General features: G+C 52.1%; 214 protein-coding genes and 2 tRNA genes (1 of these 216 cut by a window edge). 83 read left to right on the forward strand and 133 right to left on the reverse strand.

The window, feature by feature from the left end:
• The 17 genes from KFE80_06055 to KFE80_06135 form a co-directional block, all read right to left on the reverse strand.
• The gene (locus tag KFE80_06055; GenBank protein UTW46440.1) at positions 1 to 348 is read right to left on the reverse strand and encodes a hypothetical protein; all 348 of its coding nucleotides are present in this window, start codon (positions 346 to 348) and stop codon (positions 1 to 3) included.
• A gap of 444 nt (positions 349 to 792) precedes the next feature.
• Positions 793 to 1,128: a hypothetical protein gene (locus KFE80_06060; GenBank protein ID UTW46441.1), complete on the reverse strand. Its 336-nt coding sequence runs from the start codon at positions 1,126 to 1,128 to the stop codon at positions 793 to 795.
• 169 nt (positions 1,129 to 1,297) lie between these two features.
• On the reverse strand, positions 1,298 to 1,639 hold the full coding sequence (locus KFE80_06065) for a hypothetical protein (GenBank protein UTW46442.1): 342 nt from the start codon (positions 1,637 to 1,639) through the stop codon (positions 1,298 to 1,300).
• Positions 1,640 to 1,688: 49 nt separating this feature from the next.
• A complete protein-coding gene (locus tag KFE80_06070) occupies positions 1,689 to 2,036 on the reverse strand; it encodes a hypothetical protein (protein UTW46443.1) in 348 nt (115 codons plus the stop codon).
• 56 nt (positions 2,037 to 2,092) lie between these two features.
• On the reverse strand, positions 2,093 to 2,413 hold the full coding sequence (locus KFE80_06075) for a hypothetical protein (protein UTW46444.1): 321 nt from the start codon (positions 2,411 to 2,413) through the stop codon (positions 2,093 to 2,095).
• A 95-nt stretch (positions 2,414 to 2,508) separates the two neighbouring features.
• The gene (locus KFE80_06080; GenBank protein ID UTW46445.1) at positions 2,509 to 2,829 is read right to left on the reverse strand and encodes a hypothetical protein; all 321 of its coding nucleotides are present in this window, start codon (positions 2,827 to 2,829) and stop codon (positions 2,509 to 2,511) included.
• A gap of 66 nt (positions 2,830 to 2,895) precedes the next feature.
• A complete protein-coding gene (locus tag KFE80_06085) occupies positions 2,896 to 3,225 on the reverse strand; it encodes a hypothetical protein (protein ID UTW46446.1) in 330 nt (109 codons plus the stop codon).
• Positions 3,226 to 3,749: 524 nt separating this feature from the next.
• A complete protein-coding gene (locus tag KFE80_06090) occupies positions 3,750 to 4,091 on the reverse strand; it encodes a hypothetical protein (protein ID UTW46447.1) in 342 nt (113 codons plus the stop codon).
• A 534-nt stretch (positions 4,092 to 4,625) separates the two neighbouring features.
• The gene (locus KFE80_06095; GenBank protein UTW46650.1) at positions 4,626 to 4,985 is read right to left on the reverse strand and encodes a hypothetical protein; all 360 of its coding nucleotides are present in this window, start codon (positions 4,983 to 4,985) and stop codon (positions 4,626 to 4,628) included.
• Positions 4,986 to 5,122: 137 nt separating this feature from the next.
• Complete coding sequence (locus KFE80_06100) at positions 5,123 to 5,872, reverse strand: hypothetical protein (GenBank protein UTW46448.1); 750 nt, start codon at positions 5,870 to 5,872, stop codon at positions 5,123 to 5,125.
• On the reverse strand, positions 5,869 to 13,920 hold the full coding sequence (locus tag KFE80_06105) for a hypothetical protein (GenBank protein ID UTW46449.1): 8,052 nt from the start codon (positions 13,918 to 13,920) through the stop codon (positions 5,869 to 5,871). The genes KFE80_06100 and KFE80_06105 overlap by 4 nt, the downstream gene beginning before the upstream one ends.
• A 524-nt stretch (positions 13,921 to 14,444) precedes the next feature.
• Positions 14,445 to 14,846: a hypothetical protein gene (locus KFE80_06110; GenBank protein ID UTW46450.1), complete on the reverse strand. Its 402-nt coding sequence runs from the start codon at positions 14,844 to 14,846 to the stop codon at positions 14,445 to 14,447.
• Between the two features lie 29 nt (positions 14,847 to 14,875).
• Positions 14,876 to 15,187 carry a response regulator receiver protein gene (locus KFE80_06115; GenBank protein UTW46651.1) on the reverse strand — a complete coding sequence of 104 codons (312 nt, stop codon included), beginning with the start codon at positions 15,185 to 15,187 and terminating at the stop codon, positions 14,876 to 14,878.
• Positions 15,188 to 15,216: 29 nt separating this feature from the next.
• Complete coding sequence (locus KFE80_06120) at positions 15,217 to 15,564, reverse strand: hypothetical protein (protein UTW46451.1); 348 nt, start codon at positions 15,562 to 15,564, stop codon at positions 15,217 to 15,219.
• Complete coding sequence (locus KFE80_06125) at positions 15,561 to 15,875, reverse strand: hypothetical protein (GenBank protein UTW46452.1); 315 nt, start codon at positions 15,873 to 15,875, stop codon at positions 15,561 to 15,563. Before KFE80_06125 ends, KFE80_06120 begins: the two co-directional genes overlap by 4 nt.
• Before the next feature lie 709 nt (positions 15,876 to 16,584).
• On the reverse strand, positions 16,585 to 18,258 hold the full coding sequence (locus KFE80_06130; GenBank protein ID UTW46453.1) for a hypothetical protein: 1,674 nt from the start codon (positions 18,256 to 18,258) through the stop codon (positions 16,585 to 16,587).
• 139 nt (positions 18,259 to 18,397) lie between these two features.
• Complete coding sequence (locus KFE80_06135) at positions 18,398 to 19,984, reverse strand: DUF839 domain-containing protein (GenBank protein UTW46454.1); 1,587 nt, start codon at positions 19,982 to 19,984, stop codon at positions 18,398 to 18,400.
• 28 nt (positions 19,985 to 20,012) lie between these two features.
• Here KFE80_06135 and KFE80_06140 point away from each other — a divergent pair, with 28 nt between their 5' ends.
• Positions 20,013 to 20,219 (forward strand): hypothetical protein, encoded by a 207-nt coding sequence (locus KFE80_06140; protein UTW46455.1) that lies wholly within the window; start codon positions 20,013 to 20,015, stop codon positions 20,217 to 20,219.
• A gap of 78 nt (positions 20,220 to 20,297) precedes the next feature.
• Here KFE80_06140 and queC read toward each other — a convergent pair whose 3' ends face one another.
• The 13 genes from queC to rluD all read right to left on the reverse strand — a co-directional run bounded on the left by queC (position 20,298) and on the right by rluD (position 30,403).
• On the reverse strand, positions 20,298 to 20,969 hold the full coding sequence (gene queC / locus KFE80_06145; GenBank protein UTW46456.1) for a 7-cyano-7-deazaguanine synthase QueC: 672 nt from the start codon (positions 20,967 to 20,969) through the stop codon (positions 20,298 to 20,300).
• A gap of 70 nt (positions 20,970 to 21,039) precedes the next feature.
• Positions 21,040 to 21,705: a 7-carboxy-7-deazaguanine synthase QueE gene (queE, locus tag KFE80_06150; protein UTW46457.1), complete on the reverse strand. Its 666-nt coding sequence runs from the start codon at positions 21,703 to 21,705 to the stop codon at positions 21,040 to 21,042.
• Positions 21,705 to 22,445 carry a tol-pal system protein YbgF gene (gene ybgF, locus KFE80_06155; protein UTW46458.1) on the reverse strand — a complete coding sequence of 247 codons (741 nt, stop codon included), beginning with the start codon at positions 22,443 to 22,445 and terminating at the stop codon, positions 21,705 to 21,707. The genes queE and ybgF overlap by 1 nt, the downstream gene beginning before the upstream one ends.
• Positions 22,446 to 22,573: 128 nt before the next feature.
• On the reverse strand, positions 22,574 to 23,092 hold the full coding sequence (locus KFE80_06160) for an OmpA family protein (GenBank protein UTW46459.1): 519 nt from the start codon (positions 23,090 to 23,092) through the stop codon (positions 22,574 to 22,576).
• A gap of 87 nt (positions 23,093 to 23,179) precedes the next feature.
• Positions 23,180 to 24,475: a Tol-Pal system protein TolB gene (gene tolB, locus KFE80_06165; protein UTW46652.1), complete on the reverse strand. Its 1,296-nt coding sequence runs from the start codon at positions 24,473 to 24,475 to the stop codon at positions 23,180 to 23,182.
• A 12-nt stretch (positions 24,476 to 24,487) separates the two neighbouring features.
• Positions 24,488 to 25,213 (reverse strand): cell envelope integrity protein TolA, encoded by a 726-nt coding sequence (gene tolA, locus KFE80_06170; GenBank protein UTW46460.1) that lies wholly within the window; start codon positions 25,211 to 25,213, stop codon positions 24,488 to 24,490.
• Positions 25,214 to 25,273: 60 nt separating this feature from the next.
• Positions 25,274 to 25,711, reverse strand: a complete 438-nt coding sequence (tolR, locus tag KFE80_06175) for a protein TolR (protein UTW46461.1) — start codon at positions 25,709 to 25,711, stop codon at positions 25,274 to 25,276.
• A 2-nt stretch (positions 25,712 to 25,713) separates the two neighbouring features.
• Entirely contained in the window at positions 25,714 to 26,400 is a 687-nt protein-coding gene (gene tolQ / locus KFE80_06180) for a protein TolQ (GenBank protein UTW46462.1), read from the reverse strand.
• Positions 26,401 to 26,402: 2 nt separating this feature from the next.
• Positions 26,403 to 26,825, reverse strand: coding sequence for a tol-pal system-associated acyl-CoA thioesterase (gene ybgC / locus KFE80_06185; protein UTW46463.1), 423 nt, complete (start codon positions 26,823 to 26,825; stop codon positions 26,403 to 26,405).
• Positions 26,826 to 26,834: 9 nt separating this feature from the next.
• Positions 26,835 to 27,878 carry a Holliday junction branch migration DNA helicase RuvB gene (gene ruvB / locus KFE80_06190; protein UTW46464.1) on the reverse strand — a complete coding sequence of 348 codons (1,044 nt, stop codon included), beginning with the start codon at positions 27,876 to 27,878 and terminating at the stop codon, positions 26,835 to 26,837.
• A gap of 140 nt (positions 27,879 to 28,018) precedes the next feature.
• The gene (ruvA, locus tag KFE80_06195; GenBank protein ID UTW46465.1) at positions 28,019 to 28,621 is read right to left on the reverse strand and encodes a Holliday junction branch migration protein RuvA; all 603 of its coding nucleotides are present in this window, start codon (positions 28,619 to 28,621) and stop codon (positions 28,019 to 28,021) included.
• A 101-nt stretch (positions 28,622 to 28,722) separates the two neighbouring features.
• Positions 28,723 to 29,469 carry a peptidoglycan editing factor PgeF gene (gene pgeF / locus KFE80_06200; GenBank protein UTW46466.1) on the reverse strand — a complete coding sequence of 249 codons (747 nt, stop codon included), beginning with the start codon at positions 29,467 to 29,469 and terminating at the stop codon, positions 28,723 to 28,725.
• Positions 29,450 to 30,403, reverse strand: coding sequence for a 23S rRNA pseudouridine(1911/1915/1917) synthase RluD (gene rluD / locus KFE80_06205; GenBank protein ID UTW46653.1), 954 nt, complete (start codon positions 30,401 to 30,403; stop codon positions 29,450 to 29,452). Before rluD ends, pgeF begins: the two co-directional genes overlap by 20 nt.
• Before the next feature lie 122 nt (positions 30,404 to 30,525).
• On the opposite strand from rluD, the gene KFE80_06210 reads away from it, so the two are divergent.
• The 5 genes from KFE80_06210 to KFE80_06230 all read left to right on the forward strand — a co-directional run bounded on the left by KFE80_06210 (position 30,526) and on the right by KFE80_06230 (position 36,105).
• Complete coding sequence (locus KFE80_06210) at positions 30,526 to 31,557, forward strand: outer membrane protein assembly factor BamD (GenBank protein UTW46467.1); 1,032 nt, start codon at positions 30,526 to 30,528, stop codon at positions 31,555 to 31,557.
• 16 nt (positions 31,558 to 31,573) lie between these two features.
• On the forward strand, positions 31,574 to 32,404 hold the full coding sequence (nadE, locus tag KFE80_06215) for an ammonia-dependent NAD(+) synthetase (protein UTW46468.1): 831 nt from the start codon (positions 31,574 to 31,576) through the stop codon (positions 32,402 to 32,404).
• A gap of 4 nt (positions 32,405 to 32,408) precedes the next feature.
• Positions 32,409 to 34,046, forward strand: coding sequence for a HAMP domain-containing histidine kinase (locus tag KFE80_06220; protein UTW46469.1), 1,638 nt, complete (start codon positions 32,409 to 32,411; stop codon positions 34,044 to 34,046).
• The gene (locus KFE80_06225; protein ID UTW46470.1) at positions 34,047 to 35,417 is read left to right on the forward strand and encodes a sigma-54-dependent Fis family transcriptional regulator; all 1,371 of its coding nucleotides are present in this window, start codon (positions 34,047 to 34,049) and stop codon (positions 35,415 to 35,417) included.
• 94 nt (positions 35,418 to 35,511) lie between these two features.
• Positions 35,512 to 36,105: a GspH/FimT family pseudopilin gene (locus KFE80_06230; protein ID UTW46471.1), complete on the forward strand. Its 594-nt coding sequence runs from the start codon at positions 35,512 to 35,514 to the stop codon at positions 36,103 to 36,105.
• 18 nt (positions 36,106 to 36,123) lie between these two features.
• Here the strand turns inward: KFE80_06230 and KFE80_06235 are convergent, their stop codons facing one another.
• From KFE80_06235 to murJ, 13 genes are all read right to left on the reverse strand, one after another.
• Positions 36,124 to 36,534, reverse strand: a complete 411-nt coding sequence (locus tag KFE80_06235) for a type IV pilin protein (GenBank protein UTW46472.1) — start codon at positions 36,532 to 36,534, stop codon at positions 36,124 to 36,126.
• A 5-nt stretch (positions 36,535 to 36,539) separates the two neighbouring features.
• Positions 36,540 to 36,854 carry a hypothetical protein gene (locus KFE80_06240; protein ID UTW46473.1) on the reverse strand — a complete coding sequence of 105 codons (315 nt, stop codon included), beginning with the start codon at positions 36,852 to 36,854 and terminating at the stop codon, positions 36,540 to 36,542.
• Positions 36,855 to 36,872: 18 nt separating this feature from the next.
• Positions 36,873 to 40,292 carry a hypothetical protein gene (locus tag KFE80_06245; GenBank protein ID UTW46474.1) on the reverse strand — a complete coding sequence of 1,140 codons (3,420 nt, stop codon included), beginning with the start codon at positions 40,290 to 40,292 and terminating at the stop codon, positions 36,873 to 36,875.
• Positions 40,293 to 40,313: 21 nt separating this feature from the next.
• Complete coding sequence (locus KFE80_06250; GenBank protein ID UTW46475.1) at positions 40,314 to 40,928, reverse strand: hypothetical protein; 615 nt, start codon at positions 40,926 to 40,928, stop codon at positions 40,314 to 40,316.
• Between the two features lie 14 nt (positions 40,929 to 40,942).
• Positions 40,943 to 41,971, reverse strand: coding sequence for a prepilin-type N-terminal cleavage/methylation domain-containing protein (locus KFE80_06255; protein UTW46476.1), 1,029 nt, complete (start codon positions 41,969 to 41,971; stop codon positions 40,943 to 40,945).
• Entirely contained in the window at positions 41,968 to 42,495 is a 528-nt protein-coding gene (gene pilV, locus KFE80_06260; protein ID UTW46477.1) for a type IV pilus modification protein PilV, read from the reverse strand. The genes KFE80_06255 and pilV overlap by 4 nt, the downstream gene beginning before the upstream one ends.
• A 49-nt stretch (positions 42,496 to 42,544) precedes the next feature.
• Positions 42,545 to 43,099: a GspH/FimT family pseudopilin gene (locus KFE80_06265; protein UTW46654.1), complete on the reverse strand. Its 555-nt coding sequence runs from the start codon at positions 43,097 to 43,099 to the stop codon at positions 42,545 to 42,547.
• A 224-nt stretch (positions 43,100 to 43,323) separates the two neighbouring features.
• The gene (ispH, locus tag KFE80_06270) at positions 43,324 to 44,271 is read right to left on the reverse strand and encodes a 4-hydroxy-3-methylbut-2-enyl diphosphate reductase (protein ID UTW46478.1); all 948 of its coding nucleotides are present in this window, start codon (positions 44,269 to 44,271) and stop codon (positions 43,324 to 43,326) included.
• Positions 44,268 to 44,720, reverse strand: a complete 453-nt coding sequence (gene fkpB / locus KFE80_06275) for an FKBP-type peptidyl-prolyl cis-trans isomerase (protein ID UTW46479.1) — start codon at positions 44,718 to 44,720, stop codon at positions 44,268 to 44,270. Before fkpB ends, ispH begins: the two co-directional genes overlap by 4 nt.
• Positions 44,698 to 45,198: a lipoprotein signal peptidase gene (locus tag KFE80_06280; GenBank protein ID UTW46480.1), complete on the reverse strand. Its 501-nt coding sequence runs from the start codon at positions 45,196 to 45,198 to the stop codon at positions 44,698 to 44,700. The genes fkpB and KFE80_06280 overlap by 23 nt, the downstream gene beginning before the upstream one ends.
• 51 nt (positions 45,199 to 45,249) lie before the next feature.
• On the reverse strand, positions 45,250 to 48,057 hold the full coding sequence (gene ileS / locus KFE80_06285) for an isoleucine--tRNA ligase (GenBank protein ID UTW46481.1): 2,808 nt from the start codon (positions 48,055 to 48,057) through the stop codon (positions 45,250 to 45,252).
• A gap of 21 nt (positions 48,058 to 48,078) precedes the next feature.
• Positions 48,079 to 49,032, reverse strand: a complete 954-nt coding sequence (gene ribF / locus KFE80_06290; GenBank protein ID UTW46482.1) for a bifunctional riboflavin kinase/FAD synthetase — start codon at positions 49,030 to 49,032, stop codon at positions 48,079 to 48,081.
• A 78-nt stretch (positions 49,033 to 49,110) separates the two neighbouring features.
• Positions 49,111 to 50,709, reverse strand: a complete 1,599-nt coding sequence (murJ, locus tag KFE80_06295) for a murein biosynthesis integral membrane protein MurJ (protein ID UTW46483.1) — start codon at positions 50,707 to 50,709, stop codon at positions 49,111 to 49,113.
• Positions 50,710 to 51,129: 420 nt separating this feature from the next.
• Here murJ and rpsT point away from each other — a divergent pair, with 420 nt between their 5' ends.
• Entirely contained in the window at positions 51,130 to 51,399 is a 270-nt protein-coding gene (rpsT, locus tag KFE80_06300; GenBank protein ID UTW46484.1) for a 30S ribosomal protein S20, read from the forward strand.
• Positions 51,400 to 51,472: 73 nt separating this feature from the next.
• Here the strand turns inward: rpsT and murA are convergent, their stop codons facing one another.
• From murA to KFE80_06315, 3 genes are all read right to left on the reverse strand, one after another.
• Positions 51,473 to 52,732, reverse strand: a complete 1,260-nt coding sequence (gene murA, locus KFE80_06305) for a UDP-N-acetylglucosamine 1-carboxyvinyltransferase (protein ID UTW46485.1) — start codon at positions 52,730 to 52,732, stop codon at positions 51,473 to 51,475.
• Between the two features lie 81 nt (positions 52,733 to 52,813).
• Positions 52,814 to 53,047, reverse strand: a complete 234-nt coding sequence (locus KFE80_06310) for a BolA/IbaG family iron-sulfur metabolism protein (protein UTW46486.1) — start codon at positions 53,045 to 53,047, stop codon at positions 52,814 to 52,816.
• A gap of 10 nt (positions 53,048 to 53,057) precedes the next feature.
• Positions 53,058 to 53,657, reverse strand: a complete 600-nt coding sequence (locus tag KFE80_06315; protein ID UTW46487.1) for an ABC transporter substrate-binding protein — start codon at positions 53,655 to 53,657, stop codon at positions 53,058 to 53,060.
• Positions 53,658 to 53,848: 191 nt separating this feature from the next.
• Here KFE80_06315 and KFE80_06320 point away from each other — a divergent pair, with 191 nt between their 5' ends.
• The 13 genes from KFE80_06320 to KFE80_06380 all read left to right on the forward strand — a co-directional run bounded on the left by KFE80_06320 (position 53,849) and on the right by KFE80_06380 (position 63,777).
• Positions 53,849 to 54,832, forward strand: coding sequence for a calcium/sodium antiporter (locus tag KFE80_06320; GenBank protein UTW46655.1), 984 nt, complete (start codon positions 53,849 to 53,851; stop codon positions 54,830 to 54,832).
• Positions 54,833 to 54,889: 57 nt separating this feature from the next.
• On the forward strand, positions 54,890 to 55,858 hold the full coding sequence (locus KFE80_06325) for a KpsF/GutQ family sugar-phosphate isomerase (protein ID UTW46488.1): 969 nt from the start codon (positions 54,890 to 54,892) through the stop codon (positions 55,856 to 55,858).
• 12 nt (positions 55,859 to 55,870) lie between these two features.
• Positions 55,871 to 56,401, forward strand: coding sequence for an HAD hydrolase family protein (locus tag KFE80_06330; GenBank protein UTW46489.1), 531 nt, complete (start codon positions 55,871 to 55,873; stop codon positions 56,399 to 56,401).
• A 29-nt stretch (positions 56,402 to 56,430) separates the two neighbouring features.
• Positions 56,431 to 57,018 carry an LPS export ABC transporter periplasmic protein LptC gene (lptC, locus tag KFE80_06335; GenBank protein UTW46490.1) on the forward strand — a complete coding sequence of 196 codons (588 nt, stop codon included), beginning with the start codon at positions 56,431 to 56,433 and terminating at the stop codon, positions 57,016 to 57,018.
• A 40-nt stretch (positions 57,019 to 57,058) separates the two neighbouring features.
• Positions 57,059 to 57,529 (forward strand): lipopolysaccharide transport periplasmic protein LptA, encoded by a 471-nt coding sequence (lptA, locus tag KFE80_06340; protein UTW46491.1) that lies wholly within the window; start codon positions 57,059 to 57,061, stop codon positions 57,527 to 57,529.
• Positions 57,516 to 58,241 (forward strand): LPS export ABC transporter ATP-binding protein, encoded by a 726-nt coding sequence (gene lptB, locus KFE80_06345; protein UTW46492.1) that lies wholly within the window; start codon positions 57,516 to 57,518, stop codon positions 58,239 to 58,241. The genes lptA and lptB overlap by 14 nt, the downstream gene beginning before the upstream one ends.
• Before the next feature lie 53 nt (positions 58,242 to 58,294).
• A complete protein-coding gene (locus KFE80_06350; GenBank protein ID UTW46493.1) occupies positions 58,295 to 59,827 on the forward strand; it encodes an RNA polymerase factor sigma-54 in 1,533 nt (510 codons plus the stop codon).
• A 22-nt stretch (positions 59,828 to 59,849) separates the two neighbouring features.
• Positions 59,850 to 60,137, forward strand: coding sequence for a ribosome-associated translation inhibitor RaiA (gene raiA, locus KFE80_06355; protein ID UTW46494.1), 288 nt, complete (start codon positions 59,850 to 59,852; stop codon positions 60,135 to 60,137).
• Between the two features lie 38 nt (positions 60,138 to 60,175).
• Complete coding sequence (locus KFE80_06360; protein ID UTW46656.1) at positions 60,176 to 60,640, forward strand: PTS sugar transporter subunit IIA; 465 nt, start codon at positions 60,176 to 60,178, stop codon at positions 60,638 to 60,640.
• A 10-nt stretch (positions 60,641 to 60,650) separates the two neighbouring features.
• Positions 60,651 to 61,511: an RNase adapter RapZ gene (gene rapZ, locus KFE80_06365; protein ID UTW46495.1), complete on the forward strand. Its 861-nt coding sequence runs from the start codon at positions 60,651 to 60,653 to the stop codon at positions 61,509 to 61,511.
• Positions 61,508 to 61,777, forward strand: a complete 270-nt coding sequence (locus KFE80_06370) for an HPr family phosphocarrier protein (protein ID UTW46496.1) — start codon at positions 61,508 to 61,510, stop codon at positions 61,775 to 61,777. Before rapZ ends, KFE80_06370 begins: the two co-directional genes overlap by 4 nt.
• A gap of 98 nt (positions 61,778 to 61,875) precedes the next feature.
• Positions 61,876 to 63,237: a magnesium transporter gene (mgtE, locus tag KFE80_06375; GenBank protein UTW46497.1), complete on the forward strand. Its 1,362-nt coding sequence runs from the start codon at positions 61,876 to 61,878 to the stop codon at positions 63,235 to 63,237.
• Between the two features lie 12 nt (positions 63,238 to 63,249).
• Positions 63,250 to 63,777, forward strand: a complete 528-nt coding sequence (locus KFE80_06380; GenBank protein ID UTW46498.1) for a ribosome-associated protein — start codon at positions 63,250 to 63,252, stop codon at positions 63,775 to 63,777.
• 30 nt (positions 63,778 to 63,807) lie between these two features.
• On the opposite strand, the gene KFE80_06385 is transcribed toward KFE80_06380, so the two are convergent.
• The 16 genes from KFE80_06385 to rlmE form a co-directional block, all read right to left on the reverse strand.
• Entirely contained in the window at positions 63,808 to 64,965 is a 1,158-nt protein-coding gene (locus KFE80_06385; protein ID UTW46499.1) for an aminotransferase class I/II-fold pyridoxal phosphate-dependent enzyme, read from the reverse strand.
• Positions 64,966 to 65,097: 132 nt separating this feature from the next.
• Positions 65,098 to 67,248 carry a polyribonucleotide nucleotidyltransferase gene (gene pnp, locus KFE80_06390; GenBank protein UTW46500.1) on the reverse strand — a complete coding sequence of 717 codons (2,151 nt, stop codon included), beginning with the start codon at positions 67,246 to 67,248 and terminating at the stop codon, positions 65,098 to 65,100.
• Positions 67,249 to 67,485: 237 nt separating this feature from the next.
• A complete protein-coding gene (gene rpsO, locus KFE80_06395) occupies positions 67,486 to 67,755 on the reverse strand; it encodes a 30S ribosomal protein S15 (GenBank protein ID UTW46501.1) in 270 nt (89 codons plus the stop codon).
• 104 nt (positions 67,756 to 67,859) lie between these two features.
• Positions 67,860 to 68,807 carry a tRNA pseudouridine(55) synthase TruB gene (gene truB / locus KFE80_06400; protein UTW46502.1) on the reverse strand — a complete coding sequence of 316 codons (948 nt, stop codon included), beginning with the start codon at positions 68,805 to 68,807 and terminating at the stop codon, positions 67,860 to 67,862.
• 2 nt (positions 68,808 to 68,809) lie between these two features.
• A complete protein-coding gene (gene rbfA / locus KFE80_06405) occupies positions 68,810 to 69,220 on the reverse strand; it encodes a 30S ribosome-binding factor RbfA (GenBank protein ID UTW46503.1) in 411 nt (136 codons plus the stop codon).
• 50 nt (positions 69,221 to 69,270) lie between these two features.
• Positions 69,271 to 71,820: a translation initiation factor IF-2 gene (infB, locus tag KFE80_06410; protein UTW46504.1), complete on the reverse strand. Its 2,550-nt coding sequence runs from the start codon at positions 71,818 to 71,820 to the stop codon at positions 69,271 to 69,273.
• A gap of 107 nt (positions 71,821 to 71,927) precedes the next feature.
• Positions 71,928 to 73,415 carry a transcription termination/antitermination protein NusA gene (nusA, locus tag KFE80_06415; protein ID UTW46505.1) on the reverse strand — a complete coding sequence of 496 codons (1,488 nt, stop codon included), beginning with the start codon at positions 73,413 to 73,415 and terminating at the stop codon, positions 71,928 to 71,930.
• Between the two features lie 53 nt (positions 73,416 to 73,468).
• Positions 73,469 to 73,924: a ribosome maturation factor RimP gene (rimP, locus tag KFE80_06420; GenBank protein UTW46506.1), complete on the reverse strand. Its 456-nt coding sequence runs from the start codon at positions 73,922 to 73,924 to the stop codon at positions 73,469 to 73,471.
• Between the two features lie 163 nt (positions 73,925 to 74,087).
• Positions 74,088 to 74,164 (reverse strand) — tRNA-Met (locus KFE80_06425).
• Between the two features lie 190 nt (positions 74,165 to 74,354).
• Positions 74,355 to 74,439 (reverse strand) — tRNA-Leu (locus tag KFE80_06430).
• A gap of 11 nt (positions 74,440 to 74,450) precedes the next feature.
• A complete protein-coding gene (secG, locus tag KFE80_06435) occupies positions 74,451 to 74,858 on the reverse strand; it encodes a preprotein translocase subunit SecG (GenBank protein UTW46507.1) in 408 nt (135 codons plus the stop codon).
• Positions 74,851 to 75,600: a triose-phosphate isomerase gene (tpiA, locus tag KFE80_06440; GenBank protein UTW46508.1), complete on the reverse strand. Its 750-nt coding sequence runs from the start codon at positions 75,598 to 75,600 to the stop codon at positions 74,851 to 74,853. The genes secG and tpiA overlap by 8 nt, the downstream gene beginning before the upstream one ends.
• A gap of 156 nt (positions 75,601 to 75,756) precedes the next feature.
• Positions 75,757 to 77,124: a phosphoglucosamine mutase gene (glmM, locus tag KFE80_06445; protein ID UTW46509.1), complete on the reverse strand. Its 1,368-nt coding sequence runs from the start codon at positions 77,122 to 77,124 to the stop codon at positions 75,757 to 75,759.
• An 11-nt stretch (positions 77,125 to 77,135) separates the two neighbouring features.
• Positions 77,136 to 77,948 carry a dihydropteroate synthase gene (folP, locus tag KFE80_06450; protein ID UTW46657.1) on the reverse strand — a complete coding sequence of 271 codons (813 nt, stop codon included), beginning with the start codon at positions 77,946 to 77,948 and terminating at the stop codon, positions 77,136 to 77,138.
• Between the two features lie 184 nt (positions 77,949 to 78,132).
• A complete protein-coding gene (ftsH, locus tag KFE80_06455) occupies positions 78,133 to 80,049 on the reverse strand; it encodes an ATP-dependent zinc metalloprotease FtsH (protein ID UTW46510.1) in 1,917 nt (638 codons plus the stop codon).
• 116 nt (positions 80,050 to 80,165) lie between these two features.
• Positions 80,166 to 80,834 (reverse strand): 23S rRNA (uridine(2552)-2'-O)-methyltransferase RlmE, encoded by a 669-nt coding sequence (gene rlmE, locus KFE80_06460; GenBank protein ID UTW46511.1) that lies wholly within the window; start codon positions 80,832 to 80,834, stop codon positions 80,166 to 80,168.
• A 94-nt stretch (positions 80,835 to 80,928) separates the two neighbouring features.
• Between rlmE and KFE80_06465 the strand changes: the two genes are divergently transcribed.
• A complete protein-coding gene (locus KFE80_06465) occupies positions 80,929 to 81,231 on the forward strand; it encodes a YhbY family RNA-binding protein (GenBank protein ID UTW46512.1) in 303 nt (100 codons plus the stop codon).
• Between the two features lie 68 nt (positions 81,232 to 81,299).
• Here KFE80_06465 and KFE80_06470 read toward each other — a convergent pair whose 3' ends face one another.
• Both KFE80_06470 and KFE80_06475 read right to left on the reverse strand, forming a co-directional pair.
• Complete coding sequence (locus KFE80_06470; protein ID UTW46658.1) at positions 81,300 to 82,094, reverse strand: DUF547 domain-containing protein; 795 nt, start codon at positions 82,092 to 82,094, stop codon at positions 81,300 to 81,302.
• A gap of 45 nt (positions 82,095 to 82,139) precedes the next feature.
• Positions 82,140 to 82,883, reverse strand: a complete 744-nt coding sequence (locus KFE80_06475; protein ID UTW46513.1) for a glycosyltransferase — start codon at positions 82,881 to 82,883, stop codon at positions 82,140 to 82,142.
• A 307-nt stretch (positions 82,884 to 83,190) separates the two neighbouring features.
• Here KFE80_06475 and KFE80_06480 point away from each other — a divergent pair, with 307 nt between their 5' ends.
• Positions 83,191 to 84,288, forward strand: coding sequence for a hypothetical protein (locus tag KFE80_06480; GenBank protein UTW46514.1), 1,098 nt, complete (start codon positions 83,191 to 83,193; stop codon positions 84,286 to 84,288).
• Positions 84,289 to 84,320: 32 nt separating this feature from the next.
• On the opposite strand, the gene KFE80_06485 is transcribed toward KFE80_06480, so the two are convergent.
• The 6 genes from KFE80_06485 to KFE80_06510 form a co-directional block, all read right to left on the reverse strand.
• Complete coding sequence (locus tag KFE80_06485; protein UTW46515.1) at positions 84,321 to 84,749, reverse strand: hypothetical protein; 429 nt, start codon at positions 84,747 to 84,749, stop codon at positions 84,321 to 84,323.
• 95 nt (positions 84,750 to 84,844) lie between these two features.
• Positions 84,845 to 85,321, reverse strand: a complete 477-nt coding sequence (gene greA, locus KFE80_06490; protein UTW46516.1) for a transcription elongation factor GreA — start codon at positions 85,319 to 85,321, stop codon at positions 84,845 to 84,847.
• A gap of 15 nt (positions 85,322 to 85,336) precedes the next feature.
• Positions 85,337 to 88,564: a carbamoyl-phosphate synthase large subunit gene (carB, locus tag KFE80_06495; GenBank protein ID UTW46517.1), complete on the reverse strand. Its 3,228-nt coding sequence runs from the start codon at positions 88,562 to 88,564 to the stop codon at positions 85,337 to 85,339.
• 34 nt (positions 88,565 to 88,598) lie between these two features.
• Positions 88,599 to 89,792, reverse strand: coding sequence for a glutamine-hydrolyzing carbamoyl-phosphate synthase small subunit (gene carA, locus KFE80_06500; protein UTW46518.1), 1,194 nt, complete (start codon positions 89,790 to 89,792; stop codon positions 88,599 to 88,601).
• A 212-nt stretch (positions 89,793 to 90,004) separates the two neighbouring features.
• Complete coding sequence (locus tag KFE80_06505; GenBank protein UTW46519.1) at positions 90,005 to 90,460, reverse strand: hypothetical protein; 456 nt, start codon at positions 90,458 to 90,460, stop codon at positions 90,005 to 90,007.
• Complete coding sequence (locus KFE80_06510; protein ID UTW46520.1) at positions 90,457 to 92,991, reverse strand: hypothetical protein; 2,535 nt, start codon at positions 92,989 to 92,991, stop codon at positions 90,457 to 90,459. Before KFE80_06510 ends, KFE80_06505 begins: the two co-directional genes overlap by 4 nt.
• Before the next feature lie 196 nt (positions 92,992 to 93,187).
• Here KFE80_06510 and rrtA point away from each other — a divergent pair, with 196 nt between their 5' ends.
• Positions 93,188 to 93,754 (forward strand): rhombosortase, encoded by a 567-nt coding sequence (rrtA, locus tag KFE80_06515; protein UTW46521.1) that lies wholly within the window; start codon positions 93,188 to 93,190, stop codon positions 93,752 to 93,754.
• Positions 93,755 to 93,920: 166 nt separating this feature from the next.
• Here rrtA and KFE80_06520 read toward each other — a convergent pair whose 3' ends face one another.
• Positions 93,921 to 94,700, reverse strand: a complete 780-nt coding sequence (locus tag KFE80_06520; GenBank protein ID UTW46522.1) for an SDR family NAD(P)-dependent oxidoreductase — start codon at positions 94,698 to 94,700, stop codon at positions 93,921 to 93,923.
• Between the two features lie 12 nt (positions 94,701 to 94,712).
• Positions 94,713 to 95,879, reverse strand: coding sequence for an acyl-CoA dehydrogenase family protein (locus KFE80_06525; protein ID UTW46523.1), 1,167 nt, complete (start codon positions 95,877 to 95,879; stop codon positions 94,713 to 94,715).
• A gap of 191 nt (positions 95,880 to 96,070) precedes the next feature.
• Here KFE80_06525 and KFE80_06530 point away from each other — a divergent pair, with 191 nt between their 5' ends.
• Positions 96,071 to 97,072 (forward strand): AraC family transcriptional regulator, encoded by a 1,002-nt coding sequence (locus KFE80_06530; protein ID UTW46524.1) that lies wholly within the window; start codon positions 96,071 to 96,073, stop codon positions 97,070 to 97,072.
• Between the two features lie 183 nt (positions 97,073 to 97,255).
• On the forward strand, positions 97,256 to 97,771 hold the full coding sequence (locus KFE80_06535; protein ID UTW46525.1) for a shikimate kinase: 516 nt from the start codon (positions 97,256 to 97,258) through the stop codon (positions 97,769 to 97,771).
• A 23-nt stretch (positions 97,772 to 97,794) separates the two neighbouring features.
• On the opposite strand, the gene dapB is transcribed toward KFE80_06535, so the two are convergent.
• The 3 genes from dapB to KFE80_06550 all read right to left on the reverse strand — a co-directional run bounded on the left by dapB (position 97,795) and on the right by KFE80_06550 (position 100,215).
• A complete protein-coding gene (dapB, locus tag KFE80_06540) occupies positions 97,795 to 98,598 on the reverse strand; it encodes a 4-hydroxy-tetrahydrodipicolinate reductase (protein ID UTW46526.1) in 804 nt (267 codons plus the stop codon).
• A gap of 73 nt (positions 98,599 to 98,671) precedes the next feature.
• A complete protein-coding gene (locus tag KFE80_06545; GenBank protein ID UTW46527.1) occupies positions 98,672 to 99,277 on the reverse strand; it encodes a polyisoprenoid-binding protein in 606 nt (201 codons plus the stop codon).
• A complete protein-coding gene (locus tag KFE80_06550; protein UTW46528.1) occupies positions 99,274 to 100,215 on the reverse strand; it encodes an AraC family transcriptional regulator in 942 nt (313 codons plus the stop codon). Before KFE80_06550 ends, KFE80_06545 begins: the two co-directional genes overlap by 4 nt.
• Before the next feature lie 126 nt (positions 100,216 to 100,341).
• Here KFE80_06550 and KFE80_06555 point away from each other — a divergent pair, with 126 nt between their 5' ends.
• Positions 100,342 to 100,803: a YHS domain protein gene (locus tag KFE80_06555; protein UTW46529.1), complete on the forward strand. Its 462-nt coding sequence runs from the start codon at positions 100,342 to 100,344 to the stop codon at positions 100,801 to 100,803.
• A 77-nt stretch (positions 100,804 to 100,880) separates the two neighbouring features.
• Here KFE80_06555 and dnaJ read toward each other — a convergent pair whose 3' ends face one another.
• The 3 genes from dnaJ to grpE all read right to left on the reverse strand — a co-directional run bounded on the left by dnaJ (position 100,881) and on the right by grpE (position 104,743).
• A complete protein-coding gene (gene dnaJ / locus KFE80_06560) occupies positions 100,881 to 101,999 on the reverse strand; it encodes a molecular chaperone DnaJ (GenBank protein ID UTW46530.1) in 1,119 nt (372 codons plus the stop codon).
• 161 nt (positions 102,000 to 102,160) lie between these two features.
• Positions 102,161 to 104,098, reverse strand: a complete 1,938-nt coding sequence (gene dnaK / locus KFE80_06565; GenBank protein ID UTW46531.1) for a molecular chaperone DnaK — start codon at positions 104,096 to 104,098, stop codon at positions 102,161 to 102,163.
• A gap of 108 nt (positions 104,099 to 104,206) precedes the next feature.
• Positions 104,207 to 104,743 carry a nucleotide exchange factor GrpE gene (gene grpE / locus KFE80_06570; protein UTW46532.1) on the reverse strand — a complete coding sequence of 179 codons (537 nt, stop codon included), beginning with the start codon at positions 104,741 to 104,743 and terminating at the stop codon, positions 104,207 to 104,209.
• Between the two features lie 201 nt (positions 104,744 to 104,944).
• Between grpE and recN the strand changes: the two genes are divergently transcribed.
• Together recN and KFE80_06580 are read left to right on the forward strand one after the other, a co-directional pair.
• On the forward strand, positions 104,945 to 106,621 hold the full coding sequence (gene recN, locus KFE80_06575; protein ID UTW46533.1) for a DNA repair protein RecN: 1,677 nt from the start codon (positions 104,945 to 104,947) through the stop codon (positions 106,619 to 106,621).
• 38 nt (positions 106,622 to 106,659) lie between these two features.
• A complete protein-coding gene (locus KFE80_06580) occupies positions 106,660 to 107,502 on the forward strand; it encodes an FkbM family methyltransferase (protein UTW46534.1) in 843 nt (280 codons plus the stop codon).
• 11 nt (positions 107,503 to 107,513) lie between these two features.
• Here the strand turns inward: KFE80_06580 and fur are convergent, their stop codons facing one another.
• A complete protein-coding gene (gene fur / locus KFE80_06585) occupies positions 107,514 to 107,921 on the reverse strand; it encodes a ferric iron uptake transcriptional regulator (GenBank protein UTW46535.1) in 408 nt (135 codons plus the stop codon).
• Between the two features lie 72 nt (positions 107,922 to 107,993).
• Between fur and KFE80_06590 the strand changes: the two genes are divergently transcribed.
• Positions 107,994 to 108,380 carry an outer membrane protein assembly factor BamE gene (locus KFE80_06590; protein UTW46536.1) on the forward strand — a complete coding sequence of 129 codons (387 nt, stop codon included), beginning with the start codon at positions 107,994 to 107,996 and terminating at the stop codon, positions 108,378 to 108,380.
• 7 nt (positions 108,381 to 108,387) lie between these two features.
• Here the strand turns inward: KFE80_06590 and KFE80_06595 are convergent, their stop codons facing one another.
• Genes KFE80_06595 through KFE80_06605 form a run of 3 tightly spaced genes read right to left on the reverse strand, consistent with a single transcriptional unit; the run spans position 108,388 to position 110,521 of the window.
• Entirely contained in the window at positions 108,388 to 108,699 is a 312-nt protein-coding gene (locus tag KFE80_06595; protein ID UTW46537.1) for an RnfH family protein, read from the reverse strand.
• On the reverse strand, positions 108,696 to 109,142 hold the full coding sequence (locus KFE80_06600; GenBank protein UTW46538.1) for a type II toxin-antitoxin system RatA family toxin: 447 nt from the start codon (positions 109,140 to 109,142) through the stop codon (positions 108,696 to 108,698). The genes KFE80_06595 and KFE80_06600 overlap by 4 nt, the downstream gene beginning before the upstream one ends.
• An 11-nt stretch (positions 109,143 to 109,153) precedes the next feature.
• The gene (locus tag KFE80_06605; protein ID UTW46539.1) at positions 109,154 to 110,521 is read right to left on the reverse strand and encodes a hypothetical protein; all 1,368 of its coding nucleotides are present in this window, start codon (positions 110,519 to 110,521) and stop codon (positions 109,154 to 109,156) included.
• Positions 110,522 to 110,615: 94 nt separating this feature from the next.
• Between KFE80_06605 and smpB the strand changes: the two genes are divergently transcribed.
• The 6 genes from smpB to KFE80_06635 all read left to right on the forward strand — a co-directional run bounded on the left by smpB (position 110,616) and on the right by KFE80_06635 (position 125,941).
• Positions 110,616 to 111,098, forward strand: coding sequence for an SsrA-binding protein SmpB (gene smpB, locus KFE80_06610; protein UTW46540.1), 483 nt, complete (start codon positions 110,616 to 110,618; stop codon positions 111,096 to 111,098).
• Between the two features lie 93 nt (positions 111,099 to 111,191).
• Positions 111,192 to 111,641 carry a hypothetical protein gene (locus tag KFE80_06615; GenBank protein UTW46541.1) on the forward strand — a complete coding sequence of 150 codons (450 nt, stop codon included), beginning with the start codon at positions 111,192 to 111,194 and terminating at the stop codon, positions 111,639 to 111,641.
• A 329-nt stretch (positions 111,642 to 111,970) separates the two neighbouring features.
• Positions 111,971 to 120,898 carry a CHRD domain-containing protein gene (locus tag KFE80_06620; GenBank protein UTW46542.1) on the forward strand — a complete coding sequence of 2,976 codons (8,928 nt, stop codon included), beginning with the start codon at positions 111,971 to 111,973 and terminating at the stop codon, positions 120,896 to 120,898.
• Positions 120,899 to 121,626: 728 nt separating this feature from the next.
• Positions 121,627 to 123,372, forward strand: a complete 1,746-nt coding sequence (locus tag KFE80_06625) for a type I secretion system permease/ATPase (GenBank protein ID UTW46543.1) — start codon at positions 121,627 to 121,629, stop codon at positions 123,370 to 123,372.
• Complete coding sequence (locus KFE80_06630) at positions 123,369 to 124,667, forward strand: HlyD family type I secretion periplasmic adaptor subunit (protein UTW46544.1); 1,299 nt, start codon at positions 123,369 to 123,371, stop codon at positions 124,665 to 124,667. Before KFE80_06625 ends, KFE80_06630 begins: the two co-directional genes overlap by 4 nt.
• Entirely contained in the window at positions 124,664 to 125,941 is a 1,278-nt protein-coding gene (locus KFE80_06635) for a TolC family protein (protein ID UTW46545.1), read from the forward strand. The genes KFE80_06630 and KFE80_06635 overlap by 4 nt, the downstream gene beginning before the upstream one ends.
• A 16-nt stretch (positions 125,942 to 125,957) precedes the next feature.
• Here the strand turns inward: KFE80_06635 and KFE80_06640 are convergent, their stop codons facing one another.
• Together KFE80_06640 and serB are read right to left on the reverse strand one after the other, a co-directional pair.
• Entirely contained in the window at positions 125,958 to 126,455 is a 498-nt protein-coding gene (locus tag KFE80_06640; GenBank protein ID UTW46546.1) for a DUF3592 domain-containing protein, read from the reverse strand.
• A 34-nt stretch (positions 126,456 to 126,489) separates the two neighbouring features.
• Complete coding sequence (serB, locus tag KFE80_06645; GenBank protein UTW46547.1) at positions 126,490 to 127,398, reverse strand: phosphoserine phosphatase SerB; 909 nt, start codon at positions 127,396 to 127,398, stop codon at positions 126,490 to 126,492.
• A gap of 164 nt (positions 127,399 to 127,562) precedes the next feature.
• Here serB and KFE80_06650 point away from each other — a divergent pair, with 164 nt between their 5' ends.
• The 9 genes from KFE80_06650 (at position 127,563) to KFE80_06690 (ending at position 137,548) form a co-directional block, all read left to right on the forward strand.
• Positions 127,563 to 128,771 (forward strand): hypothetical protein, encoded by a 1,209-nt coding sequence (locus KFE80_06650; protein UTW46548.1) that lies wholly within the window; start codon positions 127,563 to 127,565, stop codon positions 128,769 to 128,771.
• Positions 128,772 to 128,995: 224 nt separating this feature from the next.
• A complete protein-coding gene (locus KFE80_06655; GenBank protein UTW46549.1) occupies positions 128,996 to 129,382 on the forward strand; it encodes a MerR family DNA-binding transcriptional regulator in 387 nt (128 codons plus the stop codon).
• A 2-nt stretch (positions 129,383 to 129,384) separates the two neighbouring features.
• A complete protein-coding gene (locus tag KFE80_06660; GenBank protein ID UTW46659.1) occupies positions 129,385 to 130,548 on the forward strand; it encodes an isovaleryl-CoA dehydrogenase in 1,164 nt (387 codons plus the stop codon).
• A gap of 31 nt (positions 130,549 to 130,579) precedes the next feature.
• The gene (locus KFE80_06665) at positions 130,580 to 132,187 is read left to right on the forward strand and encodes a methylcrotonoyl-CoA carboxylase (protein UTW46550.1); all 1,608 of its coding nucleotides are present in this window, start codon (positions 130,580 to 130,582) and stop codon (positions 132,185 to 132,187) included.
• 14 nt (positions 132,188 to 132,201) lie between these two features.
• On the forward strand, positions 132,202 to 132,993 hold the full coding sequence (locus KFE80_06670; GenBank protein UTW46551.1) for an enoyl-CoA hydratase/isomerase family protein: 792 nt from the start codon (positions 132,202 to 132,204) through the stop codon (positions 132,991 to 132,993).
• A 2-nt stretch (positions 132,994 to 132,995) separates the two neighbouring features.
• Positions 132,996 to 134,996, forward strand: a complete 2,001-nt coding sequence (locus KFE80_06675; GenBank protein ID UTW46552.1) for an acetyl/propionyl/methylcrotonyl-CoA carboxylase subunit alpha — start codon at positions 132,996 to 132,998, stop codon at positions 134,994 to 134,996.
• Between the two features lie 191 nt (positions 134,997 to 135,187).
• Positions 135,188 to 136,120: a hydroxymethylglutaryl-CoA lyase gene (locus KFE80_06680; protein ID UTW46553.1), complete on the forward strand. Its 933-nt coding sequence runs from the start codon at positions 135,188 to 135,190 to the stop codon at positions 136,118 to 136,120.
• A gap of 58 nt (positions 136,121 to 136,178) precedes the next feature.
• Positions 136,179 to 136,880 carry a CoA transferase subunit A gene (locus KFE80_06685; GenBank protein UTW46554.1) on the forward strand — a complete coding sequence of 234 codons (702 nt, stop codon included), beginning with the start codon at positions 136,179 to 136,181 and terminating at the stop codon, positions 136,878 to 136,880.
• Between the two features lie 11 nt (positions 136,881 to 136,891).
• Entirely contained in the window at positions 136,892 to 137,548 is a 657-nt protein-coding gene (locus KFE80_06690; protein ID UTW46555.1) for a CoA transferase subunit B, read from the forward strand.
• A 54-nt stretch (positions 137,549 to 137,602) separates the two neighbouring features.
• Here KFE80_06690 and KFE80_06695 read toward each other — a convergent pair whose 3' ends face one another.
• Both KFE80_06695 and KFE80_06700 read right to left on the reverse strand, forming a co-directional pair.
• Complete coding sequence (locus KFE80_06695; GenBank protein UTW46556.1) at positions 137,603 to 140,344, reverse strand: insulinase family protein; 2,742 nt, start codon at positions 140,342 to 140,344, stop codon at positions 137,603 to 137,605.
• A gap of 197 nt (positions 140,345 to 140,541) precedes the next feature.
• On the reverse strand, positions 140,542 to 141,300 hold the full coding sequence (locus tag KFE80_06700) for a glycosyltransferase (GenBank protein ID UTW44101.1): 759 nt from the start codon (positions 141,298 to 141,300) through the stop codon (positions 140,542 to 140,544).
• A gap of 132 nt (positions 141,301 to 141,432) precedes the next feature.
• Between KFE80_06700 and KFE80_06705 the strand changes: the two genes are divergently transcribed.
• Entirely contained in the window at positions 141,433 to 142,842 is a 1,410-nt protein-coding gene (locus tag KFE80_06705) for an alanine dehydrogenase (GenBank protein ID UTW44102.1), read from the forward strand.
• A gap of 60 nt (positions 142,843 to 142,902) precedes the next feature.
• Here the strand turns inward: KFE80_06705 and KFE80_06710 are convergent, their stop codons facing one another.
• The 10 genes from KFE80_06710 to KFE80_06755 all read right to left on the reverse strand — a co-directional run bounded on the left by KFE80_06710 (position 142,903) and on the right by KFE80_06755 (position 150,253).
• Entirely contained in the window at positions 142,903 to 144,660 is a 1,758-nt protein-coding gene (locus KFE80_06710; protein ID UTW44103.1) for a DEAD/DEAH box helicase, read from the reverse strand.
• Between the two features lie 139 nt (positions 144,661 to 144,799).
• Positions 144,800 to 145,282: a YaiI/YqxD family protein gene (locus tag KFE80_06715; protein ID UTW44104.1), complete on the reverse strand. Its 483-nt coding sequence runs from the start codon at positions 145,280 to 145,282 to the stop codon at positions 144,800 to 144,802.
• Positions 145,275 to 145,784, reverse strand: coding sequence for a DUF3859 domain-containing protein (locus tag KFE80_06720; protein ID UTW44105.1), 510 nt, complete (start codon positions 145,782 to 145,784; stop codon positions 145,275 to 145,277). Before KFE80_06720 ends, KFE80_06715 begins: the two co-directional genes overlap by 8 nt.
• An 83-nt stretch (positions 145,785 to 145,867) precedes the next feature.
• Positions 145,868 to 146,464 (reverse strand): redoxin domain-containing protein, encoded by a 597-nt coding sequence (locus KFE80_06725; protein UTW44106.1) that lies wholly within the window; start codon positions 146,462 to 146,464, stop codon positions 145,868 to 145,870.
• Between the two features lie 11 nt (positions 146,465 to 146,475).
• Positions 146,476 to 147,306 (reverse strand): hypothetical protein, encoded by an 831-nt coding sequence (locus KFE80_06730; protein ID UTW44107.1) that lies wholly within the window; start codon positions 147,304 to 147,306, stop codon positions 146,476 to 146,478.
• Positions 147,307 to 147,430: 124 nt separating this feature from the next.
• Positions 147,431 to 148,042: a DNA endonuclease SmrA gene (gene smrA, locus KFE80_06735; GenBank protein UTW44108.1), complete on the reverse strand. Its 612-nt coding sequence runs from the start codon at positions 148,040 to 148,042 to the stop codon at positions 147,431 to 147,433.
• 4 nt (positions 148,043 to 148,046) lie between these two features.
• Positions 148,047 to 148,553: a hypothetical protein gene (locus tag KFE80_06740; protein UTW44109.1), complete on the reverse strand. Its 507-nt coding sequence runs from the start codon at positions 148,551 to 148,553 to the stop codon at positions 148,047 to 148,049.
• A 37-nt stretch (positions 148,554 to 148,590) separates the two neighbouring features.
• Complete coding sequence (locus tag KFE80_06745; protein ID UTW44110.1) at positions 148,591 to 148,977, reverse strand: arsenate reductase ArsC; 387 nt, start codon at positions 148,975 to 148,977, stop codon at positions 148,591 to 148,593.
• Positions 148,978 to 149,050: 73 nt separating this feature from the next.
• A complete protein-coding gene (locus KFE80_06750) occupies positions 149,051 to 149,443 on the reverse strand; it encodes a diacylglycerol kinase (protein UTW46660.1) in 393 nt (130 codons plus the stop codon).
• A gap of 141 nt (positions 149,444 to 149,584) precedes the next feature.
• Positions 149,585 to 150,253 carry a M15 family metallopeptidase gene (locus tag KFE80_06755; protein ID UTW44111.1) on the reverse strand — a complete coding sequence of 223 codons (669 nt, stop codon included), beginning with the start codon at positions 150,251 to 150,253 and terminating at the stop codon, positions 149,585 to 149,587.
• Positions 150,254 to 150,320: 67 nt separating this feature from the next.
• Here KFE80_06755 and KFE80_06760 point away from each other — a divergent pair, with 67 nt between their 5' ends.
• On the forward strand, positions 150,321 to 151,157 hold the full coding sequence (locus KFE80_06760; GenBank protein UTW44112.1) for a mechanosensitive ion channel: 837 nt from the start codon (positions 150,321 to 150,323) through the stop codon (positions 151,155 to 151,157).
• A 118-nt stretch (positions 151,158 to 151,275) separates the two neighbouring features.
• Here KFE80_06760 and KFE80_06765 read toward each other — a convergent pair whose 3' ends face one another.
• Positions 151,276 to 151,758 carry an LEA type 2 family protein gene (locus KFE80_06765; GenBank protein UTW44113.1) on the reverse strand — a complete coding sequence of 161 codons (483 nt, stop codon included), beginning with the start codon at positions 151,756 to 151,758 and terminating at the stop codon, positions 151,276 to 151,278.
• Between the two features lie 112 nt (positions 151,759 to 151,870).
• Here KFE80_06765 and htpX point away from each other — a divergent pair, with 112 nt between their 5' ends.
• The 8 genes from htpX (at position 151,871) to KFE80_06805 (ending at position 166,049) form a co-directional block, all read left to right on the forward strand.
• Positions 151,871 to 152,761 (forward strand): protease HtpX, encoded by an 891-nt coding sequence (htpX, locus tag KFE80_06770; protein UTW44114.1) that lies wholly within the window; start codon positions 151,871 to 151,873, stop codon positions 152,759 to 152,761.
• Positions 152,762 to 152,881: 120 nt separating this feature from the next.
• On the forward strand, positions 152,882 to 154,708 hold the full coding sequence (locus KFE80_06775; GenBank protein ID UTW44115.1) for a PLP-dependent aminotransferase family protein: 1,827 nt from the start codon (positions 152,882 to 152,884) through the stop codon (positions 154,706 to 154,708).
• Between the two features lie 135 nt (positions 154,709 to 154,843).
• On the forward strand, positions 154,844 to 155,707 hold the full coding sequence (locus KFE80_06780; protein ID UTW44116.1) for a carbon-nitrogen hydrolase family protein: 864 nt from the start codon (positions 154,844 to 154,846) through the stop codon (positions 155,705 to 155,707).
• Between the two features lie 128 nt (positions 155,708 to 155,835).
• A complete protein-coding gene (locus KFE80_06785) occupies positions 155,836 to 158,232 on the forward strand; it encodes a TonB-dependent receptor (protein ID UTW44117.1) in 2,397 nt (798 codons plus the stop codon).
• Between the two features lie 126 nt (positions 158,233 to 158,358).
• Positions 158,359 to 159,942 carry a sulfotransferase gene (locus KFE80_06790; GenBank protein UTW44118.1) on the forward strand — a complete coding sequence of 528 codons (1,584 nt, stop codon included), beginning with the start codon at positions 158,359 to 158,361 and terminating at the stop codon, positions 159,940 to 159,942.
• A 190-nt stretch (positions 159,943 to 160,132) separates the two neighbouring features.
• Positions 160,133 to 162,667, forward strand: a complete 2,535-nt coding sequence (locus tag KFE80_06795) for a choice-of-anchor D domain-containing protein (GenBank protein UTW44119.1) — start codon at positions 160,133 to 160,135, stop codon at positions 162,665 to 162,667.
• Positions 162,664 to 164,823: a serine hydrolase gene (locus KFE80_06800; protein UTW44120.1), complete on the forward strand. Its 2,160-nt coding sequence runs from the start codon at positions 162,664 to 162,666 to the stop codon at positions 164,821 to 164,823. The genes KFE80_06795 and KFE80_06800 overlap by 4 nt, the downstream gene beginning before the upstream one ends.
• Positions 164,824 to 164,849: 26 nt before the next feature.
• On the forward strand, positions 164,850 to 166,049 hold the full coding sequence (locus KFE80_06805) for an MFS transporter (protein ID UTW44121.1): 1,200 nt from the start codon (positions 164,850 to 164,852) through the stop codon (positions 166,047 to 166,049).
• 12 nt (positions 166,050 to 166,061) lie between these two features.
• On the opposite strand, the gene KFE80_06810 is transcribed toward KFE80_06805, so the two are convergent.
• On the reverse strand, positions 166,062 to 167,816 hold the full coding sequence (locus KFE80_06810) for a bifunctional sulfate adenylyltransferase/adenylylsulfate kinase (protein ID UTW44122.1): 1,755 nt from the start codon (positions 167,814 to 167,816) through the stop codon (positions 166,062 to 166,064).
• 94 nt (positions 167,817 to 167,910) lie between these two features.
• On the opposite strand from KFE80_06810, the gene KFE80_06815 reads away from it, so the two are divergent.
• Together KFE80_06815 and KFE80_06820 are read left to right on the forward strand one after the other, a co-directional pair.
• On the forward strand, positions 167,911 to 168,261 hold the full coding sequence (locus KFE80_06815; GenBank protein UTW44123.1) for a Rieske (2Fe-2S) protein: 351 nt from the start codon (positions 167,911 to 167,913) through the stop codon (positions 168,259 to 168,261).
• Positions 168,258 to 168,647 carry a hypothetical protein gene (locus KFE80_06820; GenBank protein UTW44124.1) on the forward strand — a complete coding sequence of 130 codons (390 nt, stop codon included), beginning with the start codon at positions 168,258 to 168,260 and terminating at the stop codon, positions 168,645 to 168,647. Before KFE80_06815 ends, KFE80_06820 begins: the two co-directional genes overlap by 4 nt.
• Before the next feature lie 3 nt (positions 168,648 to 168,650).
• Here KFE80_06820 and alr read toward each other — a convergent pair whose 3' ends face one another.
• Entirely contained in the window at positions 168,651 to 169,742 is a 1,092-nt protein-coding gene (gene alr / locus KFE80_06825) for an alanine racemase (GenBank protein ID UTW44125.1), read from the reverse strand.
• A gap of 127 nt (positions 169,743 to 169,869) precedes the next feature.
• Here alr and KFE80_06830 point away from each other — a divergent pair, with 127 nt between their 5' ends.
• Entirely contained in the window at positions 169,870 to 171,051 is a 1,182-nt protein-coding gene (locus tag KFE80_06830; protein ID UTW44126.1) for an acyl-CoA dehydrogenase, read from the forward strand.
• A 118-nt stretch (positions 171,052 to 171,169) separates the two neighbouring features.
• On the opposite strand, the gene KFE80_06835 is transcribed toward KFE80_06830, so the two are convergent.
• The 3 genes from KFE80_06835 to KFE80_06845 form a co-directional block, all read right to left on the reverse strand.
• Positions 171,170 to 174,028, reverse strand: coding sequence for a TonB-dependent receptor (locus KFE80_06835; protein UTW44127.1), 2,859 nt, complete (start codon positions 174,026 to 174,028; stop codon positions 171,170 to 171,172).
• 141 nt (positions 174,029 to 174,169) lie between these two features.
• The gene (locus KFE80_06840; protein ID UTW44128.1) at positions 174,170 to 175,231 is read right to left on the reverse strand and encodes a FecR domain-containing protein; all 1,062 of its coding nucleotides are present in this window, start codon (positions 175,229 to 175,231) and stop codon (positions 174,170 to 174,172) included.
• 2 nt (positions 175,232 to 175,233) lie between these two features.
• Positions 175,234 to 175,845, reverse strand: a complete 612-nt coding sequence (locus KFE80_06845) for an RNA polymerase sigma factor (GenBank protein ID UTW44129.1) — start codon at positions 175,843 to 175,845, stop codon at positions 175,234 to 175,236.
• A 208-nt stretch (positions 175,846 to 176,053) separates the two neighbouring features.
• Between KFE80_06845 and KFE80_06850 the strand changes: the two genes are divergently transcribed.
• Together KFE80_06850 and KFE80_06855 are read left to right on the forward strand one after the other, a co-directional pair.
• The gene (locus KFE80_06850; protein UTW44130.1) at positions 176,054 to 177,247 is read left to right on the forward strand and encodes a tetratricopeptide repeat protein; all 1,194 of its coding nucleotides are present in this window, start codon (positions 176,054 to 176,056) and stop codon (positions 177,245 to 177,247) included.
• Between the two features lie 163 nt (positions 177,248 to 177,410).
• Positions 177,411 to 178,610 (forward strand): hypothetical protein, encoded by a 1,200-nt coding sequence (locus KFE80_06855; protein ID UTW44131.1) that lies wholly within the window; start codon positions 177,411 to 177,413, stop codon positions 178,608 to 178,610.
• Here KFE80_06855 and nhaC read toward each other — a convergent pair.
• A complete protein-coding gene (gene nhaC / locus KFE80_06860) occupies positions 178,564 to 180,045 on the reverse strand; it encodes a Na+/H+ antiporter NhaC (protein ID UTW44132.1) in 1,482 nt (493 codons plus the stop codon). The genes KFE80_06855 and nhaC overlap by 47 nt on opposite strands.
• Before the next feature lie 255 nt (positions 180,046 to 180,300).
• On the opposite strand from nhaC, the gene KFE80_06865 reads away from it, so the two are divergent.
• Genes KFE80_06865 through KFE80_06925 form a run of 13 tightly spaced genes read left to right on the forward strand, consistent with a single transcriptional unit; the run spans position 180,301 to position 194,820 of the window.
• Positions 180,301 to 181,554, forward strand: coding sequence for a hypothetical protein (locus KFE80_06865; protein UTW44133.1), 1,254 nt, complete (start codon positions 180,301 to 180,303; stop codon positions 181,552 to 181,554).
• A gap of 13 nt (positions 181,555 to 181,567) precedes the next feature.
• Positions 181,568 to 182,815 carry a hypothetical protein gene (locus tag KFE80_06870; GenBank protein UTW44134.1) on the forward strand — a complete coding sequence of 416 codons (1,248 nt, stop codon included), beginning with the start codon at positions 181,568 to 181,570 and terminating at the stop codon, positions 182,813 to 182,815.
• 24 nt (positions 182,816 to 182,839) lie between these two features.
• On the forward strand, positions 182,840 to 184,009 hold the full coding sequence (locus KFE80_06875) for a hypothetical protein (protein ID UTW44135.1): 1,170 nt from the start codon (positions 182,840 to 182,842) through the stop codon (positions 184,007 to 184,009).
• Positions 184,006 to 185,511 carry a hypothetical protein gene (locus tag KFE80_06880; protein ID UTW44136.1) on the forward strand — a complete coding sequence of 502 codons (1,506 nt, stop codon included), beginning with the start codon at positions 184,006 to 184,008 and terminating at the stop codon, positions 185,509 to 185,511. Before KFE80_06875 ends, KFE80_06880 begins: the two co-directional genes overlap by 4 nt.
• A 1-nt stretch (position 185,512) precedes the next feature.
• Complete coding sequence (locus KFE80_06885; GenBank protein ID UTW44137.1) at positions 185,513 to 187,576, forward strand: PEGA domain-containing protein; 2,064 nt, start codon at positions 185,513 to 185,515, stop codon at positions 187,574 to 187,576.
• 27 nt (positions 187,577 to 187,603) lie between these two features.
• Positions 187,604 to 187,813, forward strand: a complete 210-nt coding sequence (locus KFE80_06890; GenBank protein UTW44138.1) for a hypothetical protein — start codon at positions 187,604 to 187,606, stop codon at positions 187,811 to 187,813.
• 21 nt (positions 187,814 to 187,834) lie between these two features.
• Positions 187,835 to 188,632, forward strand: coding sequence for a MotA/TolQ/ExbB proton channel family protein (locus KFE80_06895; protein ID UTW44139.1), 798 nt, complete (start codon positions 187,835 to 187,837; stop codon positions 188,630 to 188,632).
• Between the two features lie 32 nt (positions 188,633 to 188,664).
• Positions 188,665 to 189,942, forward strand: a complete 1,278-nt coding sequence (locus tag KFE80_06900) for a hypothetical protein (protein UTW44140.1) — start codon at positions 188,665 to 188,667, stop codon at positions 189,940 to 189,942.
• 5 nt (positions 189,943 to 189,947) lie between these two features.
• The gene (locus KFE80_06905; GenBank protein UTW44141.1) at positions 189,948 to 191,015 is read left to right on the forward strand and encodes a VWA domain-containing protein; all 1,068 of its coding nucleotides are present in this window, start codon (positions 189,948 to 189,950) and stop codon (positions 191,013 to 191,015) included.
• A gap of 14 nt (positions 191,016 to 191,029) precedes the next feature.
• Positions 191,030 to 192,010, forward strand: coding sequence for a VWA domain-containing protein (locus tag KFE80_06910; protein UTW44142.1), 981 nt, complete (start codon positions 191,030 to 191,032; stop codon positions 192,008 to 192,010).
• Positions 192,011 to 192,069: 59 nt separating this feature from the next.
• Positions 192,070 to 192,738 (forward strand): hypothetical protein, encoded by a 669-nt coding sequence (locus KFE80_06915; protein ID UTW44143.1) that lies wholly within the window; start codon positions 192,070 to 192,072, stop codon positions 192,736 to 192,738.
• Between the two features lie 29 nt (positions 192,739 to 192,767).
• A complete protein-coding gene (locus KFE80_06920) occupies positions 192,768 to 193,418 on the forward strand; it encodes a hypothetical protein (GenBank protein UTW46661.1) in 651 nt (216 codons plus the stop codon).
• The gene (locus tag KFE80_06925) at positions 193,411 to 194,820 is read left to right on the forward strand and encodes a M48 family metalloprotease (protein ID UTW44144.1); all 1,410 of its coding nucleotides are present in this window, start codon (positions 193,411 to 193,413) and stop codon (positions 194,818 to 194,820) included. The genes KFE80_06920 and KFE80_06925 overlap by 8 nt, the downstream gene beginning before the upstream one ends.
• On the opposite strand, the gene KFE80_06930 is transcribed toward KFE80_06925, so the two are convergent.
• From KFE80_06930 to bioB, 11 genes are all read right to left on the reverse strand, one after another.
• Positions 194,810 to 195,223 (reverse strand): rhodanese-like domain-containing protein, encoded by a 414-nt coding sequence (locus tag KFE80_06930; protein UTW44145.1) that lies wholly within the window; start codon positions 195,221 to 195,223, stop codon positions 194,810 to 194,812. The two genes, KFE80_06925 and KFE80_06930, sit on opposite strands and share 11 nt — an antisense overlap.
• 220 nt (positions 195,224 to 195,443) lie before the next feature.
• Positions 195,444 to 195,983, reverse strand: coding sequence for a rhodanese-like domain-containing protein (locus KFE80_06935; GenBank protein ID UTW44146.1), 540 nt, complete (start codon positions 195,981 to 195,983; stop codon positions 195,444 to 195,446).
• Positions 195,976 to 196,818, reverse strand: a complete 843-nt coding sequence (locus KFE80_06940; GenBank protein UTW44147.1) for a sterol desaturase family protein — start codon at positions 196,816 to 196,818, stop codon at positions 195,976 to 195,978. Before KFE80_06940 ends, KFE80_06935 begins: the two co-directional genes overlap by 8 nt.
• A 94-nt stretch (positions 196,819 to 196,912) precedes the next feature.
• The gene (locus KFE80_06945) at positions 196,913 to 197,395 is read right to left on the reverse strand and encodes a hypothetical protein (protein UTW44148.1); all 483 of its coding nucleotides are present in this window, start codon (positions 197,393 to 197,395) and stop codon (positions 196,913 to 196,915) included.
• On the reverse strand, positions 197,388 to 197,831 hold the full coding sequence (locus KFE80_06950) for a hypothetical protein (GenBank protein UTW44149.1): 444 nt from the start codon (positions 197,829 to 197,831) through the stop codon (positions 197,388 to 197,390). The genes KFE80_06945 and KFE80_06950 overlap by 8 nt, the downstream gene beginning before the upstream one ends.
• Positions 197,832 to 197,884: 53 nt before the next feature.
• Positions 197,885 to 198,553 (reverse strand): glutathione S-transferase family protein, encoded by a 669-nt coding sequence (locus KFE80_06955; GenBank protein ID UTW44150.1) that lies wholly within the window; start codon positions 198,551 to 198,553, stop codon positions 197,885 to 197,887.
• A 72-nt stretch (positions 198,554 to 198,625) separates the two neighbouring features.
• Positions 198,626 to 198,814, reverse strand: coding sequence for a DUF3094 family protein (locus KFE80_06960; protein UTW46662.1), 189 nt, complete (start codon positions 198,812 to 198,814; stop codon positions 198,626 to 198,628).
• Between the two features lie 56 nt (positions 198,815 to 198,870).
• Positions 198,871 to 199,551, reverse strand: a complete 681-nt coding sequence (gene bioD, locus KFE80_06965; protein ID UTW44151.1) for a dethiobiotin synthase — start codon at positions 199,549 to 199,551, stop codon at positions 198,871 to 198,873.
• Positions 199,552 to 199,572: 21 nt separating this feature from the next.
• A complete protein-coding gene (gene bioC, locus KFE80_06970) occupies positions 199,573 to 201,153 on the reverse strand; it encodes a malonyl-ACP O-methyltransferase BioC (GenBank protein ID UTW44152.1) in 1,581 nt (526 codons plus the stop codon).
• 11 nt (positions 201,154 to 201,164) lie between these two features.
• Entirely contained in the window at positions 201,165 to 202,346 is a 1,182-nt protein-coding gene (gene bioF, locus KFE80_06975) for an 8-amino-7-oxononanoate synthase (GenBank protein UTW44153.1), read from the reverse strand.
• Between the two features lie 40 nt (positions 202,347 to 202,386).
• Positions 202,387 to 203,439 carry a biotin synthase BioB gene (gene bioB, locus KFE80_06980; GenBank protein ID UTW46663.1) on the reverse strand — a complete coding sequence of 351 codons (1,053 nt, stop codon included), beginning with the start codon at positions 203,437 to 203,439 and terminating at the stop codon, positions 202,387 to 202,389.
• A gap of 129 nt (positions 203,440 to 203,568) precedes the next feature.
• Here bioB and KFE80_06985 point away from each other — a divergent pair, with 129 nt between their 5' ends.
• Together KFE80_06985 and KFE80_06990 are read left to right on the forward strand one after the other, a co-directional pair.
• Positions 203,569 to 204,291 carry a ComF family protein gene (locus KFE80_06985; protein UTW44154.1) on the forward strand — a complete coding sequence of 241 codons (723 nt, stop codon included), beginning with the start codon at positions 203,569 to 203,571 and terminating at the stop codon, positions 204,289 to 204,291.
• Positions 204,292 to 204,343: 52 nt separating this feature from the next.
• Positions 204,344 to 205,090 carry an alpha/beta hydrolase gene (locus tag KFE80_06990; protein ID UTW44155.1) on the forward strand — a complete coding sequence of 249 codons (747 nt, stop codon included), beginning with the start codon at positions 204,344 to 204,346 and terminating at the stop codon, positions 205,088 to 205,090.
• A 72-nt stretch (positions 205,091 to 205,162) separates the two neighbouring features.
• Here KFE80_06990 and KFE80_06995 read toward each other — a convergent pair whose 3' ends face one another.
• From KFE80_06995 to KFE80_07015, 5 genes are all read right to left on the reverse strand, one after another.
• A complete protein-coding gene (locus KFE80_06995) occupies positions 205,163 to 205,534 on the reverse strand; it encodes a hypothetical protein (protein UTW44156.1) in 372 nt (123 codons plus the stop codon).
• A 73-nt stretch (positions 205,535 to 205,607) separates the two neighbouring features.
• Complete coding sequence (locus KFE80_07000; protein ID UTW44157.1) at positions 205,608 to 206,114, reverse strand: DUF2199 domain-containing protein; 507 nt, start codon at positions 206,112 to 206,114, stop codon at positions 205,608 to 205,610.
• Between the two features lie 76 nt (positions 206,115 to 206,190).
• Positions 206,191 to 206,829: a hypothetical protein gene (locus tag KFE80_07005; GenBank protein UTW44158.1), complete on the reverse strand. Its 639-nt coding sequence runs from the start codon at positions 206,827 to 206,829 to the stop codon at positions 206,191 to 206,193.
• Positions 206,830 to 206,932: 103 nt separating this feature from the next.
• Entirely contained in the window at positions 206,933 to 207,391 is a 459-nt protein-coding gene (locus KFE80_07010) for a toll/interleukin-1 receptor domain-containing protein (protein UTW44159.1), read from the reverse strand.
• 111 nt (positions 207,392 to 207,502) lie between these two features.
• Complete coding sequence (locus tag KFE80_07015; GenBank protein UTW44160.1) at positions 207,503 to 207,808, reverse strand: hypothetical protein; 306 nt, start codon at positions 207,806 to 207,808, stop codon at positions 207,503 to 207,505.
• 333 nt (positions 207,809 to 208,141) lie between these two features.
• Here KFE80_07015 and KFE80_07020 point away from each other — a divergent pair, with 333 nt between their 5' ends.
• The 4 genes from KFE80_07020 (at position 208,142) to KFE80_07035 (ending at position 212,272) form a co-directional block, all read left to right on the forward strand.
• Positions 208,142 to 210,043: an ATP-binding cassette domain-containing protein gene (locus tag KFE80_07020; protein ID UTW44161.1), complete on the forward strand. Its 1,902-nt coding sequence runs from the start codon at positions 208,142 to 208,144 to the stop codon at positions 210,041 to 210,043.
• Between the two features lie 82 nt (positions 210,044 to 210,125).
• Positions 210,126 to 210,827 carry a DUF4377 domain-containing protein gene (locus KFE80_07025; protein ID UTW44162.1) on the forward strand — a complete coding sequence of 234 codons (702 nt, stop codon included), beginning with the start codon at positions 210,126 to 210,128 and terminating at the stop codon, positions 210,825 to 210,827.
• 56 nt (positions 210,828 to 210,883) lie between these two features.
• Entirely contained in the window at positions 210,884 to 211,453 is a 570-nt protein-coding gene (locus KFE80_07030) for a hypothetical protein (protein ID UTW44163.1), read from the forward strand.
• A gap of 105 nt (positions 211,454 to 211,558) precedes the next feature.
• On the forward strand, positions 211,559 to 212,272 hold the full coding sequence (locus KFE80_07035) for a hypothetical protein (protein ID UTW44164.1): 714 nt from the start codon (positions 211,559 to 211,561) through the stop codon (positions 212,270 to 212,272).
• Here KFE80_07035 and KFE80_07040 read toward each other — a convergent pair.
• The 6 genes from KFE80_07040 to KFE80_07065 all read right to left on the reverse strand — a co-directional run bounded on the left by KFE80_07040 (position 212,269) and on the right by KFE80_07065 (position 216,567).
• On the reverse strand, positions 212,269 to 212,829 hold the full coding sequence (locus KFE80_07040) for a cytochrome b (GenBank protein ID UTW46664.1): 561 nt from the start codon (positions 212,827 to 212,829) through the stop codon (positions 212,269 to 212,271). The two genes, KFE80_07035 and KFE80_07040, sit on opposite strands and share 4 nt — an antisense overlap.
• A 128-nt stretch (positions 212,830 to 212,957) precedes the next feature.
• Complete coding sequence (locus tag KFE80_07045) at positions 212,958 to 213,365, reverse strand: MAPEG family protein (protein ID UTW44165.1); 408 nt, start codon at positions 213,363 to 213,365, stop codon at positions 212,958 to 212,960.
• Between the two features lie 124 nt (positions 213,366 to 213,489).
• Entirely contained in the window at positions 213,490 to 213,879 is a 390-nt protein-coding gene (locus KFE80_07050; GenBank protein UTW44166.1) for a VOC family protein, read from the reverse strand.
• A 78-nt stretch (positions 213,880 to 213,957) separates the two neighbouring features.
• Positions 213,958 to 214,452 (reverse strand): YHS domain-containing protein, encoded by a 495-nt coding sequence (locus tag KFE80_07055; protein UTW44167.1) that lies wholly within the window; start codon positions 214,450 to 214,452, stop codon positions 213,958 to 213,960.
• A 218-nt stretch (positions 214,453 to 214,670) separates the two neighbouring features.
• Positions 214,671 to 215,597: an AraC family transcriptional regulator gene (locus KFE80_07060; GenBank protein ID UTW44168.1), complete on the reverse strand. Its 927-nt coding sequence runs from the start codon at positions 215,595 to 215,597 to the stop codon at positions 214,671 to 214,673.
• A 73-nt stretch (positions 215,598 to 215,670) separates the two neighbouring features.
• Complete coding sequence (locus tag KFE80_07065; GenBank protein UTW44169.1) at positions 215,671 to 216,567, reverse strand: DMT family transporter; 897 nt, start codon at positions 216,565 to 216,567, stop codon at positions 215,671 to 215,673.
• A 209-nt stretch (positions 216,568 to 216,776) separates the two neighbouring features.
• Between KFE80_07065 and KFE80_07070 the strand changes: the two genes are divergently transcribed.
• Positions 216,777 to 217,520: a gamma-glutamyl-gamma-aminobutyrate hydrolase family protein gene (locus KFE80_07070; GenBank protein UTW44170.1), complete on the forward strand. Its 744-nt coding sequence runs from the start codon at positions 216,777 to 216,779 to the stop codon at positions 217,518 to 217,520.
• Positions 217,521 to 217,719: 199 nt separating this feature from the next.
• Here KFE80_07070 and KFE80_07075 read toward each other — a convergent pair whose 3' ends face one another.
• Together KFE80_07075 and KFE80_07080 are read right to left on the reverse strand one after the other, a co-directional pair.
• The gene (locus KFE80_07075) at positions 217,720 to 218,514 is read right to left on the reverse strand and encodes a TIGR00266 family protein (GenBank protein ID UTW44171.1); all 795 of its coding nucleotides are present in this window, start codon (positions 218,512 to 218,514) and stop codon (positions 217,720 to 217,722) included.
• 100 nt (positions 218,515 to 218,614) lie between these two features.
• Complete coding sequence (locus tag KFE80_07080) at positions 218,615 to 220,270, reverse strand: aminotransferase class V-fold PLP-dependent enzyme (GenBank protein UTW44172.1); 1,656 nt, start codon at positions 220,268 to 220,270, stop codon at positions 218,615 to 218,617.
• Between the two features lie 324 nt (positions 220,271 to 220,594).
• On the opposite strand from KFE80_07080, the gene KFE80_07085 reads away from it, so the two are divergent.
• Both KFE80_07085 and KFE80_07090 read left to right on the forward strand, forming a co-directional pair.
• A complete protein-coding gene (locus KFE80_07085) occupies positions 220,595 to 221,050 on the forward strand; it encodes an Lrp/AsnC family transcriptional regulator (protein UTW44173.1) in 456 nt (151 codons plus the stop codon).
• Positions 221,051 to 221,125: 75 nt separating this feature from the next.
• Positions 221,126 to 221,740 carry an AhpC/TSA family protein gene (locus KFE80_07090; protein ID UTW44174.1) on the forward strand — a complete coding sequence of 205 codons (615 nt, stop codon included), beginning with the start codon at positions 221,126 to 221,128 and terminating at the stop codon, positions 221,738 to 221,740.
• 171 nt (positions 221,741 to 221,911) lie between these two features.
• On the opposite strand, the gene lpdA is transcribed toward KFE80_07090, so the two are convergent.
• From lpdA to KFE80_07115, 5 genes are all read right to left on the reverse strand, one after another.
• A complete protein-coding gene (gene lpdA / locus KFE80_07095) occupies positions 221,912 to 223,318 on the reverse strand; it encodes a dihydrolipoyl dehydrogenase (GenBank protein ID UTW44175.1) in 1,407 nt (468 codons plus the stop codon).
• 46 nt (positions 223,319 to 223,364) lie between these two features.
• Entirely contained in the window at positions 223,365 to 224,972 is a 1,608-nt protein-coding gene (locus KFE80_07100; GenBank protein UTW44176.1) for a 2-oxo acid dehydrogenase subunit E2, read from the reverse strand.
• A gap of 9 nt (positions 224,973 to 224,981) precedes the next feature.
• On the reverse strand, positions 224,982 to 225,998 hold the full coding sequence (locus KFE80_07105) for an alpha-ketoacid dehydrogenase subunit beta (GenBank protein UTW46665.1): 1,017 nt from the start codon (positions 225,996 to 225,998) through the stop codon (positions 224,982 to 224,984).
• Between the two features lie 26 nt (positions 225,999 to 226,024).
• Positions 226,025 to 227,266 carry a 3-methyl-2-oxobutanoate dehydrogenase (2-methylpropanoyl-transferring) subunit alpha gene (locus KFE80_07110; GenBank protein UTW44177.1) on the reverse strand — a complete coding sequence of 414 codons (1,242 nt, stop codon included), beginning with the start codon at positions 227,264 to 227,266 and terminating at the stop codon, positions 226,025 to 226,027.
• Between the two features lie 294 nt (positions 227,267 to 227,560).
• The gene (locus KFE80_07115; protein UTW44178.1) at positions 227,561 to 228,307 is read right to left on the reverse strand and encodes a hypothetical protein; all 747 of its coding nucleotides are present in this window, start codon (positions 228,305 to 228,307) and stop codon (positions 227,561 to 227,563) included.
• 76 nt (positions 228,308 to 228,383) lie between these two features.
• On the opposite strand from KFE80_07115, the gene cysZ reads away from it, so the two are divergent.
• Positions 228,384 to 229,169, forward strand: coding sequence for a sulfate transporter CysZ (gene cysZ, locus KFE80_07120; protein UTW44179.1), 786 nt, complete (start codon positions 228,384 to 228,386; stop codon positions 229,167 to 229,169).
• Positions 229,170 to 229,242: 73 nt separating this feature from the next.
• On the forward strand, positions 229,243 to 229,575 hold the full coding sequence (locus KFE80_07125) for a hypothetical protein (GenBank protein ID UTW44180.1): 333 nt from the start codon (positions 229,243 to 229,245) through the stop codon (positions 229,573 to 229,575).
• A gap of 107 nt (positions 229,576 to 229,682) precedes the next feature.
• Here KFE80_07125 and rhlB read toward each other — a convergent pair whose 3' ends face one another.
• On the reverse strand, positions 229,683 to 230,686 hold the 3' portion of the coding sequence (rhlB, locus tag KFE80_07130; GenBank protein ID UTW44181.1) for an ATP-dependent RNA helicase RhlB. The gene runs 310 nt beyond the window's last position; 1,004 of the gene's 1,314 nt are visible here — the last part of the coding sequence; the start codon falls outside the window, past its right edge — the gene reads right to left on this strand; the stop codon is at positions 229,683 to 229,685.

Below are 230,686 nucleotides of genomic sequence, written 5' to 3' on the forward strand. Positions count from 1 at the left end.
TTACTCCAAACCACTGGTGACTTGAATATTATGAATCTTGCATATTTGATTATCATTGTTCGTATAGACCGTTACAGTCTTACCTGCCAAAGAAAACGCTAATGCACTTGAATAAAGTCTATTACGTTCTTCGACAGTTCCAGCAAAGTACAACCACCCATAATCGCCACCATCACAATCATCTGGAGTAATATTCCCTGAAATGCGAATGGCCGGGTTAGTAGCATGTGCTAATAGAGAGCTGATTTTTCCAGACGCATAATGGCTCGCTGCATAAGCCAATTGGCTTCCCAGTAGAGCGGTGAATATCACTGGCACAATATATTTTCCTGATCTGGGAAAAATCATTTCTACTACTCCTTAACTAGATCTAATCGAGTCAACAAAGGCCTATCGAATGAAGAGTCACACCCATGAACCCAACCTCGAATTTTTCCACCTGCATGAAATGATGACAAGACTGCGGCGTATATTTCGTCAAACAGCGGACGAGCCTTGTCCAACACTAGAAAATCCTTGTGTTGACAGGATTCATTATCCGTAGAGGGCGTATCTAAATAGACCAAGATTTTGGTATTACTGTCATGTATAACAACCCTGGATATTTCATGCTCTTAAAAGGAACTGCTTGCCATAGCTGATGTAGCAACCAGAAAGACTAATCCAAAGATAATTTTTTTCACGAATCTTCCTTACTATAACTTTTTAAAAAGGCAGCTGCACATAAAGAAGCGTAATACTACGAATAGCCTCTAGCTCACTTGTCAGACGCCGATAAATGACGATGCACCATCAGTCACTATGAACATTAAAGTAATTCAGTTTGACTGCGAAAGACTGTTCTGGGCAGTCATCCGATATCCTAAATGTGACGTCTTTTTTCGCCATCATCGCTGCCAAAAGAGCGCTAAGGTATTCTTTTGCCATGGAGCGATTCATTAAGACAGTCATGTAATCACCATTACTGCCATGACAGGAAGGAGGGTTAGGGATACCGCCTTTTGGATATACGTAAATAATATTTCCATCATCATATAACAATATAGTCTCAACTTTTCCTGTAAAAGTAGCGGCAAAAATATTTGAAGATATACAGAAAGCAATAGCCATTAAAATGATTTTTTTCATAAGATACATTTACTCCTTAGTGATCTTTAAGTTCTCGGTTAACATTCAACTTAAAACCAATAAAACAGCTGAAATTTTTTTAAATTATCCTTTCTTTAACTCAAAATCAGTCAGTTTTAGTGTATTTCCTGGGCCTCAACAAACATCAGGGTTAGCATCTATTCTAGAGTCATTCCATAACAATCAATTTCAATTCGCACTCTTTTGAAGATAGCCCACTCCAATCTGAATTTTCATCTGCATATACTCTAACAGGTGTTTTAGCGTGGTAAGCGGATAACGCTATGCTTAAAATATTTTTAGATGCAGCACCTGAAGAGTCCTTAAACCAGTAACCATTCGGGCATAGAGAATTTTGATTTTCTAACTGTACTAGAACGACGCCATCTGTGTAGTCTGCCCAAGCCCATATTTTAGAAATTGGGTAGTACCCTCCTGTATCCATAGCTTTCACTATTAACGGCATAGAAGCAGCAATTAAGAATAGCAGTATAGATATGGTTTTCTTCATTCATTCACCTCAGAATATTAGTATGATTCATACAAAGCCATTCAACAGATCAATTACCAGTAACAACGATCGAGCCTGGTTTCGGCAAGGCCTTTCCCCAAGGACCCAACTTACAGCCATCCATCCACATAGTTATCTTCTTATTGCCCATATGCGCAGCGAGAGCAACACTTAGTAGTGAGTCGTAACCGTTTGGATAATCGGCACGCCAAAAAACCATTTTATCTGCTTGTTCACAACCGTCGTTCGCTACTGCCCCTGAAGCGGAATAAACAGTAAAAAATGTGTCCGTAACTTCAACTTTTAATATATTGAACTCTCCAGTTCCTACAGAGGAAAAACTCACTGATGTGAAAGCAAGCATACTTATTGCTAAGATGTTTCTTAATAAGTTCATAAATACTCCGATTCCAATACAGCAACCTGACCACTGAGCTAATAACTCTGCACCCATCAGTCAACAATAAAAACATAATCTATGGATTCCCTATCACCCCAAACATCACAATTGTTTTTACCTTGCACATGAACTCGTTTTTTCTGTGCGTGAGCAGCAATCACTATAGACATAACCGCTTTACCATGTTCTGTTTTGAGATCGACAGCCCAAGAGCCTAATGTTTGAACAGCACACGATGGTTTATTAACGTGCGCCCCTGCAGAAAAGAAAAATGCATCTCCAGAGCTAACAAGTGGACTGGAAACAACACCCTCGCTACTTCCAGCCTGAACGATAGAACTCAAAAACATACTCAAAAATAATAATTTTTTCATAAACTTATACCTTGACAGTTCCCATAAAAATTAACACAGGCAGTAATAGGCATAGCACTGTGAACAATTTTTACGCAACATGCATTCATGGTCTATTACTCCAAAATCGAGATAGCAATACCTCGAAAATCTATACCAGTGCAACCGGAAACTCTGATCTGAACCTTTGATTTTGAATGAAAAGCGGATAACGCTATAGACAAAATTTCTTTAAGAAGGGGATGATCTTTATGAAACTTTACTCGAGAAGCTTGACAGTTATCGGCCGATAGAGCGTTGTCAAACTCTACATATATCGCTTCGTTACTCCAGCCAGTATCAATCTTTTTTATTGTTTGAGGCGGCAGAGAATCATCCGCCAACACACGACATAACGATCCGGCAACTATTAATACAATGAATACGATATATTTCACACTAACTCCTTGTTAGAAAATGATGTTTAGTACGGCTATTTTACTTTTAATATTTTTTATAGAGTCTTATTTATCAGACACAACATAAACAACGCGACACTCGCTTGGATCGCTGTTGGCACGAATCCAAACTGGGTGCTCAGTAGTGTGTGCTGTAAGCAAAAGAGAATAGAGTTGATTAAAACCTTCTGAGGCCTTTTCTAGCTTGATATAGCCATATCCACCATCATCACAGTCCAAATTGCTCTCATCACCGGAAGTACCTATATTAACGTCACCGTTTACCTTAACTACTATTCTTGTGATCTTAACTGCTGTACACGATCCTCCCGAACATCCAGCCCAGGATATCGAGGGGAAAATAGCCAAAATACACATCAACACTACTGTTCTCATAATTTTCTCCTAAAGCCTAAAAACTAAGAGTGAAAGCATCGGCTTTTTAAAAAGTGAGTAGGAAGCTACTCAACGACCAGATACTTGAAACCGCCTGTTTGAAAAGCGACCTTTGTGATCTTATTTTTTATTAAGCCACAACCAGCGAGAACATAAGCAGCATGCCCAATAGAAAATGCAACGAGGACAAATGCCATTAATCGCCTTGTATCGTTACTCCTCGAGCTTCTAATTGTTGTGTCTAACTCTAACTAAGTTGATATCTTCACCATCGGCCCATCGATTACAAGCGCCGTAGCCGACAATGGTTACTTCCTTACCTGCTAACTGAGCAGCGAGCAGCACTGATGTTGGCAGAATCTGAACAGCTGTTGACCAGTCAACTTCACACCCCCAAGTTACTCTAAGCTGATATATCTCTGACTGCATTACGGGGCCCCTTTCGAAAACAGATAATACGAGCCATACTAATGATTGAGCTGATGCGGACTCTTCGGTTCAGAGGCAAGCTAAAGCATCTAAATTTACGGATTGGCCGCCAAATAGAGTTTTTTGACCTGCCGCTGACCTGTTTGGATACTGCATCCGTCTGCTTCCTCAGTGACAACCTCTACCCTGTGTTTGGCAATTTTTGCCGTTGTCAAAAGTGATAGAGCTGTCTTTTTTTCTTCCTCGCTCCACCCACTAAAATACACCCAATAAGAACCTGAAGTGTTATTTGGATGATTATGAAATATCACACCCATTAACCCTTCTCCTTTTTCAATCCAAATCTTCCCAACATAGAGTCCCTTACAATCGTTTGTATCTGAAAGAACAGGAAATGAAAGTATTGAAAATAAAACAAAAAATATTACTTTTTTCACACTAAATGTCTCAATTTAATTTATCCAAAAAAATTTCTAATGCCATATTAAACAATGCAGAAGTGGAACCCATCGGTTGGACAGCTACTTTGGGCGTAGTCTAATTACGGTGGCTTTGCAGTAGGTATTGCCAGACCCTGAAAATAATTGAGCTTCGTCACCATAAACCATAACTGGACTTGAGGAGTGATATGCCGACAGTGCCATACTCAAAACAGTTTTAAACCCAGGATCCGAAGAGTCCAGCCAAAATCCATAACAATCACTAGCTGGGATGTCGAGTGTAAGCAATATATCACCCCTGCCTGTTACCGTGTATGAATAAATCTCTTTTATGGTGGTAGTAGAGGAAATAACAGCTGCATAGGCAGAACAGCAGTTTATTACCAAAAATAAAATAATAACCTGCATTGAAAATTTCAGACTTCGCATGGACTATCCTTAGTTCAAAAACCTAGCTTCTATAAATCATTGATGAAAAATTATTTTACGATTAGTTAGAAATTTTTTAAATTTGAGAGCTAAATCTTTGATTCAATTTTTCTTGACTTTCGCATACCGAATATTCGCTGATGTCCAGGATACCCATGTATCACAACTTGCTGGAACAGCATTACCTTCAAACAATACATAGTCAATTTCTTTATCAGCAGACAGCGCAGACAAAAACATTGAGTAAAGCATTTTGCAAGTTTCAGGCCCTGTACTGTAACTAACTCCTGAAACAGTCCATCTTTCTTCAGGATTACAAAAAAATACTGGGAGATTCATACTGCTTAACCTCACCATAAATTTATCATTTCCGTGCATTGCAATTTCTTCAACTGTGCCTTTGCAGTTCAAAGATCCAGCGAAAGCGACTCCACTAAAGAGAACAGAAGAAAAAATCAACAATAATTTATTTTTCATAAACATTTTCCTTAATTTAAGATTTACAACGTTTACTTATGACACACGGAAAATTAAAACTGTATTACACTCACAATTTATCTAAAAAAACTCCGCTTTACATTGATACTGAGAATTTACTTTCAAGATATATCTGGCTCATCTTTAATTAGAAAAAGATCATTTCTAAACAAAGATTTTAGTTCAGCACGACGCCGAGAAAAGAATGTAAAATTATTCGCTACATCATTGATATCTTCTGTTACTTGTATCCAAAACCCTTCAGCAGCTTGCTTGACAATAAAACCAGCAGAAGAAATAAGATCAAACTTAACTTCTTTAGAAAATTCACCTCCTAAAAACATCCCCCAACCAAAGTTAGGGATCTTTCCGTCTTTAATTGATAAAGTCCGAAAAGCACTTTCCGGGGTTCCATGTACATATTTTTGATCATCAAATGATGCAAAACAATGCGCCATAGCCACGCTGGCGTTCATAGCCTCACCTAATTTCACCCCCAAACCACCCCAATCGATCTTTTTATGTGGTTCAGCATAGATATCTAAACGGCCTTCAATAATATCGCCTTTAATATTACGATCTGTATGTCGCACCTCAGCTTCATACTTCACAGCTCGTGTTCGTTTCCAACGAAGACCAATAGGAAATTCCGACAGTGATCCGTCAACTCGCATTTTGGATATATACGCCCAATATGGCTCCGTGCTCTCTACAGACTCAAATGGACCTATTTTTTGCTCCCATTGATAGAGTGTTTCCGGCAGAAGCTTTGGGCTAATATCTCCGAATGCATTTAATACTCGACGACCTACTGACCAATCAGTAGTCTGCCCCATAGTTATCGCAGAAAATTTTACATGTTCTTTCTTCATAAAAAATTACTCAAATCTCCCGTTGACGGATCATATCGATAAATACCACCCCCAACTTTTTCTATAACATCATCAATACTTTCTTTCAAAGGGCGTGATATCTTTTGGGTTCTAGGGCTGACTACAAGATTAAATGGCGTATTTGTTCTTAAAGCCAGTGCCAACTGAGCACGCAACTGATCAGAATTTGATAGTTCTAATACATTTTTTATCTCAAGGATACCTCCGGTGCTTCGCCCCCATAAATCAGGAATTGTCGTCACTTGTTTGCCACTAAGTAATGGAACGGTTACAGCCTTGTTATTTTTGACTGCACCAACATGACCCAGCGCTTCAATAACCTCTCTTTCAAAAGCAGCACCATTGGCCCTATTCAAAGCAAGCTGCCTCGAATCTGCCGCCTTAAGCCGCTCCGTAAGACGCTTGATAAGGTACTTGCGATAATTTTCTCGCAATAACCTTTCGAGAGCCATCCTAGACACACCAGACGCCAGCCTTATAGTTTCCCTTGCTCCTGGCGCACTTGATATCATTTGTATACTAGCTTGGCCTATCGCTGCAAGATCTTCAGCCAACATAACATCGTTTGTGGACAAACCTTGAGCCACTCGCTCTTCTTGCAAAATTTCAAAGAAAGCAGAGATTTCTCCAACCGTAGAGAGCTCTAATCCTCTACCCTCAGCAGCATGAAGTGCATTTAGAGCTTGAAACCCATGCAGAGTTGGGAGATTTGTTGCCCTTGTCGCAGTACTTTCTCCAACTAATCCTGATGATACGTTCCCAAAACTTGCATCGTTAATACCCGGCGTAGGGCGCACACGAGCAAAGCCACGCGCACTGCCACTCCCAAAGCTAAAGTTAATATTGAAGCTAAAGTTAAACCATGAATCACCACCAGGAGATGATTCGCTTTCACTATTCTTTTCACCCATAAAGCCACTAGGATCTATCCCGTTAAGAGGATTGTTCCAAATATAAGAATAGCGGTTCAGGCTCTGGGTATTAAATGGAGCCTGAACAATCGGATCCGCCTGAACAAACCTGGCCAGATGCGGATCATAAATGCGACCATTCATGTGAATGATCCCCACCTCATCCAGCATCTCATGCCCAGTAAAACCACGAGTGAAGCGCTGGCGCAGGTCAAATAGCCCAGAGTTGGAGGTCACAGGTGTCGTACGCTTGGTAAAGGCTATAAGATCTGCCTCACTCATTTGAGTCCAATCGACCGCTGCACGCCGCTTACCCCAAGGGTCAAATGAAAACTGATCAACGATAGCGCCATTACTATCAGTAATTAGATCCAGGCTCCCAAGATGATCGTAGTGACGATAATGGATATCCCGGCCATAAAGGCCGCTTGTATTGTTGACCTTCAAGGTAACAATGGCCACGTCGCCGATATAACGCTTAACTTCGGTGGTGCTGTCAGAGCTATCTTCAGTGAATTCGACACTGCCCACATAGTAGGTAGTACGCACCACTCCTGCACTGTCAGTATCTACACGGCGATAACGATTACGATCTGGCCCATAAGCAAACGCTGTGGTATGGCCACCTTTTATAATAGTTAACGGCTTATCAAATACGCTGTAAGTAGTTTGGCGATTGCCACCACTGGTATTATTGCCGTTGGCATCGTACCGATAATCGCTACCCGCCACATTGGTTACTGCGTGAGGCCCCGAAACCTGAGAAACAGCGTCGCTTCGGACATTACCATCCAAGGACCTTGCGGTGTACACATAGTCTGCACTACCAACATCTGATTTATTTTCAATGTTACCCAGCGCGTCATATTCAACGACAATGGGGCTACCGTTATTAACTCTATAGTCCTTAAGACGATTGAGGCCATCGTAATTAAAGCTTTCACGAACCGTCACACTATTTGGGCGAATCTGTTCTCGATAATCCAGGTTACCAACATTATCCCAGTGATAGGTTAGATCCTGACGATCGCCCAAAGACGAAGAGCTAGTGTGCGTGTTGATTTCTGTCAAGCGCCCAGTGTTCGGCTCAAAGGTACGAGTTGTCCAGAGGTCATTACCAAACTGCGTTTTGACAATATTGCCGCGAGCGTCCATCTCATCAATGGTTTGATAAACCTCATAAGGGCTACCGTCTGCATTACGCTGGGTTGAGCTTATCTGCTCCAAATAACCATGTAAGTTATAGTGGTTTTCAACACCTTGTTGTCCCAAGCGGCTGGCAAAACCAAGACTGTTTGTGTCCGTATCAGGGTCATTTGCTGCATCGGTTATATAAAGTGGGCGACTGTACTCATCGTAATACACATTCTCCATGTAAGTACGGCCATTGCCATCCATTGACGTTCCCGTTACGGATAAGCGGCCGTGATTATCGTATGTGTATGTTTGTTGATAATCACCGCTACCGCTTTGGCTACGGCCACTTAAACGACCAATCGATTTATTACCTTGGTCATAATCCCAATTTGCGGTTCCAACTACTGCGTTGAGGTGATCTCGATCAACACGAGTTTTTATGCGACCCAAATCGTCATATTGAGTTTCTGTAATCTGGCCTTTGCCATCCGTTTGACTGGTTATCTCATTAAAACCATTGTAGATATAGCTCCACGTGCCTTTATCTGGATCCTCCAAACGTGTTTTTCGACCTAACGAATCATAAAACACACGAGTAGTCTGCCCCTCGCTCTCCATATAATTCATATTTCCTAGGGCATCGTAATCGTAGTTAATCACGCCTCCAATGTGATCTTGAACCTCTACTACCTCACCAATAGCGTTGCGCCATTCGGTTTTGGTTAAACCTGAGCTGAAGTTTTTAGTAGGCGCTGAAGTAACCGTAGTTTTCAGTCCGTTATAGATGGTACTGGTAGACCCTCGTCCCGGCTCACTGACACTGGTTACACGATTCAATACATCATACTGAATCACTGAATAAACCGGATTGTTACTAATGTACGGTTCACTAACTTGGTGTACACGACCTAACGAATCGTAAATAGTATCTACTTTAGACCAATCCTGGCCATTGAAGTGCTTGCTTGCTGTTCGTGTTTCGCGGCCAAGAATGTCATAACAGACGATACTCTCACCGCCACCCGCTGTTTGCACTTTGTTGTAGTAGGAGCTATTTGCGGGGCATAAGGTGGCAATATTGTCTTGGCTTATTGTAGTGATGGTATAACTGCCATCTTGTCGATAATCCAGATACTCTCGTCCAAAGGCACTGTAACGAGTAAAGGTCTTTATTCCATTTGCATCTGTAATCTCCACTGGACGGCCATGAACATCACGATCACGTACAGTAACTGTGTGATTCAATGCATTTTTGCTTTCTTTTAAATAGCGACCAGAACCCTCATAAACTTCTGATGTTGAACGACTATCACCGTCGTATCCGGTTCCAGTCTCTGTAATATTGGTATTATCCAGCTGGCCATAACTATCATATGTAAAAGTACTCGTTACGGACATGGCCTGCAGGTTATCTGCAACAACCTGAGTTGCCAGCAACCCGTTACTGTTATAACCCATAGCGGTAACTAAGGTTTCAGTTGGCTGGGTATTTGTAGCACCAGCACGCGCACTAAAGTTGCGACTGGTCGTTACAGTTTGATGATCAGGGAGTCCGCGCCATCTGGCCACAGATTCATCAGTAAAAGTATCTCCGGCCAAACGATTATTAAAGGTCAAAGTTGTCGTGCTACTAAAGCTATTACTGTATCCGGAGTTATGCTCCGTTGTTGTAACTACTGTTTCAGTAGTATTTCCATATCCATCTAGAATATTTTCAGTAACCTGACGAGTAACGAGTCCACCATTATTTGTGCTAGGTTCATTGGATAAGTTAAACGTCTCTACAGTACTTTGATGCAAATAGGGGTAGTACAACCCTTCGCCTGCATCGGGCAAGCCACTTACATCCTGAATCCAATCCGTCAGTTCACCACTGGCATTTCCATTCCAGAATTTCAATTGCCATACATTATCTGTGCTGCTTAACAACAAATTATCACTCGTACGCCGGATCTCTATACGCCCTGGCTGCCCAGTAAATGGGAAGTCTTGCCGCTGCCAACTTGTTGTGCTGATATCTGCCTCAACATCCCTGACTGTACGACGACCAAACCCTAAAAAGCCTCTACCCATAGCCTGCAACCTGGCATCTTGATAGTGGTATTCGTGAGTACGTTTTGCATCTGGATCGTTTGTTGGCGAGGATGTTCTAACTTCTGTTACCACATACATAGCACCATGAAGCTCTAGCACCGGGTCTTTCATACCGTCATTATTGGCATCATCTCCCAAAGTATGCACAGAACCTAGTAAATCCAGTCCAGCATTCAGCGTAGAATAAAACTCACTATTGCTGATTTGTGAGTCACTTGGATCAACACGGGTGTAATTATCAGTATTTGCCAAAGATTCGTAAGTCAAATCAATGGCAGCCCCCAGACCATTAGTAATCTTATGAATTTTATTGGTCGGCACATTTTTGATTTTTGACAAATAGAAGCCTGATTTATTAACCAAGGCATCTGAAAAGACAAAGTCCTTAATTCCATCACCATTCAAGTCACCAAAAGCCCGTTTAGCTAGGTAGGTCGCTGTTTGACTAGCCTCTTGGCTGTCTAGACCGCCTAAGAGTTGCCTAGTATGCTTGAAATCGTTTGTTACAGGATCATACTCTCGAACCATTAGTGAACCTGCAGGGATAGAATTACCATTTCTATCTGAAAAAGACACACTATATGGTCGGTTATCTTCACTATCTATGAATTGCCCATAATTAAAGAATACAAAATCTAAGTACCCGTCATCGTTGACATCAACCATCCTAGGGCGCAGCCGGGTGAGAACAACAGGATTTCTAATAGTAGAAAAGGCATAAGGTCTCAGCTGCGGAGTTAGATCTATTTTATCGTTACTCCCGGAAAGAGTTAACGTAATCAGATAAGATTCAAGATATGTTAATGATCCAAGTCCTGCGCCATCTCTGCAAGTTTCAAAAATGTTTATAATTCCATCATTGAAACATTCATAATATTGAGAGGAAATTTCAAGAATATCTTGTTCCCCATCTCCGTTCACGTCTGCATATTGGCGCAAATATGGTTCATAGCGCATATCCGCATAGAGATTAACACTACCTATATTCGCGTCTGTAGAGATTGAAGAAGGGTTAAGATATAACAAAAAGTGTGGACTAGAAAAACCATTGAAATACTTACCTATACTGTTTTTATAACCATCAGGGGTCACTGAAAAGTACTCTCTGCTACGCACTCGAATTGGTCTTCCATCACCGTATAAGGAATTAATCGGAGATTCTCCTGCCCTAAGATCTATATGCTGGTGCTGGTATTCGCTTGTCTCGGTGGCAACTATTACATCTGCTCGACCATCCATATCTATATCAGAAAATGACTCAACCCAAACGGTATCTACACCGCTGTCATTAACAAACGAACTGAGTAAATTAGGTGACCCAAAGTCATAAAATAACTTAGAGCTTTCTGATTCACCTGAACGCTTCGCCAAATAGCGAACATAAATATTTTTATTGGTCTCATATACAGCATCCACTAATCCATCGGAGTTGATATCTGCAAAAACGAGATCTTCTTCTCCTGGAAGATTGAAGGGTGCGTTTGTCAAGCTTCTATTCAATGCCCAAGTTCCATTAGGCTGAGGTTCTGAAAGGAAACAAACCCACTGATTGTGGCGGTACCACATCACATCTGAACGACCGTCGCCATTGACATCAACTACTGCAAGTTTAGATCTCTGATTACCTGCACCATTTAGAAGAACGTCACTAGAAGAGCCTTTCATTACCTGGTTAACACCGCCAAGTAGATATCTCACTTCATGCCGATCATAGCCACCATCATGTTGATCTTGACTACTAAATACCCAAATGAAGTCAAGAACGCCATCACCATTAATGTCGCCAAACTCTTGGGCGGTGATGTCATCGTCACCATCACTATTTTCAAAATTGATAACAGTATCTGGAGTGGATTCAAACTCAGTATTAACCGGCTGATGCCAATCGAAGCTAGTTGCAGGTAGGCATTGATTACCAACACAAACTGAAACCTTTTCAAGTCGGCTAGTTTGATTCGCCGAAAGGTTTTCATCTAAATATTTCAGCTCATAACGCCTATATTCAGAATAAGGCTGTCCACTGTGCTTACTATAGGAGCGTATTTCTTGCAAACGGCGGAGGTAATTGGAAGTAGAGCCGTTAATCGTCATACGGTAAGGATCGGCACGATTTGAAGATCCATAATCAAATATGACGTAGGCGTTGTGGGAGGCACGGTTATTCGAGCTATCAAAAGCGTAATCAATACGCTCTAATCGATGCCCCGTATTGTCAGATTGCCCCACGTAACCGTAGGCAATCAAGTTGTCGGAACTGTCTTTATAGGATTCGATCTTCCAGGAATAAACATCATTTGTTCCAGGAACAAGGTGTTCTGAGTTGTGAGAACCAGCACCACCATAGAAAGTAATACTGCCATCCGGGCGTTGCACTTCGAAGTAGTCAGGTGCACCTGCCCCTGCTGTACCGCCATGGGCGAAAACTTTGACGAAGCTATCAATTTCTGTGCGGTATTCTGAGCCTGGATCCCCATAAGAGGAATGCCCAGAGATCATAATAAGTCGCTGCCCATCCAGGCTAAAGCGATCATCTGCATTCAAAGATAGCTTTTTGGCTTCACCATCTTGCTGAAGCGTTTGCCGCACACGAGTGATCTGTGATGTTCCACCAAGGCTCCAACCAATACCTAATAAGCCGTTGCCACTTTGGCTGGCGTAGTTTAGGGAAAGGTTTGGTGTGGTATTACCGCTGCCTGCCGGAACCTCTATGGGAATGCTGTAGGTAGCAGAACCAGACGCATCCACATTGAACTCACCTGGGAGTGTACCAATGGTATCAGTAGAGTTGATATCCGATTGCGGAACCGTCGGTATAGCCGCCGGAGTTTTGCTAGACAAGTCGGGTTCGATTAAGGCTGCAACAAAGCCAGATTCATCTATACGAAACGATTCTTGGTCATAGCTAGAACAGTCTTGCGAGCCTAACCCTGCCACACAAGTTCTTACACGTACTGTATAAGAACCTATAGCCAAATTATTTAGCACAGCCGTCCTACTTTGTGCATCAAAGCTTATCGGACTAAAATCACCACTGTTATACCGCAAATCAACTTCATAGTTTCCAGCACCCCCTCCTGTTATTAGCCAATATACAGTTGCCGACGTTGTATTACCTTCAACGTGAACAGATGGTCTGCTTGGTGTACGAATTACAGCCAGTTCTTCTGTAGGGGCGCTGTAGCTACTACAGAAGCTCGCATTACATGCTCGAATTCGATACTGATATTGCCCTGTTGGTAAACCTTCAAAAGATAAATGTATTCCTGAGGTTGTTGTGATATTTTCACCCACATATCCCTGCGAATCCTTCAGTGTTGTAGGAACCCATGCTGCACCATTCACGCGGTGTTGAATGTTATACCAGTCCGCATATTCAACGCCGTTCCACGCCATATTTGGAGGCACAACGCTGTTAAAGGTCGGGACAGGCGGAACAATGGTATCTAGGAAAGATGGGGAGTTTCCACCTGCAATTATCAAGGAAGCATTTTCAGATACAGCCGGTAAAAGGCGAGCGTCTGAGATACCGTCGTTGTTGAAATCACGACTGACGTATTGATAGCCACCTACAGTCAAGCTAGCTACATCAATTGATTCATCCACCAAAATATTGGCATCTGGGTAGGTACACTGGCTATCAACTACGGAACTTAGAATCTTGTAGCTGCTGCCAGCAGGGGGGATCAGGATGGGCGTCGTAATATCGACAGTGATCAATATCACGCGCTCTTTGGCTTTGAGGTAAATATCTTCACAGCCATCGTTATTCAGATTGCCGCTATAGACTTCGTAGTCGTTACTACCAAATTCTACTGCACTGGCACTGCCAGCCAAAAAGGTGGTTGCCAGAAAAAACAAACCAACTGCGCGTTTGACATCCATCATAGCTATTTCCCGATTGTGTTCTTTAGTTCCAACTCAAGGTCACTCAGGCAATTGTTGTTTAGTGCCTAAGCTGAAAATTTTTTACTGAAAGCTCTATTCCGTTGTGTGATCAGTTTTTTGTTAGCATCACATAACTCGGAGAAGGCGCATCGCCGTATATTGGTAAGGCAGAGCATTGAGAATGAACCCCGATAGTAAATAGTCGCTAGTGAATAACTAACCACAGCAGTCTTAAGCAATAAATACCAACTTTTTTGACATTATTCGATGCCAACCTCGCCCCACTCACTATCTAAATCGCAAATCATCTTGTACTGATTCTGCCAAGTAGAAAAAACAGTCACTTGGTTGTATTTACTGATATACACGTTTTCCAGATTCCCACTGCGCGAATGTGCTGCCTGTAGCATCCAGGGTGAAAGTAACATTGACAAAAATAGGGCTATTCCATTAAATTTTAATACTCTTAACACTGCCTGCACTTTGATTACTTTCAATAAAATTTGAAATATTTTTCATATCTTTTATTCTTCAGCAAGCCAAATACGATCAGCCTTTAAATACCCACTCGTGGTATTTCTCATCTGGATAGATATCTTTCTTTTAGTTGCCTGAGCCGACAAAGCCGTTGAATAAAAAAGTTTTGCAAATTCTGGATTTTCCGAAATCACAACAGCTGCTGCATGACGGCCGCTGCTACTTATTGAAAACCCTGCGACATCAGCACTCTGTTCACTATCAAAAAGCGTATCGTAATAAAGCAGAATCAAACCACTTGCATTTACATATATTCTGCTGACGTATCCGTCGTAATAGCAGTATCCACCGTAGGACGAGCTACAGGCTGGTTTACCTGCGTACGCAGGCTGCCAGGCACAACAAACCAATATAAAGAGCGCAGATAGATATCTAGAGATTTTTTTCATTATCGTTCCTTGAATTGAGCAATTCATTTTTATTCAAAGTTAATTAATAACCTATTGATCTGACAACCATTTGTATCGGCATCGAAATTGATAGCAACCTCTCGACCAGTTGCAGCTGCAGTCAAAGCAACACTTAACATATTGTTTAGACCTTCTTGAGTGACACCGTTGTCTCCAACACTTAAGTAGTGATATTTTGGCGAATTGGCGTTCGGACATGATGGTGCGTCATCAACGAACGTAAACACAACTCGTCCATTTGCTTGAGGGTATACGCTTTTTATTTTAGAAGTATGCCAAGCGGGGGTTGCAGCCATACCAAAAACTGAAAATGCATTCATAAGTAAAAATGTAATTATGGCTATAAGCTTCATTCGTCAATAACCTCTAGATATCTCACCATACAAAATGCATCATCACCATTACCACGAGGGATGTATCGAATATTCACTTTTTTACCGGATGCTTTTGCGGCGAGCGCTATAGAAAATACTTCTTTGGTGTAAGTCCATAATTCGCAATTGACCGAGGGCGCATCTGGGTTAGGGCCAACACGATTTTTCCCATTAATTTGTAGATATACCCTTGTAGATCCATCAGAGGCTTCATAAGCCCTGACTTTAGTAACAACTCCTGCATTTATTGCTCCGTCTGCTGCGTTAACAGGCAGAGCTGCCAGATAAAAAGCGGTAGCGACTAACAGTTTGAGCGTTTTCATCGGACACTAATGATTCCTACTGTTGAAAAATCATCGCCCTGAGTCCAATACCGAATCCAGATTTTTTGCTTTGCCAATTTGGCAGCTAATGCAGTGCTATAGAGAGCATCTGCAGGTGGATTGCCTGCATGACCTATTTCTAGCCATTCCGGCAAACCTTCAATTTTCATCAACATTCGACCAGTGCTATTGATGTAAACTTCAACAATCTCAACATCAGACACATCGACACTCTCAGCCAGGCAAGTGCTGGATAGTATGAGGCTTAGTGCAACAATAAAGGCTTTGACAGATAATATTTTCGTTGGCATCAAAGCCTCTCTACTCCGCTGAATTGGAAAATTTTTTCGCACGCTTATGTCTATACCAGGCCTTTGCCTATTAATAGCTAAGTTGACTTTTGGAATACATCAAATGCCGATATACCATGCCGTCCAGCTCGCACTTCACTGGCAATCTACCACTGGTGTTTAGTAGGCTTTTCAAGATTTTGTCCCTCAAAAGATAGATTGAGAGCATTCCGAGAAGGATATGACCACCACATATATACCCTCAGCTATAAGCGTGAGAGAACTTCGATTATGGTGGTTTATTAGTTGGAATTAGTGAGAGCTTGCCCGCGCCAATACTATTAAAGTACAGCGCTTTTCAGCTTGAAGCTGGCTCCGTTTAACCCTTTCCCCTACCTGAAATGCCTAGCATTGTTTCCATACGCCCCGTCAATGGGACATTCGCCGCGCAGTAAACCAAAAGAATATGACAAACTCAAGTCATTTGAATAATCAATTCAACAATGATGCTAACAACCGTTTAGTTCTTCTGGCAGGCAACTAAAATTGTGCATGCTTTTGAAACCCGCAAAACCTATGAGCCCCCTATCACTTATAGAGTTTCCGTATACCAATCCCTGGAACCCATTACTCACAAAAAATGGCTACCCAATTGGGTAGCCATCTTGCGAGTCAGCTTTCCTGCTCTTTACTTTATAAAGGCTTGATGAGGGGTATACTCACCCCTCCACTAACCATCCCCCCAATCCAGCCGAATGTCCCACTCAAAAAACTTCTCCGAGGGCAAAGTCGGCGAGGTTTTATTGTCTACTTCGCTGTAAACATTTTCAGGAGGAGCCACGGTCGCGTCTTTGCCGTAGATATAGTCTTGATCTTCCACAATCACTCTATAGGCTTTATTGAGGGTTAGTGCTCTTTCCCGTGACGGCACAATAATGTCATAAATACTGCTCGCCCCAAGCAGGCTATCTGTTTTAACAGTGCCATCTTTATGGAACCAGCGATTTTGCATTTCCGGGTTGCTGCGGAATTCACCACCACCCCCTACCCGTTCAAAGTAGGTCAGGAATTCGCCTTTGGTTTCTCCACGATTGGGCACATCTTTGATTTTGGTTAAATCTATGTAGCCGTAGCCAGCAGCTCCATCCAGCTTGCGAGGGAAAGAAAAGGTTTTGTCGATGGTTGACCCAATGGAGTTATGGCAGCCCATACACGATAGATTCTCTTCATAGGTATAGGCGCGCAAACTGCCGTGGCGATCTTCGATAAAACCGCTGACTGACCAGCCCATGCCATTATCCAGGCCATGGTCGCGGAGATTGGTGTAGCCCGGCAGGTAACCCGCGTCTTTTTCGTAGCCTTCCTCTCGGTAGTACTCCTGCAGCGCGATCAACGGGTGGGATACATGTTTTTTCATGTAACGGACTTCTTTCATTCGCCGCGATGTTTTTACCTGACCATCATCGCCAAAGCCCAGGTAGCGCACCGTGTGCAAAAATTCAGTACCTTGAGGGTAGGTGCCCGCTTGCAGAAAATGCGCTTCGGCAGCGCCCACGTACTGGTTTAACACCGTGATCTTTTCAATAGTCGCCAAACGCCCATCGCCATCCAGATCCTTGCCAATAACAGTTTCATTGATAGGGAAAGTGGTTATCTCGTTGAGCTGTTTGAGGTTGGCTTCGGTAATTGCCAGGTTGGCCAGGTAAACATCGCGGGAGTATTCACCTTTACTGTTGGTGCGATAATCTTCAGCAAGCCGGATCATGGTATCGTCCGTGCTGCCGTTGGTGGGCCAGAACGTACTGGGAAAAGGCTTGTAGTTAAATGCCACCCAGCGGCTTTCATCTTTGGCAAAACCTTCTTTATCGAATGCCTCTGCACCTTCTTGCAGGCCTTCCAGGTCGGGCACCCAGCCATTAAATACCACTTGCTGCAGGCGGTCGGCCAGCTCTGAATAGTTATCCTGATTGACCCAGTCGATAATTTCTCCATCGGATATCTTTTCGACTCGATGACTGCGATCTTCAAACAGATTCTTCCAGTGGTTTTTCAGTCCCATATCGCTAAAGCTATAGGCAATTTGCAAATCGCCATCAGACATGGTGTTTTCGCGTCCTTTCACCGGGTTTTGGTGGCAAACATAGCAAGGGTTATGGGTGCCTTCGGTTTTTGTGTAGCACATTGGCGGAATAATCGCCTCGCGATTATAAGCCGCTGTGACAGGGTGCACTGGCAACGTCGGTGGCTTTACCGAATCACTGGAGCGCAGCATATCAATAGTCTGCTCATGGTACGCAGGCTTGGCTGACTGAGCTGTGGCTTCTGCCAGGTCGCTGTTGGTCTGAGTGCACGCCGTTAGGGCAAGTGCGGCGAAAATCAATACCAGAAGAGTAAGTGTCTGCATAACGTCGAATCAGCTGTAAGGTCACAAAAGAACGGTGCCTGCTTGATAAAAGACAGGCACCGTGAAAGTAGCCGCTGAGCAATGTGGTTATTGACGCTGTATCAGCACATCGCTGCAGGCAGCTTGCAGTACCAGAGGGTTACTTGTGGTTGTAGTAACCGTTGTAGTACGTGTGATACTTCTTGTAATAGTCGTGATGCTTTTTGCCTTTTTTGCCCTTGCGATCTTCGCTGGGGTTGGCAATCTCGGAGATATCAAATTTCCACAGGGCATCACCAAAGCCTTCCGGGTAAACACTCAAGTCGGTGCTGTCTGGGTGCTGAACACAAACAACAAACTCATCGGGTTTGTTCGGATTGAAGATCATGCCAGTTGCTTCGGCGCCATCAGCAACAACACTCATAAAGTGGTCCAGAGACTCGGCCTTACCATTGCGGTTGGTATCACGAACAAACCAGATGTCACCGCCGCGGTCGCCACCGTTGGGCTGGTCTTCAATAATGAAGATGTTGCCGTAAGCGTCTTGAGCCAGGTTATCCGGTGAATTCAAAACCGCAGTCGTACCCGGAAAGCCCTTGTTTTTAGGGGTATCCGCTTCACTGGCCAGAACCTTGACGCGTGCCCTCTTGCCTCGGCGGCCTTCAACAACACTGTAGACGGTGTTCTCTGAAGTAGCAGCGAAGTAGATAACGGTTCTACCGTTGGCCAAAGTACTGATTTCCATATCTTCCGGGCGACCGTAAGGCGTACCACCGACTTCATCCGTAGCACAGCGTCCACCGAACGTGGCTTCATTGCTGCAAGAGCTGGAAACACCGTTTTTCAGCGGGTCAATGGTGGTGCCAGTCAGCTCAATCCAGGTAGCACGACCAGTGCGGATGTCTTCGTTATTGCCTTCGTTCCAGTTCAGCGACGCATCGCCACCGTTTTTCTCGAAGTTATTCACAGACAGTACGTAGGTAGTGCCACCCTGGGAGTAATCGTACTTATTGTTGAACACAATTTTGTACAGAGAGCCAGAATTCCACTCGTCAACAAAGTACAAGGTGCTGCCGTCGTGGCTGAAACGCAGACCTTCGTGAGCAACGTTGGGAATACCCGTCAACTCGCGAATAATGGCGGTGTTTTCACCAGCAGTCAGTGGATCCAGCACTTCAATCACACGGCCCTGACCTGACCATTCTTCCGCTAACAGCAAAGTGCGGTTGGGCGTAAAGGTAGACGGGTCGAAAGCACCAAAGTCTGTAGGGCTGCCTTCTTCACCCCAACCATCCAAGGTGCCACGAGCGCCCTGCCCATCACCGGAGAACAGCACTACCGCTTCATCTTCAACACTGTCATAACGTGTTACGCCAGCTCCCATAGCGGTTTCGTGAGGAATAAATACATAACGACCAGAAGGGTCGTAAGACACCATATCCCACATGGAGGCGCCACGGCCCAAACCCGGTACACGAACCACAGATTGATTGATGTTGGCCTCAATCTCGCTCATGCTGGTCAGGTTTACCTGAGACATTCCGGGAGGGGTTTGCCAAGGGTGATTAATTTCATTGAAGTGTGATTCTTTTTCGCCATTTTCATCGGCGACCACAGTAGCAACAGCGGCTGACTGTGTGAGCGGGTAGAAGAAGATATCCCCATCTTTACGGTCGCCGGCTACTGCCACTTGAGTAGCTGCCAGGAGTATGCCCCCTGCCAAAAGCGATTGTTTGCTTGAAACCATGATTATTTGCCTCTGAGTCTTTCAATAAATGAGTGAAATGCCTGAAGGTTTTGTCTATTTTTTTGCCGAAACGGCTGGTTTTCTGGTGCAACAGCATCACAAGCTGCGTGATGCTGGGGGGAATATAACGGCTGGGCATTGCCGTTTGATTATCTTGGCCTTTCAGAAAAATGACGTTTTTTGTTCGTTTAGATTTCAGTTGTATAGAACATTTATGACTCCCCAAATTGCTTGAGAAGTCGACGTCGATAGAAGGAATTGTAGATGTTAGAGGTAGGCCCAGAGAGGGCCGTAACGGCTTATACTGGCACCATTACTGGTATCGGGTTGGATCATCAACACCCGCTTTTTGAAAACCCTCCCGACGCAACCGACAGCTGTCGCACTCACCACAGGCTGCGCCAGATTCAGTGGCTTGGTAGCAGGAAACCGTATCGGCGTAATCCACGCCAAGCTCAATGCCCTGGGCAATGATTTGCTCTTTGGTCAACTGCATCAGTGGTGTTTGAACGCGCAACGGATTGCCTTCCACACCGGCTTTGGTAGCCAGGTTGGCCAAGGTTTCAAAAGCACCGATAAATTCTGGGCGACAATCCGGGTAGCCGGAATAGTCCACAGCGTTCACCCCCAGAAAGATATCCTGGGCACCGATCACTTCCGCCCAACCCAAGGCGATAGAAAGGAATACGGTATTGCGTGCAGGCACGTAAGTCACCGGGATTCCTTCCGTTGCTTCTACGGGCACATCGATGTCGTTGTCGGTCAGTGCAGAGCCGCCAATAGTGCGTAAGTCCAACGCAACCACTTTATGCTCCACAGCGCCCAATTGCTGGGAGCAACGCTTGGCTGCCGCCAATTCCGAATGGGTGCGCTGACCGTAGTCAAAGCTCAAAGTGTAACAGTCGTAGCCCTGGCTACGGGCAATGGCGAGAACTGTGGTGGAATCGAGGCCACCAGAAACGAGAACAACGGCTTTTTTGGTCATGGCTATAAAAGAGAGTCAACAGTTGGCATTACGAGCTTGCTTGGTTGTGCTCGCAATGAAGATGATTTTGTCAGTGGCCTGGCTCATCGTCCCAGAGAATTTTATGCAGCTGCATCTGGAAGCGCACCGCCAGCTTGTCATCCAGAATCCACTGAGCCAGCTCGGTGGGATTCAGCTGCCCCTGGCTGGGGGAGAATAAAACCTCCCGCGCCCGCTGTTGCAAATTCAGCTCGTCCATTTTGAGACGCGCCCACTCGTAATCCCGGCGGTCGCAAATCACAAATTTGACTTCGTCGTGAGGCTGCAAGTGAGCAATATTGTCGTAGAGGTTGCGCTCTACCTCACCAGAAGCCGGGGTTTTCAAGTCGAGAATTTTTACCACTCTGGGGTCGACTTTATCCACCGCCATCGCGCCACTGGTTTCCAGTGACACGGTATAGCCGTTGTCGCACAATTGCTGCAACAGCGGAATGCAGTTCGGCTGAGCCAGTGGCTCTCCCCCTGTGACGGTGACATGCCGAGCCCCAAAACCATCCACCGTTTCCAGAATTTGTTCCAGAGTTTGGCGCTCACCACCGTAAAATGCGTACTCGGTATCACAGTAGTGGCAACGCAGCGGGCAACCAGTAAGGCGCACAAAAACAGTAGGGAGACCGGTGGTACTGGTCTCCCCTTGCAGCGAATGAAAAATCTCGGTGATGCGTAAGCTGGGTGCTGTACTCAACTGGGCGGTCATCAATTCAGGTTGGTGTTGATATAGTCGCGGGCTTGCTTGGACACTTCGGTGTTGCCAGCTGCAACCTTTTCCAACAAATCACGGGCCTTCGCGTTATCCCCTTGCAGGTGATACACCTTGCCCAATTTAAATGCCGAGTCCAGGGCTTTGTTGCTGCCCGGGTATTTGTTCACCACCTGGGCAAAGGCCTGACCAGCCTTGTCCAGATTGCCTTTGACGGTATAGATCTGCCCCAGCCAATAGTGACTATTGGCTACTAGCTTGCCATTGGGGTAAGTGGCAATGTGATTTTCAAATGCACTGATGGCAGCATCAAACTCTTTGTTCTTCAACAAACTCTGAGCGCGGCCATACAACTGCTTTTCATCATCACCGGCCACTGGCAGCAACGGCTGGCTGGCGGGAGTACTTCCGGCGGGAGCAGTAACACCACCCGGCTGACCAGCAGGCGCTGTGCCCGCTGCACTGATGCGGCGATCCAGATCCAGGTAGTCGTCCTGCTGGCGCTGTTTGAGCTCATCCACTTGATAATTCAGCTCTTCAATCAAACCGCGCAGCTGGCGTACTTCTTCCTGTAACGCCTGTATTTGGTAAAACATTTCGGTTTGCAGCTGGTTGGGGCCAGACTGGGCAGGGCCGCTGTTTTGGCCGTTAACGGGAATTTCTTCCACGGGCGCACGGGCGGCCAACGCACTGAAGGAGCAAAGTGAGGCGAGCAATAACAACTGTGTTGCTTTCATAGCAGGTGAACTTCCAAATAGCTGATAACAGAAATAGCGCGCAGGCCCATTGACCGGCGCGCTATTTTATAGCACTCATTAACAAAAATGCAGAGCCCGCGATTTATATCGCGAGCCCCAGGTTTGTCTTACTTGAGCTCTACGCGACGGTTGAGAGCGTAGGATTCGGCGTCGCTGCCAGATACCGCAGGCTCTTCTTCGCCGTAGCTGATCACTTCAATATAAGAACCGTTGACACCTTGCAGCAGCAGGTAATCGCGAACGGTATTGGCACGGCGCTCAGCCAGGGCCAGGTTGTACTCACGAGTACCACGCTCATCGGCGTGACCTTCCAGGCGAACATTGCGTGGGCTGTTGCGCAGCACTTCTGCGTGAGCAGACAGAGCTTCGCGAGCTTCAGGCTTGAGTACCGCTTTGTCGAAGTCGAAGTAGAAAATGGTGTCTACACCAGCCAGCGGGTCGTTGTCTTGCTCAGAAACACCAACACCGGAATCCAGATCACCGGGATTGCGAGTAGCAGAGGTGTCATCTTGCACTGTTTCCTGGCTAGTAGCGCCGCCCGCTTTGTCATCTGGCGTGGTACAACCGACCAACACCAGAGAAAGCAGTGCGCCCATCAGGCCAAGCTTCAGGTTTTCATGTTTCATTTCAGTCTCCTGTGACTTCATAATAGTCGGGGCATGACCCCCTGGTTAACAAATACATTGCATGTTGCTGGCCAAGCCAGCGGCCCATCACCTCAAGAAAGGCGACCAGGCCGGTTCGCGCACATCACCGCGCCGGGCGGGCAGGTAAAACTTGCCCCCTCGATCCAGAGATACCGCTGCCAGTACCCCTTTACCACCGCGCTTGGTGGCATACATCACCATGGCACCGTTGGGAGAAACGGTGGGCGATTCGTCCAGGCTGGTGGACGTCAATACCTGGAACAACTTGCTCACCAAATCGTAAGCGGCAATATGGAATCGGCCACTGTCATCCTGGTGAACCATCACCAGAGTGCGGCCATCCGGGGCCAGTCTGCCGCGCGCATTATAACGGCCGCGGAAGGTTAAACGCTGCACTTTACCACTGACAACGTTCATTTTGTAGATTTGTGGAGTACCTCCCCTATCGGATGTGAACAGCAAGTGTTTACTGTCGGGCATCCAGGTGGGTTCGGTATCAATAGCGGGTTGCCGTGTCAGCCGGGTGAAGCGCCGGGTGCGCAAATCAAACAGGTACAGTTCCGGATTGCCGTCCTTGGATAACGTCATCGCCAGTTTGTTGCCATCTGGGGACCAGGCGGGAGCACTGTTGATGCCGCGGAAGTTGGTTAGCTGCTCGCTTTGGCCAGTGGCAATATTCTGACGGTAAATGGCAGAGCGGCCGCTCTCAAAGGATACATACAGCACTTCTTTGCCGTCGGGAGACCAGCTTGGCGACATGATCGGCTCCGAAGAGCGCAACAGTTCCACCTCGCGAGCACCGTCGGCATCGGCCCGCATCAAGCGGAAAACGTTTTTGCGGTTAACACCACGCTCTGAGGTCACATACAAGAGCTGGGTGGTAAAGGCGCCGCGAATACCGGTAATTTCTTCATACACCTTATCGCTGATGATGTGCGCCATTTTACGAACTGAGCTGGGATTGCCGTTCAAAGTGGTGGTAAATACCGCCTTCTGAGCAGTGATATTCATCAAGCTGAAGGTCACTGCCATTTGGCCGCCTTCTCTGGGCGCCACCTGGCTCACCACCAAATACTCCGCCCCCAACAGATTCCAGTCCCGGTAGCGCACCTGGCGCGCTGCCGATGGAAACGACAGCATATCCCGCTGAGGTATGGTGCGAAACAAACCGCTGCGGGTCAGATCGGCGGCGACTATGGAGCTGATACTGTCACTGAGGGAGAGTCCGCGCACAGAAGTAGGCGCAATGGCAATTTTGGTGGGGTTATCATCACCACTGGTAATTTCAATGGTCAATTCAGCCATCGTCACAGCAGGCATCAACAAAATCGCCGCCAAAAACGTTAGTACCGGTTTTTTCAATTGCTTCACTGCTTATATCCTCAAATCTTCTGGACGGAATACCATACGCAGGTTACGGAAATATTTTTCGAACACGCGGGCTTCCACATTTTTTAATTCAGGAAAACTGTCTGCCTTTCGAATCGCCTGCTCCACTGAACGGTCAAAGGCGGCATCGCCGCTGGACTTCACTACCCGTATGCTCACCACACGGCCTGTGGGCACCAGCTGAATCAATACTTCTGCCTCCATACCCAGACGAGCACTGGGGGGGCGGCTCCAGTTGCCAGAGACGCGACGGCGAATAAAGCCGCTGTAGCTGCTGGCCACCTGTTCATCATTTTCTGCAATCTGCCCTTCCAGGTCCTCGTCCAACTCGCTGAAAAGGTCGTCTTCCAGGGCTTTGCGCTGGGCTTCTTCCGCACGCTTTTTACGGGCTGCTTCTTCCTGGCGTTTTTTCTCCGCTTCGGCTTGTTTGCGCTTCTTTTCCGCTTCGGCTTTACGGCGCTTTTCCGCTTCTTGCTGTTTGCGCTTTTTCTCGGCGGCTTCTTTGCGGCGCTTGTCTTCAGCCAACTTTCTTTGCCGTTCCTGTTCCCGGCGCTTGGCGGCGCTGTTGTCTTTTTTCGGCTTTGGCTTTTCTTTCTCTGTCAGTTGCAACAGCTTGGCGTCAATGTATTTGGGGGTAACGATTTTGCGCTCCGGCTCGTCGGGCACCCATTTAGTCACCACCAACACAATCAGCCCCGCATGCAATGCCACGCTGCACAAAGTTGCAGTTGAGTAGGTAAACCATTTGCCCATCATCGTCACAGCAACCGATCAGTTATTGGCCGGTTCAGTAACCAGACCGACACTTTCGGCCCCGGCATTTTGCAGCTCGGTCATCAATTGCACCACTGAGCCGTAGTCCACACGGGTATCCCCCCAAACCAACACCGGTGTTTTCGGCTCCTGGCGGAGGATTTTGCCCACCCGATCAATAATCACTGGCAGCTTTTCCTGCTTCTGCTCACCATCATCACTGCCCACCTGGATCCAGTAGCTGCCGTCCGCTTTGATCGATACGATCAGCGGGTCCTGGTCCTGATCTTCCAGCGGTGCTGGATTGGCATCCGGCAAATCCACTTTTACCCCCTGCATCAACAGGGGGGCAGTCACCATAAACACAATCAACAGCACCAGCATCACGTCAATCAGCGGCACTACGTTGATTTCGGAGGTGAGCTTTTTCTTGGGCTTTTTAACGTGGATGGCCATAGTTATTTACTGTGCACCCGGCGGTGAAGAATGCTGGAAAACTCTTCTGCAAACGTCTGGTAGCCGCCAAACAGGTTTTCCGCCTGAGCAGAGTAGCGATTGAACGCCAATACTGCGGGAATGGCCGCGAACAGACCCATAGCCGTGGCGATCAATGCCTCTGAAATACCGGGAGCGACCACCGCCAGTGTCGCCTGTTGCACATTGGCGAGGCCACGGAAGGACTGCATAATGCCCCACACGGTACCAAACAGGCCGATGTACGGGCTGGTGGACGCCACACTGGCCAAAAACGGCAGATTGGTGTTGAGCTTTTCCTCTTCCCGGGACAGTGCCACGCGCATGGCCCGCTCGGTACCTTCGATGATGGCATCCGGGTCAGTACCGCCCTTTTTGGTCAGGCGATTAAACTCGCGAAAGCCGGCCCGAAACACCGCCTCGGCACCGCCGACGATGCGATTGTTCTGCAAGCGTTCGCTGCCTTCACGAAACAGTTCGTTGAGGTCGACACCTGACCAGAACATCTGCTCAAAATCACGAAACAGGCCGTGGGCCTGACGCAGGTACATACCCCGTTGGATAATCATCACCCACGACACCACCGATGCCAAAACCAGCAAGAACATAACCGCCTGCACCAGAAAAGATGCCTCGGCGATCAGCTCCCAAAGTGAAAGTTGTTCGGTCACTGTTACTCCCAATTATTGTTTGAGTTGTTACTCATCAACCGATCCCGCATTTCCTGGGGAATCGCCTTTGGTTTCATACCATCGCGGGTGACATTGGCCACCCGCACCGTACCTTCGCAGAGCACCGTGTCACCACGGCGCACTTGCTGAGCCACATCAAAATAGGTGCGCCCCAGATTGTGTATGGTGGCACTTACCTCGAGCTGGTCGTCCAGCTGCGCCGGACGCCGGTAATTCACATCCACCGAATGCACCACAAACATCAGGTTATCTGCCCAAAACGCCGGCTTGTCGTAGCCGTAACTGCGCAGCAGCTCGGTACGCGCGCGCTCCATAAATTTGAGGTAATTGACGTAGTAGACAATGCCACCGGCGTCGGTATCCTCGATATACACCCGCAGGGGCAAGGTAAATTCACTGGCCATGGAAAACCTTTAGCTAAGACTCTGTTGGGCGTCGTCGGGGCGCTGCAAACCAAAGTGCTGATAAGCGGTGGTGGTGGCTACCCGGCCCCGGGGAGTGCGCATCATGAAGCCCTGTTGAATCAGGTAGGGTTCCAGCACATCTTCAATGGTATCGCGCTCTTCACCAATGGCCGCAGCCAGGCTGTCCACACCCACCGGGCCACCATCAAATTTTTCAATCATCGCCAGCAGCAAGCGGCGATCCATATGGTCAAAACCGGATTGATCCACATGGAGCATGTTCAGAGCCTGGTCGGCAATGTCTGCGGTCACGGTGCCATCGCCTTTGACCTCGGCGTAATCCCGCACCCGGCGCAACAGGCGATTGGCGATGCGGGGAGTGCCGCGAGCACGGCGGGCCACTTCAAAAGCGCCGTCTCGCTCCATGGCAATATTGAGGATATGAGCGGAGCGGGCAACGATGCTGGTCAGGTCTTCCACTGAGTAAAACTCCAGCCGCTGCACAATGCCAAAGCGGTCGCGCAGCGGAGAGGTTAGCAACCCGGCGCGGGTAGTGGCGCCCACCAAAGTAAAGGGCGGCAAATCCAGCTTGATGGAGCGGGCCGCTGGGCCCTCACCAATAATAATATCCAGTTGGTAATCTTCCATGGCCGGGTAGAGGATCTCTTCCACCACCGGACTGAGGCGATGTATCTCATCGATAAACAACACATCCCCCGCTTCCAGGTTGGTCATCAGTGCCGCCAGATCGCCCGCCTTTTCCAGCACCGGGCCTGAAGTGGTCTTCAAATCCACCGACATCTCGTTGGCGATGATATTGGCAAGGGTGGTTTTACCCAGCCCCGGGGGGCCGAACACCAAAGTGTGATCCAACGGTTCGTTGCGATTGCGCGCTGCGCCAATAAAAATTTCCATCTGCTCGCGAACCGCACTCTGGCCCACATAATCTTCGAGGCTGAGCGGGCGAATAGCGCGGTCAACCCGTTCCTCGCTGGGTGCCAGTTGGGGGGAAACAAGGCGGCTGTCTGTGGCCAGTTGGTCTTTTTCGATCATCGGTGATGTCAGGCTATGCGGTTTCGAGCGTAGCGAAGTATCTTTATTGTGTCATATTGCTTAGGGCCTGCGCTGAGCGAAAGGCGCCGCTAAAGGAAATACAAAACAGTGAAAAAACAGCCATTGCGTTAGATAACGGCCTACTTTACCAGATTCTGAAGCGCCAAACGGATAAGCGCCTCACAACTCGGGTTATCTGCTTCTTTCGCCACGGCACTGATCATCCGTGCCGCTTCCTGAGGTTTGTAGCCCAAGGCCACCAACGCACTCTCTGCCTCTTCGCTGACAGAAGGCCCAGGCGCCATCTGTTCCATTGCAGGCGTTTCACCGCTCACGCCCCAGTCCTTGAGGCGGTCGCGCATTTCCACCACCAGGCGTTCCGCGGTCTTCTTACCCACTCCCGGCAAACGCACCAGAGCAGTGACATCATTATTGGCAACGCAGCGCACAAATTCTTCGGGGTTCATACCCGAGAGAATGGACAGCGCCATTTTGGGGCCCACACCGTTAACTTTAATCAAAGTACGAAACAGCTCTCGCTCGCGCAGCTCCGAAAAACCGTACAACAGTTGGGCGTCTTCACGGGTGACAAAGTGGGTGTGCAGGGTTACCGCTTGCCCGACCTCAGGGAGGGTAAAGAAGGTGGTGAGAGACACCTGAACTTCGTAACCGACCCCCTGCACATCCAGCAACAAATCCGGAGCCTGCTTTTCCAGCAGCACCCCTGAAAGACGTCCAATCACCTGATCTACCTGCGTTTTAACTGGCGCGTAGTGTGCGCCATTCACCCGGGAAATAAAATGGATATTTGATGGATATATCTCACACCCGGATTGCGCAACTGCTATTCAAGCCAAATTAACGACGCCAGGCGCCCGGTGACCCCATCGCGGCGATAGGAATAAAACAACTCTTGCTGACTGTAGGTGCAAAAATCACCACCGTGAATATCGGTGACTCCCAACAGGTTAAGTTCTGCTCGGGCCAACTGGTAAATATCCGCCAACAGGCGATCTCCCTCACCGGCCATGAAACTGGCTTCAATACGACCCCTGTGTTCGTCGTTTAACGCATGCTTTAGAAATTGCTCGCGCACTTCCGGCCCCACTTCAAAGCACGGTTGTGAGATGGCGGGTCCCAAATAAGCAGACAACTCGTTGTTGGCAACATCCATCGCCTCTACACAGTTGCGCAGTATGCCGTTGGCAAGGCCACGCCAGCCAGCGTGAACTGCCGCCACCACAGTGCCAGCTCGATTGCAAAAGAGTACTGGCAGGCAATCTGCAGTGAGCACCACCGCCGCTTTACCCGGTTCCCGGCTGATGGCACCATCAGCTTCATCTTCGGGAGCAGAGTTTTCAACGCCAAGGACCTCAGTGCCGTGTACTTGACCTAACCAGTGCGGTGTGGACTCAAGACCCAGCTGCTGTTGCAGCGCACAACGATTGCGCTCCACTACTGCACAGTCATCACCGCTGTTGAGGCCAAAATTGGCACTTTGCCAAGGGGCAGAGCTATAGCCGCCCTGCCGAGTGGTAATCGCCACATGCACATTATTGGGTAAAGGCCAATCAGGCCGAATCAGTTTCATTGTTTTCCAATACCGTTAACAACTGTTGAAAATCTTTTGGCAAGGGTGCATCCCACTCCATAATGTCGCCGCTGTCGGGGTGGATCAGAGCCAGGGACGCCGCGTGAAGCGCCTGACGCCTAAAGCCGTTGCGCAGTAGCTCTACTAATTCACCACTGGCCCCTTTGGGTAACTTCATACGCCCGGCGTAGGTGGCGTCACCCACCAATGGGTGACCAATATGAGCCATGTGCACACGAATTTGGTGGGTGCGGCCGGTTTCCAACCCCAAACGTATGTGGGTATGGCTGCGAAATTTGTGAATCAGGCGGTAGTGAGTAATAGCCTCTTTGCCGCCGAAAGAGACCACTGCCATTTTGGTACGCGATCGCGGGTGACGACCCATCGCCGCTTCTACCGTACCGCCTCCGGTCATGGTGCCCTGCACCACCGCCTCGTATTCCCGTTTGACACTGCGAGCCTGTAGTTGCTGCACCAAATCGTTGTGGGCCGCCAGAGTTTTGGCCACCACCATCAGACCGGTGGTGTCTTTGTCGAGACGGTGAACAATGCCTGCTCTGGGGACGGTTTCCAGCGCCGGACAATAGTGGAGCAGGCCGTTAAGCAGTGTTCCTGACGGGTTGCCCGCCGCCGGGTGCACCACCAAATTGGCAGGCTTGTTGACCACCAAAAGGTGGTCGTCTTCGTAGACGATGTTTAACGGCATCGCTTCAGGCAGCCACTCACCGGCAGGCTCTACAGTAGCCTGCAATATCAGCTGCTCACCCCCAACCAACCGGTCTTTGGGTTTACGCACTTCGCCGTTAACAGTTAACGCGCCTTCGTCGATCCACTGCTTGATGCGCGAGCGGGAGTAATCCGAAAACAACTCCGCTGCTACCTGGTCCAGGCGTTTGCCACTGTGAGTCAACTCTGTAGTAGCCTCCAAATCCACAGATTCGCTGTAATCCTGTGAGCTCAATCGTTACTCCAACTTCTTGAATGGTGGGCATGGGGTGTCTTTTGTCGCCCTTCTGCCTATGGTTAAATAGCGGTTTTTGTGAGGGACGCGCCAAGATGCGTATATTATCAATACAACTGCACAAAAACCTGCCTTCGTTATTCTTGCAATCAAGGTTGCGTTCAAGATTCTGTGTTTGCCTCGGCCTGATTATCTGTTTGAGTGGGTGCTCTTCCGTCGACGAAGACGACAGCAGCAGAACCGCCGGCTTCACCGAACGCCAGTTTTACGAAGTCATCGAGCGCGATGTTCGTTCCCATAACTGGGAACAGGCGATTCAAAACCTGCAAGCGCTTGAGGCTCAGTTCCCGTTTGGCGTGTACGCAGAGCAGGCACAGCTCGAGTTGATACACGCGTACTATCGCAGCCGCGATTATCAGGCGGCCATCGCCGCGGCCGATCGTTTTATTGACCTGCAACCGCAGCACCCTCAAATCGACTATGCCCTGTACATCAAAGGCCTGGCCTCTTACAGCGAGAGCCGCAGTGTACTCGGCGGCTCACTGCCTGTGGACGGTACCAAGCGCGATCCGGGCGCAGCCCGTGAATCCTTTGATGCCTTTAACCAACTACTGAAACGCTACCCCAACAGCCAGTACGCCGCCGATGCCCGCAAGCGCATGATTCACCTGCGCAACCACCTGGCTCGCTATGAGATTCACGTGGCCAACTACTATTTCCGCCGTGGTGCCTACCTGGCGGCAGTGAATCGCGGTCGCTTTGTGGTGGAAAACTACCCTAAAACCCCTGCGGTAGCAGATGCACTGGCGGTGCTTGCACAAGGTTATTACCTGTTGGGCCAACAAGATCTCGCCGATAGTACCGTCGCTGTGCTGGCCAGCAATTACCCACAACACCCGGCTTTTAACAACGATGGTCAGTTTGATTTCAGCCAGGATGTGAGTGGCGAACAACGTTCCTGGCTCAACAAGCTGTCTTTTGGGTTGGTGGACAACCCTCGGCCGCCAGGTTACGACAGTCGCGACCAGTACAACTCCATCTACAAGGCAGAGAATCGCAAAGAGCGCAACGAAAAACAGGAAAAGCGCTCTTGGTTGAGCCGACTCACTTTTGGTTTATTTGACTGACACTCGGATTAACTCTATGAACAAAGCCGCCATTATTGCCGAGATGCAAGTATTGCCGGAAATTGACCCAACCTTCGAAATTGAGCGTCGGGTCAATTTCATTAAGCAGCAACTGCAACAGTCCGGACTCAAACATCTGATACTGGGTATCAGTGGCGGTGTGGATTCATCCACCTGTGGTCGCCTGGCGCAACTGGCCGTTGACGGCCTCAACAAGGAGCACGGCGGGGGCTATCAGTTTATTGCCCTGCGCCTGCCCTACGGCGTGCAGGCCGATGAGCACGATGCCCAAGCTGCGCTGGAGTTTATCCAACCCAGTGAGTCCTTGCCGGTCAATATTCGTCTGGGAGCCGACGGCATTCACGAAGAAACTCTGGGCATGATGAGGGAGCACGGGCTGTTAAACGCCAGTGATTCCCACATCGATTTCGTCAAGGGCAATGTTAAGGCCCGGGCGCGCATGGTGGTGCAGTACGAAGTAGCAGGCTTACTGGGCGGCTTGGTATTGGGTACTGACCATTCAGCAGAGAACGTGACCGGTTTTTACACCAAGCACGGGGATGGCGCCTGTGATCTGGCGCCACTGTTTGGATTAAGTAAACGCCAGGTGCGCCAGCTGGCCAACACTCTCGGCGCTCCAGAACAGTTGATTCACAAAGAGCCAACTGCGGATCTGGAGTGCCTCGAGCCCTCTAAAGCAGATGAGGCGGTGCTGGGCCTGAGCTATGACGAAATCGATGACTTCCTTGAAGGCAAGCCAGTTTCCGATGAGGTGAATGACAAGCTGATCGCTATTTACCAGCGCACCCAGCATAAGCGCCAACCCATTCCCACGGTATACGACTGATTCTATGCCCGTAAGCTCTAGCCACAGCGAGCGCTACAACAACAGTAACCTGCTGCGGGTCTACAGCTACTACCGCTTTTTGCTGGCCCTGTTGTTACTGTTTATGTATCTCAGTGGTCTGGGCGATCAAATTCTCGGCACCAGCCAACCCAACGTATTTTTGTATGGCGTTGCGACTTACGCCGGTCTCAATCTGGTGACCCTGCTGCTGTTCGCACGGCAAGGTTTCGCCCCCAGAACGGTACAGATTTTTGCCGCCCTGGTTCTGGATATTGTCGCCATTACCGTGCTTATGAACGCCAGTGGTGGTATTCAGAGCGGCCTGGCATTTTTGCTGGTGGTATGTGTAGCGGCGGGCAGCCTGTTTGTGTCCGGGCAGTTAGCCTTGCTATTGGCCGCGTCTGCCAGCGTGTGTGTGATTGTGTCCAGCGCCAGCGGGCTACTCAATCAGGCATCGTCCAGTAATACCGTATTCCAGGCTGGCCTGTTGGGCATCTTGCTGTTTGTCACCGCACTGATATTTCAACTGTTGACCCGCCGATTGCACAGTGCCCAGCAAGAGGCCCTGCAAAAAACTCGCAGTGCTTCGCAACTGCAAAAGCTGAATGAATACATTGTCCGGCGTATGCGCACTGGCATTGTCGTTATCGATAAAAGCGATACCATCCAGTTAATTAATGACGCTGCTCTGCAACTGCTGGGTGGCCACCCGGTATCCGGCGCCCTGGCGCCGGATCACTCCATCCAACTCGCACCCACCTTGCACAATCAACTGAAGCAGTGGCGGCAAGCACCTTGGCTACGCACCAAACCGTTTAAAGAACGCAGCGCCAGCCGCGAGATACAGGCCAATTTCACCACACTGGAAGAAGGCGAAGATGGCTCAGAACAAACTCTGATTTTTCTGGAAGACACCCGCACCCTGGCGCAACACGCCCAGCAAATCAAACAGTCGTCCCTAAGCCGCCTCACAGGCAGTATTGCCCACGAAATTCGCAACCCGCTGGGGGCCATCAGCCATGCTTCACAGCTACTGGAAGAAGACCCTGCATTGGGTGCACAGAGCCGGATGATTCAAATCATCAAGAAGCAGTCTGATCGGGTAAATCAGTTGATCGAAAACGTAATGCAGTTGTCTCGGCAGCAAACCCCCAACTTGAAAAAACTCGAACTGAACAGCTGGCTCAAGGGGTTTATTCGCGACTATTGTGAAGGGAGAAACCAGGATATCACCATTCAACTGGACGATGCCCCACGCTGCAGAGTACTGTTTGATCCATCCCACCTGACGCAGATTTTGAGTAATTTGCTGGATAACGGTATTCGCTACAGCCACGAAAAAACTGGTGAATACTGGGCCGAGCTGCGCCCCAGTATTGACGCCGTCAGTGGTCACCCTTACCTGGACGTGTTTGACCGCGGTCCTGGCGTGCCCAGCGCTGAGCAGAACAGTATTTTTGAACCGTTTTTTACCACCTCACACCAGGGTTCTGGTTTGGGTTTGTATGTATGCCGGGAGTTGTGCGAACTCAACTTTGCTACACTCAATTATTTACCAACCAGCAACTCCGATAACCAACACCAGGGGTGTTTTCGCATCGGCTTTGCCCACCCCAACAGCCTGTTGCCGGGAGAAAACTAGATGAGTGATAGCACCACCAAAGGCCGCGCGCTGATAGTAGATGACGAACCGGATATCCGCGAGCTGCTTTGCTACACCCTACAAAAACTGGAACTGGATGTCGCCGAAGCTGGCGATATCGCCAGTGCTATCAGTCTGTTGAATACGGATAATTTTACCTTTTGCCTCACCGATATGCGCCTGCCAGATGGCGACGGACTCTCATTGGTAGAGCACATTCAAAAACATTGTCCACAAATGCCAGTGGCGGTGATTACTGCTCACGGCAACATGGAAATTGCTGTAGACGCGTTAAAGAAAGGTGCTTTTGATTTTGTCTCCAAGCCCGTAGATCTGGCTCGGCTGCGAGCTATCGTCCGCTCCGCTCTGGAATTGAGTGAAAGCTCGCCGGGCAGCCAGACCAGTATCCCCGGGCTGCTGGGACACTCCGCAGCTATGGAAAAGCTGCGCAGCCAAATTGGTCGCGTCAGCCGCACCCAGGCGCCGGTATTTATCAGCGGCGAATCGGGCAGTGGTAAAGAATTGGTAGCTCGCTCTATTCATTATCTAAGCCCGCGCACCAATGGTCCATTTATCCCAGTGAACTGTGGCGCTATTCCTTCAGAGTTGATGGAAAGCGAATTTTTTGGCCACAAAAAAGGCAGCTTTACAGGTGCCCACAAAGACAAACAAGGCCTGTTTCAAGCCGCCGAAGGCGGCACACTATTTCTGGATGAAGTGGCAGACTTGCCACTGTCCATGCAGGTAAAGCTGCTGCGGGCCATTCAGGAAAAAGCCGTGCGACCTGTGGGTGAAGAGAGAGAAATCGATACCGATATTCGCATCCTCAGCGCTACCCACAAAGACTTGGAAGCGGAAGTGGAAGATGGCCGCTTCCGACAAGATTTGTACTATCGCATTAACGTCATTGAGCTGCCGGTTCCCAGCCTACGTTTGCGCCGAGATGACATTCCGGAGCTGGCCGAAGCGATTTTGCAGCGACTGGCCAAAGAGTCTGGCCTGCAAGCTGAAATATCAGAAAACGCGCTCAACGCACTCAAGCAATATCATTTCCCTGGCAATGTTCGCGAAATGGAGAATATTCTCGAGCGCGCTATGACTCTGTGTGATAACGATCAGATTCATGCCAACGATCTGCAACTCAAATCCGGCAACGGCGAGCGCGAAGCCACCGCAGGAGAGCCCATCGATCAGCACTTCGTCGACAACCTGGATTCTGTGGACGAGTATCTGGAAAGCATTGAGCGGCAAATTCTGGAAGTGGCGATTCAAAAGCACAAAGGCAACCGCACCGCCGCTGCCCGGGATCTGGGCCTGACCCTGCGGCAAATTCGCTACAAGATACAGAAGTTGGGCATGGAAATGGAGTAATCGAGAATGATCAAGCAACGGGCCTAAGGATGGACTATGCTTGATACAGATTAAGGAAGATTTACATATATTTCGCACGATTCAGGGAGGAATCATGGGCACGTCACGGCTGTTTCCCGCTTTACCATTTCATTCAAAAATAACCGGTTTCACACTTATTGAGCTAATGGCCAGTGTCGCTATTCTTGGCGTATTGATTGCCATCGCGGTTCAGCCCATGCTCGACTTTCTAGAACGCAACCAGTCCCGAGCGGTTATCCGCGAAGTCCGCAATCTGGTAGCACTGGCGCGAGAAAACGCGGTGCATCATGGTTGCCATACCGTCATGTGCCCCAGTGACAATCGCACTCAATGCTCCCGCAATATGAATGCACCAGTAATCGTATTCTCCGATTGCAACAAAAATCGGGAAATTGACGGCGACGATCAACTATACCGGGAAATGCAACCACTGCCAGAGAACAGCCAATTGCACTGGTCGTTTTCAGCTGGTCGCCGCTATGTGCAGATGACGCCGCAGGGCCACACCAACAGTACTTTTGGTAGTTTGATTTATTGCCCCGCCAGTGGCAAAGCGGAAAATGCCCGGTTATTGATTATTTCCAGAACCGGGCGAGGAAGATACGGCAAGGATACCAATGGAGATGGCGTTGAGAATCGCTCCGGTGGAGAGAATATCGCTTGTTGAGAACGACGGTTGGTACAATCAATCCCAACACTCATCTGGCGCTGCACCTGTGGCCTGACGCATATTCGTGTGATCCAAAGTTAATGTCGTGCAGTCCGGATCGTCTATTCGTGGTGTCGCGGTCAATCGAAAGCCCTGCCCCGCATTTAGCGCAGTATAAGCAATAGTGTAGTACCCTTCCGGGCTTTCGTTACCAGCATAACCCAGCTCTGCTAACGTGCCATAAGATACGTTTTGTGTGAAATAACGCTCTTGAGCAGCAGCAACTTCCAACAAAAAACCCTTGCCATCTGAGCGCCTAGTCTCTCGCACTTGCTCTTGATAAGCAGGCAACGCGATGGCCGCCAGGATGGCCACAATAGCCACAACAATAATAATTTCTACCAAGGTGAAACCGCTATAGGATCGTTTATTTAAATCGCACTTCATAATCATCACCTGCGCGACTCTTCTTGGCCGTTATCATTTTCTACCACGGGGCCATCTAGAATTCTTAATACCACGGACTTTTTGTTATTTCTTAGCTCTGTTGCATACCGGACATACATACCGGCTTTTATGGCGAAAAGGCTTTCAGATTCACCATTCTTACCACGCACTTCGACACTGACTGGCAGCTTGTAAAAAGAATCATCAACAACAATTTCCAAAGCTGTATAGTCAATTCGATCCACACGACCACTGATATCGGCCAAAGCAACAAGCGGCATAGCCACCAGAGTTAGAAAAATACACGTAACTAATTTCATTATTGGCACCTTCAAAATTTATCGCGTCAGGTTAGTCCAGGATGTACGGCTGGATTCGTTACTGCCAAAGCTGATATTGCCACTATCAATACCCCGACTGGTGTTCACATAACGAGTGGCATCACGACCTGAATCAGCATCCCGGTTTGACACAAAGGTTGGCGCGGTCGGCACACCCGTAGACTCGATACCGGAATACACTCCGTTGTTATTGGGGATATCAATAACCGGGAATAGCGGCTGACCTCCTGTCAACAAATCCACATTCATCAAGAACCCTGTACCACCAAAGGCGCACTGTGCTCCTTCAGGGATCAAGGTATTAAAAAATACAATGGGCCCTAGAATCGCTGGGTCAACCACATTGCGTTCGGCAATGCTGCCTGGAGTCAGTAAATTGATAAACCAGCCCAGCTCGTCGCGAGTGGTCAAATTATAACTAACGGAGTTGGTGCTATTGGTTCGCACCACTGAACCATCATCCAACGTGGATTCCGTAATAGTTTGCTGAACCAGATTGTTTCTACTTAAACCACCGACGCCAGCATCCCAAACCCCATAGAAAGATTGCACATCGGAGCTGGAGATATCGGAATCTGTCAGGTACTGACCAGTACCAAAAGTTACCAGTAAGTTGGGCGACGTTGCCCGCAAGCTGCGAGTTGGGTGTGCGCCTACTGATGGTTTGGATGTAATTGGTTGGGAATCACCTGCCACAAAGAACGGCGTGTAAGTGGGCCCACTGCCGTAAGCACTGCCCCAGGCGCTTGAATTATTTGATGACACATCAAAGGCCCACATATTGCCCAATACATCACCTGCGTAAATTCGATCAGCGGTGCCATCATTATCCAAATCAACCACTTCTGGTGTGGACATACCATTGTTATCCATGGCGGTATTCGGATCATTGTCGCCAACGCCTGTATCCAGCTTGATATGAGTACCATCATCCAGATATAGAATAAAAATTTGTGCGGTACCGCTGCCGGTATTGTTATAGCCATTGCCAAAAATTGCCGCCCAGCGGCCATTATTCATCAAGGCGATAGTGACTTGGCTATACGTAAAGCCCAGGTCTGGGTCATCATTGCTGTCCAGTTCGGTAACTACAATATCATCCGCATTGCTCTCTGCATTGCTCAGAGCACTAGGGCTAGTCACATCTAGCACATAGACACCGCGGCCACCAGCACGAACCCCTCCCGCCAAGTAGGTGCGCCAGGAACCATTGACAAATACATCTTGGGCGGTGGGGGTTAAGTCCACATAGCTGCGATGAGAGTAATCATCATCTGCCAGATAGTGTAGGCCTTCCTGGGTACTGCTGCTAGAAGACAGAAATTCAGGAATATAAGCAAATACCTCGGCACCATTGTTGGCATCAAAGCCATGCAGCATACCGTCGTTGGCACCCACATAAATCATTTGGCGGCGATTGTTGTTATTGCGAATAAAGTTGGAGTAGAGATTACCGCTACCGGCAATATCATCAGGGTATGGAGCGTTCGGCGTACCTACAAAAACTGGTGCCGAGTGAACAATATCTCCCAAACGGCTGCCCAGGCGATTGCGGAATTGACGAATATCATCCGTTTGTTGAACTTCCTGAGAAAAATCGCCGCGAAGATAGTTCAGCAAATCCAAACCAAAAGCAGACTCTTCGGCAGGGTCCGTAACACCAAAGGTCAAATCCGCTATCTGCGTGGAAGAAAGCTCAGTATTGTTAGGTGAGTTATGGTTGCTCGGCCAGCGGAATGCCACACCCTGAGTGCCGTTATAAGTGATAATTTCCCGACCATCAGCCGTAGTAGAAGCACTGTTTAAGCCAGAGGCAGCGCTCCATTGCACGCCGCCGATACCAGTACTGGTTACCGACAGAGCACGGATATCACCAGACCAACCTGCCGGGTTAAATTCAGCTCGGAACAACAAAGCACCGTTATCCAAGCTCGTAGAGTTAAAAGATACCGAGGCCGCTGACGAAACTCGGCTTTGAATATCATCCAGAGCGTCGTTAAAGGAATCGATCAACTCTTGAGGGTCTGCGGCACTTAAGAATTCACCACGACCGTTCCAAGCGGCATGGCGCATGTCATCGGTTGTTGTGTTGGCGTTGGCAACAGGCTCTGGCCAAGTAAAAGCTGCATCCCTATCAGTAGGGTTGGCTAAAACCGTGCCATCCACACCAAAGGCCACTGTATAAGTCACCATATGTTGGGCGGAGTTAGGGTCTACAACTGATGTGGTTAAGTTGTCGGCAAGGCTGGGAGCGAGGTCTCGCTCATAAAAATCCATAGCCACATCGGCCAGTGTATTACTGAACTCATCAGAGTAGGAACCACCATCAAAAGCGGTATTGCCAGCTCCAGGACCATCAGTATTTCCTACTGACGGCGCCCCACCGTTCCAGAAGCCATCTGATAATAAAACAGTAAAGTTTTTCTGGCAGGAACCACCGTTGGCATCAGTAAATATAGGCGTATCTGAAAGAGTATCGCTATCTACAGGTGGCGCTGAACCAAATAAAGTACTGACTCCTGTACTTACACTTTCTTCAAAGTAATTACCCGCTCTTTCCAATGCCAGGCGTAATGGGGTACCACCAGAAGAATTGATATTGAAAAGGCTATCCGCAAGATTGTCCTTGTTGGTATTTGCTGTTGAATTTACCGGCAGGGTAATATTATCCACATCGCTAACGGGTGTACCTACGGTGTTATTATTGTGCAGGGTTGCCAGCCCCATTCGGGCAGTGGATTGATCGATAACTTCCGACAGTGCTCGCTTCGCTACATACTCTCTCTTGCGGTAATAACTGTACCAGTTCGCATAGTTTTGCTGGGCATCTGCATTCAAATCAGTAGACACCACAAAACAGCCGTCTGTGGCCCCACAAGCAGCGGTAATATCCGTACTACCAGCACCAAATGCAGCATCTAAACTAGGGCACTCCCCATTGGCATAAACATCATCATTATTGGCATCATCCCAGACAAAATAGATGTGAGCAGTGACATCGTCCAGATCATCGTTGTCATATGGGTTATTCAGTGCCGTTGCCAAAGTTCTGTCAGAGTAAGCAACATCATCTTCGTCCAAGCCAATCCAGGGTGAGTAAGTACGCGATGGGTCGTAAGCCATCACGTTATAGCCAGCACAAAGCTCAAAATCCTCAATATTATTATCTGGCGTGAAATCTAGATTATCCCGATTGCGCGTGGTGGGGTGAGCCACATTAGCACCGGAGGATTTCAATATTTCCCAGTCCATACTTCCGGAGTCATCGACAATAAACAGGATATTGGGCTGTACATTAGTGCCAATAAACAAAGGATCTTGCGACAATGTGCCAGGCGCAGACATAACAGCCACAGGCTGTAAAACCATGGCAACACTGGCCGCTATCGCTGTTAACTGTTTTACTTTTTTCATCATGTCTACCTCACAGCAAATCTGTCAATTACTGTCTGTGATACGAATTGTCTGATATGTGGATTGAAGGATTGAGTAGGCGTTTGGGTCTACCCCCCAACCAACCGCAGTGATGCGAAATTTATAGCGAAAATTAACCGCCCTGTTCTGTTGTGACAGGACACCTATTTGGCGGGTATTACCACTGCCATTAAGTGTAGGTATCGGCTCTTCAGACCAGCCTACATATTCGATAACGTAACGAGGATCCTGAGAAGTTACGTCATCTGCTAAACCTGGAGCAGCGATACCGTTGCCTGAACGCCAAAGCGAAACGTCTGAAAAATCCCAAATGAGCCCAGGGTCATCCAATTGGGTATCTTCAAGCACTAAGGTAAAGAAGTTGCTGCCACGATTTCCATCTTGCAAAAATGTTTGCAAGTCCACCTGGGAATTTATGTTATTGGAAACATAAATTTCAGCTGTTCGTAATGCATGTTCAGCGGCATTTTCCGCCAACTGCTGTTGTTGCAGGTTAAACGCCATACGCTGTTGAATGGTCGAATTGGACACTGAGGTAACGCCAATAATTGACATGACCAGCAGTACAATCAGACAGACAATCAGTGCTGCACCACGCTGCTTAACTGATAAATTCATAGTCAGCTCCTTACTCACAGAACACCATTGCGCAAAGCAACTACGTGAGTAACATTTTTGCGCACCAGGCCATCGCCACCACCATCTACACCATCCTGACGACTAAAAGCTCGATCTACTGAATTCATAGTTAACGTCAGCTCAACACTTACTACTTCCTGCCAGTCAATCCCTACATCTGGATCTCTGTACCGAACCGAATTGCCTGTGCGCTCACCAAAACGCACCTGAAGATTTTCTACCCCCTGCAACAGTTCTTCACCATTAGAAAATAGAGCGCAGGATTCTGGATTCGCATTACTACAGGCAGTAGTAGCCTCTACGCTAGTTTCAATACTGTAAGCAACACTGGCTCCAGTGGCAGGAAACAACATTCCCAAGCTGCTACGGCCAAACGGATTTTCGTCTTCTTCGCTTGTTCTATCAGCACTAGCGATAGTCACATTGGACACGTCATTGATTTCAATAGCACTATGCTGAAGCACATTAGTACTTTCCGGGTCACTAGTGACCATAAAAATATTGATATTGGCGCAATCGCTGACGATAACTACATCGCCTCTCTCGATACCAGAGGCAGCCAATTCACCCGCATCAACAGTGACTGAATCATCGTCTGAGCTAGTGACCCTAACCCCAGAACCTGTGATAGCCGACCTGAGAACAAGCGTATCACTGCCATTTAAGCCATTATCATTGGTACCAAATACAGGGCCATCTTCAAAATCGTACAATCTGCCTGTATCAGTTGAGGTATCAATAAAATTCAACACATTTGAACTATCACCAGAACCCTGAGGGTTGAACTGGGCACAGCCCATATACCCGGCTCGAGCGGCGCTTCTGCTAATATGATCCAACACATAACGAATCCCTTCCTGGGTACGCGCAACTCCCTCATTGGCCAGAGAACTCCGGTGTGAATCAGAGTAAAGTTTTACCACTCCCGCCAAAATAATGGACACAAGCGTAATAGAGATCATTAACTCCACCAATGACAGCCCCTTTACTGTATGTGGTGTAAAACCCTGGAAACGGTTCATGGGCGCACCTCCATGCGATAACACGCAAATCCTTGAGGTGGATCAATAGCACCACAGTCCGCCTGACTAATGTTGATACTATCTGCGCGGTTATCATCGCCACCATCATCACCTGTGCGCACTTGCCAGATCACGGATACCGTATAAGTTTGTGTAGCGTTGTCCCAATCAATCGCACCCTGCCCCGAAGGAATTTGTGTTTCCAGTTCTTGCTCCCATTGAGATTGGTCAAAGGCGAGCAAGGCAGCAGAACCACAAGCGGAACTCCCACAATCCGTACCGCCACTGTAGGCGGGCGTGCCTGGGTCACCACCAGTATCTGTACCATCATATCTACCACTACTGGTGCTGGCCGCAGTGGGAGCATCATTAACTCGAATCCGATCCGCCATACTCTGAGCCAAAAACGCCGCTTGAGTAGAAAACATGCCCCGCTGGTTGGCTTTGGTTCCTTCTGCCTGCATTCCTAATACACCGAGCAAACCGATGGCGAGAACAAACAGGGAGATCAACACCTCAATCATAGTCGCGCCTTTGCAGCTGCGCGCTTGCTGAATACTGAAATGAAACACTTTAGTTACCACCCTCTGTCGGACTACCACCTGAAGTTGAGCCACCGCTGGTTCCTCCGGAACTAGAGCTACTGCCGTCGTAGCTTCTAGACACTGTCACCCAGCCCACATTGTTCACATTCAAGTTACTGACATGAGAGCCAGACGGATCTGTAATAGTGAAGGTAACAGCGCCACTAGACTCGCCCCTAGATGTAAAGCTGACAGTTTGTCCGGCTAGGGTGGAGTTGTCTGACAAGCCGTTCCATACTCGCAATACGGTGCCATCGGACACTAATCTTACAATCCACCCTTGATTCCAGTTACCTGTGCAGCTGGCGCCATCAGAACTGGCACAGATACTGACATCTTCATTTTTTGCCACTGCTTCACTGCGAGCGTACTGGATCGCCTGCTTCAAGGCACTTGTATGAGCGGTATGGCGGTTACTGTTGAGAAAGTTATTCATGGCCGGTACACCAATACCCACCAAGATGGCGAAAATGGCGACGGTAACCATCAATTCGATCAGGGTAAAACCCCGTTGTTTGACGTATTTTGGGCGTAGAGTTTTCATGCCGCTACTGTAGTGGATTGCTCAACGGCACACCCGCGGCAATCGACTATTGGTGGCACTTAGCAGACCGGTAACTCTTGACGATTTCGCAAACAGGATGAGCGGCATAAAAGAAGCGATAAGCTGCTCAGCTGAAAGTATGAATTTTGCTAAAAATAGGGCGTTTTTAAGCAAGAGGGCGCCGAGCTTTGCTGGCAATTACAAATTGAGGTTTGCGAAAACGTTCAGGCACGTAGTTCTTTGGGAACCGAAAAGCGAATATTTTCGGGTTCACCATCGAGTTCTTGCGGAGCACTGGCACCCAGCTTGCGTAAACGCTCAATAACGGCTTCTACCAATAGCTCCGGGGCACTGGCCCCGGCGGTAATGCCGATAGAGGAAACACCTTGCAGCCAATTGCTTTGAATATCCTGTTCTGAATCAATCAGGTAGGCGGTTGAGCCACAGCGTTCTGCCAATTCGCGCAGGCGATTGGAATTAGAGCTATTGGGCGAGCCCACCACCAGCACCAGATCACTTTCCAGTGCCAACTGTTTTACCGCATCCTGACGGTTTTGGGTGGCGTAGCAGATATCGTCTTTTCGCGGGCCGTGGATTTTTGGGAATTTAGCCCGCAGAGCGTCGATCACTCGCGCGGTATCGTCCATGGAAAGTGTGGTTTGAGTTACGTAGGCGAGCATATCCGGGTTGCGCACTTCCAGCTTAGCCACGTCTTCTTCATCTTCCACCAGATAGATATCACCACCGGCAGATTTGTCGTATTGGCCAATGGTGCCCTCCACTTCCGGGTGGCCGGCGTGGCCGATAAGCACACACTCGCAGCCATCTCGACTGTACCTCATCACTTCCATATGCACTTTAGTCACCAACGGGCAGGTGGCATCGAATACTTTCAGATTGCGCTGCTCTGCTTCATTGCGCACCGCCTGAGAAACCCCGTGGGCACTGAAAATCACAATGACATCATCGGGTACTTCGTGGAGCTCATCCACAAACACCACACCACGCTCCCGCAGGTTGTCGACTACGTACTTGTTGTGGACCACCTCATGGCGCACGTAGATGGGCGCACCAAATTTATCTAGGGCGCGCTCAACTATATCAATGGCACGGTCCACACCGGCACAGAAGCCGCGAGGGTTGGCAAGACGAATATTGGCGGAGGTTGTCATGGCACAGTTACCGAAACAATGTGAACATCAAACAGGATAGTACGCCCAGCCAGTGGGTGGTTAAAATCAACAGTCACAGTGTTATCGTCAAATTCCGCCACCACACCAGGCACTTCCACTTTATTAGCATCAAGAAACGTCATTACTAGACCGGTTTCAAGCTCAGCGTCTTTATCAAAGCTAGATCGAGATACCTGCTGGATATTATTGGGATTAGGCTGGCCGAAACCCTGCTCCGGCGGCACCGCAAAGCGCTCACGAGCACCGACATTAAGGCCTATCAATGACTGCTCAAAACCAGGTAACAGGTTTCCATCTCCAACCTTAAAGGTGGCAGGATCACCCTCAAAATTGGAATCCACCAGCTGACCGTCCTCCAAGCTCAATGAGAAGTGCAAAGTAACCTCAGCACCCTCGCAAATAGACTCACTCACTGGTTTTTTCCTCATCGTTGTTGCGGTGACCAAATAACGTTTCCCAGACCAGCAATACTGCGCCTATGGAGATGGCCGAATCGGCGATATTAAATGCCGGGAAATGGCGGCCCTGCCAGTGGAAATCGAGGAAATCTACTACCTGTCCAAGCACCACCCGATCATAGAGGTTGCCAACTGCACCACCCAAGACCAAACCCAAAGCAATGGCCAGCAGTCGCTCAGTACGGGACAGCTTGGCAATCCAGATAACCAACGCCACAGATACTGCACCCGATAAACTTGCAAGGAACCAACGCTGCCAGCCACCGGCATCGGCGAACAAGCTAAATGCGGCGCCGGGATTGTAAGCCAGTGTTAGATTAAAAAAGCTGGTGACTTCCACAGGATGGTATCGCTGCAAATCCGCCACTGCCCAGCACTTTGTAAACTGGTCAAGGACAATCACAACTAGTGCCAGCAGGTACCAGGGTAGAGCTTGTTTAAAATTCATAATATTCCGCTTGATAGTGCCATTACCGTAAAGCAGGGATGACGATGGGCATTATGCAAACTGACGAAGCTCGCCATCGCCAAAAGCATTGTCCACACAGCGCCCACAAATCGTCGGGTGTTCGCTGTTGCTACCCACATCTTCGCGGAAGTGCCAGCAGCGTTCGCATTTGGCGTGACTGGATTTGGTCAACACCACACCCAAACCAGGCAGCTCACTGGCCGCTATCTCGCCCGCTTTTTCCAGGGGCTCAACCGTCGCGCCGGAGGTAATCAGCACAAAGCGCAGCTCGTCACCCAGTTTTTCCAAAACGGCTTGCAGCTGTGGCTCTGCATAGAGGGTCACTTCAGCCTCAAGGCCGGCTTTGATCACACCTTCATTGCGGCTGGCTTCAATGGCCTTGTTGGCCGCTTCTTTTACTGCGATTAACTGCTGCCATTCCTGGCCACTCAAGCAAGCATCTTCCAGTTGTGGCAATTCGTACCATTCCGCCAACAATACCGATTCAGTGCGCTCGCCGGGTAAAAAGCCCCAGATTTCGTCAGCGGTAAAACTCAGGATCGGCGCTACCCAGCGGGTAAAGGCTTCGGCAATATGAAACAACGCGGTTTGCGCCGAGCGGCGCGCCAAGCTGTCGGTTTTTCCGGTGTAGATGCGATCCTTGATGATATCCAGATAAACACCACCCATTTCATTGACGCAGAAATTATGTACTTTCTGGTAAATCAGGTGGAAGTTGTAACTGTCGTAAGCGGCTTTTACTTCTTCCTGAAGCTGCGAAGTAACACTAACCGCCCACTGATCCAGAGCCAGCATATCCTGAGCAGCTACCAGGTGCTCTGCCGGATCAAAACCATCCAAATTGGAAAGAAAGTAACGAGCGGTATTACGAATACGACGGTAGGAATCGGAAGTGCGCTTCAGGATTTCGTCCGACACATTCATTTCGGTACTAAAATCCGTGGCTGCCACCCACAAGCGCAGCACATCGGCGCCCAGCTCATTCATCACCTTTTGCGGCGCCACGGTATTGCCCAAGGATTTGGACATTTTGCGGCCGTCCGCATCCACGGTAAAGCCGTGGGTCAGCACGGTTTTATAGGGCGCCACACCATTCATGGCGATGGAGGTTTTTAGGGAAGACTGGAACCAGCCACGATGCTGGTCAGAGCCTTCCAGATACAAATCCGCTGGAAATCTCAGATTGTCACGGCGATTCACCACCGCGTTGTGAGTGACACCTGAATCGAACCACACATCCAGGGTATCGGTGACTTTCTGGTAGTCATCCGCTTCAGCACCCAGTAGTTTGTTGGCATCCAGATCGTACCAAGCGTCCATACCGTCTTTTTCAACCCGCAGGGCCACTTCTTCGATCAAACGCGACGTTTCCGGGTGCAGGTCGCCGGTTTCTTTATGGGCAAACACAGCGATGGGCACACCCCAGGTGCGCTGACGGGAGATACACCAGTCCGGACTGCCGTCCAGCATGGAGTCGATACGGGCTTTACCCCAGCCTGGCAGCCATTGCACCTCATCCGCCGCTTGCTGACATTGCTCCAACAGGCCTTTTTTGTCCATGCTCACAAACCACTGAGGAGTGGCACGGAAGATCAGCGGGGTTTTGGTGCGCCAACAGTGCGGGTAGCTGTGCTCAAATTTGCTTTGCGCCAGCAGGCGATTGTTTTCTTCCACCACGGCAATGATTTTTTCATCGACCTTGTACACGTGCTCACCAGCAAACAGCTCTACCTTGTCCCGGAACAGGCCACTGTCGTCGATATTATTAACGGTTTCGATGCCGTATTTTTTCGCTACCACAAAGTCTTCAGCACCATGGTCGGGGGCAGTGTGTACTGCACCGGTACCAGCATCGGTGGTCACGTGATCACCAAGGATTACCGGCACCTGACGCTCATAGAACGGGTGTTGCAACAACTGGTTTTCCAGTGCTGCGCCCTTGCAACGGCCAACAACTGTGTGTGCTTCCACACCCCAGCGAGCCACCACAGATTCCACCAGCGCTTCCGCCAGCAATAATCGTTGCGAGACACCGTTACGCTGGATTTGCACCAGTACGTAATCCAATTCCCCATGCAGGCTAACCGCCAGACTGGAAGGTAAAGTCCAGGGAGTGGTGGTCCAGATAACTGCAGAGATCTCACCTTCGCCCTCAGCATTCAGCGCCTCGGCAAAAGCCTCTTGATCCACTGCCGGATAAGCCACATCGATGGAGAACGAGGTTTTATCCTGATACTCCACCTCCGCTTCCGCCAATGCAGAACCGCCCACCACACTCCAGTACACCGGCTTGTAGCCTTTGGTGAGGTGGCCGTTATCGATGATCTTTCCCAGTGAGCGGATAATGTCCGCCTCAAACTGGTAGTCCATGGTCAGGTACGGATTGTCCCACTCACCCAGTACACCAAGGCGGATAAAGTCTTTTTTCTGGCCTTCCACCTGGCGCTTGGCGTACTTGCGGCACTCGTCGCGGAACGCCTTGTGAGGCAGCTTGACGCCGGCCTTGCCTTTTTTGGTTTCCACCTTGTGTTCGATGGGCAGGCCATGGCAGTCCCAACCGGGGATATAAGGTGCATCGAAGCCGCTCATGGTGCGCGATTTGACCACGATATCTTTGAGAATTTTATTCACCGCGTGGCCGATATGAATATCGCCATTGGCGTAGGGCGGGCCATCGTGAAGAATAAACTGGTCGCGGCCGGCGCGGGCTTCGCGGATTTTTTCGTAGATGCCGCTATCCTGCCACGCCTTCAACATGCCCGGCTCACGCTGGGCAAGATTGGCTTTCATGGGGAAAGCGGTTTTTGGCAGATTAAGTGTCTTTTTATAGTCAGTCATATCTCTGGCTTCACACTGGCGTCACAGCCCAAAAAACTGTTTGGCTTGTTCAATATCGTTTGCTATGGCCCCCTGCAACTCTTGCAGCGAGGCAAATTTCATTTCTTCACGAATTTTATGGCGGAAAGTGACCGTCATACGCTGACCGTAGATATCACCGCTCCAGTTAAACAGGTGCACTTCCAGAATCGGTTTAACACTTTCTTCCACCGTGGGGCGCACCCCCACATTGGCCACACCTTGCAGCTGCTGCCCAGCCACCTCTGCCTGAACCGCAAACACGCCACTCAAAGGCGCCCGGTAGCGATGCAAATGCATATTGGCGGTGGGCACCCCCAACTGACGCCCCAACTGCTGGCCGCGCACCACTCGGCCACTGATGCTATAAGGCTTGCCCAGCAACGCTGCCACTTCATCAAAGTTGGCCGCATCCAGTTCCCGGCGTACCCGGGTGCTGCTGATGCGCTCGCCATTGCGGCTAACAGTGCGGGTATCCTGCACCGCAAAGTCCTGCTCGCTGCCGACCCGCTGCAATAGAGCAAAATCTCCATCCCGGTCGCAGCCAAAGCGAAAATCGTCGCCGATAATGAGGCTGCGCACTCTCAGTCCTTCAACCAGAACCTGCTGAATAAACTCCCTGGCCGTAAAACTGCGAAAGCGGGCGTTAAATTGCAGGCAACAAACCCGGTCGATTCCCTGGGCAAACAATCCGGTGACTTTCTCCCGTAAGCGCATCAAACGCGCCGGCACCTGCTCACCGCCAAACTCTCCACCAAAGAACTCCCGCGGCTGAGGTTCAAAAATTACCGCCACCGACGGCAAGTCCAGCCGATGTGATTCCTCTCGCAACTGCTGAAGAATCGCCTGATGACCAAGGTGAATGCCATCAAACGAGCCAATAGTCACCACACTGCCATCATCAGCTATTGGCAGGTTGTGAATACCCCGGATAAACAGCGGCGAGGAGTTAGGCACAGACGGTCGACCAGATTGTCAAAACCGGCGAGTATAGCAATGTTTTTGTAGCATATGTGAGACGAAAGATGGGTGAAGCTAAACCTCTCTGGCCCTGAGGTCACGCAAGCGCACACCGGTGGCAAATAGCGCCCCCGCGTACACAGCAAAACCAGCGCCACAGACAATCAGAATACGATAGCCTCGCTGCCACCAAAGCCATTCCTGCCACTGTGTAAACCACTGGTTAAAGCCGTATAAGGCCGCCGCCATCACCGCAGTTGCCAGTATCAGGGTAAACGCAAAACGTGCCTGTCCTGGCTGGGGTTGATACACGCCTTCCTTGCGCAAACCGCGATACAACAATCCCGCATTAAGAATGGCTGACAATGTGGTTGCCAAAGCCAGGCCCACATGGCCAATTTGATAGTAATACTCAAGAGGAATCGCCAATGCCAAGTTGAACACCATATTGGTGACCATGGCGATAATACCTATGCGTACCGGGGTTTTCATATCCTGTCGGGAGAAGTACCCGGTGGCGAGCACTTTGGTGAGCATAAACGCCACCAAACCAAGGGCATAAGCGCGAAGGCTGAGCACCGCCATATCGATATCAGCCACATCAAACTTGTCTGATTTGAACAAAGTGGTAATCAGCGGCTCCGCCAGCATAAATAGCGCCACCATTGCCGGTACAGCGATATACAACACACTGCGCATGGCCCAGCCGAGGGTGGCCTCGAACTGCGCGCCACTGCCAGCGGTATGTTGCCGCGACAGGCTGGGCAGAATCACCGTGGCGATGGCCACGCCAAACACCCCCAGCGGCAGCTCGTACAGGCGATCCGAGTAGTACAACCAACCCACCGCGCCATCTTGCATAAACGCAGCCAGCACCTGATCCAGCAACAGATTTATCTGACTGATCGAAACACCGAAAATTGCTGGCGCCATCAGCAGCAGTATCTTCTGGACACCCGGGTGGTGCCAATCCCACTTGGGCGTCGGCAGCAAATGCAGCTTGGCCAAAAACGGCATTTGAAACAGCATTTGCAGAGCCCCGGCCAAAAACACCCCCCAGGCCAGCGCCATAACCGGCTCGTCAAAATAACCGACACCGATAAAAGCCGCTGCGATCATGCAGACATTCAGTAAAACCGGTGCGAATGCAGGCACCGCAAAACGGTCAAAGCTGTTGAGAATCCCTCCCAGCATTCCCGCCATGGAGATAAAGAACAGGTAGGGGAAAGTGATACGCAACAGCTCACCGACAAGCTCCGCCTTGCCGCCATCACCGCGATACTCAAAACCATAGGCCAGCAATGAGCCCAGCTGTGGAGCGAACACCACCACCAACAAAGTCAGCACTAATACAACCGAGCCCAACGACGCCGCCACCCGATTAATCAGTTCTTTTACCGCTGCGACACCGCCTTTCTCATGGTATTCGTTGAGCACCGGCACAAACGCCTGGGCAAACGCCCCTTCAGCAAACAGGCGACGCAGGAAGTTGGGTATCTTGAACGCCAGAAAGAACGAATCCGCAGAACCACCCGCCCCAATGGTTTGGGCGAATACAATATCCCTTACCAATCCCAACACCCGCGACATCATGGTCATGGAGCCAGTAATCAGGCTGGAACCCAGCAGGCCACGCCGCTTTGTTGGTTTTTCTTGTTGTTCTACAGAATTCATGGGGCGATTGTACGGGGCATGCCTGCATCTACCAAGAATGTTTTATTTGTGTGGCGAAGCGATACGGAACGCCTTCTGAAACACGCCGTGACTTTCTTATCACAGTAAGTATCCATGTAGGCTTCCGTGCGACATCCCTGTCGCACAGAGTTTCAGAAGGCGCTCCATACCACTTCTTAGCATCAAAGCTTTGTACTCCGAACTTGACAGGATATTGGGGGCTTACCTTCCAAGACTCTGTGCCGCATGGACGCGGCACAGAAGCCTACAGGGATGCCTCCCTTATTAACGAAAGTACGGCGTGTCTTGAAAGGTAAGCCCCCAATACACCCCCACAAAACAAACTTGCACACCACCCCAAAAATCTGTATATTGCCGCGTCCTTGAAACCTGACCAGAATTTTTAGAGGAGCACACTCAGTGGCTAACTCTCCACAAGCACGCAAGCGCGCGCGCCAAAACGACAAGCGTCGCGTTCACAATGCAGGCCTGCGTTCCATGGTGCGCACCTACATCAAGAAAGTTTACGCAGCTATCGAAGCTGGTGACGCCGCAGCCGCTCAAGAAGCGTACACCGCTGCCGTTCCGGTAATCGACCGCATTGCCGACAAAGGCATTATCCACAAGAACAAAGCCGCTCGTCATAAGAGCCGTTTGAACGCTCAGGTAAAAGCACTGGCTACTGCCTAAGTTTGTTACCGACGTGGATACTAAAAAGCCCTGATCTTGCGATCAGGGCTTTTTGTTTTGCCTCAAAGAAAGCCTATCCAATACGGCGGATATTGGCTCCTAGCTGCTGCATCTTCTCCTCAATACACTCGTAACCACGATCAATATGGTAAATACGATCCACCAGCGTAGCGCCATCTGCCACCAGACCGGCAATCACCAAGCTGGCTGACGCACGCAGGTCAGAGGCCATTACCGGAGCGCCTTTCAAACGCTCGACGCCAGTGACCATCGCGGTGTGCCCTTCCAGGGAAATCTTGGCACCCATACGATTCAATTCATGGGTTTGAATCAGGCGGTTTTCAAAGATCGTCTCGGTGACCATACCCACCCCTTCGGCTACCGCATTCATGGCGGTAAACTGGGCCTGCATATCCGTGGGGAAGCCGGGATAGGGGGCAGTTTTGAGGCTGACCGCCTTGGGACGTTTGCCGTGCATATCCAACTCAATCCAGTCTTCACCGCAGGTAATATCAGCGCCCGCCTCCTCCAGCTTGAGCAGCACTGCCTCAAGGGTGGATGGGTCGGTGTCTTTCACTTTAATGGAACCACCAGTGGCCGCAGCCGCCACCAGGTATGTACCGGTTTCAATGCGGTCGGGCATGACCTTGAAGTAACCGCCAGGCATTTTTTCAACACCATTGATGGTAATGGTATCGGTACCAGCGCCCTGTACATCACCACCCCAGGCGTTAATGCAATTGGCCAGATCAGTCACCTCTGGCTCACGGGCGGCATTCTCAATAATCGTGGTGCCGTCCGCCAGAGCCGCTGCCATCATCAGGTTTTCCGTGCCGCCGACGGTGACAGTATCCATGAGAATATGCGCACCTTTAAGGCGACCATCACTGGTGGCTTTGATGTAACCGTCCTCAATTTCCACCTTCGCGCCCATTTGCTCCAGGCCGCGCAAGTGCAAATCCACCGGGCGGCTACCAATGGCACAACCACCAGGGAACGAAACGTGGGCCACGGAATGACGGGCCAGCATGGGGCCCAACACCAAAATAGAGGCGCGCATGGTCTTCACCAGCTCGTAAGGCGCGGTTTGGCTGTGAAGTGAGCCGCAATCGATCTCCAGCTCCAGCTTTTCATCCACCACCACATTGCCGCCCATGCACCCCAACAACTCCACCATGGTGGTGATATCGTGCAGATGGGGAATATTGCCAATGGTGACCGGATTTTCGGTCAACAACGAGGCGGCCAGGATGGGCAACGCGGAGTTTTTTGCACCGGAGATGCGAATGCTGCCTTTCAGGGCTTCGCCACCGGTAATTTGTAATTTATCCATGAGTCTAGTTACCCGTTATGGCGTCAGTAAAAAATTCAGTATCAAGAACCAAAGGCCAGCTTGCAACTGTTTATTGACTGGTTATTGGCCAGCCTCTTCCGGTGTCAGCGTGGTCATATGCACAGCGTGTATGGTGCCGTCGGCAATCAATTCAGACAGTGCACCGTAGATCAGCTGTTGGCGCTTGAGAGTTCTTAGTCCTGCAAATAATTCGCCCACGGCGGAAACCGTCAGGTGATTACCTTCGGCCTCCACCTCAATTTGGCAACCGTCCAGCTGAGCGGCAAGGAGCTGTTTTATCTCGTCGAGATTCATAAAAATGCCCTTATACCTTGGAGGCCCAGTTGTCGATGACCTTGTCAACATCGCCACTGTGCTTTTTGGCAGCCTGGGTAAACTGGTTACGGAAGGTTTTGCCGATGTTGACACCACCGATCACCACATTGATGATTTTCCACTCACCCTGTTTATTACGGCCCATGGTGTACGCCACTGGGTAGACTTTGTCCTTGCCGTGTATCTCCTGATTGACCGTTACCTTGCGCTTACCTTTCAGCTCTCCCTTGGGCGGCAACACAACAATTTTTTCGTCGCTGTAGGCCAATAGGCCACGGCCGTAGGTTTCTACCAGGCCGCGACGAAACACATCGGCAAAGCGCTTTTTCTGCTCGTCGCTGGCGGTTTTGCGGTAGGAGCCCATCACATTGGCGGATATCCACTTAAAGTCGATCAGCCCATCCAGGCGCCCTTCCAGGTATTCAAAAAATGGCTCCGGGTCTTCATCGGCGGTATCCCGGTACTGTTCCATACCCGACAGCAAGTCACCGGTCATGGACTCAATCAACTGGTGGGGCTCACTGGCAGCGGCCGAACCGGCCAGCAGCATCAAACCCATCAAAAAAGCAGCAATACGTGAAGCAAACATAACTCTCATTTCTCTTTCGGTTATCCAAGTCAGCACTTTGACCACAAACAGTGGCAATTTACCCCCGTAAACGCATCACAGAAACGCAAGCTGACAATGAGGCGGGTGATGGGAGAAAAGTGCTGACTTCAAAGTGCGCGCACTATACCATTGCCACCCGTTTTCGCGAATACTCCTTACTGATATCCCCTATGGCTGAATACATCTCTGCAATACCGGCCTGGCTGGCCATGCTGATTGGGCTTATCGCACTGGTATGGGGGGCAGACCGCTTTGTGGCGGGCAGTGCCGCCACTGCTCGAAACTTTGGCATGTCACCGCTGATTATCGGCCTGACCATTGTCTCCATCGGCACCTCTGCACCGGAAATCATTGTAGCTATCAATGCCAGCCTGTCCGGTAGCGGCGAAATGGCTGTGGGCAACGCATTGGGCTCAAATCTCGCCAATATCGGCCTGGTATTGGGGGTGACCGCACTGGTAGCGCCATTGCCAACACAGCCGCACCTGATTAAGCAGGAAGGTCCGGTTTTGCTGGCGGTCACATTGCTGGCCGGGGTGCTGTTGCTCAACGACCACCTTTCTCGCCTCGATGGCATTATTTTAGCTGGGCTTTTGGTACCCCTGCTGTGGTTCACTCTTCACCAAAAGCGCGGTGAACTCTCACCAAGAGAAGTAGAAGAAGAGCTGGAAGATATTCCTACACTGAATATGACGCCGGCACTTATCTGGCTATTGGTGGGTTTGGGCACACTGTTGCTAGGCTCAGACTTACTGGTAAACGGCGCCACCCGCACCGCTCAAGCACTCGGTGTTAGCGAATTGGTGATTGGCCTTACCGTGGTAGCTGTCGGCACCAGCCTGCCGGAGCTGGCCACCTCCATCGTCAGCGCGCTGCGTGGCCATCACGATATTGCCCTGGGTAATATTTTTGGCTCCAACCTGTTTAACTTACTGGCGGTAATGTCGATGCCCGGACTGATTGCCCCGCTGGCGCTGGATCCGCAGGTATTTAACCGGGACTTCTCCGCCATGGCGCTACTCACCGGATTACTGCTGATTGGTGTGATTTGGTCCCTGCGCAAACGCGGCGGTCAGGCCCGCAGCGGCCGGCTGGGAAGGCGTTTTGGTGCCCTGTTGGTGGTACTGTACTGCGCATACTACAGCTTTCTATAAGCGGTTATACTACCCTGCGCATACACAATCACAGTCACACAAAACCATGGAGCTGCCATGAGTTCACCCCTGTTAGAAAGCGGTCGACGCACTATCCATATAGAAGGCGATGCGGTTCGGCAACTGGAAAACCGCATTGGTGCCGACTTCCAAACAGCCTGTGAGCTTATGCTGGATGTCAAAGGCCGTGTAGTGGTTACCGGCATGGGCAAGTCCGGCCACATCGGCCGCAAGATTGCCGCCACTTTGGCCAGCACCGGCACACCGTCATTTTTTGTCCACCCCGGCGAAGCCAGTCACGGCGACCTGGGTATGATTACCGAAAACGACGCGGTACTGGCCATTTCCAACTCCGGCTCCACTGCAGAAGTCATCACTTTGCTGCCACTGATCAAACGCCTGGGCGTGCCCATGGTCAGTATGACTGGCAACCCCGGCTCGCCACTGGCAGAAGCCGCTCACGCCCATCTGGACATCAGCGTAGAAACCGAAGCCTGCCCACTGGGCCTGGCACCCACCTCCAGCACCACGGTCACTCTGGTAATGGGCGACGCCCTGGCGGTGTCATTACTGGAAGCTCGTGGTTTTACCGCCGAAGATTTTGCGTTTTCCCACCCCGGTGGTGCTCTGGGCCGCAAACTGCTGCTCAAGGTGGAAGACATTATGCACAAGGGCGATGAAGTACCCCGGGTGAATGACACCAGCTCCGTGCGTGACGCCCTTGTAGAAATGACCGGCAAAGGCTTTGGTATGACCACAGTGGTGGATGCTCAACAGCATTTGCTGGGGGTATTCACCGATGGTGACCTGCGCCGTGCCGTGGATCAGCGCATCGACATCAATACTGCCGAAGTAAAAGATGTGATGACCCTGAACTGCAAAACCATTTCGCGCAACATCCTCGCCGCCGAAGCACTGGGCATTATGGAGGATTACAAAATCACCGCGCTGGTGGTGGAAAACGACGATCAACAACCCTGCGGCGTACTGCACATGCACGATGTGTTGCGCGCCGGGGTTATGTGACCCGGAGGACAGATGACAGTCGACAATCAAGCCACCGAAGCGGCAAAAAAAATCCGCCTGTTACTGCTGGATGTGGATGGTGTACTCACCGATGGTAAGCTCTACTACAGCGAGAGCGGCAGCGAAGCCAAGGCGTTTAATATTCAAGACGGCCAGGGCATCAAGCTGCTGCAACGCAATGGCGTCGAGGTGGGCATTATTACCGGGCGCAGCTCGCAACTACTGGCCAGGCGGGCTAAAGAGCTGGGTATTGAACGGGTAGTTCAGGGCCGCGAAGACAAACTCACCGCCCTCAATGAACTGCTGGAAACCTGTGACTACCAACTTCACGAGATTGCCCATGTGGGCGATGACTTACCCGATGTGGCGGTGATTCGCCGTGTCGGCCTGGGCATTGCGGTGGCAAACGCCAACTGGTTTGTGGCCGAACAGGCGGACTGGCAAATCCAAAACAAAGGCGGCGATGGCGCTATCCGCGAAGTGGCTGAATTTATTCTCAGCGCTCAGGGGAAATTGCAGAGCACACTGGAGCCGTATTTATGAAACCACAGTTGCTGTTGGAGTACTGCTAAGTGCTGCGGCCATTCCTGATCTTTGCATTGATCGTCGCCTTGGGTTGGAACTTTCGCCAGTTCTGGATCTCACCTCCCGAGACGTTTTTTCAGCCCACCGCCACCACTACTGACGTGCCCAAAGCCAACGTTTACATGCACAAAACCGACACTCGGCAGTTCAACGACCAGGGCGAACTGGCATATCGGCTGACGTCCGAGCGCACCGAACACTTTACCGAGTCGCAAAGCTTTGTGCTCAGCGCCCCCAAAATCACCTCCTTCCAAAAAGATGCGCCCCCCTGGACTCTGTCTGCCAATAATGGCGTGGTGGAAAAAAACGGCGAGAGTATTCGCCTGAACGACCAGGTGGTTGGCCGCCGCTTTATGCAGGAACGCACCATCACTTTGAAAACACCGGCACTGTTGTTTATCCCTGAGAAACAATACGCCGAAAGCGACAAAAACGTTACAATCACCATGCCCGGAGCAAATACGTCAGGCACTGGCTTTAAAGCCAACCTCAATACCGGTGAATACCAATTACTTTCTCGCGTAAAAGGACAGCTGGATGCCACGAAATCGTCCACCTCTGACCAGACCAACTAAGATTAGCTCAGCGCTGGCTGCCGCGGTATTGACTGTGGCAATGAGCCCGTCCGCTCTGGCACTGCCAGAAGATCGCCTGCAACCCCTGGAAATCAAAGCCGAGCACAATGCCGGGGATGTCAACGGCAACCTGATATACAGCGGTGACGTGCGTATTGTGCAAGGCTCCCTGCGACTCAACGCCGACAAAGTGGAAGCGCAAATCAACCAGCAAACCATTCTCTGTACCGGCAAGCCCGCCTCTTTCCAACTCACCACGGTGGATTACGGCCTGGTGACCGGCAAGGCCGAAGAGCTGTACTTTGATCGCAGCAGCGGCAAATTACGCCTGTCCAAGGATGCCATCATTACCAAGGAAGATGGCTCGTTCACACAGGGCGACACCATCACCTACAACATTGACAGTGAAACCTGGACAGTTGAAGGCGGCACCACCGTGCTGCCACCTGCGGTTACCAAGCCGGATGAAGGTTCGGCAAGCGACAAGGAAGTTGACAATGGCGACTCTTGAAGCTCGCCACCTGGCCAAAGCCTATAAAAAACGTCCGGTTGTTAAAGACGTCTCCATGAAAGTCAGCAGCGGCGAAATCGTCGGTTTGCTGGGCCCCAATGGCGCCGGTAAAACCACCTGTTTTTACATGATTGTGGGCCTGGTGCCACTGGGTGGAGGAGAAATCCTGATTGACGGCGAAGACGTCACTCACCTGCCCATGCATGGAAGAGCTCGTAAAGGTTTGGGCTATTTGCCCCAAGAAGCCTCTATCTTTCGGCGCCTCAGCGTCCAAAATAACATTATGGGGATTTTGGAAACCCGCAAACAGCTGAGCCGCAAACAGCGCCAGGAAAAACTGGAAGAGCTACTGCAAGAGTTCCACATCACCCATATTCGCGACAGCTTGGGAATGAGTCTGTCCGGCGGTGAACGACGCCGGGTGGAGATCGCCCGAGCTCTGGCCACTGAGCCTCAATTTATTTTGCTGGATGAGCCCTTTGCTGGCGTTGACCCTATCTCTGTGAACGACATCAAACAGATTATTCGCCATCTGCGTGACAAAGGTATCGGCGTGCTGATTACCGATCACAACGTTCGTGAAACTCTGGATATTTGCCATCACGCTTACATTGTCGGTGAGGGCCACGTGATTGCCGAAGGCGACGCCACCACTATCCTCGGCAACCAGCAGGTCCGCGATATTTATCTGGGCGAGCACTTTGAGCTGTAGCAACGCGATTCAATGATCAGCACTATAACCACAACAAACACTCGCTGTATTTTATGAAGCCAAGCCTGCAACTAAAAATTGGTCAGCACCTGACCATGACCCCACAACTGCAACAAGCCATAAAACTGTTGCAGTTGTCCTCTCTGGATTTACAGCAAGAAATCCAGCAGGCACTTTACGACAACCCACTATTGGAGCTGGCGGAAGAAGAAGAGCGCCGGGAGCAACGAGCTGAAAGTGAGCAGGAAAACCACGAAAAAGCCGACTCACCGAAGGAAAGCGATCAGCAAGCAAGCACCGAAACAGAGCCTGACATCAAAGAACTGAGTCAGGACGAGTGGGAAAACAAGATACCTGACGAGCTACCGGTAGACGCCAGCTGGGACGATGTGTTTGAAACCGCAGCCACTTCTGTTGCCAACAAGCAAAACAGCAGCAGTGGCGAAAGCCGGGACTTCGATACCTTTCAAGCCTCTGCGGACACCCTGCAAGATCACCTGCTCTGGCAACTCAATCTCACCCCCATGTCCGACAACGACCGGGTAATTGCCGGAGCTTTGATTGATGCCATTGGCGATGACGGCTTTCTGGCACTGCCTGTGGAGGATATCTGGCAGGGCTTGGTAGACACCAGTCAACCGGAAGAAGAACAACTGGAACTGGATGAGGTAATCGCAGTACTCCGACGCATACAGCACTTCGACCCTATTGGTGTGGGCGCTACCTCGCTCAGCGACTGCCTGTTAATTCAGCTGCGCCAGCTTCCGGCAGAAACACCCTATTTGCAAGAGGCCATCACTCTGGCGGAATCCCATCTGGAATTGGTGGCCCGGCGGGATGTTAAGCAACTGCAAAAACACACAGGCTTGTGCCCAGATAGCTTAGGGACCGCTATTATCCTGATTCAGGCACTGTCGCCACGCCCTGGCGACCTGGTACGCAGCAGCCAGGTGGAATACTGCGTACCAGACGTAAAAGTGGATAAAAAGAACAACCGCTGGCAAGTGACGCTGAACAATGACATTACTCCCGCCCTGCGCATCAACCAAAGCTACGCCCAACTGATCCGCCGCGCGGACAGCAGTGAGCAAAATCGCTTTTTACGAGACAACCTGCAAGAAGCCCGCAGCTTTTTGCGCAGTTTGCAAAGCCGCAACGACACCTTGCTGCGAGTTGCCGCCTGTATTGTGGAGATGCAGCAGGGCTTTCTCGACCAGGGCCCGGAAGCCATGAAACCCATGGTACTGGCAGACGTTGCCGAGCAGTTGGAGCTGCACGAATCCACCATTTCCCGTGTCACTACCCAGAAGTTTATCGACACGCCAAGAGGCATGTACGAACTCAAGTACTTCTTTTCCAGCCATGTGAGTACCGCTGAAGGTGGTCAGTGTTCATCAACGGCGATTCGCGCTATGTTGAAAAAACTCATCGATGAAGAAGACTCGGCGAAACCGTTAAGCGATAACAAACTGGCGGCCATTCTGGACGAACAAGGTATTAAGGTGGCGCGCCGCACTGTTGCCAAATACCGCGAAAGTCTAAACATTCCCTCATCCAGTGAGCGGAAAAAATACCGCATCAAATAATCACCCTGTAGAGGAGCGCACTATGCAACTGAACATCAGCGGACACCATGTGGAAGTTACCGAGCCCCTGCGCAACTACGTCATCAGCAAATTGGACCGCCTACAACGGCACAACGATAAAATCACCAGCACCAACGTTATCCTTTCCGTCGAAAAATTGATCCAAAAAGCCGAGGCAACGGTGCACGTCAGTGGCGGCGAGTTTTTTGCCGATAGCGAACACGAGGACCTGTACGCCGCCATCGACACCCTCATGGATAAGCTCGACCGGCAGCTGATCAAGCACAAGGAAAAACAGCGGGGTCGTTAAGCCTCGTTTAACATTTGTCTCTGTTTATTGTCATACCAATTATGCAAATCTCTGACATACTCACTCTGGAACGCACCAACTGTTGCGCTCCCGGGAGCAGTAAAAAGCGAGTCCTGGAGTATCTAGCCACCTTTTTGGCGCAACAGAACACAGACGTAGAGCCGTTGGCACTGTTTGAGCAATTGCTCGCCAGGGAACGACTGGGCAGTACCGGCATTGGCGATGGTGTCGCCATCCCCCACTGTCGCCTGGAAGGTTTTACCGCTCCGGTGGGGGTTCTGTTGAGACTGCAAAAAGGAGTCGACTTCGACGCTATTGATGGTCAACCTGTAGACCTTGTGTTCGCGCTGATCGTGCCAGAAGACAGCGGCGACAATCAGGAAAACGACGAACATTTAAACACCTTGGCCAGCATCGCAGAATTGATGCAAAGCCCACAACGGCGCAAAAGCTTGCGCCAAGCAGTGGATAACAGAGCGCTGTATAGCTGCGCCATTACATAAGGATATCAACATGCGCCTGGTGGTGATTAGTGGCCGATCTGGCTCTGGCAAAAGTACCGCCCTCCACGTTTTGGAGGACGTAGGCTTTACTTGTATCGATAATCTACCGGCGGCGCTGCTGCCGCCATTGCTGCTGCAATACCAGCAAACCGATAGTAACCAAGACCAGAAAATTGCCGTTGGCATTGATGCCCGTAACCTGTTGGGCGACCTCCAGCAGTTGCCGAAAATCCTTGAAGAGATCAACAACAGTGGCGTCGATCACGAAGTAATTTTTCTCGATGCCCGAGCTCCGGTACTGCTGCGTCGATTCAGCGAAACCCGGCGCAAACACCCATTGAGCTCTGACAACCTGGCTCTGAAAGACGCCATCAAGCTGGAGCGCAAGCTCCTCGACCCCATCGCCTCCATCGCCACACGAGCCATCGATACCAGTAATATGAACCTGCACCAGTTGCGGGACCTGGTGAAAAAACAGGTGGTGCCAGACAACCAGGGCGAAATGGCTATTTTGTTTCAGTCGTTTGGTTTTAAACGTGGTGTTCCCGCTGATGTGGACTTTGTATTTGACGTTCGCTGCCTGCCCAACCCCTACTGGGTACCGGAATTGCGCGCCTTGACCGGCAACGATGCCGGCGTGGTGGACTTTTTGGAACTGCAAGTGGATGTCGCTCACATGCTGGCAGATATTATCGGCTTCCTGGAACGCTGGCTGCCCAAATTCCAGGCGGATAACCGCAGCTATCTGACCGTCGCCATAGGCTGTACTGGCGGCCAGCACCGCTCAGTTTACCTGTGCAACAAACTCTGTGAATACTTTTCCGGGCACCTGACCAACGTGGTGCAAACCCGCCACCGGGAATTGACGTGATCCAACGCGAATTGACCATTATCAACAAACTTGGCCTGCACGCCCGAGCCGCCACCAAGCTGGCGCAAACTTCCGGGCGCTTCGCCAGCACCATTCGCTGCGGCCACAGCGGAAAAATGGTCGACGCCAAAAGTGTGATGGCGGTCATGCTGCTGGCCGCCTCAAAAGGCACCACCCTGAACTTTGAGATCGAGGGCGGCGACGAGCAAGAGGCCGCAGATAGCATATCTGAGCTGATCGGCGATTATTTTGGCGAAGGGCAGTAAATCTGCTGGTAACGCGAAACCCGTAACTGTAATTTCCCCAACAAAATCATTACACTACCCGCCATCTACACGGGCTACATAACAAGGGGGAAAGCGCCATGGCATCGGTTACCAACACCGCTAACCACCTTGAACAGTTGGAGCTAATCAGCGAAGCGCTGGACTCCGGCACCCTGCATCATACCCGTCATATGCTGAACTCCCTGTCAGCGCCTGAAATCGCCGACCTGATTGAGTCATCCCCCCCGAAGGAACGCCATGTACTCTGGGGTCTGGTGGACAAAGAGTCCGAAGGTGATGTACTTCAAGAACTGGACGAGGATGTTCAAAAGCTCTTCTTGAAGGACATGGACAGTGAAGAGCTGGCCAGCCTCACCGAAGGCATGGACGTGGATGATATAGCCGACATCCTGCAACAGCTGCCGGACCGTATTACTGCGGAAGTGTTGCAAGCCATGAGCGTGCAAGATCGACAGCGGGTAGAGAGCGTTCTCACCTACGAGGAAGACACCGCTGGCGGCATGATGGATACCGACACCATCACTGTACGCCCCGATCTCACCATTGACGTGGTACTGCGTTTTCTGCGCCGCCACGAAGAGCTACCGGAAGGTACCGACAATCTGTTTGTGGTCAACCGCAAAGATGTCTTTGTTGGCATTCTGTCCCTGCGCAAAGTGCTCACCTCCCCCACCAACATTACTGTGCGGGAGCTGATGGATACCGAGGTAGAGGCAATTCCCGCCAACCTGGAAGATACCGAAGTCGCTCACCTGTTCGAGCGCCATGACTGGCTGTCTGCACCTGTGGTGGATGAGCACGACAAACTGCTGGGACGAATCACCATTGACGATGTGGTGGACGTGATTATCGAGGAAGCCGATCACTCCCTGTTGGGTCTGGCGGGCCTCAGTGACGAAGAAGATACCTTTGGCTCAGTACGGCACACAGCGCCAAGGCGAGCTATCTGGTTGGGCATCAATCTGGTTACCGCAATTATCGCGTCTCTGGTGATCAAACAGTTCTCCGATGCCATCGACACCATTGTTGCGCTGGCTATTTTGATGCCGATTGTGGCCAGTATGGGCGGCGTCGCCGGTAGCCAAACCCTGACCGTGGTGATTCGAGGCATGGCCCAAGGCCAAATTGGCCGCAGCAATCTTGGCTGGCTGCTCAACAAAGAATTTGGCGTGGGCTTGCTCAACGGTATTTTGTGGGCAGCGATTATGGGCCTCGCCGCTGGGTATTACTTCGACACCCCTAATATCGGCTGGGTAATTGCCGCCGCCATGGTGGTTAATTTAATTACCGCTGCCATTTTTGGAGCCTTAATACCGATTCTGTTGAAAGCCATTAACATCGACCCAGCCCTGGCAGGCAGTGTGGTACTCACCACCGTCACCGATGTAGTTGGCTTTTTGGCCTTTTTGGGGCTCGGCACCTTGTACTTATTACCTTAAACAGCAACCGCTATGATTGATTTTCCTGACGACTACGGCAAAGACCCGGAAGACCCTGAAGAAATTATCCTGGTCAGTAAATCCGAATTAAAACGGGATATGCTGGAATTGCAGCAACTGGGAGAAACCCTGGTGGAGCTGCCAGAGAAACAGCTGGAAAAAGTCACTCTGCCAGATAACCTCAGCGAAGCCGTTGAACTGGCGCGCCGGTTAAAGCATCGAGAAGGTCGCCGCCGGCAATTGCAATACATCGGCAAGCTGATGCGCGACATCGAAGTCGACGAAATCCGTCAACAGTTGGAACAATTTGACCAACAAAGTCGAGCCTTTCGCCAGCAATTTCATCAGTTGGAACACTGGCGCGACCGCTTGATTGCCGAAGGGGACGGAGCTTTAAACGAGTGGGTGTCTGAGTACCCTCAAACCGATCGGCAACAAATCCGTCAGCTGATTCGCCAAGCGCAAAAGGAACAATCGCAACAAAAACCACCGGCGGCGAGCCGTAAGTTGTTTAAGGTGTTGCGAGAAGTTAGTGAATAATCTGCCATAGCAACTCGCAACAAAAGTATTTTATAAGCACCCTTTTGCCAATCTTTCTAGGGCTTCTTCCAGGCGATCCATACTCGAAGTGTAAGTAAAGCGCACATATTTATTGGCATTGTGAACCCCAAAGTCAGTGCCTGGCGTAAAAGCCACACCCTGCTCACGCAGCATGCGCCAACAAAATGCTTCGCCATCATCGGTCAGCTTTTCCACATTGGCGTACACATAAAACGCACCTGCCGGCGAATGCTCAATACCAAAGCCGATGTGTCTTAATCCATTCACCAAAAAATCTCTGCGCCGATGAAACTCCGCTCTGCGCTCTTCCAATATTTCCCCGACTTCTGGACTTAACGCCGCCATGGCTGCGTACTGGGAAATCGCAGGGCTGGAAATATAAAAATTTTGCGCCATGGCGTTAATACGCTCCATTGCCGCTTCAGGCACCACCGTCCAACCCAGGCGCCAGCCGGTCATGCCGAAATATTTGGAAAAACTGTTAATCACAAAGGCATCGTCTGTAACTTCCAGTATGGAAGCGACGTCGGCAGCATCATAGGTGAGACCATGATAAATTTCGTCCACCACTAATGCTGCCTGTTTTTCTGCAGTCAGCTTATGCAGAGCAACCAGATTCTCGCGAGTGATAATTTCCCCGGTGGGATTGTTGGGTGAGGCGACCATAACGCCACGGGTATTTGCCTGCCAGTGGTGCTCCGCCAGATCCGCGGTCAGCTGAAAATTATTTGCTGCCTCCACCGGCACCAACTGCGGTTCCGCGTCCAAACGGCGGACAAAATTGGGATTACAGGGGTAACCGGGGTCCGACAGCAATAGACCATCGCCGGGGTTGAGCAACATCTCGCATACCATCCCTAACGCAGCACTGCTGCCGGTGGTGATAACCACTCGCTCTGGATTTAACACAACACCGTAACGGCGCTGATAGAGCGCAGCCACCGCCTGACGCAATTCGGGAATACCACAAGCGGCTGTGTACTTGGTGTGGCCGGCAGCCATGGCTTTCTGTGCCGCTTCAATCACCGGCTGGGGCGCGGAAAATGCGGGCTCCCCCACTTCCATGCGCACAATATCCCGCCCTTGACCTTGCAGCTCCATAGCAGCGGCGAGAATGTCCATGGCTTTAAAAGAAGTGATGCCGTTACAGCGACGGGCAAATTCCATAGTGAAACCTGAATAGGGAGAACAAGCCACGAGATTGCCACGTCGCACCGCGACTCGCAATGAGGTTGAATGACATCCAGCCAACAAAAAACGGGGCCGAAGCCCCGTTTTTATCGTACACCTTATGGAAGATTACTCTCCCTGAGGCGCCTCTTCAGCCGGAGCCTCAGCAGTGGCTTCCGCATCGCCACTCTGTTCTGTCTGAATGTCTTTCATGGTCAGTTTGATACGACCGCGAGCATCCACGTCCAGCACTTTAACAGGCACCGTCTGACCTTCTTGCAGGTAGTCGGTGACTTTCTCAACCCGCTCTTGAGCAATTTGAGAAATATGAACCAACCCGTCAGTACCCGGCATAATGGTTACGAAAGCACCAAAGTCGACGATGCGAGCAACCGTGCCCTGGTAAATTTTGCCGATTTCCGCTTCCGCGGTGATTTCTTCGATCTTGTATACCGCCAGATCCAGTGATTCTTTATCAGCGGCGTAGATGCGAATACTGCCGTCATCTTCGATATCGATAGAAGCACCGGTTTCTTCGGTCAGCGCACGGATGGTGGCACCGCCCTTACCGATCACATCGCGAATCTTGTCCGGATCGATCTTGAGGGTAGAGAAGCGCGGTGCACTTTCTGCCACCGCTTCGCGGCCGGTTTCGATCACCTTGTTCATCTCGCCAAGGATATGCAGGCGTGCATGCAGGGCCTGTTCCAGGGCAATTTCCATGATCTCTTCGTTGATGCCTTCGATTTTGATGTCCATTTGCAGGGCAGTAATACCTTTGGCAGTACCGGCCACTTTAAAGTCCATGTCGCCCAGGTGGTCTTCGTCACCGAGGATATCCGTGAGTACAGCGAAACCGCTGGTTTCTTTTACCAAACCCATGGCAATACCGGCAACCGGGGCTTTCAAAGGCACACCGGCGTCCATCAATGCCAAGGAAGCACCACACACAGAAGCCATCGAGCTGGAGCCGTTGGATTCGGTAATTTCCGATACCACGCGGATGGTGTAAGGGAATTCTTCAACGTTCGGCAACACCGCGGCAATACCGCGGCGAGCCAGACGGCCGTGACCGATTTCGCGGCGGCCGGTAAAGCCAATACGACCACACTCACCCACAGAATAGGGAGGGAAGTTGTAGTGCAGCATAAACGGGTCTTTGCGCTCCCCTTCCAGGGCGTCGATGATCTGGGCATCGCGCACCGCACCCAAGGTGGCAGTGGCAATGGCCTGAGTTTCACCACGGGTAAACAGAGCGGTACCGTGTACGTTGGGCAGCAGGCCCACTTCTACGTTGATACCACGTACGGTTTTGCTGTCGCGGCCGTCGATGCGAGGCTCACCGGCAATGATGCGGCCACGAACGATTTCTTTTTCCAGCTTCTTGAAGTAGTCGCCAACGGTCTCAGGCGCAATACCACCTTCTTCGTCAGAGGCAAGGGCTTCAACAGCAGCGTCGCGGAGTTCGTTAACGCGAGTTACACGCTCTTGCTTGTCGATAATGGTGTAAGCGGCAGCCAGGTCGGCACCCACTTGCTGGTTAAGGGCGGTTTTCAGCTCGGTGTTTACTTCCGCAGCCTGCCATTCCCAGCGGGGCTTACCGACTTCGGCAACCAATTGGTCGATCACCTGGATAACCGCCTGCATTTCCTGGTGGGCGTACAGTACCGCACCCAGCATCAGGTCTTCTGGTAGTTCCTTGGCTTCGGACTCCACCATCAGTACCGCTTCCTGAGTACCGGCAACCACCATATCCAGAACAGAGTCTTCCAGCTCGCTGTAAGTGGGGTTCAGCAGGTAGCCGTCTTGCTGGGTAAAGCCCACACGAGCGGCACCGATGGGGCCGCTGAAAGGCACACCAGAAATAGCTAGGGCGGCTGAGGCACCGATCATCGCCGGGATATCCGGGTCGATGTTTTTGTTGGCAGAGATCACTGTACACACCACTTGCACTTCATTTTTGAAGCCGTCGGGGAACAGCGGGCGGATAGGACGGTCGATCAGGCGAGACGTCAGGGTTTCCTTTTCGGAAGGACGGGCTTCGCGCTTAAAAAAACCACCGGGGATTTTACCTGCGGCGTAAGCCTTTTCCTGATAGTTAACCGTCAGCGGGAAGAAGTCCTGGCCAGGCTTGGCTTGTTTGGCGCCAACAACAGTACAAAGTACCGCGGTATCATCCATAGAGCAGATGACGGCTCCGCTGGCCTGGCGGGCAACACGCCCGGTTTCCAACGTAATCGTATGCTTTCCATACTGAAATTGTTTAATCGTAGGAGTCATTGAATTTTCCTGTATTTGTGTCCCTTGCGCTTTATGGTTTTGCTGCTCGGGTTACCAATTGAGTACTTTGTGTCATCCCCGCGAAAGGAGGACAAGGTAAATACCCATTGGTAACTCGATCAGCGCATAGTTGCGACTCGAGACCTTGGTTGAATAAAAAATTATTGGAGAGACTCTTTATTAGAGCAAACTCCAAAAATGAATGCGGCTCCAATATTGGAGCCGCATTCATGTGTCTTAGCGACGCAGGCCGAGCTTTTTAATCAAGGCAGCGTAGCGTTCAACATCTTTGCCCTTCAAGTAATCCAGCAGCTTGCGACGCTGGTTTACCATGCGAATCAGACCGCGACGGGAGTGGTGGTCTTTTTTGTGATCGCCGAAGTGGCCTTGCAGCTTGTTGATGTTGGCGGTCAGCAGGGCAACCTGAACCTCAGGGGAACCGGTATCGCCTTCGCCTTTGCCGTGTTCAGCAACAATGGCTGCTTTTTCTTGTGCACTCAGTGCCATGGTGTTTTCCTCTTTAACATGCGGATTATTTCCTAAGGGAATAGCCCCTGAAGGAATGGATTCAGGCCACCCGCGCATATTTACAGATGGCCTAACTCGAAGAGCTATTGCTCTCCAACTATCAGACGGCGCGGGGCAACCCGGCCATCATCAAGAATCTCTGCGACCCCCAAAAAAGGGCCCTGTTCCTGGAAGATGCGCACTATATCGCCTTCTTCCCCGTCGCGGTAGGCCTGTGGGCAAATTACTGGCTGGCCTTTGCGAAAATAAAAGGTGACCTCTTCAGGCAAATCGAACTCAGGCAGATCAGCCACCGCCGCTTCCGTGGGCAACAGCAGGTAGTCCATATCTTCACCACGCTTGCCTTCCCGCAACCGTTCCAACTCATCCAGCTCAATGGCGTCGTCTTCAAAGAAAGGGCCCGCCTGAGTGCGGTGCAACATGGATACGTGGGCACCCACGCCCAACGCTTCACCCAAATCTTCCGCCAGGGTGCGGATATAGGTGCCTTTGGTGCAGTGCACAAACACATCCGCTTCTGCCACATCACCAGAGCGAAAAGCTAACAAATCGTACTGGAAGATGGTGCAGGGACGCGCTTCACGCTCTACGGTAATCCCCTGCCTGGCCAACTTGTACAACGGCTCGCCATTGTGCTTGAGCGCCGAATACATAGAAGGTACTTGCTGAATATCGCCACGAAACGGTTCAATGGCTTTTTCTACCGCTTTTTTGTTGAGCTTGGCAGCGCTCTGCTGGGCCACAATGTCACCATCGCTGTCGCCAGTTTCGGTTTGAATACCAAAGCGGAAAGTGGCGCGATAACCCTTGTCGGAATCCAGCAGAAAGTGAGAAAACTTGGTGGCTTCACCCAGGCAGATCGGCAATACCCCGGTAGCCAACGGGTCCAGACTGCCGGTATGACCTGCCTTATCGGCAAACATCAGGTATTTGACCCGTTGCAAAGCATCGTTAGAACTGATTCCGGTGGGCTTGTTCAACAGGAACACGCCGCTCACCGGGCGACCGCGCTGGCGTCGACATCTACCCAAGATTAGTTCTCGCTGTCTTGTTCAGGGTCAGCGCCGTCAGTCGCCTGACGCTTCTTGGCGTCATCAAACACGGTTTTTTCAATCAACGCTTCCAGATTTTGGCCATAGCGAACGCTTTTATCGTAAACAAAACGCAGTTTGGGGGTAGCGCGCAATTCCATCACCCGAGCCACTTGATTGCGCAAAAAGCCCGCTGCGCCGTTTAACACCTCGGCCGCGTTTCGGGATTCGGTTTCGCTGTCGTGGCCCACAAAGGTGACAAATACTTTGGCGTGAGACAGGTCGCGGCTCACTTCCGCACCGGTAATATTGACCATGCCCACACGGGGGTCGCGAATTTCATCGCGAATCAATACTGCGAGCTCGCGCTGCAAGGCGTCGGAGATACGTTGGGTGCGACTGTAGTCAGACATTCAAACTCTCGAACTGGCCATTCCGAACCAAGCGAAATGGGCAAAGCCGCTTACAGCGACCTTGCCACCTGGACAATATCAAATACTTCAATCTGATCGCCCACTTTCACATCGTTGTAGTCTTTAACGCCGATGCCACATTCCATGCCATTGCGCACGTCTTGAACATCGTCTTTAAAGCGGCGCAGGGATTCCAGCTCACCTTCGTAGATCACCACGTTGTCGCGGAGTACGCGAATCGGCTTGTTACGGTACACCGTGCCCTCAAGAACCATACAACCCGCGATGGCACCCAGTTTCGGCGAGCGGAACACATCGCGCACTTCGGCGATACCCACAATTTCTTCTTTCTCTTCCGGTGCCAGCATGCCGCTTAGGGCTTGCTTCACTTCGTCCAGCAGTTGGTAAATGATGCTGTAGTAACGCAGGTCAATGTTCTCAGCTTCCGCCAAACGGCGGGCAGAGGCATCGGCACGAACGTTAAAGCCCATCACCACGGCACCGGAGGTGAGCGCCAAGTTCATGTCGGATTCGGTGATACCGCCAACACCGGAGGACACCACTTCTACCGCCACTTCGTCGTTGGCAAAATCCGCCAGTGACGAAATAATTGCCTCCAGAGAGCCGCGCACATCGGTTTTTAGCACCACCGGCAGTACTTTCTTCTCACTGCCTTCAAAGGTAGCGAACATACTTTCCAGTTTGGCCGCCTGCTGGCGGGCCTGGCGTTCTTCGCGGGCTTTCTGTTGACGGTGCTCAGCCACATCGCGGGCTTTGCGCTCGTCGGCCACCACCACAAATTCTTCACCGGCATCCGGGGCCACATCCAGGCCCAGGATTTCCACAGGAATAGATGGCCCAGCACTCTGAATAGGCTTGCCGTTCTCATCCACCATGGCACGAACTTTACCGGCACTCTCACCGGCCAGTACGTAGTCACCTTTACTGAGGGTACCGCCCTGAATCAAGGCGGTGGCAACTACACCGCGGCCTTTGTCGAGGCGCGCTTCAACAATGACGCCTTTGGCAGGACCGTCTACCGGTGCTGTCAACTCCATCAATTCGGATTGCAGCAGTACCGCTTCCAGCAGCTCATCGATGCCTTGGCCAGTATGGGCCGATACGTGAATAAATTGAGTATCACCGCCCCAGTCTTCAGGAATCACTTCCTTGGCAGACAGTTCGTTAGTCACACGATCGGGGTCAGCGCCCTCTTTGTCCATCTTGTTGATGGCAACCACCAATGGCACACCGGCAGCGCGAGCGTGCTGAATGGCTTCTTCCGTTTGTGGCATTACACCATCGTCGGCAGCCACCACCAGAATCACCACATCGGTAGATTGAGCACCACGAGCACGCATAGCCGTGAAAGCGGCGTGGCCCGGAGTATCCAAAAAGGTCACCATGCCCTTAGGCGTATTTACGTGGTAAGCGCCGATGTGCTGGGTAATACCACCGGCCTCGCCGGAGGCAACGCGGCTTTCGCGAATGTAATCCAACAGTGAAGTCTTACCGTGGTCAACGTGACCCATTACGGTAACTACCGGCGCACGAGGCTCTTCCGCGGCGCTGTCGCTCATATCCGCCAGTACCGCAGCCAGTTCGTCTTCCACCGCGTTGGCGGAAACAGCAACCGGGTTGTGCCCCAGTTCTTCGACTATCAAAGTAGCGGTATCGCGGTCGATGCTCTGATTGATGGTGACCATAGTCCCCATTTTCATCAGTTCTTTGATCACCACACCGGCTTTAACAGCCATTTTCTGGGCCAGTTCACCCACTTGAATTTCGTCAGGCAGCTCGACATCGTGAACAATCTTTTCCGTAGGCCGCTTGAACTTGTGCTTGTTGTCGCCCTTGAGCTTGATCGGCTTGTTGACCGCCGCCTTGCGATCGGTTTTCAAGCGCGGGGTTTTAACAATACCTTTTACTTCGTCCAGGTCATCGGCCAACGCCACCGGGTTCTTGTTCTTGTCTACTTTGGGCGCCAGGCGAGGCTTTTTCTTGACTGGCTTTTTCTCTTCTTCCGCAGGGGCAGGCGCAGCCTGTTCAACGTGCTGAACATGCTTCTTGGTTTTCGCTGCCGCCTCGGCTTTTTCCAATTCTGCCGCTTTTAGCTGTGCCTCTTCAGCGGCTTTGCGCTGCTCCTCTTCCTCTTTCAGACGCGCTTGCTCTTCGGCTTCTTCCTGAGCTTTGCGGCGGGCTTCCAATGCCGCCACGCGCTTGGCTTCGGCGTCATCGAGTACCGAGGTTTCCGGCTCTACTTCGCGGGCTTTTTCTTCCGCCTCTGCCTGAGCCGCAATTTCTTCGTCGCTGCGCTTCACATAGGTGCGCTTTTTGCGCACTTCAACCGCAACCGCCTTTTTACCAGCACCCACTTTGAGCGTGCTCACGGTTTTGCGCTTGAGTGTGATTTTCTTCGGCTCGCGGGTGCTCTCCCCATGCAGGCTCTTCAAATAGGCCAGCAAGGTCTGCTTTTCTTCATCCGCGACTACGTCGCTTTCAGACGTTTGCTTCAGGCCCGCTTCCTGCATTTGCTTGAGCAGACGATCTGCGCTAACGCCAACCACTTTAGCGAGTTCGCTTACAGTCACCTCTGCCATTCGTATTCCTCAATATTTTGTCGTTGCCCGATCAGCGGGCTTTCATTCTGCGTCTTGTTGCCAGTCTTCCAACGAAGTTTTTCTTCGGCAAACTATTCTTCAGCAAATTACTCTTCCGCAAACCATGGCGCCCGGGCAGCCATAATCAAGTCGGATGCCTGTACCGGATCAATGCCTTCGATTTCCAACAGTTCATCGATGGACTGCTCGGCCAGATCTTCCATAGTCACAATGCCATTGGCGGCCAACTTGCGCGCCAGCTCATCGTTCATGCCTTCCATAGTCAGCAGGTCTTCCGCTGGCTCGACACCGGCGATTTGCTCTTCGCTGGCCAATGCCATGGTCAACAGGGCATTCTTGGCGCGGGCACGCAACTCTTCGGCAATGTCTTCGTCGAAACCTTCGATCTGTGCCATTTCTTCCAAGGGCACATAAGCCACTTCTTCGAGGCTGGTAAAGCCTTCGTCCACCAACACGGCAGCAACGTCTTCATCCACATCCAACTGTTCCATAAAGGTTTCCATAAAGTTGGACGCTTCCTGCTCCTGCTTCTGCTCGGCTTCTTCCAGAGACATTACGTTGATTTTCCAACCGGTCAGCTCCGACGCCAAGCGTACATTCTGGCCACCTTTACCAATGGACTGGGCCAGATTTTCCTCTTCCACGGCAACGTCCATGGAGCGAGCATCTTCATCGACAATAATGGATTCCACTTCCGCAGGTGCCATGGCGTTGATCACCAGCTGCGCTGGGTTGTCGTCCCAAAGCACGATGTCTACACGCTCACCGTCCAACTCATTGGAAACTGCCTGGACACGGGCACCGCGCATACCGACACAGGCACCAACAGGGTCGATGCGACCGTCGTTGGTTTTAACCGCGATTTTGGCCCGGGAACCTGGGTCACGAGCCGCACCGCGAATTTCAATAACCTCTTCAGAGATTTCAGGCACCTCAATGCGAAACAGCTCGATCAGCATTTCGTTGCAAGCACGGCTGAGTAACAATTGTGGGCCGCGATTTTCTTCGCGAATGGCCATCAGCAAAGTGCGCACCCGGTCATTGACCCGAAAAATTTCCCGGCCAACCAACTCTTCTCGAGGCAACAAGCCTTCGGCGTTATTGCCCAGGTCCACAATAATGTGGTCGCGGGTCACTTTCTTTACGGTGCCCGCCAGCAATTCACCAACGCGGCTGCGGAATTCGTCAACAATCAGTGCACGCTCGGCGTCGCGAACCTTCTGAACAATCACCTGCTTGGCAATTTGCGCGGCAATGCGGCCAAAACCGATATTTTCAACTTGCTCTTCGAAGGTATCGCCCACTTTCAATGAAGTGTCTTTTTCGGCCGCTTCTTCGGTGGTGAACTGGGTGCCCAATTCTGCCAAGACATCATCGGCAACCACTTCCCACCAGCGAAAGGTTTCGTAGTCGCCACTGTCGCGATCAATTACAACGCGAATATTGGCATCTTCGTCGTAGCGTTTTTTGGTGGCCGTAGCCAACGCCTGCTCAATGGCTTCAAAAATAATATCCCTGGAAACGCCTTTTTCATTGGAAACCGCTTCCGCAACCATCAAAATTTCTTTACTCATTTCCGAGCCTCACAAACAGTCCGCTAACTCTACTTTCGTTATATTGAAGAGGGTTAAAAGCGGGGAATAATATTTGCTTTTTCAACACCGTCGAATGGAAACAGATACTCGTGGTTATCCACTTCCACCACCAAATCGCCTTCTTCAATGCCTTTTAACAAGCCTTTGAAGTTACGGCGTCCTTCATAGGGAAAACGCAACTTGATGCTAACGTTTTCACCAACAAATTGTTCACATTGCGCCAAGGTATAAAGTGGGCGGTCTGCTCCTGGAGAAGAAACTTCCAGTGTGTATTCTCCACTGATGGGGTCTTCCACATCCAACAGGCTGCTAACCTGGCGGCTCACCCGCTCACAGTCATCGACGCCAATGCCTTCGGCTTTATCGATATAAATGCGCAACAGCATGTGTTTGCCTTGGAGCAATAATTCAAGGCCCCACAGCTGACAGCCCAGGGCATCCACCACTGGTTCAAAAAGCTGTTGCAGCTGGTCTGTTTTCGCACTCATCAATAACGCTCTGCACCTGGCCTTTACAAACTGCAAAGCCAAAAAAAGGGCCAATGGCCCTTACTGCAACATCCTGTAAACCCATCCCTTTAGCTACGAAAAAGCCCCATAAATGGGGCTTTAACGACTGCTTTGATAGCCCAAACCATCAAAACGAAATAGTTGGTAGCGGGGGCCAGATTTGAACTGACGACCTTCGGGTTATGAGCCCGACGAGCTACCAGGCTGCTCCACCCCGCACCGGACTTGAGAAACGTCTGCCTTGAAACACTGTTCCGAAACAGATGACGTCCTGCTCAAGAGGCTGCGAATTATAGGGAGCACCCAGTACTCGGTCAAGCATTTTAGCCGGGATTTTTTACTGAAAAATGAAAACATTATTTCAGACTGTAAAAATAAAAAAACCGCCCTGTCGGACGGTTTTTACAGATGGTGCCCAAGGCCGGACTTGAACCGGCACGGCTTGCGCCACTACCCCCTCAAGATAGCGTGTCTACCAATTCCACCACTTGGGCAATAACTTGCATTACTTGCCAGATTCCTCTTCCAGCTTATCAACTCCATCCTGGGCAGACTCGCCAACCTGTGGAATATCATCCTCAACAGCGCTACCTGAAGTTTCATCAACCAGAGGAATATCACTTTCAACCGGCTGATCTTCTACCACCAAGCCGGCAGCAGGGTCCTCAGAAACACTGACATTATTTTTAGCGACAACCGCCAGACTCAAGCTGGTGACAAAGAAAACCGTCGCCAGTATCGCAGTCATCTTGCTGAAAAAATTCCAGCTCCCGGAGCTGCCAAAAATAGTCTGTGAAGCCCCCGCACCAAAAGAGGCACCCGCCTCAGCGCCTTTACCTTGCTGAAGCAAGATCAAGCCGATGATCGCCAGGGCCACCAGTACGTGTACAACAAGGAGTAAATTTTCAGTCATTTGTTTGTGCCTGTTGGCAAATCTTCAAAAATTCTTCTGCATCCAACGACGCGCCACCAACCAGGGCGCCGTCGATATCCGCTTTGGCAAAAATTTCTGCCGCATTGGACGACTTAACACTGCCACCGTACAAAATCCGGGTTTTTACACCCTCCGCGCCCAACTGGCTGCGTATTGCCTGATGAACTTCCTGAGCCTGCTCCGGAGTGGCAGTCACTCCAGTACCAATCGCCCAAACCGGTTCGTAGGCAACAACCGCCTCGGTCACCTTATCCAACCCGGCAGCATTAACCACTGCCTGCAACTGCTCTGCAACAACACTAAGTGTATTGCCAGCCTCGCGCTGCTCAAGCGTTTCACCAACACACAAAATCGGTATCAGCCCTGCCTGCTGAGCAGCCATAAATTTTCGCGCAACAGTGTGGCTGCACTCGCCGTATAAAGCACGGCGCTCTGAGTGGCCAACAATCACATGACTGCAACCACTGCCCAGCAACATATCCGCAGATACTTCGCCGGTATACGCACCCTCGGCGTGTTCACTGAGGTTCTGACCACCAACGGCCACTCCCGCTTCAGCCAACACCTGCACAACCGGTGGAATAAAAACAGACGGTGGACATACCAGCAGTTCGACGTTGTCGATATCAGCACAGCCAGACCGTATGCCCGCGGCCAGTTGTGAAACCGACTGCAGACTGCCATTCATTTTCCAATTACCAGCTACCAATGGTTTGCGCATGCGATAACTCCATGGGTTGCGACGGCAATGATAAGTTCAAGCGGGAAGCACCAGCTCAGCCGCTTTGGCTCACCTCAAAAAGGGCGCAAATCTTAGCGGAGTTGCCATGCGGTCGCAAGGGGGTTAGAAACAGTTTTCTGGAACGCCCTGCTCGGTCTATACCTCTTCTGGGCACAGGGTGGTTTCGACAACAGCGGCCACCTGCTCGGCGAGACGATCCACCAGGGTTTTATCTTCGCCCTCTACCATCACGCGGATCAACGGCTCGGTGCCCGATGGCCTCAACAATACTCGACCGGTGGTAGACAATTCCGCTTCTGCCGCTGACACCGCATCGGCGATCGCCGGATAATCATCGAGGTTTACTTTTTCGTTGATACGCACATTAATCATGGTCTGAGGGTACTTGCTCATTCCCTGTTTTAGCTCATGCAAAGTCAATCCACTGTCGCTCAGAGCATGCAATACCAACATGGCAGACACGATCCCATCACCGGTTGTGGTGACATCAGAGCAGACAATATGCCCGGAATTTTCACCGCCCAGGGTCCAACCCTGCTTCTTCATAGTTTCAATGACGTAACGGTCACCTACCTTGGCACGGTGGAATGGCACATCCATTTGCTGGAAGGCCTTCTCCAGACCAAAGTTACTCATCAAGGTACCGGCAACGCCATTGCACCCAAAGCCGGACTGTTGGCGATGATTGGCAATGATGTACAAAATTTCATCGCCATCCACCAGCTCACCTCGGTGATCCACAAATATCAGGCGGTCGCCATCACCGTCGAAGGCCACCCCCAAATCCGCACCTTGATCCACCACCGCCCGCTGGATTTCCGCCGGTTTGGTGGAACCGCAGTTCAGGTTGATGTTTACACCGTTGGGCGTTACGCCCATTTCAATCACCTCTGCCGCCCCCAACTCTTTCAACACATTTGGGGCAATGTGGTAGGTAGCTCCGTTGGCACAATCCACCACGATGCGCATACCGGTGAGCTCAAAGTCTCGCGGTAATACCGCTTTGCAAAATTCAATATAACGGCCGGCGGCGTCAGCGATACGCTCTGCCCGGCCAAGCTCACTGGATTGTTCGGTGACCATGGGTTGGTCGAGATAGTGCTCTATTTCTTCTTCCACCTCATCGGGCAGCTTATAACCGTCAGGGCCAAAGAATTTAATACCGTTATCCTGAAAAGGGTTGTGAGAAGCGCTGATCACAATGCCAGCCTGAGCGTGGAAAGTACGAGTCAAATAGGCAATCGCCGGTGTCGGCATCGGCCCCAACAGGCCCACATCCACACCCGAGGCAATCAAACCAGCCTGAAGCGCGGATTCAAACATATACCCAGACACCCGGGTATCTTTACCAATAAGCACCAGCTTGCGGCCTTTTTTGGCTCTTGCACCGAACACTTTGCCAACCGCCCAGCCCAAACGCATTACAAAATCTGCGGTTATTGGGCCCTCACCCACCGTACCGCGAATGCCATCAGTGCCAAAGTAATTGCGTTTACCCCCCATGGGAGACTCCCTTATTTATTGATTTTTTCGACCGCAGCCCAAACTTTCAGGGCATCGGCGGTTTGCTTGACATCGTGCACTCGCACAATGGAAGCACCTCGCTGGGCCGCCAACATTGCCAGAGCAACACTGCCGGTCAGCCGACCTTCAAGATCGCGATCAACGCCCTTTTCCGACAGTATCGCACCAATCATCCGTTTTCGGGACACCCCAACAAGGATGGGGCAGCCCAAATCCGCCAGCTGTGGTAAAGCGCGAAACAGAGCCAGGTTGTGCTCCAGGGTCTTACCAAACCCAAACCCCGGATCAACCAGAATATTCTGTTTCTCAATACCCGCCTGCAAGCAGGCATTAATCCGCATTTGCAAAAACTCTTGCACCTCGCACACCACATCCATATAGGTCGGCTGTGCCTGCATAGTGCCCGGTTCGCCCTGCATGTGCATCAGACAAACCGGCAAGCCTGTTGCTGACGCTGCCTGCAAGGCCCTGTCACGGCATAACGCGCGAACATCATTAATCAACGCTATGCCGGAAGCAGCCGCAGCGGTGATGACCTCGGGGCTGCTGCTATCCAGTGACAAGGGAATCCCTAAACGCTGCTTGATTGCCTCAATAACCGGGATAACTCGGTCCAACTCCTCATCAACGGATACTGGTTGGGCGCCTGGCCGCGTTGATTCACCGCCAATATCCAGAATATCGGCACCATCCTCCAGCATCTTCTCTGCGGTGCGCAGTACTCGATCCAGATTAACGGCTTGCTCACTGTAGAGTTGACCACCATCAGAGAATGAGTCAGGGGTAATATTGAGTATCCCCATAATCAATGGTTGGCGGCTGTCTAGAGTTAACGATAGAGGCATACTTTAGGGTTTTTTAAGCGCTGAGCGGCTACCACCGTTCAACTGAAATAACAGATAAAACAAATAAAAATGCCTTCGATAACCATCGAAGGCACCCATTATTACTATTAGCTGAAGAGCTGATAAATACTATTCAAATCGATTACTTAGCTGGATCGGCAGCGTTGTCATCGAGAGGTTTATCGTCATCAGAGTCCAGACTTCCCTCAGTTTTATCAGCGGATGAGCCGCCACCAAAGTCACTGTCTTGCCAATCCCGTGGCGCGCGCACTTTGCGCCGCTCCATCAGGTCTTTCACCTGCTCCGAATCGATGGTTTCGTATTCCATCAACGCATCTTTCATGGCTTCCAGCACATCTCGATTCTCTTCCAATAGACCTTCGGCAGTTTTATAGCAGTCATCAAGGATTTTGCGGATTTCCTCATCGATCTCGCGAGAGGTACGCCCGGAATAGGTTTTGTTGCCACTGCCAGGCATTTGCGAATCTTCTTCACCATAGAGCACTGGCCCCATGACGTCGGACAAACCCCAGCGGGTCACCATATTGCGGGCGATATTGGTAGCCTGCTCAATATCACTGGATGCACCAGTAGATACCGCATCAGCACCACCCACCATATCTTCGGCAATACGACCACCGTAAGCGGACGCAATGCGCCCCAACAGATAGCGACGGCTGTGACTGTGTTTGTCGTCTTCCGGCAGGTACTGAGTAACACCCAGGGCACCGCCACGAGGAATAATGGTGACCTTGTGTACCGGGTCGTGCTCGGGCATGTGGTAACCAACGATAGCGTGACCCGCTTCGTGGTAAGCGGTCATTTCTTTTTCCGCCTCGGACATCACCATGGAACGGCGCTCAGCACCCATCATGATCTTGTCGCGAGCTTTTTCAAACTCTTCCATGGTGACCAGGCGCTTGTCGGAACGAGCGGCAAACAAGGCTGCCTCATTCACCAAGTTGGCCAAGTCTGCACCGGAGAACCCGGGTGTACCACGGGCCACCACTCGCAGATCCACATTGTCATCAACTGGCACCTTGCGCACATGCACCTGAAGAATTTTCTCACGACCGCGGATATCCGGCAGGCTCACATACACCTGGCGGTCAAAACGGCCTGGGCGAAGCAGGGCTTTATCCAACACATCGGCACGATTGGTGGCGGCGATCACAATCACGCCTTCGTTACCTTCAAAGCCGTCCATTTCGACCAACAATTGGTTGAGGGTTTGCTCGCGCTCGTCGTTGCCGCCGCCCCAGCCGCCACCACGATGGCGACCTACGGCATCGATTTCGTCAATAAAGATAATGCAAGGGGATTGCTTTTTGGCTTGCTCGAACATATCGCGCACACGAGAAGCACCCACACCCACAAACATTTCCACAAAGTCGGAGCCGGAAATGGAGAAGAAAGGTACTTTCGCCTCCCCCGCAATGGCTTTCGCCAACAGGGTTTTACCAGTACCAGGGGGGCCCACCATCAGCACACCCCGGGGAATACGGCCGCCTAAGCGTTGGAAACGGCTGGGATCGCGCAAAAACTCCACCAGCTCGTGGACATCTTCTTTCGCTTCGTCAACACCGGCCACATCGGAGAAGTTGGTTTTAATCTGGTCTTCAGAGAGCAGTTTGGCTTTGCTCTTGCCGAACGACATGGGGCCGCCCTTACCACCGCCAGCGCCACCCTGCATCTGGCGCATAAAGAACATAAAAATAAACAAAATCAGCAAGATAGGGAAAGACGCTACCAACAGCTGAGTCCAAATGCTCTGCTTTTCGGGCTCTTTGGCTTTGATGCGGACATTGTTGTTGTAGAGGTCGTCCAACAGCTTCATGTCCAGCACTTCAGGGCGCACCACTTTAAAAGGTGTACCACTGCCGGTGCGGCCATCGATGGTCTGGCCACTGATGGTAACTTCACTCACCTGCCCGCTGCGCACTTGATCGATAAAATCGGAATAATCCAGCTCAGACACATTACCGCTGGGAGCCAGATTATTAAATACAGACAGCAAGATGATCGCAATCACCAGCCATAAAATGAGATTTTTCGCCATATCGTTCAACTAACCGACCTCTTTCCAATACAGGGCGCAGAAAAGGCTGCGCGATCCATTATCCTCTGATTGCCGCCCGACTCAACCGGGTTTACGACTGTTTACAGACCCACGGGTTAACAACCTTTAAAGCCCTTGGCAACGATGTACACTTCACGAGAGCGGGCGCGGGAGGCATCGGGTTTGCGAGTAACCACCTGCCGATAGCGTTGACGCACTTCTTTGAGCCAACTGTCAAAACCTTCCCCCTGGAATACTTTGGCAGCAAAACTACCACCAGGTTTCAACACCTGATCTGCCATATCCAGCGCCAATTCTACCAAATACATGGCCCGCGGCTGATCCACCGCCTTCATTCCACTCATATTGGGGGCCATATCCGAAATTACAAGGTCTACTTCAACCCCGTTAATCGCCGCCATGATTTCCTCAAAGACGGCGTCATCGGTGAAATCCCCTTGCACAAACTGCACCCCAGCCAGGCTATCCATGGGCAAAATATCCGATGCAATGACCTGCCCACCATGGCCGACACGCTCTGCCGCCACTTGAGACCAACCGCCGGGAGCAGCGCCCAGGTCAACGACCGTCATTCCATGCTGAATCAACCGGTCTTTATCACACAGCTCCAGCAATTTATAGCTGGCCCTGGAGCGATAACCATCCTCGCGCGAACGCTTGACGTAAACATCCGATTCATGCTCCCTCAACCAGTCTTTACTGCTTTTGGAACGGGACTTAGCCCCTTTGGATGACGAAGCTGTAAAGTTGTGCTTATCAGACATAGAACGAAAAATAGGGGTTTGGCGGGTTTTCCGTTAGAATGCGCGCCGCACTATACACGGTCATTCCGTGACAAGCTAACTACAGGATCACAGCATGCCACTGTCAAACGACGATAAAAAACACCTGCGCCGCCTTGGGCACAACCTGAACCCGGTGGTTACCGTGGCGGGCAATGGCCTCAGCGAAGCGGTACTGGCAGAAATCGAGCGCGCCTTGGCAGATCATGAGTTGATTAAGGTGAAATTTGCCATCGGTGATCGGGACGCGAAAAAACAGGCCATGGACGAGGTGTGCAGCAAAACCGGCGCGGAGCTGGCCCAAACCATTGGTCATATTGGCCTGCTGTACCGCAAGGCGGAAAAGCCCAACCCAAAACTGTCCAACTTGCTGCGCTGAAAATACCCAAATACAAAAAAGGCGGCCTGGTTTTATCCATGCCGCCTTTTTTATTGAGAGTATCGCAATCAGGGCTTATTCAAATCCCAGTCGTATTCGTATTTTACCTTGCCGCGATACTCGCGCATTTTTTGCCCCAGCGCTTCTGGCGCGTAACGGCTCAGGGCTTCGATAACAGCTCGCTCTGAATCGCCAAAATCAATGCCATACCATTCAAATATTTTTGATAACACCAAACGGCCTTTGTCATCAAAGTGCGCACCGCGTTTGTGGGACAGATACTCTTTTGCCCCCAAATCCAGCAGCGCTTCTGAATTCTCAGCGGTAAAGGCCGCAGCCTGCAGGTTCGGGCAACCGATGCTGGCGCAGTTCACCGCAAAGTGCAGGCGCGGGTCATTCCAGATAGGACGCAGAATGCGGTGCTCGATATCGTTCAGAGTCAGTTCCTCACCGGCCACTTCCGCCAGTGCATCGTCCCAGGGCCCCCAGGTAAACAAACCGCCACCAACTTTTAATATGGATTTAACTGGGTAGGCTTCCAGCATTCTCTGAATCGTCAGGGCGTTGTAAAAGTTAATCCAGTAGGCTTGCTGCTCTGCTTTGGAGTATTTTCTGGGATCCAACTCCTGAAGGTAATCCAGGTAGTCCGTCAACAGTTCTTCGCCCTCCTCGTTAACAGCGCCGTAGTCGAAGCGATTGATGCCTGATGGGTGGCCGCCTTGCAAATATTTATCCAGAACTTGCTGCCACAGGCTGTGATCAATCACCTCGGAATTTGATTCAACAGAACTGTCCCAAATACTCCACAGCTCTGACTTGGGTGCCGCGCTGGAAAACATGGACACACTCAATAAAAAAGCCATTGAAACGATTTTTGTCAACTTCACTGCAATTGTCTCCGAATTAAATCAATGTGATACAGAGCGGGCTTGCAGGTTACCCCTGCGCTGCCGCCACCATAATGAAAAGATGGTTTGCAAAATCCCTCGGGCAGCACCAATGACGCCCTTTAAGGTTCCGCTAATTTTTGATTCGCCAATACGTTTGAGGGTGGTCACCGGCACCTCAGCAACATCAAGGCCATGTATAAGCGCTTTGACTTGCATTTCCACGGTCCAGCCAAACGCCATATCTGCCATATTCAAACGCTGTAATGCCTGATAGTTAATAGCTCGAAAAGGCCCGAGGTCCGTCACAGGTGCACTCCAAAAAAATCGAATCAGCGCACTGGCCAGCCAATTGCCGAAACGCTGGGGAGTGGTAAGCGCACCTTTTTCACAACGCCCCAAAACCCGTGAGCCAATCACCAGGTCAACGTGCTCCAATTGATCAAGAAGCAGAGGAATTTCCCGAGCACATACGGAATGATCACCATCCACAAACACCACAACATCAGGCCGATCCAGTGCTTTGATCGCAGTCTGACAAGCTGCTCCATAACCGGGGCGAGGCTCATAAACTACCTGTGCTCCCGCGTCGCTGGCCACTTGGGCCGTGTTATCACTGGAACCGTTATCACACACCACTACGCGATCAACCAATTGCGCGTTCTGCTTATTTTTCAGCTTCAGTAAATCATTCACCACCAAACCAATGGCAGCGGACTCGTTATAAGCGGGCACAACGGCAACAACTTTTTTGTGGCGGTACATCTCAACTCCAACTGTTGTTTACCCGGCGTTTGACTCTACTTTCGCAATTTAGTTTTGCGGAACTTTTTCGGTGTTATTCACTCACTACTCGGTTATGAAAAAAATTTCTTTTGGTGGTTTTTTTTCACCGCATATTGCCGGCTTTCTGAGTGCTTTGGGGTATGCGTGGCTGTCCCTGTCATCCCAACAGGAAGGCAGCGCTGACCTTTGGGACTTATGGGGCGTTAGCTTTTTCTGCGGATTTTTTTGCTTTGCCCTGTGGTATCAACTCGGAAAAAATCAAGGCAAAACGTTGACAGTAGGCGCAATGCTTGGTTGGGCATTGCTGTTCCGGTTAATTGGCACAACCAGCTTTCCAATAATGGAGGACGATTTTTATCGCTTTCTGTGGGATGGCCGCATGTTGGTGGAGACTGGCACTCCCTACACTCAAGCTCCGGCGGAATTCTTTGCCAATGATGGACTGTCGGATATTGAAGAAGAATTGCTAACGGGCATTAACCACCCAGAAGTAAAAACCATTTACGGCCCGGCCAACCAATACATTTTTGCCGCCGCCTATTTACTGGCGCCCGGGCAAGTTTGGCCACTACAGCTGTTATTTGCACTGATGGATATCGGGTTGATTTTGGTGCTACTGAAAATAGCGCCGGTACGCTCGGTTCTGCTTTACGCCTGGTGCCCATTAGTGGTTAAGGAATTTGCCTTTACTGCCCACCCGGACATTATTGCACTATTGCCTTTGGTGGCTGCACTGGTCACCACCAAACGGCAGCAGTTTTATCGCACCGCCGCCTGGCTTGCCCTTGCAGTGGCCGCCAAAGTATTTGCACTTATTCTGGTTCCCTTACTGCTGCGCTTTCAGTGGCGATGCTGGCTGCTGTTTGCGACAATTTTGGCGGCCCTCTGGCTGCCGATCAGTGGCGGGCAACTCCCAGAGGGGTTGGCAGCGATGGCAACTGGCTGGCAATTCAACGCACCACTGCATCAGCTGCTGTATACATACGCCAATCCGCAGGCGGTGAAAGTGGGTTTGCTAGTGCTGTTTTGCGTCGGCTGGGCTATTTACGCCTGGAAACACATTAAGACACCCCTGAATACATTACCTGGGGGGGATTGGCTATTCGCCATGCTGCTTATTTGCAGCCCGGTCCTAAATCCATGGTACGCCATTTGGATATTGCCGTTTGCGGTGCTATGGCCAAGCCGCTGGACCTGGACAATGTCGCTGGCAGTTTTGCTTGCCTACGCTTCTGGCATCAATCTGCCAAACTCCGGACTCGCCTTGTACCAACAGCCGGTCTGGGCGATTGGCCTTGAATTTGCGGCCATAGCTCTCGCTATCGCCTGGGATACACAAAATCATTGGCGCAATAAAAAACCCTCGCTAATGCGAGGGTCTTAAATAACAAACGAAGCTGTTAAAAATGCATCTGCTCAGTACTGTAACTTCATTTTGTAACGTTTGTTGAAGTAGTGAATCAGTGCCGCCAAATCGTTTCTGGCGTACACATCAATAATTTTTTGATCCGGTGACTCACAGTTATATAGCTGATTGGCAAAGCTAAGAGCAGCGCCTTTTTTATAGGGCTTCACATGCTTACTTTTGACCTTGGAAGGCTCACCGGTTTTTGCATGATCAATACATACTCGCAGACTGCCATAGCTCTTTTCACGGCCTGCCACCAACGCCTTACCTCGCTCATACGCAGGATCTACTTGCCTGGTCTGCGGGTTCGGAAAGTTTTGTCGCGAACTTCCGCCATAACCACCAGAAGCGTCAGCCGCTTGAAAAGGGGCTGCACTGAGGGCAAACACCAGTGCGCCAGAAAAAAGGCTTGCTAACTTCACTATCTTATCCTCCACAAAATTTACAACAAAGCGATAACGCTTTTCTATTGAACGGAGAAAGGCGGCAAAGTTCCTGAAGATTTACAGCAGCAGAGTTTTAGGCCTGTATTTTACAAATGCGCAACGCTGTCGATTTCGTATTCCACCTCACCAGAGGGGGTATTCACGACCACGACTTCACCTACTTCTTTGCCGATAAGGCCTCGGGCAATGGGTGACTGATAGGATATCTTGCCTTCTTTCACACTGGCTTCGTCGTCACCAACAATCTGGTACTTAACGGTTTCATCAGTATCGCAATTAATGATTTCCACCGTGGCACCAAAAATCACCTTGTCACTTTCCGGGATGGCGGTAACGTCGATTATCTGTGCGTGAGACAGCTTGCCTTCAATTTCCTGGATGCGACCCTCGGCAAAACCCTGCTGTTCACGGGCAGCGTGGTACTCGGCATTTTCCTTGAGATCACCGTGTTCGCGGGCTTCTGCAATGGCTTCAACAATGCGTGGACGTTCGACTTTTTTCAGGTGTTCCAGCTCGGCGCGCAACTTGGCTTCACCGGCGGCAGTCATGGGAATTTTGTTCATAGTACTTCTCTTAAATCACTGACCTGCGCCGTGCAAATCCTGCAAACGGCGCACATTAATACCACCTTCGTACTGCAAGGCATTCACCACAGCGCGGCCACCGGCCAAGGTCGTGGTGTAGTACACACCGTGCTGTTCGGCGCTGGAGCGGATAGCCGCAGAGTCGGCAATGGCTTGCCGACCTTCGGTGGTATTAATAATTAATTGAATATCGTCTGACTTGATGCGGTCGACAATATGAGGGCGACCTTCCTGCACCTTGTTGACCTTCTCCACAGCCAAACCCTCTGCGGCAATCACCGCTGCAGTGCCTTCAGTAGCAACGATGGTGAAGCCCAGCTCAATCAGGCCGCGGGCTACATCAGCAATGCCGCTTTTATCCGGATCACGAACACTGAGGAACACATTGCCACTGGTGGGGATGGCGTCATTGGCGCCCAACTGAGCTTTGCCATAAGCCTCAGCAAAGGTCTCACCCACACCCATTACTTCACCGGTGGATTTCATTTCCGGCCCCAAAATGGGGTCGATACCGGGGAATTTATTGAACGGGAATACCGCTTCTTTCACATTGAAGTGAGTGGGCACCACCTCTTTGGTAAAGCCCTGAGCTTCCAGGCTTTGATCGGCCATACAGCGGGCCGCCACTTTGGCCAGCGAGGTGCCGATGCATTTGGACACAAACGGCACTGTACGGGAGGCGCGAGGATTCACCTCAATTACGTAGATTTCGCCATCCTGCCAAGCCAGTTGTACATTCATCAGGCCTTTCACGTCCAGCTCGCGGGCCATGGCCTTCACCATATCGCGCATTTCAGCCTGAACCGCTTCCGGCAGGCTATAGGGCGGCAGTGAGCAAGCAGAGTCACCGGAGTGAATACCCGCCTGTTCGATGTGCTCCATAATGGCACCGATCACCACGGTTTCACCGTCACACACTGCATCGATATCCACTTCAATGGCGGAAGACAGGAAGTAATCCAGCAGTACCGGCGCCTCATTGGAAACACGCACTGCTTCGTTCATATAGCGGTTCAGCTCTTCTTCCTTGTAGACAATCTCCATAGCGCGGCCGCCCAATACGTAAGAAGGGCGCACTACCAGCGGATAGCCAATGTCATTGGCTTGTTGAATGGCCTCTTCCGTGGAACGAACAATGGCATTGGGTGGCTGGCGCAGACCCAGCTTGTTGATCATTTGCTGAAAACGCTCCCGATCTTCAGCGCGATCAATGGCGTCTGGCGTGGTGCCGATAATGGGCACCCCTTCCGCCTCCAGAGCGCGAGCCAGCTTCAACGGCGTTTGGCCGCCGAACTGCACAATGACACCTTTGGGTTTTTCAACCCGGACAATTTCCAGCACATCTTCCAAGGTCACCGGCTCAAAGTACAAACGGTCTGACGTGTCGTAATCGGTGGATACGGTTTCCGGGTTACAGTTGACCATAATGGTTTCGTAACCGTCTTCGCGCATGGCCAGTGCAGCGTGTACGCAGCAGTAGTCGAACTCGATACCCTGACCAATGCGGTTGGGGCCTCCGCCGAGCACCATTATCTTGTCGCGATCAGATGGCTGTGACTCACACTCGTCTTCGTAGGTGGAGTACATATAGGCGGTGGAGGACGCAAACTCCGCAGCACAGGTGTCCACCCGCTTGTACACAGGAAATAGTTCCAGAGACTCTCGATGGCGACGTACATCTGTCTCCCCCACACCCAGCAAATCTGCCAGCCGTGCATCGGAGAAGCCCTTGCGCTTCAGGCGGAACAACTCATCCCGTTGGATATCCACCAGCGTGCGGCCAGCCAACGCTTGTTCTTCAAAGATCAGATCCTGAATCTGCACCAGATACCAGCGGTCGATGGCGGAAATATCAAACACTTCATCCACGCTCATACCCGCACGGAAGGCATCACCCACGTACCAGATACGCTGGGAGCCTGGCTCCAGCAGCTCCTGGCGGATAGTAGCCAGAGCCGTGTCGGTGTCACTTCCGGACAAATCCACAATGGGGTCAAAGCCAGCTTTGCCCTCCTCCAGGCCGCGCAGGGCTTTCTGCACCGATTCCTGGAAGGTGCGACCAATGGCCATGACTTCACCCACTGACTTCATCTGAGTGGTCAGCTTGGCGTTGGCCTTGGTAAATTTCTCAAAGGTAAAGCGGGGCACCTTGGTGACCACGTAATCAATAGAGGGCTCAAACGATGCCGGGGTTGCGCCGCCGGTAATCTCGTTTTGCAACTCGTCCAGGGTGTAACCTACCGCCAGCTTGGCGGCCACCTTGGCAATGGGGAAACCGGTGGCTTTGGAGGCCAGTGCCGAAGAGCGAGACACCCGCGGGTTCATTTCAATAATCACCATGCGACCGGTATCCGGGTGAATACCAAACTGCACGTTAGAGCCGCCGGTCTCCACACCGATCTCACGCAACACCGCACAGGAGGCGTCGCGCATAATCTGGTATTCCTTATCGGTGAGGGTCTGCGCCGGAGCAACAGTGATGGAGTCGCCGGTATGTACGCCCATGGCGTCAAAGTTTTCGATGGAGCAGATAATGATGCAGTTGTCGTTTCTGTCCCGAACCACCTCCATCTCATACTCTTTCCAGCCCAACAGAGACTCGTCAATCAACAGCTCATTGGTGGGCGACAAATCCAGACCGCGAGTACAGATTTCGATCAGCTCCTGGCGGTTGTAGGCAATACCGCCACCGGAGCCGCCCATGGTGAATGAGGGGCGAATAATCAACGGGTAGCCAAACTGCTCCTGAATCGTCAGCGCTTCCTCCACCGAGTGAGCGATGCCGGAGCGAGGGGTTTCCAAACCGATGGACTTCATCGCCACATCAAAGCGAGAGCGATCTTCCGCCTTGTCGATGGCGTCTTCGGTAGCGCCGATCAGTTCAACGCCAAATTGCTCCAGCACGCCCTGGCGGGCCAGTTCCAGAGCGCAGTTGAGTGCGGTCTGGCCACCCATGGTGGGCAATACCGCATCCGGGCGCTCGGCCTCAATGATTTTCGCCACAGTTTGCCACTCAATGGGCTCGATATAAGTGGCGTCGGCCATAGCCGGGTCGGTCATAATGGTGGCTGGGTTGGAGTTCACCAGAATTACCCGGTAGCCCTCTTCCCGCAGTGCTTTACAGGCCTGGGCACCGGAGTAGTCAAACTCACAGGCTTGGCCAATCACAATGGGGCCGGCGCCGAGAATCAGTATGGACTGAATATCAGTTCTTTTTGGCATAGTCGATCAATACCCGTTTCGCTGAGACCGCCGATTAACGGCGGGCCTCCATCAATTCAAAAAAGTGGTCAAACAATGGCGCCGCATCGTGGGGCCCCGGACTGGCTTCTGGATGGCCCTGAAAACTGAATGCCGGCTTGTCGGTACGGTGTATACCTTGCAGTGAGCCGTCGAACAGTGATTTGTGCGTGGCCCGCAAGTTGTCTGGCAAGCTCGCCTCGTCCACCGCAAAGCCGTGGTTCTGACTGGTAATCAGTACGGTACTGTCATCCAGATTCTGCACCGGGTGGTTGGCGCCGTGATGGCCAAACTTCATCTTCATTGTCTGAGCACCGGAGGCCAGTGCCAGCAGTTGGTGCCCCAAGCAGATGCCGAATACGGGAATATCCGTTTGCAGGAATTCTTGGATAGCGGCAATGGCGTAGTCGCAAGGCTCCGGGTCACCGGGGCCATTGGAGAGGAAGACACCGTCTGGGTTCATGGCCAGTACTTCACTGGCCGGCGTTTGCGCCGGAACAACAGTCAGTTCCGCACCGCGATCCACCAGCATACGCAGAATATTGCGCTTCACCCCAAAGTCGTAGGCCACGACCTTGAAGGGATTGTCGAAAGTTTTTTCAGGATGACCACCGGGGTTTGTCTCAGAGGCCAGTTCCCAGCTACCTTCTTTCCAGGCGTAAGTCTCCGAGGTGCACACCACTTTGGCCAGATCCATACCCTTGAGGCCGCCAAAGGCTTTCGCTTCGGACAGCGCTTTGTCTTCATCCAATTCGTCGCCAGCCATCAGGCAGCCGTTCTGAGCGCCTTTCTCGCGCAGCAGGCGAGTCAACTTGCGGGTGTCGATATCGGCAATACCGAGAATATTGCGTTCACGAAGGTACTCATCCAACGCTTGCTCACTGCGGAAGTTGCTCACCAACAGCGGTAAGTCGCGAATCACCAGGCCAGCGGCCCAAATTTGACTGGATTCCTCATCCTCAGCGTTGGTGCCTACGTTGCCGATATGGGGATAAGTCAGGGTGACGATCTGTTTGGCGTAGGACGGATCGGTCAAAATTTCCTGGTAGCCAGTAAGAGCGGTATTGAACACCACCTCACCACTGGAGACGCCGTCGGCGCCGATGGCTGTACCGCGAAAAACGGTACCGTCTTCCAACACCAGAATGGCGGGTTTGCGGGGGGATTGAATCGCAGAATTGGGAGCTGTCACTCGGTATCCTCTGTGCATTTTCAGGCGATAAATGTAAACAGAGTTCGCCGACCAACCGTACCTAAACCACTGATTTCAGGCTGTAAAAAAGCGAGATGCCGCTATTCGCTTCATCTCGCTTTGTATTTATTTGCCCGGTGATTCAAGCACTCTCTGGCCGGTGGAAATCTAACCGGGCATTCTAGGTGAGTTGCTGCTTTTTGTCTATGCCATTTTGCGGCAAATCGACGCTATTGAATAGCCAAATCCGAAAGAGTAACTGTCTGCTCATCGTCCGCTATGCGCGCATTGATATCCCCGTAAATACGAGTTGGGTAGCCCAATTTGGGATCATAGCTGACTTCCAATTGGTGAAATGGCTTTTCCTGGCCTTTGCGTATGTAAGCAAACCATTGGTCCACTGTGCGCAGAGATTTCAACACTTGCGCCGATACCATAGTTCCACTATCCAGATAGGTCGCACTTACAACGCTCCCTTTACTCACCACTACTCGTATTTGGCGAGTGTATTCAGAGGTGCAGAAGCAACTGCGCTGAGCTGTGTATACATAATTTTGCGGCGATAAATTAGCCCACTGCTGTTGAGGCGTCTGATCACCCAAATTCGCGCTGTTATATTCAGAGTTAACCGCACTACCGCAACCGGATAAACCCATCACCAGCAGTGTCACTGCAGCCCACTTCACAGGCGATATCCTCTCTGACGGTTCAACCACAGCAGCGGGACCAAAAAAAACATCAACCAACCAAAGGCGCCACCACCTCCGCTGCTAGCAGGAGGTGCAGGAGCAGGTGCCGGCGTGGGCGCTGGTGGTATTGGAGCAGGTGTGGTGATATTGGTCACATTACTGGCAGCTGAATCCCCGGCGCTGTTCAGTGAAACAACCCGATAGCTGTAGCTGGTGTTTTGAGCTGTGCTGGTATCTGTAAATGCAGTGGTATTGGCCGCCACTGTGGCCAAAGTAGAAAAGGCACCCGTACCCACTCGGCGCTCTATGCGGAAATTATCTTCATTGTTGCTGTTATCCACCCAACTCAAGGCCACATTGTTTCCCGAACCAAGACTGGCTGACAAGCCGCTGGGGGCAGCTGGCAATAGTTCTGGAACACTGATTGTGGCCTCAGTTGTGGGCACTGAGTCCCCACCACTGTTAATCGCGATCACCCGATAGCCATAATCTGTGCCTGCCTCAGCAGTTGTATCCGAGAAACGGACACTGTTGGCAGCAACCGTAGTCAGCACCGAAAAACTGCCACTGCCTATACGACGTTCAACACGAAATCCAGACTCATTGTCGCTGTTGTCGGCCCAGCTCAGGTCCACATTGCTGCTTGCTCCCAGGGTAGCCGACAAGCGACTTGGAGCTAAAGGTACAGGCTCTACTGGTGTTATGGTCGCCTCGTTACTGGCATTAGAATTACCACCACTGTTCACGGCGAATATTCGATAACCGTAGTTAATACCAGCTACACTGGTGTTGTCTGAAAAACTGGTGCTATTGGCAGCCACGGTTGCCAAGCTGGAGAAGCTGCCACCACCCACCCGGCGCTCAATACGAAAGCTACTTTCATCATCACTGTTATCTGACCAACTCAAATCCACGACAGTACCGGAACCCTGGCTAGCGGATAAACCGCTGGCGGCAACGGGAGGCGTCACTGCACCAGTGGCCGCCAAAGCCGTTTGCACCTGATTATTCGCATTATTGATATCGACAATTTGATCATCACCGGTCGATTCTGCCTGATAAGTAAAAGTCGCATTGTCAGTACTTGGTACCACACGGCTGATTAACGTCAGAGACGATGCAGGAGCGTTAACATTGCAGCTAAAACTCAAGCCATCACCCGCCACCGTACAGCTTTGGCCACTGAGTTCAACGGTATTGAAACGCCCTTGGGAAGCGGGCACTGAGCCGGCAACCCGAACCCCGGCAACATTGCGAGAAGCGTTACTGACTGAAACCGAGTACTCAAGAACCGCTTCGTTACCAATAACTGCAGAGCTGGGGTTGGCACTACTGGCCGCAATGGCAATATCTGCCGGAAAATTAAAGCAACTGGGTAACAAATTATCACTGACACTGGAGATTTCCGCGGTGATACTGTCTTGAGAGCAGCTTGAGAAACCAGTTGCCGAACCGCTGACCGATGCAGCCATAATAAAACCACTGCTACTGCAACTATTTCCTTCGCTGTCGTGGCTGGCACCGAAGTTATGGCCAATTTCATGGGCAACAACCAGAGCAGTTAGCGGCAAATTGGGTGTACCATTAAAGCGCCTCAAAACTTGTGACGTACCCGAACTAAAGCCAAACCGATTACAGAGCACCCCCACAAAGGCAACACCGGCTGTACTACCATCAAAATTGCGCCCAGTTACCAAGTGAAATAACGCCCGGTCATTTTGTATAAACGGAATTTGATCGTTCTGTTTTTTATCTTGAATATCATCCAATAGGCCAGGATTACCATCTTCATCTTCACTGGCCAGTGTGGTGGTGGAGAATACTGTGCCGCTGATTAGTTCCAGGGTAATGGTGTCAAAAATAATGCCGAAATCATTGCGGTAAAAACCCTCGACGATATTGATCAACGACTCTGCCTGAGCACGAGCATTGGCACCGAATTCACTTTGAAAAGCCTGATCAAAGGCAAATTCCATTTCTGCCAGCAGGCATACCTGGCCACCAGCGCCATCATCAACTCGATTCTGGCACAAGCTCGAAAAGGTAGCAGCCTGGGGAAGTTGTAACGCAGAATGGGCTGGCTCTATTGCCGCCTCGGCAATTTGTGGCTGACTCTTTTTAGAGTGATCAAGACCACAAGCCACTGGGGGGGAGGAGGAGATCGGCTCTGCATTCATCAAGTAGCTGTGGGCAACTGAGTGCGCTTCTTTGTGAGCCAGAGCCACTGGCGGCACATCTATCACATAGGCTTCACCCGCTATAGACAAGACACCTTGCCAGTGGCCATCAATTTCCGACAATCGAACCCAACTCTGGGGCTGGCCAACCAGTTGGCCGCGATAGTGGCGAGCTTCAGATGGCGATGAGAACTGTACCTGAAGGTTTTTATTCTCCTCCAACGCCAACTGATACTGATACCCGTGCAGGGTAATCGTATCTGGTGGCAATGGTGTTTCGTCCGCAGCCAAAACTGTATTGGCTACCAAGCCAGCCAAAACAAATAATGCAGCAATCACTACCCGGCCCATTATTATTTTCCACCTCTTATCTGGGGATTCAGTCACAGTGAGTCATCTTGTATGACCACACAATGGTCTATACAGTCCATTATTGACCCATGATTTCTAATAAAGCTCATTCTAATCAAGCAGCGCAATCAGAATTGCCAGCCAGTTCACGTTTAGCACGGCATTCTGTTGTGGATACTGCGAACAAGTGGATTCCATGCGATCGTCATTAGCACCCTACTGCTTTCCGTTAATCTGCTGCGCCCTGTTTGTCGCAGCACAACTGATTGCACCAAGCTATCAGCAAATGCTGTCCCTAAACCGTGTGTCGGTAGGCAACGGAGAGTGGTGGCGTCTAATCAGTGGTCACTTCATTCATATCAACTGGACCCACCTGGCCTTTAATGGTGCTGTGGTAATACTCTTTCAGGGCCTTTATCGGGGATTTTTCAGCTGGAAACACTGGCTGATACTGGTGCCGCTGCTGTGCGTTGGCGTCAGCGCAGGTATTTTGTGGCTCACCCCGTTGAAGTGGTACATGGGATTTTCCGGGGTACTCACCGGCCTGCTGGTGGCGGCGGCCATCTTGCAGTGGCGTCAGATGCCACTCATTAACGGGGTGATCCTGGTGGCCATAGGCATCAAGGTGTTTATGGAGCAGCTTGCCGGCAAAGAAGTGATCGTCTCCACCATCAGCCATGTACCTACTGCGGTGGATGCGCATTTGTATGGGGCTTTGAGTGGGTTGGTTTTGGGTGTGATTGGAATTGTGTTGCGGAGATAGCTTCGAGCTGCGGGCTACGAGCCGCGAGCTGCCCCAGCGAGATTCACCGCCGAGCGCAACGAATGAACTTAAAACTTGCCGCCAGTTGTGAGATTCTTAGCTGCGCTCAAAATGACAACCTCGCTCGATCTGCTCGCAGCCCGTAACCCGAGGCCCGCAGCTGAAATCATTTCGGCCCCATTCTGATCGCTCCATCCAAACGAATAGTCTCACCGTTTAAATAAGCATTTTCCGCAATATGCACCACCAGTGCGGCAAAATCTTCGCCGGGCAACCCGAGGCGCTTGGGGAATTGAATATTGGCGACTAAAGCGTCCTGCACTTTTTCCGGCATTGCCTTGATCATGGGGGTACCCATAATGCCCGGTGCAATAGCCATCACTCGAATACCCAGGGGCGCCAGATCGCGGGCCATGGGCAGGGTCAGCCCAACAATGCCGCCCTTGCTGGCAGCGTAGGCGGTCTGGCCAATCTGGCCCTCGTAGGCGGCCACCGATGCGGTATTGATGATCACACCGCGCTCGCCTGCTTCGCCGCTGGGTTCGTTTTTAGCCATAGCTGCCGCTGCCACGCGGGCCACATTAAAGCTGCCCACCAGATTAATATTGATGGCGGCAGAAAACCCGGAGAGTGGCATGGGCTCGCCATCGCGACTGAGCGTGCGCGCCGCCGGGCAAATACCCGCACAGTTCACACACAGGTGCACCCCACCAAAGTGGTTGAGCACTGCATCAACGGCTTGCTCAACAGATTGGTCGCTGGTGACATCCACCGCAAAAAAGGCGGCCTTATCGGTGCCAATTTCCGCCACCGCTTGCTGCCCCTGTTCGTCGTTCAGATCAAAAATGGCCACCTTGGCGCCCTGCTGTGCCAACATCTCTGCAGTGGCCCGACCCAAACCAGAGGCACCGCCAGTAACAATGGCGACTTTGTTTTTAATATCCATCAGCTCGATCCTTTAACTCAGCTCTCTGGCTTCTTTCAATAACTCACGGGCAATCACCAGGCGTTGAATTTCGCTGGTGCCCTCGTAAATAGTGGTTATGCGGTTGTCGCGCGCCATACGCTCCAGCGGGTACTCTTTGACGTAGCCACCACCGCCCAGCATTTGCAGTGCGGTATAGCAAGCATCGTTACCCTTTTCACTGGCGAACAGTTTTGCCATGGAAGCCTGCTTAGAGAACGTCAGGCCGCGTTGTTTGAATTCTGCAGCCTGCATCAGCAGCAGGCGCGCTGCTTCCAGCTCGGTGTAGCGATCCGCCAGCATCCACTGCAAGCCCTGGAAGTTGGACAGTGCCTGGCCAAACTGGTAGCGCTGCAACAAGTGCTGGCGGGCGTAATCCAGTGCCGCCTGCCCCACCCCCAGTGCCAGCGAGCCAATACCGATACGACCACCGGCCAGCTCGGCAACGGCGATGCGAAAGCCATCGTTTTCTTCGCCCATTAAGGCAGAAGCGGGTATTCGACAATCTTCAAACAACACCTCATTGGTCACCGATGCCTTCTGGCCCATCTTTTCTTCGGCGCGGCCAATTTTCAGCCCCGGCGCGCCCTCTTCCACCAAGAAACAGGAGATACCCTTACCCTTGGCAGCATTGTTATCAGTCACCGCCCACACCACAAACACGCCAGCATATTCGGCGCTGGTGATGTAAATCTTGCTGCCATTAATCACCCACTCATCACCATCACGCACAGCGCGGGTGCGCATACCCGCCGGGTCGGAACCGGCGCCGGCTTCGGTCAGACAAAAGGCTCCCGCGCGAAATTCACCGCTGCACAGTTTGGGCAGATAGTGTTGTTTCTGCTCTTCATTGCCGATGGTTTGAATAACCTCCGCCACCATATTAGTGACCGACACGGTAACCGCTGTGGAGGCGCATCCCCTCGCCAGTTCGGTAATAGCCACACTGAACGCCACTGCACCGGCGTCCACGCCACCATATTCCGGGCGGATATTGAGCCCCATAAAACCCAACTCAGACAGTTGCCTGAGCACGCCCAAAAACAACTCGCGATCACCGCATTCATCCAGACGCGCCGCGACAGGCGCCAGCTCGTTGTCAGCAAACTGGCGCGCCATATCGCGAATCATCTGCTGCTCATCAGTCAGTGCAAAGTCCAACGTTTGATTCTCCCCTGTGGTAACTAACAGATAGTATCGAGTGTGAGGTTAAACACGGAATGGCTAAACAGATAGAAAAATTTACCATTTTTTGCCAAAAATATTGAAATTAATCGCTTTTAAAGGTAAAAAAGCCAAAAAAGAAGTCATTTATTACCAAAACCAGATGATCGCAAGGTAGATCTAGCCCTATGGCCACCATCGGCATCCATTATGTCAACGCTGCCCTGCAAGGCGCCCGCAAGCAAGGCCTAAGCTGTCAAGAGTTGCTGCTGGCTGCAGACATTCAACCAGCGCTTCTTGAAGAACCAGATTCAAGGGTTCACGCCGACCAGATGACCAAACTGGTGCAGCTGATCTGGCAACGGATGGGCGATGAATTTATGGGTTTTGTGGAGCCCCGTTGCAAAAATGGCACCTTCGCGTTGATGGCGGATACCGTCAGCCACTGCCACAACCTCGATGGTCTGCTGCGCAAAGGCATTCACTTTTACAACCTGTTTACTGACGGCATTGCCATGAGCATAGAGTGCCATGGTGAGCTGGCTGAAGTGACCATCAATTTCACTGCCCCACAACTGGACAGCCAGCAATTTTATCGAGAATTCTGGTTAGTGATCTGGCACCGCTTCCCCAGTTGGTACATTGGCGAGAGCATTCACTTGAGTTCGGTTGAGCTGGATTACCCAGCCCCCGAATACGAAGCGGAATTGCGGCATATATTCCCCTGCCAACTGCACTTTTGCCAACCGGCCTGCAAACTGGTGTTCCAGCGCAGTTACCTGGACAAGCCACTGGTTCGCTCCCCTTTGGAACTGGAACAATTTTTAACCAACTCACCCGCCGACCTGATGACCATACCCGGTGAAGATCACAGCCTGTCCGCCCAAATTCAGCGCATGATTGTCAAAGACACTAACGACGGCTTGCTGTTTCCCAAAATAGACGTGCTCGCGCGGATGCTCAAGATCAGCCCGCAAACGCTACACCGCCGGCTTATCGCCGACGGCACCAGTTACCAGCAAATCAAAAACCACATCCGCCGGGATGTGGCCATCAGCAAATTGGTTAAAGAACAGTGTTCTGTAGAAGAAGTATCACGCATCGCTGGATTTTCAGAACCCAGCTCGTTTACTCGTGCCTTCAAACAATGGACAGGCATGTCGCCACGAGACTATCGCAGCAGGGATTAAAACAGCTACGGGCCTCGGGCTGTGAGCAGCGAGCTGTCCGATGGAAATCATTACAAATAATGCGACCAACTCAAATCTCGCTCGATCTGCTCGTAGCCAGAAGCTCGAGGCACGCAGCTACTACCCCACCGGCAATCGCTTGCTTATAATCCAATCTTTCCGATAACTCACGGCAGCACACCTATGGAAAATCAACCCGGCGTTATTTTGATTGGCATGCCAGGAGCTGGCAAAAGCACATTAGGGGTTCAGTTGGCCAAAGAACTCGGTTTTGATTTTGTCGACACCGATGTCTCCATCCAGGTACACACTGGGCAAACGCTGCAAGACATTATTGACTCCAGCGACTACCTGAATTTACGACGCATTGAAGAAGCCGTGCTACTGAAAACTGACTGCCACGACATGGTGGTGGCCACCGGTGGCAGCGCAGTGTACAGCGACCCGGGTATGAACCACCTGAAACAGCAGGGAACGGTGGTATTTTTGGATACACCGCTTGAGGAGTTACGCCGCCGCATTCACAACTACGACTCCCGAGGCATCGCCCGCCGCCCGGATCAAACTCTGGAAGATGTGTTTGCCGAACGCCAGGCGCTCTATGAAAAATACGCAGATATTACGGTGCTATGCGACGGCCTCGACCAACACCAAGCGCTGGAAAGTATTACCAAACAGCTAGCAGCCCGTAGCTCGTAGCTCGTAGCTCGTAGCTCGCGGCTTTACTTGAGCCCCAACACATCCTGCATATCAAACAAACCGCTGGGCTTGTCGGACATCCACAGCGCAGCGCGCACTGCACCGCGGGCAAAGGCCTGTCGGCTCTGGGCTTTGTGGGTAATCTCTACCCGCTCACCATCGGCGCAAAACATTACGGTGTGATCGCCAACAATATCCCCGGCGCGCACGGTGGCAAAGCCAATGGTGTCGCGATCGCGAACACCGGTCTGTCCTTCCCGGCCATAAACCGCCACCTGCCGTAAATCACGACCCAAAGTATCGGCCACCACTTCGCCCATACTCAGTGCAGTGCCAGATGGTGCATCCACTTTATGGCGGTGGTGGGCTTCGACAATTTCGATATCGGAATCATCACCCAGCACTTTTGCGGCCATTTCCAAAAGCTTAAAGCAAAGGTTCACCCCAGTACTGAAATTGGAGGCGACGCAGAGGCCGGTTTTTGCAGACGCTTCGGCAAGCTCAGCTTTTTGCGTATCGTTGAAACCTGTAGTGCCAATGACTATTGGCTTATTTGCATCTGCACAAACGCGGGCATTTGCCAGTGTGAGCTCAATGGTGGTGAAATCGATCAACACATCGAACTGACTCAACACATCAGAAAGATCGCCAGTTAAGGGCACACCCAACTTGCCAACACCGGCTAACTCACCGGCATCAGCCCCCAGCAAACTGCTGTCCGGGCGTACCACAGCTACACCCAGCTCCACATTGGGCATGGCGGCCACCGCTTCAATCAGGGCTTTGCCCATACGGCCAGCGGCACCGGTCACTGCAATTTTTACCATTGCTTAACTCTCTGTATTAGTTCTCTGTATTAATCGACCCACAAAGTGTAGGGGCTGGCAGAAAAACGGCAAGTTATTTACGAACTCCACGGCCAAATTTACTTTCGTAATCAGAGCCATCTTTAGTGCCCTCAAACTCAATATTGAACGCCACCTCTTCGCCCACCATAGGTGCGTAGGCATCCATCCCCCACTCCGTACGATTCAGCTTGCCAGTGGCCGAAAAGCCAATGGCGTCAGATTGGTAGATAGGGTGTTTACCTATTTTATTGATCACAACGTATAAGCTAACTGGTTTGGTTACTCCTAATAAAGTTAGATTACCTGTCACATTCAGCTGCTTATCATCAATAACCTGTACCGATGTACTCTTAAAGGTCATCTCAGGGAATTTACTCACGTTGAAAAAATCCCCTCGTTTCATATGATCCGTTTTGGGGCCGTGGCCAACATCCACACTACCGGTATAAATAGTGGCAGATACCCCGGATTTGGAGAGGTCGTGAGGATCATAAACCAACTCACTTTCCACATTGGTAAAACGCCCGTAAGTGGTGGAGAAGCCAAGGTGATTCACTTTAAAAATCACTTCGGTGTGGGAGTTGTCACCAACATACCGATCGGCAGCAAGTACGGTGTTGGAAAAAACCACTATGGTAATAAACAGCAGGTGTTTCATGATGTGCTCTCCGAATCTGAGCGCCGATACTCACCAGGGCTGACACCCAGTATGCGCTTAAACGCTTTGCTGAAAGAAGCCACGGTTTCGTAGCCCACCAGATTAGCGATCTGTTCCAAGTTGTGATTGGACTCCAGCAATAAACGCTGTGCATTTTGCATACGCCAATGGGCAACGTACTGCATAGGCGAAACATTCAAAAAGCGTTTGAACTTGTCGGAAAATAACGATTTAGACATACCCGCCAGCTCTGCCATTCGATCAATGCTCCAATCGCCACAATAGTGACTGTGAAAAGCAGTCAGGGACTTGGACAACTGCTTATCATTCAACGCTGCCACAAACCCTGTATCTATTTGGTGGGTGGCACTCCAGTGTTTGACGGATTGAATAAAGACGATTTCAGAGAGGCGCTTGAGAATAGCCTCACTACCCAACTGACCTTCAGTAGCCACATGCTCCATAAATCGCAGCGAGTCTTTTAGCCAGCTGTATTCGCTGCTGTTGTTCTCGTTGATCACAATGTACGTTGGCAGATTTTGAATCAAAGGATGGCTGTACACCTGGCTAAATTCAAAATGACCACACACCAGCCGGGTACTGGCAACCGGATCCGGCTCCCCCAACAGCAATTTACCACCGCCATCGTATTGGGCTGCCGCCAATACATCGTCGAGCATCATCGGTTCTGCATCGGCTTCGTAACTCATAATATGGGCGCAGCCGTGAGGCACAATGATCATTTCACCGTCCCGCAATAGCATGGGTTGCTCAACCCCTTCAATGCGCACCCAACACGTCCCCTGAGTGACATAGTGAAATCTGGCCACATTTTTATAAGTGGGAATTGCAATGCTCCAAGGTGGGCTATACACCGTGGAAAAGTAGAACGCCGAGCCAAAATGCAGGGTGTCGAGCACGTTCGTCAATGTATCCATGTATCTCACAACTCTGGACGATTGGACAAAAATTATGGACTAAAAGGCATTGTTAGCCAGTTTTAGCCACCATATATTACGCAACAGCAAAATGCTACTTCATTCACTTATGACGAGGAAAACACCATGAAATCATTGAAAGGCTTTTTGGCAGCCGCACTCGGTGCTGCCGCTCTATTGTTTGGCTCTGTAGCCTCTGCAGATTCTGTATCAGTCAACACCGTTGGCGCTGGTGGTTACGATCTGGTGTCTTACCAAAATGGTAAAAAGCCTATTCCAGGTAACGGCCACTTCACCGCAACAGTGAACGGCGTAACTTACCTGTTTGACAACAAAAGTAACTTGAAAACCTTTAACAAAAACCCTGACAAGTACCTGCCACAATACGGCGGTTACTGTGCATTTGGTGCAGCGGTTGGCAAAAAATTCGCTGGCGACCCAACTGTATGGGAAGTCGTTGATGGCAAGTTGTACTTGAACCTGGACAACCGCATTAAAGCCGACTGGTCAAAAGACATTCCAGGCTATATCGCCAAAGCCGATAAGAACTGGAAAAAAATCAAGAATGTACCTGCTTCTGAGCTGTAATTAAGCAAAAAGCTGCATTCACAAAAAATGCCAACATAGGAATATGTTGGCATTTTTTATTGTAGTGAAATGCAGTTTTAATTCCCGAAAAACTGCTTTACACCATCAAACCATGAGGTTTTGCGAGGCGAGTGTTTGCCATCAGAGCAAGTGGTGTGTAGCTGCCGCAATAAATCTTTTTGCTCATCACTGAGGTTAATTGGCGTTTCCACCACCACCCTGCACAACAGGTCACCAGTACCGCCGCCGCGAACCGGAGCAACCCCTTTGCCGCGAATACGAAACAATTTACCGGTTTGAGTTTCGGTGGGAATTTTCAGTTTCACCCGACCATCCAGGGTGGGCACTTCCAACTCACCACCAAGAGCGGCATCCGTAAAGCTGATAGGGACTTCACAGTAGAGGTTGCGGCCATCACGATGGAAAATATCGTGCTCACGCACCGACACCTGCACATACAGGTCGCCGTTGGGGCCACCTTCTGGCCCGGCTTCTCCTTCACCACTGAGGCGAATGCGATCACCGTTATCAACACCGGCGGGAATGTTCACCGACAAAGTTTTATGCTCTTCCACACGGCCCTGGCCATGACAACTGGTGCACGGATCTTTAATGATTGTGCCGCGGCCACGACACTTGGGACAAGGTTGCTGCACCGCAAAAAAGCCCTGCTGCATGCGCACCTGGCCACTGCCGCTACAGGTATCACAGGTAACGGGCGAGGTGCCCTTTTTGGCACCACTACCGTCACAAGTTTTACAGGAAACCAGTGTAGGGATGCGAATTTTTTTGGCGACGCCTTTTACCGCTTCCTCAAGGTCCAGCTCCATGGTGTAGCTGAGGTCAGCACCGCGACGAGGGCCACCACGGCTGCGGCCGCCACCACCGCCAAAAATATCGCCGAACACATCGCCAAAAATATCGCTGAAGTTACCACCGCCAAAGCCTCCGCCGCCGAAGCCACCCTGGCTGTCAACACCGGCGTGGCCATACTGATCATAGGCAGCGCGTTTTTCACTGTCGGAAAGCACTTCGTAGGCCTCACTGGCCTCCTTAAACTTTTCCTCAGACTCTTTATTGTCCGGATTGCGGTCCGGGTGATGCTTCATAGCCACTCGACGGTAAGCTTTTTTCAGCTCCGCTTCCGAGGCGTTTTTGGCCACACCCAGCACTTCGTAGTAATCGCGTTTTGACATGTTTTTATTTCAGCGTTTTTTGTAATCGGTTTGACGACAGTTCGTGTTTTATTTTAAAGATACGAGCTTTAAAGCCTATCAGTTAGAACGCACAAGCGCGGGCAATGCCCGCGCTGCGTCTAACGTTCAGTTTCGAACGCCTAACAAAATAAAGCTGCGCTTTATTTCTGCTCGTCCTTAACTTCTTCAAACTCCGCATCCACCACGTCGTCGGCAGCGGGCTGTTCAGCAGCTCCTTCAGCGCCACCGGCAGCCTGAGACTGCTCACCCCCGGCTTGGGCTTGCTCGGCGTACATCTTTTGCGCCAGAGATGCAGAGGCTTCAGAAAGTTTTTTGGCCGCTTCGTCCATTTTTTCCTTGTCGTCGCCTTTGACCGCTTCTTCCACTTCCGCAATGGCAGCTTCGATAGAAGCTTTCTCTTCGTCGCTGGCTTTGTCGCCGGCTTCTTCGAGAGTTTTCTTGGCGGCGTGCGCCAGACCATCAGCGTTGTTGCGTGCCTGTACCAGTTCTTCGAACTTGGCATCGTCGGCGGCATTAGCCTCGGCGTCACGTACCATTTGCTCCACTTCGTCGTCAGACAAACCGGAGTTGGCTTTAATCACAATGGACTGTTCTTTACCGGTGGCTTTGTCCGCCGCGTGTACATTCAAAATACCGTTGGCATCGATATCGAAAGTCACTTCAATTTGAGGCATACCGCGGGGCGCAGGGGGAATGTCAGCCAAGTCAAAGCGACCCAAAGATTTGTTGCCAGCAGCCTGTTTGCGCTCACCTTGTACCACGTGAATGGTTACCGCAGTCTGGTTGTCATCAGCGGTGGAGAAGATTTGCGATTTCTTGGTGGGAATCGTGGTGTTCTTCTCGATCAGAGGGGTGGCAACGCCGCCCATGGTTTCGATACCCAAGGTCAACGGGGTTACGTCCAGCAACAGTACGTCTTTCACGTCACCAGCCAGTACCGCGCCCTGAATGGCAGCACCCATGGCAACCGCTTCATCCGGGTTGACGTCTTTGCGGGGCTCTTTGCCAAAGAACTCAGACACTTTCTCCTGCACCATAGGCATGCGGGTTTGACCGCCCACCAAAATCACGTCGTTGATTTCAGAGGCTGACAAGCCAGCGTCTTGCAGGGCAATGCGGCAAGGCTCCAGAGAGCGGGTCACCAGCTCTTCCACCAGAGACTCCAGCTTGGCGCGAGTCAGTTTTACCACCAAGTGTTTGGGGCCAGTGGCATCGGCGGTGATGTAGGGCAGATTCACCTCGGTTTGCTGAGCGGAAGACAGCTCAATCTTGGCTTTCTCTGCAGCCTCCTTCAGGCGCTGGAGAGCCAGCGGATCATTGTGCAGGTCGATGCTGCTCTCTTTTTTGAACTCGTCCGCCAGGTATTCGATCAGGCGCAGGTCAAAATCTTCACCACCCAGGAAGGTATCGCCGTTGGTGGCCAGTACTTCAAACTGGTGCTCGCCGTCCACGTCGGCAATCTCAATGATGGACACGTCGAAAGTACCACCACCCAGGTCGTATACCGCAATCACACGGTCGCCGGGAGTTTTGTCCATACCGTAGGCCAGGGCCGCAGCGGTGGGCTCGTTGATGATACGTTTCACGTCCAGGCCGGCGATGCGGCCGGCGTCTTTGGTGGCCTGACGCTGAGAGTCGTTGAAGTAAGCGGGAACGGTAATGACCGCTTCGCTGACGGTTTCGCCCAGGTAATCCTCGGCGGTTTTCTTCATCTTTTTCAGTACTTCGGCGGAAATCTGCGGGGCAGCTTTTTTGTCGCCTTTGATTTCAACCCAAGCGTCGCCGTTATCAGCTTTGACGATTTTGTAAGGCACCATTTTGATGTCTTTTTGCACCACATCGTCGTCGAAGCGACGACCGATCAAGCGTTTCACAGCAAACAGGGTGTTGTCCGGGTTGGTTACTGCCTGACGCTTGGCAGACTGACCCACCAGCACTTCACCCTCATCGTTATAGGCAACGATAGACGGCGTGGTGCGCGCGCCTTCGGCGTTTTCAATCACTTTGGCCTTGTCACCTTCCAGTACCGCCACACAAGAGTTGGTTGTACCCAGGTCAATACCGATAATTTTTCCCATTGCTGTTTCTCCGGTTCTTCTAATGGGGCATGAGCCCCGCAATCAATTTCGTTGATCTCTATATGGGGCTTGAAAAACCCCTTTCAAGTCTGTGGTTATGCCGTCGTTTCAATTTTTTACGACAACCACCATCGCCGGGCGCACCAGACGACCGTTGAGGGTGTATCCCTTCTGGAACACTTCCATCACCGTGTTGTTCTCCATATCCGGATTGGGCACCATGCTCATGGCTTGATGCAGCTCTGGATCGAATGGCTCACCCTCTGGAGCAACTTGCTCTACCTGGAAGCGTTTGAGCACATCCAGGAAACTTTTCAGGGTCAGTTCGATACCCTCGTCGCCCTCTTCAAACGCTGCCAGAGCGCGCTCCAGGTTATCCACCACCGGCAATAATTCGCCGACAAATTTCTCCAAGGCAAACTTGTGAGCATTGGATACGTCACGCTCGGTGCGGCGGCGCAGATTCTGCATCTCCGCCTGGGCACGCAATACCTCTTCTCGCGCCTTGTCCAACTGCTCTTGCAGAGGGTTGCTGTCGTCAAGCTCAACGTCGTTGTCTGTGCAATCTACGGTTTCTGTTTGCATTTCTTCGTTAGTGCTTTCTTCAACAGCCTCTTTGGACTGCTCTTTTTGTTCGCTGGACACGTAAAATCTCCATGCAGTGACTGAATTATTGATGCTGGTCTATATGGGGATAAGATTTGCGGATTCAACCCCTTTTTCAGCGGCGGGGGAGCTGGGGCTGATCGCAGTTGCCCCGTATGCTATTCGCGGCCCGTAGCGCGTTGCCCGATGCTTTGTTTTCCAGTTATGATCTTGCCAGTTAAATCACCTGTCGGGCCCCCTGTGCTGCTCTCCTTAAACATCAAAAATTTCACCTTGGTGGAATCCTTGGAAGTCGACTTCGACACCGGCATGACCGCCATTACTGGTGAGACAGGAGCTGGCAAATCATTGACCTTGGATGCCCTGGCGATGGCCATTGGCGGGCGGGCCGATAGCGACCGCATCCGCCACGGTGCCAAGCGAGCTGAAGTCAGTGCTCTGTTTGACCTCAGCAGCATTAATCCAGCCAACCAATGGTTGCACGACAACGACTTTGACAGTGACGACAACAGCTGCCTGTTACGGCGTATTTTTACCCGCGAGGGACGCTCCAAGGGTTATATCAACGGCCAGCTTGCCACCATGCAACAATTACAGCAGCTGGGAGAACAACTGGTGGATATTCACAGCCAGCACCAGCATCAATCACTGTTGCGCCGGGAGACCTATCGTATCTTGGTAGACGACCACGGTGGCCATCAGACACTGACTCAGGAAGTTGCTCAGCGCTTTCATCAGTGGCGCGACACCCAAGATCGCCTCGACCTGCTGTCCCAGCAAAGCCATGAGCTGGACGCTCGCCGGGACTTGCTGAGTTTCCAGACAGAAGAAATGAATCAGCTGGCTCTGGCGGATGGCGAATTGCAACAGCTGGAAAACAAGCAGACTCTGCTGGCCAATGCAGAAACCCTGCTGAGTGACAGCCACCAACTGTTGGCCCTATGCAGCGACGATGACAATTTTAACTTGCTGCACGGCCTCAACCAGGCCTGCAGCCTTATCAGCCGTTTCCCCGAAAGTAGCCCAATTATCGCTGAAGTAGAGGAAATGCTGACCAGTGCCCGTATCCAGGTAGAGGAGGCTAGCACCAGCTTGCGCCAATACGCCAACGGCATTGAGTTGAATCCACAACAATTGGCGGATATTGAACAGCGGCTCAGTGATATTTATCAACTGGCGCGCAAGCACCGGGTAGATGCGGAGCAGCTGCCCGACTTACAGCAGCAACTGCAGCAGGAATTGGATCAGCTTTGCGGCGGCGAACAAAATCTGGAGCAGCTAACAGCGCTGGCGCAACAGCAGCAGCAAGAGTACTTCGAGTGCGCAAGGCAACTGTCAGAAAAACGCCATCAAGCGGCACAAAGCCTGGCCAGTGCCGTCAACAACCACTTGCCAGAACTGGCTATGCCAGGGGCAGCATTCACGATTGAGTTGACTCCCCTCGCAGATCACAAAGTCGGCGCCCATGGTCTGGAAACCATAGAATTTCTGATTGCCACTAATCCAGGTCAGCCACCGAAACCGCTGGCGAAAGTGGCATCCGGTGGCGAGCTGTCACGAATTAGCTTGGCGATTCAAGTAGTGGCCGCTCAACACAGTACGACCCCCACTCTGGTATTTGATGAAGTGGATGTGGGCATTGGCGGTGGCACCGCGGATGTGGTGGGCAAATTGCTCAGACTGTTGGGCAACAACACTCAGGTCATTTGTGTCACTCACCAACCTCAGGTCGCCAGCCGCGCCCACCACCACTTGCAAGTCAGCAAATCCAGTGACGGCGAATCCACCCAAACCGCCCTCAACTCACTGACCGCAGCAGAGCGTATAGACGAAGTGGCACGTATGCTGGGCGGCGCCAAAATTACCCAACAAACCCGTACTCATGCCCAGGAGATGCTTGAACTGGCCGCTGAATAAGCTTCGACCCAACACCAAAAGTACGGATACACAATCCAATGAAACAAACTGCCCTGAAAATTTCCCGCTGCAACAACCTGCCGGTTTCTCTGCGTCGCAAAATTGCCAGCTGGTTTATCAAGCGCGACGGCTCCCAATTTGCCTTTGATTGCAACGGAGTGAATTATGAGGGCCACCTGGACAATTACGTCGAATGGGTAGCCTATGTCACCGGCCAGTTTTACGAGTACACCTACATCAATTTGATAAAACAGCTGGTCAACGGCGGTACTGCGCTGGATGTGGGTGCCAACATAGGCAACCATTCCCTGGCATTCTCCCAATTTTTTGATCGGGTTTACTCAGTAGAGCCCTACCCGCCGGTATTCGAGCGGCTAACCAAAAAAACACGGGTCGCTGACAACATCCATCCCTTCGCTGTGGGCTTGAGCGACATCAGTGGCCAGTTGCAGTTTGACACCCCGAAAAACCTGAACTGGGGTGCTGGAAAAATATCAACATCCGGGGATATTACGGTTGATGTGCTGGTAGGCGATCAGTTTGTTCGGGACAACATTGAGGGAACGATCAATTTCATCAAGGTTGACGTTGAGGGTCACGAGCCCAAAGTATTGGCAGGCCTGCAGCAAACCATAGAACAACACCGACCCGTGGTGATGTTCGAGGTCAATCGGGATTACCTGAGAAATGGCCGTAAGGGCCTCAATGAACTGTTTCAGCTATTCCCGGGCGACTATCAATTCGCCTCACTGAGTGGACAAAGCTCCTTCCCAGTCCAGCGAAGGGTAGCCAAAGCAAAACCGCTGCAACGGGGCAGCGGTTTTGGGAGAATTACCTATGTTATTGCCTACGGCTCGGAAAGGGGCCTGAGGTTCGACTAAAGTCGGAAGCCCTACGATTTGGGTTTCACGTACAGCACCAGGCTGTGGTCCACCAGTTCATAGCCTTTTTCTGCGGCTATCTTTTCTTGCAGCGCCTCAATTTCGTCGTTGTGAAACTCGATCACCTGGCCAGTTTCTGTGCACACCATATGGTCATGGTGTTCACCGGAATCCATTTCGTAAACGGCAGGGCCATTATCAAAGTTGTGGCGAATCACCAAACCAGCGGTTTCAAACTGGGTCAACACTCGATAAACAGTAGCAATACCCACATCGTCTCCCGCATCCGATAGCGCCCGATAAACATCTTCAGCACTCATATGGCGGGTTTCTGCATTCTCCAGAATCTGCATGATTTTCAGGCGCGGCAAGGTGACCTTTAAACCAACTTTGCGCAGTTCCTGATTTTCGTTCGGCATTGGGTTACCCCCTTCTCAGCGATTTCGCGAACAGGTATTATCCCTGCTCGCTTTTAATTCTGGAACCCCAAAATGCCCCGTTGTGCAAAATTCCCCCTGATTATCCTGCTCGTCTCTGTCATTGCAGGCTGCAAAAACTTTGCTTTCCCCGGGGTTCACAAAATCGTAATTGAGCAGGGCAATATCATTACCCAGGATATGGTTGATCAGTTACAACCGGGTCTGACTCGGGAACAGGTGCGCTTTATTCTCGGCACTCCACTGGTTGCAGACACCTTCACAAGCAACCGTTGGGATTACCTGTACAGTCTGGATCGACGCAAAGGCAGCAAAGAAACCAGCCGCCTCAGCGTGTTTTTTGAGGGAGACTCCCTGGTGCGCTTCAGCGGCGACTTTATCCCTACCCCCAAAACCCTCGACGACGCGTCCTCTCAGAAACCAGCAGTTACTGAACCCTGAGTCACAGTTACTGCTGCTGCCGCATTTTCTCTGCACGACGACGGCGAACCTCTTTGGGGTCAGCGGTCAGCGGCCGGTAAATTTCCACACGATCACGGGGTTGCAGCTCATACTCCACCGCCGGCTTTAAACCTTTAGTCCCCAAAGCCTGACCAAAAACCCCCATTTTGGCCGTATCGACATCAATATCGGGAAACAGCTCCAAAATGCCCGATGCCCGAACCGCTTCAACCGCCGTAGTACCCTGCTCCACCTGAAATTCAATGATTTTCTGACGTTCGGGCAAGGCGTAAGCCACTTCTACTGTGATCAAGCTCATTGTGACTGCCCTTTGTACACTTCATCACTGCGCTGACACAACGCGGCCACCAGGTTATTCGCTACCTGAGAAAACAATTTGGAGGCAGCAAAGGCGATAGCGCCATTTTTAAATTCAAAACCCAGCTCCAGGCTGACTTTACAGGCACCATCATTCAATGGGGAAAATTCCCAGACACCATCCAGAGCGGTAAACGGCCCCTCCTCCAGATTCATCACAATGCGCCGTGGGCGTTGCAATTGGTTACGAGTGGTAAAGCGCTGCTCCACACCGGCTTTGCGAAGGGTTAGCTGAGCAACCATCTCACTATTGGTGCTGCTCAATACTTTGGCGGCCACGCAACCATCCATAAATTGTGGGTACGCTGACACATCATTGACCAAATCAAACATGGCTTCTGCGGAATGCATCACCAAGGCACTGCGCTCTATGGTTGTGCCCATATTAAGGACCTTCAGTTGATCAAATGACGATAAATACTGTGGCCGAGCATAATAATCATCAGAATGGGCAAAACATAGCGCAACAGACCATACCAGATAGAAAACAGGATTCGAGGCTCATCAAACAAGGCTTCTCGCAACACATTACGCGGCAAACGCCAGCCTACAAACAACGTCACAAGCAAACCCACCAGAGGCAGCAGGTAGCCACATAGCTGCTCAACAATGCCGTAACCACCTCTATCCAGTGTGTAAAAACTGGTGGGCATAAGTCCCAAACAGATCAGCCCCACCAACAAAGACGCAAAAAAGCGGTTGCAGCGGGTAGATTCCACCAACCAGGCAATCGCCGGCTCCAACAGCGCAATGGCACTGCCCCAACAAGCCAGTGCGATAAACAGGAAAAACAGACCACCCAGAAACAATCCGTAAGCGGTGTTCGAAAAGCTGATGGGCAACGCCACAAAAAGCATGTTCAAGCCATCCATGGACTGCCCCTCCATCACTGCACGAGCGGGTTCTGCAAGCACCGTCGCATGTATGGTCAAAGCAACCGTATAAGCAAACAGCCCCACCACCAACACCACCAGCAACGTACTTTTGGCCAATCGGGAACGTTCTGGCAAATAAGCGCCAAAGGCAGATGCAGCACCCACTCCCAACGCACAAGTGAGCAAAGCCATTGACAACGCCGTTGCAGCACTGGCCAGCCACTGCCCAGTGGCCAGGGAAACATGAGGCAAGTCAAACAAGTGGTAATAACCAGCCAACCAGTTACCGTTTACCACACTCAATACCGCCGCCAACACCAGCAGCCAAATCAACAATGCCACCAAGTGGCGCAACACACGGCCAATACGGCGCACGCCCCCCATGGACACCATAGCAACCAACAGCAAAAACAGGCCACAGCGAAGCAGCGCCTGCTGGGGCTGTTCGCGAACTTCATTAAAATGCTCAATAGCAAATCGGAGGTTTTGGCCCTGCATCACGCCACTGGTCATATCCCAGAAATAATCCCCGGCCCATATTGCCAGCAGTGCAAACCAGGAGACCATCAATACGCCGGACAGAGTTGCCACCACACCAATGGCTCGCCAAGCCGGAGATAGCTGCGACTCCATCACCAAGTAGCGCATGGTATTAACCGGGCTTTGCCTCCCCCTGCGACCGAGAACAGATTCGGCCAGCAGCAAAGGCCAGGCGAGCAAAACCAGAAACAGTGCATAAAACAGCGTCACCAAGCTGGCATCACTGCCGGAGACCGCAGCGGGGAAGTACCACAATGCACCAAGGCCAGCACTGGCGCACACCGTGGCACCAATAAAATACCAAGGGCCCTGCCATACACCGTGGAGGTATTTGTTGCGCTCAACCATAAATAGCTGTTCCGTTATGTATCAGGGATTGTAACGGGTATCTCGCTAACGGCACAGGCATAGCATCTTGGCACTCAGTCCGTATAATCCCGCCATGGCAAAGAAAGCGACCAAAAAACCTCAAAATACCGGCGGCACCATTGCATTAAACAAGCGTGCTCGCCACGACTACCACCTCACTGATAAGTTTGAAGCGGGTATTTCTCTGCTAGGGTGGGAGGTGAAAAGCATGCGTGCGGGCAAAGTACAGCTCACCGATACCTACGTACTGCTGCAAAATGGCGAAGCCTGGCTGATCGGTGCCAACGTTACACCTCTGCAATCCACTTCTACCCACTACGTGACCGAGCCGGACCGCACCCGCAAGCTACTGCTCAATCGCCGCGAGCTGGCAAAGATCTTTCAGGCTGTTCAACAAAAAGGCTACACCTGTGTGGCCACAGCCCTGTACTGGAAAAAGCACCTGGTGAAATGCGAAATTGCCCTCGCCAAAGGCAAGGCAGACCACGATAAACGGGAAACCGAAAAGCGCCGGGACTGGGATCGGGAAAAGCAGCGTTTGCTGCGTGATCGCTGACTTCTGTCCCGTTGACAAAAGTTTACTTTCAACCCTTTGGAACTTTTTGCCGCTATATCCGTCCTAGGTGCACTTATTAATGGAGCACTGACTATGAAACGTTTTATTGCCGTACTGGCATTGCTGACTCTTTCCTTTGGCGCATTTGCCAAAGACCCAGAGGTATACTCTCACAAGAAAAAAGGCGCTATCAAGGGTGCTGACCCAGTAGCTTACTTTTCTCTTGAAGAAGGCGCTGACGCGGTATTTGGTTCCCAAGACATCACTGCTCAGTGGAACGGCGCTACCTGGCACTTTGCCAACGAAGAGAACAAGCAAACCTTTTTGTCCAACCCGGAGAAGTACGCCCCTCAGTATGGCGGTTACTGCGCATTTGCGGTATCACACAACTTCACCAAGCCCACTAATCCACACGCCTGGAAGATCGTTGATGGCAAGCTGTACCTCAACCTGAGCAAAGGCGTTCAGAAAAAGTGGAAAAAGGATATCCCCGGAAACATCCAGCGCGCGGACACCAACTGGCCAAACGTGCTCGGCAAGTAACTTTTTATAAAGTAATACCTGCCTACCCCCAAAAGCCGCTTCCATGTGAAGCGGCTTTTTTGTTTGCGCAGAAAAATCAGATTCACGTCGTGTCACAACCAGCACTATCGGGGTCATGTGCCGAGCTCACCAGCAAAATAAAAACAAATCTCCTGCTCCATTGAACCGATTACACCTCTAATGCAACTCACTGGGTATCTATCGGAACTCCCAATGCCCGGACTTACCCATGCCACCCGCATTGCGCCGCTCCCCTAGATATTTCTTTTTGTTATTCGGGCACAGCAGTTTTTGCCCACTTTTCAAATCCAAATAACGGAGATCAACCCATGAGTAAGCGCTCCAAAAACAAGCCGGGTAAGTACGCAGCCCCCGCTGCCATTCTCGGTATCCTCGGCATTAGCGGCCAAGCATCCGCTGCCGATGGCAAAGAATACGTACAAGCAGATGCCATCAAAGGGGTAGCAAAAGTTAAACAACTGTCTGACGGCAGTGTCGAACTGGTGTTCGAAAACGGCGACGTGGTTAAAGTTGCCGCCAAAGACGTTTCTGTTGAAAACGGCAAAGTGCTGGTCAGCGCCGAAGCCATGGAACAACTGGCCGAAGCCGGTGCCCTGGGCGGTGCCGCCAGCTGGGTATCTGATAACCTGCTGTATATAGGTGCCGGTGTAGTTGGCGCAGCAGCCATTATTGCCAGCAACAATGGCGACGGCGGCCCCAGCGATGGCGACGACAACCTGGTGGGCAGCGCCATGGCAGACAACATCGACGGCCTCGCCGGCGATGACAACATTCAAGGCCTGGCCGGCAATGACACCCTGACCGGCGGCGAAGGTAACGATACTCTTGACGGTGGTGCCGACAACGACACACTTATCGGTAACGCTGGCAACGACACACTACTGGGCGGTACAGGCGACGACGTACTGCGCGGCGGAGGCGGTGCCGACATCAACAACGGTGGCGAAGGTGTGGATACCGCCGACTTCTCCGACATCGGCTCAGGCATTACCGCCGACCTGAACTCTGGCGACGCCAGCTACCAGGCCCCCAACGGCAACACCGTAACCGACACCCTGATAGATATTGAAAACCTCACCGGCTCCAGCAGCGACGACTCCCTCACCGGTGACGCCGGTGCCAACCGCCTGGAAGGCGGCGCAGGCAACGACACACTGGCTGGCGGCGGCGGTGCTGACACATTGATCGGTGGCGCAGGCGACGACGTACTGCGCGGCGGCGGCGGCCCCGACACTACCGACGGTGGTGAAGGCTCTGACACCGCCGATTTCTCCGACATCGGCACAGCAGTGACTGCCGACCTGAACGACGGCAGTGCCAGCTACGCTGCTCCCAACGGCAACACCGTGACCGACACTTTGGTGAGCATCGAAAACCTGACTGGCTCAGACAACGACGATTCCCTTACTGGCGACAGCGGCGCCAATACCCTCGACGGTGGCATGGGCAACGATACCCTGGTAGGCGGCGGCGGTGCCGACACCCTGATCGGCGGTGAAGGCGACGACATCCTGCGCGGCGGCGGTGGCCCTGACACCACAGACGGTGGTGAAGGTTCTGATACTGCCGACTTCTCCGACATTGGCTCTGCAGTCACCGCCAGTCTGGTGGATGGCGAAGCCAGCTACGCCGCTCCCAGCGGCGCCACAGTAACCGATACCTTAATCAGCATTGAAAACCTGACCGGCTCCAACAACGACGACTCACTCACTGGCGACAGCGGTGCCAATACCCTGGACGGTGGCATGGGCGACGACAGCCTGGTGGGCGGCGGCGGTGCCGACACCCTGATCGGTGGCGAAGGTGACGACGTACTGCGCGGCGGCGGCGGTGCCGACACCACTGACGGTGGCGAAGGCAACGATACGGCAGATTTCTCTGACATCGGCTCGGCCATCACTGCCAGCCTGGAAGACGGCGAAGCCAGCTACCTGGCCCCCAACGGCAACACCGTAACCGATACACTGATCAGTATTGAAAACCTAACCGGTTCCGACAACGACGACTCCCTGAGCGGCGACAGCAACGACAACGTGCTCACTGGCGGCCTGGGCGACGACACCCTGAACGGCGGCGACGGCGTAGACACGGCCGATTACTCCGATCTGGATGTGCCGGTTATCGTCAACGTAGACGGCGACGGCAATGGCACCGTTACCCGTGAATCCGGCTTTAGTGTTTCCGTGGAAAGCGTGGTTGTTGATCCGGCCATGCTGCGTGAAAACGCCATGTTGAATCCCGGCCTGTCTGGTGACTTTGTTACCGAAGCGGAATCCGGCAACCTGTACTTCAACATCCACACCAGTGACTTCCCCGGCGGTGAAATTCGCGGCCAGCTGGACACTATCGTCAGCGACACTACTGTGGATGGCGTGCGCACCCTAGTGCTGTCTGCGACTCTGGACGCGGCTCAAGAGCCCATGGACGCCTCCGACTCCAACGCCACTGGTGAAGGCACCGTAACCATCGTCATCGATGGCGACTCCATCACTTACAGCGCCGACCTGTCGGTAACTGGCATCGCTTCCAGCGAACTGCTGCCGGTAGCGGGCTTCTCTGCCATTCACCTGCACAACGACGTGCGCGACTCCAACGGCCCGGTTGTGCTGGACGTGATTCAAGACGCCGGCGCAGGCACCGACGGCGATGTCTTTGAGCAAGTCGAAGACGGCTTCTCCGTAGAGCACATGGATCAGCCTCTGGCCTCACTGACCACCGAGCAAAGCCCAGCTGACCTGGTGGCGGAAGCACTGGCGGATAACCTGTACTACAACATTCACACCAACGACTTCCCCAGCGGTGAAATTCGCGGTCAGTTGCTGGTTGTGGAAAATAATCTGGTGGACGGCGTAGGCACCATCGTGCTGGAAGCCACCCTGAACGGTGCTCAAGAGCCACCACCCAATACTTCCGATTCCGAAGCAACCGGCACCGGCACAGTGACTATTACCGTTGCTGAAGACGGCACCGTAACTTACAGCTCTGAACTGAGCGTAGACGGCATCTCCACCACCGATCTGCTGCCAGTGGCTGGTGTTAGCGCCATTCACCTGCACAACGCACCAGCGGGCAGTAACGGCCCGGTAATCACCGACATCGTACAAGACGCTGGCGGCACTGTTGACGGCGACGTGTTCGACGAAGTGGTGGAAGTAGATACTCTAACCTCCATCGAAATCATCACTGGCGCCAACGACAACGCGGTACAAATTGTTGGCGACAACGTGGACTTCGTGAACGACAGCCCCTGGAGTGCCGACAACAACGGCATTCTGGTGAACGGCGATAACGTGTCTGTGGAAAACAGCAGCACCATCGACGGCGCCTTCAACGGCGTCAACTTTGCTGCAGACTCCAGCGGTGGCTCACTCACCAACAGCGGCACCATCACCAGCGCCAGCCGTGGCGTTAACATCTCTGGCGACGACGTCACCATAGAAAACAGCGGCAGCATCGTGACCAGTGACGACCCACGCAACGGCGTGATCTACAGCAACGAAACTGCTGACAATGTGACCATCAACAACAGCGGCACCATTGACGCTGGCGAAGGCAATAATGGCGATGCGGTATCCCTGCAACTGAGCGGCGACGACAGCCACACGGTTACCAACTCCGGTGACATTATTGGCCGTGGCGATGTTGATCCGGACTCCTCTGCCAACAACCAGTCCAGCGGTGTGCGCCTGTTCACCAGCGATGAGTCTGCCACCTTCTCTGGCAGTATCACTAACGAGTCTGGCGCCACCATCAGCTCCGAAGCGGCCACTGGCCCTCGCGCTGGCGTGATTGTGCAGAACAATGTCAACTTCCAGGGCGACCTGAGCAACGCTGGCACCATTTCCGGCACCAATAACGGTCTGTACTTCGGCACTGGCGACCACGCCGACGGTGTGGCCACCAATGAAGAAGGTGGTGTGATCAGCAGCGACAGCCGCGCGGTGAATATCGACGGTGACGGCCTGACCTTCGTTAACAACGGTGACGTACTAGGTACTGGTAACCAGCGCAATGGCACCATCTACTCCGACGGCACCGCCAACAACTACACCATCATCAACCGAGGCTTGGTTGACGCTGGCGAAGGCAACGACGGTGCGGCTATTGCCCTGCAATTGGGGGCAGAAGGCGAGACTGACGCCACCATCACCAACAGCGGAACCCTGCAAGGTCGTGGTCAAGGCGCTGCCGATCAGGGGGTTGCCGGCGATGGCCTGCGCCTGTTCACCGACGGCTCCACCTTTGTCGGCGAGCTGGTGAATATTGGCACTATCGACTCGGAAAGTACTCAGGGGCCAACAGCGGGCGTTCGTCTGGCCAACGGTGTCAGCTTCCAGGGTGAAATAGAAAACCTGGGCGTCATCTCAGGTGCCAACAATGGCCTGTACTTCGGCACTGGCGACCACTCCGGTGGTGTAGCCACCAACGCAGTCAGCGGTATCATCAGCAGCGACAGCCGCGCGGTGAATATCGATGGCGACGGGCTCACCTTCATCAACGAAGGCCGGGTACTGGGTACTGGCGACCAACGCAACGGCACTATCTACTCCGATAGCACCGCCAACAACTACACCATCGACAACAGCGGCTTGGTGGATGCGGGCGAAGGCAACAACGGTGCGGCCATTGCTTTGCAACTGGGTGCGGAAGGCGAGACTGACGCCACCATCATCAACAGCGGAACCCTGCAAGGTCGTGGCCAAGGTGCTGCTGACCAGGGTGTTGCCGGTGACGGGCTGCGCCTGTTCAACGACGGCGCTACTTTCGTTGGCTCTATCGACAACTCTGGCAGCATCGACTCCGAAAGCGCAGTGGGCCCCACAGCGGGCGTTCGCTTCAGCAACGGTGTGAGCTTCCAGGGCGAGTTGACCAACTCCGGTACCATCTCTGGCGTGAATAACGGCCTCTATTTCGGCACTGGCGACCACACTGGCAGCTTGGTGTTCAACGAAGAAGACGGTGTTATCAGCAGCGATAGCCGTGCGGTGAATATCGATGGCGACGGGCTCGTCTTCATCAACGAAGGTCGGGTACTGGGTACTGGCGACCAACGCAACGGCACCATCTACTCCGACGCCACCGCCAACAACTACGCCATTGATAACCGTGGTTTGGTGGATGCGGGCGAAGGTAACAACGGTGCGGCCATTGCTTTGCAACTGGGTGCGGAAGGTGAAACTGCCGCCTCTATCTTTAACAGGGATACTCTGCAAGGTCGTGGTCAGGGCGCTGCCGACCAGGGTGTGGCCGGTGACGGACTGCGCCTGTTTAACACCGGTGCTACTTTCGTTGGCTCTATCGACAACTCTGGCAGCATCGACTCCGAAAGCGCCGTAGGCCCAACAGCGGGCGTACGGGTTGCTAACGGCGTTAACTTCCAAGGCATGCTGACCAACTCCGGCACCATTTCCGGCGTTAACAATGGCTTGTACTTTGGTACTGGTGACCACAGCGGTAGTTCTGTGGTTAACCAAGATGGTGGTGTGATCAGCAGTGATAGCCGCGCTGTGAATATCGACGGTGAAGGCCTGAGCTTTACCAATGACGGTGAAGTGGTCGGCACCGGTGACCAGCGCAATGGTACTGTGTACCTGGATGGCACTGCCGATGATGTTTCCATCATCAACACCGGCAGCATCGATGCCGGAGAGAGCAACAGCGGTTCTGGTATTTCCACTCAGGTGGGCTCCGCTTCCGAAGATTCTCTGAGCGAAAACATCAGCATCACCAACAGTGGCTCCATTGACGGCCGTGGCGAAGGCGAAGCCAACGCCGGGGTACGCTTCTTCAACGGTTCTGGCGAAGAGGAAGCAAGCCTCAGCACCAGCATCAACAACTCAGGAACCATCAGCTCTGAAGAGGCTGCCGGCATCCTGATTGAAGAAGGCGTCAATGCCGACGGCAGCACCATCGTCAACAGCGGCACCATCAGCGGCGGCAACGGCGTTGCCATCGATGCCTCTGGTGCAGCGGGCGATCTGGTAGTGGACAGCTCTGCAGGCACCCTGGAAGGGTCTGTACTGCTGGGCTCTGGCGACGACCAGTTTATCGGTGGCGACGAAGACAACACCGTTCAAGGTGGTCTCGGCAACGACGATCTGAACGGCGGTGACGGCTTTGATACCGCCGACTTCTCCGATCTGGACGTGCCGGTCACTGTCATGCTGGATGCCATGGGCAACGGTACCGCCACTCGCGAAACCGGCTTCAGCGTGATGGTTGAGAATGTTGTGGTCGATCCTGCAGCACTGGGCCCCGCCGCCACTCTGAACCCGGACTTGTCTGGCGACTTTGTCACCGAAGCGGAAGCGGGCAATCTGTACTTCAACATCCACACCAACGATTTCAACGGCGGTGAGATTCGCGGACAGTTGGACACCATCGTGTCTGACGACACCGCAGAAGATGGTACTCGCACTCTGGTTCTGTCTGCCTCTCTGGATGCGGCTCAGGAGCCTGGCCCCACCTCTGACTCTGAGGCAACCGGCGAAGGCACCCTGACCGTTGTGGTTGCACCGGATGGCACCATCAGCTACTCCGCAGACCTGAGCGTGACCGGTCTGGCCACCTCCGACCTGCTGCCAGTAGCGGTGTTCTCAGCGATCCACATCCACAACGATGTGCGCGGCGAAAACGGCCCAGTTGTGCTGGATGTGGTGCAAGACGCCGGCGGTGACGTGAACGGCGACACTATGGATGGCGATGTATTTGCCGAAGTGGTGGAAACCGATACCCTCACCTCCATCGAGAACATCATCGGCTCCGGTGATGACGATGTGATCATTGCCAGCGGCGCAGCCGCCAACACCATCAGTGGTGGTGACGGCGACGATCGCATTGCCGGCGGCGGTGGTACCGACGTCATCGACGGTGGTGCAGGCTTCGATACCAACGACTTCTCCAACATCAATGTGGGTGTTGACGCAGAAGTAGGCGGTGTTGAAGTGAACCTGGCCGCAGACGGTACCGGTACAGCCTCCTACCTTGGTGGCGGTAATCCAAGTAACGTGATCAACGAAAGCTTCACTGGTATCGAAGCCATCGAGGGCACCGAAAACAATGACACCATCATTGCGACCGGTGCTGCTGCCAACACCATCGAAGGTGGCGACGGCGACGACTTCATCGCCGGTGGCGGTGGCCCCGACAGCCTGGACGGCGGCGACGGTATCGACACCAACAGCTTCAGCACCATCGGTGTGGGCGTGGTTGCCGACCTGAACTCCGGCTCGGCATCTTACCAACCCAACCCCACCACCACTGTGTTCGAGAACTTCTCCAACTTCGAGAACCTGGATGGCACCGGTCAGAACGACCAGCTATTCGGCGACAGTGGCGCCAATGAACTCACCGGCAACAACGGTGACGACCTGCTGGTCGGCCGCGGCGGCGCTGACGTGCTGGAAGGCGGTGAAGGCAACGACGTACTGCGCGGCGGCGGCGGTGCCGATGTCAACAACGGTGGCGAAGGCATCGATACAGCCGACTTCTCCGACATTGGCTCTGGCATCACAGCCAGCCTGCTTGACGGCGAAGCCAGCTACGAAGCGCCCAGCGGTGCGACCATCACCGACACCCTGATCAGCATCGAGAACCTGACTGGCTCTGTAAACGATGACGATCTGACCGGCGACGGTGAAGACAACCTGCTGGCGGGTGGTGCCGGTAACGACACCCTCACTGGTGGCGCTGGCAACGACATCCTGCGCGGCGACGCGGTGGGCGACGGCACAGCCATTACCGTGTCCATCACCAACACCCTGCCCGCCGGTGGCACCTTCCTCACACCAGTGTGGTTCGGTTTCCACGACGGCGCTAACTTCGACCTGTTCAATGCCGGTGAAGCAGCCAGTGTTGGCCTGGAACGCTTGGCGGAAGACGGCTCCATTGAGGGCATCGCCGCTGAGTTCAACCAGCAGGTGGGTGAAAACGGCGTTGACGCCACCATTCTGGGACTGGGCGCAGGCGCACCAGGACCGATTGATCCAGGTGAAACCGCCAGCTTTACGCTGAACGTGAACACCGATCTGGTCGGTCAGGGCTTCTTCACCTGGGCCACCATGGTGATTCCGTCCAACGACGCCTTCCTGGCAGTACCGGACGACGCTCTGGCGGATCCGATCTTCGACGCCGATGGCAACTTCATCGGGCCATTGGTGATCGAGCGCTTTGGCAGCGACGTACTGGACGCGGGCACCGAGGTCAACAACGAAGAAGGCGCTGCCTTCCTCAACCAGACCGCTCGCAACCAGGGCACCGCTGAAAACGGTGTTGTTAGCGTTCACCCAGGCTTTAACGGCTCGGTGGGTAACCCGGATGCCACGCCTGTGAACATCCTCGGCGGAGAAACCGCGGCTGGAACCATTGTGGACCCGGTTATCGGCGACTTCACCAACGGCAACCCACAGTTGCTGCGCATTGAAATCAACCTGGCAGCAGGTGGTGACGATGTGCTCGACGGCGGCGAAGGCAACGACATCCTCGACGGCGGCGTTGGTAACGACGAGCTGATCGGTGGTGCCGGAGCTGACGAACTGCTGGGCGGTAGCGGTAACGACGTACTGCGCGGTGGCGGCGGTGCCGACATCAACAACGGCGGCGAAGGCATCGACACGGCTGACTTCTCCGACATTGGCTCGGCAGTGACTGCGAGCCTGGTTGACGGCGAAGCCAGCTACGAAGCACCCAGTGGTGCCACCATCACCGACACGCTGATCAGCATTGAGAACCTCACCGGTTCCAACAATGACGACAGCCTTACCGGTGACGATGGCGACAACGTGCTAGACAGCCTGGCGGGCGACGACACCCTCACCGGTGGCGCAGGTTCTGACACCTTTGTGGTTCGTGAAGGCAGCGATGCCGACACCGTCACCGACTTTGACGTCGACAACGACGTGATTGAGGTGAACGACCTGGTAGCCGACGCTGCAGCGGCTCTGGCCCTGGCGGTGAACAACGGCGGCAACGCTGTGATCGACTTCGGTAACGGTGATGTCATCACCCTCACCGGTGTCGATGCGGACGACCTGACAGAAGCCAACTTCGCGGTGCTCAACACCCCGGCCCCGGTTATGTCAGCTTCTGCCATGTTCACAGAACTGTCAGACGAAGAGGCTGTTACTGAAGAGTCTGATTTTGAAGACTCCAGCGACGATGGCTTCTCTGACGACAGCATGGAAGCCGCCGATATGGCAGCCACCCAAGCCATGATCGATAACTTCGAAGTGGCGTAAGTAACTGTCTAGCGAGGGGTTCGCCTCTCGCAACGGCAAGCAAATCCCCATACCTGGCAACGGGTATGGGGATTTTTTTATCTATCGTCATTGCGTGTGAAGCAAGATCGATACCTCGTCATTGCGAGGGAGCGTAGCGAACGCGGCAATCTAGAGGTTTTAACTTCGTCGTTTTTTCTTTAGGCAATTTTTCAATGCAGGTTTCGCCTGCTGGCGAGTTACTTTTCTTTGTTTGCCCAAAGAAAAGCTAACCAAAAGAAAGGGCACCCCCGTTCCGTTGGCCCTGCGGGCTCCCCTCGCTCCGCACAATTGCCACGGGCCGGTCTTACTCGCATCCCTGCTCGATCGACCTAACGCGCACATCCTTGTGCGCGTTTCCCTACCAATTGCGCTGCGCTCGGCAACTCCAAGGGGGATAAACCACGCACGGAATTTACTACGGAGTACACCTATTCCCCTTCGCCCTTGCCGAGTGACGGAGGTGACATAGGGTGAAACGGACAGGACGTCCGTTTCAGCGCAGCGGGTACAGGAAGTACCCTCTGCGCGACCCGGCCATGGCACCGGAGGAACGAGGGTACCCCGAAGGGGCAAGGGCGACTGGGGCGTGCTTTTTTGGTTACTTTTTTACACGAGTAAAAAAGTAATTCACCTTCCATTGAACCAAAACCTCATTACCCGCCACTCACCGGGTACAGAACAAAAACCGCCCACAGTGAGTCGCCGATATGCCCGAAAAATCCGCCGCCGGTAACGGCATCGATAAGAGCAACAGCAGCGGCTTTATGCGCTGGTTAAAAGCCATTAATGGGGAAATTCCCGGCTTCTTGAAGCCGTTTCTGGGCTTTAGCCTGGCCATCAATATTCTGCTGATGGTGTCCCCCCTGTATATGTTGCAAGTGTACGACCGGGTGCTGACCTCCGGCTCCAGCGACACACTGATCTGGCTCACCGTGCTGGCGGTATTCCTGCTAGCCATTTACGCGGCAGCGGAAATGGGACGGCGGCGTTTGTGTACGTTAGCGGCGGAAAATATTGAAGACAAAATCTCTGAACAGATTTTTGTGGAGTTCGAAACCAAGCACAGCGCTGGTGACAAGCTGTCGCAAAACCTCAATGTACTGGGGCGGATTCGCGGACTGTTCCAGAACCATTTGGTAACGCCGTTTTTTGACCTGCCATTTACGCCGCTGTTTTTTCTGGTGTTGTTTCTGGTACACCCGGTGATCGGTTTTATTGGTCTGGGAGGCGGTGCCATTATTTTTGCGGTGGCGGTAGCCGCAGAAATGAGTACCCGCGGCACCAATGAAAAAGCGTTGAACGCCAGCGCTCAGGCTCACCAACTGGCATCTGGCCTTGCCCGACAGCGCTCTGCCATGGTGGCCATGGGCTTGTGCCAAAACGCCCTGCAAAAGTGGCGCACCGCTAAAGAAGTGGCGCGTGAGTACAATCTGGAAGGTAGTGCTCGCGAAGGCACCTTCAGTTCCATTTCTCGTTCGGCCCGGCAAATTCTGCAAACCTTTATTCTCGGTGCCGGTGCCGCCCTGGCCATCAGTCAGGAAATTTCGCCGGGGGCGATTGTTGCCGGTTCCATTGTGCTGTCCCGCGCGCTGGCGCCCATCGACCAGATTGTCGGCAGCTGGCGCGCCATTACCCAGTGCCGCGTTGCCTGGCAGCAACTGGAAAGCACTCGCGAAAACGACCTTCAACAACAGGCATTCACTCCGCTGCCCAGACCCAATGCACAACTCACTCTGGATCGTTTGTCCGTAGCCGCCCCTGGCAGCAACAAGCCGATGGTGCACCCATTTAGCCTGCAAGTGAACGAGGGCGATCTGGTGGCTTTGGTAGGCGGCAACGGCGCCGGTAAAACAACCTTGTTGCAAACCCTGGCAGGGGCTTGGGAGCCGCTATCTGGCAGCGCCGCACTGGGCAATCGCAACATTCACAGCTGGCACAGCGCCGACCGTGGCCAGTACGTGGGCTATGTTCCCCAAGACGTGGAACTGCTGCCGGGTACTGTGGGCGAAAACATCGCCCGTATGAGCGACGCCGAGCCGGAGGCGATTTTCGCCGCGGCCCAACGCGCCGGTGCCCACGAGATGATTTTGAAACTGCCACAAGGTTACGACACCCAGCTCACTTCCAGCGGCCAATTATCCGCCGGGCAGCGGCAATTGATCGGCTTGGCCCGCGCCCTGTTTGGCGAGCCCGCTCTGTTGCTGCTGGACGAACCCACCGCCAATCTGGATCGGGATGCCGGGCAAGCGGTTATTCAAAGTCTGCAGGCCGTGGCTAAAGCTGGTGCTGTAATCGTAATCGCCAGCCACGATCGCCGATTGATTGCCGCCACCGCGACCACCCTGCTAATTCGCAACGGTTCGGTGTTGTCGGCGGAATCGAAAAACTACCTGCAATCCATCTCTCCATCCAGCAAGTCTGCTACTAAAGCCAAAGTGGGAGCAAAAGCATGATTCACCTGACGCCCAAAAGTGACAAGCGCGTGGTACGCACCGCCCTGGTGTGCATGATTGGTCTCGGTGGTTTCCTGTTGTGGGGCGCATTTGCCCCATTGGAAGAAGGCATCGCCGCCTCCGGCAAAGTGGTGGTAGATAGTCAGCGCAAAGTGGTGCAACACCTGGAAGGGGGCATTATCAGCGAGATTCGCGTGCGCGATGGCCAGTGGGTGGAGCAAGGCCAGGTGGTATTGGTTCTTGAAGACACGGTATCCCTCGCCAGCCGCGATCTGACTATTCAGGAATACGCTGCTCTGGCAGCGTCAGTAGAGCGTCTGCAATCCCTGAAACAAACCGACGCCGAGCCTGACTTTTCCTTGTTGGACAAGCTGGCACTAGGTGAGCAAGAACGCAAAGATATTATTGAGCGGGAACAGGATTTATTTCACCAGCAAAAAAGCGCCCAAGCCGCCGACCTGGCGGTATTGGAAGCCCGCCGCAACGCCGCGGTGCAAACCCAAAAAGCCCGCAGCGAGCAAATCACCATCGTGGAGCGCGCCTTGAAAGCCGCGCGCGAAGAGTACCAGCTGATCAACACCATGCTGGAACAACGCCTCGCCCGCCGCGACCAAGCCACTAATATCGAGCGCCAGGTAATTAACCTGGAATCGGAAATCGCCCAGCTGCACAGCGAGAAGCAAAACGCCGCTGCCTCGGAGCGCGATCTTGAAGCGCAAATCCGCCAAACTGGGGCCAATTTCCGCCAGCAAATATCCGCCACCTTGCTGGAAACACGCACTGAATTACAGGCGGTGGAAGAACGCCTGAGCTCTACTCAAAACGTGCTGGATCGCTCGGTAATTCGCGCACCGGTATCCGGCGAAGTGCTGAATATGCAGTTCGCTACGGTGGGCGGCGTGCTGCGCCCCGGCGAAACCATTATGGAAATTATCCCCAATATCGGCGAAGTCACTGCCTCTATCCGCATTGCTCCGCAGCAGCGGGCGTCGGTATTTGAAGGCCAAACGGTGCGTACGCAAATCTCCGCCTACAAAGGCTGGCAGGCACCACAACTGCAGGGCAAGGTGCTGGACGTCAGCGCCGACCTGAAAACCGACCCGGCCACCTCGCAAAGTTATTACGAAGCGCGGGTACTGATTCCCGCCGACGAAATGCAGCGGGCCAACAACATCGACGTAACCCCCGGTATGCCGGTGGATGCGTTTATCTTTTCTGGCCGCAGCCGCACCATGTTCGACTATTTGTTCGAGCCGCTGGGTAAATCCATCTTCCAGGGGCTGCGTTCATCGTGAAAAAATCATTGATTGCCTTTGCACTGTTTGCATCTGCTACTAGTGCAGTAGCAGAACAAAGTTGCCTGAGCTTTGAACAGACTCTGGCCTTATCCGCCAAGCTAGACCCGGCAGTGGCCGTAGCACGCGCTCGCAGCCGCGAAGCCGCCTCCGACCTGCGGGAAGCAAAATCCCTGTATAAACCGCAGATCAACGCCTTTGGCCGCACCGGCAGCGGCAATACTGATGTGGTAGACAGCACCATCCAAAACCAGATTGGCCTGCGCATTTCCCAGCGGGTTCTGGATTTTGGCGATGCCCGCTACGCCCGCCGTGCCGCCAATAGCAACCTGGAAGCCAGTAAAGAAGACATCCGCCTGGCGCGACTGGCCGCCGCCCAGGAATCCGCCCTCGCCTTTTTAGCGGCACTGAACGTGCAAAAACAACTGGACGCTACTGCGGAACGGCAGGACTACTTTCGCCAGCAACTGGAATCCGTCGACAAACTGTTGGACCAAGGCGGCGCCACCTTATCCGAGCGAGCCGACGTAGCGGCACAACTGGCAGACGCCCAGGCGTTTTACCTGGAACTGCAATTCCAGCTGCAACAGGCTCAAACCCGCATTGCCATCAACACCGGCAACGAACAAGACCTGTGCCCCAGCAACGACTTGGGCGGCTATCTGAACGCCCAGGTAAACACCCTGCCCAACAGCGAAGCCGCCGTCAGCCTGGCCTTGAATGAAAGCCCTACCATCAAAGCCCTGCAAAACCGCGCCGACAGTTTTAACGCCGAATACCAGCGGGAAAAACGCAACCGCTTGCCCATTATCGACGTGGTGGGTATTGCTTCTTATTCCTCACTGGGCAGCGGCAGCGACTTTGAGCTGCAAGACCGCATCGGCATCGACGTATCTGTTCCGCTATACACCGGCAGCGCCCTGGGCGCTCGCAAACAACGCTCCGCCTCTCGCGAAGCTGCCGCCCGCAGCGAACTGCAAGACGCCCGCCGTCAACTGCGGGAACAAGTGCATATCACCTGGTACCGCATTTCCTCTCTGGAACGGCAACTGAGCAGCCGGGAAACCGTAGTGGAGCAATACCGCAAACAACTGGATGCCGCAGAAATGGAATACGAACTGGGCACCCGCACCCTGCCAGATTTGGTGGAAGTGCGATTGGAGTATGAACAGGGTAATTTAGCGAGGATACAGACGGAGTTTGATTTGTTGCAACAGCGGGTGGGGTTGTTGGTGTTGACGGCACGGCTGGCAGTACCAAAGAATCTTCAATAAGATATTTGCAGTGTTATCAGTAGTACTTTCCATAAAACAAAATCAATGGAAGAACACCAATCAGCACCGTAATACAAATACCCATTTTCCCAGCAACAATTAAGTAACTCTTTTTAGGGTTTTTGGGATTGTAGAAAACCTTAACTTTTCCATCTGGCAACTGCTGCACCGATGACATCTGTTTTTGCAAAATAAGCCGCACGTTGTGACTGGCCACAAATACCCATGGAGAAATCCTTTTTCCTTCGTAAGCGATATTGGACACACAATACTTATACAACGCTTCTGCCACATACTCTTGGTTGGAGCGCACTAAATCAGTACCGCCAAACTTCTCAACGTCGAGTTCTACCAATGCACCTTGGGTAAATGGCCAAGATCTGGTGCGAATTTGAAATACCAGTGAATAAGCACAGGTAGCGAGCAAATACAGCGCGGCAAAAAACCAAATACCCTGCGCTTTTCCTTGTACGGCCAGTTGCCACATTTCCTGAATATAGGTGGCTAAATCCATGGTTTGGAATCCCTGAAATTCTTGAATTTAAGAATTAATTTCCTATTTGTTGATCGTTCAGCCCCAATATATACAACACCCCATCCAGCCCCATATGGGAAATAGTGTGCTTGGCGGTAGCGCGTACTAAAGGCTTAGCGTGAAACGCTACCCCCAGCCCGGCGATGCCCAACATAGGCAGGTCGTTAGCGCCGTCACCTACAGCGATTACCTGATCCAGTTCCAAACCTTCTTTGGCAGCCAGCTCACGCAGCAACTCCGCTTTGCGGTTGCCATCCACTACCTCGCTTTTGACTTCACCAGTAACTTTGCCATCCACCACATCCAGCTGATTGGCAAACACATAGTTAAAGCCCAGTTTGCGCTGCAGGTAGCGACCAAAGTAGTTAAAGCCACCGGAGACAATGGCGGTTTTGATGCCCTGCTTATGCAGGGTAGAAATCAGGCGTTCGCAGCCAGGGGACAAGCGCAGGGAGTCGGCGATGCTGTCCAACACCGACACATCCAGGCCGTTGAGCAAGCCCAGGCGTTTGGCAAAGCTCTGCTTGAAATCCAGCTCGCCGCGCATGGCGGCTTCGGTAATCTCGGATACCTGATCACCGACACCGGCGCGCTTGGCCAGTTCGTCAATCACTTCTGCCTGAATCAGGGTGGAGTCCATATCGAACACCGCCAGGCCGTAGTGGCTGCTGTCCGGCGCGTTCATTTGCAAAGCCACATCCGCACCCCGCTGCTCCGCTTCACTGCGCAGAGAAACCAGCAATTCCGGCTGCATCTCTTCTGGGCCATCTACCTGCCATTGCAGGCAGCTGTGATCGTCCCGCTGAGCCAGCCACTGGCGTTCCACCACAGTAAAGTCGTGGGCCACAAACAAGGTTTCAATTTGCTGGGACAAAGCCTGATCGATTGCAGGGGCCTGCAAGGTTACCCGGGCATTTAGCATGGTATAGATCCATTAATGATACAAAGGCGCGTATTTTATGGCCCTTGGCACAAGCCATTCAACGCTGCACACCGCGAAAACGTAAAATTTGACCGAATCAATTTTCGCCAACCGGCGCAGCGGTTATCATTGCGCCTTTGCCGACCTGTCACATACGGACATCCATGGCCACCAAACACTCTTTCGCCGTTCGCCTGCCCCTGGTTACGCTGGTACTGTGCCTGCTTGCCGGGCTGTTGATTGTATCGCTGGGTCAGTGGCAAACCCGCTTGTTGGCGGAAGCGGAGAGCGACCGCCTGGGCAAAGCACTGGCGGCCCAGTCGGCGGAGATTATTCGCCCTTACATTTTGCACAACGATCTGGTCAGTTTGCAGGTACACGTGGATCACCTGGTGCGGCAAACAGAAGCCTCGGCTGCCACTATCTTGAATGGCCAACAACGCCAGCTGGCCCACAGTGGCACCAGCAGTGACAGGGCAACCCTGAAGACTTATCGCCAGGCGGTGATGATTGAAGGGCGCACCGCCGCCACCGCCAGCGTTGGCCTGAGCATTGATACGCTGTTGGAACGCTATCGCAAGCCACTGGATTGGGTGTTGGCTGTATGGGCTGGCTTTTCCCTGTTACTGGTAACCGGAGCCTTGTTAACAGGCCGCCGTTTGTCGAAGCAACTGGCGGCCGTTACCGAGCGTTTGCCCGGCGACCCAGGCGCGGAACAGAAAGGCAATGAATTGGAGCTGCTTGAGCAACGCCTGGAGCCGCTGCTAACCGCCAGCAACGAGCAACAGGAGCCAGAGGAAGAAAGCGCCCTGCAAATGGCTACTATGGCGCTGCACTGCAAGAACCTGAAGAAGCTTGAAGTGCAGCTGAGCAAAGACAAATTCCAAAACCTGCTGAACAAGCTGGACGACGATCTTGATCACCTGGCAACCCTGTACGAAGGCCAGCGCCGGGCCGGCCGCGATCAGACCTTGTTTATCGAATTTGGCGGCGATACTGAAACTGGCGACCACCCGGCACGAGCCTTGTTCTGTGCGCAGATTTTGCTGCAACTGGCCGAACACTACGCCCGCGCTCAGGGAGTGGCTATGGAGTTGTCAGCGGCAGTAAAACTCAGCCCCGCCACCGCCGGTACCGCGCTGCTCAATGATTTTGAGCGGGAAAAGCGGGAACTGGAAGTAGCCCGCCTGGCCCAACAAAGCCACGCCAAACAGATACTGGTGGACAGCGCCACCAGCCTGCACCACTCACTCAGCGACGCTATCAACAGTGACGAACTGTCAGAAAGTGCCGACTTGCATCAGATCATCGGGTTTACCAAAGAGTATCAAGGGTTGCTGGATAAGCAGCTGCGGTATTTGGTAGAGCAATAAGCGGCGGGCTGCGCGCTTCTGGCTGCGGGCAGCTCTCTGCAGTCATCGCGAGCGAAGCGTGGCGATCTCCACCTGGGCACTTCGATATCTGGAGATTGCCACGGCCTTCGGCCTCGCAATGACGCAGTTAGTTTATACACTTTGTCCTCACTCCCTCTAAACCGCTCGCCGCCAGAAGCTCGCAGCCCGTTGCATCAAAGTTTACGTTAACGTAAACTTCCTCCATGCCCAACCAACACACTTACAACATCTCCCAACTGGCCCAAGAGTTCGATATCACCACTCGAACCATCCGCCACTACGAGGACATCGGCCTGTTGGCGCCGGATCGCAAGGGGCAGACACGGATTTACAGCAGCGGTGACCGCACCAAGCTAAAGTTAATTTTGCGGGGCAAGCGCCTGGGGTTCAGCCTGGAGCAAAGCCGCAACATTATCGAAATGTACGATCCGGCCAGCGGTAACAAAGAACAGTTACAAAGCCTGTTGCAGGGCATAGAGCAACAACGCCAGCACTTGAAGCACCAGCTGGAAGAAATCAATCTGCTGATGACCGACCTCGACGAAGCCGAGCGCATCTGCAGGGAGCAACTGAACGGAAAACAACCATGAGCATTTATTACCCCACCCTGAATTTCGACCTGGGCGAAGACATCGATATGTTGCGCGATGCGGTGACCCAGTTTGCCCAGGCGGAAATCGCCCCTATCGCCGAAGAAACCGATCAGAAAAACGAGTTTCCCAACCATTTATGGCAAAAGCTGGGAGAAATGGGCTTACTGGGCATGACCGTGGCCGAAGAATACGGCGGCACCAATATGGGCTACCTGGCCCACGTGGTGGCGATGGAAGAAATCTCCCGCGCATCCGCGTCTATTGGTTTGTCCTACGGTGCTCACTCCAACCTGTGCGTTAACCAGATTCACAAGAACGGCACTCACGAACAAAAGCTGAAGTACCTGCCTAAGCTGTGCTCCGGTGAGCATATCGGCGCTTTGGCCATGTCCGAACCCAACGCCGGCTCCGACGTGGTGAGCCTGAAGCTGCGCGCGGTCAAAGACGGCGACCACTACGTGCTCAATGGCAACAAAATGTGGATCACCAATGGCCCCGACGCCCACACCTATGTGATCTACGCCAAAACCGCGCCCGGCGAAGGCTCCCGCGGTATCACCGCCTTTATCGTGGAGCGCGACACCCCGGGGTTCACCCAGGCGCAAAAACTGGACAAGCTGGGCATGCGCGGTTCCAACACCTGTGAGCTGGTGTTTGAAGACGCTCGCGTGCCAGCGGAGAACATTCTCGGCAAAGAAGGCGAAGGCGTTAAGGTACTTATGAGCGGTCTGGACTACGAGCGCACCGTCCTTTCGGGCGGGCCAACCGGCATTATGCAGGCCTGTATGGATATCGTGGTGCCTTATATTCACGACCGCAAACAGTTCGGCCGCGCCATCGGTGAGTTCCAGCTGATGCAGGGCAAAATTGCCGATATGTACACCACACTCAATGCCTGCCGTGCCTACTTGTACGCGGTGGCCAAAGCCTGCGACCGCGGCGAAGAATCCCGCAAAGACGCCGCTGGTGTCATCTTGTACTGCGCCGAAAAAGCCACCCAGGTAGCGCTGGAAGCGATCCAGACCCTGGGCGGCAATGGCTATATCAACGAATTCCCCACCGGTCGCTTACTGCGCGATGCCAAGTTGTACGAAATCGGCGCTGGCACCAGCGAGATTCGGAGAATGTTGATTGGTCGGGAATTGTTTAAAGAGACTGAATAAGAATTTGAGCCCACCTGAGGGAGTGCACGACTTGGCCACCATCCAATCAAAAATAAACACCCGCTCCGCCGACTTCACCGCCAACGCTGAAGCCATGCAACAGCAGGTGAACGACCTGCGCGATAAGCTGGCGCAAATTAAACTGGGCGGTGGTGAAAAGTACCGTGACAAACACGTGGCTCGCGGCAAGCTGCTGCCTCGCGACCGCATCAATGCCCTGCTGGACCCTGGCTCGCCGTTTTTGGAGCTGTCACAACTGGCCGCCTGGGAGGTGTACGACGATTACGTACCGGCAGCGGGCATTATTACCGGTATTGGCCGAGTGGAAGGCCAAGAGTGCATTATCGTGGCCAACGACGCCACGGTAAAAGGCGGGTCCTATTACCCGCTCACCGTCAAAAAACACCTGCGCGCACAAACTATCGCCGACCAGAATAATCTGCCCTGTATTTATCTGGTGGACTCTGGCGGTGCTAACCTGCCCCGCCAGGACGAAGTATTTCCAGATCGCGAACACTTTGGCCGCATCTTTTTTAATCAGGCCAACCTGTCCGCCAAAAATATTCCGCAGATCGCCTCGGTCATGGGTTCCTGCACCGCTGGTGGCGCCTACGTACCCGCCATGGCGGATGAGTCCATTATTGTGAAGGAACAGGGCACCATCTTTCTGGGTGGCCCACCGCTGGTAAAAGCCGCTACCGGCGAAGTGGTTTCCGCCGAAGAATTGGGCGGCGCCGATGTGCACTGCCGCACTTCCGGAGTAGCAGATCACTACGCCCAGAACGATCATCACGCCTTGCAGCTGGCACGCCAGGCAGTATCGCGGTTGAACCGCAACAAACCGGCGCAACTGGATATATCCGAGCCCAAAGCGCCCCTGTACGACCCGGAAGAAATCTACGGGGTTATCCCCAACGATTCCCGCAAACCCTACGACGTGCGCGAAGTCATTGCCCGAGTAGTAGACGGCTCCGAATTTGATGAATTCAAAGCCCTGTACGGTACCACCCTGGTGTGTGGCTTTGCCCGCATCCATGGCTACCCGGTGGGCATCGTTGCCAACAACGGTATCTTGTTTGGCGAGTCCGCCGAAAAAGGCGCCCACTTTGTGGAGCTGTGCGCCCAACGCAAAATCCCATTGGTATTTTTGCAGAACATCACCGGCTTTATGGTGGGCCAGCAATACGAAGCGGGCGGCATCGCCAAGCACGGCGCCAAAATGGTCACCGCCGTAGCCTGCGCCCAAGTGCCCAAATTCACCGTATTGATCGGCGGCTCCTTTGGCGCAGGTAATTACGGTATGTGCGGCCGCGCTTACGACCCGCGCTTCCTGTTTATGTGGCCCAACGCCCGCATCTCAGTAATGGGCGGCCCACAAGCCGCCGGCGTACTGGCACAGGTGAAACGGGATCAGAAAGAAGGTCGCGGTGAACAGTGGAGCGAGGAAGCCGAAGCGGAATTCAAGCAGCCGATTATCGACGACTACGAACATCAAGGGCACCCCTACTACGCCTCCGCCCGCTTGTGGGACGACGGCGTGATCGACCCGGCAGAGACGCGCAACGTACTTGGTTTGGCAATATCCGCGTCGTTAAATCAGCCCATAGGCGACACCAAGTTTGGTGTCTTTAGAATGTAAACGGAAGCACAAACATGACTGCTGTATTACTTAATATTGATGAGCGTGGCGTAGCCACCATCACCCTGAACAACCCGAAAAAGCACAACGCTTTCGACGACGCCATTATTGCCGAGCTGGACAAACTGTTCACACAGCTGGCAGGGCGGGACGATGTGCGTATTGTGGTACTGGCTGCCGAGGGCCGCAGTTTTTCCGCTGGTGCTGACCTGAACTGGATGCAGCGTATGGCCAGCTACAGCTACGAAGAGAACCTGCGTGACGCTCACGCCTTGGCAGAGATGTTACGCAAGCTCAACACCCTGCCCCAACCCACCATTGCCCGGGTACAGGGAGCTGCGTTTGGTGGTGCAGTGGGTTTGATCAGTTGTTGCGATATGGCCGTCGCCGCCAGCCGCGCCAGCTTTAGTTTGAGTGAAGTCAAGATTGGCCTGCTCCCCGCAACCATCTCCCCCTACGTGATCGACGCCATCGGTGCCCGCGCCGCGCGCCGCCTGTTTACCACCGCAGAACGGTTTAGCGCCAAAGCCGCTCGGCGCCTGGGCCTGGTAAGCAAGGTGGTGGACGAAGAAGACCTGAAAAAAGAGCTCGATCAATTGATCGACAGCCTGCTGGCCAACAGCCCACAAGCAGTGCGCGCCGCCAAGCTGCTGGTGTTTGATGTGGCCGGTAAACCGTTGACTGCAGAATTGATCGAACACACCTGTGAGAAAATTGCGGCAATTCGGGTGTCAGAGGAAGGGCAGGAAGGATTACAAGCGTTTTTGCAAAAACGAAAGCCGAGCTGGATTAACCACGAGCAATAATTATGTTCACCAAAATACTGATCGCCAACCGTGGCGAAATCGCCTGCCGGGTTATCAAAACCGCTCGTTTATTGGGCATTAAAACCGTTGCGGTTTATTCCGACGCCGACCGAGATGCTCTGCACGTGGCTATGGCAGACGAAGCAGTACATATCGGTGAACCAGCACCGCGAGATTCCTACCTGCGCGGCGACAAGGTGATTGAAGCCGCCCTGAAAACCGGCGCTCAGGCCATTCACCCCGGTTACGGTTTTTTGTCGGAAAACGCCGAATTCTGCAAGCTTTGCGCCGACAATAATATTGTGTTTATCGGCCCGCCTATCGAAGCCATTGAATCCATGGGCTCGAAATCCGCTGCAAAAACCATTATGGAAAATGCTCAGGTGCCACTGGTGCCAGGCTATCACGGCGACGATCAAAACCCGGAGATTCTCCGTAAAACCTCCGACGAAATGGGCTACCCGGTGCTGTTGAAAGCCGCCGCTGGCGGTGGTGGCAAAGGCATGCGCCAGGTGTGGAGCGCCGATGAATTTGACGAGGCACTGGCCGCCGCCAAGCGCGAATCCATGAACGCTTTTGGCGACGACAAAATGCTGGTGGAAAAATACCTCACCCAGCCCCGTCACGTAGAGCTGCAAGTTTTCTGCGACAGCCACGGCAATGCGGTTTATCTGTTTGAACGGGATTGCTCCGTACAACGCCGCCACCAGAAAGTGATTGAAGAAGCCCCCGCTCCAGGCATGACCGATGAACTGCGTGCCCAAATGGGTGAAGCCGCTGTACGCGCTGCACAGGCGATCAATTACCAGGGTGCAGGCACGGTGGAATTCCTGTTGGATGTGGACGGCTCGTTCTACTTTATGGAGATGAACACCCGCTTGCAGGTGGAGCACCCAATCACTGAATTCATTACCGGTCAGGATTTGGTGGAATGGCAACTGCGGGTAGCGGCTGGGGAAGCACTGCCACTGCAACAAAGCGAGTTGCGCATCAACGGCCACGCTTTTGAAGCCCGTATCTACGCGGAAGACCCGGCCAACGACTTTCTGCCAGTCACCGGCACCCTCAATTACCTGCAGCCACCGATGGAATCAGAGCATGTGCGTGTGGACACCGGCGTGCTGCAAGGGGACGAAGTCAGCGTATTCTACGACCCGATGATCGCTAAACTGATTGTGTGGGACGAAAACCGCGACCGCGCCCTTAACCGTCTGACCGCCGCGCTGGCGGAATACCGCATCAGTGGCATGACCACCAACACCGAGTTTTTGTACAACCTGGCCAGCTGTAAACCGTTCCGCGATGCCGATCTGGATACCGGGTTTATCGAAAAACACCACGACGCGATCTTTCATACCGACGACAGTGACTCCGGCCAATATCTGCCATTGGCGGCGCTGTATCTGGTGTTGAAGCAGGAACAACAAGCCCAATACCGTGCTCACGGCAGTAACGACCCCTATTCCCCCTGGAACCGCCCCAACGCTTGGCGCCTGAACGAGACACACAGCCACACGCTGGAAATCGACCTCAATGGCCAGACCCATTCGGTCACAGTGGAGGAGCACAAAGGTAGCCGCTATAAAGTCCGATTTGGCGATAACTGTGTTCTAGCCAGCGGCGAACTGAATGGCGATGAGCTCTACGCGGATATCGACGGTTTCCGCCAGCGCATCACCGCCAGCGAACACGACGGTCAGTACACCTTGTTCAGCGCCGAACAGGCACTGCACTTCTCTCTGGTACAGCCGGATCTCGGCGACGCCGATGGTAGTGGCAATGCAGGTGGTATGACCGCCCCCATGAACGGCACCATTGTCACCCTGCTGGCGGAAGTAGGCACCGAAGTGGAAGCGGATGCCCCCCTGCTGGTGATGGAGGCCATGAAAATGGAACACACCATTCGCGCGCCAGCGGCGGGCAAAGTGACGGAGTTTTACTATCAGCCGGGGGATCTTGTCGACGGTGGCAGTGAACTGGTGGCTTTTGAGGTACTTGGCTAGTGGCCACACGTCTGACGTCGCACGTCGCACGTCGCACGCTAAAGCCAAGCACCTTGTAGGTCGGCCTTCAGGCCGTCAAACAGCTCAAAACAACCTCGGTGTCGGGCTAAAGCCCGACCTACACAGAATGGTGCTTTTAGCGTGCGACGTCAGACATGCGACGTGCGACCTTTCAAACAGAGCGAAGAACGATGACTAACAACTCAACCGCCTTACGCAGCTCCGAACTCCCAAAGCGAGTCAAAATCGTCGAAGTCGGCCCTCGCGATGGTCTGCAAAACGAAAAGCAGCCCATTGATGCCGCCACCAAGATTGAGCTGATAGATCGCCTTACGGACGCCGGGCTCGGTTATATCGAAGCAGGCGCTTTTGTGAACCCTAATTGGGTACCGCAAATGGCGGGCAGTGAGGAGGTGTTTCAGGGGATTAAACGCAAACAAGGCGTTACTTACGCTGCCTTGGCACCCAATATGAAAGGCTTTGAGCGGGCCCTGGAGGTGAATGCCAGCGAGGTGGCTATCTTTGCTGCTGCATCCGAAGCTTTTAGCCAGAAAAACATTAACTGCTCGATTGCCGAAAGTCTGGAGCGCTTTCAACCAATTATGGCGGCAGCCAAGGAAAAAAATCTGCCAGTGCGCGGCTATGTGTCTTGCGTGGTGGGCTGCCCTTACGAAGGAGAAGTCGCCCCGGAAAAAGTCCGCGAGGTGTCAACGGCCCTTTACAACATGGGCTGCTACGAAGTCTCTTTGGGCGATACCATCGGCGTCGGAACCCCCGCTAAAATCCAGCAGGTTGTAGCTGCCTGCGCTCAGGATGTGCCCTTGGAAAACCTTGCCGTGCACTTACACGACACCTACGGCCAGGCCATCGCCAATATCTACGCCGCCCTGCAAATGGGCGTCAGTGTGGTGGATAGCTCTGTAGCAGGCTTGGGTGGCTGCCCCTACGCCAAAGGTGCTTCCGGTAATGTCGCCACCGAAGATGTGGTTTACCTGTTGGACGGCTTAGGCATTGAGCACGATACAGACCTGCAAAAATTAATCGATGCAGGCAATTTTATTACCGGCAAATTGAATCGTGAAAATGGTTCCAAAGTAGCACAGGCGAAAAACGCAGCCTGTTAATCGAAAAAAATTCGTCATTCCCGCGCAGGCGGGAATGACAAAATGATAGGAGCACTCCATGTCCGGTTTTGACAAAGTCGTCACCAGCTACGAGGAAGCAATGGCTGGCCTTGAAGACAATATGACCATTATCGCAGGCGGTTTTGGCCTGTGCGGCATTCCCGAAGGTCTGATCGCCCAAATTAAAAAAATGGGCACTCGCGGATTAACTGTGGTTTCCAATAACGCCGGTGTGGACGGTTTTGGCCTAGGCATTTTGTTAGAAGATCGTCAAATCAAAAAAATGATTTCTTCCTACGTGGGCGAGAACGCTTTGTTCGAAAAGCAGTTGTTGTCCGGCGAGTTGGAAGTGGAGCTAACGCCTCAAGGCACCCTGGCGGAAAAAATGCGCGCTGGCGGCGCTGGTATTCCAGCGTTTTTTACCCGCACCGGCTACGGCACCCCCATTGGTGAAGGCAAAGAAGTACGCGAGTACAACGGTCACCAACACATTCTGGAAGAGTCCATTACCGGGGAGTTCGCTATTGTCAAAGCCTGGAAGGCAGACCGTTACGGCAACCTGATTTATCGCCACACCGCACAAAACTTTAACCCTATGGCCGCTACTGCCGGGAAAATTACTGTAGCCGAGGTAGAAGAAATTGTTGAACCCGGTGAACTGGATCCTGCGCAGATCCACACACCGGGTATCTACGTGAACCGGGTGATTCAAGGTAAGTTCGAGAAGCGTATCGAACAACGCACCGTACGCCAGGCATAAGGGGGAAAAACATGTCACTGACTCGTGAACAACTCGCTATGCGCGTGGCGCGCGAACTGCAAGACGGCTACTACGTAAACCTGGGTATCGGCATTCCCACTCTGGTGGCCAACTATGTCCCAGATGGCATGGAAGTGATGCTGCAATCAGAAAACGGTTTGCTGGGTATGGGCCCCTTCCCCACCGAAGATGAAGTGGACGCCGATATGATTAACGCCGGCAAGCAAACCGTGACGGCGGCAACTGGCGCATCCATTTTCTCTTCCGCTGAATCCTTTGCCATGATCCGCGGCGGCCATGTGGATCTAACCGTGTTGGGTGCCTTTGAGGTGGACGTGGAAGGCAATATTGCCAGCTGGATGATTCCCGGCAAGTTAATTAAAGGCATGGGCGGTGCCATGGATTTGGTAGCCGGTGCCGGTAATATTATCGTCACCATGACACACGCGGACAAACACGGCAACTCCAAGCTGCTGCCCAAATGCTCCCTGCCGCTGACCGGCGCTGGCTGCATCAAAAAGGTGGTCACCGACCTGGCGTATATCGAAATTGAAGACGGCAAATTCCACCTTAAAGAGCGGGCGCCAGGCATAAGCGTTGAAGAAATTGTTGCCAAGACAGGTGGTGAACTGGTGGTTCCAGATAAAGTTCCAGAAATGACATTTTAAAGGCCGTAAGAAAACCGCATTCAAGAATGCGGTTTTTTTATTTCATAGCGATAATCAATTTCGGATAATTAATTTCTTACCGTCACGAAATTCCTCAAAACCGCTAACTGTTCCTTTAACACCACCTTTCGCTCCTGGTGCAATCACTGAAATGGCTCTCGGCTTTTCCAATACCACACTCTTATAAGCTTTTTGCAAATCCCCCATGGTGGTTGCCTCAAGAGCAGTAATACTTTTTTCTCGTGAATCAAATTCTGGAAAGCCATCCCGCAAATCTTGCCAAAAGCGCGAGGTTTTTTCTCGCAGGTTCTGAGCCGGCTTGGCCAGCTGGGCGATGCTGGCCTGGATGAGCGGAGCGAGCTCTGCCTCACTCATCTCAGCTAACTGCTGTTCAAAATCCAATAAAAATTGATCGGTGGCAGCCTCCACTTGATTGGCATCGGCACTGGGAGACTGCACCAGAAATGCCAACCCCGGCATTCTATCTGCCCGTTTATAACGGGCACTGACAATATAGCCTAATTGTTGCTCTGTACGCAGATCATTGAAATACGCTTGATGTGCGATCTGACTAATCAGGTTGAGATAAATCCGCTCCTCGCGACTACTGTTGCGCCCTTGGTAATAGCGCAATACTGCCGCATCACTATGGTCTAATTCGCTGGTATAAATATCTCGAGATTGATGATTTGGCTCCAGACGTACCACCCGACTGCCTCTCACTGGTTCTTTGTCGCTGACCTCCAAACCCAGGCGAGTGCGAATGCGCTCTGCAAACTGCCGAGCTTCCGATTCATCAATATTGCCACTCACCAACATCTGCAGTTGACCTTCACCATAGATCCACTGAGGTGCGTCTAACACCTGCTGCAAAGTTATGGATTCAACAACATTGCGAATTTCTTCAATGGAATAACTGTCGCCGTCCAATAAATTGTCCAGGTCTCGGCCAACACCACTGGCAGGGCCAACCTTATTGTAGTTTTTAAAATAGCGTTGAATGCGCTCGGCCATGCGCTGGAACTGTTGCTCTGTAAATTCTGGCACCAGCACTTTTGCCAACACCTGCTCAGACAGTTGAGCCAACTTGTCTGAGTAACCGCTAAACGTAATACCCTCGGCGGAAACCTGATAGCGCATACCCGCACGGCGAGCGTTGTAAGACAAGTCCTGGATTTGCTCGTTAATCAACTGAAAATAGAGTTGCGAAGCAATACTCTGTTCCAGGCTAAAACGCTGTGGACGATCGATAGCCAGCTGCACCGTAGCGCGAGGAATACCATCTTCAATATTCGGGAAATACCACAGCTCTACACCGTCAGTGTTGGGGAGCTTGCCTGGCTTTTTTGCAGAAGCGATCTTTTCAAGATCAAAATTTTCTGGAATCAGAACGTTTGGTTCCGCCAATTTCAGGTTGTTATAAAATGGCTGTTGCCACAGCGCCAAGCGCTTGGCATCGGCTTTATAAACGCGAAACTCTGCTTGGTAAAATTCGGTTTTTTGTTCCGGAACCACTTCCGGCGAGGCATACACCACCAGCATATTGTCGGGGCGTAGCTCAGCAAGCACATTATCAATCAATGCCTTATCAAAGCGCCGGTAACCCGGGGCAACCAAATATCGAGGCAACGTATCACTGAGGGCATTGGCCAAGGTAATAGTTTGCTCTAGCCCCAGGGATTGGTTTTCAGAAAACCGGAACGACAACTCTGATAGATTTTGTATTTCCCGGTAACGCCATTCGGCAACACCCTCCTGCTTTACCAGAGCTATTTGATCGAATAAAGCGGCAATAATATCGTCCTGGTACTGAGAACCCTTTTCAGTCAAAGACACCCTGATCGTCAAGGTGTCATTGCCACCGTAATTGGCTCCGGGGCTTGCCTGTATACCGTTAATCCAGCCCTTGGATTTTAACCGGTCGCTCAAACTGTCGTCGCCTTCCGACACCATCATGGAGGCCACAAAACCCACCGGATTTTCTGCTTTGAAACGTTCCTGCAAAGGCAAAGGGAAGATCAATTGAAGGCTGCGGGAGTCCTGCACCGGCTTTATTTCGATCACTTTGGGCAATTCGCCTGCTGTAAAAAGCGGCGGATAGTCCAATTCTGGGCGATCATGGATGACCGAGATGGCTGAGAATTTTTTCCTTGCCAAAGTCTCCAAATCATCCAGCGAATGATTGCTGACCAAAGCCAAGGTCATAATGTCGGCGCTGTACCAGGTATTGTAAAAATCGATCAACACATCCCGGGCTTTTTGGTCGGGCTTGTCAGAGAGTGTCTCCAGGTTGCCCACATTGAACTTGTAGGCCGGGTGATTGGGGTTAAGGTTTTTTTCCAGTATTTCAAAGTAGCGAATTCCATCCCGTTCAATGCGCGTAAAGTACTCTGAGTGAACCGCATTCTTCTCTCGCTGTACGTACTTTTCCGTAAACAGGGGCGCAATGAAAAACTGTGCAAAGCGATCCAAGGCACCATCGTAAGCGTTACTGTCGACTGAAAAATGGTAGTTGGTTACGTCGTAAGCTGTATAAGCGTTATGGGAACCACCGTTGGCATCCAAAAATTTATTGTAGTCATCAGAGTCCGGGTATTTCTCCGTGCCGAGAAACAGCAGGTGCTCAAGAAAATGCGCCAGCCCTTCCCATTCCTCCGGGTCATGAAAGCTACCCACTTGTACCGACAGAGACGCCAAGGATTTTACCGCGCTGGAATCAGACACCAGCAAGGTTTTGATGCCATTATCCAACTCGACATAGCGATACTGTTTAGTATCGAGTGGATAACTCTGCACTGTATAAAAACTGTCAGCTATATCTTTTTTCTGCTGTTCTGGCGGTAAACACCCAAAAAGAATAAGCAATAGTGCAAGACAACTTATCCGAGTTTTCATACCTGTTCTCAGTAATTTTGTATTTTTAGAGACGACAAAAACAACCCTTATGCCATCAAGGCATAAAAGCTATTGAAATAGACCATGAAACTAGATAATTAGTGCCAGTAATCCGTAATCCAAGCTGCAGGACGCAGCTGGCGATACCAACGATCACCTTTCCCGGCAATGGCTTCGACAGGACTGGGAGCACCATAAAAAACAATGATGCGACCCTTGGAGGGTTTTCGAGACGGAACAAACCAGCGCATCAGGCGGTTTTTGGGCAAGCAATCCCGGCGATAGCTCAAGCACCAGTCTTGCGGCCAGAAGCTTAATTTTTCCTGTTGGCGAACAAATTCTGTGAGATAAGTTTGTTCGTTAAAATACTTCTCCACCACTTGCTCACGGTGGTCACAGAAGTGACTTAGCACATCGGCCATCGCTCCGGCCGTAAAACGATATACCGAGGAATTGCCGTTGGTACGGCCATCGCCCCAATCGCGAATAATATGAAAGTCACCCTCAGGCTCAAAAAAGCAGTCGATACTGTCGATGATAACGATATCCAAATCGAGGAACAGGCATGTACCTTCGATATCGTACAGCGGGGACGAAAAGGTCAGTAGCTTTTTCCAGGCCTGGACTCGCTTTCTGCCATCACAATCTTCGATGTTGACATCTACCTCGGGAATATCAAAACACTCTACATGCTCATCAATATCTGTGGTGTCGTCCGTCAAGCAAATAAACCGAAATGGCAGGCTGAGGTGTCGCGACACCATAGAATAGAGGCGATTGACGTACACAGCGTCATACTTGGTGCCCCATTTCATACAGAGGATATTAACTGCGTCAGTAGAGGGTGTAAGCGACATGGCCGGCGGTAGTTGTTGTTGTTGTAATTTGCCTATGATACTGGTTTGAGGCAATCAGAGGAAGGTATTGCTACCTCTTGCCTGAACCGGCAATAGCAGATACTTTGACAGCTTTTGATAGCGGAATGCCCCATGCATCGATCATATCCACCTTTTCACACTGTTGCTTTGGCAAAAGAGAGTGAATCGCCAGAAAATCCAGGTGCCCTGGAGAAGCGGGTCGCTCTGTGCCCTGACGATGTGGGTCAGCTGGTGGCTGAGGGGTTGCAGGTATTTGTGGAACAAGGCGCAGGTGAGGGTATCGGCTTTAGTGACGCCGAGTACCTGCAACAAGGCGCAGTACTGCAAAGTGGCGGTGACATATATCGAGATAAAGACCTAATCATAAAGTTCAAAGGTCCATCCTTGAACAGCATCACCTTGATGCGCCCCGGTTGTACTCTGTTTTGCATGGCGCACTTCCACTCTTATCCAGACCGCGCCCAATTGCTCGCTGACCGGCGTATTAATGTTATTGCTATGGAAGAGATTCTGGAGTCACCTAAATATCAGGGAGACGAGGAAATTCTTGCCCGCACTGCCATGAGCGCCGCCATATCCCCTTTTGCGGAAAACGGCCAATTGCAACAAATGAACATTCGTACCATTCAGTGGACGCCTTTAATAGCGGGCGCCATTCGCCGAGGCAGCAATCGCAGCCCCGGCAGCCTCAAGGTCGTGCAACCTCTATGTAGCTTTGAACAGCTGGATAGCCAGGGGCCAAATAGCCTTTATATTTACGATAGCCGTACTTTTGACGACGCCCATCAAATTCTAGAGCAGCTGCACGCGTGCGACTCTCACTTGTATGACATCGCAGAGTTTGCTCAAAAGCAAGGCGATCGAGCCATTGCCGATTACCGAGCATCCCACCCACCCTTAGAATTTGGTATGCGCAGAATTCAGTGTCTGCACGAAACCGGTCAGGCTGGCGCTCGCTATGGATTGCAGCTGCTCCGAGACAATAAACCAGATCTCGATATCAAAGATGCCAAAGCGGTAGTGCTGGGCTATGGCAACGTGGGTCAGGGGGCCATTCATGAGATCTATGACCAAGGGGTGAGAGATCTCACTATTCTCGGCCGAGAACACACCAGAAAGGAAAATATCGAAACCTGGATCAACAACGCCGACCTGATTGTTAATGGCGCTGAGCAAGCTCCAGAACTACGTGGCATCAATTACCTCATTAGTAATGACCACCTGGAAAGAGTTATCCCTACTGGCTCCGTCGTTATTGACCTGGTCAGTGGCAGTGAAACCAACCGCAGCCCGGTAGAGGCGGTGCTCGCCTGCACATTCCTTACCGATCCTCACTTTGAGCGCTACGGGGTTACCATTTCCTCCCTGTGGGGCTGGCCGATGATGGGCATGATGCGGGAAAGCGCTCTGCGCTATTCCGGGCAGATTATCGATGTACTGCTGGGGCCAGAGCGGTTAATTAACGGATTAGAGACGCTCACGCCAGGGGTTGAGCGGGCATTGGTTTGTGGCAGACATTGAATGAGGCTTGGCTTGTTATTACGAGTTGCGGTGTTCGCGTAGCCCGCAACTCGTCACAAATTAACTTTTCGGCTTTCTCTTCCTAGGCCCTTTTTTGCTTTGCCCTGGCTTACCCTGCCCACCTTTCGGCTTACCTCCCTTATTAGGCGGAGGCGCATCGGTCCACTGGCGAATCTTGATCGGCTTCTGGCAAATACGAGCCTTCTGCAGCTCGCGCAGCAACTCCTTAGGCATACCCGCAGGCAAATCAACTACAGTGAATACATCGTACAGCTGAATACGGCCAATGTACTTACTGTCGATATCGGCCTCGTTGGCAATACAACCCACCACATCTTTGGGCATCACCCCATCTTTGCGCCCCACCGCCAGACGGTAACGCACCATATCGACATCCGGGTAATCCGCCAGCGGCTCCGCTTCAAAACCGGGCAGTTCCGGGCGACGGCGATCTTTAGGGTCTCTTGGGCGCGTATCTGGCTCAGCAAATTTGGGAAACAGGGGCCGCTCCTTTTGCGCTTGAAAGGCCAGAGAAGCGGCAATTTCTGTCATGGAGAGTTCACTGCCATTGGCAAATTCCTGCAGCAATTCCACGTAGGGCTCCAGTTGTTCCGCCTCTATGGTGTCGCGAATGCGGTTCTTGAATTGAGCAACCCGCTGTTCGCCGACTTCTTTGCCGGTAGGCAAGCGCAGTTCCGCTAACTTCTGCCGGGTAGTTCGCTCAATACTTTGCAACATGCGCCGCTCGCGGGGATTCACAAACAGTATTGCCACGCCGTCGCGGCCAGCGCGACCAGTGCGGCCAATGCGGTGCACGTAAGCTTCGGTGTCGTAGGGAATATCGTAGTTAAATACGTGGCTGATGCGCTCCACATCCAGCCCTCGGGCGGCCACATCGGTGGCCACTACAATATCCAGTTGGCCCTTCTTCAGGCGGTCAATGGTGCGCTCTCGCAGCTGCTGACTGAGATCACCATTGAGCGCACCGGCTGCATAGCCTCGGGCCTCCAGCTTTTCCGCCAGCTCCACAGTGGCCTGCTTGGTGCGCACAAACACAATCATGCCGTCAAAATTTTCCACTTCCAGAATGCGGGTAAAGGCATCCAGCTTCTGGTTGTTGTGCACCACCAGATAGCGCTGTTCAATGCGTTCTACCGTAGTGGTTTTGGCAGCAATTTTGACTTCCTGAGCATCTCCCAGGTATTTGCCCACAATATTGCGAATGGCTCCTGGCATGGTGGCTGAGAACAGCGCCCGTTGGGCATCGTCCGGGGTGTGAGAAAGAATTTCATCCACGTCGTCGATAAACCCCATGCGCAGCATTTCATCCGCTTCATCCAGCACCACCGCCTTTAATTGGGAGAGGTTCAAGCTGCGACGACGCAAATGATCCATAATCCGGCCCGGTGTGCCAACCACCACTTGAACACCGCGCTTTAAGGCCCGCAGCTGGCTACCCATGTCCTGGCCGCCGTAAATGGGCAATACCTGAAAACCCTTGATATAGCGTGCGTAGCCCTTAAAGGCTTCCGCCACTTGTATGGCCAGCTCGCGAGTAGGTGCCAGTACCAATATTTGGGGGCTTTTTTGTGCGCTGTCGATACGATTGAGCAAAGGCAGAGCAAACGCAGCGGTTTTGCCGGTACCGGTTTGAGCCGTGCCCAGCAAATTGGCGCCGCTTAGCAGTATGGGTATGCTTTGAGCCTGAATGGGGGATGGCTGCTCATAGCCTACATCTTTAAGGGCTTTAAGGGTGGTGTCGGCAAGGCCGAGATCAGCAAACAGTGGCGCCTGCTGAGGCTGGGAATCGGAGGACATGATCAAGTGCTCGTGACGCGCCGGCACCGTGGCCGACAAAAAGGGCCGCGCAGTATACGTGGCAGACAGGGAATAAGATAGCTTATTTTTTAACCAGTGAGCGGAACAAGCGCAGACAACCTCTGACCAGCAACGCTTTTTAACGCGGGCGCTTCACTGACCTTTTGGCCAAAAAGGTATCCAACACATTGGCAAACTGCTGCCGGTCACGTTGATCCAGCTTGGCTGGGCCACCACTGGCTTCGCCGATGGAGCGCATTTCTTCCATAAAATTGCGCATGGCCAAGCGCTGGCGGATATTGGCTTTGGTGTAGTGCTCCCCCCTGGGGTTCACCGCATCCACACCTTTTTCCACTACCTCTGCGGCTAATGGAATATCCGCTGTCACCACCAAGTCACCAGGTTGTACCTGAGTGGCGATATAGTTGTCCGCCACATCAAAGCCCAGGGGCACCTGTATTGATTTAATCCAATTCGTAGCGGGCACGGAAAGTGAGTGATTGGCCACCAGTGTCAGAGGAACCTGGGTGCGCTGGGAAGCGCGGAACAAAATCTCTTTAATCACTTTTGGGCAGGCGTCTGCATCCACCCATATCTGGCAGGGTGGCCGAGTATCAGTCATCAAACTGCACGGGAGTGATGCGTGGTGTCAGATCCTCCTCTTCCACCGACACATCAAAACGGCTGCGTACCAACAGGCGATCACCAGCAAAAATAAACAGCTCCCAGATACCCGGCACCACTTCGTAGCGCTCAGTAAATTCAAACGCTGCAATATGGCTGTCTACATCGGCCTTGAGCTCCACCACTTCCTCGTATTTGTCGTGGCGAGTGCCGTCCGGCTCTTCCACTCCCGGAGTCAGGTAGAGGTAGGTAACCCGGTTACCGCTGCCTTTCTTGCCACTCACCCGATAGCGAATGCCGAACTTCGAACCCAACTGGGCGGGAACGTGCTCAGTTTCCCGGATTTGCTCTGTGCTGCGGCTAATCAAGCGCTCACCTGGGTTCAATGCAACCGCTGCGCGCTCGAAAACACCGCTGGTGTAACCTTCCAGGCGAAGCTCTGCGAAAGCGGAACTACTGGCAAAACTCACTAGCAGTGCAATTAATAAACGTCGGCTCATCACTCACCCTTTTCTACGGCTCGGTTGTCAGGCAGGAGAGATTATTTCACAAAGATGTCGATTTTATGACAAACCACAGACGATCAATATTTCACGGAACAACCGTAAGGCCGGGTAGCTGTGTAAGACGTGGCTTCACCAGCTATGACCTGAGGAAGCACTACATCCACATAATTGGTTGCGGTTTTCAGGGTCGCAGGGTCGGCAGAGGCTTCACTGTCGATGGCACCCATATATTGCAAAATCCCTTCGCCATCCACCACATACATATGAGGGGTAGTTTTCGCAGTATAAATTTTGCCCACTGTTCCCTCTGGGTCCATCAGCAAATGCGTACGATGAGATTGCTGCTCAGCACTAACGGCAACGGCCTGCTCAGCGTCCAGGTAACCTTGCTTGCCTGGCGCCGACGAAATAACACTGAGCCACACAACTCCTTGATCGGTATACTTTTTTTGCAGTCCCTGCATATTGCCGCTGCTGTAATGTTTAACCACGTATGGGCACTGGTGGTTAGTCCATTCCAATACCACCGTTTTACCACGGTAGTCAGACAGACTCACCGCTTCGCCATTGTGGTTGGTTAGCTCAAAGTCCGGAGCCACACTGCCTACCTTGGGAGCCGCTATTGCCACGGCCGGTAACGCTATGGCTAGCACCATCAATATCAATTTTTTCATCGTATTCTCCATTACTCTTCTGTGGATAACTGACTTTTGGGTGACTTTCCTTTGGGTGAAAGAGGTGCACTTACCCGATAGATAGCATCCCGATCAAACTGAATCACAAACTCAAAACTGGAAGGGGCTTGGGAAAAATAGTCACTCAATGGGAAACTCGCCAGCAGACGCTTGCCCTGCTTTTGTACTTTAGGCAAAGGCGTGTAATTCACCAGATCTTCGGTAAGCGGGAACAATTTAGGCAACTGCTGGTAGCCCGCCATATCTTTGTACAACTCAACAACCACCTGCTCTCCTTGTATCTGGAAGCTTGAAGAAAGGCGGCTTTCAACCGGTATTTGTTGACGACTCAGGGCAAACTGTTTTACATCCGGTGACGCAGTTGCCGTATTGGCCACAGGTAGAGTCAGCTGCAAGTTGGCTCGACCGGGAATACACACCTCTCGGCACACCAGCCAACGAACCCTGGCATCTATAGTGAGCTCTGAGCCCAAAGCGACATCGCTGCCCACAGACACTGGCACCATCAGCAGCACTTTGTGGTAGCCATAGTTCATCAAATGGGCAACAGGAATCTGCTCTGGCACCGGCCAGAGAATATCTCCTACGGAAATACCTGGTGGCAGCTGCCAGTCAATTTTAGGCGCCTGGCCGGAGTCTCCAGGGTTTTTCCAGTAAACGTGCCAGTCCTTTTCTGGTTGAAGCCATACACCGACCCAATTAGTACGTCCATGCTCTAGTGCTGTGTGCTCGCTAACCAGGCTCACTTTGATCTGGTCATTTTCAAAAGCAAACGCTGGCCAAGTCACCGCCAAAATCAACAGAGTAAGGAAAGTTCGCATCTACAGCTCCATAAAAAGCAATTTGGGAGAATGAAACTTGACCCAATCAGGCGCACCCGCTTTTACGTTCTTTTACACGAACAGACAAACAGCGCAGCGAGGTATTTCCAAAATGGGAGAGATTTTACTTGGGAACCGCAATGCCTTTGCGCTTGGTCTGGTGCTGCTCCCGGTTCTCGTCCTTTTTTCTCGAGCTTTTACGCAGCATTGCATAAGTGGCACCCGCACCGCCGTGGTATGGCTGGGCGCTGTGAAAAGCCATCACCGCATCCAATTGCCTCAGCCAGTGATTGACGCAGCTTTTTAACAGGGCTGGCTTACTACGCAGCTCCCCTTTTCCGTGGGTGATAATAACGCTGCGCAAGTCGGATTCCATGCAGTCACGGACAAACTCAAACAACGCTCGCCGGGCTTGCTCAACAGAATGGTGATGCAAGTCCAGCCGCGCCTCCAGGGCGTATTTACCAAGACGAAGATTTTTGAACACCCCATGCTGAATACCATCTCGTTTAAAGCTGAGCTGATCGTGGGGCTTTATCAACTCGATATGCTCTTCAGAATCCAACCCGTTGCGTTCCAGCGTTACTTCACGCTGTGCTGCCTCTCGGCGTTTGAGGATACCGGGCTGAAGCTGACGCGCACCACGCCCGGTATGGGTAGCATCGCGTTTGATGGGCACAATGTCATCCATCTCGTTGCCCACGAGATCGAGAAAGGAAGAAGGTTTATCAGCCATACGGCTATTCTGAAGAAGGAGCCTGCTCCAAATCAATATGTGATGTGTCTACTTCAACTGGAGGTTGCTGCTTGCGTTCTGCAGCAGCCAATACATCAGTGCCCACGGGAGCAACTGAGATATCCGCCACATTGAGCTCAACCTGGGGCTGTTGATGACGCTCTTCTGGGCGCAATAAATTGGCTCCTACCGGAAACAGTGTCCAGGGTTCATCGCTAATGTCATCTTCTTGCTCGGCAGGCGCTGTCGCTGTGTCGCCCACTGAAGTGGTGGCTAGCGCTGCCTCGCGCACTTCCACAACCGCACCGGCTTTACCCATCGCTTGCTGGTAACGCAAAGCAGCTGTTTGATCCAGATTACGGCGAACCACAACTGGCCGGCCACTGAACAGCTTGGCCAACTGAGCATCGTCCGCTTTAAAGAGTTCACGCAGGTTATCCCTCACCTCAACCATGGTATGACCGGGGGCGATGTCCCCGCGAAAAACAATCTCCAGAGATGAGTCAGACACAAATAAGCCCCATAATTGTTGTTATGAGGCTATTAGATCAAAGTGAAGCGATAAGGTCGATTACCCGGGTCTCAATTTCGTCCCTAACCTGACGAAATTGCTCCAGGGGCAGATGTTTGGGGTCCGGCAGTGGCCAATCCAAGCGACGGTGGGCCACCACGTCCGAGCATCGATCACCACAGCCCATAGTCACAACTGCATCAAATTCCAACCCAGAAACACTATCCAGGCCTTCTGAACGATGCTGATTGAGAGGATAATCTCGCTCCGCCATAACTTCTACTGCACGGGGGTTTACCTGCCCTGAGGGGTTTGAGCCGGCACTGTAGACTGCCAAATCAGCGGATTTATGAATATGGCCAAAAGCCTCTGCCATTTGGCTGCGACAGCTGTTTTCCACACAAACAAAGAGAATTTTTTTCACTGTTGCTCCCAGTTTTTATTGCCAGTGGCATATTGACCGGTATTGCAGCAGATGGTTTCCACTGATCTGGCAATCATCCCCAAAACCGCAGCCAGATCACACTGCCCCACACTACCGCAAACAGCAGCAGGGTCATAAACACCGCCGCAGAGCCAAAATCCTTGGCGTGTTTGGCAAACTCATCGTTATGGGTACCAATGCGGTCTACCGCCGCTTCGATGGCCGAGTTAAATAGCTCCGCAATCAGAATCAGCAGCAAAGAAGCGAACATCAATAGGAACTGCACAAGACTCTGCGACAGCAGATACGCCACCGGAAGCAGCGCCAAACCCAGCAACACTTCGGTACGAAATGCTTCTTCGTTTTTAAAACAGGCGCGCAGCCCTTGCAATGAGTAACGAGTAGCACCCAGCACCCGGCGGCGGAACCAACCGGTACGATCCAGTTTTTCAAGCGCTTGCTGCATGGCTTCACGAGCGGCGTCAGTGCGCTCATTCATAGCCTGACGGGCGGCATCTGCCCGTTCAGTCATGGCCTGTTTAGCAGCATCTGCTCGCTCAGTCATCGCCTGTCTGGCGGCATCAGCGCGATCTTTAAAGTCAGGCATCTAGTGCTCCACTTGAATAAAGCGATCAAACAAGTCGGTCATATTATCCAGCACTACTTGTTTGAGTAACATGTCCACACCCTCAAGCGCGGCAGACAATAGCTGTGGTGTCAGGCGTTCGGCAAACTGATCAGCGGTAGGACGGTAACTCAGGTGCCACGGCTCTGGTGCGATACCGCCCCTATCTAAGGCGTAAGGGCGAAAAAAGCCACTGTCGTCCCGCTGTTCCAGCCATTGGCTAAGGTGAGCAAAAGGCCCTTCGCCGCTGTACTCTTCCGGTATTAGCTGCAGCTGGTAGTCCGCTGATACCGCAGTACGATCCCAAACATCCATATCGGTCCCCCAGTGGTGGCGAGACGCCCCCGGCAACGCACTCCAACGCATGATCCCCTGCACCTGCTGCAAGGGTGGCAAAGCAGCCAAATTGACATGTTGCCCATCATCGTCCAGTACCGGCCGCTGACCGCTGGCTTTAGCATTCCAAATCGCCAGCTGCCGATCAAAGGAACGAAAGCCACTGGCAACCTGCAAATCCATACCCTGCTCCTTTGCACACTTCTGCAGTCGCGTAAACGCCCGGGCTGCTTCCGGGTGCAATCGCACACCGTTTTCGGTTACCAAGTGTTCTTCTGTTTTGCCGGTCAATTGACGACCAGTCACTGTTACCATGGAATCGCTTTCGTTCTATAAGATTGCTGCTATTCTAACCTTATCTCATTCATTAGCAGGAGTAGCCATGGAGCAACTTTCTTTGGACAACGAGTTAGAGCTGCTACAGAATTTTTATCAAATAGTGGTGGAATTTTTTGCCAACTACAGCTTTCAGCTGATTGGCGCCATCCTGATATTCCTGATCGGCTTGTTTGTGGCAGGCAAAGTCTCTAAGGGGTTGAATAATTTTTGCTTGCGCAAGGAGCTGGACCCCACACTGTCCAACTTTATTGCCAGTATTGTCAAAATCATCATCCTTGCTGGGGTGATGGTCATCTGCTTGAACAAACTGGGTGTGGAGATTACTCCCTTTGTCGCCGCCATTGGCGCCATTTCCCTGGGCGCAGGTTTGGCAGTTCAAGGGTTACTATCCAACTACAGTGCAGGGTTAAGTATTATTGTCACACGCTTGTTCGTGGTTGGCGACACCATTACCGTACAGGGTGTCACTGGTGTGGTGAAAGAGGTGCGCTTGGCCTACACCCTGCTCAGCGACGAAGATGAGGTGCAAATCCTGATCCCCAACCGCCATATCGTCGGAGAAATTCTGCACAATTCCCGGCACGAAAAACTGGTGGAAGCCACCATTGGCGTCGCCTACGACTCCGATATGGACCAGGTTAAGACACTGCTGCGCAATGTATTAGGGCAACACAATCTCTGTGAAAACCGGGAGCCACAGATCGGCATTGACGAATTTGCCGACAGCAGCGTTAACTTTGGCCTGCGCTATTGGGTCCCTACCGAGCAATATCATCAACTGCGTATGGCCGTAAACGACGATATTTTTGCCGCGCTACAAGGCGCCGGTGTACAGATACCGTTTCCGCAGCGGGAAGTTACGTTGCTTGGTAAAGAGTAGGAAAAGCTACGGGCTACGGGCTACGGGCTACGGGCTACGGGCTACGGGCTACGGGCTACGGGCAGCATTATCAACATTTTGCGCGAGCTGCCCGCAGCTAGCAGCTCGTCACCCGCCGCTAATCCCCCAATCCTATCTGCCCTTCCTCAACCAACGTAATCGCTGGCAGCAACAAACCTACATCCAGGCGGGTTTCAAGTTCGTAATCCAGCTTTTGGTTACCGCTTTGCAAGATACCACTCAGGAACCGGGCACCCCCCAACAAGTTAACTCCCGCCTCCAAATCCAGACGCACATCCCCATAGGCAGGCAGCTCAGGAATATCCCCTGTGGCACCGCTTACCACTTTGTATCCATTGAGTTTCAGGCTATAAGACAAGCCTTTCACCGGCAGTGCCACCGAATTGGGGTTCAATACCCGCAGCCCAACCTTAAAACGCTGTTCCAACAGGCTATTGCTGGCCACAGGTGCCACTGAAACCAGGTTCACCTCCGGGCTTTGAAACCCTGGCGTTAACGATGCACACCCCGCCAACAACATTCCGGCCAACAACACCGTCACTCGAAAAGCAATCTTGCTCAACAGATTGGCTGCTGTCATTTCACACCCCTTTCACTTGATTTTTCCTGTAATGGACGCATCTTAGAGTTCAATTGAATTTTTTGACAGTTTTGTCGCGCCATTTTTACGATTGGCCGCAACGGAGGGAAAAATGTTACGTATCGGGCTGTTTTTGCTCACCAACCTGGCAGTGCTGATTGTCGCCAGCGTTACCCTGAATATCTTGCAAAGCCAGGGCATTATCGTCGGCGAGACCGGCGCCTTGCTGGTGTTCTGTGCCCTGTTTGGCATGGGAGGTTCACTGGTATCCCTGTTTATTTCCAAGTGGATGGCCAAACGCGCCTCCGGCACCCAGATTATTGAACAACCCCGCACCGCTGAGGAGCGCTGGCTGGTGGATACCGTGGCTGAACTGGCCAAGAAAGCGGGCATCGGCATGCCAGAAGTGGGCATATTCCCCGCACAACAATCCAACGCCTTTGCCACTGGCTGGAACAAAAACAACGCTTTGGTGGCAGTGAGTGTTGGCCTGTTACAGCGCATGAACAAAGAAGAGGTGCGTGCCGTACTGGCTCATGAAATTGGCCACGTGGCCAATGGTGACATGATTACCCTGTCGCTGATCCAGGGGGTGGTTAACACCTTTGTGATGTTCTTTGCCCGCATCATCGGCACCGCCGTAGACCGCATCGTATTCAAGAGTGAAAGCGGCCGCGGTATCGGCTACTGGATCACCACCATCTTTGCCGAAATCGTATTGGGTATTCTTGCCTCCATGGTAGTCATGAAATTCTCCCGCTGGCGGGAATTCCGCGCCGACGCCGCCGGTGCACAGCTGGCCGGTCGCGCAGCCATGATCAGTGCTCTGCAGCGCCTTCAGGAAGAAGTCAATGCACAAGTTCCCAGCCAAATGCCCGACACCATGACCGCTTTTGGCATCTCCGGTGGTTTTAAACAGGTAATGAGCAAACTGTTACTCAGCCACCCTCCGTTGGAACAACGTATTACGGCATTGCGTAATTCACCAGCGGGAATTCAGTAAGTATCAGCTTATTACCCGTCTCAGCGGAAGGCGTGTAAAAACCGCCTTGTGGCATTGCCAATAATTTGCGACTATTTTTAAGAAGATCGCAAAGCCATGGATATTAGGGAATATTGGCCAATGAATACCGCACTGTTTTATCTCGACCCGGACAGCGGCATGAGCCTACAGCACCAGATTCGGGCCAAGCTGATCGAAGCCATTATGGATGGCACACTCCCAGTGGGAGTGCGCCTGCCCTCCAGTCGTCAATTGGCAAAGCAGTTGGATGTATCACGGAATACGGTGATATCTGCTTACCAGCAATTGATTGATGAAAACTACCTGATTACCCAGGAACGCAGTGGCTGCTATATCAACCCGGATATTCTGAAAGGCCACCTGGGTGTTTCTGACAACGAAGAAGAATGCCACAAGGACAATCAGTTCTGGCGGGAGCGCATTCGCTTCAAAGAACCTATAAAACGCAGCAGTGGCTATCCACCCAACTGGTCGCGATTCCCCTATCCCTTCGTGGACAGCCAATTTGACCCAGACCTTTTCCCGGTGGCCGAGTGGCGCGAGTGTGTACGTATTACCCAAACTGGCCAGGAGATTTACGAGTGGGCTGGAGATTGCGGAGAAAGTGACGACCCAATCCTGATTGAACAAATCCGCACCAAGCTGTTGCCCCGGCGTGGTATCAGCGCCCAAGCGGATGAAATCCTGGTCACCGTTGGCTCACAACAAGCGCTGTTTATGATTGCTCATATGCTGTTTGATAAAAACACCTGTGTGGGTGTGGAAAGGCCCGGATACGCAGATGCCGCCAATCTGTTTGAACTCTATGCCGGCAGCATTGAACACCTGGATGTAGACGGCGATGGTTTGGTGGTTGCCGACAGTCTCAACAAATGCGATTACGTCTACACCACTCCCAGTCACCAATATCCCACCGCAGTTACTCTGTCTATGGAGCGGCGTCTGGAGTTGTTGCAGCGGGCGGAAGAGAACGACTTTGCCATTATCGAAGACGACTACGACTGTGAAGCAAACTATTGTGGCAACCCACGCCCAGCGTTAAAAAGCCTCGACAAATCCGGCAAGGTCATTTACGTCTCCAGTTTTTCAAAAATTTTATCACCGGGTTTGCGGTTGGGTTTTTTGGTCGCACCAAAAAGTTTTGTGCGCCAGGCAAAAGCGTTGCGTCGCCTGATGTATCAACACCCACCTACCAACAACCAACGAGCAGTGGGTTTTTTTCTGTCCCTTGGGCACTACGACGCACTGATGCGACGACTCAACAGGGTCCACGAAGAGCGCTGGTTTGAACTGCGCCGAGCAGTGAATGCCTGCTTCCCACAGCCGGGTTTTATGATTACTCCCTCAGTGGGTGGCACCGCCTGCTGGATAGAAGGGCCCGAAGACTTAGATGCGGCCGAATTGATCGAACTGGCGGCAGAGCGCGGTATCTTGCTAGAAGCCACTGATACTTATTCCTGCCGCCCCAATCAAAACAACTGCTTCCGGTTAAGTGTTACCAGCATTGGAACCGAACACATCAAACCAGGCATGGAACAACTGGCAAAATTAATTCGGGACATGCTCGGCAACTCCCGAGAAACCTATGATTCCTGCACCGGGCGCCCCCTTTCTATTCAGGAGCTAAGTAACTTGCTGCCAGGAGCCACGCTGAGGGGAGTCACCGCTTATGGAGAACCTTACGAATTCAAGCTGTGGACAGATGGCCATATGGATGGTGTGCTGGGTGACGATCAGGGGGAAAAAGACTTTGGCCGCTGGTGGTTCGACGGTGACTACTGGTGGCGCCAGTGGCACTCATGGAATTACGGTGAAAGCCGGGGTTTTCGCGCAGTACTGGATAAAAACATCATCAAATGGTTTGACGACCAAGGCGACCTGGTGGACACCGAAACACTGCTTCTGGAAAAAGATTTAACCGAATAACCCATTAATTTCTTAATAAAAAACTGGCTCCTTCTACTCTGTAAAATTGGCTCTGTGAGGCACAACCGACAATCTCTATGGTGTTGGTACACGCTTTAGCGTTTTACCACTACACGGCAGTCAATGGAGTTGTCTATGAGCCATTTTGGTGTTGTTGGATTACAACTGATCCTCGAAAATAAAAATAATCTTGAAACCATTGAGCAGGAAATACGCAAAGTAAGATCCTTATTCCCCTGGGCCGATATGGTGGTTGGTTCTGAGTTGAATTTATTGGGCAGCAATACAGATAACGCTTGCGAATTGCCTGGAGAAGTAGAGAAACGCCTTTGCCAAATAGCACAAGAAAACGCTCTTTGGCTGATGCCAGGTACCTTGTTTGAAAAGTCTGGCAGCAAGGTCTACAACACCGCGCTCGTCATTAATCCAGACGGCGAAGTGGTTACCCGATACCGAAAAATGTTTCCCTTCCAGCCTTACGAAAAAGGCGTCACTGAGGGCGACCAATGGGCTGTGTTTGACATACCGGATGTAGGGCGTTTTGGGGTTTCCATCTGTTACGACATGTGGTTTCCGGAAACCACGCGAACACTGGCATGGATGGGTGCAGAAGTCATCATCCACCCGACGTTGACCGGCACTATTGACCGCAATGTGGAACTGGCCATCGCTCGCTCCAATGCCGCCATAAATCAATGCTATTTTGTCGATATAAACGGTGCCGGTAACCTGGGCACTGGCCAATCCGTCATTATTGGCCCCGGTGGCGAAGTCATTCATCAAGCCGGGCGCAGCCGAGAAATTATTGCTGTTGAGCTCGATCTGAATCACGTTCGCCATTGCCGGGAACGAGGCTGGCAAGGGCTTGGCCAACCATTAAAGAGCTTTCGCGATAATCAAGTTGAGTTTCCGCCCTACCAACCAAGTGCGCTATCACCCGCCCTAAACGACCTTGGGCCACTGGCAATGCCAGATGCCTCTAGCAGCCAAGTCGGTTGAACAGCACCAAAAACAAACTGGCCTGCTGACCTTCATCAAACTGGTACTACTGACCCACAACCAGTTCGAGTAACTTAGAAATCACCAAAATACATAATAAGTATGCAACACATCAGGAGGGTGTATTTATGATCTACCCAGAGAAAGACGCTAACACCAACAATCCTCGACGCAACGCGCTGGCAGCTGCCATTGCCGCCAGCGTCACCATGATGTCTCTACCTGCCATGGCAGAAGAAGGTAGCGCAGACAAAAAATCCGAGCCTTCGGAAGAAATTGTAGTCACCGCCACCGGTCGGGAGCAGCGGATTCTAGAGATTCCATACAATATCTCTGCGAAATCCGGCGAAGATCTTGAGAAAGCACAAATTATTGAATCCGCCGACTTGATGCGTGCCATTGCTGGCGTTGCTGTGGTGGATCGCGGTCACCGCAATTCCGGAGTAATCAATGGTGTGATGATTCGTGGCCTCAACGTTGATGGCGCCGCACTTGGCGATTACTCCCTGTCAGCGGTTCCCACTGTCTCCACCTACGTAAACAGCACCCCGCTATACGCCAACTTTATCCTCAAGGATCTCGAACGAGTTGAAGTACTGCGTGGCCCGCAAGGCACCTTGTACGGCTCCGGTTCTCTCGGTGGCACCGTGCGCTACATTATGAAAGACCCGGAACTGGAAGAGTTTTCCGCCAAGATCGGTACCACTATGAGCCAGGTAGATGGCTCCGACGGTTATGGTCTGGCCGCGGATGTGACTCTCAATTTGCCCCTGAGCGAAACCATGGCATTGCGCTTTAACGGCGGCAAACTGGATTACGACGGCCTCACTGACTATGTCAATGTGTACGAGCTGGATGCCAATGGCATCCCCGTTGCACCCAACGGCGTACTGGCTCCAGATGCTGTATTTACCTCTGTGGAAGACGCCGACACCGTCGATATTGAATACGGTCGCTTATCACTGCTTTTTGAGCCCTCGGAAAGCACGCGATTTTTGCTGTCTTACCAAAAACAATCCGATGATATCGGCGGCCGCCGCCAACAAACCCTTGGCAGCGACGGTTTTGGCCGCCCCTACCAGGATTTTGAAAATGGCTCGGTACAATTGGAGCCCTCGTCCCGTGAAGTGGACTCAGTCAGTCTGGAAGCTGAAGTAGACCTGGGTTTTGCCACGCTCACCTCCAGCAGCTCTCACTACGACCACGAAGGCGATAGCATTAGCGAGAACACCGGTTTCTATGCTCAGGCAGGCTTCTTGGCCTTTTATTATAACTTCCCCCGCCCCATGGCCTCTGCGGTACGTACCTACGGCGATGAGGCCTTTATTCAGGAATTTCGTCTGGTTTCCAACACCGATGGCCCCATCGATTATGTGGCGGGCATTTACTACCAGGACCAGGATCTGCGATCCACCCAGGACAGTTTCCTAAGAGGCTTTAAAGCTTGGTGGGATGCGGCATTTCCCGCATTCACCGGAGCCGTGAGTGGCGACCGGGATTTTATTTACCGACGCGATGAAACTTTTAAAGACAAAGCCATTTACGGCGAAGTGACCTACCACTTGTCAGACACAGTTAAAGTCACCGGCGGCTTGCGTTACTTCGACAACGAATTTACCAACGACACGTTTATGGACATACCGGTGTATACCGCGTTGTCGGCACCGGCCAATCCGAACTTCGTGGTCGAAGAAGACGACGTATTGTTCAAGGGCAATATTTCATGGAATATCAATGATAGCCAGATGCTCTACGGTACGGTTTCCGAAGGCTACCGCCGCGGTGGTGCTAACGCAGTTCCTCTCACCGGTCGTTACGCGGAAGACCCAGGCTGGCAACGCTACGACTCTGACTCCGTGGTTAACTACGAAGTGGGCCTGAAAGGTAGCAATGATTATCAGAACTATACCGTGTCTCTGTTTTACGTGGACTGGGATAACGTACAGGTCAATACCGCTACCAACAACTGGGGCTTTTTTGCAGTTCGCAACGGCGGGGAAGCACGCACCAGAGGCCTGGAACTGGAGCTCAATGGGGACTTCACTGACAACCTCAGCTACGCCCTTGGTTACGCTTTTGTTGACGCCGAGCTGAAAGAAGCCGTTTTCCGACCAGGCTCGACAATTCCTATCGCCCTTGCCGGCGCCAAACTCCCAGGCACCGCCTCAAGCACCATCAATGCAGCGTTGGAATACAGCAGCGAGCTGAACAACGGCATGACCTGGAATAGCCGCATTGACGGTTACTACCAATCATCCACCCGCAACGCCATTAACAATACGCCCACATTCAATGTGCGCCTCGACTCCTTCCAGCTATGGAACCTGTCTACTGGCGTGTCTACGGATGATTGGAGTGCAACCTTGTTTATGCGCAACTTGTTTAACGAAGAAGGCGTCACCGGTGTATTTACCGAAGCCTATATGGGCACCCTCCCATCTGCAGGCTATTTCGGTAATGGCTCCAAGGAATTTATTGCCGTGCCCAGGTCTGTAGGTGTTGCCCTGAATTACAGTTTCAACTGATCTTTACTACCCTCCCACTCGGGTTATTTGTCCAGGCTGCGCAAGCAGCCTGTTTTTTTATTCGCTAGCACAAAGAAATACGATACATTCCCTAAAAAAGTTCCAATGGAATAGAGACAAGTCACTATGCCGACACAACCCACAGCGGATGCGCGCAGTTCAGCCAAACGCAAAGTGCTATCGTTACTTAAATCGAAACGGCTGGAAGAAGCCGAAGAGCGTTGTGCACAGTGGGTAAGCGAAGATACGGATTCGTTGGACGCACTGATGTTACATATCGACATACTCAAGCGTCAGGGCCGTTTCGACCTTATGTTGCAGCAGGCCAAACGTGCCTATCAACTCAAACCGCAAAACCCGGGTGTCTGCTTGCAAACGGCAGAAGCATATATTTACTGTGGCCAGGTAAATTCTGCTCTCAAGTTACTGCAATCATTGGAAGAGAGTGCCAACCGCAATCCGGAATTACTGCAACAAGTAGCAGGGCTTTACACTCACTGCGCCGCACACCAACAAGCGGCCCGCTGTCACCGACAGGCAGTGAATATCAACCCAAAGCACACGCCCTACCTTTACAATCTGGCGGCCTCGTTGATTGCCCTGGGAGACATGGAAGAAGCTGAGCAATTGTTAACAGACGTCATCCGTCACAATCCAAGAGATTACGACGCCTACCAAAACCGCTCTACCCTAAAAAAACAAAATACGGAAAAAAACCACATTGAAGAGCTGGAGAGGCAACTTCAGCAAGTAGGCAGTAATGGCAACGGTGAAGTGCAACTGTGTTACGCGTTGGCTAAAGAGCTGGAGGACATGGAGGACTACCAAAAATCCTTCCATTACCTGCAACGAGGCGCCAGCAGGCGTCGCTCACTGATGAAATATCAGGTAGAAAGCGACCTCAGTGCCATCACCACCATTCAAGAAACATTTTCAGAAAAATTACTGCAGCAAGCACCACCAATCAGTGATGAAAACGGACCGATTTTTATTTTGGGGCTGCCTCGCAGTGGCACCACGCTAGTAGATCGCATTATCAGCTCTCACAGCCAGGTACAGAGTTTGGGCGAAATTAACGATTTTGCGTTTTCCTTAATTCGCGGAATCGGGGGCAGTTTAAATAAACAGGAGATGATCAAAGCAGCTGCCAATATCGACTTTTCCAAACTAGGCGACACGTATTTAAACAGCGCCCGCAGCTACGGCGGCAGCGAACCCTGCTTTATCGATAAAACGCCATTGAACTTTCTCTATCTGGGGTTAATTCGCCTTGCCCTGCCACAAGCCCGTGTGATTCACCTGCGCCGCAACCCCATGGACAGTTGCTACGCCATGTACAAAACCCTGTTCCGCATGGGTTACCCATTTTCCTACCACCTGGAAGATTTGGCACGCTATTACAGCGCCTACCACCAGCTGATGGCTCATTGGCGAGAAACATTACCCGGATACTTTTTGGATGTGGATTACGAGGAGTTGGTGCAAAAGCCAGAAGAAGTTAGCCGAAAACTGATCACCCACTGCGGTTTGGAATGGCAAGACAGCTGCCTCCAATTTCACAAAAATAAGTCACCCGCCGCCACCGCCAGCGCTGCCCAGGTACGCCAACCGGTATACACCTCCTCCCTGCAACGGTGGCGCTGCTACGAACAGCAATTGGCACCGTTGGCGGAGTCTTTGCAAAAACACGGTATTAAATTGGAACCCTAACCGACCAATATCTGGTTCTACTATTTTACATCCCCCCTGTTAGATTAGAGTCTGGAAATTTCCAAGGCCGTTGGACTATGTCTCTGACCAACTTGCCACACAGCGCTGTTGCCTCTCGTCAACAATTCAGCACCAAGGCCGTCCCGCAGGTTCGGCCATGCGTGCTCTCGCACTCTGTGGAGGATCAGAAATGTCATTTATTACACAATGGCTTAAACGCCACTTTATCTGGGTATGCACTATTATCGTCCCCGTTACCACACAGGCTGACACCCTGCTCTACGATGATTTTCAGGATGGCAATGCCAACGGCTGGAGCTTCAGTGGCAGCGGTTATGGCTATGTGTCCTATTACGCTGGCAACTATTCGCTGCGCTTGAGCAAGAGCCGCCAGGCACAAACCAGCCTCTCTACTCAGGGCTACAGCAATGTCAGCATCAGCATAGATATGGCCGCTGCTTCTCTAGAAGGCAGTGATCGCTGTTTGGGTGAAGTATCGGTAAACGGCGGTGCCACCTGGCAAACGGTGGTGGAAGTGGTTAACGGCCAGGACAACGGCGTTACCCTTTACAACGGCACCGCGTCCCCTGCTGGCAGTGACGATAACCCCAACCTGCTGTTGCGACTGCGTGCGGCGGGTGGCCAGTGGAACGATAACTGCTGGGGAGACAATGTGTTGGTAACGGGCACCCCAGGAATCGCCACAGAGCCTGATATCAGTTTAAGTGGCAGCGGTAATTTTGGCGATGTTGCCATTCAAACCAGTTCTGACCAAATCATTACCCTCAGCAATATCGGGGATGCGAATTTGAATATCGGCACTATCACCGGTGCTAGTACTCCCTTTAGCTTGCCCATAGATAATTGCTCCAACCAAACGTTGGCACCCGCAACGCAATGCACATTAACTCTGCGCTTTGCGCCCACAATTACGGGCAACTATTCTGGCACGTTGGCTATCCCATCAAGTGATCCAGACCAACCCAGCCTAAACCTGGCTCTGAATGGCAACGGCATTAATGTTAGTGACAATTACGATCCGCTAAATGGCGACGGCAATGTCAGCCGCAGCCAGCTGACCTATAACTGGCTGACCAACGGCAATGACCCCGGTAGCCAGGTATCCATGAATGCCTTTGCGGTTCCCGCCAATGCCGCACAACCCATCAACAGTTTTCAGGGCTCCCTGCGCCTCAATGGCGAAGCCACGGGTGGCAGCTTCCAGGAAATTCGCGACGATTTTGACTACACCAGCGCCGCCGACACCACTCGCAAACACCTGCCAGAATTCGACTTTGAATTTATTCAAACTGGCACTCACATATTCCCTCTGCAACGGGGCTCAATACCCAGCAGCCACCCGGAGTGGGAGTATCTGTTGGAGCCGGGTCGGGTATGGCAAGAAAATGGCGATAACGGCTACAGCCGAGTAGCAATTCCGTTTTCGCTGCAGCAAAAAAACGCCAACTGCATGCATAACGGTGTGATGACATTTTTGTTCCAGGGCAACAGCCTGGTCTCCAAGGTCGCCTACCAGATCAGCAGTGAAACCTGCCTCTACTTCAAATTCGATATGTGGGGCTTACTGGACGCCGACTACAACGGCTACAGCATTGCCAACAGCCAGGCACTGAAAGCCAATTATCAGGCGGAAGTAGCCAATCGCATGCCCACGAAGCCTATCTCTGAACTGGCCACCGACTACGGTGCTGACCCCAGCCAGTTTGGCCACCCCAGCGAAACCGATCCGGATCATATGACGGTGTATGGTTTTGTGATTAACGGGGTCAACTACGTGGGGGGCTGCAACACCCGCCAGGGCACTTACCCCTATTGCGAAGTATTAAATCTGCCCTCTTACTCAACCGCCAAATCATCCTTCGCCGGTCTGGCTTTGATGCGCCTGGAGAAGCAATATCCCGGCGTCGCCAATCAAAGTATTGCCAGCCAGATTCCCGACTGCGCAGCCAATGGCAACTGGTTGGATGTAACCCTGGAAAACACCCTGGATATGGCCACTGGCAACTACGATTCGTCCAGCTATATGCAGGACGAGGGAGCTGGCCACACCAACGGTTTATTTTTGGCGGAAGATCACGCCAGTAAAATCAATTACAGCTGTAACCACTACAACCGCTTGGCCACCCCCGGCAGTACCTGGGTGTATCACACCTCCGATACTTATATCGTCGGCCGCGCCATGAACAACTACCTGAAAAGTACCGCGGGCAGTAGCCAGGATATTTTTACCAACACCTTAGTAGGTGATATCTGGGCACCCCTCAATGTCAGCCCCAGTGCCAAAGTCAGCCGTCGCACCTACGACAGCGTTGCCCAGCCTTTTGCCGGTTGGGGACTGACGTATCTGCACGACGATATTGCCAAACTCGGCCAGTTCCTCACCGCCGATGACGGCAAAATAAACGGCCAAAGCGTGTTGGATACCGACCTGTACGAAGCCGCCATGCAACGCCGCGCCAATGACCGCGGGCTGCAAGCAGGGGGTAATGAAATTCGCTACAACAACGGTTTTTGGGCCTACGAAAGCAGTCAGATTCTGAACTGCAGCAACCCCACCTGGGTGCCCTTTATGTCGGGTTTTGGCGGTGTTACCGTGCTGCTGATGCCCAACGACACGGTGTACTACTACGTCAGTGACAACGACACCTATCTCTGGGGACGGGCGGCTATTGAATCCAACAACATCAGTGGATATTGCCAATGAGAAAATGGCTAACAGCCATAATCACTGCACTCGGGCTGTCGCTTTGCGGTAGCTCGAATGCAATTACCTTGTTTGAAGAAGCTTTTCAGGATGGTAACGCCGACGGCTGGAAAGTCATTGGCAAAGGCACCGCGCAACTGACCCAATACAAAGGCAATTACGCCCTGCGTTTAACCGATAAAAAAATTGCCATTACCGCCTTGCCCATTAAAGACTACCGCGATGTAGAAGTGCGCCTGCAAATGGCTGCCGACTCATTAGAGAAGTTCGATAAATGCTACGGAGAAGTGTCCACTGATGCCGGTAAAAATTGGCATCAAGTGGTCAGCGTTGGCAACGGTCAGGACGATGGCATCAGTTTGCACAGTGGCAGCTATTTGTTAAAGCAACCCACCGATGGATTGTGGATACGATTTCGCGCCGCAGGAAAGGGCAACAGTGATTTTTGTTGGGGCGATAACGTTACTGTAACCGGGCAACCAAAAACGGCCGTTACCCAGACGTTGCAAAAACAGTTACCGGCAGACTGGCTGCATAGCGGCTCAGGCTTTTTGCAACCTGTTGCTATGTCGAGCTTTGCGGTACCAAAAACGGCCAAACCGGCACAACACATCTTTCGCGGCATCTTGAGTGTGCAACCCACTGCAAAACAGAGTTTTATTGAAGGCATTAAAGACACTTACGGCTTTTTACAAAGCCCGAATTCCCGTCACCGCCAGTTACCCTCTGTGGATATCCAGCTGATTCAACATGGTGGTGTATTAATTCCAGAAACTCGTGGAGCTATTGTTAGCGATCACCCAAACTGGGAATGGGTCTTTCAACCTGGCAAAGTCTGGCAACAAGCTGGAGATGGTGATTACAGCCGGGCAGCTCTACCCTTTGCTTTGCAGGAAAGAAATGCCAACTGCATACATAATGGTGTACTGAGTTTTTTATTTAAGTCCGACGGTTCTGTTTCCAACGCCGCCTATCAGATTAGCAGCGAAACCTGCGCTTATTTTCAGGCAAATTTATGGGGCATGCTGCAGGCCAGTTACCAGCCAAAAAAAATCAAACTCAACCAAAAAATTATTGCTGATTATCAGAAGAGTCAAACTCAACGCCTGCCGGTCAAGTCCATTGCCGAACTGGCAAACGATTACCCCAACGCCAACCCAAAAAACTTTGGCAGCCAAGAGGAAATCAATCCTGCGGATATGACGCTCTACGGCTTTGTGATTGACGGCACCCACTATGTGAGTGGCTGCAATACACGCCATGGCCGCTACCCTTATTGTGATGCCCTGGTACTGCCTTCTTACTCAACAGCAAAATCCCTGTTTGCTGGCTTGGCCTTGATGAATCTGGAACACCAGTACCCCGGTTTTTCTCAGCTACCTATCAATAAATACGTACCCGAATGCGACGGCAAGCAATGGCAAGGAGTAACCTTTGAGCACGCACTGGATATGGCCACCGGGAATTACGACACGATTGTGGCGGATGTGGATGAAGCGGCGCAACACACCATTGACGGGCTTTTTATACCAGAGCACCACAAGGATAAAATTAACTACAGCTGCAACCATTACCAACGCAAAAGTGCCCCCGGCGAAAGCTGGGTTTACCACACCTCTGATACTTATATTCTCGGCACCGCCATGAATGCAGCGCTGCGGGAACGCCAAGGGGAAAACAGCGATATTCATCGGGATATTTTGTGGCAACAGCTTTGGCAGTCCCTCGGTTTGAGCCCACTATCTACATCCACGCTGCGAACCTACGACAAAAATGCTCAACCCTTTACCGGCTGGGGGCTGATGTTTTCGCGAGGAGATATCGCCAAGCTGGCCTCGACCCTAAACGCTCAAGAAACTGCATTGCCTGTGGATACCTCCATGCTATCCGCAGCACTACAACAAAACCCGGTAGACAGAGGATTGCCCGCTCGTTCGCCACAATTTCGCTACAACAACGGTTTTTGGGGCCACGATATTGCCCCGTATTTGAACTGCAAAGAGCCAGTATGGGTGCCGTTTATGTCTGGCTATGGTGGCATTATCGTCGCCCTGTTTCCCAACGGCTCCAATTACTATTACGTTAGTGATGGTGGCGTGCACCGCTGGAAAAAAGCCATCCAGGAAGCTCATAACATTCAACCCTTTTGCCAGTAAGGCATTTACGTTTTAGGTAGAACTCTATGCAAGCAAACGCCCCGACAGTCAGTTCTAGTCGATTCCCGAAAGTGGCCCCCAACGGCGCGGTCGCTCGCCTGTTGCTCAGTTTTTTAACCACCGCGGGTTTTTTCTACATTAATCTGATGCCCGCCATGGTAGATGGTTTGGTGGAAGGCTTGGGCATGAGCAATAAAGAGGCTGGCTTAGTGAGCTCGGCCAATATTTATGGCACCGCTTTTGGGGCTTTGGCGATTGTATTTCTGATCAATAAAGTGGCCTGGAAGCCCATTTCCGCGGGCTTGCTAATAGCATTGGTGATGGCGGACTTTTTGTCCATACAGCTGAGCACCGCTGACAGCCTGATGGCCGTGCGGTTTATTCACGGCCTGATCAGCGGAACGTTAGTGGGTGTGGGTTTTGCCATTATCGCTCGCACCACGGAACCAGACCGTACTTTTGGTGTACTGCTGCTGGTGCAATTTGGCCTGGGCGGGTTGGGGGTTATGTTGCTGCCACCCCTGGTACCGGATTACGGCACAGCGGCATTATTTTTATCCTTGATTACGTTTGCCGTTATCAGTTTGTTCATGCTGGTATTTCTGCCCGATTACCCGGTTCAGGAAACAAAGAAAAACACTACAACTCAAGGCAACCACACTAGCAAAACTAAACTGCTGGTACTGACCCTGGTTACCATCTTCCTTTTTCAAGCAGCCAATATGGGCCTTTACGCCTTTATTATCGGCCTCGGAAAACACTTTGGTCTGAACAGTGAATTTATCAACCCAACGTTGGGTATTGCTGCCTGGACGGGAATTCTCGGCTCTCTACTGGTAATTGCCTTTGGCACCCGATATGGGCGGAAATTACCATTGCTTTTCGCGGTTTTACTGACGTTTTTAGGTACTTTCGCACTGCACTTTAGTGACAGCAAAACGCTGTTTTTTATTGCCAATGTCGGCGTCGGAGTCACCTGGGCCTTTGTAATGCCCTACCTGTTCGGTATGTGTGCGGAGTTTGATAGCAACGGGCGCATGGCAGCTCTGGGAGGCTTTGCCTCCAAGATGGGATTGGCGTCAGGCCCGCTGGTGGCGGCGCTGGTGCTGGGTGAAGATAACTACGGGTTGTTGATAAATATGGCTCTGCTGGGGCTGGCCATAACGGTCATTACCGCAGTAATACCCGCTTCATCATTGGATAAGCAAGGTAATTCAGAGGCATAAAACTGACAGGTATCAGTAATGAAAATCGATATATCCCTCGCTTTTCAAAAAACGTAGAACCCGTTGCGCAGCTGGTTCAACATCCATATTAGTAGTATCGATCACCACATCGGCATTCTCCGGCACCTCGTAGGGGTCGGAAATGCCGGTAAATTCTTTGATTGTTCCCGAACGCGCCTTGGCGTACAAACCTTTGCGGTCACGTCGTTCACACTCTTCAAGCGGGGTGGCCATATACACCAGCACAAAGCCACCTAGCGCTTCGACACTCTCTTTTACTTCCCGACGAATACGATCAAACGGCGCAATGGGCGCACAGATGGCTATGCCGCCATTTTTAGCGATTTCGGAAGCCACAAAACCAATGCGGCGGATATTAAGGTCACGATGCTCTCTGGAAAAACCCAACTCCGACGATAGGTTCTTACGCACAATATCCCCGTCCAGTAAGGTCACCGGACGATTGTCGTTTTCGAGAAACTTTACTCTGAGCACATTGGCAATGGTGGATTTGCCCGCGCCGGAAAGCCCAGTCAGAAATACACAAAAGCCTCTTTTATCTCGAGCAGGATAGCGTCTCTTTAACACATCCATCACCTCTGGAAAGCTCAGCCATTCCGGCACTTCAGCACCGCGCTGTAAACGATGGCGCAACTCAGAACCGGACACCTGTTGAGTTTGAACACCCTTGGGAATGTCCGCACTGGAGCAGTATCTACCCCACTGCTCCACATAACTGATTTGCGGAGTCGCACACAGAGTAATGCCCAATTCGGCCTGCCACTGCTCAAGCAGATGTTGCGCTTCAGAGGGTTCATAAAACGATTGTCCCTTGGCGTTTTTACCCGGTGATGCGTGATCGCGGCCAACAATCAAATGGCTACAACCGTAATTTTTACGAACAATGGCATGCAGCAATGCTTCCCTCGGACCAGCCATACGCATTGCCAGAGGCAGTAGAGACAACATGGCACTGCGTTGGGATCGAGAGTTTTGAGATTGAGAACCTTGAGAATAACGGGGCATCAGCGCGCGGTAGCAGCGCACACGAGTGTAGGCATCCACATCACCAACAACTGTTGGCCCAACAACCGGATGAATCAATAATTTGGCCCCATTCTGGTCAACCGCCTGCCGAGTGATTTCATAGTGAACCCGGTGCATGGGATTGCGAGTTTGAAACGCAACAACGTTTGACCAACCCATACGATGAAACTGTTCCCGCAACCGCGCTGGGGTATGGCGCAATTGCACAAAATCGTGATGTTGGGGTAACTGAATACCCTCGACCTGGCCCGCCACTGCATAGTCGTGCATATCCTGGAAACAGTGGCGTACGCCAGGGTGTGACTCATCGGTAGTACCCAAAAATCTTGCCGCGTAGTTATGTCTATCCCAGCGCCAGACTTCCGATATCTGCACAACGGCAAGTGCGACGCCTTCTTGATCGCGCAATACCAAGCGGCCGGAACGTTCTACTTGCTGGGCGGCTTTCTTATCGACGGTCAGCATTACCGGCAGTGGCCATGCCGTGCCACAGGGTAGACGCAGATTTTTGCCAATACTTTCAATGTCCGCTGAGCCCATAAATCCCATCAACGGAGAAAAGCCGCCATTGAGTAGCAACTCCAGATCACATTGCTGATGAGCATCCAAAAACCACTCCGGCCAGTCGACGGATTGCGCCAATAGCTCCTGGCGCCGCTGGGGGTTCACCAATAAGTCGACCAGTACCCCGCCATGGGCTTTGGGCAGTGCATCGTCCATACAATCTGTATCCTTTTGGTTTAACCGCTGGTTGAATGGAGTATCATTCCAGTAATGACTACTCTACCGGTTTTTCGAAATTATCCCGATTCGTATGTCCGATTTTGATACAAAATTATGCCAACTGGAAGATATCCAAGACGGCGACAGCAAGGAGTTTTACCCCAGTGGCGAAGCCCTGTTTGCGGTGCGTAAAGGAGAAGCGGTTTTTGTCTACCGCAACAGCTGTCCCCATACCGGCATGCCGTTAAACTGGCAGCCAGATCGGTTCTTTGATGTGGACAAACAATTTATTCAGTGCGCTGTTCACGCCGCTATTTTTCAGCCGGACACAGGGTTGTGCGTTGCCGGGCCCTGCAGCGGTGATTCTTTAACCACCATTCCCTGCCAAATAAAAAATGGCGCCGTATTTATTCATTTACCAGAGTCAACCGACCCCCAATGACTACCATCACTCTCCCTGTTTTGGAAAACCCGAATTCCGGGCCTTCGCTGTTCACGGAACAGTCGCTTTCACTGGAAGATTACAACGGGCTGATTATCTCGCCGAGAATCGATGCCTTGAATTTTCGCCACCGGGTCAGTGAGCCAGGTTACTTTAGCAACTGGCATGTGGCGGGGGATCCAACGCTGATTTTAATTCGCCGGGGAATACTGCGTATTGGCTTGCGGGATGGCAGCTATCGGGATTTTGCAGCGGGAGATGTGTTTATTGCCAAAGATAAATTAGATGACAATGAAAGCTTTAATGAACAGTTGCACGGGCATACTGCGCAGGTTATTGGCGATCAAACATTGATTGCGATACACATCAAGTTGGAAAGCCTGTAACGCTCAGCCCTGATACACCAACGGCACCCGGCTGGTAATTCCGGTCAGCAACACCCAGGGAATGGTGCCAGCTGCCTTAGCCACTTCGCTGGCACTCAGATGAGCGCCATTTTCTCCGTTGCCCCACAACACCACCGGGTCGCCGACTTTGGCGTCGGGCAGATGAGTTAAATCCACCGACAGCATATCCATTGAAACCCGCCCCAGCAGTTGGGAGCGCTGGCCATTTACCAAAATAGGCGTGCCGCTGGGCGCTTGACGAGGGTAGCCATCACCGTAACCCACAGCCACAGTGCCGACACGGGTTGGCTTTTCAGCGCGCCAAGCCTGCCCATAGCCCACCCCCTCACCCGGCTCAAGCTGGTGAATGGCCATCACCCGGGAATGCAGTGTCATTACCGGTCGCAATTTGTTGGCAATAGAGTGAGGAACCGAAAATGGTGAACAGCCATAGAGCACCAACCCGGGGCGTACCCAGTGACCGCGACTGCGTGGCCAAGCCAACAGCCCGGAGGAATTGGCCAAGCTAACCTCGCCTCGCAGATCCGCTGAGGCCTCATCAAAGCGATCCAGTTGTTGTTCTGTAAACGGGTTGTCCAGTTCATCGGCACAGGCCAAATGAGACATCAGGCGAATGGCACCAACGTTGGAGCTATCACCGAGATCATCGTAAGCGAGACGAAAGCGCTCCGCTGTAAAGCCAAGACGGTGCATACCGCTATCGTGTTTGAGCCACACGGTTACCGGCTTTTCCAACCTGGCTGCCAACAGTTTATCCAGTTGGTCACGACTGTGAATCACCACTTCAAAATCAAAGTGGGCAATTTCTTGTAACTCACTGGCCTCAAAAAAGCCTTCCAGCAGCAGCACCGGCTGACGAATACCAGACTCAACCAGCTCCAGTGCTTCTTCAATGCTGGCAACGCCAAAAATATCCGCCTCCGGCAGTGAACGAGCCACCTCTACTGCACCATGGCCGTAACCATTGGCCTTGATAACAGCCACCACACGGGCTGCTCCAGCCAGTGTTTTCACCAACTGAAAATTGTGTTGCAACGCAGAGAGACTGATATCTGCTTGGATAAATCTGGCCATATTGACGATCAATTTTAACGAGAAAGTGCCATTGTACTCTTAATTTTACTCTGCCCTTAGCGGCTTGTGCGGGTTAAACTTTGGAGATATTCGCAACATTTCACAGGGCGAGTTTTTGGAGAACACCATGCCACACAGCTGGGGCCAGTTTGACTGGCAAGATCCGTTTCTTTTGGAACAACAACTCACTGACGAAGAGCGAATGGTGCGCGATGCCGCTCGCCAGTACGCCCAGGAAAAACTGGCGCCCCGAGTTCGCGACGCCTTTCGCAACGAACACACAGATCGAAATATCTTTAACGAAATGGGTGAGATGGGCCTGCTGGGTTCCACCATTCAGGGCTACGATTGCCCAGGCGTCAACTACGTTTGCTACGGCTTGGTAGCCCGTGAGGTTGAGCGAGTAGACTCCGGTTATCGCTCCATGTTGAGTGTGCAGTCCAGCCTGGTGATGTACCCCATCTACACCTACGGTAGCGAAGAGCAAAAGCAAAAATACCTACCCAAACTGGCCAGCGGAGAATGGGTAGGCTGTTTTGGGCTCACCGAGCCAGACCACGGCTCCGACCCCGGCGGAATGAAGAGCCGTGCCAAAAAAGTCGATGGTGGTTACACGCTCAACGGCGCCAAAATGTGGATTACCAACTCGCCGTTTGCCGACGTGTTTGTGGTGTGGGCCAAAACCGAAGACGACGTAATTCGTGGCTTTATCCTCGACAAAGGCATGAAAGGGCTTTCGGCACCAAAGATCGAAGGCAAACTGGCACTGCGGGCCTCGGTCACTGGCGAAATTGTAATGGAAGATGTATTCGTACCGGAGGCCAACCTGCTGCCCGGTGTACAAGGCTTGCGCGGCCCCTTTGGTTGCCTGAACAGCGCTCGCTACGGCATCTCCTGGGGTGCCCTCGGTGCTGCCGAAGCCTGCTGGCACGCAGCGCGGGAATACGTTCTCGATCGCAAACAATTCAATCGCCCATTGGCGGGCAACCAGTTGATCCAGAAAAAACTGGCGGATATGCAAACAGAAATCAGTCTGGGTTTGCAGGGCTGTTTGCAAGCGGGCCGCCTTAAAGACGAAGGTAAGCTGGCACCGGAATTAATTTCACTGCTAAAGCGCAACAACGCCGGCAAAGCTCTGGAGATTGCCCGCTGGGCCCGTGATATGCACGGCGGCAATGGCTGCTCTGATGAGTACCCGATTATGCGCCATATGTTGAATCTGGAAGTAGTCAATACCTACGAAGGCACCCACGACGTGCACGCACTGATTTTGGGGCGGGCACAAACGGGGATTCAGGCGTTCTGTTAGGGCTTGCTGTGTAAGCCTTAATCAGGCTTACAATATTTTCAGTAGACCTCTTAAACTGAAAAAATCCCGGTAGGAAAACCTACCGGGATTTTTATTACAGCAATTTAAAGCGTGTTACTTAGAAGTCGTAAGACAAGCCCACCGAGTAGAAAGCACCATTGAAACCAAACGGTGCTGAACGGCGGGAGAACTGGAACACACCGCGACTATCCACAATCAGATCACCGTTAGGGCCGTTTTCAATAGCACCGGTACGGGAGTTACCGATCAGGTTTTCATCGGGCGTCACATCAAAGATGTTATTACCGGTGAAGTTCACGGTCATGCCATTGTCAAACTCGTAGGCCACTCGCAGATCAGTGAGAATTTCCGCTCCGTAAGTCTGACGACCACCGTCGGTCACCGTGTACTCACCATAGCGGTTCAAGGCCAGATTGACGCTCCAGGCGTCGCGCGTCCAAAGTGCATTGAAGCTGATACGATCTTCTGGCTGCCACTCTTCAATAATAGAAATATCCTGGGCGTTAAACACTTGATCCACAGGTACAGTTTCCAGGCCCGATCCCACTGGGGTGAACAAATTAACCACTTCGGTATCGGTAAAGTTGGCTGCCAATGTTAAATCCAGCTCACCACCACCTAACTCGATATCTGAATACGTAGACACAATATCCACACCGTCTGTTTCTGTGTCAGCACCGTTCAAGAAGAACTGCCCGGCACCGGCACCAGCCTGCACCAAGGCATCATCAAGAGCGGAGGAAAGCCCAGTTCCCAATCGGTTACTGATCACAATCCGGTTATCGATATCAATGGAGTAGTAGTCCACCGTAAGGCTGATACCGTCGGCCAAAGTGGCCACAAAGCCCAAACTGAAATTGTCAGACTCTTCCTCTTCCAGCGCAGGGATACCAATGGCCTGAGCCAGAGCACTGTCGTTACGGAAGGTACCCACTTCCTGGGCAATCAGTTCGTCGACGTTACCGTCGTTGTCCAAGTCATTGACATCAGTAACAAACTGGGTGCTGACATTATTGAAAAACAGCTGTTGCATGGACGGTGCCCGGAAGCCCGTACTGACAGCACCCCGCAGACGCAGGTTATCGGTCACCGCGAGGTTACCAGCAAACTTAAAGTTCACTGTACTGCCAAAGCCGTCGTAATCGTCATAGCGAGCAGCGGTGCTCAGTGTAAGCCCTTCGTTAACTTCGTATTCAAAGTCGGCGTAAAGGGAAACCACATCGCGACTTTCATCCACAGCGGACTGAGGACCAATACCCGGGAACCCCTGAATGCCACCACTGCGGTCTTCAGCAAACAAGCTCACGCCATTTTCTGTATCGAAGTCTCGGAAAGCATATTCTTCGCCAGCGATAATGCGGTAATCATCGGTGCGGAATTCGGCACCAAAGGCCACAAACAAATCGCCAAATGGGCGGCTGTAATCCAAATTAAAGGTATCCAGACTTAACTCCAGACCATAGGCTCGAGCTTCGCGAGGCACCGATGCACGAATCTCATCCGAAGTCATGCCTGAGGTAAAACGCTGGGCATTCGCAAACGACGAATTCAGAGAGTTGCTGGTGACATAGTCAATGGTGTTTTCACCAGTGGTGTAAGAGATATCCAGTTTGCCCTCATTGGCAAATTCCATGCGGTAGCCAATGTTGAAGGAAAGATCATCTATATCAGAATTGATTTTAGGCAAGAAGCCTTCTGGAATCGTGGCATCACCGTCGGCCAGTGGCGCATTACCACCAGTATTGCCATTGTGTCGGAAGAAAGCTGCTGACTCGTTTTCCCGTTGAGAGTAAGTAACAAAACCGTATACCTCACCAGCACCCACCTCATAGGCCGCATTCGCAGTAAAAGCAATTTGTTCAGACTCTGCATCGCCTATGCGGAATGTCTGGCGAGGAGCCGTTACTTCGCGGGGGTCTCCCGGCTCCAAAATGCCATCGTCATCGGTGTCAACACAACCTGGGAACTGACAAGAACCGTGCAATCCAGCCCGGTTGGTAAAACCTCTGTCGCGGTAATTAAAGGTGAAATCTGCGTAGCCACCGTCTCCCAGTGCAAAACCCTGGCTTAAATTAAAATTCGTGGTATCACCGTCGCCTTCAGAGTATTGCCCCTGAGAAATACTGACATGGCCAGCTTCTGGGTCGTCATCCAAAACAATATTGATCACCCCGGCAATGGCATCGGAACCATACTGCGCTGCCGCACCATCGCGAAGTACCTCAATGCGTTTAATGGAGGCGCCAGGAATCGCATTCATATCGGTACCTGCGGTACCGCGGCCAACGGAAGTATTAATATGAATCAGAGCAGCTTGGTGGCGACGCTTGCCGTTAATCAATACCAGTGTTTGGTCAGGCCCCAGGCCCCGTAATGTAGCTGGCCGTAGCGCATCAGTACCATCACTAATACTGGAACTGGAAAAGTTAAAGGACGGCGCCACTGCTTGTAGCATACGCCCTACCTCGGTTTGGCCAGTCGCTTCCAGTGTTTCTGAACTGAGCACATCTACGGGTACTGGCAAATTCTGAATACTGCGCCCCGGCGAACGGGAGCCAACAACCACCACTTCTTCTTCGACAGCGTTTTCTTGCTCAGATTGCGCGACTGCGGTTTCAGTGGCCAATACCAATGTACTGCCAACAGAAAGGGAAATTACCGTGGGAAGCAGTTTTTTATTCAGTGTTTTCATGTCTTCTCTATCCTCCTGTTTATCATTATCTGACGCGGCCCGATAAACGATCCCCGTGTCCGCCAGTAAAATTGTCAGACCCTGACTCACTGTGTAGCGCCCTTTGAGAGGCCCAACATTCAGTTTTTTCAGCTCCCGCACGGGAAACAGAAACGTCACATCTGCCTGGCGAGCAAATCGCACCAGCGCCTTGTCGGCTCTGAGCCTTGGGATATCAAACACGTACCCTTCTTGATCACTTTTAACTTGAGCAGCTACCGCCATTGTTATGGTGCAAAAACCCAAAACAATAGCTACAAGCCGCCGCAAAGCGAAAGAAAAAACGTCGTTTTTATGCAAGGCTCAACCTAATAGAGGAGTTAAAAAGAAATTTCCGCCATTCCCAGTAAAGTTTTTTTGCTGCACCTACCTCCGCTCACTTTTCGATGTTGGGGTTTGACTCAGCAGCCAGGTATTTCCAGACAACTGACTGTGAATACCAAAATTGTGCTTGAGCACAAACAATAATTGGTCGGTATCACCGGCTTTGAAAAAACCGCCCACTTCAATATTCTTTATGGTGTTGTCGACAATTTCAAAATCCGCCGACGTGTAGCGGCTGATCTCTGCCAGTACCTGTTCCAGGCTTTCTCCCTGAAACACCACCATGCCCTGCTGCCAGGCCAGGGATGTTTCAACATCCGACTCTTCAATCGTTGTCACAGGCCCGCGACCCGCCACATCCAACTGAACTTTTTGGCCAACGGTAAGGTAGATCGACTCCTTTTTTTCCGCTGGACCGGTTATGGCGTTGTGTACAGCAGCTTCAGCCTCTACAGAATCGCTGATGGCCACCTTTCCTTCAGTGACCAATACTTCCACAGCACTTTGGTCACGTAATTCAACATTAAACGCCGTACCAACAGCGGTAACCGACCTGCCACCAGCAACCACTACAAATGGCCGTTGAGGGTCCTTCGCCACATCAAAGTAAGCTTCACCAGACAGTAATTCCACGCTTCGAGCCGAAGCGGTATAAGTGACTTTTAATCGTGTATCGGTATTCAGTTTAAGTCGGCTTTGGTCTGGAAGTACTACCTCGGACTGTTCCCCCACTTGCGTTGTATGGGCCGCACTAAACCGCAGCTCTGGAGTAGAGGTAGAAGACCATGGCTCGAACAACACCAGGGCAGCGGTTACCAGCGATGCGGCTATGGCCGTTGTCAGCGCTGGAAACAGGTTGCGCCTTTTACTGGGTTTAGGGGGCACACTGAGAGGCAACAGCTCAGCGATAGGCGCGAGAATGTCCATCAAATCCCAAGCTGATGCATAATGAACCAGAGTTTCTGCATGCAATGAAGAAGCTGACAGCCAATCTCGCAACTCGTGCTTTTCCTGTGCTGACAAACCGCGATCCATCGCAGCAAGCCATTGTGCAGCCTGCTCCTGAACCCGTTCTCTGTTAGGCAATACCACCGTATTATTCATAACTATCGACTCACACCTTTTCTGCTAGCGCCCGGTGCAGAGGCATTGGTTTTAGCGACTTTTTTATCGCCAGAGCAATCTGTAGACAAGCTTTCATCCATGTAGCGAACGCTGTGTTGAATGCCTTTGGCAATGTGTTTTTCCACAGTGCTTTCACTGAGCCCCATATAACTGGCTATTTCTTTCTGGGAGTAGCCGTAAATCTTCCTCAAGATAAACGCTTTACGACACCTTGGCGGAAGCTGATTAATAGCGCGGCACAAGCGCTGAAATTGCTCCAGACTGATGCAGTGTTCTTCGGGGTTGCGCGCCTTTATATCGGCACCGTTAAGAAAAGAGAGTTCCGACTCAGGAAAATCCTCTATAGCGCCACCTGTTTCCAGACGGCTGTCTATTTTTTTCTGCTGATTGGCAAGACGCAACGCAGTCTTTACCATAAATGCTTTAGGAAAGCGGATTTCCTGCTTTAACGCCGATTGATAGGTGCGCAAGTAGGTTTCTTGCAAGATGTCTTCAACCTCTGGTGTACGCGCAAAGGTTACTTTACGCAGCAAGCCCGCAATCACCTTGCGATAATTGAGAAACTCTTTGGTAATCTTGTTCTGATCAGACATTGACGCACCGTCGATTAAACCCGAGTGTTACCGAGTCTCCCAAAAACCCAAGTGCAGGTCAATTTCATGCTCAGGCACGCAATACCAACAGGCCTTAAGGAAAACTCAACTGCGTCATCGATTTTTACGCGATACCGTTACTATCTCGAAGCGCCCATGGAGTTATCTCTTGAAACCAATGAATAGCGGGATATTAACGATTTTTTTGATGACCGTTGGGCTGTACAGCACAGCGGCCACAGAAACCGCCATCGACCAGTATCAGCAAGCCATAGATGAGCAGGAGGCGCTTTATGGGGCTTATGACTCTGGTTTGGCTGAACTGCACCTTAGCTTCGGTGAGGCATTGCAGACAGCTGGCGAGCACCAGCAGGCCATTGATATCTTTAAAAGGGCACTCCATATTCGCCGGGTCAATGATGGCATTACCAGCCTCAGCCAGGAGACAGCGCTGCGTGAGCTTAACCAAAGCTATCGGGCCACTGGGAATGTGTCAGCAACGGCAAGCAACTACCAAGACCTGATTAGCCTTTTACAAGTCAATCCCAGCAGTGATGCCAACAAACTGCCACCCTTGCTGTTGGAAGCCAGTAACTGGCACCGCCAACAATACTCTATGACTGTGACTAAGGAGGCTATCACCCACTTGATCGAAGCGGACCGGCTGCTGTCACAGGCAAAGAACAACCGCCTTAACTCGGATCAGGGCTTTCGAGAAGCCCTGCTGCAGGCTGAAATTCAAAACCGCTACTGGCGAATTCGCCATTATCAAAAATATGTTCCCACACCACCCCGCAGCTACGTAGAAAGAAACAGCTTTCGCTTTCGAGGGCGGTTGCGCGGGGAGTCCAGCTTCGAATATCAGCAGGCGTACAACGATTACTTGCGCAGACAAACCTCAAGGCTCGCTCGCACTTACCAAAAAGAGCAGATTCAGTGGGCGATTAACAGCGGATTGGGCGCTTACCAAAGGCTCGACAAGCTGTACCAAAATGACAACAACTCGCTGCAACAAGCTATCAACCTTGCAGAACAGGGGGATTGGCTGATGTTGTTCAACACTCAACCAGAGCAGGCTCATGCTCTCTATCGCCAAAGCTGGCAAGTACTCACAGAGCAAAATCAGATTGATACGCGAGCAAAGCTATTTGACAAACCACAACTGTTACCGACCTTTCATCAACCTGATGCAACCACTGCAACACAACTCGCACAAGTAACTGCCGATCTCACCCCGGATGGGCGCACCAACAACATCGTGGTTGTGAAGACAGAGCCCGACAACCCCAAAGTCGCCAAAAGAGCCGAACGACAGTTGCGTAACGCTCGCTTCCGAAACCGTATGGAAGCGGGCGAACCCGTTACCAGCAAAAACTTTGAGCTGAATTTTTTTGTTAATTAATGGAGCTTGCCGCAACCCTTTACCCATCTTTACACAGGCAGCCGCAATTATTTTTCCTTAAGACAGTCTATTACCTGGCCTTCGATCATGTACGGTATTAGTTGTACAGTTTTGCTGTTAATGCAGTGCATGGTTGAAGGCACCAATAACCTGCGTAAAAGCCATGAGGAATTTATTAACCCCGCTATTTCTGTCCGCCAGTGTCGCCATTGCTGCAGAACAGGAGTCGACTCAAACGCCATCAAGCTCGCTTCACACTGAAGCGAATACAGCTTCCTACGAAATACAAATTGAAGAGCAAGCAGCGTTGCTTGGCCCCTTCGATAGCTCCCTGGTCGAACTTTATCAACAGCAAGGCGAACAGCTAGCCAAGCAGGGTAACTATCGCGAGGCCATAAGCGCTCTTTCGCAAGCGTTACAAATCAGCAGGGTGAATCACGGCCCCTACGCACGTCAGCAAGAACCTGCCCTGCGTTCGCTGATCGACGCCACCGAAGCCAGTGGCGAATCAGTGCACATAGAACTACTCAGTAAGCGCCTATTGGATTTAAACAATCACACCCTGAATGGCAATGAGTCTATTGAAGACTTGGGGTTGTTGCTCAACAGCAGTTCATGGCACTTAAATCGTTATATCAACTTGCGCTCTGCAACCACACTGCCGCATTTACAAATGGCAGTGCGCTTGGCGAACAGTGCGGAAAAACTGCTCAGCAACCACCACTCTCCCGAGCACATTGCAGTGATTGATGCGTTAGAATTAGTTGCACGGGGCAATTTCTACCTCACTGCTCACTATCTCAATGATTTGCGTTTTTTCTTCAGCCAACGTCAATCATCACTGCATGAACAGTTGACCGAAAAAGTCTTTCAGGACGGCCTGGCAGCTCACCGCCGAATGATCAAAATCCATCAGAGCAACAACGCAACCGCCGGCCAAATAGCCAGCGCGCAAATAGAACTGGGAGACTACTTGCAGCGTTTTCAACTGACTAACGTATCCCACAAGGTTTATAAAAATGCTTGGCAAACCCTACATCAGGCTAACAACGAAGATTTGCTGGCATCGTGGCTAGGACAGCCTGTGCCCCTATTAGAAAGTAACTTAAGCGCAACGGGCAATGCTCCATTGGCTCGGATCAAAGCTCAGGTATCCGTTAATGGCAAAGCCGAGAAAGTGGAAATACTTGGCGACCCTGCCACACAGAGCCCCGAACTGGCTTCTGCTGCCGAAACGGCATTGCAAAAAGTTGTTTTTCGCACAGCCGTTATCGACGGTGAAGTGGTTCCTGGGATGGTGGAATTTGACCTGCCAATTAAGGAACCTGCCGCTCACCCTCAGTCACTTCATCGGCAGGAATAACCTTAAACCCAAGGTAACCATAAATGGCACTGATGATTGGACATAACCAGCAGAGGATTGCCCAAGGCGCATAGGCAAATGCCCCCAAACCGCTTCCCCAACCCCACGCAGTAACACCCAACACACCCGCCATATAAAGCGCGCAAGTATTCCAGGGTATCAGCACCGATGTAATGGTGCCTGCATCTTCCACAGCACGAGATAAATTCAGCGCATGTAAGCCTCGCTGACGATAGACGTTCTTGTACATTCTGGAAGGCATAACCACGGAAATGTACTGATCAGCACAAACCACATTGACACCAATACAGGTACTCAGTGTGGCGCCGATTAAACCGCCCACTGTTTTAACGCCCTTTAAAATTCCTTCAACTGCACGTTTGAGTAACCCTGCTCGTTCAAAAACACCACCAAAGGCAAGTGCGCACACAATCAAAAAAACCGTCGACAGCATATTCCCCATACCACCTTTAGAAAGCAGTGAGTCCACCATGCTATTGCCACTGTCGATACTAAAGCCGTCAAGCAAGGCGATAGCCACACCTTTAACCAAGCCTGCAGCGGTGTCATCCCCCCCAAGGGCCATCACTTGTTGCGGCTGAAAGAACAAGGCAACCACTACTCCGGCAATCATTCCCGCCAGCAATGCTGGCAAAACCGGTTTGCGCAAAACAGCCAATGTCAGTACAAGCAGTAATGGGATAAATACTGGAAAGCCAATGTAAAACTGCTCGGATATCAGCTGGTTTACCAACACAATATCACTGCTCACTTCACCGCTGCCGCCACCAACAATGGCATATACCAGAAGAGCAACCACAAAAGCTGGTATCGTTGTCCAGCCCATGTGTCGTATATGGCGAAACAAATCTGTACCTGTCACGCCGGATGCCAAATTAGTCGTGTCTGACAACGGGGACAGCTTATCGCCCAGGTAAGCACCGGAAATAATCGCTCCGGCTGTAATAGCGGGTGACAACCCCATCACTGACGCCACCCCCATCAAACCGACACCAAGAGCACCCACTACTGTCCAGGAACTGCCAATACTCAAACCCGCCACTGCACAAACCAATGCACTGGCGGGGAAAAACCACTGTGGTGATAACAGCTGCGTCCCCCAGTAAATCATTGCCGGAACCGTGCCCGCTAAAATCCAGCTTCCCACCAAGCCACCAACAATTAATAACACCAAAATTGCCTTGAGCCCGGAGGTCACCGAGCGAATCATGCCTTGCTCTAGCTGTTCCCAGAGAACACCGTTTTTCAACCCAATTAAACAAGCCGATACCGCGGCGAGAATTAATGCCAGCTGTGTATAACCACCTGCATCGTCTTTAAAACTGGCGATTAATACAGAGAGGCCAGCGACTAAAACAATGACTGGAACAAATACATCCAGCAAGCTGGGAGATTTTTCATCAACGGATTTCATTTACTGCCTTTTAAACTATTCTATTATTAGTATTGCCAGATCCAATTTTACACCCGGTCAACCAGCCGCTATTAATGGCGTTATGGCGATGTTAAGGGAAGTGACAAGCCGGTGTGTTTGTATGACTCGTTCACATGAACAGTGCGCACCAATTACTTCTATCCTTTTTGGAAATGAAGTAGAAAAGACCTGTGGTCGGAACCATACCACGGTTGCTAGTTCTAAGTTGTTAGTATTGATACGGCACCGAAAATTATGTTACTGCAAACAGCCCTATTACTGACCCTAGCTGTTGCCGACGCTCCGGCAACTACCCTACCTTCCACTGAGAATCAGGAGGGAGAGGCTTCTCACGACAACAGCACAGATCCGACCATATCTTGGGAAGTCGACAAACTGCGTGCAGTCATTGAGGATCAGGAAGCAGAGCACGGTGCCTATGGCGAAGTGATTTCTGAATCCTTACTCGGGCTTGGTAAGGCACTGCAACAAGAAGGCAAACACGAAGAAGCCATTGGCACACTGCAACACTCCATGCACATTTCCCGGGTTAATCACGGCATCTACAGTATCAATCAAGAACCTGCCCTGCGCTCCATGATCGAGAGCTACGAGCAACTTCAAGATTTACCCCTGGTCAGCCAAGCCTATACTCAACTGACCGGGTTGTATTCTTCCCACTACGGCCCCTCTGCACCGGAATTACTGCCTTTGCTTGAAGAAATGGCCGGATGGCACCGGCAGGCCTATATTGACAACCAGGCTCGTGACTCTATTGGCTACCTGACACTGTCCATATCAATTACCAACTCCGCACTGGCAATCGCCGAACAAAACCCCATGCAGTTTGCCAACAATATGATTGAGCTGTTGCGAGGCTCTGCATTCAGTTCCTGGCAAATGAATCAGCATTTCAGGCGTTACAAAAGTTTTGACCCCTCTGAAGGTGGCAGTTTTAACGCTGACAGAGAGGCGCGTGCGTTGAGGTCAGTTACCGCCACAAGCGGTCGCAATTACGATAGTCAGGAACACATTTTGATGGATTCCTATGTGATTGGCCGCAATGCCTATCAGCGTATTGTCGATATCCTTAACGATTCAGAAGCCCCGCATAGGGAACGTGCCAAAGCTCTGGTAGAACTTGGTAATTGGTTCAATATTTACAGTCGCCCCACATCGGCAAAAGACAGCTATCGCAAAGCTTGGCGCGTACTGGAGGAGCACAACGATACAGAGGGTATGGAACTGATTTTAGGCACTCCTGACAGCCTGCCAAACTTCTCCAGTGGCCCGCACAATACTGGTGCACTGGTGGAAACAACCATGACTATAGATCGCACTGGCCGGGCACGAAAAATCAAAGTACTGCGTACCCTGCCTGAAGACGACAAAAAATCCGCTCAGCGGGCGGTGCGTATTATCAAGAAAACCCGATTTCGGCCGCGATATGAAGACGGTGAACCGGTAGCCTACGAAGGCTACACATATAATTTAAGACTGATTGAATAAGCACGAGCAACTGATGATGAAAAGACACAACCTACTGGCCTTAACAGTTGCACTGAGTGCGGCAATAGCGGGCTGCCAGACTCAAAACCCGCAGAGCAGCAGCCAGCTGCCACAACCGCCGAGCTCGCCATCTTCTAGCTCACCGCCTTCACAACCGTCATCGCCAAGCTCGCCCAGCTCCAGCCCGTCGAGCCCATCACAGCCCAGCGGAGCACCGCCCTCTTTCCCAAGCTCCAGCCGCTCCGGGCCCGAATCCGCGCAGCAGAGCTCTCGTCAGAGCCGCGAACAACAAAACGACAGTAACTCTCCGGAAACCGCGGAAGAAATCTTTGGTGCCCGCACTGGCTCCGAATCCCGCCAGTCCGAAGAAATTCCCGACCTGGATGCCCAGCCCAGCGGCGATGGTGCCGAAGCCACCCACGAAGAGCTGCTGGATGTGCTCGCGGATATCGATGCCAGTTTGGAGCGAGCAGCAAACAACCCTGAAAACAGTCCACAAGAACAGGCGCGCATTGAACAATACCAAGACGTATTGGGTGACATTCGTGTCAGCGTGGAAAACGGCGAACTGGATCCCGCAGGGGAACAAGCATTATTGGACATTCTCGCCGACCTTGAAGCCAGTGTGGAAGCGGCAGAGCGCTCTGGCGAGAATGGCAACAACGGTGTACCGGTTACCATCACTGTAGAACAAGTCGCCATTTTGCAAGATTTGATCGATATTATCGGTATTCCCGGCACCACACCCGGTGTTGGCTTCCCCAGCATCCCCACGTTGCCAGGCACCAGCACCGCACGTACCGGCAGTGAAACCCTGGGCGATCTGGACGCCGCCCTGGAAGCTTCCATCGGTGTTTTCGATGGCATGATTCTCTCGGAGCGAGTGAATGCCCAAGGCAAGCCTGGCGAATTTGAGGGCGAAGGCAGTGAAGAATACACCGGAGGTGCCGAAGGACTGTTTGAAGAAGGCGATCTCAGCGAAGGCGAAGGCCAAGCCGGTGCAGGCGGCCAACAACAAGCCGAGTCAGAATCACCCCAGTTCCCCGGCGCCGAGCAGAATACACCACAGAATCAGAGCCAAGGCGGCGGTGGTGGCCGTGGTCAAGCAGGCAACAACGCTGCCATCCCCGATGACATCCCCGATGGCCGCGACGACGACATTGTCGCCCGCCAGATTCGCGAAGCCGCTCAAAACGAGCAGGACCCAGAGCTCAGGGAAAAACTTTGGGAAGAATACCGCCGTTACAAGCAAGGCAAATAACGCATTCAAAACAAGGCAAACACCATGATGAAATGGCTGACAACTCCCGGTTGCCTGGCGCTGGCCCTACTGCTCAGCGCCTGTAATACCAACCTGGTGACCACCACCTCCTACACACCTCTGGAACAGCAAAACATCAACGCTGAGTCCACGCGTGAGCTGTTGGACGTGGGCATTGTTCCCCTGGACCCAGGCCTCGACAAAGCCGATGAAAATGAAACCTTGCTGCCAGACCTGCGCAAGGCAGAAAGTCAGTTTCTCGCCCACCAAATCAGCCTGACTGTGCAGAACAGCGCCGCTTGGGGCGCAGTGCGAGTGATTCCCGGCACCACCACCGTTACCGACGTCTATGTAGAGGGCACCATCCTCGAATCCAACGGCAAAACTCTGGAATTGGAAGTGCGTGTCAGCGACAGCAGCGGCCGCCACTGGTACACCGAAACCTATTCTGAAACCGTGGGCAAATACGCCTACGAACGCCGCCAACGGGGGCGAGACCCATTTCAGGGCGTGTTTAACCGTATCGCCAACGACCTGATGCGTTTTCACGAACAACTGCCAGAAAGTCGCAGCGCCGAATTGCGCACCATATCCGAGCTGCGCTTTGCCCGCGATTTCTCTCCGCAAGCCTTTGACCGCCATATAGCAGAAGACAAAAACGGCCAACTGACGGTGGCGTCACTGCCCGCAGAAAATGACTCCATTTTGCAGCGCGTAAGGCCTATTCGCGAACGGGATTACCTGTATATCGACACCATGCAAGAGCACTACCAAACGTTTTCCAAGCGTATGAACAAACCCTATCAGGACTGGCGCGCCACCAGCTACGACGACATTATTGCCATCGAAAAGCTGCGCAAAAGTTCCATTAATCGCGGCATTATCGGCGGCCTCGCCATCGTCGGCGGCATACTCGCCGCTGGCAGCGACAACGGCTCCAGCCAACTTGGCGGCCTGGTAGCAGCAGGGGCTGGCGGTGTATTGCTCAAAGACGCACTGGGTCGGCGCCAGGAAGCACAAACCCATGTGGACGCCCTGGTGGAACTGGGCTCCTCCCTGGAAGTCGATATAGAACCACAGGTGATTGACCTGGAAGACCGCACCATTACCCTGACTGGTAATGTTGAAACCCAATACGAGGAGTGGAAAAAACTCCTGCAACAAATCTATGAACAAGAACGTGGACTGGAATGAGCCAACAATCGCCTACTGACCCCATACAACCGAAAGACATTCCCCTAACCCAGCCCCAACCCGCCGTCGCCAACGACGACTCACAATCCCGGCCCAAGCCGCTGGTGTTTGTGGGTCTGGCGGTCACCGGTTTGCTGGCCCTGGCGGTGATTTTTGTGTTACCCGAACTGGTGTCTGACCGCAAAATCGAGCTGCCCGAGGAACAGCAGGCCGAGGCCAGCAAACCCTCTGCTGCGCCTCAGGTTCTGGAATCACCGTTCCAGGAAGCCCAGCTGGCGCAAGCCCGCCGCAATGCCCAGGATATTCTCGCCAAATTGCTGGAATCGCAGAAATTCCTGCAGAGCAAATCGGTGGAATTGTGGGCTGCGGAGCGTTACCAACAAGCCACCGATCGCGCTGCGGAAGCCGACGTCGCATTTCGCGAGCGACTGTTCGATGACGCCCTGACAGGCTATCAGGATGCGCTGGCCACCTTGACGGAACTGGAACAACAAGTCGAAAGTACCCTGGCTAACGCATTGGAACAGGGTATGCACGCCATCGACAGTGGCGATGCCAATGTCGCCCAGGAAAATTTCCAGCTGGCTCTGGCCATTGAACCAGGCAACAACTCTGCCAGCACTGGCCTGGCGCGCGCTGCCACTCTGGACACAGTTTTGGAAACTCTGGCTAAAGCTCAACTGGCCTGGGAAAACGGCGAGCTGGATCAGGCAGTAGAACACGTCAACAGCGCCCTGGCACTGGATAGCAAGCACCGCGGTGCCCAACAAACTCTGGCGGATCTACGCCAGCAAATTCTCGAACGGGATTACATCAGTGCCTTGAGCCGGGGCTACAGTCACCTGGAAAACGGCATGCTGAGCAACGCCAGCAACGCCTTTAAACAGGCCCTGGCACTGCGCCCCAGCAGCAGTGAAGCCCAACGCGGCCTGACTCAAGCGAAAAACCGCCAAACCCGAAAAACCCTGCAACAGCAATTATCAGTGGCCGCGCAGCGGGAACAGGAAGAAAACTGGCAAGCGGCGGAAACCCTGTACAACCAGGTGCTGAACAAAGACAGCTCCGTGGTAGAAGCCCGTTCCGGACAGATTCGCAGCAGCGTGCGTGCGGAATTGGATGAGAATTTGCAAAACCTGATCGACAATTCCATGCGACTGACCAGCTCTAATGTCTATCAGGACGCCACTCAATTACTCCAGCAGGCCCGCGGCATCGACGCACGGGGCCCCAGGCTCAACCGGCAAATTGCCTCACTGCAAACCGCACTTATCAAGGCCGCCACTCCGTGGCCAGTGGAACTGCAATCGGACAACGCCACCAAAGTCACCTTGTTTCGGGTGGGCGAGTTGGGCAGCTTCAGCACCAAGACCTTAAAACTCAAACCCGGCCGTTACGTGGCAACCGGCAGCCGTAAAGGCTACCGTGATGTACGCATCGAATTTACCATTACTGGCACCGCTCCCAGCGGCCCCATTATCATCAAGTGCAAGGACATCATCTAACGTGGCCGACAACCCTTCACCCCACACATCACAGCAGACCATTGCACCCACCGAATTTACCCCGCTCGATGGCCCTATTGTGCGCCGCAAGCGGGTTCACCCGGTGGCCATTGCCATTGCTGTTGCCCTGCTGGTGGCCGGCGTTGCCCTGTGGTTTCTACTCACTGCGCGGGCGGTGTTTTTTGATACCGAACCCGGCGGTGTCGAAGTGGAAATCGATGCCTCTTTACTTTTTCAGGTGTCAGACAGCTACCTGATTCGCCCTGGCACCTACCCGGTTCGGGCAACCGCCGAAGGGTATTTCCCGTTAGAGCAAGACATTGAAGTCACCGGCGACGACAATCAGCGCTTTGCACTGGTTTTAGAGAAAAAACCCGGTCATTTGCAACTCAATAGCCAACCACAGGGCGCCACCATTACCTTGAATGGCGAACCTGCGGGTACCACCCCTGCCCTGCTCAGCGATTTGCCTGCCGGGGAACATCAGATTCAACTGGAAGCGCCGCGCCACTTCGCCCGCTCGCTCACAGTGGATATCACTGGCCTGGATAAAACCCAGGACCTGCAAGCCCAACTCGACCCCGCCTGGGGCGACCTGCAAATCACTTCCGAGCCCGCCGGGGCTGACGTATTTGTTTCCGGCGAAAAACGCGGTGTGACCCCATTGTCCACAGAACTGCTGACCTGGGGTGAAGAGGTAAAGCTACAGCTGCCCGGGCACAAATCCTGGCACAAAAAGCTGCAAGTGGAAGCCGGTGAAGTATTGGCCGTGGACACTGTTCAACTGGATAAAGTCGACGGCCTGTTGCGCCTCAGCAGCAGCCCGGCGGGTGCCACCGTTACCGTCAACGGTACCTTTCGCGGCCAGACCCCGCTGGAGCTGGAATTACAACCAGATGCCAAACACAATTTGTCCCTGTTCCTTGAAGGCTACCTGACCAGCCGTCGCTCAGTCACCATTCCCTCCGGTAACGAAAAGCGATTGTCTGTATCGTTGAAACCGGAAACTGGAACCCTGCAAGTCTCCACCACTCCTGGCGACGCTCAGGTCTATATCAACGGCAAACTGCGCGGTAAAGGCGGTGACAGCTTTCCGCTGCCGGCCAAACCTCACCGTATTGAAGTGCGCCGCAAAGGCTACGCCAGCCAAACCCGCAGTTTCACGCCCCGCCCAGGCATAGAACAGCTAATGCAGTTCAAGCTGCTCACCGAAACCGAAGCCCGCTGGGCGGCGACCCCCACAGAAATCAAAACCGACTTGGGCCAGACCTTGAAACTGTTTCGCCCAGAAGGCCTGCTCGCCATGGGCGCATCCCGCCGCGAGCCGGGGCGCAGAGCTAACGAAGTTCAGCGCCAGGTGATCCTCAAACGGCCTTTTTACCTGGCCACTCACGAAGTCACCAACAAAGACTTTATGGCGTTTGACTCCTCGCACTTCTCCCGCCAAACCGGAGGGGTAACCCTGTCCAGCACCAAACAACCGGTGGTTAATGTCAGCTGGGAGCAAGCAGCACTGTACTGCAACTGGCTCAGCGCCAAACAGGGCCTGCCGCTGTTTTATCAAACCAAAGACAACAAAGTCACTGGCATTAATCCCAAAGCCACCGGTTACCGACTGCCCACCGAAGCAGAGTGGGCCTGGGTTGCCCGACACACCGGCAACTACCCGCTGAAATACAGCTGGGGCAACACCTACCCTCCCGCTGGCGGCTCCGGCAACTTCGCCGATAATTCAGCGGCGAAAATCGTTGCCAGTGTGGTCAAAGGCTACAACGACAGTCACCCGGTAACCGCTCCGATTGGCCGTTTCTCCGCCAACCACAATGGCATTTATGACCTCAGCGGCAATGCGGCGGAATGGGTTAACGATTACTACGGCATTGAAATCAGTTTGGGCGGCAAAAAAGTGGTTGACCCCACTGGCCCGGAAAGTGGCGAATTTCATGTTATTCGCGGTTCCAGCTGGCGCCACAGCAGCATCACCGAACTGCGCCTGTCGTTCCGGGATTACGGCAACGAACCCCGTGACGATGTGGGTTTCCGCATCGCCCGTTACGTTGAATAACCACCGATTTTAAAAAAGGCACTGGCCATGAAAACCATTTTGCATTTATTCGTCGCAAGCGCATTGGCAATGCCGGTTATGGCTGCCGAGCAGCCGGACGAAAAACCCAAAGAAAAACAAGATCAGCAGGAACAAACCGCCAAAAAAGACGACGACAAAAAAGAAAAGCCGGTGATTTTTAAACCCACCGAAGAGTTGTCCGAAGACTTTTCCGTTCCTTTCCCCACCGATATTTAACCCCACAGGCGATTCGATCCCATGAGACAACAAGCCTCAAGAGAATTTATTTTTCAGATATTTGCCCTGATTCTGTCACTGATTGTGGTACACGCCATTTACGTGGCGCTGATTCGACCCAACGCAGACGCCATTATGGAGCGCCAACTGGAGCGAGAAGCGGCTGGTGAAGTGGTGGTGGCAGAGCGTTCGCTGTACGTGGTGATCAAGGATTTCGAGCAGGAAGCCTGTTTTATCCTGATGTTCTGGGCCATGGCGATTATGGGCTACAAAGCGCGTCGGTCAATAAGCGAACGCAGCCTGTTGCAACTAAAACTGATCCAAGTGGATGAAGGCACACGGATCTTACCGGAAGACGCACGCCAGCTGGTTCGGCCGATTCAGGCTCTGCCTAACGAACAGCAAGACTATTTGCTACCGCGCCTGCTCACCGCCGCCCTGCAACGCTTCAGCACCACCCGCAATATCCAGGGGGTATCAGATGTCAGCAACGAGACCTGCGACAAAGAATCTGATCGACTGGATTCGGAGCTCTCCATGATCCGCTACATCGCCTGGGCCATTCCCTCCATTGGGTTTATCGGCACCGTGCGCGGTATCGGTGAAGCACTGGGCCAGGCGGACAAGGCCGTACAAGGGGATATCGCCGGTGTTACCGCTGCCCTGGGTGTTGCCTTCAACTCCACCCTGATCGCCCTGGTAATCAGCATCGTGGTGATGTTTCTGGTGCACCAACTGCAGCTGCTGCAGGAACGCCTGGTACTGGACACCCACAGCTACGTGGACAGCAAACTGCTGCGCCACCTGAAAACCGATTAAAACCGGGCTAATCAAACAAGGCGGCACCCCACATGACACTGGCAGTATTCGACCTCAATGACAGCGCCATCGGCCACGGCAACAACGCCGAAAGCTGGCAATACAGCCCTGGATTTGCGCTGTTGGCAGACGGCCGCATTATTACCGGCGAAGAGGCGCGCAACAAAGCCTGGCTCAACCCGCAACAGAGCTTTCAGCAATACTGGCATCAGCTCAACTTATCGCCACTGGCCGTGCACAACAACAGTGCCCGCCACCACGCGGATCTTGCTTACGCCCAGCTGCAGCAACTGTATCGCGACAGCGGCGAACCCCAACAAGTGATTCTGGCGGTACCCGGCAGCTTTAACCGCGAACAACTGGGGCTGCTTTTGGGCCTGGTAAAGCCACTTCCCTTCAGTGCCATCGGACTGGTAGATAGCGCCGTGGCAGCGGTCAGCACACAACCGCCCAGTGGCTCTGCTCTCCATCTGGATATCCAGCAGCACCAGTCTCTGATTACCCGATTGGATAACCATGGTGAATTACACAGCACTGGCCTGGAAGCAGTGAGCAACCTGGGCATGAAGCAGCTGCTGGATCACTGGGCTCACTATGTGGCCGACCAGTTCATCCGCCAGTACCGCTACGACCCGCTGCACACCGCCTCAGGTGAACAACAACTGTACGACCAACTGCCCCAATGGCTGGCTACTGCCCGTGAGGAGCCACAGATTGCTGTTTCCCTCGATACCCCCAAGGGCGACTTCCACCTGAACCTGATGCGCGACGACCTGTTGGCCTGCGCGCAGCCTCGATTAAAGCAACTGCGGCAAGCGGTGGAGGCACAGCGACTCAATGGCGAAAGCCTGTACCTGAGCCATCGCGCGGCGCACATACTGGGCCTGCCGCAACAGTTGGGCGATCACCGGGTACTCCCTGCCAGCGCAGTGCTACAGGGCTGTCTGAACAACCGCTCACAGATTTGTACCGACAGCGACTCTCTGGGTTTTGTATCCGCACTAACCCTTGAGGCAAGCACCACCGCGGATGCGCCACCAGCGGCCGTCAGTGCGGTTTCTCCAAGCCACCTGCTGGTGGGCCATCGTGCACTGCCCTTAGGCCGACAGCTGGGCCTGCGCAACACCGCAGCAGGTATCGAAGCCTGCGACAGTGACCAGGCCGAAGTGGTACTGGATAACCGCGGCTCACAGTTACAGATACAAACCGTTTCCGGGGTCAGCTTGAGCGCCCCTGATTCATTGCAGGCTGGCGCGGTGATCGAATGGCAGCAGCAGCGCCTGCAACTGATTGTCGTGGCTGAAGGGTAGCGCCAATGGCCAGAAAGAAACGCGGCTTTAGCCCATTCAGCCTGTCGTTCCTCGATATCATGGCCTGTGGCTTTGGTGCCGTAACCCTGCTGTTTCTGATTCTCAAACACGACCCCACCACCATTACCACTGCCGACCCCAACATTGCCGCAGAAGTAAAGCTGCTGCAGGAAGACATCCGCCAGGGCAAAGAAGATCTGGTGATACTGCGCAATTCACTGGCTGACGTGGAAGACAACACCGACGACGCCCAGGGCCTCTCAGAACGTATTGTCGAGCGCATTAAACAGCTACAACGGGAACTCAGCGCCCAGAAAGACCCGGAACAGGAAGTGGCCACCCTGCGCAAACAGGTGGAAGAACTGGAAGAAGAAATTTCCACACTGGAAGAGCAATCCCGTGATTCAGACACCCGACAATTTGTGGGCCAGGGCGACCGCCAGTACCTCACCGGCCTCAAGCTCGGCGGCCGCAACGTACTGATCCTTCTGGATGCCTCCGCCAGTATGCTGGCGGAAGACATCGTCAACACCGTCATCCGTCGCAACCAGAGCGATGAGGTGAAAAAACGTGCCGACAAATGGCAGCGAGCGGTGAAAACTGTGGAGTGGTTGGTGTCGCAGATGCCCCCATCAACTCAAGTCCAGGTAGTTACTTTTAACACCACCACCAACACCATGGTGGAACTGGAAAACAGCGATTACGCCAGCGTGGCCGATGCCGAAGAACTGGATCAGCTGTTCACCAACCTCGGTGATGTGGTACCCGGTGACGGCACCAGCCTGGTTAATGCCTTTCAGTCCATCAACCAGCTAGAACCACGGCCGGACAACCTGTTTCTGATTACCGACGGTCTGCCCACCCAGGGCGATTCAGCACCGCGGCGCGCCACCATTACCGGCCGCGACCGGGAACGCCTGTTCAGCCGCGCTTTGGAAGCCCTGCCCAACAATTTGCCGGTGAATGTGGTGCTGTTCCCCTTTGAAGGCGACCCCACTGCTGCCGCTGCATTCTGGCGCCTGGCGCTGGCCACCCAGGGTTCGTTTATGAGCCCGTCGAAAGACTGGCCTTAATCGGGAGAATCGTTATGAAGAAAAAACGCAATTCCGTCGCCGAAATGAACATCTCCTTCCTGGATGTGATCAGCTGTGGCTTTGGCGCTATCGTGCTGCTGCTGTTAATCGCCAAAACTGTGGAGAGCACCGCCTTTGAAGAATCGGTGGACCTGGACGGCTCGTTCAAAGATTTGCAAAAGGAGTTATTTGAAATTCGCGGCGAAACCACCGTACTCAACCGCCAACTGAAATCCCGGGAAGAACAATTATCAAATTTGCGGGTAAAAATCGCCCGCCTTCAGGAACAGTTGGCCAGCGTGGAGAAACAACGCAAGGCCGTGGCCCAGGTAGATACCACCGAACAAGAGGAATTAACCCTGGCCCTGCAAATTCTCACCGAGGAAATGCAACGCTTGCTGGGCCAGGATCACAAACGTACCGACGATACCGTGGGCGGCATTCCAGTAGACAGCGAATACGTGATTTTTGTGGTGGATACCTCCGGCAGTATGCAAACCGCCTGGAATCGGGTGCGCCGGGAAATGATTAATATCCTCAACATCTACCCCCAGGTAAAAGGCATTCAGGTAATGAATGACCAGGGCGGCTATATGTTTACCAGTTTCAGAAACCGCTGGATCGAAGATACCCCAACCCGCCGCCGCGCCATTGTGCAACGGCTGGCCACCTGGACACCGTTCAGTAATTCCAGCCCGGTAGAAGGCATTCAACGAGCGATTCGCTCATTTTACGACCGGGACAAAAAAATCAGTATTTACGTATTTGGCGACGACTATCAGGGCCAGTCAGTACGGCGCGTCCTCGATGTCGTTGACCGCCTTAACGCGCAACGCAACGGCGAGCGCCTGGTGCGTATACACGCTGTGGGCTTCCCGGTACACATGGTCGGACGCGGCGGTGTTTCCGCATCGGCGGTGCGTTTCGCCAACTTGATGCGCGAGATGAGTTACCGCAATGGAGGAACCTTTGTGGGGCTCAATGGCCTTAATTAAAGGCTTGTTACAAACAGGGTGAACTACACTTGTATAGTGCCCTCAGGAAATAGATCGCTATGGCAATACAAAAACTCAAAAAACTGCTGCCCTTGCTGGGGTTATTCCTGCTGCCAGCCTGTTCCACCAATGTGTTTGTAAAAGGCGACTACCCCACTCCGCTGACCAAGGAAATCCCCTATAAAGTCGGCGTGGTTTTCGACCAGGATTTTAGTGAATACACATTCACTCGCGATAAAATTGAAATCAATTTGGGCGACGCACAAACCCGCATGTACGACAACTTGTTCCAGGGCATGTTTGCCAACAGCACCACTCTGGAATCCAAAGAAAGCGTCGACGGCCAAGACATGGTGATTATTCCCAAAGTGGAAGAGGTGCAAATCGCCACCCCCAAAGATAACCGCCTGAAAGTCTATGAAGTCTGGATTAAATACAACATGCAGGTCTTCGACAGCGAAGGTAACTCCATCGCTGACTGGCTGATGACCTGCTATGGAAAAACTCCCACCGCTACCCTGAAATCAAAAGCGACCGCACTCAACCTCGCCAGCGTGGTTGCCCTTCGTGATGCCGGCGCACGCATGGCCACCGGCTTTGTGCGCGTACCCGAAGTACAGGGCTGGCTGATTCGCCAGGCGGGTAAGGCAGGCGCTGACAGCGATGCTCCCGCCCAGGAGGCAACCTCCCCCAATACCAATACAAGTACCAGTGAGGGCCAAACATGACCGTAAAATCCACCCTCTACGCACTGGCCATGGCTGCAGCCACGCTGGCCATCAGCGCCTGCTCTACCACCACAACCATCGACGAATACCGTGAGAGCGGCGTGCGCGATATCACCTTGGGCGACAACGAGAAAATGGTCATTCTGGGTCGCCGCCATCTTGGCGATCATGAAACCGAACCCGGCCTTATCAGTTGCATCGGCAAGCGCCTTAATCGCAAAGTCGATGCCGACATCATCGAAGAACCGGAATTCCTGAACCAACTCTACCCCTGGTTTGAACCACGCACCGCACCACTGAAACTGCGCCGTATGCAAGTATTGATGGGCGACGAACAAATCGCCAACCAGATAGCCGCCATGGGTGTGCGTTACATGGTTTGGGTAGATGGCAACACGGAAACCACCGACAGTAATGGCTCTCTCAGCTGCACACTCAGCCCGGCAGGGGGCGGCTGTTTTGGCTTCGCCACCTGGGACAGACTTTCCTCTTACGAAGCGATTATCTGGGACATCCAGGAAATGGAAGAAAAAGGCCGAGTACGGGTGGATACCGAAGGCACCTCTTACCTGGTAGCCGTTGTCGCCCCGGTACCCTTTATCGCTCAGGTGCAAAGCGAAGCCTGCGAAGGCATGGGCAACCAGCTGGCGACCTTTTTTGACGGTGAAGTGAATGAATAAACCCTGTTCTGTATTGCTTGCTGCCAGCCTGCTGGTATTTGCCACCAGCAGTCAGGCCTGGTCGAAAAAAGACGCCCGCATCGGCAAGGAAATTTACGACCAAACTCTGGCGGAGAGCCCGATTTACGAAGACACAAAATTGGTAGACTACGTGAATAAGGTAGGCCAGCGCATTGTGGCCGCCTCAGATCGCCCAGACGAAGAGTACACCTTTACCGTTATCGATAGCCCCAACATTAACGCCTTTGCCACTCCCGGCGGCTACGTATACATCAACCGGGGCCTGATTACCTACATGACCAGCGAGGCGCAACTGGCGGCAGTGCTGGCCCATGAGGTTGGTCACATTACTGGTCGGCATTCCGCACGGCAGCAACGCACAGCCAACACCAGCAACATTGTTTCCGGCATCCTCGGTGCTATCACCCGCAGCTCTGATGTGGCCGAAGCCAGCTCCTTGTGGGGCGCGACAGTGGTGCGTGGCTATGGCCGGGATATGGAACTGGAGGCGGATCAACTGGGCGCCAAATTTCTGTTCCGCGCTGGCTACCCGCCGCAAGCCATGATCGAAGTGATTTCCCTACTCAAAGACAACGAGAACCTGGAAAAGCGCAAAGCCCGCGCCACCGGCCGCCAAACTCAGTCTTATCATGGGCTGTTCGCTACTCACCCACGCAACGACAAACGCCTGCTGGAAGTGGTTGCTGAAGCGGGAAAACTATCTGAAGATCAAACCGACGCCGACGCCAACGTAGTGCCGTTTCGCATTGCCACCAGTGGCTTGCCCTGGGGCACCAATTTTCGCGAGCCACCACCGCGCAAAGATCGCTTTATCGAGCGCAAACTCAAATTCCGTTTCGACCATCCGGAAGATTGGCAGTTTACTGGCCAAGACAGAACCTTCAGCGGCCAGGATGCAGAACAGCTTTACCAAATGACGATTGAGGCCCAAGGGCGCACCAACGACACACCGCGCATGTACATCCAAAACAAACTTGGCCATCAACTGAAAAAAGCCGAAGATTTTACCCAGGGCAACCTCAATGGCAGCCGTGGGTTTATCACCACAGAAGATGGCAAAGAGCAGCGTATAGCGGTGATCTACTACAGCCGTTACGCCTATGTGTTCCGCGGCGATGTGCTGGAAGGTGGTGATGCCAAAACCGGTGATGAGCACTTTCTAAAAGTCATTAACAGCTTCCGTCCACTGTCGGCTCGGGCCTTCCGAACTGGAAAAACCCAAGCCCTCAGTTATGTTAAAGCCAAAGAAGGGGTTACCTTTAAAAAGTTGGCCCAGTTTTTACAACTGGGCGAGTTTGGCGAACAGGAATTGCGCATTATCAATGGCTACCCATCCCGTGGAGAGCCCAAACCTGGCGAATGGATAAAGATCATTCGTTAAGAGGCAGCCCCCCTGAACGCCAGGCTTTGATGCCACCATCCAAGTGAATCACATTTTTAAAACCGAGCTCCCTGAATAATTTCAGGGAGCGGCCACTGCGGACACCAGATCGGCAGTGCAATAAATACGTGGTGTCTTTATCAAGCTTTGCCAGATTCTGTTTGTAGTCGCTGGCGTAGTAATCGATATTTAATGCTCCAGCAATGTGCGCGTCATTAAATTCTTTTGGTGTGCGAATATCCAACACCACCACATCCGGATACTGCTGCACCACTTGCCCAGCCTGCGCAGCGTTTACATGGCGAATGCCATCTTTTAATTTTCCTACAGTAACATCAGCATTGGCACCAACGCCAAACATCAGCGCCAGTGCCAGGCAGCTTTTTTGGATGATTTTAAACATAGTGATTTCTCTGTGTTTGCGAGTAAAAATTTGTCTCGTTATTAGCTCTACACCGTCATTCCCGCGCAGGCGGGAATCCGTATACCTCGGTATTTACAGACTGTAGTGGCAGCTTAAACATGGATCCCCGCGTTGTACGGCTTGCGCCTCAACCTTACGGTTGCCCAAATCAAAGATTTGTCGCGGGGATGACAATTTTTGAGCGCTGGAATCTGAAAATTTACTCTGCCTCAAATTGAATCTTGTCTTTGTCTTTAATCAACTGTCCCCAATAACGATTATAGGGGTGAATAGCGTTGGTGTGATCCTCGTAATCATCTACCAGATCCCGCTTTTCGTTATGCCATTGGAACAAGCCGCCAACCAGGTTATAGGCGTTGTCGAGCTGCGGAACCGCCTGTTCCAATTGAGAGACCAGTGCTGAAGAACGGCGCCCCACAGAACAGTAAAATACCGCTGTTTTGCCCGCCAATTGATCGCCGTGCAAACGCATAAACTCCTGCGGAGAAATACCCGGCTCCACCAATACCGCACCATCGATATGGCTCACCTGATATTCATCCTCTTCGCGAACATCGAATACCACCAGCTCATCCCGATTCAGGTTTTCAAATTGTGCCCCTGACAAGTGGGCAACCTTGTCATAATCCGCGATAATTTTTTGATGAATTTTTTCCAGGCTCGGGCGTTTTTCAAGCACTACTGCAATCACCAACCCAACAACTACAGCGGCAAATAAAAAGTAATGGGTTTTACTCATGGGCCGTTACCTCAGAAGACTTTTGTGAAGAACGGGAAGGCTGAAAAAAAGGCAATGCCAAACACCACCACAATGAGGCGGGACGTCGATCCTGCCAAGACGCAAGGCCAATGGTCATGCCCTGATGACCATCGCGAGGTTGAGGGATATAGGTGCCGAACAGGCGATCCCAAATGGACAGAAAAAAGCCGTAATTGCTGTCGGTTTCACGGGGAATAATCGAATGGTGTACCCGATGCATATCCGGGGTAACCACCAAACGGCGCACAACCGAATCCAATTTCAGGGGCAAACGCACATTGGCGTGGTTAAACATGGCAGCACCATTGAGAATCACCTCAAACAGAATCACTGCCACTGCCGGAGCACCCAGCAAAATTACGCAGGCAAACTTGTAGAACATGGAAAATAGAATTTCCAGCGGATGAAAACGGGCGCCAGTGGTGACATCAATATCCCGGTCTACATGATGTACCCGGTGCAGCCGCCATAACAGCGGTACTTTATGGGACAGCACATGCTGAACATAAATCAGCAAATCCAGGACAATCACCGCCAGGGTTAGTTCTAGCCACCATGGCAGCGAGATCACATTCAACAAGCCCCAGCCTTTTTGCGCGGCAACAATAGCCATACCGACCGCCAAAAAAGGTAGGGCAAACCGTAAAACCAAGGAATCGACAATAACCAGCAGCCAATTAGTCAACCAACGGCCAGGGCGAGGCAAAGTGCGTTGCTTGCGGGGAAATACCGCCTCCAGCACAGCCATCAGTATAAATACACCAGCAAAAATACTGAGGCGAATGGCGGTTTCGTTGGTTTCGAGGAAAGACATTGAGAACTACTTCTATGATTTGTTGTTAATAGACAGCAGATCTATATACTCGTTCTTTTTCTCGTAAAAAATCAACTTCTCAAAGACCCTAAACCTAAAACTTACTTTTTTTAGTTTTATCTATCGAAAGCTCTTTTAAGATAGCATATGCATTAGAATCGGCCTCAATCACATAACCGATCAAAAAACCTATATCCTGGACAGGCCTTACTCGAATAATTGTTACATCATTTTTTATCAGTTCTCTTTTAACTAGCTCGTAGGCAATGTTAATTTTTAAATTTGAACTACCTTTAATATTTTTAGATTTCGCACTCATCAAAAAAACGATAGTCCCGCCATCATTACCAGAAATTTTAACATCAACATCACGAATCCTTATTTTTCTTTTGGCGCCAAAAAAACTAGAGCAATCTTGAGTTAGTTCATAAGGCTTCTTACAGCTCATCCTCAAAGCGGATATAGAATCTTGATCAACAGAATCTTTAACATAGTTAGGCGATGTACAACCGCAAAAAATCAAACACAAAAAAGAAAAGATTAATAAACTTATCTTTTTGTCAAAGAAACTAATCATCAAACTCTTCCATTACCTTAGCAACGACCTCATCAACAACATATCTAGGTGACTTTCTGGCTAGAGACGATCTATTCGAAGAAGCATAAAGTAGCAAGTTGTCACTATGCAAATCAAGTAAAGTTACTTGAAAATCAGTTATATACCACCCAACATCCCACCACCATTGAACATCATACTCCACAAGCACATCTGAGTATTCTGGAACACCTTGGATACTACCTAACTCTACAGAAAATCCTCTAGCCCTAAAGCTTTCGGCCAAAATTTCTGACAAGTCTTTTTTATCATCAGGATTTTTGACAACAAAAATTTTTGAATTAGCATCAAACTTAGCATCGGGAAATTTATAAGAATTCTGATTTGAAATACAACCTGAAACAGCAAGGAACGCCACAAGCATAAAAAATTTAGTAAAAAGTAAATATATTCTCATCACAAAACCTATATTTATTTAAGAAGGACTATGAATACTCTTAAAAAGAGCAGCTATTCCCCAGCTTCGTCCGCCTCAACCACTTCAGTTTCCGCCTCTCCATCTTTCACCCACGATTTAATATCCGCGTCATTCAACACATGCCGCATATATTCGCCAGGCTCGCCATCAAGGTTGACGCCATAGGTGTAAAAGCGCAGCACCACCGGTGCATACATTGCATCGGCAATAGTAAAGTGGCCAAATAGCCAGGGGCCACTGTGACCGTATTTTTGGCGGCACTCTGCCCAAATGGTACTTACTCTGGCGATATCGCTTTCCAACTCTGGTGTCATCGGCACCTTGCGACCGGTAGCACGAACGTTCATTGGCATAGCATTGCGCAAGTGCGGGAAGCCGGAATGCATTTCTGCACTGATAGCTCGGGCACGGCCCCGATCAGCACAGTCTGCTGGCCAAAGCTGGCCTTCTGCCATGGATTCATTAATGTATTCGCAGATAGCGAGAGAGTCCCAAACCCTGTGAGCACCATCAATCAACACCGGTACTTTTCGAGCGGGAGAATAGCGGCCAATTTCCCGGGCAAACTCTTCGGTGTCCAAAGGCAGGCGTTTGAGGTCAAATTCAACCCCTGCTTTACGAATAGCCAACCACGGCCTCAGTGACCAGGATGAGTAATTTTTATTACCGATAACCAGAAGTGGTTTTGTTTTGTGGTTCATTGACTGCTCCAAGTTTCCGTTTCCCACAGGAAAGAAGCATAGAACAAAACCGGGAAGATAAAATCCTTATGGTTAAACCAACAGGCCAACCTGTTTTGAAATCAACCAGCTAAGGCCACTCATAAACAGAATGACCAACCAAACCGCCAGCAGTAATCGCCAGAACCGAAATGGCTGGCGCTTCACAGAATGAATGCCGCTTGAGGTGACTTTGCGCACCCGCTCAAGGTCTTCGGGGTAGAGTTCGTCTTCGCTTCGCATGATATTCAAGTATTTACCAATCGGGCTTACAACTATGGCAGTCCACACTACAGCAGTTACAGCAGTGGCTCAATATCCAGGTACTGGCCAATGTTCTCCGGCGTGGGTGAATCGAGAAAAGGCACCGTTCCCAACAATGGCGCAGGTAGTTGCTGTTGCAGGGTTTGCAAATTTTCCTCAAAACAATCCATAGATGCCTGAGTACGGTTTGCCACCCAACCCGCAAGTTGCAAACCGTCGCGGCGGATGGCTTCAGCAGTCAACAAAGCGTGGTTAATGCAGCCCAGCTTCATGGCCACCACCAGTATCACCGGTGTTTGCAGTTGCCGGGGAATGTCGGCAAAGGTCTCTCGTTGGTTCAGGGGTACTCGCCAACCGCCCGCGCCTTCAATCACCGTAAAGTCTGCGCCCTGCATTAAGACCCCACGGCAAAAACCGGCAACCCGGTCCGCCTGCAGGCGCTGCCCTTTTTGCTGGGCAGCAATGTGCGGCGCTATCGCGGGCTCCAGAGCGACCGGATTCACCTGCTGATAAGGCAGTTGCAGCGTAGATTGTTGTTGCAGCAACAGAGCATCGCCATTGCGCAGCCCTTCGGCGGTTTGCTCACAACCTGCCGCTACTGGCTTCACAGCGACTGTGCTCAAGCCTTTTTGGCGAGCAGCAGCAAGCAGACCTGCAGCAATCTGGGTTTTGCCAACATCGGTATCCGTGCCGGTGATAAAAAAGGTTTTTTTCATAGTGCTGTTATCGGCGATGTATTACTTCCTCACCACCCCATACACCACTTGGTAAGTAGCGGGCAGACGACCCAGGTCATCGCGAAACGGTTCGTAGGCATCCACCAGAGCTCGCAGTTTTTGGCGCCCGGTCAAAGCACTGGGGCGGCCTCGATTGACGTTGTGCGCGCCAATTGCCTTGAGTTCTCGCATCAGCGTTTTCAAATCGTCATAGCGGGGGCACAGAGTCTCTACGGTCAGTTCGCACTGCAAGCCAGCGCTCTCCAATTGTTGCTGCAATTGCTCTACCGGAATAAAGCGATTGACGTGAACTTGGTCATCCACTTCCTGCCAGGCAGCGCGCAGCTCCGCCAATGTGCCCGGTGCAAAGGTACTAAACACCGCCACACCGCCATCGGTTAGCACGCGATCCAACTCTGCCCCCCACTGGCCCGGAGACTCGCACCATTGGTAGGTCAGGCTAGATACCACCAGGTCAACACTGTTGTTCGCCAGCGGTAACGCTTCAGCGTCGGCACACAACCAACGGTCTGCCACCGGGCGGTGAGTCTGAGCGTAGGCGATCATACCGGGGGCAAAGTCCAATGCGCTCAAATGCGCATCGGGGTATTTATTGCGCACTCCCGCCGACAGATAACCGGTGCCACAACCCACATCGAGAATGGACTGGGGTGCCACACCAGAGGGAATTTTTTCCAACAGGCGATCAGCCACCTTGCGCTGTAAAGCCGCCGCGCCATCGTAGCTGGCCGCCGCACGACTGAACGAATCCGCCACATTTTTTTTGTTCAGCTGAGCCTCTTCGGGCTCAACACGCAAAAACTGCCGCACGTTCTCTATCACTTGCTGCGCAGCAGACAGCTGCAAGCTATGGCCAGCATTGGCAATCACCTCAACTCGTTGCTGGCGGTTAAGGACAGCAATGTTTGCAGCGGCTTTGGCAGGTACCAATACGTCCTGCTCGCCAAACAGGTGTAAGCCCGGTACCGGCAACTCGGCTAAGGCACGACGATTATCCAACTCGCCGAGCAGTGCCAGTGCCTGGTTCCAATTTGAATTGGTCGCTGCCTGAGCAAAAGGGCGCAAGGTTTTTAACAACTGACGTTGCTGCTGATCTCCTTGGGCCTCAAGGCCAATAAACTGCTTCAAACAGGCTGCTGGGTCACGATCAAAGAACTGACAAAACTGTGCAAATGTGGTTTTTTCCATGGCTGAGTGCCAGGTATCACGAGCCACAAAGCAAACATTGGTAGCCAGGGTGATCAGTTTATTCACACGTTGAGGGCAACGGGCGCAAAAGGCGGTCGCCAGCATCCCCCCTAAAGACCAGCCCAGCAAGTTAAAGCGTTCCGGCAGTTGTTGCGATAACGCATTCAACAAGCTATCCAAGTCCACTTGTGGCCAAACATCGCTGCCACCAAATCCCGGAAAGTCCACCAACATCACAGGTTGTGTTTCGGCCAGTGCGCTGGCGAAATCGGTAAAAATACCGCTGTCTGCCCCCCAACCGTGGAGTAACACCAACGGTAGCTGATTTTCCGGGCCCGGCAAGTAGGCCAAATGCAGTGTAGGCGTAGTCAGTTGCAAAGCTGCTTCTGTCATTCTCAACTCTCTTATGGATTCCCGCCTGTGCGGGAATGACAGATGATTACTTTTTCCAATTCATCCAACAGCCGGTCAACCTGCTGCTCGCTGTGTTCAGCACTCAGGGTAATGCGCAGACGCCCGGTGCCTTTCGGCACAGTGGGAGGGCGAATAGCCCCCACCAGTATGCCTCGCTGCTTGAGCTGCTGGCCCACACGAACGGTGAGTTCATCATCGTTCAGCAACACCGGTTGTATCGGCGTTTGTGAATCCATTAACTGCAAGCCCAGCTGCTCGGCCCCATGGCGAAACCGCGCAATCAGTTGCTGTAACTTTTCCCGTCGCCAGTGCTCTGTTTGCAGCAAATGCAAACTGGTGCGGGTTGCCGCAGCCACGGCTGGGGGCATTGCCGTGGTAAAAATATAAGGGCGGGCGAACTGGATCAGGGTTTCAATCAACGCATCACTGCCCGCCACAAAAGCACCGAATGTGCCAAAGCCCTTCCCTAACGTGCCCACCAGTATTGGCAGCTGTGCAACGCCTAAACCAAAGTAGTCAGCACAGCCGCCACCTTGCTTGCCCAGTACGCCAAAACCGTGGGCATCATCCACCATCAGCCAGGCATCCTGCTGTTGGCACAGACTGGCCAGCTCAGGCAGTTCAGCCACATTGCCGTCCATGCTGAAAACCCCATCGGTAACCACCAGTTTGCGGCCCACCGGGGTATTGCTCAGGCGACGGCTCAATTCATCGAGGCTGCGGTAGCGGCAAAAATCCGCTCGGCTCAGCAGGCCGCCATCCAACAGGGAGGCGTGATTAAGCCGGTCTTCAAATACCGTATCGCCGCGATCCGCCAAGGCAGCAATGGTGCCCATATTGGCCATATAGCCAGTGGAAAACAGCAGTGCCCGAGGCCTGCCGGTAAAATCCGCCAACTCCTCTTCCAGAGCGTGGTGTTCCCGTGAATGGCCATAGATCAGGTGCGAAGCGCCACTGCCAACGCCATATTGGCCGGCACTGTTTTGCAGTGCTGCGGCCACCTCTGGGTGATTGGCCAAGCCCAGATAATCGTTGCTGCAAAACGCCAGATAGCGCTCGCCGTCTACCACCACTTCCGGCCCAGAGGCGGATTGAAGTTGGTAGCGCTGGCGGTAGAGATGCGCGGCTTTGCGCTGCTGCAAAGCGGGCTGTAAAACCCGGTCTAACGACATTGAGGAGCACTCATATTACGTCTCCCATTCCAGCGTTCAGTTACTTGGCCGCATCGTAGAAAAACTTGTCGTTCTCTGCGTCAGTGATGGCCTGGTGTAACTGCGCCGCCTCTTCTTCGTTGTCCCGCTCTACCCGGTATTCCTCCGGCTTGATGCCCAGCTTGTCAAACAGCTCCATGTCCTTGTTGGCTTTGGGGTTGGGGGTGGTCAGCAGTTTGTCGCAGTAAAAGATGGAGTTGGCACCGGCCATAAACGCCAGTGCCTGCATTTGCTCGTTCATGGTTTCCCGACCCGCCGACAGGCGCACATGGGATTTGGGCATCATAATGCGGGCGACGGCAATGGTGCGCAGGAATTCAAAATCGTCCAGGTCTTCCTGTTCTTCCATTGGGGTGCCGGCCACTTTCACCAACATATTGATGGGCACCGATTCCGGGTGTTGCGGCAGGTTGGCCAGTTGCATCAGCAACCCAGCGCGGTCTTTCTGGCCCTCACCCATACCGACAATGCCACCAGCACAGACTTTCATACCGGCATCGCGAACGTTAGCCAGGGTATCCAGGCGGTCTTGATAGGTACGGGTGGTAATAATGTCGCCGTAGTATTCCGGCGAGGTATCCAGATTGTGGTTGTAGTAATCGAGCCCAGCATCCGCCAGCTCTTTGGCCTGCTCATCGGTGAGCATTCCCAAAGTCATACAGGTTTCCATACCCAGTGCCTTTACCTCTTTGACCATTTCGGTCACTACTTTCAAGTCCCGAGCTTTGGGGGAGCGCCAGGCCGCGCCCATGCAAAAACGGGATGCACCGGATGCTTTAGCTAATTTGGCCTGTTCCACCACCTTTTCCACTTCCATCAGCTTTTCCCGCTCCAGGCCGGTGTCGTAACGAACACTCTGGGGGCAGTACTTGCAGTCCTCCGGGCAGGCCCCGGTTTTGATGGACAGCAATGTACTCAGCTGCACCTCATTGGGATTAAAGTGAGCGCGATGTACCAGCTGTGCCTGAAACAGCAGATCATTGAAGGGCAACGTAAACAGATCGAGAACCTGCTGGCGGGTCCAATCGTTGCGAACGGTACTCTGGTAAGGCATGCCCTGGTAAGAACTGGCGTATTGGCTGGCACTCATGGTGTATCCTTAATGGAAAATGGAAGCTAACTGAGCATCTTAGAGATCATCGGTTATCTGTCAACCCAAAACCCACCTCAAGGTTAACAGCGGATGTTTACCCTTCAGCGCCTCAAGCACTACTTGGCAGAACACATACCCAGCCGCTGCCTATTGTGCGACAACCCAACATCCCACCTATTACCCCTGTGCCACCCCTGCCAAATGGAGTTACCCTGGCTGCACCACCACTGTCAGCAATGCGCCCTACCCTTGATTCAGAATGATAAAGAGCAGCTATGCGGAGAATGCCTGAGTAGCACTCCACCGTGGCAACAATGCATCGCCGCCTTCGAATATCAACCACCCATCAGCCAGCTGATCTCTCACTACAAGCACAGCGCCAACTTTGCCGCCGGGCGGGTATTAGCTACACTGCTGCACACGAAAATCACCCTGAGCCTGGATGGGGCACTGCCGCAATTAATCTTGCCGGTACCACTGCACTGGCGCCGCCAATTGTCACGAGGGTTTAACCAGAGCTACGATCTGGCCCGGCAACTGTCAGCGCGGCTGGGGATTGCCTGCAATTACCGTTATTTACGCAAACACCACCACACACCGCCTCAGCAGGGCTTACCGCGCAAGCAGCGCCAAAAGAACTTGAAGGGGCAATTCAGTGTGGCCAAGCCGGTAACCGACCTGCATATCGCCCTGGTTGATGATGTGGTTACCACCGGCAGTACCGCGCGAGCCGTTGCCTCACTACTGGTGGCCTCCGGCGCGGCCAGAGTAGACTTGTGGTGTGTGGCACGAACACCGCCTCCGGGCCACTGAACTCTTGTGCTACCTATATGGTCGAACAACCTTCACTCTGCGGAGAACCACCATGAAACCCCTGATTGCCCTGTTTTTCTGCCTGCTGTTCAGCGCCGCTGCCCACAGCGAGCAAACACCCTTCGAAACCATCGAATTTCCATCCGCGGACGGCCTTACCATCAGTGCCGACCTGTACCAGCCACACCCCAAAAGCGCGCCGTTTATTGTGCTGTTTCATCAGGCGAAATGGAGCCGTGGTGAATATCGGGAAACCGCCCCCAAACTCAATGCATTGGGCTTTAACGCCATGGCGGTGGATCAGCGCTCCGGCAAAGGCGTGAATGACGTAGCCAACCTCACTGCACAACGACACGGAGAACCTGCCAGTTACCTGGAAGCCATACCCGATATGCTCGCCGCTATCGAGTACGCCAAACGCCACTACGCCAGCGGCAAGCTGATTATTTGGGGCAGCTCTTACTCATCGGCACTGTCACTCAAGATCGCTGGCGACCAACCGGATATAGCCGATGCTGTACTGGCTTTTTCTCCGGGTGAGTACTTTAAGAAAACTGGGCCAAACCGTGAGAAGTTTATTACTAACAGCGCCCAAAACATCGTAATACCCGCTTTTATTACCTCGGCCAAGCGAGAGGAAAAAAACTGGCGGCCTATCTACCAGGCCATACCTGGCAGCAAGAAGCAGGGCTTTGTGCCAGAGAGTGCTGGCAACCACGGCTCACGAGCACTGTGGGAGCAATTTGAGGATTCGGGGGCTTATTGGGAGGCGGTTAGGGGGTTTTTGCAAAGTTTGTAGGTTGTAGAGTAGACGCTACGCAGGTATCACGGTCTAAGGCGCGCTTTTTGCTCAGTGAATAACACCGCCCTGTTATTTCCCTTTTTGCTGAGTTGAACTGTTACTCTTAATGATTGAGTATGCCTTGATTAACACAACAACCTGAAAAGCAAGAATGGCAACCCAGCCAAACAGGTAAAACATTGTGCTATTTGCCATAAACTTTGCACCAGTTGAAATACTTTCGTCAGCCTTAGCCAAGCTATGATATAGCTTGGCTATCTCACTTTGAGACAACACCAACTCACCGCTTTCAATTCGTGCGGCTTTTTCCGTATATATGGCTGCGTTACTAAATTCCTCTGCGATAGCAAAAAAATGCCCGCGATACATAAAAAGTATTTGCAAGCTCAAGAAAAATGGAATTAAGACAATAAGTGAAAACTTTAGGATGTACGGCTTCATAAATTTTAGCTGAGTTTCAGCGCCTCGCCGCGGAGAAACGCACACAATGCACGATTCCCGCTTGAATAATTTGTTAGCCATGCATTGCAATCTCGGCAATTTTTTGTGCTTTTTCAATACTTATGCCGTTAGCCTGATCATGGTAAAGCTCATGATCTATTTCATGTAAAAAAATGTGTGGCCGAGCACCATCAGGCTGTTGATAGACGTCAGCTGCTAGTGAATGCGTGGATTCATAATACGGCAGCGCATTACAGAACCACCCAAAGTATCCGCGCTCTAAATCTGGCTCATCCCAAGTTTCAAAATAGTGCTCATAGCTTTCTTTGCTTAGGGATACCCATACTCCCCACATAAAGGGGTCAGAGACACCATGAATAGGAATTTCAATTACGACTCTTGCGAAATAATGTGTCCCATCTTCGTCTGTGTAATAGCAAAGATCGTCACTAGCTTTGCCCTTTTCTTTTATCTCATCCGGCTGACCCAACCAAGGATCAGGAGCCTTGAATCCAAAGCTCGGAGATCCTTCATGTTGCTCTTCGCAACATGAACATTTGAAACTGAAAATTCCTGCCATAAATCTGATTCTAATTTTTGGCTAACTCTTGAAACAACGGCAACTACGCAAGTAGTTTTCCTGTTGCCTACACTTGTTAGGGTTTGCCGCCCAAGTTTGAAAGTTTTTTATTAACAGTGCTTTTCTTGCCATTATAAATAACACGGGCTTCATATGTTTTTATATATTTTGCTGACTTATCAGCCTCATTAAGTATTTCGATTAGAGGCGCTGTTTTGTCATCATTTACGTTATAAGCATTAAATTTGTAGTGGACAAAAGCATTTCTTTGATCTGCTATTTGTAATATAAACTTAACATGTTTTTCGTTGAACTTAGGCAGCTCTAGAAGCTCTAGCACCCAAGTCAGCTTTGCTTTTAGGTTAGCGCTTCTTAAAATTTCATTCTTACTTTTCTTTGATATTTCTTTCTTTTCTAGCGCTCTGGTTATAACACTATTAATTGAATGTTCGAAAAACATAACATATACGACAATGGCTAATTCAACTTCATTTGAATCAATTAATGATTTAGCTTTTTTATATAGCGTTTCCCTATGGTCAGTAACCATATAAATGCCATCAGGATGATCTAGGATATATTCTTTGATTAAGCTTCCGACTTTTTCTAAATCTGATAACTCTTCTTCCTTTAAAAGGCCTGCTATATAAAGTTCCTTTGCAAAAAGTTTAACTAGTGTTTTTCCAAGATCTTTGGATTTCTTGTCTAATTCCATATCTCTAATAACTGATTACCTTAACGCCGTGCACACGGGCAGCCGAAACAACGCGTAGGCTGTCCGAGCGGCACAGTCGCGTTGTGCTGCACCTTGTTATATTTCATGATTTTGCTACGAGGGCTATCAAGCCTACGACTAAGGCACCAACAATTACACCCGCCCAAAATTTGTCTACTTTGATTTTTTCAGCGATTTTTTCGATTACAGAGTGCAGAAGTTCTGGAGACGATTTTATGTCGATTGCCTGATGCTTACCCACCCAACCAGGCAATTCTTCTGGTGTAATATCAATTAACACGGGAATAATTGTTTTTTTCTGTACTAACGATGCACCTAATTCTTGCTGAACTGCCGCCGAGCTAACAGAATTTTTAGTGGCCAAGAAAAATACCCATTCAGACTGTTCTAAGTTTTTAAAAATTGTTTCCGTCCAGTTGGAACCTGGTTCAAGAGAAATGCCAGCCAAAAAGGTTTCGATTCCTGCCATAGAAGTCATTTTGTGCAAGCCTTTTGCCATGTGCTCATCCTGAACAGAGTAGCTTATAAAAGCTGATGTCATTTATCACTCCTTATTCTATGAAATAGAACGCCCGTATTTGGGGCGGACTGAGCGACGCGAAGGCCGTCCCAGCCCCGCAGGGGCGACCAACATACGCTTGTTAAATGCCCATTACCTGCCATAGTTTTGAACTGCGTCGGCAAGTAATGCTTCGATAACAGCCTTGCTGCTAACGGTAATGCCAGCAAATGGTTGATTGCTTCCAGGCTTGGCTAAACACCAAGCCCCTTCAGTATTTTTCACATGATACTTTTGTTCAAAATCGTAACCATCAGCGGCATCCGATTTTAGAACTGAGCGTACAAACCTTGATGAGTGACGCTGATACTCACTTTGCTCACCAGCGGACAATCTATTGAAAGTACCAGTATCTACCATAATTTTTCCCTGAGCATTTAACATTTGTATATCGCGCATGCGCGCTTTGCCAAATAAGATTGTCTCTTATTCGAATTTAACTCACTGAGCCGAAAGGAATTTTTTAGAGCGGGCCAAATTCCTTTTTGGTGCATATGAGGGGTTTCGAAAACAAGCATAATAGGTTTCCCCATATTTTTACAGAGAACACACAACTCACTGATTTATATATTAAAAAAACACCTTAGGCTTATATATGAGCATTCTGCAGTTTACATGTGAGCATCCGCTACAGTTTGCACTGCCTTTTACGGCGTTTATTGGGAAGCCATATCGGATTTTCTGGCGTGTTTTATGAAATAATGCGCGCCTGTTTTATACCGTTGTGTTCACATGCCTCTTCTACAACTCACCGACATCTCCCTCGCCTTTGGCAGCCACATCCTGCTGGATGAGGAAAACCTGACCATTCATCGCGGCCAGCGCATTGGCATTCTGGGCCGCAACGGTGCGGGCAAATCCACTTTTATGAAGCTGTTGGATAGCCAAATTATCCCGGACAGTGGCGAATTTTGGCTGCGCCCGGGAACGACGGTGAGCTACCTGAACCAGGAGCTACCCGCTGCCGACAGCACCAGTGTGTACGACACCGTAGCCTCTGGCCTGGCTGGACTGGGAGAGCTGTTGAAGCGATTCCACCATTTGTCTGCCGAAGCTCAGGATGACGCCAGCCTGAAAAAGCTCTCCCGGGTGCAGGAGCAAATCGAAGCCCAGGACGGCTGGCGCTTTGGTCAAAAAGTCGATGCCGTACTCGACACGCTAGAGCTACCTGCCGACACCCCCATGAAGTCACTCTCTGGTGGTTGGCGTCGCCGGGTGGCACTGGCGCGGGCATTGGTGAGCGAACCGGATATTCTGTTGCTGGATGAGCCCACTAACCATCTGGACATTCCTACCATTCAATGGCTGGAAAAGCAGCTGGAGAACTTTCGCGGCGCCCTGCTGGTGATTACCCACGACCGCGCCTTTTTGCAGCGTATGGCCACATCTATTATTGAAATAGACCGGGGCAAACTGCGCTGCTGGGATGGGGACTATCAAGGCTTTTTAACATTCCAGGAGCAGCAACTGGCGGCAGAGCAGCGGGCCAATGAGCTGTTTGATAAAAAACTGGCTCAAGAAGAAGTCTGGATTCGCCAGGGTATTAAAGCTCGCCGTACCCGCAACGAAGGTCGGGTGCGGGACCTGGAAAAAATGCGCGCGGAGCGATCAGAACGCCGCGAACGCCAGGGCAACGCCAGCTTTGGTATGGAGAGCGCATCACAGTCTGGCAAAGTGGTCGCCGAGGCGAAAAGCCTCAGCAAAAGTTACGATGGCCAGGCCATCGCCAACAACTTCTCGCTGAAAATCCTGCGCGGCGATCGTATTGGCTTTATTGGTGCCAACGGTATGGGCAAAACCACCCTGCTGCGCATGTTGCTGGGTGAAGAAGCCTCCGACAGCGGCTCTGTGAAGCTGGGCACCAAACTGGAGATTGCGTACTTCGACCAGCTGCGCAATCAATTGGACGGCGAAAAAACCGTTATTGATAATTTGGCCGAAGGCCGTGAATTTATCACCATCAACGGCAAAGATCGCCACGTTATCAGTTACCTGCAAGACTTTTTGTTCACACCGGATCGCTGCCGGCAACCGGTTAAATCCCTGTCCGGCGGTGAACAAAACCGGCTGATTCTGGCACGCCTGTTCAGCAAGCCTGCCAATGTTCTGGTACTGGACGAACCCACCAACGACCTGGATATGGAAACTCTGGAACTGCTGGAAGAGATTCTGTTGCAGTTCGACGGTACCATTTTATTGGTGAGCCACGACCGGGAATTTTTGGATAACGTAGTCACCAGCTGCCTGGTATTTGAAGGCGACGGCTTGGTTAACGAGTACGTCGGCGGCTACAAAGATTGGTCACAACGGGGTAAATCATTGCCGTCGCTTAATAAAAAAGCGACCGTTGAAGGCACCACCAAAACAGATACCGACGTGGCCACAGAAGCAAAGCCAGCACCCAAAAAGAAAAAGCTTTCCTACAAATACCAACTGGAATTGGATCAGCTGCCAGAAAAGATCGAAGCCTTGGAAGCCAAAGTGGCTGAACTGACGGCACAAACATCTGCAGCGGATTTTTACAGCCAGCCTCACGATGCTACTCAACCGGTACTGGATGCACTCGGCAGCGCTCAGCAAGAGCTGGACGAAGCCATTGAGCGATGGGCCGAACTGGAAGAACAGTGTTCCTAAAAAATACCCTAAGGCGTCAACCAATCGCTCAGTTAACGGTTTAACCAGCCACTTTTACAGCAACCATAAGGACATATTGCCCATGTACCGTTATACAAAGGCACTCGCTATTGCATTAGTGCTCGCAACAACCGCTGCTTGCAGTAACAAAGCGAAGCAAGAGACTGCGTTTTCACTGTGGGTCAACAGTACCAAGGTTCCCTGCGAAGGCGTAGCTCCTATGCAATGTCTGCAAGTGCAGCGGGGTAATAATGATCCCGCAGTGGAAAAATGGGAGTACTTTTACAGCTCTATCGAAGGCTTTAACTTTGAGCCCGGCTACATTTACCAGTTATCTGTAATCGAACGTCAACTGGAACCGGAAAACACACCGGCGGATGCACCGTCAAGCAGCTACCACCTGGTGAAAGTTATTCAGAAAAAAGTCCCAGCTGAATTACCACTCAATGATATCTGGGCATTGCAACAACTGGCAGGTGCAGAGATTGAAATTCCTGATGACGGATTGTCACAGCGCCCGACCTTGGAAATCAATGTTGCAGAGAGACGCTTCAACGGCAACGACAGCTGCAATCAGATATTTGGCACTATCGACACATTAGACACTCAGGCCATTATTTTTGGCAATGCTGCCAGCACCAAAATGGCCTGCCCAGAAATGGCACTGGCTGACCGTTTTCACAATGCGCTGGAAACCGTTCGCGGCTATCGCATTAAAGGCTTGGAACTGCACTTGCAAGACGAAAGCGGCAATACTCAGCTGGTTTTCAAGAAGGTGGATTAGCCACCTTAGCCATGCCACACTGGAGGCTTTAAGGGCATATCACAGGAGTGATTAACGTGGCAGACATATCCCTTCAATGCCAGTGTGGCGCTGTCAAAGGCCGCGCCACATCGGTTTCCCCAAAGTCGGGCAACCACATTGTTTGTTACTGCAGCCATTGCCAGCAATTTATGAAACAGCTGGACAAACAAACGTGGCTGGACAGTAATGGCGGCTCTTCCATTTTCCAATTGGCCCCGTGCCGCCTGGCCATTACCCAAGGCAGTGACCAATTGCGCTGTTTAAGGCTTACCCCAAAAGGCCCCCTGCGTTGGTACACCGCCTGTTGCCACAGCCCAGTGGCCAATGCGTTCAGTGCTAGCATGCCTTTGGTGGGCTTAATAACCAGCTTTATTGCCAGCGAAGCTGAGCGCCAAGAATTAGGCCAGGTGAAATATTTTGTACAGGGACAAGACGCTATTGGCACACCGCCTCATCCTGAAGTAGCTCCCAAATTCCCCGGCAAGCTAATACGCAAAATTATGAGGCAGGCGTTGATAGGAAAGATCTGCGGCCGTCATAAACCCAACCCTTTTTTCACAGAGCAAGGTAAGCCGGTTTCTAAGCCTGGCCGACTGTCTTCGTAAAAGCTCTCTTTAACCGGGGCAACCAGGATTCGGCTGATCACCCAAGTAACCCGAATCATCTTTTTGCACGTTAAAAGTAAGAATAAAAAAACAAAGATAATAGATATGAAGTACTTTTTTACAATACTCGTCATAACAGCTCTAGCAGGGTGCACTACTCTCTCGACTGTAGATACCCAATCGCGCAATGGCAGTTACTACCAAAGCTCACAACCCACTACCGATACGCAAGAAAGTCTGTTTAGCTCTGACGCTGTGCTGTCCGATCAAGAGATCTCTCGAATACTGACTTACCAATTAAAGCTTCCAAATCAAAGTCGACTGGCCATCCTGAAATTATCCCAAGACAACCTGTGGCGCTCTTACTCGAACGATTTCAATCAACTTACAGACAGCATGGCTGCTGATTTTATTAGTGAGTTGAGATCATCACCACGTATTTACGATGCTTCTTTTCTGCCGTCACTGCTGACACCGGAAGTGCGAACCGTGCCTTACTTAAGAGAGGCAGCAGCACGTTACCAGGCAGATTTACTATTGGCCTATCGCACCCAATGCCAGACATTCCAAAAATATCGAGTTATCAACCCCAATATAACCAAAGCGTATTGCACGGTAGAAACAGTGATGTTAGATGTTCGTACCGGCATAGTGCCTTTTACAGCGGTCTCCACCAGCGAGTTCTCTGCGACAAAACAAAAAGACGATATTAACTTTTCAGAAACCATCAAAAGAGCAGAGTTAAAAGCAGTTTCTGAATCGTTGGCTGAAGTGGCTGCCAGCCTCAAAAAATTTTTAAAAAGTGCAGCGGCACTTTAAACACGCTTTCCCAGCATCCGCCGCAATGTGCCGTCTTTATCTGCCACGTGGTGTTTAACAGCTCCGGCCACATGCAGAACCACACCAGCAATAATGCAGTAGCCTGCAATCCAGTGAATTGAGTGAGCAGTACTGGCAAGCCCCGGGTTTATGGGCAGCACGCGCCCAGGGTTGTTCGGGTCTGGGTTGTGATGAAACAATTCAAAACCAAATACTGCCACCCCATGACCACCCATAGCAGACATCAGAAAGCCAGACACTGGCATCACTAAGGTGCCGACAATCAATAGATAGTGGACCAATTTGGCCAGCAGAATTTCCAGAGCGGTATAGCTGCCTACATGCTGTGGCCAGCCCTGCTTTATCCGCCAGATAATTCGGGCAACCACAAACAAGGCAATAACGACTCCAAAAGACTTGTGCCAATCATAAAGCCAGTAAGAACTTGTTTGCTCCATGTAGACCCCTGTGGACAACAGGCCAATCATTAAAATGGCAACGACCCAGTGCAGGGAAATCGTGGTTTTGCTTAACTGCTGGCGGGTATCTGCTTGCATCACTCACCTCTCCATCGTTTATTTGCAAACGGCTGTTATTGGTGTGCAAGGCTGGCGCAGATATGAGCGAGAGTCAATGCCATAGCCTCGCTTTTAGCGGGGCTATGGCCGAACAAGTAAGGTCTTTTTTACAGAATTGCCGCACCAATGGCGAGAATCGCAAACCAGGACACCAGGTAAACTGGCGTGCGCAGGTAGGGAACACCCAACAGGTAAACCACGGCATGGGCGATGCGGGCAATAAAAAATACCTGCGCCCATTGGGCGACGGTAGCACCGACTTCCTGACCAGCCAAAAAGCCTGCAGCGACAACAACGGCAATAAATGCCGGCAGGGTCTCCACCATATTTAAGTGGGCTCGATGAGCGCGCTGCGCCCACAGTGGCGGCTCAGGCTGTTTGGCCGGAAAGCCTTCCGGGTAGTTGTTCAAAAATGTGGGCAACTTCCACACCATCACCCGGGCCAGAATATAGGGAACCCACAGCAGTACGGTAAGCATGCCACTCAGGGCCAAATAATAATAAGCAGTTTGCATGATTGTTCTCCTTAAACAATTTGTTGTCATCGCGAGTCCAGTGCAGCGATCTCGATAAGGCTGGCAGGGGGGCGACTGGGAAGTGTCAGCGCCTGTGGCCTCGCAATAACGGTTTAATGGTTCGCTACGCAGAAAAACCGTTGTGAATAGCTTCCAGCTTGTTGCCAAACGGGTCGCGCACAAAGGCGGTGTAGACATCGGGTTTGGGGTAGCCCGGCCGTGGGCCGGGAGCGCCCTCACACTGGCCACCTTTGGCTATGGCGTATTGGTGAAAGGCATCCACCGATGCCTGACTGGGGGCGGCAAAGCAAATGTGTGTGCCATTGCCGGCGCTGTAATCCTCGCCATCTGCGGGCTTCATTACCAAAAACTGCACAGCGCCATTGCCGTAGGCAGCAAAGCCTTCGGTAGATGCCAACAAGCTGCTGCCCAGGGTTTCCATCAAACCGTTATAAAACTCACAGGCGCGGTCGATGCAGGGCACGCCCAGGCTCAGGTGGTCGATAATATTCATTGGGTATCTCCTCAGATTCGGTCATTCAAAACGACGTAAAAAAGGCGCAGTGAATACTGCGCCTTTGGGGGACGAGCCTTACAGGTCGGTAGCGGCTGTACTGCGAATTTTTTTCCAATTGGCCTTGGCTTTTTTGATGGTGCCCTTGCGGTCTTTTTGGAAGGCGTTATAGATTTCTTCATTGAGGAACAGGTAAAGCTTGTTGTCGACGACCGCCGCGTAGCGAGGGTTGCCATCAAACTTCTTACCCACGGAAACTCCAAAGGTGCAGAAGCCGCCGTTTTGAGGCATGTACTTCTTGGGGTTTTTCTTAAAAGCGTCGCGGTTTTGTGCGCTGTTGAAGTAGTACGCCGCACCGTCGTAAACCTCTGTATAGGCCGCAGTGCCCGCAGAGCGATTACCGGTATTTACAAAAGCAACCGGGTCAACACCGTGAACAGCCAACGGTGCACCAGCAGCGGTTAAGCCGCCACTCACATTGTATTCATCCGCTGCCAGCGCCGGCAGGGTGGCCGCGCTGGCGGCAAAAGCGATAGCGGAAACGGCGATAACTTTTCGAATTGCGTTAGACATGGTCATTTTCCTTTCAGTGATTGATAACGTGATTTGGTGCCCGTTGACACTGAAAGCGATACTGCGCCCGCCGGTACGATGAATCAATTACCGACCAATATAAAGGGATTTTCTGCAAATAAATCAGTACGATTTGCAAAGAAATTTGACTTTTAAGGATTTTTTAAAGATGAAAAAGGCACTGCAATGAGTGCCTTTAAAGGAATCAAGCGAGCTTGTTAGGCCACACTTTTGCGATACTCTTTAGGCGCAACGCCAAACTTGCCGCAAAACGCGCGGCTAAACGCCGCCGGTGATTGATAGCCAATCTGACTGGCCACCTGCTGCACACTGATGCGAGTGTCATCCAACAGGGCCAATGCCTTCTGCAAACGCCATTCAGACAGGTAAGACATGGGTGCCGTATCCAGCAACTCTCGAAACCGATCTGAAAAACGGCTGCGCGACATAGCCGCTTCTGAGGCCAGCCGCTCCACGGTCCAGGGCTCTTCCGGGCGAGTGTGAATCAACTGCAAGGCGCGGCCAATTTTGGGATCACTGAACGCCTCCAAAGCGGATTCAATCTGCGGATTTGCACCGATACCTGCGCGCAGTAATTCGATAAACACAATTTCCGACAAGCGTGTGACCGCGGTGGTAGAACCGGGAGCGTCGGAGAAAATCCGCCGTACAATCAGCCGCAAAGTTTCGTCCAACAACGGCTGTTTGGCGCGGTCTGCCGCAGACGTTATCAGGTAATCCGGCAGCGAGCGCAGAATAGGATGACTGGCGCCATCGCGAAAACTGAAGTGGCCGCACACCATTTGCGTAGAGGCATTGGCGTTACCAGAACCCAGCGCCAATACACCACAGCCGTTATAACCGGCGTCTTTGAGTACGGTTTCCAGGGGCGGAGCTGTTTTGTCCGGTGCATCGGAAAGAACATGAGAGGCCCCACGGGGAATCAGCACCAGGTCTCCTGGGCCCAACTCCAAAGCTTGGCCGGATGGCAATTGCACATGGCAACGCCCTTGTACAACCAGGTGAAAGCGCGCGGCCTCTTCAAAACTCGGCACCTCAACCGCCCAGGGCGAAGAAAAATCGGTGCGAAAATACAACGTGCCTTTCAGGTTTAGGGTATCGAGAATATCGTCAAGTACATCCATGGGTTGCCTGCATCAACATTGTGCAACTTACTCTGAGCGTTATCGCTGCAGTGAGTTCCACAACCCAGGCAGATTAATCCGGTGCCAGCCTCTCACTGCGGCGGCCGTGCTGCAAAATTTCGTACACTGCTACGCCCAAAATGATTGCACCACCAGCAATCACCCAAATACTGGCGGACTCCCCAAGTACCAGCCAGGCTACCACCGCGCCCAGTACCGGCTGCGAACAACCGATGATAGACACAGTTTTGACCGGCAAGCGTTTCAGGCTTACTGCCAACAGCGTATGAGCACCGGCGGTGGTCAACAAACCCAGCATTAGCAGCAATAGCCAGTGTTGGCCGGTCATTTGCGGCAACGATTGAAAATCCATAAACGGCAGCAGCACCAGTGCCACCGCCAACACTTGATGCAAAATCAATTTACTGCTGGCCACGTGGGAGTAACGATGCTTTAGCAACAAATTGCGCACTGCAAACAGTAGAGCCGACAGAACTCCCCAAAAACACCCCATCAGTACCGGGCCACCAAAGGATGTGCTCAACTCTTCCCACACCATCACTGTCAGCCCCAATAACACCAGCACACCGGCCAGCAGATCGGTGAATTTAAGGCGCTGTCCATGAGCAGCGATCCACGGCTCCAGCAGTATGGCGATCACCGGGTAACTGAACAGCGCCAGCATACCAATAGCGACCGTGGACACCTGCATAGCGTGAAAATAGGTGACCCAGTGCAACGCCAGCAACACGCCCAGTGCGTAAACGCCTGCGCCTTGGCGCCAATTGCCCAAGCGCCAATTACTGCCCTGCAGCCAGCAAAACAGCAGCAACCCAATAAACGCCACCACACTGCGCAGCTGCGAAATAGTGGTGGCATCCATGGGAATCAGTTTGGCAAACAGGCCATTGAAAGACAGCAGCGCGATCTTGCCGTAAAGGGCCAAAAAGCCTTTTCGATCAGAGTGCATAAAGGGTTGCCCTCAGGCTGTTGGCGGTTTAAATTTTTCTACAATCAAGTTCGCGAAAATGCATTACGGGCACTTCTAAAAATAGTGATATTTTCGCGAGAGCAAGACGGCGGCGCACGGAGACCCGCAGTGTATAAGGGATACATGAGGAGTCGAGTACGACGCCAACGCCGCTATCGTGGAAATAGTGCATTTTTTGAGGTGTCCTTATGGCAAAGGTTCTGGTATTCCAACATGTTCCCTACGAGCCCTTGGGGTTGTTGGACCCAATGTTGCGCAGCCATCGCCACCGGATTCGCTACGTCAATTTTGCCCGCGGTGATGCCACTATCCCGGCCCTGGATAACTACGCCGCCCTGATCGTACTGGGTGGGCCAATGAATATTTGCCAAGAGGCACAATACCCTCACCTGGCGTTGGAAAAGCAGGCTATTTTACAGGCTATGGAGCAGCAAATCCCGGTTCTGGGTATTTGCCTGGGGGCGCAATTGATTGCCAGCGCTCTTGGAGCAAAGGTGTTCCCGGCAAGCACAGTAGAAATTGGTTGGCACCCAGTGCACGCCAGCGAATACGCAGCGAATGACGCTCTTGGTCAACATTTTGCCAATACTGAAACCATCTTCCAGTGGCACGGCCACACCTTCGATTTGCCCGCTAATGCGGTACCGCTAAGCTATGGTGATCGGTGCCGTAACCAGGCATTTCGGGTAGGCACCAACACTTACGGCTTGCAATTTCACCTAGAGGCCTGTGAATCCGTTATCGAACGTTGGTTAACCGTGCCCCAACATCAGGATGATTTGTCCCGGCTGGCACCTGGGGCTGCGGAAGACGTTCGCCAGCAAAACATCAATGCCCTACCCCGCTCACAACAATTGGCGGAACAGGTATTTGGTGCGTTTATTGAACTGCTGCCTCCAGTGCGAAGGCAGCATCAATTGAGTTCGCGATAAAAATAGCTGCGGGCAGCTAGCTTCGGGCGGCGAGCAGTACCGCGCGAGTGTTACCCTGAGGAGAACAACTACATAAGGATCTCAGAATCGGAAACCTGTGAGATACTTATGCGGCTGCGCCGCTCAGAATAACGGAATTCAGTACTCAATATAGCAATTACGCTGGATCTGCCCGCAGTCCGTAGCCCGCCGCTCGCAGCTAACTCCCATCCACCATACGGCCAATCCCCCCCAACACTGACCCTTCACCCTTGTCGGAGCCACCGTGGCTCGGCGCGCTCTCGATAATACGATCCGCGAGGCGCGAGAATGGCAAGCTCTGCACCCAAACCGTACCTGTGCCCTTTAAGGTCGCCAGGAATAATCCCTCACCCCCAAACACCATGGATTTAAGATTACCCGCCCGCTCAATGCTGTAATCAATACCTTGGGAAAAGGCCACCAAACAGCCGGTATCAACCCGCAGGGTTTCGCCGTTCAACTCCTTGCGCACCAAAGTGCCACCGGCGTGGACAAAGGCCATGCCGTCGCCTTCGATGGTTTGCAAAATAAAACCTTCACCGCCAAAGAAACCCGCACCCAAGCGCTTGTTAAAGGTAATGCTGATTTTGGTACCCAGTGCTGCAGCCAGAAATGCATCCTTCTGGCAGGTAATTTTGCCGCCTTCTTTTTCCATATCCAGAGCGACAATGGTGCCGGGGTAAGGGGCGGAAAACGCCACCCGCTTTTTACCCACGCCAGTATTGGTAAAGTGGGTGGTAAAAATCGACTCGCCTGTGAGCATACGCTTGCCAGCGCTGAACAGCTTGCCCATGATTCCCTGATCCGGATCAGAGCCATCCCCCATCTTGGTTTTAAAGTCGATGCTTTCCTCCATGTAGGTCATGGCTCCGGCTTCGGCAATAACGGTTTCGCCGGGATCCAGCTCCACTTCCACCAGCTGAATATCATGGCCTTTGATGTCGTAATCTACTTCGTGGCAATGCTGCGGCATATTCCGTCCCTCTATGTATTTCGGCATGCGTAAAAACAAAAAGCCCCGCGACGGCGGGGCTATTATTGAATATCAGAAATTCTCTACACTCAAGTATTGATCAATCGTCTTGAGGCAGTGAAAACCAGCGCAGTTTTTCCGCGCTAGGCGGTAACTCCAGAGCAAACACAGTGGCATCTCGCTCTTGCTTGGTAAGCTCTGCTTCAGCAATATCAAGGAAGTGCTGCAAAGGGTTTTCCTCTTTGCCCAGGCGGTGATCTGAAGCCTGAAAACTGCCGGATTCATAGCTGATCGCTTCCAGATCCACCGCAATCGGCATGCGGCGGTTCTGGTAGAGCCACACTCCGTGGCTGGATTCAAAGCGGTAATAAGGCAGCAGTTTGTAACCGTGCTCTGCCACCAGCTCCACCGCTCTCACCAAATACTCAAAAGTCTCTTCATCAATAAAGTAATTGAAGTTCATGCGAATCCAGCCCGGCCGCAGAATCATCAAACCTTTATCCATTTCCGCTTCCAGGGCTTTGCTGTACGCCATGTCCATGCCCAGCAATTCATGACCGTAAGGCCCGGCACAAGAACAACCGCCACGGGACTGAATGCCAAACAGATCGTTGAGCACAGCTACCACAAACCCGTAATGCAGGTTTTTACCCTTGTGCTTGAGTTGCAGGGAAATGATGGACAGGCGATCGGAGTCCGGGCAACCCAGAATTTCGATATCCGGGTGCTGACGCCAGCGGGCAATGGCGCGGGTGATAAAGTCATGTTCCCGGCGCTCGATTTCGTCGGTGCCCACCGCCGCCTGCAGCTGGAACACCAGACCCGCACGAATGGACTCCACAATGGCCGGAGTCCCCCCCTCTTCGCGGCGCTCCAGATCATCTGTGTACAGGTGATCTTCCGGGGTAACGTATTTTACAGTTCCGCCGCCGACAATGGCCGGTACCCGGTTCGACAGAATTGACCGCTTTGCCACCAGAATTCCCGGCGTACCCGGGCCGCCAACAAATTTATGGGGAGAGATAAACACCGCATCCTTATGAGCATCGTCGGCGCCATTCATATCAATGCCCACGTAGGGCGAAGCCGCGGCGTAATCCCAAAACGACAGGGCATTGTGAGCGTGCAGCAAGCGCGCCACCCTATCAACGTCGGTTTTCAAGCCGGTGACATTGGAAGCTGCTGAGAAGCTGCCAATCTTGAGTGGCCTGTCCGCGTACTCTTTCAACGACGCCTCTAACCTTTCCAGGTTCATTGCCCCGCTGTCTCTGAGCGGAATGGTCACCACATCGGCAATGGTTTCCCGCCAGGGCAACTCGTTGGAATGGTGCTCGTAAGGGCCGATAAACACCACCGGGCGCTGATCCTGGGGGATTTGAGCCAACAATTGATGACGCTCACTGAGGTCGGCGGGAAGACGCAGGTTGAGAATATCGATCAACTTGTCTACGGCAGCCGTGGCACCGGGGCCGGAGAACAACACCAGGTCATCGTCACCGCAATTCAGGGATCGCTTGATAATATCCCGGGCCTGCTCTCGCAGCAGGGTTGTCTGCATGCCAGTGTACGAGGTTTCCGTATGGGTATTGGCGTAGTACGGCAACACCCGCTGGCGAATAAAATCTTCAATAAAGTCCAGGGAGCGACCAGAGGCGGTGTAATCCGCGTACACCAGTGGTTTAACACCAAAAGCGGTTTCAATCTGCTGGCGCTCGCCAATCACCGATTGGTTGATCGACTCTATAAGTTGCTGCATCAAAAGAACCTTTTGCCTTCAAAGGGGAGAAATACCGTCGAAGACGGGATTTTAGTTTAACGCCCGAGAAATTTCGTTGCTAAATCTGCAATTGCACACAATGATTTAGATCAAAGTTTCAGTATCTTTAACTTCTGCGAAACAGAAAAAACGCGCAACCATCGGCAAAACATTCGCCAACAGCATTTGAGAGGTAAGCGCCCACTGCACACAAGAAAAACAAAGTCGTGATTTGCAGCGTTCTATAAGGCAATATACGCAACACTGTTTCAAAAAATCAGCTAATCGAAAAACAATATCACTGTATCGGGGATGTGCTCAACCATGGACAAATTCGACAAAGCCATTTTGGAGACCCTGCAACGGGACGCAACCCTCTCCGTCGCTGAAATCGCCGACCGCATATCCTTGTCAAAAACCGCTTGTTGGCGGCGGATTCAAAAGCTTGAAAGCGAGGGGGTGGTCAAATCACGGGTCGCCCTTTTGGACCCAGAGAAACTCAACCTTTCTCTGACCGTGTTTATTTCCATTCGCACCAACCAGCACAACCAGAACTGGCTGCACGAGTTTCGTCAGGTGGTCAGTGGTATTGCCGAAGTCTTGGAGGTATACCGCATGAGTGGTGAGTTGGATTACCTGGTACGTGCGGTGGTTTCCGACATGGTGGGTTTTGACAAGCTGTATCAGGAACTGATTAAAGCGGATTTATTCGATGTCAGTTCCAGTTTTGTGATGGAAACCATCAAGCACACCACTGAACTGCCATTGGATAATATTTAAAGCACTGTTTTACTGGGAACTTTGCATTTATCGGCAATCTAATTAGGTTGCTTTTTCTCAACAGGGATTTTCATTATGAAAACGGTTACCGCTGCATTTACCACGTTGCTCCTGCTGCTATACGGCACTCTGAGCTTTGCCGGATTGGCTGAATCTTCTGCCGACACCAACCCACTGAAGGCTGGCGAAGCCATTCCCAATGTGACGTTAGCTTCGTCCACTCAGAATAACGTCAATCTTGCGCAACTGGAAAAACCGACCATCGCCATTTTTTACCGTGGCGGCTGGTGCCCCTACTGCAACCGTCACTTGCGCGAAATTCAGGGCATTCAGCAACAACTATTGGATATGGGCTACGACATTGTGGGTATCAGCCCGGACATGCCAGAGAAATTAAAAACCACAGTGAACGGCGAACAACTGCAATATCAACTGCTGTCGGATAACCGCGGCGAAGCCGCAAGAGCCTTTGGCATCGCCTTCGACGCCGCCAAAGAGTACAAAGAAAAGTACGGTGACCGCATCATCACATTACTGGAAGGCTTTTCCGGTGAATCTCACCACCAGTTGCCGGTACCCTCGGTGTTTATCCTCAAGGGTGACAAAATTGCCTACACCTACTCGAACCCGGATTACACCACACGTCTATCCGCCGATGAACTGCTGGCAGCGGCCAAGGCTGCGAAATAAATCATTCGCTCCGGGCAGCTGGCGGCTAGCTACGGGCTGCCCAAGCAAGTTTCATGTGCAAACCATGAATTAAATGGGTAAAAAAGCAAAAACCGAGCTCTAATACAGAGCTCGGTTTTTTTATTTGGCACAAACTGCTCGTAGCCCGCAGCAAGAAGCTCGCAGCTAACTCTAAATATGAATCGCATGCCCCAATGAAGCCAGCGCCGCTTCAAAAGTACCCTCAGTCAGGGTGGGGTGCACATGAATGGTGCCCGCAATATCTTCCAGTCGCGCGCCCATCTCCAATGCCAGGGCAAATTCACCAGAGAGTTCCGACACATGGGCACCCACTGCGTGAATACCCACAATTACATGGCTGTCTTTACGCGCGGTAATGCGTACAAAACCACCATCGGCACCGGCGTCCATGGCCAGAGCCCGGCCACTGGCAGCGAAAGGAAATTTGCCGGTAACCACATCGATACCCTGAGCACTGGCCTCATCCGGTGTTAAACCCACACCACAAATTTCCGGCTCGGTAAAACACACTGCGGGAATCGCCACCGGATCAAACTCCCGGCGCTGGCCAGCGATAATTTCCGCCACCATTTCTCCCTGTGCAGACGCTTTGTGAGCCAGCAGAGGCTCACCCACCAAATCGCCAATGGCCCATACGTTTTTCATGGAGGTGCGGCACTGGTTGTCTACCTTTACAAAGCCGCCTTCCATATCCACACACATGTTTTCCAGGCCCCAGCCCTGGGTATTGGGTTTTCGGCCGACGGTCACCAATACTTTATCGGCAATCACTTCCTGGTCATTGCCATTGCTGTCCTGATATTGCAGGTAAGTTTTACCAGCTTTGTCCACCACCCCTTTGGCTTTCGCCGCCAGGTGAACATCCACCTGATGCTTTTTCAGCCAGGTTTCAATGGGGCGGGTCATCTCTTTATCGTAGATCGGCAGAATGCGATCCAGGGCTTCAACAAAAGTGACGTTAGCGCCCAATTTGCGCATCGCCATTCCCAGTTCAAGGCCAATATAGCCAGCCCCCACCACCGCCAAGTTCTCGGGCACTTCGTTCAGTTGCAAGGCTTCGGTGGAGGAAATCACATTGCCACCGTAGGGCATAAATGGCAGTTCTGTGGAAACCGACCCATTGGCCAAAATAACGTGCTCCGCATGAACAGTAACGGTGCCGGCCTCGGTTTCTACATCACAGGTTTTAGCGTCGCGAAAGGTGGCCCAACCTTCAACCCGCTCCACTTTGGCTTTTTTCAGCAGCTGGCCAATACCACTGGTCAGCTTTTGCACAATGCCGTTTTTCCAATCGACCACAGCAGCCATATCCAGCTCAGGCTTGCTGGCAACGCTGATGCCCATATGAGGCTCGCCAAAGTGCTTGTTCAATTCTTCAAAACGGGTCGCGGCGTGAATCATCGCTTTGGAGGGAATACAGCCCACATTGAGGCAGGTACCACCGGGGCGAGCGGCTTCCACAATCACTGTATCCAAGCCTAACTGGCCAGCTCGAATAGCAGCTACGTAACCGCCAGGGCCTGCACCGACAACCAGAACTTTGCAGCGTTTTTTCATCAATACAATCTCATTAGCTGACTTTTCGTCATGCCCGCGAAGGGCATCAAACAAACAGGGTGGCAGGGTATTCCAACAGCTGTCGCAACCGCTGGATCATTTGCGCAGCCTCGTAACCATCAATTACCCGGTGGTCGAACGACGAGGAAATATTCATCATTTTGCGCACTACGATATCACCGTCACGAACCACCGGGCGCTCGACCATGTTATTGGTGCCGATAATCGCCACTTCCGGATAATTAATCACCGGGGTGTGAACCAGGCCACCCAGTGGGCCAAGACTGGTAATAGTGATAGTGCCACCGGTTAGCTCATCTTTGCTGGCGGTGTTGTTCTTGGCGGCAGTCGCCACGCGCATCATCTCGCTGGCCAGACCCCAAACATCCAGAGCTTCGGCGTGCTTGACCACCGGTACCTTGAGGCCATCGTCGGTTTGGGCCGCTATGCCCAGATGCACGCCGTGGTGACGCAAAATAACGTCGTTGGCGTCATCGTAGATGGCATTAAACTGGGGGAATTCGGCCATCACTTTGGTGACGCCCTGCATGATGTACGCCAACAACGACAGTTTAGGCTGGTCGCTATGGCGAGTTGCATTCATGTGCTGGCGCAGTGCCTCAAGCTCAGTAACGTCCACTTCTTCCACGTAAGTAAAGTGGGGAATCTGACGCTTGGACTGCTGCATTTTCTGGGCAATCATGCGGCGCAAGCCGCGCACCGGAATTTCGGTTACCCCGGTTCTCTTTCTGCAAATGTGGGTCGCTGCCGACCCTTGGCCACCGGAGAGAAAGGCATCCAGGTCACCGTGTTCGATACGGCCAACGGGGCCAGTACCGGTCACATCCGACAGATCCACTTCCGCTTCCAAAGCACGGCGACGAACCGCTGGCGAAGCCAGCACCGGGCCGCTGTGGCTACTAACAGGTACCGATGTGGCAACAGAAACTGACGGCGGCGCTGAAACAGGCCTGGGCTCTGATACCGCGGGTGCCACAGCGGGCTTTTCAATCGCGGCTGGTGGAGCCTGGTTCGTAGCATTGCTGCTTGCGGTATCGATGGCTCCTTCTGTGGCAAAGGTAATCAATTCAGAGCCCACCGCAATCACATCCCCAGCAGCGCCAGCCAGGGAGGTAACGGTACCTGACACTGGCGCAGTGAGTTCGACTGTGGCTTTATCGGTCATGACATCGGCAATCACCTGATCTTGCTTCACCGAATCGCCAACCGACACGTGCCATTCCACGATTTCCGATTCAACCGTGCCCTCTCCCAAATCCGGCAACTTAAAGACGAACCTGCCCGCTGCGGGGGCACTGGCGATGCTTTCTGTTTCAGGCTCGGTAGCTGCTGGCTCGGCAGTCGGTGCTTGCTCACTGGGAGCGGCCTCCACCGCAGCGGCATTACCTTCACCTTCAACCTCAAAGCGAATCAGTTCAGAGCCGACCGCAATCACATCGCCCGCATTACCAGCCAGGGAAACCACCACGCCAGCCACTGGAGCGGTGAGCTCCACATTGGCTTTGTCGGTCATCACATCGGCAATGTGCTGGTCTTGCACCACCACTTCACCGGGTTTGACATACCACTCGACAATTTCCGATTCGACAGTGCCTTCGCCGAGATCCGGCAATTTGAATACGTATTGGCCCACCTGTGCCCCCTATCGGTTGTCCAGAGTTTTATGAATGGCGTCTATGATGCGCTGTTGGCCAGGAAAGTAATCCCATTCCATGGCGTGTGGGTAAGGCGTATCCCAACCAGTTACTCGCTCGATGGGTGCCTCCAGGCGCCAGAAGCTGGCTTCCTGAATCTGCGTCACCAGCTCAGCTCCAAAACCGCTGGTTCGGGTTGCCTCGTGCACCACCACACAGCGACCGGTTTTGTTGACTGACTCGGCAATGGTGTCGATGTCCAGCGGCAACAGAGTGCGCACATCAATCACTTCGGCATCGATACCTGCGGCCTCCACGGCGGCTTCAGCCACATGCACCATGGTGCCGTAGGTGACAATGGTTACGTCGTTGCCCGGACGGCTGACTTCCGCCACACCGATATCCAGTTTGTAATACCCTTCCGGCACTTCCCCTTTGGGATGGGTATTCCAGCCCACAGCCGCCTGGTGAGGGTCACCATCAAAGGGGCCGTTATACAGCCGCTTGGGTTCGAAAAAGATCACCGGGTCATCGTCTTCAATGGCCGCAATCAGCAAGCCTTTGGCATCGTAAGGATTCGATGGCATCACCACTTTGAGCCCGGCCACGTGGGTGAAAATGGCTTCGGGGCTTTGGGAGTGGGTCTGACCGCCGCGAATACCACCACCACAAGGAGTGCGAATGGTGACCGGCGCGGTAAACATGCCGTTGCTTCGATAGCGCAACTTGGCCAGTTCAGACACGATCTGGTCATAGGCGGGGTAGATGTAATCGGCAAACTGGATTTCCACCACCGGGCGCAAACCGTTTACTCCCATACCGATGGCGGTACCGACAATGCCGCCCTCGGAGATCGGGGCATCAAATACGCGCTGCTTGCCGTACTTTTCCTGCAAGCCAGCGGTTACCCGGAAAACCCCACCAAAATAGCCCACATCCTCGCCGTAAATAATCACACTGGGGTCTTTCGCCAGCAGATTGTCCTGGGCGGAGTTGAGGGCCTGAATCATATTCATTTGAGCCATGGTCACTGTCTCACTCATATAGAGGCCTATCGGCCCAGTTCCTGGCGTTGTTTGCGCAGGTGCGGCGGCATTTCTTTATAGACCTGCTCAAACAGCGCGGCACTGTGGGTATCACTGCAATCCGGGTCATTAATACAACCCAGGGCATCGGCTTTTTTCCAGCACTCGGTCACGTAGTCTTCCAGTTCATCGGCGAGCTCATCCTGTTGTTGCTGAGTCCATTCGCCAATGTGTATCAGGTGATTTTTCAAGCGTTCAATAGGATCACCCAGAGGCCAGTGCTCCGGCTCATTGCGCGGGCGATAGCCGGTGGGATCATCGCTGGTGGAGTGGCCCTCTACCCGGTAGGTATAAAGCTCGATCACCGTTGCGCCCAAACCGGCGCGGGCGCGTTCCGCGGCCCATTGAGTCGCCGCGTACACCGCCAGGAAGTCATTGCCATCCACGCGCAGAGCCGGCAAACCATAGCCAACGCCGCGAGCAGCAAAGGTGGTGTTTTCACCGCCGGCAATGGTTTGCGGCGAGGATATCGCCCACTGGTTATTGACCACGGTCAAAATGCAGGGGGCGCGATAGGTCGCCGCAAACTGCAGAGCGTAGTGAAAGTCCCCTTCAGCGGTAGAGCCATCGCCAGTCCAGGCCAGAGCAATGTCTTTTTCGCCTTTATAAGCGGAGGCCATGGCCCAACCCACCGCTTGTGGGTAATGGGTCGTCAGCGGACCGGAAATGGAAAAGAAACCCTTCTCTGCCGAGGAGTATTTAATCGGCAGCTGCTTGCCCTGCATGGGGTCCAGCTCATTGTTCATTACCTGGCACATCATTTCGCTGAACAGGTCTGCGCCACGGGCGATGAACGCGCCTTGCTGGCGGTAGGTAGGAAACAGCATATCGTTGGGCTTCAGAGCCATGGTGGATGCCACTGCCACCGCTTCTTCACCGGTGCACTTGAGATAAAACGACATTTTCGCCTGACGCTGCATACGGAACATGCGCTCATCGTACTTGCGGGTCAGTAACATGGTCCGCAAGCCCTGGCGCAATACCTCGGGCTGCAAGGTGGGGTTCCAGGTACCGTGAGCGGCACCGTCGTCGTCCAGCACTCGAATCAGAGAGTGGGCCAGGTGGGCAATATCGGCGGGTTCACAATCTGTTTGCGGGCGCTCAACAGCGCCGGGGGTGCCGATATCCAGGTGAGAGAAATCCGGTTTATCCCCTGGTCGAAAGGGAGCGTCTGGAATATGGAGCCGATTCTCGTTGGGTTTAGCCATAGGAGCAGCCCTGTTGTTATAGAGTAACGTTATCTGCCTGACCCTAACTGCCTTTGGACAGCTTTTATTTATGGCACTTTCCTTTGCTTTGCTTTTTACTGGCCACAGACAACTTGTGTAGGACGCTCATTATTCTCTCCTACCCCCGGTGGAGTAAACCGCTAATTTGGGTAGGAAACACCCAAAGCACAGTCAAAAGAGACAGAAATCGGCTTATTTCAGACAGAATGATGGGATTTTAAGAAAAATTAGACAGGGAGGGCCAGAATTGTATGGCCCTCCCCAGAGGAGAAATTAAAACAGTTTTTTGAGTTTTTCAGCAGCTTTGTCTTTGAGGTCCTGCTTTTTATCGTCCAGTTTCTGTTTGGCTTGGTTCTTTAACTCACCCAGTTTGCCGGACTCAAGAACAGCCCCCTTGGCGCGCTCAGTGAGCTCGCCCAGCAACACTTCCGCCACTTCGGCAGCGGTTGCCCCATTGGTTTTTTCACCTATACCGGTAAGGTGAATTTCAGGCAGGTTCACATCCAGAGATTCTTCCCCAAGCAGCTGGCTGGTGACCGAAATCAAACCGTCAGTAACTTTAAAATCCCGAATAATCAGTTTTTTGGCAGTGCCTGAATCTTCTTCAGTGTCGGTGCTTGGCCCCACAGCTTTTTCAATATTGCGCTGCAGGGTTTGCAGGTTGGTTCCCGCTGAGTTCTGCTCAAAGAAGATCTGCGGCGCCACCACATTGATGCTGTTCACCACGATGGTGTCACTGGTTACGCTGTTGAGGTCCAGATCCACCGCAATCTCACCCAGGGAAAAGGCATTGGGCTGAGAGAAGCCGGTTGGGTTACCCACGTTCAAATCTGCCAGCGCCAGATTGCCGGACAACAGGGACAGATCCACACCACCCAACGACACTTTGGATTGAGTGTATTCCGGAGCTACTGTTTCCACAGCCTCAGTAACCAAAGTATCCACTTTGGACGCCACCACCAAGCCAGCAGCAACCACCAACACCACCAATACAATCAATATGCGAAAAACCCACTTCATGGCTCAATCTCCATTACAATTCGCCCGTTACTCTACCCCCTTGGAACGCTATTTAACACCAGGACCCTGTAAAACTATGGTTACCAACACCGTCGGCTCCACACTATCCGGCCCCAGCTATCTACTCAAAGGCTTAAAATTACTTGGCCATCGCCGCATTCGCCTGTTCGCCATTGTTCCGGTGCTGATTAATATTCTGCTTTTTATCTGGCTCACCACTCTGGCGGTGAATGGCTTTGAAGGTGCCATGGCCTGGATGGAGGGCTGGCTCACCGGCTGGCCAGCCTGGATCCAATGGTTTTTTGACTTTCTCAGCTGGCTGCTATGGGCAGCTTTTGTGGTGTTGCTGCTCATCCTTTATGCCTACACCTTTACCCTGTTCAGTAATTTGATTGGCACGCCCTTCTACGGGCTGTTGGCAGAACGGGTTCAGGAAGTACTGACCGGGCAAGTAGACAGCCGCGGTATGACCTTTAAACGAGCCACCGCTATTGCCATCAGCGCCATCAAACGCACTTTTACCATGCTCGCCTACACCCTGCCCCGAGCGATTGGGGTTGGCCTGGCATCGCTGGTATTGCTGTTTACCCCGCTGGGGTTTGTGGGCTCGATAATCAGCTTTTTGTGGGGCGCCTGGTCACTGGCGTTGGAGTATCTGGACTATACGTCAGATAACAACGAACAGAGCTTCCCCGCGCTGCTCAGCGAATGCCGCGAACAACGCAACCGCTGCCTGGGCTTTGGTGCCTCCGCATTAGCAGCTACGTCGATACCGGTATTAAATATCATTGTGGCTCCAGCAGCGGTGGCTGCAGGTGCAGCGATGTGGATAGATCGGTTTGGCAGCGGGCAGCGGGAATAGCTGCTGCGAGCAACGTGCTTCGAGCAGCGAGCAGTAAGGTGGTTGCGGGTTGAGGGCAGATTGGAGTAAAGCAATGGAAATAAAAAATTATTTTAAAGGCCGTGCCATCAAGAAATTTATGGCAAAACTATCCCAAGGATTACAGTCTCGCTACGGCAGTTCTGAAAGCTATACAGTTGGTCAAGTCCAGAAAACAGTTGATGCCCTTAAACTCAATAGTAAATATATTGATTTCGCAATTTTTGTATTCTGCGACCCAGAAGAACACAAAAAGAGCGGCTTTCATTTGGAAAAAATTAACAAATATGAAGGCTACGCAGATAAATTTTTCTATGGTGCTTGTGGTGCCAGTAGCTGTGGCTCTTCTATCGGAGGGGAAGGCTCCTGTGGCGGAGGGAGCGATTAGCTGTACTAATAGCCTCATACTGCTCGCAGCTCGTAGCACGCAACTCGAAGCCCAACCAAAACGGCCACCGCAAGGTGGCCGTTTTGGTTGCAGGCGTGCACTGCTCGCTACGCGAGCAGTTCCTCCGGAGGCTGTTCGCATTCCAGCTTGTTGCCCAACAGTTTTTCAATGGGCTCCAGCAGAAAGGCGTCGTCTTCGCAGGCGAAGCTGATGGAGGTACCGGTTTTACCGGCGCGGCCGGTGCGGCCAATGCGGTGAACGTAATCTTCCGGCTCTTCTGGCAACGTAAAGTTGACCACGTGGCTGATGCCATCCACGTGAATACCCCGGCCGGCAACGTCGGTAGCCACCAGCACTTTGAGTTTGCCGGATTTAAAATCTTCCAGGGTACGTACCCGTTTGTTTTGCGGCACATCACCGGACAACAGGCCTACCTGGAAACCCTTCTTCTGCAGGCGTTCCTGCAGGCGACGACACTGATCGCGACGGTTGGCAAACACGATAATGCTGTCCACATTATCTTGCTTGATGATGTTGTCCAGCAGCGCGAACTTGTCTTCGGTGGCGGTGATATAGACTTTTTGATCCACGGTATCCGCAGCGGTATTTTCCGCTTCGATCTCAATCATCACCGGCTCTCGGGTCCACTGCTCAGACAGAGACATTACCTCCGGAGTGAAGGTGGCACTGAACAGCAGAGTCTGGCGGTATTCTTTTTTGGGTGTCTGGCGCACGATGCGACGCACCTGGGGGATAAAGCCCATATCCAGCATGCGATCGGCCTCGTCGATCACCAGCACTTCTACCTGGTCGAGATAAACGTCGTGACTACCGGCGAAGTCAATCAGGCGTCCCGGTGTCGCCACCAGAATATCTGCCAAATTGTCGTGCAATTTTTTCTGCTGTTTGCCGTAGTCCATCCCTCCCACCAGAGTATGGATCGTCAACCCGGTGTGTTTGCACAGAGCCAGAGCGTCGTCGGCAATCTGCATCACCAGCTCGCGGGTAGGTGCAATAATCAGAGCACGGGGCTCGCCAGCGTAACGCTCCTCCGCAGGGATTGGGTTCTTCAGCAAATCATCAATAATGGTGACCAAAAACGCGGCGGTTT

This window comes from bacterium SCSIO 12696 (genome assembly GCA_024397955.1).
GTDB lineage: Bacteria > Pseudomonadota > Gammaproteobacteria > Pseudomonadales > Porticoccaceae > SCSIO-12696.

What these genes read in the sequence shown, in the direction of transcription:
- KFE80_06225 (UTW46470.1), top strand. Translation starts at nt 34,047, where the DNA reads ATGAGTGATAGCACCACCAAAGGCCGCGCGCTGATAGTAGATGACGAA.
- KFE80_06795 (UTW44119.1), top strand. Translation starts at nt 160,133, where the DNA reads ATGTCATTTATTACACAATGGCTTAAACGCCACTTTATCTGGGTATGC.
- bioF (UTW44153.1), bottom strand. Translation starts at nt 202,346, where the DNA reads ATGTCGTTAGACCGGGTTTTACAGCCCGCTTTGCAGCAGCGCAAAGCC.
- KFE80_06865 (UTW44133.1), top strand. Translation starts at nt 180,301, where the DNA reads ATGTTACTGCAAACAGCCCTATTACTGACCCTAGCTGTTGCCGACGCT.
- rapZ (UTW46495.1), top strand. Translation starts at nt 60,651, where the DNA reads ATGCGCCTGGTGGTGATTAGTGGCCGATCTGGCTCTGGCAAAAGTACC.
- KFE80_07080 (UTW44172.1), bottom strand. Translation starts at nt 220,270, where the DNA reads ATGCAGCAACTTATAGAGTCGATCAACCAATCGGTGATTGGCGAGCGC.
- dapB (UTW46526.1), bottom strand. Translation starts at nt 98,598, where the DNA reads ATGGTAAAAATTGCAGTGACCGGTGCCGCTGGCCGTATGGGCAAAGCC.
- fur (UTW46535.1), bottom strand. Translation starts at nt 107,921, where the DNA reads ATGCCGAACGAAAATCAGGAACTGCGCAAAGTTGGTTTAAAGGTCACC.
- nhaC (UTW44132.1), bottom strand. Translation starts at nt 180,045, where the DNA reads ATGAAATCCGTTGATGAAAAATCTCCCAGCTTGCTGGATGTATTTGTT.
- KFE80_06140 (UTW46455.1), top strand. Translation starts at nt 20,013, where the DNA reads ATGAGTGAAATGCCTGAAGGTTTTGTCTATTTTTTTGCCGAAACGGCT.
- KFE80_07000 (UTW44157.1), bottom strand. Translation starts at nt 206,114, where the DNA reads ATGGCAGGAATTTTCAGTTTCAAATGTTCATGTTGCGAAGAGCAACAT.
- KFE80_06705 (UTW44102.1), top strand. Translation starts at nt 141,433, where the DNA reads ATGCATCGATCATATCCACCTTTTCACACTGTTGCTTTGGCAAAAGAG.
- KFE80_06870 (UTW44134.1), top strand. Translation starts at nt 181,568, where the DNA reads ATGATGAAAAGACACAACCTACTGGCCTTAACAGTTGCACTGAGTGCG.
- KFE80_07065 (UTW44169.1), bottom strand. Translation starts at nt 216,567, where the DNA reads ATGCACTCTGATCGAAAAGGCTTTTTGGCCCTTTACGGCAAGATCGCG.
- serB (UTW46547.1), bottom strand. Translation starts at nt 127,398, where the DNA reads ATGCTAAATGCCCGGGTAACCTTGCAGGCCCCTGCAATCGATCAGGCT.
- KFE80_06580 (UTW46534.1), top strand. Translation starts at nt 106,660, where the DNA reads ATGAAACAAACTGCCCTGAAAATTTCCCGCTGCAACAACCTGCCGGTT.
- KFE80_06110 (UTW46450.1), bottom strand. Translation starts at nt 14,846, where the DNA reads ATGAAAAAAATCTCTAGATATCTATCTGCGCTCTTTATATTGGTTTGT.
- folP (UTW46657.1), bottom strand. Translation starts at nt 77,948, where the DNA reads ATGGGGATACTCAATATTACCCCTGACTCATTCTCTGATGGTGGTCAA.
- KFE80_06535 (UTW46525.1), top strand. Translation starts at nt 97,256, where the DNA reads ATGGAAAATCAACCCGGCGTTATTTTGATTGGCATGCCAGGAGCTGGC.
- KFE80_06085 (UTW46446.1), bottom strand. Translation starts at nt 3,225, where the DNA reads ATGAGAACAGTAGTGTTGATGTGTATTTTGGCTATTTTCCCCTCGATA.
- KFE80_06750 (UTW46660.1), bottom strand. Translation starts at nt 149,443, where the DNA reads ATGCAGCAAGCGCTTGAAAAACTGGATCGTACCGGTTGGTTCCGCCGC.
- KFE80_06935 (UTW44146.1), bottom strand. Translation starts at nt 195,983, where the DNA reads ATGAGTAAAACCCATTACTTTTTATTTGCCGCTGTAGTTGTTGGGTTG.
- rimP (UTW46506.1), bottom strand. Translation starts at nt 73,924, where the DNA reads ATGAGTGCGAAAACAGACCAGCTGCAACAGCTTTTTGAACCAGTGGTG.
- rpsO (UTW46501.1), bottom strand. Translation starts at nt 67,755, where the DNA reads ATGGCACTGAGTGCACAAGAAAAAGCAGCCATTGTTGCTGAACACGGC.
- KFE80_06755 (UTW44111.1), bottom strand. Translation starts at nt 150,253, where the DNA reads ATGGTAACAGTGACTGGTCGTCAATTGACCGGCAAAACAGAAGAACAC.
- KFE80_06115 (UTW46651.1), bottom strand. Translation starts at nt 15,187, where the DNA reads ATGAATGCATTTTCAGTTTTTGGTATGGCTGCAACCCCCGCTTGGCAT.
- bioD (UTW44151.1), bottom strand. Translation starts at nt 199,551, where the DNA reads ATGAAAAAAACCTTTTTTATCACCGGCACGGATACCGATGTTGGCAAA.
- KFE80_06550 (UTW46528.1), bottom strand. Translation starts at nt 100,215, where the DNA reads ATGGATACATTGACGAACGTGCTCGACACCCTGCATTTTGGCTCGGCG.
- KFE80_06475 (UTW46513.1), bottom strand. Translation starts at nt 82,883, where the DNA reads ATGTACCGCCACAAAAAAGTTGTTGCCGTTGTGCCCGCTTATAACGAG.
- KFE80_06840 (UTW44128.1), bottom strand. Translation starts at nt 175,231, where the DNA reads ATGAATAATACGGTGGTATTGCCTAACAGAGAACGGGTTCAGGAGCAG.
- KFE80_06760 (UTW44112.1), top strand. Translation starts at nt 150,321, where the DNA reads ATGGAGCAACTTTCTTTGGACAACGAGTTAGAGCTGCTACAGAATTTT.
- KFE80_06235 (UTW46472.1), bottom strand. Translation starts at nt 36,534, where the DNA reads ATGAAGTGCGATTTAAATAAACGATCCTATAGCGGTTTCACCTTGGTA.
- KFE80_07005 (UTW44158.1), bottom strand. Translation starts at nt 206,829, where the DNA reads ATGGAATTAGACAAGAAATCCAAAGATCTTGGAAAAACACTAGTTAAA.
- KFE80_06960 (UTW46662.1), bottom strand. Translation starts at nt 198,814, where the DNA reads ATGCGAAGCGAAGACGAACTCTACCCCGAAGACCTTGAGCGGGTGCGC.
- KFE80_06510 (UTW46520.1), bottom strand. Translation starts at nt 92,991, where the DNA reads ATGGGCCGGGTAGTGATTGCTGCATTATTTGTTTTGGCTGGCTTGGTA.
- alr (UTW44125.1), bottom strand. Translation starts at nt 169,742, where the DNA reads ATGGCCAGATTTATCCAAGCAGATATCAGTCTCTCTGCGTTGCAACAC.
- KFE80_06690 (UTW46555.1), top strand. Translation starts at nt 136,892, where the DNA reads ATGTCACTGACTCGTGAACAACTCGCTATGCGCGTGGCGCGCGAACTG.
- lpdA (UTW44175.1), bottom strand. Translation starts at nt 223,318, where the DNA reads ATGAAAAAACGCTGCAAAGTTCTGGTTGTCGGTGCAGGCCCTGGCGGT.
- dnaJ (UTW46530.1), bottom strand. Translation starts at nt 101,999, where the DNA reads ATGTCAAAACGCGATTACTACGAAGTGCTGGGTGTGGCCAAAAACGCC.
- raiA (UTW46494.1), top strand. Translation starts at nt 59,850, where the DNA reads ATGCAACTGAACATCAGCGGACACCATGTGGAAGTTACCGAGCCCCTG.
- KFE80_06625 (UTW46543.1), top strand. Translation starts at nt 121,627, where the DNA reads ATGCCCGAAAAATCCGCCGCCGGTAACGGCATCGATAAGAGCAACAGC.
- nusA (UTW46505.1), bottom strand. Translation starts at nt 73,415, where the DNA reads ATGAGTAAAGAAATTTTGATGGTTGCGGAAGCGGTTTCCAATGAAAAA.
- KFE80_06630 (UTW46544.1), top strand. Translation starts at nt 123,369, where the DNA reads ATGATTCACCTGACGCCCAAAAGTGACAAGCGCGTGGTACGCACCGCC.
- KFE80_06330 (UTW46489.1), top strand. Translation starts at nt 55,871, where the DNA reads ATGACAGTCGACAATCAAGCCACCGAAGCGGCAAAAAAAATCCGCCTG.
- KFE80_06590 (UTW46536.1), top strand. Translation starts at nt 107,994, where the DNA reads ATGCCCCGTTGTGCAAAATTCCCCCTGATTATCCTGCTCGTCTCTGTC.
- KFE80_06545 (UTW46527.1), bottom strand. Translation starts at nt 99,277, where the DNA reads ATGAAACACCTGCTGTTTATTACCATAGTGGTTTTTTCCAACACCGTA.
- KFE80_06240 (UTW46473.1), bottom strand. Translation starts at nt 36,854, where the DNA reads ATGAAATTAGTTACGTGTATTTTTCTAACTCTGGTGGCTATGCCGCTT.
- htpX (UTW44114.1), top strand. Translation starts at nt 151,871, where the DNA reads ATGTTACGTATCGGGCTGTTTTTGCTCACCAACCTGGCAGTGCTGATT.
- KFE80_06915 (UTW44143.1), top strand. Translation starts at nt 192,070, where the DNA reads ATGGCAATACAAAAACTCAAAAAACTGCTGCCCTTGCTGGGGTTATTC.
- KFE80_07105 (UTW46665.1), bottom strand. Translation starts at nt 225,998, where the DNA reads ATGGCTCAAATGAATATGATTCAGGCCCTCAACTCCGCCCAGGACAAT.
- dnaK (UTW46531.1), bottom strand. Translation starts at nt 104,098, where the DNA reads ATGGGAAAAATTATCGGTATTGACCTGGGTACAACCAACTCTTGTGTG.
- KFE80_06810 (UTW44122.1), bottom strand. Translation starts at nt 167,816, where the DNA reads ATGGACGATGCACTGCCCAAAGCCCATGGCGGGGTACTGGTCGACTTA.
- KFE80_06605 (UTW46539.1), bottom strand. Translation starts at nt 110,521, where the DNA reads ATGGTTGAGCGCAACAAATACCTCCACGGTGTATGGCAGGGCCCTTGG.
- KFE80_06120 (UTW46451.1), bottom strand. Translation starts at nt 15,564, where the DNA reads ATGAAAACGCTCAAACTGTTAGTCGCTACCGCTTTTTATCTGGCAGCT.
- KFE80_06060 (UTW46441.1), bottom strand. Translation starts at nt 1,128, where the DNA reads ATGAAAAAAATCATTTTAATGGCTATTGCTTTCTGTATATCTTCAAAT.
- murA (UTW46485.1), bottom strand. Translation starts at nt 52,732, where the DNA reads ATGGATAAATTACAAATTACCGGTGGCGAAGCCCTGAAAGGCAGCATT.
- KFE80_06680 (UTW46553.1), top strand. Translation starts at nt 135,188, where the DNA reads ATGACTAACAACTCAACCGCCTTACGCAGCTCCGAACTCCCAAAGCGA.
- lptA (UTW46491.1), top strand. Translation starts at nt 57,059, where the DNA reads ATGAGCCCGTCCGCTCTGGCACTGCCAGAAGATCGCCTGCAACCCCTG.
- KFE80_06940 (UTW44147.1), bottom strand. Translation starts at nt 196,818, where the DNA reads ATGTCTTTCCTCGAAACCAACGAAACCGCCATTCGCCTCAGTATTTTT.
- KFE80_06210 (UTW46467.1), top strand. Translation starts at nt 30,526, where the DNA reads ATGCGTATATTATCAATACAACTGCACAAAAACCTGCCTTCGTTATTC.
- KFE80_06220 (UTW46469.1), top strand. Translation starts at nt 32,409, where the DNA reads ATGCCCGTAAGCTCTAGCCACAGCGAGCGCTACAACAACAGTAACCTG.
- KFE80_06850 (UTW44130.1), top strand. Translation starts at nt 176,054, where the DNA reads ATGACCGTTGGGCTGTACAGCACAGCGGCCACAGAAACCGCCATCGAC.
- KFE80_07110 (UTW44177.1), bottom strand. Translation starts at nt 227,266, where the DNA reads ATGGCTAAACCCAACGAGAATCGGCTCCATATTCCAGACGCTCCCTTT.
- KFE80_06070 (UTW46443.1), bottom strand. Translation starts at nt 2,036, where the DNA reads ATGAACTTATTAAGAAACATCTTAGCAATAAGTATGCTTGCTTTCACA.
- KFE80_06910 (UTW44142.1), top strand. Translation starts at nt 191,030, where the DNA reads ATGAAGAAAAAACGCAATTCCGTCGCCGAAATGAACATCTCCTTCCTG.
- bioC (UTW44152.1), bottom strand. Translation starts at nt 201,153, where the DNA reads ATGACAGAAGCAGCTTTGCAACTGACTACGCCTACACTGCATTTGGCC.
- KFE80_06105 (UTW46449.1), bottom strand. Translation starts at nt 13,920, where the DNA reads ATGATGGATGTCAAACGCGCAGTTGGTTTGTTTTTTCTGGCAACCACC.
- KFE80_06255 (UTW46476.1), bottom strand. Translation starts at nt 41,971, where the DNA reads ATGAACCGTTTCCAGGGTTTTACACCACATACAGTAAAGGGGCTGTCA.
- KFE80_06880 (UTW44136.1), top strand. Translation starts at nt 184,006, where the DNA reads ATGAGCCAACAATCGCCTACTGACCCCATACAACCGAAAGACATTCCC.
- infB (UTW46504.1), bottom strand. Translation starts at nt 71,820, where the DNA reads ATGGCAGAGGTGACTGTAAGCGAACTCGCTAAAGTGGTTGGCGTTAGC.
- KFE80_07040 (UTW46664.1), bottom strand. Translation starts at nt 212,829, where the DNA reads ATGCAAGCAGATACCCGCCAGCAGTTAAGCAAAACCACGATTTCCCTG.
- KFE80_06700 (UTW44101.1), bottom strand. Translation starts at nt 141,300, where the DNA reads ATGTCGCTTACACCCTCTACTGACGCAGTTAATATCCTCTGTATGAAA.
- smrA (UTW44108.1), bottom strand. Translation starts at nt 148,042, where the DNA reads ATGGCTGATAAACCTTCTTCCTTTCTCGATCTCGTGGGCAACGAGATG.
- KFE80_06835 (UTW44127.1), bottom strand. Translation starts at nt 174,028, where the DNA reads ATGGCGGTAGCTGCTCAAGTTAAAAGTGATCAAGAAGGGTACGTGTTT.
- ybgF (UTW46458.1), bottom strand. Translation starts at nt 22,445, where the DNA reads ATGAAAGCAACACAGTTGTTATTGCTCGCCTCACTTTGCTCCTTCAGT.
- KFE80_07015 (UTW44160.1), bottom strand. Translation starts at nt 207,808, where the DNA reads ATGCGCGATATACAAATGTTAAATGCTCAGGGAAAAATTATGGTAGAT.
- KFE80_06465 (UTW46512.1), top strand. Translation starts at nt 80,929, where the DNA reads ATGCCACTGTCAAACGACGATAAAAAACACCTGCGCCGCCTTGGGCAC.
- KFE80_07075 (UTW44171.1), bottom strand. Translation starts at nt 218,514, where the DNA reads ATGCCGCAGCATTGCCACGAAGTAGATTACGACATCAAAGGCCATGAT.
- KFE80_06985 (UTW44154.1), top strand. Translation starts at nt 203,569, where the DNA reads ATGTTTACCCTTCAGCGCCTCAAGCACTACTTGGCAGAACACATACCC.
- pnp (UTW46500.1), bottom strand. Translation starts at nt 67,248, where the DNA reads ATGACTCCTACGATTAAACAATTTCAGTATGGAAAGCATACGATTACG.
- KFE80_06930 (UTW44145.1), bottom strand. Translation starts at nt 195,223, where the DNA reads ATGTTTAAAATCATCCAAAAAAGCTGCCTGGCACTGGCGCTGATGTTT.
- KFE80_06520 (UTW46522.1), bottom strand. Translation starts at nt 94,700, where the DNA reads ATGGATATTAAAAACAAAGTCGCCATTGTTACTGGCGGTGCCTCTGGT.
- KFE80_06725 (UTW44106.1), bottom strand. Translation starts at nt 146,464, where the DNA reads ATGAAAAAATTGATATTGATGGTGCTAGCCATAGCGTTACCGGCCGTG.
- KFE80_06830 (UTW44126.1), top strand. Translation starts at nt 169,870, where the DNA reads ATGCCACACAGCTGGGGCCAGTTTGACTGGCAAGATCCGTTTCTTTTG.
- KFE80_07050 (UTW44166.1), bottom strand. Translation starts at nt 213,879, where the DNA reads ATGAATATTATCGACCACCTGAGCCTGGGCGTGCCCTGCATCGACCGC.
- KFE80_06710 (UTW44103.1), bottom strand. Translation starts at nt 144,660, where the DNA reads ATGTCCTCCGATTCCCAGCCTCAGCAGGCGCCACTGTTTGCTGATCTC.
- ybgC (UTW46463.1), bottom strand. Translation starts at nt 26,825, where the DNA reads ATGGCCAGTGAATTTACCTTGCCCCTGCGGGTGTATATCGAGGATACC.
- KFE80_06320 (UTW46655.1), top strand. Translation starts at nt 53,849, where the DNA reads ATGGCTGAATACATCTCTGCAATACCGGCCTGGCTGGCCATGCTGATT.
- KFE80_06315 (UTW46487.1), bottom strand. Translation starts at nt 53,657, where the DNA reads ATGTTTGCTTCACGTATTGCTGCTTTTTTGATGGGTTTGATGCTGCTG.
- KFE80_07055 (UTW44167.1), bottom strand. Translation starts at nt 214,452, where the DNA reads ATGTCTAACGCAATTCGAAAAGTTATCGCCGTTTCCGCTATCGCTTTT.
- KFE80_06675 (UTW46552.1), top strand. Translation starts at nt 132,996, where the DNA reads ATGTTCACCAAAATACTGATCGCCAACCGTGGCGAAATCGCCTGCCGG.
- KFE80_06055 (UTW46440.1), bottom strand. Translation starts at nt 348, where the DNA reads ATGATTTTTCCCAGATCAGGAAAATATATTGTGCCAGTGATATTCACC.
- KFE80_06720 (UTW44105.1), bottom strand. Translation starts at nt 145,784, where the DNA reads ATGAGCCGACGTTTATTAATTGCACTGCTAGTGAGTTTTGCCAGTAGT.
- KFE80_07060 (UTW44168.1), bottom strand. Translation starts at nt 215,597, where the DNA reads ATGGATGTACTTGACGATATTCTCGATACCCTAAACCTGAAAGGCACG.
- KFE80_06995 (UTW44156.1), bottom strand. Translation starts at nt 205,534, where the DNA reads ATGAAGCCGTACATCCTAAAGTTTTCACTTATTGTCTTAATTCCATTT.
- KFE80_07070 (UTW44170.1), top strand. Translation starts at nt 216,777, where the DNA reads ATGGCAAAGGTTCTGGTATTCCAACATGTTCCCTACGAGCCCTTGGGG.
- KFE80_06875 (UTW44135.1), top strand. Translation starts at nt 182,840, where the DNA reads ATGATGAAATGGCTGACAACTCCCGGTTGCCTGGCGCTGGCCCTACTG.
- KFE80_06955 (UTW44150.1), bottom strand. Translation starts at nt 198,553, where the DNA reads ATGAACCACAAAACAAAACCACTTCTGGTTATCGGTAATAAAAATTAC.
- KFE80_06065 (UTW46442.1), bottom strand. Translation starts at nt 1,639, where the DNA reads ATGAAGAAAACCATATCTATACTGCTATTCTTAATTGCTGCTTCTATG.
- bioB (UTW46663.1), bottom strand. Translation starts at nt 203,439, where the DNA reads ATGCCTTACCAGAGTACCGTTCGCAACGATTGGACCCGCCAGCAGGTT.
- KFE80_06640 (UTW46546.1), bottom strand. Translation starts at nt 126,455, where the DNA reads ATGGATTTAGCCACCTATATTCAGGAAATGTGGCAACTGGCCGTACAA.
- KFE80_06615 (UTW46541.1), top strand. Translation starts at nt 111,192, where the DNA reads ATGAAACGTTTTATTGCCGTACTGGCATTGCTGACTCTTTCCTTTGGC.
- KFE80_06380 (UTW46498.1), top strand. Translation starts at nt 63,250, where the DNA reads ATGATTGATTTTCCTGACGACTACGGCAAAGACCCGGAAGACCCTGAA.
- KFE80_06595 (UTW46537.1), bottom strand. Translation starts at nt 108,699, where the DNA reads ATGAGCTTGATCACAGTAGAAGTGGCTTACGCCTTGCCCGAACGTCAG.
- KFE80_06655 (UTW46549.1), top strand. Translation starts at nt 128,996, where the DNA reads ATGCCCAACCAACACACTTACAACATCTCCCAACTGGCCCAAGAGTTC.
- KFE80_07025 (UTW44162.1), top strand. Translation starts at nt 210,126, where the DNA reads ATGTACCGTTATACAAAGGCACTCGCTATTGCATTAGTGCTCGCAACA.
- rrtA (UTW46521.1), top strand. Translation starts at nt 93,188, where the DNA reads ATGCGATCGTCATTAGCACCCTACTGCTTTCCGTTAATCTGCTGCGCC.
- KFE80_06130 (UTW46453.1), bottom strand. Translation starts at nt 18,258, where the DNA reads ATGCAGACACTTACTCTTCTGGTATTGATTTTCGCCGCACTTGCCCTA.
- KFE80_06800 (UTW44120.1), top strand. Translation starts at nt 162,664, where the DNA reads ATGAGAAAATGGCTAACAGCCATAATCACTGCACTCGGGCTGTCGCTT.
- KFE80_06820 (UTW44124.1), top strand. Translation starts at nt 168,258, where the DNA reads ATGACTACCATCACTCTCCCTGTTTTGGAAAACCCGAATTCCGGGCCT.
- smpB (UTW46540.1), top strand. Translation starts at nt 110,616, where the DNA reads ATGGCAAAGAAAGCGACCAAAAAACCTCAAAATACCGGCGGCACCATT.
- KFE80_06230 (UTW46471.1), top strand. Translation starts at nt 35,512, where the DNA reads ATGGGCACGTCACGGCTGTTTCCCGCTTTACCATTTCATTCAAAAATA.
- KFE80_06265 (UTW46654.1), bottom strand. Translation starts at nt 43,099, where the DNA reads ATGAAAACTCTACGCCCAAAATACGTCAAACAACGGGGTTTTACCCTG.
- KFE80_06855 (UTW44131.1), top strand. Translation starts at nt 177,411, where the DNA reads ATGAGGAATTTATTAACCCCGCTATTTCTGTCCGCCAGTGTCGCCATT.
- KFE80_06650 (UTW46548.1), top strand. Translation starts at nt 127,563, where the DNA reads ATGGCCACCAAACACTCTTTCGCCGTTCGCCTGCCCCTGGTTACGCTG.
- KFE80_06135 (UTW46454.1), bottom strand. Translation starts at nt 19,984, where the DNA reads ATGGTTTCAAGCAAACAATCGCTTTTGGCAGGGGGCATACTCCTGGCA.
- KFE80_07010 (UTW44159.1), bottom strand. Translation starts at nt 207,391, where the DNA reads ATGACATCAGCTTTTATAAGCTACTCTGTTCAGGATGAGCACATGGCA.
- KFE80_06685 (UTW46554.1), top strand. Translation starts at nt 136,179, where the DNA reads ATGTCCGGTTTTGACAAAGTCGTCACCAGCTACGAGGAAGCAATGGCT.
- KFE80_07020 (UTW44161.1), top strand. Translation starts at nt 208,142, where the DNA reads ATGCCTCTTCTACAACTCACCGACATCTCCCTCGCCTTTGGCAGCCAC.
- KFE80_06780 (UTW44116.1), top strand. Translation starts at nt 154,844, where the DNA reads ATGAGCCATTTTGGTGTTGTTGGATTACAACTGATCCTCGAAAATAAA.
- KFE80_06925 (UTW44144.1), top strand. Translation starts at nt 193,411, where the DNA reads ATGAATAAACCCTGTTCTGTATTGCTTGCTGCCAGCCTGCTGGTATTT.
- KFE80_06890 (UTW44138.1), top strand. Translation starts at nt 187,604, where the DNA reads ATGAAAACCATTTTGCATTTATTCGTCGCAAGCGCATTGGCAATGCCG.
- pgeF (UTW46466.1), bottom strand. Translation starts at nt 29,469, where the DNA reads ATGAAACTGATTCGGCCTGATTGGCCTTTACCCAATAATGTGCATGTG.
- tpiA (UTW46508.1), bottom strand. Translation starts at nt 75,600, where the DNA reads ATGCGCAAACCATTGGTAGCTGGTAATTGGAAAATGAATGGCAGTCTG.
- KFE80_07035 (UTW44164.1), top strand. Translation starts at nt 211,559, where the DNA reads ATGAAGTACTTTTTTACAATACTCGTCATAACAGCTCTAGCAGGGTGC.
- KFE80_06075 (UTW46444.1), bottom strand. Translation starts at nt 2,413, where the DNA reads ATGAAAAAATTATTATTTTTGAGTATGTTTTTGAGTTCTATCGTTCAG.
- KFE80_06900 (UTW44140.1), top strand. Translation starts at nt 188,665, where the DNA reads ATGACACTGGCAGTATTCGACCTCAATGACAGCGCCATCGGCCACGGC.
- murJ (UTW46483.1), bottom strand. Translation starts at nt 50,709, where the DNA reads ATGAATTCTGTAGAACAACAAGAAAAACCAACAAAGCGGCGTGGCCTG.
- KFE80_07115 (UTW44178.1), bottom strand. Translation starts at nt 228,307, where the DNA reads ATGAAGTGGGTTTTTCGCATATTGATTGTATTGGTGGTGTTGGTGGTT.
- queC (UTW46456.1), bottom strand. Translation starts at nt 20,969, where the DNA reads ATGACCAAAAAAGCCGTTGTTCTCGTTTCTGGTGGCCTCGATTCCACC.
- KFE80_06480 (UTW46514.1), top strand. Translation starts at nt 83,191, where the DNA reads ATGCTTGGTTGGGCATTGCTGTTCCGGTTAATTGGCACAACCAGCTTT.
- KFE80_06600 (UTW46538.1), bottom strand. Translation starts at nt 109,142, where the DNA reads ATGGGCACAACCATAGAGCGCAGTGCCTTGGTGATGCATTCCGCAGAA.
- KFE80_06905 (UTW44141.1), top strand. Translation starts at nt 189,948, where the DNA reads ATGGCCAGAAAGAAACGCGGCTTTAGCCCATTCAGCCTGTCGTTCCTC.
- ftsH (UTW46510.1), bottom strand. Translation starts at nt 80,049, where the DNA reads ATGGCGAAAAATCTCATTTTATGGCTGGTGATTGCGATCATCTTGCTG.
- rlmE (UTW46511.1), bottom strand. Translation starts at nt 80,834, where the DNA reads ATGTCTGATAAGCACAACTTTACAGCTTCGTCATCCAAAGGGGCTAAG.
- KFE80_06670 (UTW46551.1), top strand. Translation starts at nt 132,202, where the DNA reads ATGACTGCTGTATTACTTAATATTGATGAGCGTGGCGTAGCCACCATC.
- cysZ (UTW44179.1), top strand. Translation starts at nt 228,384, where the DNA reads ATGGTTACCAACACCGTCGGCTCCACACTATCCGGCCCCAGCTATCTA.
- KFE80_07085 (UTW44173.1), top strand. Translation starts at nt 220,595, where the DNA reads ATGGACAAATTCGACAAAGCCATTTTGGAGACCCTGCAACGGGACGCA.
- KFE80_07090 (UTW44174.1), top strand. Translation starts at nt 221,126, where the DNA reads ATGAAAACGGTTACCGCTGCATTTACCACGTTGCTCCTGCTGCTATAC.
- KFE80_06530 (UTW46524.1), top strand. Translation starts at nt 96,071, where the DNA reads ATGGCCACCATCGGCATCCATTATGTCAACGCTGCCCTGCAAGGCGCC.
- glmM (UTW46509.1), bottom strand. Translation starts at nt 77,124, where the DNA reads ATGGGGGGTAAACGCAATTACTTTGGCACTGATGGCATTCGCGGTACG.
- KFE80_06245 (UTW46474.1), bottom strand. Translation starts at nt 40,292, where the DNA reads ATGATGAAAAAAGTAAAACAGTTAACAGCGATAGCGGCCAGTGTTGCC.
- KFE80_06785 (UTW44117.1), top strand. Translation starts at nt 155,836, where the DNA reads ATGATCTACCCAGAGAAAGACGCTAACACCAACAATCCTCGACGCAAC.
- KFE80_06775 (UTW44115.1), top strand. Translation starts at nt 152,882, where the DNA reads ATGAATACCGCACTGTTTTATCTCGACCCGGACAGCGGCATGAGCCTA.
- rbfA (UTW46503.1), bottom strand. Translation starts at nt 69,220, where the DNA reads ATGTCTGACTACAGTCGCACCCAACGTATCTCCGACGCCTTGCAGCGC.
- KFE80_06715 (UTW44104.1), bottom strand. Translation starts at nt 145,282, where the DNA reads ATGACTGATACTCGGCCACCCTGCCAGATATGGGTGGATGCAGACGCC.
- secG (UTW46507.1), bottom strand. Translation starts at nt 74,858, where the DNA reads ATGACTGAAAATTTACTCCTTGTTGTACACGTACTGGTGGCCCTGGCG.
- KFE80_06805 (UTW44121.1), top strand. Translation starts at nt 164,850, where the DNA reads ATGCAAGCAAACGCCCCGACAGTCAGTTCTAGTCGATTCCCGAAAGTG.
- queE (UTW46457.1), bottom strand. Translation starts at nt 21,705, where the DNA reads ATGACCGCCCAGTTGAGTACAGCACCCAGCTTACGCATCACCGAGATT.
- KFE80_06765 (UTW44113.1), bottom strand. Translation starts at nt 151,758, where the DNA reads ATGACAGCAGCCAATCTGTTGAGCAAGATTGCTTTTCGAGTGACGGTG.
- mgtE (UTW46497.1), top strand. Translation starts at nt 61,876, where the DNA reads ATGGCATCGGTTACCAACACCGCTAACCACCTTGAACAGTTGGAGCTA.
- KFE80_06730 (UTW44107.1), bottom strand. Translation starts at nt 147,306, where the DNA reads ATGCGAACTTTCCTTACTCTGTTGATTTTGGCGGTGACTTGGCCAGCG.
- greA (UTW46516.1), bottom strand. Translation starts at nt 85,321, where the DNA reads ATGAACAAAATTCCCATGACTGCCGCCGGTGAAGCCAAGTTGCGCGCC.
- carB (UTW46517.1), bottom strand. Translation starts at nt 88,564, where the DNA reads ATGCCAAAAAGAACTGATATTCAGTCCATACTGATTCTCGGCGCCGGC.
- nadE (UTW46468.1), top strand. Translation starts at nt 31,574, where the DNA reads ATGAACAAAGCCGCCATTATTGCCGAGATGCAAGTATTGCCGGAAATT.
- KFE80_06945 (UTW44148.1), bottom strand. Translation starts at nt 197,395, where the DNA reads ATGATTAGTTTCTTTGACAAAAAGATAAGTTTATTAATCTTTTCTTTT.
- KFE80_06920 (UTW46661.1), top strand. Translation starts at nt 192,768, where the DNA reads ATGGCTGCAGCCACGCTGGCCATCAGCGCCTGCTCTACCACCACAACC.
- KFE80_06385 (UTW46499.1), bottom strand. Translation starts at nt 64,965, where the DNA reads ATGGAATTTGCCCGTCGCTGTAACGGCATCACTTCTTTTAAAGCCATG.
- KFE80_07125 (UTW44180.1), top strand. Translation starts at nt 229,243, where the DNA reads ATGGAAATAAAAAATTATTTTAAAGGCCGTGCCATCAAGAAATTTATG.
- KFE80_06350 (UTW46493.1), top strand. Translation starts at nt 58,295, where the DNA reads ATGAAGCCAAGCCTGCAACTAAAAATTGGTCAGCACCTGACCATGACC.
- KFE80_06815 (UTW44123.1), top strand. Translation starts at nt 167,911, where the DNA reads ATGTCCGATTTTGATACAAAATTATGCCAACTGGAAGATATCCAAGAC.
- KFE80_06250 (UTW46475.1), bottom strand. Translation starts at nt 40,928, where the DNA reads ATGAATTTATCAGTTAAGCAGCGTGGTGCAGCACTGATTGTCTGTCTG.
- carA (UTW46518.1), bottom strand. Translation starts at nt 89,792, where the DNA reads ATGCACAGAGGATACCGAGTGACAGCTCCCAATTCTGCGATTCAATCC.
- ileS (UTW46481.1), bottom strand. Translation starts at nt 48,057, where the DNA reads ATGACTGACTATAAAAAGACACTTAATCTGCCAAAAACCGCTTTCCCC.
- pilV (UTW46477.1), bottom strand. Translation starts at nt 42,495, where the DNA reads ATGATTGAGGTGTTGATCTCCCTGTTTGTTCTCGCCATCGGTTTGCTC.
- KFE80_06125 (UTW46452.1), bottom strand. Translation starts at nt 15,875, where the DNA reads ATGCCAACGAAAATATTATCTGTCAAAGCCTTTATTGTTGCACTAAGC.
- KFE80_06990 (UTW44155.1), top strand. Translation starts at nt 204,344, where the DNA reads ATGAAACCCCTGATTGCCCTGTTTTTCTGCCTGCTGTTCAGCGCCGCT.
- fkpB (UTW46479.1), bottom strand. Translation starts at nt 44,720, where the DNA reads ATGAGGAAAAAACCAGTGAGTGAGTCTATTTGCGAGGGTGCTGAGGTT.
- KFE80_06100 (UTW46448.1), bottom strand. Translation starts at nt 5,872, where the DNA reads ATGAAGAAAGAACATGTAAAATTTTCTGCGATAACTATGGGGCAGACT.
- KFE80_06620 (UTW46542.1), top strand. Translation starts at nt 111,971, where the DNA reads ATGAGTAAGCGCTCCAAAAACAAGCCGGGTAAGTACGCAGCCCCCGCT.
- tolR (UTW46461.1), bottom strand. Translation starts at nt 25,711, where the DNA reads ATGGCCATCCACGTTAAAAAGCCCAAGAAAAAGCTCACCTCCGAAATC.
- lptB (UTW46492.1), top strand. Translation starts at nt 57,516, where the DNA reads ATGGCGACTCTTGAAGCTCGCCACCTGGCCAAAGCCTATAAAAAACGT.
- ruvB (UTW46464.1), bottom strand. Translation starts at nt 27,878, where the DNA reads ATGATCGAAAAAGACCAACTGGCCACAGACAGCCGCCTTGTTTCCCCC.
- KFE80_06895 (UTW44139.1), top strand. Translation starts at nt 187,835, where the DNA reads ATGAGACAACAAGCCTCAAGAGAATTTATTTTTCAGATATTTGCCCTG.
- KFE80_06325 (UTW46488.1), top strand. Translation starts at nt 54,890, where the DNA reads ATGAGTTCACCCCTGTTAGAAAGCGGTCGACGCACTATCCATATAGAA.
- KFE80_06160 (UTW46459.1), bottom strand. Translation starts at nt 23,092, where the DNA reads ATGAAACATGAAAACCTGAAGCTTGGCCTGATGGGCGCACTGCTTTCT.
- KFE80_06790 (UTW44118.1), top strand. Translation starts at nt 158,359, where the DNA reads ATGCCGACACAACCCACAGCGGATGCGCGCAGTTCAGCCAAACGCAAA.
- KFE80_06555 (UTW46529.1), top strand. Translation starts at nt 100,342, where the DNA reads ATGAAATCATTGAAAGGCTTTTTGGCAGCCGCACTCGGTGCTGCCGCT.
- KFE80_06310 (UTW46486.1), bottom strand. Translation starts at nt 53,047, where the DNA reads ATGAATCTCGACGAGATAAAACAGCTCCTTGCCGCTCAGCTGGACGGT.
- KFE80_06280 (UTW46480.1), bottom strand. Translation starts at nt 45,198, where the DNA reads ATGAATTTTAAACAAGCTCTACCCTGGTACCTGCTGGCACTAGTTGTG.
- KFE80_07045 (UTW44165.1), bottom strand. Translation starts at nt 213,365, where the DNA reads ATGCAAACTGCTTATTATTATTTGGCCCTGAGTGGCATGCTTACCGTA.
- ispH (UTW46478.1), bottom strand. Translation starts at nt 44,271, where the DNA reads ATGACAACCTCCGCCAATATTCGTCTTGCCAACCCTCGCGGCTTCTGT.
- KFE80_06845 (UTW44129.1), bottom strand. Translation starts at nt 175,845, where the DNA reads ATGTCTGATCAGAACAAGATTACCAAAGAGTTTCTCAATTATCGCAAG.
- KFE80_06950 (UTW44149.1), bottom strand. Translation starts at nt 197,831, where the DNA reads ATGAGAATATATTTACTTTTTACTAAATTTTTTATGCTTGTGGCGTTC.
- KFE80_06470 (UTW46658.1), bottom strand. Translation starts at nt 82,094, where the DNA reads ATGGCTTTTTTATTGAGTGTGTCCATGTTTTCCAGCGCGGCACCCAAG.